Source organism: Chryseobacterium sp. IHB B 17019 (assembly GCF_001456155.1).
Taxonomy (GTDB): Bacteria; Bacteroidota; Bacteroidia; order Flavobacteriales; family Weeksellaceae; genus Chryseobacterium.
The window spans coordinates 2,301,550-2,532,235 of record NZ_CP013293.1 but is presented as its reverse complement, the minus strand read 5'-3'; the positions used below and the strand labels follow the sequence as shown (position 1 = coordinate 2,532,235).

The window sequence follows — 230,686 nt, the reverse complement described above, 5'->3', positions numbered from 1 at the left end:
GATTAAAAAATACTTTGAAACAGCAAAAAAAGAACCTTGGTTCAATAATACCATTTTTGTATTCACCGGAGATCACACCAATGAAGTGTATTATTCCGAATATGAAAAGATTATGAATCGTTTTGCGGTTCCTTTAATATTATATTCTCCGAATACTGAATATAACTTAAAGGGAATAAATAATGAGTTTGCCCAACAGATTGATATCTACCCAACACTGGCAGATTTAATTGGATATAATAAAAAGATCAGAAGCTGGGGAAGAAGTTTAGTGAGTGAAAAGCAGTATTCACCGATTATCGCTAATTCTGACGGTACAGTTGAGCAATTCATCATTGGAAATTATATTTATCGTTTTGACGGAAAAGAAGTAGTAGGAATTTTCGACAAAACGGATCTCGGCCTCGAAAAAAATATTGCAGACCAGTTAAAAAACAATCCCGAAACAGAAAAAGGGAAGCAGATTGCCAAAGCATGGTATCAGGATTATATGAACAGGGTGATCAACAGGAAAATGTATTAGTGTTTAATAAATGTTTAATTCTAAAATTTGGTATATCTATTGTTATATATGCCTAGGATAATAAAAGTTTTTGTTTGTTTGAAATTAATTTCTATTTTTAACAGTAATTAGACAACAAAAATATTTTATCGTAATTAAAAATAAAAGAATATGAAAAAATTATTATTGACATTTATACTTTCACTTTTCAGTGTAATGTCTTTTGCACAAATTGAAGGAAAATGGAAAACAATTGATGATGAAACAAAACAGGCAAAATCTATTGTTGAGATCTATAAAAAGTCAGACGGTAAGTACTACGGAAAAATCTCTCAGTTATTAATAAAACCGGCCAACCCGAACTGTACAGAATGTAAAGACGACAGAAAAAACAAGCCTATTCTTGGGATGGAAATTATCAGAGGTTTAAAAAAAGACGGCAATGAATTTACCGGTGGAACAATTACAGATCCTAAAACAGGAAAAACGTATAAATGTACCATCACAAAAAGCGGAGATAACCTGAATGTAAGAGGATACATCGGTTTATCTTTAATTGGAAGAACGCAGACTTGGCAGAAAGCTAATTAATCGAATTTATTAAAATTAAAATAATACAACGGCATTTCATTTAGAAGTGTCGTTTTTTTATTTAAAAAATTGTAACGAAAAAAAAATCTGCACACTTATAGAATATGAGCACAAACTTGGAAAAAACATTTATAAGTTTTTTAAAGGAAAATCAGCGTACCTCACAAGTGTAGAATTTACTATAATCCGGAAACTAAGATCTTGATATTATTTCAATAAAAATTATACTTATATTTGTTTTCTATAAATAGTGAATTAATAAATATTTAAACGACTTATGAAAAAAATTACGTATCTATTGTTAACTTCAGGACTTTTAATTATGAATTCTTGTGGAAGTGATGACATGAGGACTGACAATAATGTTCAAGATGTTAAAACTTTAAAATCAACATCAGGTCAAGAATTAGCAAAAGTGCCAAACGCTACTTATAATGAAAAAGTAATTGACGATATGATTTCTGCTATGGAAAAAACATTTATTTCATATGGCAACAAAGAAATTGACAATTCTAATATTGATAGCTTCTTTAATCAACAATTGGCAGATTTGGGTTATCCAGGAGGAGGTTCAGCTATGGAAGATTTTACAGTATCAGAAACTTTTGCATCATATAATAATCAAATTATTCAATACCAAAACTTTACTGATGTAAATTCCTACATTCAGTACCTTGATGGGATTAAAAAAAATATTACAATTGATAAAAATTTAGATTCTAACGAACAGGCAATATTATTAAATGGTATTGTTTTTCAAATGAAAGTTGTAGAAATGGGTGATAGAATTGAAAGCATGTATCTCACTAATACTACTGGAAGATTTAAATGGAGATGTATAGCAGCTATGGTTGCGGGGCATACAACAGGTTTAGTAACAGGTTGTGGAGCTGTAGGTGGTGTTGGAGCCGCTATTGGTGGCGCAGCTGGTCCAGTTGGAACTGCTGTTGGTGCAGCTGTTGGATGTTGGGCAGGAGGTTCGTTAGGTTCAGCGGCAGGAATGCTTACTGGTGCTTTAGTAACACCTGGTTGTTAAAAATAAATAATATGTTAAAACGTTTTTTAATATTTAACTCGGTAACATTAGCATCTGCTATTCTAATAGTCACGATTTTAATATTTAATAAGAACCTGATTTATTTGAATACTGATGAAAATTGGAGATTTTACTTTGCATTGGGAGCTCTTATTTTGGCTTCTATAATATTTTTAATCGTTGTGGCTGGTATATTTTTAACATTTATTATTAACAAAAAGTAATCAATAACAATAAAAAGAATAGAATTTACTCTATTCTTTTTTTATTATCTTATGTAATTCATAATTTCAACAATCAACCAAGTTCCGTTACTTTTATCTCTCACTGAATCTGAGTAGCTGAAACAAATTTCTACAAAAAACGTACGGTAAAATACTTTGTAATTTTAAAGAAAACTATAAAGAAATAAATAAAGTAGAAGAAAATTTTAGTTTAAATTAAAATTAATACAAATATCTTGTTCAATGAGATGTCGTTTTTATTATGTAAATAATAAAAAAACACTATTTTTGTAGTCTAAATTTTTCAAAAGAATATGGCAGAATATACTTTTCGTGAGGTAATTGCACAGGCAATGAGCGAGGAAATGCGTAAAGACGAATCCATTTTTTTAATGGGGGAGGAAGTTGCGGAATACAACGGTGCATATAAGGCTTCAAAAGGAATGCTGGATGAATTTGGCCCTAAAAGAGTAATCGATACACCCATCGCTGAACTTGGTTTTTCAGGGATTGCTGTAGGTGCAGCGATGAATGGTAACAGGCCTATTGTAGAGTATATGACATTCAATTTCTCATTAGTGGGGATTGATCAGATTATCAACAACGCGGCTAAAATCCGTCAGATGAGTGGTGGTCAGTGGAATTGTCCTATCGTTTTCCGTGGTCCTACCGCTTCGGCAGGTCAATTGGGAGCGACACACTCTCAGGCTTTTGAAAACTGGTTTGCTAATATCCCGGGTCTTAAAGTAGTGGTTCCTTCTAACCCTTACGATGCAAAAGGATTATTAAAAACAGCGATTCAGGATAACGACCCTGTGATTTTCATGGAATCTGAGCAGATGTACGGAGACAAAATGGAAATTCCTGAGGAAGAATATTATATCCCGATCGGAAAAGCAGATATTAAGAAAGAAGGAAAAGATGTTACTTTGGTATCTTTCGGAAAAATCATGAAGCTGGCTATTCAGGCTGCTGAAGATTTGGCTAAAGAAGGTATCTCTGTAGAGGTAATCGATCTTAGAACAGTTCGTCCATTGGATTATGATACGATTTTAGCTTCAGTTAAGAAAACAAACAGATTGGTTGTTTTGGAAGAAGCTTGGCCGTTCAATTCTGTGGCGTCTGAAATTACTTATATGGTTCAGCAGAAAGCATTTGATTATTTGGATGCTCCTATCAAGAGAATTACTACTCCTGATGCTCCTGCACCTTACTCTGCTGCATTATTCGCAGAATGGTTCCCTAAGCTTGAAAAAGTGAAAGAAGAAATCAAAAAAGCAATGTACGTAAAGTAATGATTATAGACTAAAACTTCCGAAAGGAAGTTTTTTCATTTATTCTATTCATGGATAATTGTTCACTAGGTTATAAATTTGATTTAAATTTGCGCTTTTAAAATAAATTAGCTGATATGGCAGAAGTTACAGAAGGTGGTCATCATTTTGATATTAAAAAGCTTTCTTTTATTGGAGTTTTAGTTTCTCTGGGAATTGTTTTTGGAGATATTGGTACTTCACCGCTTTACGTAATGAAAGCAATTGTGAACGCCAGAGGAGAAGAGGGTACAATGCCTTTCAACGAGTATATCGAAGGAGCTCTGTCCTGTATTATCTGGACGCTTACCCTTCAGACAACTCTTAAATATGTTATTATTGCTCTTAGGGCAGATAACAAAGGAGAGGGTGGTATTTTAGCCTTATTTTCTTTAGTTAAAAATTTAAAAAAAGGCTGGCTGTATCTTATTGCTATAGTAGGAGCAGCCGCACTTGTCGCAGATGGAGTAATTACACCTTCACTTACGGTAATGTCGGCGATTGAAGGTCTTGAAATTTATAATCCTCATACGCCGGTGGTGCCTATTACTATTGGAATTTTAATAGTAATCTTCGTGGTTCAGCAGTTCGGGACCAGCTTTATTGGTAAGTTTTTCGGGCCGGTGATGGTAATATGGTTCTTGGTTCTGGGTGGATTGGGAGTTTCTCATTTAAGCGAAAATCTGGAGATTTTAAGATCATTCAATCCTTATTATGCTTATAAGCTGATTGTAGATTCTCCAAGTGCAATCATTATCTTAGGAGCAGTTTTCCTTTGTACAACAGGGGCGGAAGCACTTTATTCAGATCTTGGTCACTGTGGTGCAAAAAATATCAGAGTAAGCTGGGGATTTGTAAAAATAATGTTGATTTTAAACTATCTCGGACAGGGAGCATGGCTTTTAACCAACCATGGAACACCGGGCTTTTCAGTAGTCAACCCTTTCTTCGGAATTATGGAAGAATGGATGATTGTTCCAGGAGTAATTTTAGCTACGGCAGCAGCAATCATTGCCAGTCAGGCCTTGATTACAGGATCATTCACGATCTTCTCCGAAGCAATGTCTCTTAATTTATGGCCAAACCAGAAAATTGATTATCCTTCAGGGGTAAAAGGGCAGATGTACATTCCGAGAATCAACTGGGGACTGCTTATTTTATGTATTATTGTGGTGCTTCACTTTAGAGAATCGGGTAAAATGGAAGCTGCTTATGGGCTTTCAATTACGGTTACGATGCTCATGACAACAATGCTATTATTGTTCTGGCTACTGAAGCATAGAGTGAATAAAGTATTTATTCTTGTTTTTGCTTTGGTTTATCTATCCATAGAATTAGGGTTCTTCAGTGCAAATATTATCAAATTCTTTGAAGGAGGTTGGATTACGGTAATTTTAGGAGGATTCATTGGAATCTGTATGTACGCTTGGTACAACGGTAGGTCAATCAAAACAAAATTCATCAAGTTTATTAAATTGGATAAATATATTCCGATTATAAAAGACATGAAGCTGGATGAGACCATTCCTAAATATGCAACCAATTTAGCTTACCTGAGCAGGGCAAAAAGAAATGATGAGATAGAATCAAAAATCATCTATTCAATCATTAAAAAACAACCGAAAAGAGCAGATCATTATTTTATCCTAAGTATTACCAATCAGGAAGATCCGTATACTTTCAAATATGCGGTGGATGAAGTTCTTCCGGGAACTATCTATAAAATTAATTTCATGTTAGGATTTAAGATTGACAGAAGAATTAATGATTATTTCGATATGGTTTTAAGGGACTTAATGGCAGACGGAACAATTCCTTCAAGAAGCAGTCATCCTTCGCTGAGAGCTCACAATATACCGCCGGATCTTAAGTATGTTATTATAGATAATACCTATATCAACGATATTCTTTTGACGGTAAAAGAGAAAATTATCTTAAATCTCTACAATTTTGTTAAATATATTGGTAGTGATGACTTCAAAGCCTGGGGAATTACTTCGCACAATGTAGTAGTGGAATCCGCGCCTATGACGGAAGATTGTGTAGGTAAATCAAAAATTGAGCAGTGCGAATTTATTCGTCATAATAGTTAAATTCTTTAACACGGCCATCCAGTATATATTAAATAAAAAATCAATAAATTTGTAGATAATTTTTTTGATGGATACTGTACAAAAAGAAAAAAATATTGCGTTAATAAAAGATGTTCTAAGAAACTATTTACTAGAAAAAGGTTTCAGGAACACTCCAGAACGATATACGATATTAGAAGAGATTTATAATATGGATCATCACTTCAATGTTGATGATCTATATCTGCTGATGATGCAGAAAAAATATCACGTTTCCAAAGCTACTATTTACAATACTATTGAGATTTTCCTTGATGCGGGGCTTATCCGTAAGCATCAGTTCGGGGAAAAAACTCTGACGTCTTCCTCTTACGAAAAATCTTATTTTGATAAGCAGCATGACCATTTGGTGATTTACAAAAAAGATTCAGACAAGGAGATACAAGAGATTATTGAGTTTTGCGATCCAAGAATTCAAGGTATCAAAGAAGCAATTGAAGAAGCATTTGGCGTAAAAATTGATTCTCATTCGCTGTATTTTTATGGCACTAAGAATGATTAATCAATGAGGCTAATTTTTGTTCTATTAATTTTTATTTCCACGTTTACATTTGCTCAGGACAAGCCAAAACCTTTGCAGAAGGATCCGTATTTTACACCCACAGCCACTCCCAAAACCAATGCTCCGCCTGCGGATAAGGTAAAGCATGTTCATTCCGATGAGCTAAGAAAGGATGATAAGTATGATGGGAACAATTATTTTGTGGGAAATGTTCAGTTTGAACACCAGGGTTCGATTTTGAATGCCGATTTGGTCATATTTTATCAGGATCAAAATTTTGTAAAAGCAATAGGTAATGTAAAGCTTCAAAACCCTGACGGCTCCGTAATCACGGCAGAGGAAATGGAATACGACGGAAATACCCAAAAAGGAATCGCCAGGAAAAATGTAGTTCTTACCGACCCAAAACAGACGATCAGAACGGACATAATGTATTATGACAGGCTTTCAAACCAGGCATATTTTAATACAGGAGGAACCATTACCGACGGACAGAGTACCATGTACACAAAATCTGCAACGTATTTTCTTGACACAAAATTAATTGACTTTGTAGGAAATGTAAAAATTGATAATCCTGACTATATTGTGGAAGGGGTTAATATTAAGCAAAATCAGAATACAAAAGTTGCCGAGTTTTTCGGTCCTACAACAATTACACGTCGTGATAATCCCAAAAACCGGGTATATACGGAAAGAGGAACTTACAATATGAATTCCAAAGAGGCTTATCTGAAGAAAAATTCCAAGATTTTTTATAATGATAAAATTCTTACCGGCGATGATATGTACTATAATCAGCTTACCGGTTTTGGGAAGGCTACAGGAAATGTAACCCTGGATGATCCTAATGAAAGAAGGTGGATAAAAGGCGGATACGGAGAGATTTTTGAAAAGAAAGATTCTGCGATGATGACCAAAAATCCGTACGCGGTGAAAGCTTTGGAGAAGGATTCCATGTATTTTGCGGCAGAAAAAATTATTTCTTTCCAGAAGCCGGATTCAGCAAATATTAGAAAAAAGAAAAGCTTCCTCAGGGCTTTTAGAAAAGCAAGAATGTATAAATCAAATGCGCAGGGCAGGGCAGATTCTATTGCTTTTAATGAAACAGACGGAGTAATGCACATGTACCGAGAACCAATTCTCTGGAGTGACGGAAAACAAGTGACTGGAGATAAGGTCGAGGCCTACTTTGACACCCAAAAAGAAAGTATTGATTCTTTGAAGGTGATAGGAAATGCTTTTGCCATCAGCAAAGTGGATTCCCTAAGTATGAAGGATGAATTCAACCAAGTGAAAGGCAGATTGATGACGGTATATTATGGGGAAGATAACAATATAAAAGAAGCTAAAGTCATCGGAAATGCACAGGCCATTACTTATTCTGATGATGTAAATGCAGAAACGAAAGAAAAAGAAAGAATTGGGATCTCATTGACTTCCTGCGGGATTATTGATGCGCTTTTTGAAGAAAAAGCTTTATATGTTGTTGAATGTAATATTGGCGCAACTTCAGATACTTATCCGATGAGTAAAATTGAACCGGCAAGAAGAAAGTTTCCTGATTTTAATTGGAATACAAAAGACCGGATTATGAAATGGCAGGATATCCTTGTCGATACACCGAATTATCCGGAAATAAAATATGAATCCGACGATACACTATATAACCAGGCTCAGGAAGTTATTGAAAAGGAAAAGGCTAAAGAAGAAGCTAAAAAACCAAAACGGGTACGAAGATAATTCACCTTTTTGCTCTGTTTTTTAAACCGAAATATAATAATTCACCATTTTTTAATTAAGAATGGTGAATTATTTTTTATAAACTCCCTTGAAATCAGGTCTTGTAATTGCTGTTTATCTGTTAATGTTGAAAACTTTTTCATTGGGTTTATTCAAAGGGTAGTGAAAGTTCAATCCTTATCTGAATGGTGTTTTCATTGATGAATGTTCATATCACGGGTGATTGATTTAATATTTTTATATAAAATTCAAATATTTTTTGATAAATCAATACTTTGAATTAATTTTTTATATATATTTAAAACATCAATAAGTGATAAAAAACTATATTAATATTTTGTGATTTGGTGGTTCGCTCTCGGTTCTAAATTGGGAGCGATTTTTTTATTCTATCGAGAATATTTCGATGTCTCGTTAATGTTTTTTAGTTTTACTAAAATTTTCACGAAAATGGAATTGCAAAAGGACTTTTATATATATCAGGCTCAGACCACAAAGTTTGCGGCCGGTTTTGAAGTTGAAAAAGCTGAAGGAAGTTATATCTACGGAAAAGACGGAAAAAAATACCTGGATTTTGTAGCCGGAGTTTCTGCTAATACATTAGGGCATTCTCATCCAAAGATTGTAAATGCGATAAAAGAGCAGGCGGAAAAATATCTCCATGTAATGGTTTACGGAGAATATGCACAGGAAAAACCGGTAGCTTTATGTAAATTATTAGCCGAAGTTACACCAGATCCTTTAGAAATTACGTATTTGGTGAATAGTGGTGCCGAAGCCATCGACGGAAGCTTAAAATTAGCAAAAAGATACACAGGAAGAGAGGAGATTATTTCTTTCAAAGATTCCTATCACGGAAATACACACGGTGCTCTGAGTGTTTCGGGAAATGAGGCTCATAAAAGAGAATTCCGCCCGTTGTTGCCTATGGTGAGCTTCATAGAATTCAATAATAAAAATGATCTGTCTAAAATCACGGAAAAAACAGCCTGTGTAATTTTGGAAACTATTCAGGGGGCGGCCGGTTTTCTTGTTCCTGATGATGATTATTTGATCGCACTTAAAAAAAGATGTGAAGAAGTAGGCGCTTTACTGATTCTTGACGAAATTCAACCTGGATTCGGAAGAACCGGAAAATTATTCTCTTTCGAGCATTACGGAATCGTCCCCGATATTTTGGTCATGGGAAAAGGAATGGGAGGCGGAGTTCCTGTAGGAGCGTTCATGAGTTCAAGAGCAATTATGGAATCCCTGGCTCATTCCCCAAAGTTGGGTCATATCACCACTTTTGGCGGAAATCCTTTGATTGCAGCATCAAGTTATGCCACTTTAAAAGAAGTGGTGGAAAGCGGCTTAATGAATGAGGTGGATGAAAAAGAAAAGCTGTACAGAGAACTTTTAGTGCATCCTAAAATTAAAAATATTAACGGGAAAGGATTAATGTTAGCCGTAAACCTCGGCTCACCGGAATATACCTTGCATATTGCAAAAAAATGTATGGACAAGGGCTTGATCGTTTTCTGGCAGCTATACAGAAATGAATACCTGAGAATCTCCCCGCCGCTAACAATTTCTCTAGACGAAATCAGGGAAGGCTGTAAAGTTATTCTTGAAGCTTTAGATGAAAATTAAAATATAATCCTTCAAATGTGAAGGGTTTTTCTTATGCGAAACATTAGATTAACATTAAAAATAAGGTTCAACAAATATTTGAAAACCTGTGATAAATATCATGAAGATTATGTAAAAAAGTAAATACATTTTTGTGTAATAAAAAAATTAATTTATATATTGCGGGACGATAAAAACAAAGATTATATGGCGAAACATAAAGTCCATTACGAATTTCCAATGCATTGTTTATCAGAGATTTTATATGAATATCTGGCGACTGCGGAGGGATTGTCTGAATGGTTTGCGGATGATGTGACAGAGAAAGGTGATGACTTTTTTTTCAGCTGGGGCGGAGGGCCTGCTGAGAAGGCTACTTTAATTAGGTATAAACCGGAAGGTTTCGTTCGTTTCAGATGGGAAGAAGATGAAGGTACCAAACACTTCTTTGAGATGACTATCGTGATTGATGATATTACAGAAGATCTGGCTCTTAATATTACAGATTTCTGCGAAGAAGGTGATGAAGAAGAAAATGCAATGTATTGGGAAAACCTTATCGAAAACCTTAGAATAAAATTGGGTGCAGCGTAACCGTAAGCCCTGTTGAGTGATAAAACTGATGAACGATTTATCGTTCATTATTTTTTTATAAATAAATCAGATTTAAAATTGGAAAATCAATATTTTACATCAGACGAATTAAATGTAAAGAACAGAGCGTTCCTTTTGGGTGACGCAGTGAAGGTTTCTTTTTTTGTAAGAAATGGCCAATTGATCATGGATGAAGAATGTTATTTCTTCCTGATGGCGTCCATGAGAAAAATGAGACTGAATATTCCGCTCACGTATACCCTCGAGTTTTTTCAGGCCCTTTTTCAGAAAGATGTTATTGACGGGAAAGGAGTAAGCAACGGAATTATCAACTTTCAGGTTTTTAGAAATACGGACGGAATTACCTTATCAAAATCATCTGTTTCTTACTTCTATGAAGTTACGGAAATGGGCGATATTCTTACAGTTCATGAAAGACCTTTGGAATTGGACTTAATTAAGGAAATAAACGTTAATAACAACCTTTTAAGCAATATTCGGGTACATAGCCCGGAAAATATTTACGGCGGGATTTATGCACAGGAAAACGATCTTGATGACGTTATTTTGTTAAACCCCAATAAAAGAATTGCCCGTGCCACTTCCGGAAATCTTTTGTTTTTAGAAAACGATATTATTAAGGTTCCAAAACAAACTGAAGGAGCTTACATTTCTCCTTTAATGGAAAATTTTGTCACTTTTTTACATAAAAATAAGCTTGCAGATATCCAGGAACACGAGATTATAGCCTTTGAATCTCAAAAAGCCGAAGAAATTCTATTGATTTCTGATGAGAAAGGCATATTTTCTGTAGGTAAGATAAGAAATAAAACTTTTGGAAATTCCCGCTTCTTAGAATTGATAGCAGGTTGGAAAGGAAGTTTTTAAATTGACAAACCCGGTAAACAACAAAGTTCCAAAAGTCCTTTACCGGGTTTTATTCTGAATAATCAGAAATTGTTTCTTATTTAGTATTCGTTGAAAATCTCAACAAATTTTTGTGCGATTTCTTTTTGACCCTTTTCACTTGTCAGGTATTCTCTCTCTTTTGTATTATTAAGGTAGCCAAGCTCTACAACTACAGTGGGAGCTTTAGATTCTCTTAAAAGATGAAGATTTTTCTGTTCGATTATAGAGCTCGGAGTAAACTTCTGTGAAATTTTTCCGGCTAAGCTTTTCGAACCTTCAGAATTTTGAGTAAAAATTTCCTGCCCCTGTTGGGTAGATTCAGGTTGAGGACTACTGTTAATATGAAGGGAAATAACCATTTCGGGATTTAGCTTATTGATAAGATCCGTTCTGTCAGCCAGTTTTATATAGCTGTCATTATCCCTCGTTAAAATTATTTCGTATTTGTCTTGTGTATGATTGAATTTTTGAATCTCTTTTCCAATATTCAAAACAATATTTTTTTCAGAGATATCATTTCGGACCGCTCCCATATCATTTCCGCCATGACCGGCATCTATAACAATGTATTTCTTGTTGATAGGAGTAAAGGATAAAAATGCTGTAGAAAACAGTGCCAGAGCAAAAAATTTAGTTCCTTTCATTTCCGTGAATTTGGTTAGACAAATAACGTAAATTCTTTGCTTAAAATTGGTTAACGGATTCTTAAAGTTTGTTAAAATTTTTCACCTTGAAATGAATACTTTTTTCTCTTTAATTTAAAGAAATATCTTCAGGCGAATTTGCCCATAACAAATACTCTCCGCCAAGGTTCTGCATGATGGATTTCCACAATGTCTGGTCATTCGGTAATGTATAATCAAGGTTGTATACCTCCACAACAGTCCATACTTTTCGCTGAATTTCCTCATCCAACTGCATGGACGTCCATCCGGAATATCCTGAGAAAATCTTGATATCATCAATACTGATTTCTTTACTAAGCACCGCACTGATAATATTTTCGATGTCTTCCGTTAAATAAAACTCAGAAGTAATTTCCTTATAAGCTTCCGTCACTTTTTTTCCTTTTACGATAAAGAAAACTTTGTCATTTTCCACAGGTCCGCCATCATAGACTTCTATTTTAAAGTCGAAAAAATTTTTGAACTTACTACTCATTTGGCTGTTTTTTTTATTTAATATTAAACCAAATGCCCCGTGTTCGTTATGTTCAATAACCAAGACTACCGATCTGGAAAAAATATCGCCGGAGATGTCAGGTGTGGAAATTAATATTTTACCTTTGTATGAGTAATTCATACTCAAATTTAATAAAAAATATTTATGGAAAACCTGCACGACAAGAGAAAAGTGTACGAGAAATCCCAACTTATTGAAAGTGAGATAAAACAAAACCCCATAGAGCAATTTCGTCATTGGTTTTTAGAAGCCACCGAAAACCCGAACATTTCTGAGGCGAATGCAATGGCGATTTCTACCGTGGAAGATGACGGCTGTCCGCGTACAAGAATGGTTTTGCTTAAAGCTTATACCTATGAAGGCTTTATATTTTATACCAATTATAAAAGTAAAAAAGGACAATCTATAGAAAAAACACATAAGGCTTGTCTCCATTTTTTTTGGCCGAATCTGGAACGTCAAATTATCATTAAAGCTGATTTGGAGCGTATCGCAGAAAATCTCAGTGATGGATATTTTCATTCAAGACCGAAGGGAAGTCAGTTGGGGGCGGCAGTTTCACCACAAAGCGAGGAAATTCCGAACCGGGAATTTTTGGAAAAAAAACTGAAAGATCTGGAAAAAGAATACGAAAACAAGGAAGTTCCAAGACCGGAAAATTGGGGAGGCTACATTGCAAAACCTTACGAAATAGAGTTTTGGCAGGGAAGACCAAACCGTTTGCATGACAGGATTGTTTATGAGCTGATTGATGGATTGGATTGGAAGATCGCCCGATTGGCTCCGTAAAACTTGAGATCCTTTGGCTTCGCTCAGCATGGCATCGCTATAAGAACACTGCAAAAACAGTTAGTATTAGATATGTCATGCTGAGCGAAGCCGAAGCATCTCAAAGTGTGTATAATGCAAGAGGCTGCTTCTATGGAAACAGCCTCTTAATTTTTTTAATCTGAATGATTATTTTTTCTTAACACCGGAAACTGCGTTTGAAAGATCAGCTCCAGCTTTGAATTTAGCAACTTTTTTAGCAGCAATTTTGATTGGTTTTTTAGTTGCAGGGTTGATACCTTGTCTAGCAGCTCTCTCAGCTACTGAGAAAGTCCCGAATCCTACTAAAGAAACTTTTCCGTCTTTTTTCTTTAAAGTAGAAGTTACGTTACCAATGAAAGATTCTAAAGCAGCTTTAGCTGCAACTTTAGTGATACCTGCATCTTTTGCGATTGCGTCGATTAATTCAGACTTGTTCATAATTTTTAATATTAAAGTTAGTTCGTAATTATAGCAAATATAATACTATTTTCTAAATGTGCAATTTTTTTATAAAAATATGTATAATTTTTTTGATTTTGGCTGAAAATGGTTAAAATATGATAATTCCACTTTTTACGAAAAATCTACGTTACCCGTTACTAAAATCATGCCAAATGCTTATGTGTATTGACTTTATGAAAATTGTAAAATTATTTCTTACATTTATTAAATCCTAAATTATATATGAAGTATTAATTGATTTAATGATATGATTGTAAATTTGGTAAGTAAATCCAGTTAAAATTATTTTTAATAAAATTAAATCACTGTGTATCTGTTAGTTTTAAAATCATTTTAAAAGCCGTTTTTATAAATTTTTATTAATAAATTTGCACCATGTTAATAGAAGTTTTTAAGTCTAAGATTCACAGGGTACGAGTTACGGCTTCAGACCTTAATTATATTGGGAGTATTACGATCGACGAAGATCTTATTGAAGCTGCCGGACTGGTTGTCGGTGAAAGAGTTTATATTGTAAATGTAAATAATGGTGAGCGTTTCGACACTTATATCATTAAAGGAAAAAGAAAATCGGGAGAAGTTTGCCTGAACGGCCCTGCAGCAAGAAAAGTGCAGAAAGATGACATCATTATCATCATTGCTTATGCCCAGATGACTCCTGAAGAAGCAAAGAATTTCCAGCCAAAGATCGTTTTCCCGGACGAAAAAACAAATCTTTTGACTTAATTCGATGGAGAAAAAATCAAAGAATCCTTTAAAATCAATACTTACAATAGTAATTTCGCTTGCTTTTGCAGGCTTTTTTTTATGGTTTGCCCTGAAAGGCCTGGATTTTAAAGTCATTCAGAAATCTTTAGCAAAAGCTAACTACTGGTGGGTTTTGTTTGCTGCATGTTTCGGTGTTTCCGCGTACTGGTTCCGGGCTATCCGCTGGAATCTGATGCTGGAACCAATGGGGCACAATATTTCAAATTCCAATTCGCTGTGGTCAATTTCTTTCGGGTATTTAATGAATCTTACGATTCCCAGAAGTGGAGAAGTAGCCAGGGCAACGGCTTTGTACGGTGTTGAAAAGGTTCCCGTGGATCAGTCTTTCGGAACTATTATCTTAGAAAGAGTGGTAGATCTTATTTGTATGATCGCTTTTCTGGGGCTAACTTTAATATTTAAGGGAGATGCAATTTATTCCTTTTATAAAAACTCAGGAATTAATTTTAATCCCAATAAAATTCTTCTCATTGTTTCAATTTTGATTGTGGGAACGGTTTTGTTTTTTGTGTTTAAAAAAAGATTCGCCAATATTCCGTTTTTGAATAAAATTATCAATTTTATCGATGGGATTTTTCAAGGGTTAACGTCCATTTTTAAGCTTAAACAAAAAGGAAAGTTTATTCTTTATACATTAGGAATCTGGATTTCATATTATTTTGCGGCCTATCTGGTTTGTTTTGCCTTGCCGGAAACTTCAAACTTTACCTTTGCAGACGGCTTTTTAATCATTGTTGTCGGTACATTGGGAATGATGGTTCCTGCAAGCGGAGGAATCGGGGCTTTTAATCTTGCGATGAAATACGGCTTTATGGCGCTGTTTATTTCGATGGGGAAAAGTGGTGAACAAGGTGGAGAAATTGGCCTTACGTATTCATTTATTTCCTTACCGATGCAGATTGTGATTATGTTGATTATGGGATTGATTTCTATTCCGATGCTGGCAAAGGCAAGAAATACTGCTGTTGCCGAAAAAGAAATTGCAGAATAATTATTCTTAATATGGTTTAATTTGAATAAATCATCTATATAAATGACAAAAGATTAGCTGACTGCTAATCTTTTTTTATTATGTCTTTCAGAAGAAATATTTTTATTAAATTAATTTCCGCCCCCACCTCCGGCTCTGTTTGACTCTTCAAACTTGACCTGTTTTGTGGCTCCCTGAACATTATTATTCCCGAATTTATACGTCACGGAAAGATAGAGATTTCTCGTGATACCTTTGTGGAAATATTCTACGTCATAAGCAGGATAATATTCAATTCCTTTTGATCTGTTGGTATTGAGAACATCATTCATATAAAGGTTGATCATCAGATTTTTTTGCATCAGATTAAGCTTCATTCCGGTGTAGACAGACCCGTTTCCGTAGAAATAAGTGTTCCCGCTACGGTTCGGGATGTTCCCCCAAAAACCAAGCATGAGTGTCAATGTTTTTTCTTTGTTAAGGAAAAAATTGTTGTCAATATTTAAATTGGCTCCATATCCTGACGGTGCAGCTACGGCGGAAGGATCATAAGATTTTGATTTGGCGTAAAAACCATTCACGAAAACATTGGATTCTAACCATTTCAGCTTATTGTAATTGTAGCTGATATTAACGCCCATTTGATTTTCGTTGTAGAAATTTTTTACGATATTATATTTTAAATTTCCTTCCACAACCTGAATTCTGTCCCAATTGTCCTTATTGTAATTGTAATATAAAGTGACATTAAAATTATTTTTCAGCACATATCCGAATTCAAAGTTATCAGAGAAAGAAGGCAGCAGATACGGATTCCCGGTGCTGTATTCAAGCTCGGAAGTATAAAATTTAAAAGGATTTAAATTTCCGAAATAAGGACGGCTGATCCTTCTTGAATAATTCAGGGAAAAAGTATTGTTTTCATTAGGTTTATAGCTGATATAAGCGGTAGGAAAGAGCTTTCCGTATTTTATTTGTGCGGAATTATCGTCATTCATTGAAATGCCTTCCAGTGTTGTGTATTCATAACGGAGCCCGGCTTTAGCGTCCCATTTCTCATTGATTTTAAAGCTCGTGGAAGCATACGCTGCAAAATTTTCTTCGTTGTAGAAAAAGGTGTTGGTTCGGTCTGTATTTATAATGAACTGATTATTTTCGATATTAAAGAAATTAAATTTAGAATCGTTCTTTATCCTGGTATATTTTACTCCTGATTCTGTTTTTATTTTAGAAAAAGTTTTCTCCAAATCTGCCTGTCCGGAGAAAATTCTATACTTGCTGATGGGGTTGGCAAAAGTGGAAATTGTCTCGTCTGTAATGGTGTTGTAAAAGTTTCTGGCATTAGAATTATTCAGCATCATATTGACAGAAAGACTTAGCTTGCTTCCCAACGTATCCAGTTTTATATCATAAAAAGCGGTTGCGTTGTGAGTATTCCTTTTGTTTCTATTTTCATAATTTGAAGCCACGTTCAACAGGCCTTCATCATTGAAGATTTTCGTAATACTTTCACCTTTTTCAATCGGGTTGCTGTAAGAATAATTGTAGTTGATTCCCACAAGATTTTTATCGTTTATTTTATATTCTGCCTTTACATTTCCTCCTTTGTATCGGTAATTGTTTGTGCTGTTTGTATTTGTGTTCCAGTAGTTTGTATATCCGTTTTTACCGGAAAGATAATTGTAAGACTTGTTTTCCCAAAAATTGTCTCCTGTAGATAAATTGGCAGTCAGAGAAAGCTTATTTCCCTGATAATTAAAGCTCGCGCCACTTCTTGTAGAGACGGTAGGCCTTCCCCAGTAATAGGTTCCTGAAGTCTGTAGAGATCCGTTCCAGCCTTTATTTGTATTTTTTTTAAGGATAATATTGATGAGACCGCTTTTTCCTTCAGCTTCGTATTTTGCAGGTGGAGTGGTGATCACTTCAATTCTTGCAATATCGTCCGAGCGCAAAGTTTTTAAGTAATTAATAAGTTCCTGACCGGACAAATTCAGCAATCTGTCATTCACCATCACTGCTACATTGCTTTTCCCTGCGATAGAAATGGCATCGTCTGTCGCACGCACCATAGGAGTTTTTGCTAGCGCTTCAATCGCATCAATTCCCTGTGAAGCCACCGAATTTTCAACATTAAAAACAAGCCGGTCTACTTTTCTTTCGAATAATTTTTTCTTTGCAGTGACTGTTACGCCTTCAATTTTCTGTTCTGCGACGGGAGTTTCCTTGATCTGGATGTTTTTTTTGAAGTTTCCTTTAATAGATATTTTTTCACTATAAGTTTTTACGCCGTCTTTGATGATTTCAAGTAAATAATTTCCATTTTCTTTTAAAGGGATTTTAAATGTCCCATTTTCGTCTGTAATAGCAGAAAATTTTTCATTCTCTTTTGTGATCAGGATTTCAGTTTCAGGAGATGGCTTATTTTCTTTGTCTGTAATGTTTCCTTCGACACTCTGTGCAAAAGCAAAAGCAGATGCGACAAGACTAAAAAGGAAAATGAGTTTTCGGGTCATATATAATATTTACATTAAGACAATTCAATGCGTGGTGATATTACATACTTTTAAAACTATTTTTAAGATTAATTATTTAATGATAATAATAACATTAATTGTTAAAAGGAAATTCTAAGAATTAGCTTGAAGTTTAATAATAGAATTTTTGTAAAATTTTGTACAATCATACAGATCGGTAAAATGATTATAAATATTTTCTTGAGATAAAAGTTCAGTTTTTTTTGAATTAAATTCCTCTTCAGCATGGGAATACAGATTTTTATAGTCTGATTTCAGGAAATCTGCAAGTATATATTCTTCTCCTTTCTCTTTATTGATAAAACCCGTAAAAAATATTCCGTAAATCAAAAACTGATTAAATTTTTCAGGGTCAAAAATATGGTTTGTAATTCTTTGTGAGTATTTTTCATAATCTGAAAGAATTTGCTGAAAACTCTGAACATTGCCGGGAGATAAGATTTCATAAAAAATATCAATTCCGTGTACAAAGAGTTGCGTTTTCAATTCCTCATGATCACCATTACATTTAGCATTAAACCAATTGAAGAGATTCAGTAATTCTTCTTTCGAAAGATTTTCTACATTCTCCAGTACTTTCTTTTTGATGAGCTCCAGACTTGTTTTTTTGTCATCGTCCAGATAATTGAGAACGTCCTGTTCCTCTTGGCAGAGCTTATTATACAAATTGATTTTTGCGGTAACAGGATTGGTTTTGATGAAATAAAGTTCTTCTGCCATAATGTTATGTAAAGCCTTGTTTTTCTTAGATTTTCTACTCTAAGTTAGGGAAAAATTTAATGATTCTAATAATAAGAATGAAATTGGCAGTTTTTAAGAATTGTATTTTAATAATGTACAGAGAATTTAATGAGATTGCGGATCAAAATAAGCCTTAAAAGTAAGTGGATCTTCAGCCATATTTTCAGCAGTTTCCAGGTATTCATGGTATTCTTCCTGATGCATTTCCATATACACCATGACGATTGCCAGATTGATAAACAGATTTTTGTCATCTGAACCCAGCTTCAATGCGGTTTTCAAATAATCTAATGCTCTTTCATTTTCGCCCATGTCAGAATAGACCGCTCCAATGTTGATTAGAGCGGCGGTATTTTTTGGTTCGATCAATAAAATTTCATCCAGTTCTTTGATTAGAAGATCATTGATTTCATCCCAATGATCTTCATTTTCAAATCTTTTTGCTTGAAGTTTTTTTACGTTTTGTAATCTTTGATTGATATTGTTCATAATTTAATGATTACCCAAAAGCTCTCTTCAACAAACTCTCCACTTTAGGCTCACTTCCTCTAAAACTTTTATACAATTCCATCGGATCTTTCGTGCCGCCGGAAGAAAGGAGAACTTTATATTTTGCAGCAATTTCAGGATTAAAAATTCCGTTTTCCTTAAAATATTGGAAGGCGTCGGCATCCAGAACTTCCGCCCATTTGTAAGAATAATATCCCGCAGAATATCCGCCTTGGAAAATATGTGAAAAGCTCGGGCTCATCGCGGTTTCCGGATTTACAGGATAGAGTTGGGTCGCCTTAGTATAGCCATCCTCAAACTCTTTCACACTCTTACTCTCCAATTCTGCAACCTTAGTATGGTAATTCATATCCAATAATCCAAAACCAATCTGTCGCAACGTCTGATAGCCTTCCATGAAGTTTTTCGACTGTTCGATTTTCTCGATTTTTTCATCGGGAAGAATTTCACCTGTTTTATAATGTTTGGCGAAAGTTTTTAAGAATTCCGGTTCGTAGCAGAAATTTTCTAAAAACTGAGAAGGCAATTCCACAAAATCCCATTTCACGGACGTTCCCGAAAGAGTAGGATATTGAGTATTGGCCAACATTCCGTGAAGCGCATGCCCAAATTCATGGAACAAAGTTGTCACTTCCTGGAAAGTCAGTAAACTCGGTGTGTCTTTTGTTGGTTTGCTGAAATTACAAACGATAGAAATATGCGGACGGGAATTTTCACCGTCTTTTATATATTGATTTTTGTAGCTCGTCATCCAAGCCCCGGCTCTCTTGCCTTTTCTCGGAAAATAATCTACATAAAGTAAGGATTTGAATGTCTTTTCAGGATTGTCACTTCCATCCTCCATCTTCCCGCTTCCCGCCTCAAAAACCTCATACACCTTCACATCTTCATGGTATTTCGGGATGTCGTTTCTTTCTTTAAAAGTCAATCCGAAAAGTTGATTAGCCAATCCAAAAACAGCTTCCTGAACCTGATTCAAAGGAAAGTAGGGTTTTAATTCCTCATCATTCAGATCATATTTTGCTTTACGAAGTTTTTCGGCATAAAAAGCATGGTCGTAAGATTGCATTTCCTCGATTCCATCAGCTTTTGCCAGAGTTTTTAATTCTTCGATTTCTTTGTCTGCGTAAGGTTTTGCCTTTGTTAAAAGCTCATTCAGAAAGTCCAGAACTTTTACCGGAGATTTTGCCATTCTTTCTTCCAGAACGTAATCTGCGTAGTTTTTATAACCTAATAATTCGGATTTCTGTTGTTTTAAATTTAAAAGTTCCTTTATTAAATTCTGATTGTCAAACTCACCGCCATCGAAAGACTTTTTACCGTTTGCCAGCGCCAGTTCTTTTCTCAGTTCGCGGTTTTCAGCATAGGTCATGAACGGAATATAGCTTGGATACTGCAACGTAACAACCCAGCCTTCCAGATTCCTTTCTTTCGCTTCTTCTGCGTATTGATTGATGATGGCTTCCGGAATTCCTGCCAAATCTTCTTTATTGGTGATATGTTTAAAATAATTATTTGTTGAAGCCAATACATTTTGCCCGAATTGTAGCGATTTTAAAGATAAATCCATATTGATTTTCTTTAATTTTTCCTTGTCTTCTTCATTTAATAAAGCACCGCTTCTTACAAAACCTTTGTAGGTTTCATTTAAAAGCATTTGTTGTTCTTCGTTCAGATTGTATTTCTCTTTTTCATCGTAAACTTTTTTAATTTTATTGAAAAGAGCTTCATTTTGAGAAATTTTTGAAGAATATTCCGTTAAAATCGGAGAAACTTCCTGAGCTATTTGTTGTAATTCGTCACTTGTTTCTGCTGAATTTAAGTTGAAAAATATATTGGAAGCCACATCAAGCTGCTCACCGGAATAAGCCAGAGCTTCAATAACGTTCTCGAAAGTCGGTTCTTTGGGATTGTTGACAATGGTATTGATTTCTTCTTCTGATTTTTGAATTAATTCCTTGAAAGCGGGAAGATAATCTTCATTTTTGATGGTATTGAAAGGCGCGGAATGATATGGTGTGTTGAATTTTTCAGTTAAAATATTCATATTCTGATTTTTAATAATGTAAATTTAATAATTCTAATGAATCGACAGCAAAACGCACAAAAATGATGCCTGAATAAGAAGATGTGACAAAATTGTTTATCTTTAATAATCTTGTCATATGCAAAGTTGAAATGTGGCGCAAATGATTAATTTTGACACGAGTTTTGACCGTAATGATGTTAAAAAATTTAACCAAAATATATTTAAACTATGAAAACAATCTTAAAGATTCTTGGTGTAATTATCCTGCTGATCGTAGCATATGTTATTATTGCAATGCTGGCTTTCAACAAAGGTTATCACTTTGAAAAATCAATAGTCATCAATGCTCCGAAAGAAAAAGTATGGCAGCATGTTGGCTCTACAAAGGCTTTCAACGAGTGGAATCCCTTTGCAAAAGCTGATCCGAGTGTTCAGATTACCTATTCCGGAACGCCAGGAACCGTGGGAGATGCTTATCACTGGAAAGGAAACGATCAGGTAGGAGAAGGTGAACAAAAAGTAACTGAAGTAATCCCGAATGAAAAATTGTCGAGTGATCTACACTTTATCAAACCGTGGGAAGGAATGGCAAAAGGAAGCTTTATTTTGACACCGGAAGGAAGCGGAACAAAAGTTACATGGACAATGGATAATGAACTGACAACCCCAATGAAAATAATGAAGCCAATGATGGATATGCAGATGGGAAAAATGTTTGGACAGGGACTGGACGAGCTTAAACAGATATCAGAAAAATAAAATGAAAGCCTTGTAAAATCTACAAGGCTTTTTTAATTTAATTCTTCATAAATTTTATACAATAACAATAAATTATACATTTTTTAAAACTGTTTAATTTTTTAATGACAACGTGAAAAATTATTGAAAAAATATTATCTTTATATAAAGATTCGATTTATGGAGAAGACAGTATTTGAGAAAAACGACATAAGAAATTATGTGAAAAACGTGATTACAGAAAAGATCGAAAAGCTGAAGAACTTTATTGATTTTACTTTAGAAGCTAGTCGCGATATAAAAAAAACACCAAAATATGACAGCATGAGGGAGGAAATGCAGGAAGAGATCTACCAGATGCAAAAACAATTAGCCGCACTGCACGATCTTAAAAGAAATATGGCTAAAGTCCTCAATAATGCCACAGAAAGGGTACAGCTCGGTTCTCTGGTTATTACCAATAAGGCACGTTTTTATATTTCCGTTTCTCTTGGGGAATTCTTTTTTGAAGGCGACCGTTTTTACGCCATTTCCCCCGAAAGCCCGATGGCTAAAAAGATGATGGGCATGAAATCAGGGGATGATTTTACTTTAAATAAGATTCATCAGGAAATTGTTGAGGTTTTATAAGAGTTATAAGTTTTGAGTTATGAGTGTCAATGCTATGATTTAAATAACTAAAAACGATCGACTGGCAACAATCAACCATCAACTTTTTCGTAGTTTTGTCTGCATGAACAAAGCAGAAGTTTTAAAAGAAATCATTGAGCAAAGAAGAAGTATCTTTCCAAAAGATTATACGGACGCAGAAATTTCTCAGGAAATTTTAGATGAAATTCTAAATTCGGCGACATTTGCTCCTAATCACAAACGTACAAAACCCTGGCGTTTTAAAATATTCAAAGGAGAAGAAAAAGCAAAACTAGCCTTCGAAATGCAGGCTATCTACAAAGCTTCTCAACCCGAACAGCTTTTTTTGGAGAAAAAATACAATGACATCGGTTTTAAAATCAATAAAGCGGATGCCGTAGTTTCTATTGTAGTCAGTTTCAGTGGAATGGTTCCGGAATGGGAAGAAATTGCTGCCGTTTCCATGGCAGTTCAAAATATGTATCTAACCTGCTCAGCAAACGGAATCGGCTGCTATTGGAGCTCCCCGAAAATTGTAGATCATTTGAAAGAATCTTTGACTATTGAGGAAAACCAGAAGTGTCTGGGATTATTTTACCTGGGAACACTGGGGTAATAGCCCTGATCGAGCGGCCTGTCTGAGCTCTTTTTCTTTGGGGATTTGCGCGGCGGCGAAGCCGCCGCGCAAATCCCCAAAGAAAAAAGCGAGTAGCGAAAGCAGGTTCCCGGCTCCTGAAAATTATTGCAAAACTTTTAAATTGTATCTTATACTTTAAACTTTTTTATTATCTTTGCACTCTTAAATATTTAACTGGGACGAGCTCCCTTAAAATTTCAAACATTATGTCAGTAAAAATCAGATTACAAAGACACGGTAAAAAAGGTAAGCCTTTCTTCCACATCGTGGTTGCAGATTCTAGAGCTAGAAGAGATGGTAGATTCATCGAGAAACTAGGAACTTACAACCCAATTACTAACCCTGCTACTATCGATTTGAACGTTGATTCTGCTGTAAAGTGGTTAAACAACGGTGCTCAACCGACTGATACTGCAAGAGCTATCCTTTCTTACAAAGGTGCACTTTACAAAAAACACTTACAAGGTGGTGTTGCTAAAGGTGCTTTTGATGAGGCTGAGGCTGAAAAAAGATTCAATGCTTGGTTAGAAGCTAAAGAACAAAAAGTACAAGGTAAAGTTGAAGGTTTAACTAAAGCTCAAGCTGACGCTAAGAAAGCTGCTTTAGATGCTGAGGCTAAAGTAAACGAAGCTAGAATCGCTGCTGCTACACAGGCTGAAGCTGATGCTAAGGCTGCTGAAGAAGCTGCCAATGCACCTGCTGAAGAAGTTGCTGAAGCTACAGAAGAAGCTCCTGCTGCTGAAGAGTCAACAGAAGAAAACACTGAAGCTTAACAAACCTGTATGCGTAAAGAAGATTGCTATTTATTAGGAAAAATCACACGCAGACACGGCCTTGCGGGGAATGTAATCCTTAAACTGGATACAGATCAACCCGAGCTTTACAATAAACTGGAATCAATATTCGTTGAAATCAACGGATTATTGGTTCCATTTTTTATTGAAAAATCATCGTGGAGCAAATCCGATGCTCTGAATATCGCTTTTAAAAATTCTACCGAAGCTCTGGTAGATCAATCATTGGGTAAAGATGTTTATTTGCCCCTCTCCACATTACCAAAACTTTCAGGAAAGCAGTTCTATTACCACGAAATAATAGGATATGATATTCTGGATGAAAATGATAAGGATTGTGGTGTCATAAGATCTGTAAATGATCAGACTGCTCAGACGTATTTTATCACAAATCTGGACGGAAAAGAGGTTGTAATCCCAATGATCAAAGATTGGATTATTGAAGTAAACAGAGAAGATCGTTTTATCAAAATGCAATTACCGGAAGGTCTTATTGATGTTTTTCTAGTTCCTTCGAAGAAAGACGAATAATTTTCTTTTTTGAACAAAGAGATAGATTCACTTTTTGACCATTCACATATTCACAATATTTTATTACTCATTACCAAGTACTCATGAATCGAGGGTAACAGATATTCCTGTACCATTTTTTCAACCTGTGAATGAGCATAAGGCTTGTTATAAGCTTTTGCTGTAATCACCATTACAACTGGGATTTCCGTGAATATAATAATTTTATTTCCGCCGTTTCCGCTCGACTGATAGGCTTCAAAATTTTTGTTTCCGACCTTATAAATTTTTCGCCAGAAAAGATATCCGTAGCCTTCAAAATCTTTCGTGTCAGTGAAATAATTAGTAAAGGATTTTCTTATCCAATTTTTATTTAAAACAGATTTTCCGTTCCAGGTTCCGTTATTTTTATACAGCTGTCCGAATTTTGCGAAATCCAAAGCTCTCATTTTCAGTCCACCCGCTAAAGAAGGCTTTTTCTGAGGAGTAAACTGCCATTTGTAATGGGTAATTCCAAGAGGTTGAAAGAGTTTTTTGTCAGCATAATTTTCCAAACCTTTCGGAACTGATTTATCTAAAATATCTCCTGTCAGAACCACCCCGGCAGTGAAATAATTCCAGGTTTTTCCAATTTTATTTTCTGTCATTGGTAGATCCAGAACGAATTTTATCCAATTGTCCGTGGGATACATATTTTCCTCATTTCCAGGTGATTCATAATCATCATCGTTGCCATTAAAACCCGAACTCATCGTAAGTAAGCTTTTAATTGTAACACTGTCTTTTTTAGATGAATAATTTTTGAATTCTTTTACCTTATAAAATTCTTTCAGAGTTTGATTTTCATTTTTAATGTAGCCATCTTGTATTGCAATTCCCATTAATGCTGAAGAAAACGATTTTCCAACCGAACGGGTGTCATGTAAACTGTCTCTTTCATAACCGTTAAAATATTCTTCCAACAGCAGTTTTCCATTTTTAATAACAACAATTCCCGTAATATCTCTGAATCTTTTTTCTGCAATTTTTTTATTTAAAAACCTTATTTTTTCTTGATTTAATTTATCCTCCGAGATTTCCCAGCCGCTGTTAGGTTTGATTTTTTGAATAGCAATTTGTTGTTCAGAAATATTCTTTTTAGGAATAATTAATTGAATTTCACCTTCTGCAATGACATTTCCTACTTTCACAGCCGGATTTTTCAAATAAGGTTTAATTTCAATTTTTAATGTATGATTTCCTGTTTCCAATGCATCAATTCCGCTATTGGCAAGATAGAAACGCATCCACAAATATCTTCCCCAAGAATCTTCGTTTGTTGTGCTGAGAAAAGGAATTCTAAAGTTTGTTTTAACCTTTTTGCTGTCTGAAGTTCCGGCTCCGGGATGTAAGTTTTCAGTATAAATTAATTTTCCGTCAACAAAGAAATTGAATTGATAATTTCCTTTTTTGAGCAATTCATCAGCCGTTAAAGAAGAATCAAGCTGGTGTAAATAATTAACCAATGAATTATCCATAAAAACACGGATGTCAAAATCTCTGTCTTCCTGAAAAGTCATGGCTTTCAGAAGATCAGTTTCCTTTATATTTTCCAGAGGAATAACATTGCCTAAGAAAACAATTTTGTTTAAATGCTCTTTCTGAATTTGATTCTCAATTTTTTCCGGCTCTGTGATATTTTGGCCAAAAGAAAGTCCGGAAATAAGAATCAGTAAGAATAAAAGAATTGATTTCATAGTAAATTTCATCTAAACAAAAATATTAATTGTTTTATTGGAAAAATAGAATAATATTAACCTTTTGTATTTTGATAGATTACATCGACCTATCTTTGACAAGGATTTTAAAAATATGGCTTTAAAATTACTGACTTACCAGATTCCGTAGGAATCACAAATGAATGATGAAATAATATTAGTTTATTTCAAGAGATTTCTATATTTCAAAGGAGTAATTCCAATATTTTCCTTAAAACAGCGGATAAAATGGCTCTGATCGGCGAACCCGCATTCCAACGCAACTTCGGTTAAAGATTCAGATGTATTCAAAATTTTTAATGATTTTTCAACCTTCAATTTTCTAATATATTCTCCCAAATTACAATTAAAGTACTTTTGGAAATCCCGGCTTAGATGCATTGGATGTATATTCAAAGTTTGCGAAAGTTCTGCAAGGCTCAGCTTTTCAGCGAAATTTTCATGCAGGATTTCATCAATCTGATTCACCCAAAGTGGTTTCTTTTTATTACACTCTTTTTGATTTGATAGCCGACTGAAAAGACTGAGTAATAATTGACTGACAGTCAATTCAAAAGAATCATCATTAATTTTTGTTTCTTTAAGAATCTGGTAAGTCAGTAATTTTAAATCCGGATTTTTAATATTGAAACTTCCTTCGATATTTTCTTTTGATAGTTGAAATTTTTCAAACCATTCTTTTGAAACTTCAATATGAAATCCTCTCGTGAAAATGTCCGGTTTTATATTGTAATGGGCATCTTCCCAATGATGGTAAAGCAGCGTTCCGGCGGAGCAGTCATAGACTTCTTTTTTATTTCCTTCCTTCATATTTCCCTGGAGAAGAAAGGTAAAATAGGGATTTTCATGATAGTGCCAATCTACAAAAGGGTGGGTGTATTCTGTATCTGTAATGGTCAACCCATCAAAGCTGAGGGTTTCGTTGGTTTGTCCGAAAAATTCACCATTACGAAGGTTTTTCATAGTCTGAGTTAAGGGTGTTTAAAATTAATAAAACATTTGATAGAAGAAGAATTATTAACAAAAATGCTTATTACAATTATATAAGTGGTTTTTTTGTAACTTTGCACTCATTAATTTTTATACGAAAATTTATAATCAACAAATGAAAAAGCAGACAATTAAGGAAATCCTACAGGATTACAAAAAGGTATTACATCATGACATTACGGTTTACGGTTGGGTAAGAACTTTCCGTGCAAATCGCTTCATAGCGCTTAATGATGGTTCTACGATTAATAATTTGCAGATTGTTGTTGATTTTGAAAATTTCGACGAAGAAATTATCAATAAAATCAGTACGGCATCTTCTTTAAAAGTTGTTGGTGAAGTGGTGGAGAGCCAGGGAGCCGGACAAGCAGTGGAAATTATTGCTAAGAAAATTATCATTTTAGGAGATAACTTTACGGAAGACAGAGATAAAACTATTCTTCAGCCTAAGAAACACTCTTTGGAGACGTTGAGAGATCAGGCTCATTTAAGATTCAGGACTAATTTATTTGGGGCTGTTTTCAGAGTACGTCATGCGGTGAGTTTTGCGATTCACTCGTTCTTCAACCAAAACCAGTTCTTTTACATCAACACGCCTGTTATTACGGGAGCTGATGCGGAAGGTGCTGGTGAAATGTTTGGGGTAACCAACTTTGATCTGAACAATCTTCCGAAAGGTGAAGACGGTGAAATTGATTTCACACAGGATTTCTTCGGTAAAAAAACAAACTTAACGGTTTCAGGACAGCTGGAAGGTGAAACCGCGGCAATGGGACTGGGAAGAATTTATACTTTCGGGCCGACTTTCCGTGCAGAAAATTCTAATACGACAAGACACCTTGCAGAATTCTGGATGATTGAGCCGGAAGTTGCTTTCAACAACCTTGAAGACAACATCGATTTGGCGGAAGATTTCCTTAAATATGTGATTCAGTATGTTTTAGATAACTGTAAAGATGATCTTGACTTCTTAGACAAACGTTTTGCAGAAGAACAAAAAAGCAAGGCTGAAAAAGACAGGGCAAAAGAAGGCTTAATCGAAAAGCTTGAAAATGTTATTGCTAAACGTTTCAAGAGAGTAAGCTATACAGAAGCGATTGAGATCCTGATGAACTCAAAAGAAAATAAGAAAGGAAAATTCCAGTATCCGGTTGAAAATTGGGGAACTGATCTTCAGTCTGAGCACGAAAGATACCTTGTTGAGAAACATTTTGAAAGCCCGGTAGTTTTGTTTGATTATCCAAAAGAAATCAAAGCATTCTATATGAAGCTTAACGATGATAATAAAACAGTTGCCGCAATGGACGTCCTTTTCCCAGGAATCGGGGAAATTATCGGAGGTTCTGAAAGAGAGGCGAGATTAGATGTTTTAAAGCAGAAAATGACAGAAATGCATGTCGACGAGCACGAGCTTTGGTGGTATCTTGATACAAGAAAGTTCGGTTCTGTGCCGCATGCAGGATTTGGTTTGGGATTAGAAAGATTGGTACTTTTTGTAACGGGAATGACGAATATCAGAGACGTAATCCCTTTCCCAAGAACTCCAAAAAATGCTGAATTTTAATATTTTTTAGTTGATTTAATTATACTTCTTTCTGTTAAAACATGGAAGAGATAAATAATAAATGAAGCTAAAACAATTACAAATTATAAAATACCAGAAATTATTTTTTATATATCTTCCCAGTCTTTGGCTGGGAAATTTTTTATGGTAAACATTGAGAGTAAATATAGTGATCCCAGAATGAAATAAAATAGACAATCAAACTCCTAAATAATTGAACACTTTTTTATACCGCTCGGTAAGATTGTTAAACAAAAATAAGCGGGATGAGGTGCAAAGGAAGAATTAAAATCATGAATATGAAGGTTTGACCAGAAGTAACAATATTTTTATTTATTTACATAAATACTGTTAAAATAGAGAATTAAAACATTAAAATTAAGCATAAAAAAGCCTTAAATATTACATTTAAGGCTTTTATGTTTATTCTTCAATAGCTTATTATGGTATAAAGAAAGCAAAAATCGTGCTAAAAATTATTTTTCTCGAAATATTTTATTAAATTCGTAGAATATGTTATGTTAAAACACAAAGAGTAAATATGCTTAAACAACACTTACAACTCAAACTAGGACAAAAGCTGGCGCCTCAGCAAATCCAGTTGATGAAGCTAATTCAGCTTCACACGTTGGAATTCGAAGAGGAATTGGAGAGGGAGTTAGAAGAAAACCCTGCTTTGGAAATCGTAAAAGAAGAGCCTAAGGAAGATGATTTTTCTTCTTTAGAGGATGCTTATAAAGATGAAGGGACGGAGAGCATTGAAACTGATTTTGATGTTGACCAATATCTTTATGACGACGAGCCTAACTATAAAACCGCTTCCAGCAACTACTCCCCGGACGATGAAGAATTTGATAATGAGAGCCTTCTGACGGAAGGGCAGTCTTTATATGATTATCTGCTGGAGCAGATTCATCTTATAAACATCAATACTGAAGATGTAAAAATTGCAGAATACCTTATCGGAAACCTTGATACGGACGGATATTTAAGAAGGGAAATCAAGTCTATTGTTGATGATCTGGCGTTTTCACAAGGTATTTACACTACGAAAGAAAGAGTTGAGGATATTCTTGAGAATTATGTTCAGAAACTTGACCCACCGGGCGTAGGTGCGAGAGGTCTGCAGGAGTGTTTACTATTACAGATAGAAAAAAAGGTAAGTTCAGATAAAGCCGTTTCGTTGGCTGCAAATATATTGAGATATCAGTTTGATGCTTTAACCAATAAGCATTACAATAAAATCATTCAGAAATACGACATTGAAGAAGATGATTTGAAGGATGCTTTGGATGAGATCTCAAAATTATCTCCAAGAGTTGGCGGAAACTTTGATACTCAGACAATTACTATCAATCAGGAAATTATTCCGGATTTTGTAATTCAAGTAAAAGATGGGTTGGTTATTCCGATGCTGAATAGCAAAAACGCTCCAACCTTAAGAGTTTCTGAGGAATATAAAGATATTTTAACAACATATTCTCACGATAAAAATTCATCCGAACACAAGCAGGCAGCTTTATTTATTAAACAAAAACTGGATGCGGCAAAATGGTATATTGATGCGATCAACCAGCGCCAGAATACTTTACTGCAAACCATTACTGCGATTGTGAAGTTTCAGAAGGATTATTTCATCACTGGTGACGAAAAGTCTTTAAGACCAATGATTTTAAAGGATATTGCAGATATTACAGGCTTTGATATTTCTACGATTTCAAGGGTTGTAAAAAGTAAATACGCAGATACACCAAACGGAATTATTTATTTGAAAGATTTATTTTCTGATAGTTTAACGAACGATGACGGTGAAGAAGTTTCAACAAAAGAAATTAAAACTCATCTTCAGGAAGTCATCAGTAAGGAAAACAAGAGAAAACCACTGACAGACGATGCTTTGGTGGTAATTTTAAAAGAGCAGGGTTATAATATTGCAAGAAGGACGATCGCAAAATATCGTGAACAACTGAATATTCCTGTTGCCAGACTAAGAAAAGAACTTTAAAATACAAAAGCATTTCAAATTGAAATGCTTTTTTTTATGTCGTTGAATTTTATATTAAATTTTCTGGGAATCTATTTCTTTTAATTGCTTTAAATTCCGGTCCAGTTTCCTGATAATGATCCCGTAAACCAATTTGTAATACAGCCATATCAGTAAAATACTCAATACCATACTTACGACAATTCCCACAATAACGATGGTAAGGTCTGCGCTTTTGGGCTCAATATTCTGGCTGTTTAAAGCATAAAATATAAAAGCTGTAAATACAGAGGTGAATGCAACCAGAAGAACAATACTTATTAAAATAAAAGCATTGACGGTTTTCTTAAACTTAATAATTCTTGTTATTAAGCCTTTTAAATTTTCTTCAATTTTTATTTTACGGTAATTCTGATAAAATTTATATACAAAATAAGCAGTTACTAATAAACTTAAAATTTTTATTGCTAAATAAGCATTATCGAAATTATTTTCAACTTCCGGAGTTTTTTGCGCCCCTAATCTTTCTAAAACCTTTATAAAACTGTTAGATTCTTCACCCTGTAAAAAATAAAATACTCCCAAAACGGAAAAAAATACAAATTCTGCCACACTGATCCAGAAAATATATTTCACGTAATTGCGCGATTTTCGGTTCAACATCTGAAGGATTTCGTTGTTGTCGTATTTCTGCTGAACAGGCTGTTCCTGCCATGTTTTCTTAAGGCTGTCTAAATCAAATTCAGGCATATTTTTCCATCTGTTCTTTAAGGGTTTTCTTTAGTCTGTTCATTTTCACACGCGCATTGACTTCGGTAATCCCGAGGTTTTCTGCAATATCCTTGTAAGGCAAATCATCAAGATACATCATTACGATAGCTCTTTCCACATTAGGAAGTGTCTTTATTACAGTGTATAAAAGTGAAATCTGCTGCTGTTTATCATCATCATCTTCAATAAAATCAGCATGATTAATATCCAGCTCGTTCGTAGGCAGGCTTTTACTTTTTTTTCTGAAAAGGGTAATGGCTGTATTTAAGGCAACACGGTACATCCACGTAGAAATCTTAGAATTTCCTTTAAATGAGTCGTAACTTCTCCATAATTGTAACACAATTTCCTGAAAAAGATCCTCTTCATCCTCCAAAGAATTAGTGTAAAGACGCGAAACCTTGATAATCAATCCCTGATTATCTTTAATAAGCTGCGCAAATTCTTTTTCCTTAGAAGCCAATGTATGTGTATAATATTTAGTTGCACGAAGATAGTAAATAATGTGCTAATTGATGAATAGTTACGAGTTATAAATTATGAGTTTTAAAGTTGATTTTTTTAACGTGAAAGACTCCTGGCTCATAACCCATAACTCATAATTTATAACTCATAACTAATTTGTATCTTTGCACCCACGAGAAAGTCGGCTTGTTGATTCTTGCTTCGGCAAGGGTAGGAAAGTCCGGACACCGTAGAGCAGCAAAGCGGATAACATCCGTCACCCGCGAGGGTAGGACAAGTGCAACAGAAAGGATGTACAGTTCGGCTGTAGTGAAATCAGGTAAACTCTTTGTGGTGCAATGATAAGTATATCGGTTCTTTTCAGAAATGAAAATAGGAGTTGCTCGCTCTGAAAGCCGAGGGGTAATCAGCTAAAGTCTTGCAGCAATGTAGGACGCAGATAAATAACAGGCACTTTTTTAAGTACAAAATCCGGCTTATAGATTTTCTCGTGGTTTTTAAAAAAACTTGAAGTTGAAGCTAAAAGAGGGAAGTTTTAATGCAATACTTTTTAACCTCCATCTTCGAGCTCCCATCTTCCATACCAATTTATTCATTTTCCAACTGTTGCTTGGCTTCCTGTAATTCTGATCTTTCTATTTCCGAAAGCTGTGGATATTTCAAATTCATTTTTTCTAAAGTATCAATAATAATCTGAATAGCAGCAACCCTTGCAAACCATTTGTTATCCGCAGGAAGTACATACCAGGGCGCATAATCCTTTGATGTTTCGTTGATTGCCGTTTCATAACACTCCATATATTTGTCAAATAAAGCTCTTTCGGGAAGATCTCCGGTTGAGAATTTCCAGTTTTTTTCCTGTTCGTTGATTCTGTCGAGAAGTCTTTTCTTTTGTTCGTCTTTAGAAACGTTTAAAAATATTTTTACTATGGTTGTTCCGTTTTCGGAAAGATGTTTTTCAAAATTTCGGATGCTATCATAGCGGTTTTTCCAGAATGTATCATCAAAATCTTTTACGGAATTCCATGTTTTTTCACTTAAATTATATTCTGGGTGCACTTTACATACCAAAACACTCTCATAATGCGAACGGTTGAAAATCCCAATCATCCCTTTCTGAGGCAACCCAAGATAATGTCTCCAAAGAAAATCGTGTGAATATTCTTTGGAACTTGGCGTTTTAAAGCTCGTTACACTACATCCTTGCGGATTTACACCTCCAAAAACATGTTCTATTAAGCTGTCTTTTCCCGCTGCATCCATTGCCTGAAGGACAACGAGAAGAGATTGCGTTCCATCGGCATACAGCTTTTCCTGGAGCTCACGAAGTTTTTCTTTCTCTGAAATTAATAATTCTACGCCTTCTTCTTTCGTAAGTTTTCCCTTATATTCTGTAAAAGCCTTTTTTATTGAAAATTTTCCTTTAATTAAAAAGTCATCTGAAAAATTGGTGTCCATATCTTAAATAGTTTATTTAATGATTTAATGATTTAATGATTTAATGATTTAATGATTTAATGATTTAATGATTTAATGATTTAATGATTTAATGTTATTCTAAATCTCAAACATAAAGTTGTAAAACTAACTTCTAATATCTAACATCTAATATCTTATCTTACCTAAATATAATAAAAAAACCGCCTCCATGGAGACGGTTTTTTTATTTTCTGAGTAGAGATTACTTCACTGCAGCTACTTTTTTAGCTTCTTTTGCAGCTTTTTTCTCAGCTTTAGCTTTAGCTTTTAGCTCAGCAGGAGTCAATGGTTTTGGATCCGGAGCGTTTGCATCTACCGTACCTTTGATATAGATTACGCTTCTGCTGTTTGCAGGGTCATTAGAAAATACCTCGATCATTTTGTTGAATCCACCGTTGATAGTAGTGTTGTAGCCAACTTTGATCTGAGCAGATTTTCCAGGCATAATAGGATCTGTCTTGAATTCAGGAGTTGTACATCCACAAGACGCCTTTACATTAGAGATTACAAGAGGCTTATCACCAGTATTTGTTACTGTGAAAAATCTTGTACCGTCAGAACTAGGCTTGATTGTACCGTAATCAAAAGTAGTTTTGTCGAATGTAATAGTTTGTGCAGATGCCAGAGCAAATGTCCCGAATAAAGCAATTCCTGCAATTAATTTTTTCATATTCTTGAATGTTAATATGTTTGTTAGATAAATTTTGAGAAACAAAGTTAAAAATTATTTTAATTCATACTTAAAATTTTTTTTCTTTAGCCTATTTTTGCAAATTGTAAGCTAAAGAATTAGAATTTATGCAGATTTCAGAAAAGTATAATCCACAGGAAACAGAACAAAAATGGTACAGCTATTGGCTGGAAAACAAATACTTCCATTCAGAGCCTAATGACAAGCCGCCTTACACTGTTGTAATTCCTCCGCCAAACGTTACGGGGATCTTACACATGGGGCATATGCTGAACAATACCCTTCAGGATGTTCTGGTCCGCCGTGCAAGAATGCAGGGCTTCAATGCCTGTTGGATTCCGGGAACAGATCACGCTTCTATTGCTACGGAAGCGAAGGTTGTTGCTAAACTGAAATCAGAAGGAATCAATAAATCAGATATTACAAGAGAAGAATTTTTAAAACACGCTTGGGAATGGACCGATAAATACGGAGGAACCATCCTTGAACAGCTGAAAAAGCTTGGATGTTCTTGTGACTGGGACAGAACCCGTTTCACCATGGAAGAGTCACTTTCACAGCAGGTTATCAAGTCTTTTGTTGATCTTTATAATAAAGGCTTAATCTACAGAGGATACAGAATGGTAAACTGGGATCCGGAAGCGAAAACCAATATTTCTGACGAAGAAGTAATTTTTAAAGAACAAAACGGAAAATTATATTTCCTAAAATATAAAATCGAGGGGTCGGAAGAATTCCTTTCGGTGGCTACGACACGTCCCGAAACTATTTTCGGTGACACGGCAGTTTGTATCAATCCTAATGATGAGAGATATGCTCATTTAAAAGGCAAAAAAGTAATCGTACCCATCGTAAACAGAGTAATTCCGATTATCGAAGATGAATATGTTGACATCGAATTCGGAACAGGGGTGTTGAAAATTACGCCTGCTCACGACGTTAATGATTATGAAATCGGACAAAAGCACAATCTTCAAATGATTGATGCTCTTGACGATGACGGAAATTTGAATGAACACGGTTTACATTACGCAGGAAAAAACAGATTTGAAGTAAGAAAACAAATCGCGAAAGAATTGGAAGAAAAAGATCTTTTGTTAAAAGCAGAAGATTATGTAAATAAAGTGGGAACTTCGGAAAGAACCGGCGCGGTTATCGAGCCCAGAGTTTCTGTTCAATGGTTCCTGAAAATGTCTGATATTGCTAAACCAGCTTTGGATGTAGTAATGAATGATGAGGTGAAATTTTACCCTGAAAAGTTTAAAAACACCTACAAACATTGGATGGATAACATCCGCGACTGGAATATTTCCCGCCAACTTTGGTGGGGACAGCAAATTCCTGCTTATTATTATGGAGAAGGAGAAAGCGATTTCGTAGTTGCAGAAAATATCGATGAAGCATTAGAACTGGCGAAGCAAAAGACCAACAACCAACAACTAACAACCAGCAACCTGAAACAAGACGAAGATGCTCTTGATACATGGTTTTCATCATGGTTGTGGCCAATGTCAGTTTTTGATGGTCTGAATGATCCTGAAAATAAAGACATCAATTATTACTATCCGACTTCAGATTTGGTAACAGGCCCGGACATTATCTTCTTCTGGGTTGCCAGAATGATCATGGCCGGATTAGAATACAGAAAGGAAGTTCCGTTCAAAAATGTTTATTTTACAGGGATTGTAAGAGACAAGCAGAGAAGAAAGATGTCAAAATCTTTAGGAAATTCACCTGATCCGCTGGAGTTGATGGATAAATATGGAGCAGACGGCGTTCGTGTTGGTATTTTATTAAGCTCAGCAGCTGGAAATGATCTTCTTTTTGATGAAGATTTAATGTTACAGGGAAGAAACTTCATGACAAAAATCTGGAGTGCGTTCCGTCTGATCAACATGTGGAATCATGAAGATAAACCAGCAAATATAGCAGATAATCAAGCTATTGAATGGTTTGAAAATAAATTAAATAAGACAATTTTGGAAATCGATCAGCAATTCGAGAAGTTCAGAATTTCTGATGCACTGCATTTGATTTATAAATTGATTTGGGACGATTTCTGCGGATGGTATCTGGAAGCGATCAAACCAAATTATGGGGAAGGAATTTCTAAAGAAGTTTATACCAAAACAGTTGAATTCTTTGAAGAATTAATGAAGTTGCTTCATCCGTTCATGCCTTTCTTAACCGAAGAATTATGGCAGACAATTTCGGAAAGAAGCATTGAAGAGGCATTAATTATTTCTCAGCAGAAAAAAGCCGGAAATTTTAATGAAAACATCATTAAAAATTTCGAAATTTCCTCGGAAGTTATTTCAGGAGTTAGAAATTACCGCCAGACAAAAGGTATTTCACCAAAAGAAACGGTAGAAATTTATACCAACGCTTCGGAATTTGCTAACGAATCTGTTATTAAAAAACTCGCCAATGTTTCAGAAGTTCATTTTGGAACAAAAACAGATAAGCCGAGCTTTACTTTCCTGGTTGGATCAACGGAAGTTTCAATTCCTTTGAGTGAAAACCTGGATTTAGGAGAAGAAAAAGCAAAAACTGAAGAAGAATTAAAATATTTGAAAGGATTTTTAGTTTCAGTAGACAAGAAGCTTTCTAACGAAAAGTTTGTTGCCAACGCCAAACCTGAAGTTGTAGAAGTGGAGCGTAAAAAGCAAAAAGATGCTCTTGACAAAATTGCAATTTTGGAAGAGAAACTGAAAAGTTTATAAAATGAGGTCGAGGTTAAGGTTGAGTTTAAACTTAGCCTCAACCTTAATCTTAACCTAAAATAAAAAATGACACACTTAGAAAACATAAAAAAACTATTCTCAAAAAACTTCGTTGAAAGTCCGTTATTAGAGAGCTTCGAAGTTGGGAAAATTCACCTTTCCAGTGGAAAGCTTGTTGCTTGTGATCCCTTGATTACGAATGATATGCAGCCCTTTACTACAAAATTTCCAACAGGGGATTTTTCTGTTTTACTGCACAAAGAAAGAGAAAGTAATTGTGTGGCATATGCAGAAATTATTTTCAGCAATTCTGAAATTACAGACTGGAAACTTGCTACTACAGCCGGACAAAATATCAAAGAACTGACAGAAGAGGAAGTTTTCGGATATCCTGTAGAAAGTGGAATGGGGTGCTTCATGGATGTGGATACGCAAAATAATTTGAATGAACTGGAACAAAGACTGTATCACAGCAAAGGAGCAGACTTCATGGGTATTTACGAAGAATTTTTCCATGACGAGTTTTTTGATGAAAATGGAGCCATTGATCAGTATGCATTTTTAAAGCCTTCAGAAAATCATTCTGGAACTATTTTTGCCTTTGAAACGGGGTATGGAGAAGGTTTTTATGCAAGCTATATTGCTTATGATAAAGATAGTACACCCGTAAAAATTATTACTGAATTTATTGAAATAAGTTAATTAAAGTTAATTATTTTTGTAACACAGCGCTCATAGTATAAATTTGTCCAAATCAACCCAAAATATAAAACTAATATAAAACACAATGAATTTCTCATCAGAACAGCCGAAAATCATCGTTGTAGGAAGCTCTTCCATAGATCTTGTCCTTGAGACCGAAAAAGTTCCGTGTCCTAATGAAACCGTTATCGCCCGTCATTCCGAGAGTTATTTTGGAGGAAAGGGAGCTAATCAGGCAGTGGGGACAGCAAGATTGGGAGCCAGTGTGTATTTCATAGGCTGCGTCGGCATGGATCCTCTTGGCCAACAAATCATGAGAAATATGGTCAACGAAAATATAAATGTTGGCTTTGTTTATGAAACCGACGAAGAAGCGACCGGTACGGCGTATGTAACAACTTCCGACGGGAGTGCCGCAATTGTGGTGGTTCCCGCTGCCAATAATTTTTTAAGCATTGAGCACGTGGAAGTTGCCGACAAATATTTCAATACTGCAGACCTTGTTCTTCTTCAGCTTGAAGTTTCTATGAAAGTCATTGAATATACAATCAGGAAAGCCAAAAAATACGGTAATAAAGTAGGGCTTTATGCTTCGCCTGCACAACGTCTACATGATGAAGTTTTGGATAATGTGGATTTTATTGTAGTGAAAAGCAGTGAGTTGCATATTGTTTTTGGGGAAGATCAGAGAGAAGAAATTCTTAAAAAATATTTCAATAAACTTTTTGTAAGGGATGATATCAATTCAACCGTTTATTTTGACGGTACAGAAATGAAATACTGCCGAAATGATAAGGATAAGACGGTCTACAAAATGGGAATGGGAGACGCTTTTACTTCTGGTTTTGCAATTGCCTTGTGCCACCAGAACTCTATTGAAGAGTGTGTAAAATTCGGGAATGAGGTATCTGCAAGGGTTTCCGGAAAAAAAGGATCTCAAACAGGCTTACCGAGAGTTTCAGATTTTTTCTCATAAATTATTTACTACATATCGAAAGTCTCGACTTACCATATAAATGCAAAGTAAAATTTCCACTTTTATAGTGGATTTTTTCTTTATCATATGAAAGAGCTAAAGCTTATTACCAAAGATTCGGTTTCTATTGCCGTACATCTTTTTTTACCTGAAAAAAGTAATAACAAGCTGTTGCTTATTAATTCTGCGACAGGAGTGAAACAGCAAATTTATTTCTCTTTTGCGCAATATTTTTCCGAACAGGGATTTACAGTGCTTACTTATGATTATCGAGGAATTGGGCTTTCAAAACCGAAAAAAATGAAGGGTTTCCGGGCTTCCATGAGGATTTGGGGATCGGAAGATTATAAAGCTGTCACAGATTATATTAAAATTAATTTTAATGATTATAAAAAATACTGTCTCGGACACTCCGTTGGAGCCCTGATTTTAGGAATGAATGAAGATTCTGCGATGTTTGAGGAACTTATTTTTGTAGGAACTCAAAATGCATTTGTAGGAAATTTAAGGCTTAAAACCAGAATTGAAGCCTATCTCGGTTTTGGAATCGCTCAGCCTCTAATTACCACATTGCTGGGTTATTTCCCGGGAAATTGGTTCGGCCTCGGAGAAAGTCTTCCAAAAAATTGTGCATATGACTGGAGAACCTTAATTTTAAACAGGAAATCAACGAATGGTTTATTAGAAAAAATTGATGATTATTCTAAGAGATTAACTCAAAAAGTATTCGTTATTCGTGCTCAGGATGATGTCTGGCTAACGGAAAAAGGGGTGAGAAGTTTATTAAACAATACCTATCCGAATCTTAAGCCAACATACAGATTAATAAAAACTTCTGAGTCTGAAAAAGGAGAAATCGGGCATGTGAATTTTTTTAGAAGCTATAATAAAAAGCTTTGGAACATTATTTTAAATGAATTGATATAAATGAAGAATCTGATCGAAAACACAGTAGAATTTGTAAAGGAAAAACTAGAAGGTGCAGAAGCGGGACACGACTGGTTTCACATCGAAAGAGTATGGAAACTGTCAAAAAAGATTGCGGAAACGGAAGAATGCAATCGGGAAGTGGTAGAATTGGCGGCCTTGCTTCATGATATTGCGGATCCTAAATTTCATAATGGTGACGAAACCATTGCCCTGAAGGTTTCACGCGAATTTTTAGAAAGCCAGAACGCTTCGGAAGATGTTGTCGAAAAGGTTTTATTTATTATTAAAAATATCTCGTTTAAAAACAGGGGAGAAGTGTCAAAAGATCTCCCGATTGAGCTTAAAATAGTTCAGGATGCAGATAGGATTGATGCGATCGGGGCTATTGGAATCGGGAGAACATTTAATTTCGGTGGTTTTAAAAATAATCTGATGTACGACCCGAATATTGCTCCGAAACTGAATATGTCGAAAGATGAATACAAGAAATCAAACGGTACAACAATCAATCATTTCTATGAGAAGCTTTTACTGCTGAAAGACCTGATGAACACAGAGAAAGGAAAAGAAATAGCCGAGGAAAGGCACGATTTTATGCTGAAATTCCTCGACCAGTTTTATAAAGAATGGAATGTTGATTAGATTCCTTTAAAACTTTTTAAAAACAGTATCTTTGCAACATGGTATTTGTCATTCTGCTTATTTTCTGGGCTTTATTTTTTTCTCTCATTTTGTCTAAAATAAAAAGAGGAAAAGGCGCGGAATGGGCAAAATTATTCAGAATTGTTACCTTGGTTTTTTCGATTTCATTTTTTACGTACTGGTTTATCAAAAAAAGTGCTGTCGGGATTGTAAAGGATTCTGTGGCTTTGCAGGTTATTAATAAGTTGCCACAGCCATTGGATTTTTATGTCGTTACACTAAATGATCCTGATATTCAATCAATTGAAACAAAACATATCGGAAAAATCCGTCCCGAATATTATAGAATCGAATATCTGAAAATGGACAAATCTGATGAGTATTGGATCGTGGGTTATCTTGGCAAAAAAAATCTTGTTTATTTTTCACAGCATTCTGTTCCGAACAAAAATATTGATCAGATCATTGAGGTTCAAAACTATATCAATCAAAGTGTAAGGCTTTCTGACATTGCGAAAAGGCAGGTAGAAGCTTACAATTATGAAAATACTAAGCAAGGAATATGGGTAACACTGGATTTTCTTCTTCTGTTTCTTAATCTGGTTTTACTGTTGAAAAAAAGAAAATAAATCCCAACTTGAATCAAAGTGGGATTTATCGTATAAAAATCTTTCAGTTTTATTTAAATTTTTAAGGATAATCTAAGATCAACATAATTCTTTCCTTGAATTCTTCAGGACAGTTTCTGATGAGCTTATCTTTATTTTGTTTGCTGATTTGGCTGGCTTCCAGCCACTCGGTGACATCAGAACTCAGGCTATTATTATCATAGACCCTTTTTATTTTGTCATTTTCAAAAAAAGTATACTCGTCTCCGAGCCAGTTTGTAGTAATACTGATTGTACAAATTTCTTTTTCCATTCCATTGGTTTTTAGAGCGTTCAACATTGTGTAATGTCTTCTACTCTCTAATATACTATTTTTTCCAATACAAATGGAGCTTTATCAGTAATTTTTTTTACAGGTGAAAAAGTGAATTATTTTTATTAAAACTGGATTTTTTTAGATAGATGATATTCTAATAAATAAAATTGAAGTAAAATTTATCAGCCTTAAAATAATGTCCCAGTGTTCTCTATCGCCATTTTGGGAATTAAGATGTCTGTTTTCCATTCATCATTCATTTTTTTGATAAAATAAGCCGAAAGTAGTGGTGAAGCCTTTTCTATATTTTGATGAACAAAGAAATATACATTTTGTAAACCTTCCTCTTTCCATTGAGTTAAATGTTTTAACCAATCGTCCAATCTTTCATAATCGCTTTCCGCATTTGCCCCTACATAGCGAATAAATGCATTGGGAGTCGTAAGGCGCATGTGCAGCATATCTCTTCGTCCTGCTGTGTCGACGATAATATTGGTAATATTGTTAGCCTCGAAAAGATCGCAGGTTGTATTGAAGACCTCTTCATCCGTAAACCATTCTGTATTTCTCAGCTCTATGGCCAGCGGAACTTCTTTTGGCCAGTCTTTCACGAATTTTTCCAGCCTTTCATAATCTTTTGGTTTAAAATTGTCATGAAGCTGCAGGAAAACCATTCCCAGTTTCTGGTCAAAATTTAAAACAGCAGTTGCAAACTGAGTTACTACATCTTCGATATTCAAAAGCCTTCTGAAATGTGAAACGGTATTGGTTATTTTCGGGAAAAATTTAAAATTTTCGGGTGTTTTTTCTTTCCACGTCTGTACCTGTTCCGGAGTCGGCATTCCGTAGAAAGTAGCGTTTAATTCAATTGAATTGAATTGTGTGGCATAATATGACAACTCGTCCTTTGTTCCCTTCGGATAGAAGCCTTTAAGGTCTGTTTTATTCCATTTTGCACATCCGATAGAAATATTTTCTAAGCCTTTTTTATTTTGGTTTAAAATTTCCTTTGTTTTGGCGTGATCTTTTGGTAATGTAAAATCTATTTTTGAAGGATCTTCTACTTGTCCGAATTTCATATCTGTTTTTTTAGAATTAAACTATAACGACAAATATAAAACAAAAACCATAGAAATTTCTACGGTTTTATGATTTAAAAGAAGGTTGCTAATATGAACCTATTGCTTCATTATTTTTTTTGAAACCTCCGTTTTATCGGTTTTAATTTTCATTATATATGTACCGTTCGGATGAGATGAAAGATTAATTCTCACCATTTCATGATTGAATTCCTGATTATAAATCATTCTTCCTTGTGCATCATATATTTTTACATCTTTAATATTTTCTTCAGATTTTACAAAGACAAAATCTTTTACGGGATTTGGAGCAACTTTAATTTCAATTTTATTATTTTTTGAATCGTTTATTGCTAAAAAGTTTCCACAATTTGTAGTGAATGCAATGTCAGGATACATGGATTGCAGATCGCTTAACTGAGCATCATCAACACACATGTGGAGATTTGTGTTGTAACTGTTAAAATCACTAAATTCTTCTATAGATCCATTTCTTAGACTCACATAGATAAGATTGGGCATATTCCAAAACGAAAGTCCTTCGAAATTTATTGCAGTAGAAAAATTCAATTGGTTTATTTGTGGACAATTAGTAAGATATACAGTTTTTAATTTAATGTTGTTTGAAGTATTTACCTGTGATATTAAAGGTAATGATTTTAAACCAAGAGATTCCAAATTAAGATTATTAGAAACATCAACTGAAGATAGTAAATTATCTCCCTGAAGTTCTAGTGTTTTTAAAGCAGGGCATTGTGAAATATTTAAGGTATTTATTTGTGTATCGTGAATAATAATTTCTTTAATACCAGGACATTGTAATACATTAATTGTATTTAATTCAGGGAAAACACCATCTCTTTCCGGAAGATAATAACCGATTGCTAATCTCTGTATAGCAGGACAATTCTGTATATCTAATTCTTTTAAATGGCCATTGTCATTAAAAACTAAATTCGTTAATGAGGTACAATTTTTAGCCATAATTTTTTGAAGATCATCATTACCTTGTGTATTTAATGTGCTGACTCTGCTTGTTTTTAATGTGTGAAGATTTGAGAGATTACTAACATTTACGGTACTCATATAACCGCAAGATCCTGTAATATCAATATCTTCTAAAGTTGTTGCTATGCTGAAATTGACATTATTGGTAATGGGTTGGTTAAATGCTTTTAAAACTTTAAGTTTAGGCAGACCCGAAAGATTTAATGAAGTAGCACTTCCAAAATAGACTCCTGATGTTGTATTATAAATATATCTGTTATAATAAGCGCAGTCAAGTTCTTCAAGATTGAGCAATCCTGCCGTGGACAAATCAATTATTGATGCATTAAGTCCTTTTATTTTTTTTAATGAAGAACATCCGTTAAGATTTACCGTAGAAAAATAAGCTCCATTTGTATCATAATGGTCTGTATCGGCGGTGATTTCCTGTAAATTGATACAGTTATTAGCAATTAAATTGATATTTTGATTAATTGCTGTTCCTATAGATTGATTTGCTCCTAAAACTGAAATTTTGGTTAAAGTACTTAAATTCGGGACCGAAATTTTCTCTAAATACTTACAGGAATTGAATGTTAAGGTTGTAATAGGAGAATTTTGAATATATAATTCTTTAAGCTCTGTCTGATCAATACTAATATTTCCGTTAATCTGAGGGCAATTTTTTATTGTTAAACTATTTTCAGGTGAAACCCATGGATTTATCGTTGCCTGATAAGCAATAACATCATTGATAGTCTGAATTCCCGGGCAGTTGTCGAACGAAAGATTGATAGGAGAAGCAATCGTAAGGGTAGACGTTTGAGGAAGATCAAAATATATAGGTCTTCCTTGAACTTTTTTAATTTTACTGTTGTCTACAAAACTGATATTAGCGGTTTTAGTTTCCCAAAAATAAAGTTCCTCTAAATTTGTAAATAACAAGGCATCCGAAATCCCTTCCGGTAAATGACTTTCATAATAAGAGGCATTTATATTAGAAAGGTCATAAGTATTCCCGTTTGGGTTAATATATTTTTTAGTAGGATCTTGCTTTATGGTGAGCACCTTCACCTGTTGCGCTTCCGAAACTTGAATTTCCCCATCCCCACTTGCGTCTATTGCGATAGGATTTCCATTAATGTCTTTTGCAATTTCATTAGTTGGGCTAGAACTTAAAATTAATGCCTTGAATCTAGCATCAATAAAATTGAGATTTTGAGAGTAAGCTATAGAAAAACAGCTTACACATAGAGTAAATAAAATTTTTTTCATGTTTGTGTTCTTATTAATCAAATTCTATTAAAAAGGAATTGTAAAAATTTGATGTGCAAAAGTAATGATTTCTATATATTTTTTTTTAAGCTTTAGTTTAAATTAATCTTATTATCAATGATTTATAAGAAAAATAATTTATATGTTTCAATTTGTAACGATGTATTTTTATTTAAAAATGTAATTAATTAAAAATTTATTTTTTTTAAAATATTTAAAATAAAAAACACGCCTTGAAAAAGCGTGCTTTAATGAATATGTTGATGTTTATTATTTGGGAATTCTTAAGCTTCACAAGAAGAGCAGGTAACAAAATTTACCATCATTTCTTTAGAAACAGAAGAACTTCTTTGATAATAAAGGGTTTTTACGCCTTTTTTCCAAGCCTCGATGTAAAGGTAATTTACATCTTTTACCGGCATTGTTGAAGGAATCTGTAGGTTCAACGATTGAGCCTGGTCGATATACTGCTGTCTCTGTGCAGCCTGAGAAATAATCTCCATTGGAGAAATTTCTTTGAATGTTTTGAAGACTGCTTTTTCTTCTTCAGTTAATTCTTTCAGGTGCTGTACAGAGCCGTGGTTTAGCATGATGGTTCTCCAGGTTTCCTCGTTGTCAAGACCTTTTTCTTCCAATAATTTTGCTAAATATTTGTTCTTACGCATAAAGTTTCCTTTTGCAAGACCTGCTTTATAATAATTAGAAGCAAACGGCTCGATTCCCGGAGAAGTCTGTCCCAAAATTGCAGAACTTGAAGTCGTAGGAGCGATCGCCATTGTAGTGGTATTTCTCAATCCGTATCCTTTCAATAATTCAGGCTCACCATAAATGTTTGCCAACTCTCTTGAAGCCTGCTCTGACTGTTCTTTAATATGTCTGAAAGCTCTCGCATTGAATTGAGTAGCTTCAAAACTTTCAAACGGAATCATATTTTTCTGCAAATAAGAGTGGTATCCTAAAACTCCCAATCCAAGCGCTCTGTGACGCATAGCGAAGTTTCTAGCTCCCTGTAAATAATAATTTCCTTCGGTTTTGTCAATGAATTCTGATAGAACGGCATCCAAGAAATAAATGGCTAGTTTTACAGCGCCAGTATCTTTCCACTCATCGTACAATTCTAAGTTCATGGATGATAGACAGCAGATGAAAGATTCTTCCATTGATGAAGGAAGCATGATTTCGGAGCAAAGATTACTTGCGTTAACCGTTAATCCTAAATCTTTGTAAACCTGTGGTTTATTTCTGTTTACGTTATCTGTAAAGAAGATATAAGGAAGACCTTTTTGCTGACGGCTTTCCAATACTCTTGCCCAGATTTTACGCTTATCCATATCACCGTCGATCATATCCTGCATCCAGTAATCAGGAACGCAAATTCCTGTAAACAGGTTCTGGATCGGGCTTCCGATATCTTTAATAGATAAAAATTCTTCAATATCCCCGTGGTCGATATCGAGATAAGCTGCGAAAGCACCTCTTCTTACACCACCTTGAGAAACCACGTCCATTGCCGTGTCAAACAATTTCATGAAAGAAACAGCTCCTGAAGATTTTCCGTTGTCCGTTACCGCAGTTCCTCTGTTACGAAGTTCCCCGAAATATCCCGAAGTTCCCCCTCCGATTTTCGTCTGCATGATCACTTCACCCATTTTGTGAGTAATTCCCTCGATGCTATCCGGAATATGAACGTTGAAACAAGAAATAGGAAGACCTCTCTGGGTTCCCATATTGGCCCAAACCGGTGATGAGAAACTGATCCATCCTTTCGTGATCATTTCCTTGAAAGCGGGTTGAAGCTCGGGTTTGTATAATCTTTTTGCGGCAGCTGTTGTGATCCTGTCGATTGCCCCTTCCACAGTTTCACCTTTTAGCAAATAGCCTCTGTTTAGCATTTGCTCAGACTCTTCATTGAGCCACCATATATTTGCGCTTTGTTCTTCCATAGTTGTTTATATTTTCGAATTCCATAGCATTTTTAGTACTTTGGAATTTTGTTGCTATATTGATTGTAAAATTTCTACTTTGTGCGAATTGTTTAATCCGCTTTCGTCTCTCAATCTTTGAAATTCTTTAAAAGACGGAACATTCAAAACCTCATGCTGTACCTCTTCATTTATATAATTTGAATAATGTAAAAATGTAACGCCATCTTCTTTTACATAGACTTTATATTCAAATGTTTTTTGATCTAAATTTTTAAAATCATTTAAAAACTTTTGAATATTCGCTTTGTTTTGGGCAACGAATTCCGGTTTTACGGTGTAAGATACGATTACATTGATCATTATTTTTGTTTTGATATTTAATCTCACTTGTCATTGCGAGGAACGAAGCAATCTTTTGATTCTAATTATTTAAATTTAACCATTAAGATTAATTTAAGTTGTAAGAATATTAAGATTGAGATTCTTCATTACGCGTTGTTTCATTCAGAATGACAAAAACGCTAATACTAACTTTTTTGACGCTCGCTTCGCTCGCGCTTAATCCAAAATTTAGAATTTAAAATCTAAAATTAGAAAAGATCGTTCGCCGTAATACTCTTATCGTGTTTGGTATAATCCACTGGTCTTTTTGCAAAGAAATCATCCATAGAATTTGCGAAAACCTCCTCCTCGAACCATACCATTGGTCTGTATTGTTCAGGGGTTACGTTATATCTTGTATTCATGTTGATTTTCTTTAAACTGTCATCAACACGGTATTTCATGAAGTTTAATAAATCTTCTTTTGAGAAAACGCTTAATTCACCCAACTCAAAGATCCAGTCAAGGATTTCACCTTCCAGCTCTACAGATTGGTCCACTAAAGTGTAAATATCTTCAATATCAGAATCAGTTAAAAGATCAGGTTGTTCTTCACGGATTTTGTTGATTAAATAAATTCCGGCGTTGGCGTGAATTTGTTCATCAACTGAAGTCCAAGCGATAATATTTGAAACATTTTTCATGAATCCTTTAAACCTTGTGAAAGAAAGGATAATCGCAAACTGAGAGAAAAGTGAAACATTTTCAATCAGAATACTGAATAACAAAAGAGATGAAACATATTCTTTCGGCGTAGCAGAATTGGCATGTTTAAGGACATTTGTCAGGAAATCTATTCTCTTTTTTACGGCAGGAATTTCGATGACATGAGCAAATTCTTCATTATAACCCAAAACCTCCAATAGACGGGAATAAGCTTCAGAATGACGGAATTCGCATTCTGCAAAAGTGGCTCCCAAACCATTCAGTTCCGGCTTCGGCATGTGATTATATAGGTTTCCCCAGAATGTCTTTACAGACACCTCGATCTGTGCAATTGCTAAAAGTGCATTTTTTACAGCATGTTTTTCGTGCGGTTCCAACTGCGAATGAAAATCCTGAACATCTGCAGTAAAGTCCACTTCCGAATGCACCCAAAACGATTTGTTGATCGCTTCTACAAATTGAAGAACCTCAGGGTATTCAAATGGCTTGTAACTTACTCTTTTATCAAAAATTCCCATATTAAAATGTCTTTAAAGTTAAATAAATTGATCACTGTGGATAAAGTTCAAAAAATATCCAACAACTTGATTTGTTGCAACTTACATTTAGAAGTTTTTCACAGAAAAAGTGTTTTATTTTTTGTTATGTGCAAGCACAAAGTTCGAAAAAAAGAACTGTATTTGAAAGGGTGAAAGACTAAATGATTGAGTTTTAACCCTAAAAGTTTTCCACATTTACATGAAAACCGCTTAGATATTGACTTACAAACTATTATCATAATAAAATGGATGCTATCAGTTACTTACAATTAAACACTTTTCTGTAAGTTGCTGTAATTTAGATAATAATAAGTTAAACAATAAATAAATTAAAGAAATTTTTATTCTTGTAACAAATCGAAAATATCTTCTACTTATTAGTCATAAAACATATATCACTTAATGTTAGTAATTCAGGATTTACATAAATCGTACGATACCGGGAAAAGTAAGCTTCACGTTCTCAAGGGTATTAACCTTAATATCGCTGAAGGTGAATTTGTTTCTATCATGGGAAGTTCCGGTTCCGGGAAGTCTACGCTTCTTAATATTATCGGGATTCTTGATGAGAAAGATTCAGGGACTTATGAATTGGATGGTGTTCCGATCGAGCATTTGTCTGAAGTAAAAGCAGCAGAATACAGGAGTAAGTTTTTAGGGTTTATTTTTCAGTCATTCAACTTGATTGGATATAAAACGGCTCTGGATAATGTTGCCCTGCCTTTATATTATCAAAATGTTCCAAGAAAAGAGCGTAATCAGAGAGCTATGGAATATCTGGAGAAAGTAGGACTGGTTCAATGGGCAAACCATTTACCAAACGAGCTTTCCGGAGGTCAGAAACAGAGAGTTGCCATTGCAAGAGCTTTAATTACGAATCCAAAAGTTGTTTTAGCGGATGAACCTACGGGAGCGCTGGATTCAAAAACGACTCACGATATTATGAAACTTCTTCAGGATATTAATAATGAAGGAAAAACAATCATCGTTGTAACCCACGAACCTGATGTAGCCGCACAAACAAAACGAAATGTCATCCTGAAAGACGGAATCATTGAAAGTGATGAGTTTATTAAGCAGCTGGTGTTGTAAAGGCTGGAAGAAGGAGGAAAGGAAGTTATTAATAATAAAATAATTCAGCGGAAAGATTGGAGACTTCCATCATCAAGCTTCCCGCTTCAAATCTAAACATATGTTCGACCTAGATCGTTGGCAGGAAATATTCAGCTCTATCCGCAGTAATGTATTGCGGACGGTACTTTCCGGATTTACTGTGGCTTTGGGATTATTTATTTTCATTGTGCTTTTCGGGATCGGAACGGGGCTTCAAAATGCCTTTACGGAAGGGTTTGCAAGAGATGCCCAGAATTTGATTTCGATTATGACCGGGAAAACAACCATTGCTTATAACGGACTTCAATCTGATCGGCAGATTACTATGAATAATTCCGACTATGATTTCTTGGTTAATATCGATAAAGAAAATGTTGGAAGTTCCACACCGAGATATACCGCTAATTTATTGGTGAAATATGGTAAGGAGAGCGGAAATTATCAGATCAACGGAGCTCAGCCGCAAGAGCAGGTCATCGAAAACCGGAAAATGCTGGAAGGCCGTTATCTGACACCAACGGATTTGGACAGGAAACAAAATGTTGCCGTGATCGGAAGAATGGTTCAAAGGGATTTAATTAAAAACGGAAGCCCTGTCGGGAAAGAATTAAACATCAACGGAACAATGTTCAAGGTTGTCGGAGTGTTCTCTGACGACGGTGGAGACTGGGACGAAAGGCATATTACCGTTCCCATCTCAACATTACAACAAATGAAAAAAGGCTCCGATACGGTAAGTATAAATTATATCGCCTATAACGACAAGCTTACTCCACAGGAAGCCATAAAATATGGTGACGAATTAAAAGACAGATTAAAAGCCAGAAAAAATGTAGCTCCCGACGACGAAAACGGAATCAGAGTCTGGAACAATGCCCAAAATATGAATGATACATTCACTTTTATGGCAGTTCTTACGGCAATTGTAGGATTTATCGGAATGGGAACCTTATTGGCAGGGATCATCGGGATCAGTAACATTATGGTGTATATCGTAAAAGAAAGAACCAAGGAAATCGGGGTACGAAAAGCAATCGGTGCAAAACCGGGAAGTATCGTCGCTCTGATTGTTCAGGAAAGTGTGGTAATTACGGTAGTTTCAGGATTGATAGGAGTAGGATTGGGTGTTTTGGCTTTGTATTTAATAGGAGATAACCTTGAAGAATACTTCATCAAAAATCCAAGCGTAGGATGGGGGCAGATAATTGCAGCCTTTATTGCATTGGTTTTTTCAGGATTAATTGCAGGATTTGTACCGGCTTACAGAGCATCAAGAATTAAACCGATTGAAGCCCTGAGAACAGAATAATTTGATGAGGCGAAAATAGCTTATAAGCAAATAAGCAGTTTACGGTTAGAAACTCATAACTCATAATTTTAAACTTATAACTCAAAAAAGTGAACATAATATTTAAAAAAGATACTTGGCAGGAAATTTATTATTCTTTGAGGAATAATAAGCTTCGGACCTTCCTTACCATGATTGGTGTGGGTTGGGGTATGTTTTTGTATGTAAGTTTGCTGGGAGCTGCAAAAGGGATGGAAAACGGTTTTGATAAATTATTTTCAGGATTCGCTACCAATTCTATCTTCCTTTGGGCTCAGAAAACATCAATTCCTTACGAAGGTTTTCCAAAAGGGAGAGACGTGCATCTTCGTCTTACGGACATGGATATGCTGAAAAGAAAAATTCCTGATATCGATTATATTTCCCCTCAAAATGCCCGTGGAAGCTTCACAGGAACTCCCGGTGAATCAATGTCCAGAAACGGTAAAAACGGAACGTATTCTTTAACCGGAGATTTCCCTGTAGGAAATAAAATTTCAGAGAAAAAATTAATTTTCGGGCGTTATATCAATGATGCCGATGTTTCAGGAAATAAAAATGTAGCTGTAATTGGTGAAGAAATTTATAAAAACTTTTTTGAAGCTAAAAAGAATGAAAACCCACTCGGAAAATCAATCAATATCAAAGGGATTTTCTTCAATGTAGTCGGAGTTTTCAGGGTAAAAAAAGGCGGAGGTTTTGAAAATGACCAAACGGTTTTTATCCCGCTTTCAACCTATACGAAAATGTATAATGCAGCAGATCAGATTGATATGTTTGCTATTGTAAGCAAGCCGAATGCAAATGTAAATTCGGTAGAAGAAACCGTAAAATTAGAATTAAAATCAAAAAATAAAGTTTCACCCGAAGATACCAACGCTTTTGGAAGCTTCAATCTCGGAAAAGAATTTAAAAAACTGACAGGATTTTTAACTGGAATGCAGCTTTTAACCATCATCGTAGGAACATTAACGATTCTTGCCGGAGTAATTGCCATTTCGAATATCCTTTTAATTACCGTAAAAGAAAGAACCAAGGAAATCGGGATCAGGCGAGCTTTGGGAGCGAAACCTTCGGAAGTAAGAAACCAGATTTTGCTGGAAAGTGTGGTGATTACACTCTCGTCCGGACTTCTCGGGTTTATGTTCGGGATCTTTGTCTTAATGATTTTAAATATGGTAACGGAAGGTCAGGATGCATTTCCATTCTACAACCCAACGGTGGATTACGGAAACGTTTTCAGTGCAATGGCAGTCATGGTGGTGTTAGGATTAATTATCGGGATGATTCCGGCGCAAAGAGCTGTAAAAATAAGGCCGATCGAAGCGTTGAGATCGGAATAAGTTATGAGTTATCAATTACAAATTACGAATTACGAATTTTTTGTAATGCATAATTTTTAAATAATTAAAATTTTTAAATCACTTAAATAAAAAATAAACTATACATATGAAAAAGAAATTCACTTGGAAAAAAGCCATTTATATTGTCTTGGGGCTTTTATTTGCAGTGGCGTTGTTCTCGGGGATCGGGTATCTTGTAAAATCCAATTCTAAAGAGAGTGAGGCTTTCCTTACCCGTAAACCTACCGTTCAGAATATGGAGGATAAGGTGATGGCAACAGGAAAAATTATTCCGAAAGAAGAAATTGAAATCAAACCAAATATCGCAGGAATTATTGACAAGATTTTAGTGGATGAAGGTGATAAAGTGACGGCAGGGCAATTGATCGCCACCGTAAGAATTGTCCCCAATCTTGCTGAAGTAAACAATGCACAGCAAAACGTTCAGAATTCCCAGCTTCAGATCAGCAACGCGAAAATGAATGTTGAAAACGTGCGTAAACAATACGAAATGCAGGAAAGACTGTACAAGCAAGGGGTAATTTCTAAGCAGGAATATTTAAACGCTCAGCAACAGTTATTTACGCAGCAGCAGGCTCTTAAAAATGCAAACCAGCAATTGGCTACAGCACAAAAAACATTACAGATTGCAAAAACGGGAGCAATTCCTGAGCTTCAGGGATTGGCAACAACCCAGATCCGTTCAAAAGCTTCCGGAACCGTTTTGGAAGTACCCGTAAAAGTAGGAAGCCAGGTAATTGAGGCCAACTCTTTCAACGCCGGAACAACAATCTGTTCAATTGCAGACCTTAATTCTTTGATTTTCCAGGGAGAAATTGACGAAGCTCAAGCCGGAAAACTAACTCAGGGAATGAGCATGAATATCGTAATCGGTGCTTTACAGAATAAAACGTTCCCAGGAAAGTTGACGATGATCGCTCCAAAAGGAAAAGACAACAACGGAACCATCAAATTCCCTGTGGAAGGTGATGTTTACAATCCAAACAACGAATATATCAGAGCCGGATTCTCTGCCAACGGTGAAATTGTTTTAAAATCAGAGAAAAACGCTTTGCTATTGGATGAATCTCTTATTCAATATGAAAAAAAGAACGGAAAAGATGTTCCTTTTGTTGAGGTAAAACAAAAAGATGGCAAATTCAAAAAAGTATATGTGAAACTGGGTGCAAGCGATGGAATCAACGTTCAGATACTGTCCGGAATCGATAAAAATGCTGATGTGAAAGTTTGGAATCCATCCGACAAAGACAAAGAAGAATTAAAAGAAAAAGCAAAAAAATAGTAAACTAACACTATAAATTTTAAACTGTGAATCCTGGGATATTTTCCCGGGATTTTTTATTTTGAAAACCTTAATAGATATAACACTTCGTCATTGCGAGCGAAGCGAAGCAATCTATATTTATTTCTAAACTTTATACTGGCAAATGAATATTTATAATAAATAGAAGATGGTCTAAAAAACTTCCAGCCTTTGCTGTGTCAAACGCCTTTGCGAACAAAAAATATTCTCAATCATTTAAGTTTTCCTTGCGACCTTTTGCGTTAAAAAGAATTAGCACTTAATGAAGAACAATTAGAACAATACCCCGAAATAAACCCATTAAAAGTAACAGATTGATACCCTGCCGGCAATTTCACATCAACCTCATTCGGTAAACATTCAATTTTTCCGCACGTCAGGCATTTGAAATGAAAATGATTATGCTTATGCTGTTTTTCCGAGCAATTCATACAAATCGCAAAATAAAACTTTCCATCATCACCCAAAATTTTATGGACAATTCCGTCCTCACAAAAACTGTTCAGAACCCTGTAAATCGTTGCCCGATCCACAGATTCTCCCAATTCTTTCTGTAATATTTCCTGACTCACTGCCGTGTTTGAGCCCTTTAATGAATCCAAAATAAGCTGTTTTGTTATGGTATTTCTTTTTGCCATAATACAAATATAAAAAATATTATTGCGATTTAGTCGCATTAATGGAAATTTTTTCTACATTTGCAATCAGTTAGTTTATAATTGGTATGCTTTTTAAACTAATTTTTAAATTAATCTTTAATAATCGCAGAAATTATGGAAAACAAGTTTGACGTTATTATCATTGGAGGAAGCTATGCCGGATTATCAGCCGGAATGGCTTTGGGAAGGTCTTTAAGAAATGTTTTAATTATAGACAGCGGCAAACCCTGCAACAGGCAAACTCCTCATTCACATAATTTTATTACCCATGACGGGAAAACTCCAAAGGAAATTTCTGATCTGGCAAAAGAGCAGGTTTTGAAGTATGAGACTGTAAAATTCCATGAAGGAAAAGTAAGGAAAACGGCGAAAAACACCGCAGGTTTTGAAGTTGAAACCGAAAATGGCAAAAAATTTTACGCTAAAAAACTGATTCTTGCTTCAGGAGTTAAAGATATGATGCCTGATATTTCCGGGTTTGCAGAATGTTGGGGAATTTCCGTTATTCACTGTCCGTATTGCCACGGTTTTGAGGTGAAAGGTGAAGCTACAGGAATTCTTTCAAACGGTGATATAATTTTTGAATTTTCAAAGCTGGTTTTTAACTTAACCAAAGATTTAACGTTATTCACCAATGGAAAAGCAGATTTAAATGATGAACAGCTTGAAAAATTAAACGAAAATAAGATCAGATTAATTGAAGACGAAATAAAAAAAATTGACCATGAAAACGGGCAGATTCAAAAAGTAATCCTTAAAAACGGAAAAGAAATTCCACTGAAAGCTTTATACGCAAAAATCCCTTTTGAACAGAATATCAACGTAGAAGATTTGAATTTGGAATTAACGGAACACGGATTTATTAAGATTGATCATTTCCACAAAACAAATATGGATGGTGTTTTCGCCTGTGGTGACAATGTTACCATGATGCGATCGGTCCCAAATGCAGTTGCCCAGGGGAATTTCACTGGTGCAATCGTTAATAAAGAACTTTCAGAAGAAGATTTTTAAACATAATCATAAATTACTTTTCCTTACAAATTTGTAAGGATTTTTTTATTTAATGAAAATTTTCTTGGTTGTAAAACTTTATTATCGTAATATTGCGATATAATTAAAAATCATGGGAGCAACCAAAACGGATTTTTTTACGGATGAGCAAAATAAGCTGGCAACAATAGCAAAAGCTCTTGGGCATCCCGCAAGAATTGCGATTATTGAGTTTTTGTTGAAAGTCAATGATTGTATCTGTGGTGATATCGTGAATGAATTGCCATTGGCTCAGCCTACCGTTTCGCAACATTTGAAAGAATTAAAAAATGCCGGCCTTATCAAAGGAAATATTGAAGGAAATTCCATTTGCTATTGTATTGATGAACAGGCTTTTGAAATTTTAAATACCTATTTTTCAAATATAATCTCAACGGTGAAAAAGCAGAAATGCTGCTAAAATTTTTTTCAAAAGTATATCGTAATATTGCATTATAACAATTTAAAAAAACAAAAATATGACACTTGGACAAATCAAAAATCTTCTTCCAACATTGGAGAATGTAGAATTTGCATTGGAAAACGGAACTTTTGTTCCCGAGCATTTTCATGTAACAGAAATAGGAATTGTAACAAAGAAGTTTATCGATTGTGGAGGAACCATGAGGGAAGAAGAAAAAGTAAACTTCCAGCTTTGGGACGCCAATGATTTTGAACACCGCTTAAAGCCCGGAAAATTATTAAATATCATTAAACTTTCTGAAGAGAAATTAGGAATTAAAGATTTGGAGATTGAAGTTGAATATCAGTCTGATACTATTGGGAAATACGATCTTGATTTTAATGGTAAATATTTTGTGCTTAAGAATAAAATGACGGCATGCCTTGCCAATGATGCCTGCGGAATACCGGCAGAGAAACAGAAGGTTAATCTAAGCGAATTAAAAGCTGTTCAACAAGGTGGATGTGCGCCAAACTCAGGATGCTGCTAATGAAAAAGAAACTATTACAATATAAAAAGCCGATCATCATTACAACTTCAGTAATTATTTTACAGCTTATTTTCGGATTCGATCCTAAATTTTGTATCATTAATATTATTTGGTTATTTGTTTAAAATATGGAAAAGAAAATCTTAGTGCTTTGTACAGGAAACAGCTGTAGAAGCCAAATCGCAGAAGGATATTTAAAATATTTTGCGAAGAATAAAGCTGTAGTATACAGCGCCGGAATCGAAACTCACGGTGTAAACCCAAATGCAGTGGCCACCATGAAAGAAGACGGAATTGATATTTCCGGACAGACTTCAAATAATATTAATGAATATGAAAATATTGATTTCGATTTTGTAATCACAGTTTGTGATAATGCAAAGGAAAATTGTCCCTATTTTCCCAGCAAGGCCAAAAAGTTTCATCATAATTTTCCTGATCCTGCAAAAGCAACAGGTACAAAAGATGAGATTGATCAGCAGTTCAGAGCGGTTCGGGAACAAATTAAAAATTATTGTGAAACTTTTATCAAAGAAAATATATAATTCAACATCTCGGATTATTTTAATTGTAAAATCATTTTACCAATGCTGAAATCTCGGCGGAAATTTCGTACTTTTGAGGTGAAAAATTTCAAAAACTAAAAGTAAAATGGACATTATTTTCGACCTGATTGAAAAAGAAAGACAAAGACAATCACATGGATTAGAGCTTATTGCGTCAGAAAATTTCGTTTCTGAAAACGTAATGAAAGCAATGGGAAGTGTGTTGACCAACAAATATGCTGAAGGGTATCCCGGAAAAAGATATTACGGAGGTTGTGAAGTAGTAGATGAGGTTGAAACGTTAGCAATCAACAGAGCGAAGGAACTTTTCGGGGTTGATTATGTAAATGTTCAGCCACATTCCGGCTCTCAGGCGAATGCAGCTATTTACCTGGCAGTTTTGAAACCGGGAGACAAAATCATGGGAATGGATCTTTCCATGGGAGGTCACCTTACTCACGGTTCTGCCGTGAATTTTTCAGGAATTCAATATGAAGTGGTTTCTTACGGCGTAGAAAAAGAAACAGGACTTATTGATTACAACCAAATGAGAGAAGTGGCTTTAAGAGAAAGACCAAAAATGATGATCGCCGGATTTTCAGCGTATTCAAGAGACCTTGATTATGCAAAATATAGAGAAATTGCTGACGAAATCGGGGCTACTCTTTGGGCAGACATTGCTCACCCTGCCGGTTTGGTGGCAAAAGGTTTATTAAATAATCCATTTGAGCACTGTCATGTTGTAACGACTACAACCCACAAAACGTTGAGAGGTCCGAGAGGAGGAATGATCATGATGGGGAAAGATTTCGAAAATACATATGGCCACAAAACTCCGAAAGGAGAGACTAAAATGATGAGCCAGGTTCTTGACGGAGCTGTTTTCCCGGGAATTCAGGGAGGTCCGCTGGAGCACGTTATCGCCGGTAAAGCGGTAGCTTTTGCAGAGGCTCTGGATACTCAATTTGAAGTGTATGCAAAACAAGTTCGATCTAACGCACAAGCTTTGGCAAAATCAATGACAGACAGAGGTTTTGATATCGTAAGTGGAGGGACAGATAATCATTTAATGCTTGTAGACCTTAGAAATAAAGGTGTAAACGGTAAGGAAACCGAAAAAGCTTTGGTTCTTGCAGATATTACTTGTAACAAAAATATGGTTCCGTTTGATGATAAGTCACCATTTACAACTTCAGGAATCAGATTGGGAACAGCTGCAATCACCACAAGGGGTTTAAAAGAAAATGATATGGATACCATCGCAGGATTAATTTCTGACGTGGTAGACAATATTAAAAATGAAGAAGTGATTACTTCCGTAAGAAAGAAAGTAAATGAATTAATGGAAGGTAAAGCATTATTCAACTATTAGTATTTATCTAAATTGAAAATATAAAGAATGGACGTTTTGTTCATTCTTTTTTTATGATATGGAGAAAAAATCTTTCACTTTTGACGAAATAAAGCTCAAATTGGTCAACTATTGTGTTTACCAGGATCGTTGTCATGCAGAGGTTGAACAGAAAATGAGAGAATTTCTTTTAATTGATGAAGCAAAAGAGGAAATTATGCTGTATCTTTTAAAGGAAAATTATCTGAATGAAGAAAGATTTACACGAAGCTATATTCGGGGGAAATTTTACATAAAACATTGGGGAAGGAATAAAATTAAAATTAATCTAAAGCAAAAGCAGATTACTGAGAAGTTAATTAACAAATGTTTTGATGAAATTGATGAACATGATTACGAAAAAACAATACGAAAAATTTACGAAGATTATTATTCCAGACAAAAAGGATTGAAAGAGTATCAGAGAAAATCAAAAACTATTAAATATTTAATGAGCAGGGGTTTTGAATATGAGAAAATAAATGATATTTTTGGGCAAACATAAATGATTAAAATATACAAGATTGAAACAGCAGAAAATTTGGCTCTCACCTCCGCACATGGGAGGAAATGAGCTTAAATATATACAAGAGGCTTTTGATACCAACTGGATTTCCCAAAGTGGTTTCAATATAGAAGAATTTGAAAGAAGCCTTGAAAATTATTTGGGTGAAAATTCATTTGTGACCGCCTTGTCTTCCGGAACGGCTGCTATCCATCTTGCTTTAAAATTATTAAATGTTGAAGAAGGGGATTTTGTGATTTGTCAGTCTTTTACATTTGTAGCGTCTGCCAATCCCATTTTGTACCTGAAAGCTGTTCCCGTTTTTGTAGACAGCGAAACCTCAACCTGGAATTTGTGCCCGAATGTATTGGAAGATTCTATAAAATTTTGTTTGAAACAGGGTAAAAAACCTAAGGCAATCATCGCAGTTTCATCATACGGAATGCCTTTCATGGTAGATGAAATTCTTGAAATTTCCCGGAAATATGAAATTCCCGTGATTGAAGACAGCGCAGAGGCATTGGGAAGCGAATATAAAGGCCGCCATTGTGGTACTTTTGGAGATTTATCAGTGATAAGTTTCAATGGAAACAAAATTATTACCACTTCCGGAGGAGGAGTTTTAGTTTCCAGAAATCAAAAAGATAAGGACCGGACTTTATTTTTAGCGACACAGGCCAAAGAAGACAAGAATTATTACAGTCATTCGGAAATAGGATACAATTATCGTTTGGGAAATATTTCGGCAGGAATCGGAAGAGGCCAGATGGAAGTATTAGAGGAAAGAATTAAGCAAAGAAGAGAAAATCATGATTTTTATCAAAGGATTATGGCAGATGTAGATGGTATTAGTTTGTTTTCTGCCCCAAATGAAGATTTTTATTCTAATTATTGGCTGAATGCAATCACAATTGATCCGGATAAGCTTTCGAAAGAAAAACTCAGAAAGACTTTTTTGGAGAATAATGTAGAAATCAGATATTTATGGAAACCGATGCATCTACAACCCTTATATAAAAATTGCAGTTTTTTCGGAAGTGGTATTTCTGGTATGCTTTTTGACAATGGTTTGTGCCTGCCGTCAGGAAGTAATATGACTAACGACTGTAAGGATAGAATTACCGAAATTTTGTCTATTTTTAAAAATTAAATTTATTTTAAATTTTAAGTATAGATGAAATTTTATTTTAATTTTGCATGAACGGTATCAAAAGTAATTTAATGAGCATCAGGTGTTATACCTTATTATATATGAACACAAGTAAAGACAATGTACAATTCTCTTAGAAAAAAAATATTTGGGGGGGATAATGTTGTCAATCTCTCAGATGTAAGATATCTTCCCAGATGGATAATTCTAGTAATAGATATTATTATTCTGGTTATATCGCTATTTCTTTCTACGTACATCATAGAAAAGATCAGCCAGAAAGATTTTATTTATCACAAGGACAAAAGTATAGTCTTTGCTTCCATTATTTTCACGAATGTGATTTTCATGTATATTTTCAAAACATATGCAGGAATCATCAGGCATTCTACTTTTATAGATCTTTTCAAATTATTAGTATCCTGCTTCTGTACTATGTTTATGGTAGGGGCAATTAATATTATTTATTTCTGGATTACGGGTGGGAAATTCATTCTTACACCTTATTTGGTGCTTTATTTCATCATTTCTTTCATGGGCTTATTTCTCTTCAGGTTATATGTGAAGGAATTTTTTCATATTGTAAGAGAATACAGAAGAAGTACTTTGAAAAAAAGAATTCTTGTTTTAGGTATTGATGAGCAATCTATTGCAATAGCGAGAGCAATTTTGGACAATCCAAGTTTACCGTACCATGTAGTAGGTTTTCTGACGCAGAGAACGGATTCCAAAAGAGCATCACTATTAGGAAAACCTATTTTTGAAAAAGAAAAAATTGAAAGAAATACAAAGGAAGAACTTTTAATTGACGGGGTAATTATTGTTAAAGAAATGATGTCTAAGGATGAAATGAATTCCTGGGTGAATTTGTTTTTGGAAAAAGACCTCAATATTTTTAAAGCGCCATCTGTTCAAAAACTGAGAGACAGTGACCTTGGAGGATCTATCAGGAATCTTCAGATCGAGGATCTTTTGAATAGAAAACCGATTAAAATTCTTAATGAAGACATCAAAAGCAGACACTTCAATAAAAATATTCTCGTAACAGGAGGTGCGGGATCAATCGGAAGCGAAATTGTACATCAGGTAGCACAATTCAATCCTTCTCTGATTGTTGTACTGGACCAAGCCGAGACTCCTCTGTATGACATCGAGCTTGAAATGAAGGAAAAATTCCCGCATATAAGATTCAAGTTTGTGTTGGCGGATGTTTCAAACAGGCATAGAATAGAACCGTTGTTTCAGATGTATAATTTCTCAATGGTCTATCATGCAGCAGCTTACAAGCACGTTCCTTTGGTTGAAGAAAACCCGCATGAAGGAATTTTAGTAAATGTTTTAGGATCTAAAAATATTGCCACACTTTCAAGTAAATACCATGTAAACAGGTTTGTAATGGTTTCCACAGATAAAGCTGTAAACCCTACCAATGTAATGGGTGCTTCGAAACGAGCGGCGGAATTATTCGTTCAATCATTGCAAAATGTAGAAGGAAATACTACTAAATTTATCACCACAAGATTCGGGAATGTTTTAGGATCAAATGGTTCCGTAATACCATATTTCAAAAAACAAATTGAAGCAGGAGGACCGGTCACCATTACTCATCCCGATATCGTAAGATATTTTATGACCATTCCTGAAGCCTGTGAATTGGTATTGCAAGCCGGAACAATGGGACATGGAGGGGAAATTTTCGTATTTGATATGGGAGAACCCGTGAAAATCCTTGATCTGGCAATAAGAATGATAAAACTTTCAGGTTTTGAACCTAATATTGATATTAAGATAATTTATACAGGTTTAAGACCTGGCGAAAAATTATATGAGGAGCTATTGAGTGACGATGCAAAAACACTTCCTACTCACAACGAAAAAATTATGATATCAAAAGATCCTACTATGGAGTTTTCAGAAATAGATGCCCTGGTCAATTCTATTACCAAAGCTTCTTTAAAGCATGACAAAGTAGAAGTAGTACGGATTCTGAAAGTAATAGTACCCGAATTCAGGAGTAATAATTCCGTCTATGAGGTACTGGATAAATAGAAAAATATAAATGTATATTTGCACAATTTTAAAATATGATGAAAGGTAAAGCACTGGTAATAATATCAGCTTTTTTATTAGTTTCCTGTAAAACTAATCCCAACGCGCAGAATAATGACCTCAACTATATGCAAAATATAGAGAAGGTTGCTATTGATGCCTCTACTAAAAACTCGAATAATACAATCCAAACCGGCGATCAATTGATCATTTTGATCACAGCAAAAGATATGGATGTGGTAAAACCATTCAACCAAAATTATTCTTCATCTGAAGCTGTTCAGACCAACTCTAGTGCAGGAGGAAATACCCCCAATCAAGGGGTGGTAACGGTGACCGGACCTACTTATATTGTAGATTCTAATGGCAATATTGATTTTCCGGTTTTAGGAAAATTAAGCACTTCTAATAAAACATTAGTTGAATTCAAGGATGAACTGAGAGATAGAATGACAAAGTATATCATGAATCCGACTGTTAATGTAAGGCTTGTTAATTTTAAAGTAACGGTCCTAGGAGAAGTAAACAGGCAGGGCGATTATACAATTGCTAACGGACAAGGTACTATTCTCAATGCTTTAGGTCTGGCAGGAGACCTCACTATGTATGGAAAAAGAGATGATATTTTAATCATAAGAACAGAAGACGGACAAGTTACTCATGGTAAGATAAATCTACATGATGCTAATCTAATCAACTCTCCATACTATAATCTAAAGCAAGGTGATGCTATTATTGTAGCTTCTAATAAGTCTAAAGACTTAACATCAAAACAAAATCCTAATACCGGACTTTATTTAACAGCAATATCAATAGGTGTAACGGCTATTGCCGTAGTCGTAAGTTTATTCAAGAAATAAAAAAAATTAATGGACAACCAACAATCTTCAAGTTCTGAAATAAATAATAATTCAAATACTATTGATCTTAATGAAATTATGAGGCCATATTTAAGAAATTGGACATGGTTTGTCATGAGTTCAATTGTAGCTTTAGCAATAGGCTATTTTTTGCTAAAGTTTATGGTCTCAATATATAGCATAAATGCTACTGTACTTATTAAAGATGCTAAGGGTAGTACCTCTTCACCAATAGCTAATGAATTAGGTGTTCTTCCTGATTTATCCGGGTTTGGTGGATTAAAAACGAATAGTATAGCCAATGAAATAGAAATTCTGAAATCTAAAAAGTTAATGCGGGAAGTAGTTTTACAAAGAAACCTGCAAACAAGTATTTTTGCGAAAAACAAATTTATAAATGTTGAACTTTATAAAGAATCTTCACCAATAGAAATCAACGTAATTAACGAAAAGCCAGACGCCGGAATTGATATGTTGAATTTGAAAATTAATGGAAATAACTTAATAATAAATTCGGAAAAACTAAAAAAGGAAATCAATACTTCATTTGGAAGAACAATAGCACTTCCTTTTGCTAATATAATTATAACCAAAAACAAAAAATTCAATCCATTACTTTACAAAAACTTAGATTTTAATACTTTAGAATTGCATTTTTCATCAATGAATTCAAAAGTTAATGAGCTCCAATCATTGTTAGATGTAAGTTTAATTAATAAAGAATCAACTGTTCTTAGCTTATCAATGCAATATCCACAGACTGCAAAAGCAGAGGATATTATTAATAATTTAGTTATTGCTTATAATAATGATGCTATTATAGATAAAAATTTAGAATCCAGAAAAACCTTGGATTTTATTGAAGATAGGGTCAAAAAACTCTCAGTTGAGCTTGGGGAAGTAGAAAATCAAAAAGAAAGTTTTAAATCAAAAAACAATCTTACTGACATAGAAACAGAAGCAAAAATAAATCTTGAGAGCTCAGCTGCTGCAAGAGTAAAACAATTGGATATAGATGCTCAGTTGGAGCTTACAAACTCTCTGATAAATTTTGTATCCAATCAGGGACAGTATCAGGTATTACCTGCAAATGTAGGCTTAAATAACCCTGAAGCAACGGCTGGAATTTCAACATACAATCAACTGATATTACAAAGAAACAGATTTCTGGAAACTGCAACTCCCGAGAATCCTGCTGTTGTAGATTTGTCAAAACAGATCAATTCTATGCGTACTTCTGTAATGCAAAGCCTTCAAAGAAACAGAACGGGACTTGAACTGGCGAAAAATGAATATGTAGGAGAACAAAATAAGGTCTCAGGAAAAATTTCTAAGCTTCCCTCCATCGAAAAGATGTTTAGAAGTATTGAAAGACAACAGCAGATAAAAGAAAATTTATATTTACTACTTCTTCAAAAAAGAGAGGAAACAGCAATAGCACAATCTATCACGGCTCCTAAAGCAAGAATAATTGATAAAGCATTTGCATCCGAATTTCCTGTAGCACCGAAGAAAAGTAGAATTTTGCTAATAGCATTAGTTATAGGATTGTTGATACCATTTATAATTATTTATTTAAAAGAATTATTAAATAATAAGGTTAAAACTAAGCATGATCTAGAAAAGTTAATCCACGCACCTGTTATTGCTGAATTGCCAAGTCTTGAGAAGGGTGATTCTGAAATCGTGAAGGTAAATGATGTTACGCCAATGGCAGAAGCATTCAGAATTCTTATTACCAATATGAATTTTATGCTTTCAAAGGATAAAAAAGGAAAAGTGGTGTTTGTAACTTCTACAGTGAAAGGAGAAGGAAAAACGTTTACCTCTGTGAATTTAGCTTTAACATTGGCTAATCCTAAGAAAAAAGTCATTATTATCGGTTCAGATATTAGAAACCCGCAATTACAAAGATATAATCCTGCAAGGAAAGGGCTTGCCGGCCTTACGGAATATCTGTATTCTGACCAGACAAAATTAGAGAGTGTAATTCATGTTTCTTCATTCAACCCAAACTTGGATGTAATTTATTCAGGTATGATTCCGCCTAATCCTACGGAATTACTTTCCAACGGGCGCTATGAAGCACTTTTAGAAGAATTAAAGACAAGATACGACTACATCATCTTAGATACTGCACCATTACTTCTGGTAACGGATACATTCTTAATTGCAGAATTGGCAGATATTACAATCTATGTTGCAAGGTCTAAATACACAGAGAAATCATTGTTACAATTTGCAAATACAAATATTGATCAAAAGAAAATAACCAACGTTGGCTTCGTTCTGAATGATGTAAACAGAGAAAATTTAGGATACAGCAACAAATATGGTTATGGATACAATAGCCACCACGAACAAACATGGCTCCAAAAAATTAAAAATAAACTTAGTTAATGATGAAAACTTATAAAATAGCTGTTATTGGACAAGGCTATGTAGGTCTGCCTTTGTCTTTGGAATTTGCTGGCCATTACCCTGTTTTGGGATTTGATATTAATGCTCAAAGGGTTGATCAGCTTAATCAGGGACATGACATTACTCTTGAAGCGGATATAGAAAAACTAAATAACGGCTTAAAAAAATACAATGAAAGTAATGGAGCGATAGGATACAGAGCATCCAGCGAGTTGACTGATATCGCAGAATCCAATATTTACATTGTAACAGTTCCCACTCCTATTGATAAATACAATGCTCCGGATCTTAATCCCTTGATTTCTGCTTCAAAAATGTTAGGCGAAATTATTAAAAAAGGAGATATTGTTATTTATGAATCTACGGTTTTCCCTGGCTGTACGGAAGAAGAGTGTGTACCTGTCCTTGAAAAACATTCCGGGCTAAAGTATAACGAAGATTTCTTTGTAGGATATTCGCCGGAAAGAATCAATCCGGGAGATAAAGTAAATACTCTTACAAGCGTAAAAAAAGTAACATCTGGTTCTACTGAAGCAATTGCAGAGGAAGTGGATAATCTTTATAAAAAAATAATTACCGCAGGGACTCACAAAGCCCCAAGCCTAAAAGTAGCCGAAGCATCGAAGGCGATTGAAAATGCACAACGTGATGTTAACATTTCTTTCGTTAATGAATTAGCCTTGATTTTCGACAGAATCGGGATTGATACGAACGATGTTTTAGAAGCAGCAGGAACAAAATATAACTTCCTAAAATACAAACCGGGTCTGGTTGGAGGTCACTGTATCTCTGTAGATCCATATTATTTGGCTCATAAAGCAGAACAACTGGGCTATCATCCTGATGTGATTTTATCCGGACGACGTGTTAATGATTCGATTGCAAAGTTTGTTGCGTCTAAAGTAGTAAAGCTTCTTATTGCAAAAGGTGGAATAATTAAAGATTCCGAAGCTTTGATTTTAGGGGTTACTTTCAAAGAAAATTGCCCCGATGTAAGAAATACCAAAGTTATAGATATTTATAAAGAGCTTAAAGATTATGGAGTAAATGTAGATATTTATGATCCTTGGGCGAGTAAAGAAGAGGTAAAGCACGAATACGGAGTAGATATTCTTGATACCTTAATTGAAGGGAAAAAATATGATTCGATAATTATTGCTGTTTCCCACAACGAATTCCTTCAGATGAATCTTAATCACCTGAAGAATGATAACGCCGTAGTTTTTGATACTAAGGCTTGTCTGGACAGAGATTTGGTAGACGCAAGATTATAGAATTGATTATGGACTATGACATCATAATTGTTGGGGCTGGTTTGGTTGGATTAGCTACAGCTTATCAGACAAAGCTTAAAAATCCTGATTCTAAGATCTTAGTTTTAGAAAAAGAAAATGATGTGTCATTACATCAGTCAGGACACAACAGTGGGGTGATTCATAGTGGAATTTATTATAAACCAGGTAGTTTAAAAGCAAAAAACTGTATAGAAGGATACAATTCCGTTATTAATTTTGCCAAAGAATATGGAATCCGATACGATCTTTGCGGAAAAATAATTGTAGCAACCTCGCAGGAAGAGCTGCCACTTTTAGATAATATTTATAAAAGAGGCGTTGAAAATGGACTTCAGAATCTGAAGTATCTTTCGAGAGAGGAGTTTCGTGAAATCGAACCGCACTGTGAAGGGGTAAGAGCCATAAAAGTTCCTCAGACAGGGATTATAGATTATCAGGGAATTGCCAAAAAAATTAAAGAGCTTTTTGAAGAATTAGGTGGAGAGGTTAAATTTAATAATGAAGTAAAAAATATTATTAATAATCAGTCTGAAATTATTGTTACAACTGATTCTGCCGAATTTAAGACAAAGAAATTAATTTCCTGTGCAGGATTATATTCTGATAAGATTACAAAAATGACCAATGATAAGAATGATGTCATTATCATTCCCTTCAGAGGTGAATATTATAAAATTAAGGATGAAAGAAAACATTTGGTGAAGCATCTTATTTACCCTGTTCCAGACCCTAATTTTCCATTTTTGGGAGTACACTTTACAAGAATGATAGACGGGAATATTGAAGCAGGACCTAATGCTGTTCTGGCCTTCAAGAAAGAAGGGTATAAGTTTTTTGACTTTGATTTTAATGAAACAATGCAAACTTTGACATGGCCGGGTTTCAGAAAAATTGTTGCAAAATATGGTAAGACAGGATTGGGGGAAGTTCATCGTTCACTTTCAAAAGCGGCATTTACAAAAGCATTGCAAAAACTTTTACCGGAAATCCAGGAAGATGATCTTGTGACTGGCGGTTCAGGGGTAAGAGCTCAAGCCTGTGATAGAAACGGTATCTTGATTGATGATTTTGATATTGTAAAAAATGGAAATATTATTCATGTAAGAAATGCACCTTCACCTGCTGCTACATCTTGTCTGTCTATAGGAAATAAAATAAGTGAATTGATAGAAAATTAATAAAAAACACTAGGATAAAAAAAAACATATTTGTATGAAAGTTCAAATGGTTGACTTACAAAGTCAGTACCAAAAAATAAAAAAAGAAATTGATGCCGGAATTCAGGAATGTATTGATAATACTGCCTTTATAAACGGTCCTGCAGTAAAGGAATTTCAACAAAATTTCGAAAAATATTTAGATGTAAAGCATGTCATTCCTTGTGCAAACGGAACTGATGCGTTGCAAATTGCAATGATGGCTCTTGATTTAAAGCCCGGAGATGAGGTTATTTGTCCGGCTTTCACTTATGTTGCTACGGCTGAAGTGATTGGGCTTTTAGGGCTAAAGCCAATCATGGTGGATGTAGACGAAAACACTTTCGATATTGAGCTTAAAGATTTAGAAAAATACATTACCTCAAATACAAAAGCAATAGTCCCGGTACATCTGTACGGACAAAGTGCAGACATGGAAAAAATTCTTGAGTTTGCAAAAAAGCATAATTTGTTCGTCATTGAGGATAACGCTCAGGCAATTGGTTCGGATTATACATTTTCAGACGGAAGTGTAAAGAAAACAGGAACAATCGGGCATATCGGATGTACTTCATTTTTCCCATCAAAAAATCTAGGATGTTATGGTGATGGAGGCGCTTTGATGACCAATGATGATGACTTGGCATTTAAGATTAGAATGATTGCTAATCATGGTCAGGAAAAAAAATATTATCATAAAGTATTGGGATGCAATTCCAGATTAGATACCATTCAGGCTGCGGTTTTGAAAGTTAAATTAAAAAATCTTGACAATTATTCGGCAGCAAGGAACAGGATGGCTTCCTATTATGATGAAAACCTTAATGATATAGCTGAAATTCAGATCCCGGAAAGGGCAAAAAATTCAACTCATGTTTTTCATCAATATACCTTAAAAGTAAAAAACGGGAAAAGAGATCAATTACAAAAATATCTAGCAGAAAAGAATATTCCAAGTATGGTTTATTATCCGCTTCCGTTGTATAAACAGGAAGCTTTTGAGCAATATGTAGAAAAAGATTTTGCATTGCCAATTACTGAAAAACTTTGTTCGGAAGTAATTTCTCTTCCTATCCATACAGAATTCAATCAGGAAGTTTCAGATTATGTTATCTCTGAAATTAAAAACTTTTTTAACTAAACATCAACAATAAACGAAAAAAATATGTCGGATTTCTTTGCACACGAAACAGCAGTGATTGATCCAGGCTGTGAAATAGGAGCCGGAACTAAAATTTGGCACTTTTCACACATTATGCCGGATTGCATTTTAGGAGAAAAATGTAACATCGGACAAAATGTTGTCATCTCACCTAAAGTTGTTTTAGGAAAAAATGTAAAAGTCCAGAATAATGTTTCGATATATGAAGGGGTAACTTGTGATGATGATGTCTTTCTTGGTCCTTCAATGGTTTTTACCAATGTAATAAACCCAAGAAGTGCTGTTAACAGAAAAAATGAATACCTTACAACTCATGTAGGTCAAGGAGCCTCTATCGGTGCTAATGCTACCATTGTTTGTGGTCATAATATTGGTAAATATGCCTTTATTGGAGCCGGTGCTGTTGTTACGAAAGAAGTACCGGATTATGCATTAGTTGTTGGAAATCCAGCCAGACAAATGGGGTGGATGAGTGAGTTTGGACATCGTCTTAATTTTGATGGAGAAGGTATTGCTGTTTGTGAAGAAAGCGGTGAAAAATATAAATTGGAAAATAATAAAGTTTCAAAAATTTAAAATACAAATGTCTGAAAAAATAAAATTTGCGGTTGTCGGGTGTGGCCATATTGGTAAAAGGCATGCTGAAATGATAACCAGAAATGAAGAGTGTGAATTGGTAGCTTTGATTGATGTTGCGGAAAAATCCTCTTTGAATATTGACAATTATAATGTTCCTTTTTTTAAATCATTAGATGATTTTTTAAATTCAGGACTGGAGGTTGATGTTATTAATATAGCATCACCAAACGGTTTTCATTTCGAACAAGCCTATAAAGCGATTGATGCAGGAAAGCACGTAGTTGTTGAAAAACCTATGGCTCTCAATAAGCAGCATGCTGAAAAACTTATTTTTCAGGCACTGCACAAGCATAAACAAGTTTTTGCAGTGATGCAAAATAGATATTCTCCACCTTCTGTTTGGATAAAAGAAATGATTGAGAGTGGAAAACTGGGAAAAATCTATATGGTTCAACTCAATTGTTATTGGAATAGAGATAACAGGTACTATAAGCCAGAATCATGGCACGGGAAAAAAGAACTTGATGGAGGTACGCTTTTTACTCAGTTTTCTCATTTTATTGATATTATGTACTGGCTTTTTGGAGATATTACTAATATTCAGGCAAAATTTGAAGATTTCAATCATAAAGATCTTACAGATTTTGAAGATTCTGGTTTTGTGAATTTTGATTTTGTAAATGGTGGAATGGGTTCTTTAAACTATTCAACATCGGTTTGGAATCAAAATCTTGAAAGTTCTATGACTATCATTGCAGAGAACGGAGCTGTGAAAATTGGTGGTCAGTATATGGATAAAGTGGAAGCTTGCAATGTAAAAGATTATGTAATGCCTGAATTAGCTCCTACAAACCCAGGTAATGATTATGGGGCATATAAAGGATCTGCAGCCAACCATCACTATATTATAGAAAATGTAGTGGATGTATTGAAGGGTAGAAATTCTATTACTACCAATGCTTTGGAGGGACTGAAGGTGGTGGATATAATCGAGAGGATTTATGCTAAAAAAAATAATTGATTCATTAGCCTCAAAAGACGAAAACAATAGTTTTTTTAAAAATATCCTTGTTCTTTTACTAGGAACGGGAATGGCACAGGCATTACCCATTCTTTTTAGTCCGGTTTTATCAAGACTATATGGGCCTGATGCTTTTGGACAGTTAAGTTTATTAACATCTTTAGTTACATTACTTTCTGTATTTTCAACCGGAAGATATGATTTATCTATTGTTCAGGCAAAAAGTAATTACAAGGCAAAATCATTGTTAAGAATTTCGAATTATCTTAATATAGCTTTCTTTTTTTTATTAAGCATAGTTGCTATTTTATACAGTCTGCAAAACTTTTTTAAACTACAGATACTGGAAAGCTTAGGTAAAGCAATTTTTGTTATTCCAGTCATGGTATTTGGTTATTCTATGATCAGCATTTTTAATAACTGGTATAACAGAAGCAGCAGTTATAAAAAAATGAGTAGTCTGAAAATAATAGTTAGTATCACTACATTAGGAGCTTCACTGTTACTCGGCTTTTTTTGGAAAGATATTAATGGATTAATGTATGGCTATTTCTTTAGCCTACTTATTGTAGGGATATTATTAACACAGAAACATTATACCTTCTTATTTGGAAAAAGGCATAAAAACAGAATGAAGAGGATTTCCAAAGAATATATAGGCTATCCAAAATTTTTACTGTTTGCCACTTTATTGTCTGAATTATCATTATCGTTGCCTATTTTTCTTCTTGCTAATTATTTTGGAGATCATATAACCGGTTATTTTGCTTTTGCATATAGAGTTACTACTTTGCCTATTATGATGTTAGGGAATGCAATTGGTGATGTATACAGGCAAAAAGCAGCCGAATATTATAGGGAACACGGTGAATGTAAAGCACTTTTTATCAGTAGTGTAAAGAGATTAGCTTTAGTTGGTGTTTTACCTTTATTAATTTTAATTTTATTTTCGAAATTACTTTTTACATTTTTCTTTGGTGCACAATGGGAAGTTTCAGGGACAATATCTAAATATTTTGCGGTTATGATTTTTTTTCAGGTAATTTCTACTCCTTTGGCATATACCATCACATTTAATGGAAGCCAAAACTTAGATATGTTTTTACAGATATTTAGATTTGTTTTTTCTTTTGTTTCTATTTATATCGGGGCTATGCAAAAAGATTATATGTTAGCAATAAAGCTATATGTGATAGGTTTTTCGTTATTTTATATTCTACATTCAGTAGTTCAGTATAGAGCAGCAGCAGGCAAAATTAAATTAAGAAGATGATATCAAAAGAAACTATAATAAAAGATTTAAAAGATTTAGGCCTTCAGGAAGGAGACTGTGTTTTTCTTAATTCAGATTTACTTAGAGTAGGATATCTAAATAAAACCAAGAAAAAAACTCTGGAAGATTGGATTGATATTTTCAAAGAAGTGTTGGGAGATAAAGGAACTCTAGTACTTCCTTCTTATACCGCAACTTTTTTTATTTGGAAGAAAAATAGAAATGTAATATTCGATAGGAATTTTCCAACTTATGCAGGTGCTTTTCCCAACTTTTTGATTGGGAAAGAAGAGGCTTATAGGAGTACACATCCTACACATTCATGTATTGCTATAGGGTTTGAAGCTAAAGATATAACAAGTAAGCATACCGAAGAAAATCTATCATATTCAATTTTAGGTGAAATAGTGAAAAGAAATGGCAAATTTTTATTATTAGGAACAATAGATAAAAACAATGCTCCACAAGGTATGCACTATGCACAAGAACTTTTAGGATACACTAAAAAGTCACCTTATAAGTATCTCTTACAAACTTTTTACAGAAAAAAAAATAAAGTATCTTTGTTTACAAAAAAAGATATTGGAGGTTGTTCTCGTGGAGGTTACAATTTATATGGTGAGTTGGTAGTGAATAATAAAATAAATTTTGGTAAGGTAGGGAATGCTGAATCAGCATTAATGAAAGCAAAAGAATCAACCGAATTAATTAAGAAGAAATTACAGGATAAACCAACTATTACGCAATGTGATCATAAAGACTGTATAGATTGTTATGGAAGTTTCTATATGAATGGTTTAAAAATATTTCCTTTTTATATAAAATTAATTTTCTCAAAAATAATGACAAATGGGAAGTGAAATTCTTGGTATTGAATATGTTTTTCCTGACAAGAAGGTAACCAATGAAGATCTTTCTTCTCAGTTTCCGGATTATGACTTTAGTAAATTTCAAAAGAAAGTTGGAATTTCAGAAAGATATGTAGTAGAAGAAGAAACAGCGTTAGATTTAGCAATAAAAGCTTGTGAGAAGTTATTTCAAAGATTTGATAAAAACAAGATAGATTTTATCCTTTATTGCAGCCAAAGCCCTGAGTATTTTTTACCATCTACTGCTTGTATCTTACAAGATAGAATTGGTCTGAGCAAAAATACAGGTGCCTTTGACTTTAATTTGGGATGTTCAGGATATACTTATGGTATTAGTATTGCAAAATCTTTAATAGAATCCAGGCAATGTAAAAATGTATTGCTGGTTACATCTGAAACGTATAGCAGATATATCAATGAAAAGGATATGTCAAACAAAGCTATTTTCGGGGATGCCGCATCGGCTACTCTAATTGGAGATAGTTCCGAAAGTAAAATATTTGATTTTTTATTTGGTACAGATGGGTCAGGTTATAAAAAATTAATAGTCAGAAACGGTGCATCCAAAAATAATTATGATGCTAATGCCGAAGAGAAAATATATGGTTCGGGAAACAGCTACACTGATAATAATTTATTTATGGACGGTCCTGAAATTTTTAACTTTACTTTAGAATCTATTCCCGGCTTCGTAGAAGAGGTTTTAGAAAAGAATAAATTAGAGAAACAAGATATAGATCAGTTTATATATCACCAGGCTAACGCCTTTTTATTAGATACATTAAGGAAAAGAAGTAAAATAGAAAAGGATAATTTTTTTATTAATATGCATGGAGGAAATACCGTTTCCAGTACTATTCCGATTGCATTAAAAGAATATTCTCAAACAATTAAAAATAAACAAAAGATTGCTTTGATCGGCTTTGGGGTAGGTTTATCATGGAGTGGTGGCATCGTAGAAATTAATAAGAAACTATAAATACAAAATAATGACAAAACAAGAATTTTTAGCTGAATTAAAGGAAAATTTAGAAATCGAGTCTGAATTCAATTTCGATACAAAACTACAAGAGCTCGAGGAGTGGGATTCTATGACTGCAATGGTTTTGATAGGTTATGTTTCTGAAAATTTCGATACTGTGCTAACATCTGATGATATAGAATCTTTTAATACTGTAAATGATATCATTGAAAAAATAGGATTGGCCAAATTCTCTTAGATCATGCATCAACATTTTGAAAATATTCAACTCGAAGCAATTGGTTCTGTAGTTCCAAATAATGCTGTCTCCAATGATTTTTTTAGCGAACTTTTGTCAGCTAAAGAGCTAAGTTTTTTTGAAAAAACAGTTGGTATTAAAAATAGATATTGGGCAGATAAAAATGTTACTGCAAGTGATTTGGGAGTAGAGGCGTTTAAAGTTTTGGAAGATAATCTTATAGGTTTTGATAAAAATTGCGTAGATGTCATTATATTTTTGAGCCAAACACCTGATTATTTAATTCCATTTACTTCTAATATTTTACAAAATAAATTGGGATTAAGAAAAGATATCTTATGCATTGACATCAACGCGGGATGTGCAGGCTTCATACAAGGGTTAAGTACTGCATATTCACTGGCATCTACTTTAAAAGAAGGTAAAAAAGTACTTCTAATCATTGCTGAAACTTTGTCAAAAATAATCTCCATAAAGGATAGAACTACCTCTATGCTTTTTGGTGATGGTGCATCTGCAATGCTAATTTCCAAAACAGAAATCTCTAACCCTACAGATTTTAACTTTTTTAGTGATGGTGAAAATTTTGATTCCATTATAATTCCTGACGGGGGATACAGAAACATGACATGTCATAAGAGCTTAGAAGAGTATACAACATCAGAAGGGGCCATAAAAACTAGGATGAACTTAGAAATGAATGGGAAAAAAGTATTTGATTTTACACTTAGAGAAGTTGCTCCTAGTATAAATCAATTAATAGACTCTTCCTCCATTGAAAGAGAATCAATAGACAATTATCTGTTTCACCAGTCAAACCTTTTTATTATTAAGCAGATCACTAATCTTTTAGAAATAGATAAACTAAAAGTATTAACCAATATTGAAGAATTTGGTAATACCAGTGGTGTTTCAATACCACTACTTATTACAGGGAATAGTGAAAAACTCTCACTAAACGGAAAGAGTTTAATGGCCGGATACGGTTCGGGTTTAAATTGGGGGAATTGCTATATAGATTTGTCTTTAACAAAGATTTTCAAAACAAAATATGTATAATATATGGACGCTATTGTAATACCGGAACATTATTGTTCGCGTGAAATATTAGACAAAGAAATAAAAAATGTTTTTCGTAAAGTTTGGAGTTTTGTTTGTCTGAAAAATGAGCTTAGCAATGATAATGACTTTGTAACTAAGAATATTGGAAATATATCAATAGTTGTTCAAAATATAAGGGGAGAAATAAAGGCTTTCCTTAATGTCTGCTCTCACCGACATTCAAGAATACAGTGTGAGCAAAAAGGGAATAGACCATTAATTTGTCCATACCATGGTTGGAGCTATAATAAAGAGGGAATTCCTACAGGGATTCCTAAAAAACCTTATTTTGATTTTCAAAAAGATGATCTGGAAAAACTTAAGCTGAAAGAAATTAAAATAGAATTTTGTGGCCAATTTGTTTTCATAAATTCTAATGATGATTCTGAAGATTTGAAAGAGTATTTGGGTGACTTTTATGAAGAACTTGAAAAAATGTCAAATAACATGGGTCAGGAAGTTGATGTTAATGAAATGAAAATTAACGCAAATTGGAAAATTTTGGTTGAGAATACTCTTGAAAGCTACCACGTTGCACTTATTCATACCGATACTTTTCTAAGACTGGGTACACAAGGAATAGATTTTTCTTTTTCAGGAAGTAATTCAGTATGGACAACACCATTAGCAAAATCAGAGGACGAAGGAAAAAATAGCATTATTCATAAACCCTTTCAAGATAGAGAATACAAAATAGACGGCTATAAACACTATATTATTTTCCCTAATCTATTAGTATCAACAACTTACGGAATAAGTTTTAATATATCTCTGATAGATCCTATTGATGAAAATTCTTCTCTGTTTATAAGTAGAGTTTTTATCACAAAAACGAATACAAATGTTGAGAATACCCCTTTAGTAGAGGCTTATAATAAAAGCCTTGTTCAGTTCAACCGTGATGTATTTTCGGAGGATAAGGAAATTTGTGAAGCTGTTCAGCTTGGTGTTCAGAGCTCTCCATATTCAGGACAGCTAAGTAAAGAAGAAAAGAGGGTTTGGCACTTCCAGAACTCGGTAATGAGTCTTCTTAATGATAAAAATTAATACAATGAAAAACATTATAATATCGGGTGCGACTTCAGGTATAGGCTTAGGGCTCTGTATAGACTTATTGCATAAAGGAGATTATAAAATAATTGCGATAGGAAGAGATTTTACAAATCTGAAAGACGCAATTAGTAAAGAACAATTGGAAGACGGAAATCTAGAGTTGTTAGCTTTAGACCTTGCAGATCCTAAGGCAATTGAAGAACATCTGCAGAACGCAATTCATAAAATAGGTAAAATAGACTATTTTGTGAATTGTGCTGGGATAGAAGATACGAACGCTATGATTTCTTATAGCTATGAGAAGTTGAGAAATTTCTTTGATGTTAATTTCTTTGCTGCTTTTGAAATTATGAGAATTTTCTCGAAGAAAAAAAATAGTAACGATGGAGGATCTATTGTTTTATTATCTTCTGTTATGGGACAATTGGGACAATATGGAAAGACAGCTTATTGTTCTTCAAAATCAGCGATCTTGGGGTTAGTGAGAGCGGGTGCATTAGATTTGTCTAAAAGAAAGATAAGGGTAAATGCGGTTTCACCAGGAGTGGTAGAGACACCAATGACACAAAAACTTTTTCAATCACTTTCTGTTGAAAATATTGCATCTATAGAAAAAATGCATCCTTTGGGACTTGGAAGAGTAGAGGATATTGTAAGAACAATAAATTTTTTATTATCGGAAGATTCCCGATGGATAACAGGTCAAAATATTGTTATTGATGGAGGATACAGTATTCAATAAACCTATAAGTACAGAGGTAATTCAATATGTCTTTGATTTTATTTTTTCATTTACTGTTTTTAAAGGGAAAGAGTATGAAATAAAAATTATGGAAGATCAAAAATTATTGCAATTTACCTTAAACAAAAGGAATATTTACTTTGCACTTCCTGGTTGGAATACAGTCGAGGAAATTTTAAAAGGGAATTTTCTTTTAAAACATGTGAAATCAAAGGAGTTTAATTATGATTTTCCTATTTTCTTTGAAAAAGAAATCGAAAACTTTTTTGAAGTCCGCGATGAAGAGAAAAATATATATATAAACTTCGATTTCTTGTCGGTGCTCATTATTATGCTCACTCGTTATGAGGAAGTATATTATAAAGATCAGCTCGACTCTCATGATCGCTTTGATGTTCAACATAGTCTATCGAGTAAATATAATTTTGTACAAATTCCTATATGTGACGAATACGTTTACTATTTATACAATATACTTTTTGATACAAAAATAATTGATCAGGATTGGAATGAAAAACAAAATTATAATTTTATTCCTTCGCATGATATTGACTACTCATTTGTAAAAGACGATTTTAAATATTTCCTCAAAAATACAGTTCGTAAATTTATAGATGATAAAAAGATATTTAATTTTATAAGATTATGCTACAAAATAATACTTTCTTTATTCTATTCTAAAAAAGATGTATGTTTAGAAAGTGTCAGACAACTGGTGGAGCAAGGACATAAATATAAGCTCTCTTCTGAGTTCTATTTCATGTCTGCAAAAAAATCTGTACTCGATGCCGGATATGATCCAAAAGAAGAGGATCTAAAACGGATTTATGCTGAAATATATGATACCCCTATGATCATTGGATTGCATTCAGGTTATAGTACATATAATAATCTGCAGCTACAGCGTGAAGAAAAGTATAAACTTGAAGGTGCTGTACAAGATAAAATAAGATACAACAGACAGCATTTTCTAAGGCTTAATATTCCTAAAACTCTGCAACAGCTAGTATCATTAGATTTTTTTGTAGATTCTTCATTGGGATATGCTGAAGTAGAGGGATTTAGATGTGGTACTTCTAAAGATTTTTATTATTTTGATTTAGAAAATAATATCAAAACTTCTCTGATCTTAAGACCTTTGGTTGTTATGGATATTACATTAATTGATTATAGGAAATATTCTATGGAGGAGAGTTACAACCTAATAAAAGAACTCAATCAGAAATGTAAATTTTTTGGAGGTAATTTTACTTTTTTATGGCACAATACAACTTCCATTTTCCATAAAGATTGGTTTCATAATGTATATATTAAATTTTTAAATGAAAATGAGCATGTTTTATCCACTTAAAATAATTTCCGTTACAACAGAGAGTATAGATTCAAAGGTATTCGAATGTGATATTCGCAAAGTGGAAAGCTCTGTTTTTAAAATTATTCCGGGTCAATATATTAATATAAGAGTTATAATAAACAATGAAGAATATATTAGAAGTTATTCCATATGCTCCCTACCAGATAGAATATCTATAAAATTTGGTATCAAACGACAAGAGGAAGGGAAAGTATCTAATTTTTTATTAGACAATCTAGTGAAAGATTCTATTATTGAGGTTAGCAGACCATATGGTCATTTTTGGCTGCAAGACGAAATTTACAAAGCTAAAGATATCGTTGCATTGGTTACAGGCAGTGGAATCACTCCTGTTTTTTCAATGTTGAAATATTTTCTGAAAAATTCTTCGAAAAAGAATACTTTTTCTTTAATATACGGAAATAAAACGAAAGCTCAGACTATGTTTTTACACCAATTAAAAGATATTGAAGAGAAATATACAAATGTTAGACTATATTTTAATTACACTCAGGAAAAAGATGAATCTCCTGAACGTATAGGAAAGGATTTAATTAATTCTATTCTATTACAGAATAATATTAACATACAGGATACCTATTTTTTGTTATGTGGAAAAGAGGAATTTATTACGAGTTCTAAAAATATACTACAAGGATTGGATGTTCCGAAAGAAAGGCTTAAATTCGAGATTTTTGAGACAAGTTCTTTGGTTAATGATGGTAATGAAGAAGTAGAAAGGTCAAAGGGGATTTTGGAGATAGACGTTGAAGATAAATTGTATTCTTTTGAATACGATGAAACAGAGAAAAGTATTTTAGAAATTGCAGCAGAAAATGGATTAGAATTGCCCTATTCCTGTAAAAAGGGCATATGTTCTACATGTGTTGGACAGTTGGTAGAAGGAGAGATAAGAATGAAAAAAAATCTGGCTCTTACAGAAGAAGAAGTGGGGGAAGGATATATCTTATGCTGCCAGTCTGTATTGATGGGTAATTATATAAAAGTCAGACTAGATTATTTATGATATATGTATAAATTCCAAAATAATTAGACAATCATAGACCTAAAAAGATTTAGATAAAATATTTTCCTCATTTATGAATATAAATCATATGTTACCAATAAAGCAACAGTCACAATGCAAAGAGCATGGTTTAAACAAGATGTCACCAATATTTAGTGATTATGACTACAAACTTATAAATACTTAATCAGATCATGCACAGCAAACTTGTGACATTTTTTTTTAATTTAATTTTTTTTGTTTATACTCCAATTACTGTTTTAGTATCTATGGAGGTGATAGGAGAATTGCCGTTTGGATGGATATTCTTGTCCTGTAGTTTGTCTCTCCCGTTTTTGATTTTCATAAATAATGATGTAAAAGGAATTGCCTTAGGTAAGCCTATCCTTTTTTTTTACCTTTTTTTGTTTTTGTTCAGTGTTACCTTAGTAAATAATTATACATCTTCAAATAGCGAACTAGTAAAAGGACATGTATCAAATATTATTGTTTTATTGACTTTATATATCTTGGCTCTGAAGATTGACTTTTCCAATACACTGTTTAAGAAAGTTGGAGTGGCTGCGTTTCTGGTTTCTACCTTATTTATTCTTTACAACAGAAATTTCATAATGAATTTTTGGGATTTTCTTTTGGTAAGTTTGAATTATCAAGGTATAGGCATGTGTTATTTTATACTCTCACTGCCCATATTTATGCTGGAAAACCGGATTTTAAAAAATATTTGTTTTGTGTTAAGTATGGTGTGCCTGAATATAATTGGCGCCAGGACCGAAATGATTTCACTTTTATTTATCATTGTAATTTTTGAAATCTTTTCTCGTCCAAGACAAATAAGAGTAATCTTATTAATTGTATTGACTCTATTGTTCTTAATTTTTTTACTGATCGGAAAAGATATTTTGAATTTTATAGGTTTAGAAAAAGTAACTGTACTATTTAATTTGGAAAAAGATGAATCATGGATTGAAAGAAAGGAATTTCTTAATGAAGGTTTAAATACCATTAAAAATAATATTATTTTTGGTAAATATGGTAATTATGAGGAAGGAAAATATATACATAATATCCTATCGGCTTGGGTTGATCTGGGACTTTTTGGCTTCTTAGTTCTCTTTTTATCTTTAACTTTTATTCTTTTTGAGGCATTAAAAATTATTTATGTAGAACATGCTCAAAAAAAAGATGTTCTTTTTCTGGGATTTGCACTAACTATATTTATTGTAGCCGTATTTTCAAAACAATATACATACCCCTTAATAGGATTTTGTGTGGGAATGTATAATCACTTTTCTAATAAAAGATATAATATACTGTTAAACAAAAATTGATGAAAAAAGGATTGTTCTTATTTGCTGATTATTTTGACTCAACTACGACTAATATAAGAGTTTTGAAGGCTTCGAAAGATATATTTGAAGAAATCAAATTTCTTTATTGGGCTCGCTTGGGACAGGAAAGAAATCCTCCAAAAGAAGACATGTATAAAGATCTGAAATTTGATGCTTTTAAAGAAACAGCAAGTCCCAGAAGCTTATCGACACTTTTATTGTTTGTGAAATTTCAATGGTGGTTATTTAGAAAATTGTTGGAAAATAAATCCAATTTTTTAGTTGCATTTACATTTTACACAATATTTCCCGCACTTATCTATAAATATTGTGCTAATTGGAAATGTAAAGTTATATATGATCCAAGAGATTATGCTGCAGATAGTTATAGAGTAAATAAAATTATTAATTTTATTATTCGGTTTATAGATAATTTGTTTATAAAATTTTCTGATTTTGTAATTTTTCCGGATAGGCAGTATTTTATATATTATGGGCTATTTAAATTAAAAAATGACAAGTTTTTAGTCCTTCCAAACTCAACTGAAGATAGTTTTAAAACACTTGTACAAAATGATATTTATTTGAAATATAATCTACCCAAAGATAAATTTATAATTCCTGTAATCGGTTATTTTTCTGAAACTCGAGGAGAGAAAATACTTTTTGATCTTATAAGGCAGAATGATCCCAGACTATTGTTTGTTTTTGCAGGAGATATAAGAGATGAAAATCATTTGAATTTTTTTAAAAAGCACAATAACGTCATGTATTTAAAAAAGATTCCTTATCTTGATGCTTTAACAATAATGAAAGAAGCATTGCTTGTACCCCAATTATATGATCCGAAACTTAAGAATAATGTATATGCATTACCTACAAAATATTATGATTGTCTCATGGTGGGCACACCGGTAGTAGTAAGTTTGGGGCAAAAGGATGTAGCACAGGAAATAGTTTCCAATAATTTTGGATGGGCCATAGATTATTATGATGTACCAGCATTAATGGAAATTATAAATAAATGTATAGATAATATAGAAACAATAGATAAGCAAAAATTAAGAACGTTTTTCTTAGAGAATTATGATTATAATATTCACAAATCTAAATTAAGAGAGGCTTATTTAAAATTATTATAAGATGCGTTTTAACATAATTTTATTATTAGGGTTTTTTTTGTCCATATGCCATAAAGGGAAAACCTTTCATGAAGTTAACGGTTTTAATCAAGTCACAAGATCATCACAATGGAAGAATGTAGATGAAATGTTTTTATATTGTAATGCAAACAATATAGATTTAATAATTGATAAAGATATTTATATTAATAAAAGAATTAAATGCAAAGTTAATGTTTTAGGAGAAGCAAGAATTATTATAGATACTAAATTCAAAGATGCCGGTATTGATTTTGTCAGAGATGATGAAGGCAGAAAAATTAATTACAACAAAAAAATTGAGAAGTTTCAAAAATTATCATTTGTTAAAGACAAGCATGTTTATTTTATTAATTCTTCACAAATTCTGACCAATAGAAAAGACAATGCACCTTATCTTAAGAATGAATTTCTTTTACAAAGTCAAGATGTTTCAAATCTTACCAGCTATGCCTATGAGGGAAACATAAATATAATTGAATTCAAATTAAGTGATGAAAGAATTGCTAAAAATCTAAATGTTGTTATTGTTGGAGATGAAATGAGTAATGATGATGGACTCGCATTTATAAGGAATTATAGAGACAATATGAAATTTCTTTTTCTTCAGATTAGAAATCAAACAAAATTCAAGCTATCTGTGGGATTTGAAAATGCCACAAACTATAATACTGTTATGGAAAATCCTGTTATAAATGGCTTTTACAAAGCAGGAAGTGGATATGGAATTGCCAATTATTCATCGCGTGAATTTAGAATCACAGGAGGAAGAATCACAAATTGCCGTCACGCATACACAGGAAGAAATACATTTAATGTAACAATTAAGAATGGGTATTTTTCTGATGGAATAGATGATCATTGGACTGATAATTTTGTAGCAGATGCTGTCACTATATCTGCTGCCGAAGGAGGGGCTGCATTTCAATTTGCAGGAAATAACATTACAATTAACAAACCTATTGTCGTAGGAACAGCTAGAATTTTATTGGGGATTAGAGAGGATACACCTTTTTTAGGAGGTAAGGTAAAAATAATAGAACCCTCCTTTACGAGTGAATTATCATCAGATATCTATATTTTTGCAGGTACTACTCCAAATGCGAATTTTGAAAATTCTCCCGAACAGGAAATTAAGATGCCCGATATTTTGGAGATATCTTCTCCCAAAATAAAATCTAATGCATCAAAAATTTTTATAATCTATCAACCAGAAATAAGAAAGAAATTTATATCTTATCCTGAAATCAGGCTTACAGGTACGATAATTATTGATACAAATAAGAATCCTGATGTTTTTGGTGTGCTAACGATTAAGAATTCTATCTTTCAGTTAAATAAAATGAACATTAATGTAGATTCATTCAACTTAAAAAAAGTCGGTGCTATGAATGCTACATTAATCTATTGTGTAGAAAGTGATGGAAATAATAAGTTAGCATCAAATGTTTTGATTAATAATACAAGAGGTTGGGATAACATTAAAATCGTAGGGAAAAGCGTGGAAAATTTGAAAATAACAAACTCTTTTTTCCCAAAATTATTATTAGAAAAAAACTCTTTGAATGATATGAAGTCTTCATTTGACAAAACAGCATTTGGGAATTATGATGAAATTAGCAAAAAATAAATTATAAAACATAAATGAATAATAGAGCCTATCAAATCTGTACAAAAACCATTATGGACACTACAGATCCGAATATCATCTTTAATGATAAAGGTGAAAGTGATTATTATACAAATTTTAAAGAAAATATAGAACCCAATTGGCACACGGATGAGCGAGGATATGAAGAATTAATGAAGATCGCTGATAAAATAAAAAAAACTTCAAAAAATAAAGATTTTGATTGTATTATTGGTTTAAGTGGAGGGTTAGACAGTTCTTATGCTGCCTATGTAGCTAAAGAAATTATGGGAATTCGTCCTCTTATTTTCCACGTAGATGCAGGATGGAATACAGATAAAGCAGTTGGAAATATTGAAAAGTTAATCAATGGGCTTAATTTAGATTTATTTACAGAAGTAATCAACTGGGAAGAAATGAAAGACCTTCAGGTTGCATTTCTCAAATCTCAGATTGCCGATCAGGATCTACCACAGGATTATGCTTTTTTCTCAGGACTTTATAAATTTGCTAAGAAGCATAAGATAAATTACGTTCTTACGGGCGGAAATTTCTCCACAGAATGCTGTAGAGAGCCGGAAGAATGGGGTGGCTTTCCAGGAATTGATACCACTTTAGTAAAAGATATACACTCCAAATTTGGGAAAAAGCCTCTTAAAACTTTTCCTTTGGTGGATATTCTTTCCTATAAAATATATTACAAATATGTCTATGGAATGGAAGTATTTAAGCCATTAAATCTAGTTCCATATAATAAAAAAGAAGCGGAAGATCTTTTGACAGAAAAATTTGGATGGGAGCCCTTTCAGCACAAACATCATGAATCCAGATTTACAAGATTCTATGAAGATTACTGGCTGCCGAGAAAATTTGGATATCAGAAAAGAAAAGCACACTTTTCGTCATTAATCCTTACCGGGCAGATGACCAGAGAAGAGGCTTTAGACAGAGTTTCAAGACCAGAGCTGTCAGAAGAATTTTTACAGAAAGAGTTTGAATATGTAGCTAATAAACTAGATCTTACAAAAGAAGAACTACAACATATTTTTGAGGGTGAAAACAAAACCTATAAAGATTATAAAAACAAAATGGGAATTATAAAGCTTGGCGCACAGGCTATGCAGAAGCTAGGTTTAGAAAAAAGATTATTCAGATGATAACAATTATTGATTATGGTGTTGGAAATATAAATGCTTTTGTTAATGTTTACAAAAGAGTTGATGTTCCCGTAAAAATTGCAAAAACAAAAGAAGATTTACAGGATGCACAAAAATTAATTCTTCCGGGAGTTGGTCATTTCGACCATGCCATGACCCAACTGAATAACTCAGGAATGAGAGATAAACTCGATGAATTGGTATTAAATCAAAAAATTCCTGTTATAGGAATTTGTGTAGGCATGCAAATGATGGCCAATAATAGTGATGAAGGTAAATTGGAAGGACTAAAATGGATAGATGCCACTGTAAAAAAATTTGATGAAACGAAAATCAATCAGGTAACCAGACTTCCACACATGGGATGGAACGACGTGAAACCTATAAAAGATATGGAGCTGTTTACAGGTTTGGAAAATGATTCTATATTCTACTTCCTACACACTTATTATTTTCAATGCAATAATCAGGAAGATATCATGGCTGTTACAGATTATGGAGGAGAATTTGCCTCAGCAGCTCATCATGAAAATAAATACGGAATACAATTCCATCCTGAAAAAAGTCATCATTATGGCGAAATATTGTTACATAATTTTGCTAAACTTTAATACGCTTAAACACAAATGCTAAGACCTAGAATTATACCTAGCCTTCTGATACAAGACAACGGACTCGTAAAAACTGTCAATTTTAAAAATCCCAAATACGTGGGAGATCCAATTAATGCAGTAAGAATCTTCAACGAAAAAGAAGTGGATGAGCTGGCGATCTTCGACATAGATGCAACCGCTAGAAATCTGGAGCCGAATTATAGTCTTATTGAAAGAATTGCTAACCAGTCAAGAATGCCGCTTTGCTACGGAGGAGGAGTAAAAACGGTAGAGCAGGCACAAAAAATTTTCGGACTGGGTATCGAAAAAATAGCACTCTCTTCTGCTGTACTGCAAAACCCGCAATTGATCACACAGATTGCAGATAGAGTAGGGTCACAAAGTGTAATAGTTGTATTAGATGTCAAAAAGAAACTTTTTGGAGGTTATGAGGTCTTTACACATAATGGGAAAAAATCTACTGGGATCAATCCGTTCAAATTTGCAGAAGAAGCCCAAAAGCTAGGTGCCGGGGAAATTATTGTCAATTCTATTGACCAGGATGGAGTAATGAAAGGCTATGACATGGGGTTAATTGATAATGTAAGAGAAAAAATCTCTCTGCCGCTCACTGTTTTAGGTGGGGCAGGATCATTAAACGATATAAAAAAAGTAATAGACAAGCACGGAATTATTGGAGTTGCAGCAGGTAGTTTGTTTGTATTTAAAGGTGTATACAAAGCTGTTTTAATAAACTACCCCTCTTTTGAAGAAAAAGAAGGCTTAAGGCAAAAATAATATGTGTGGTATTTCAGGGATAATTTATAAAAAAGGAACTATTGTATCCCAAGAGTTTCTAAAAAAAATGACAGATAAAATGTCGCACAGAGGGCCGGATGCAGAGGGTTTTTATATAAATAATAATTTGGGATTGGGTCACAGGCGACTCTCTATCATTGATATCAGTGAATCTGCAAACCAACCCTTTTTTTTAGAAGACAAGCAGGTTTTAGTATTTAATGGTGCTATTTATAATTATATTGAATTAAAAGAAGAGCTTGAAAAAAACGGGTATTCCTTTAAAACCGCTTCGGATACAGAAGTTTTACTCGCCTCTTATGACTATTGGGGAGAAGACTGCGTTAAGAAATTCAATGGTATGTGGGCCTTTGCCATCTTCGATATTAAAAATAATAAATTATTCTGTTCCAGGGATAGGTTTGGTATCAAACCCTTTTACTACTATACAGATGAGACTAAATTTGTATTTGCATCAGAAATAAAACCTATTTTAGAAATAGAAAAGATTGAAGAAGTAAATATTCAAGTATTATTACAGTATTTGACGGTAAATAAATCTGAGCAGTGTGATGAAACCTTTTTCACAGGAATAATAAAGCTCCCGGGTGCACACAATCTTGTGTATTGCCTCACAAGCAATAAATTTAAGATATATAGATATTATAATGTTGAATTCAAAAAAGAAATTAATAATTTGACTCTCAATGAATCAATAAATATTTTTGAGAAAGAATTTGAAAAATCTATAAAACTAAGACTCAGATCGGATGTTAAAATGGGAACAGCACTGAGCGGAGGCTTGGATAGTGCATATGTTGCTTCTATTATAAACAAGGCTATGAATGCATCGCAGAAAAAACTAGATCTTGTGGCAATTACAGTCGGAGCTATAGATAAGGAAATTGATGAGAGCGAGCTTTCAGATATTACGACTCATTCTTTAGGTATAAAACACGATATTGTTGTTCCGGAAACTGATGAATTTAAAGATACTTTCGAAGAAGTAATCTTAAAACATGAGGAGCCTTTTGGAGGAATCTCAATCTATATGCAGAAATTCTTAATGAAAGAAGCCAATAAATTAGGTGTTAAAGTACTTTTGGACGGTCAAGGTGCAGATGAAATTTTATTAGGATACAATAAATATGTTATAGCTTATCTGAAAAACCAAAATATATTCAGAAAATTACGACTTCTATCCAAAATAAAAAATCACTACAGCATTTCAGTACTAAAGTTTTTTCAATTGTATCTATTTTTTTCTTCTTTTTATGTAAGAAAAATTTGGATGAGAAAGAATGGCTCTTTTTTAAAAACAAAATATGCTAAAGATTTTGAGTTTAACATAGCTTTTAAAAAATCTTATGGAGATATATTTAGTCTTCAAAAAGATGAAATTTTAAGAGATCAATTACCGGAACTTTTAAAGTGGGAAGATAAAAACTCCATGAGTTATTCAATAGAATCCCGATTGCCTTTTCTAGATTATAATTTGGTTGAAGTATGTTTATCTATAAATAATGAATATAAGATAAAAAATGGATGGTCAAAATATATACTAAGGAAAAATTTAGAAAAATATTTACCAAATAAAATTACTTACAATAAAAAAAAGATAGGCTTTGATGCACCAGTAGACCATTGGTGGCCGAGATCTGAAAAAATTCTAGAAACCATCAATAATTCAAAAATCATACAGGAAATCTCAAAAAAGAAATTTACCTTTATAGCAGATCGTGAACTGGAATGGCGTCTCTACAACATTGCAGTCTGGGAAAAGCTTTATAACATGAAATTAAGAAATTAAAAAACACATATGCAGATAAAAGATAAAATACTTCTCATTACCGGCGGAACGGGCTCTTTTGGGACTGCCGTTCTCAGAAAGTTTATCAATACAGATCATTTCAAAGAAATACGTATTTTTTCTCGTGATGAGAAAAAACAGGATGATATGAGAAATCAGTTTAAAAACGATAAACTGAAATTTTATATCGGTGATGTAAGAGATTATAAAAGTTTCGAGCCCGCAATGCGAGGTGTAGACTTTGTCTTTCACGCTGCGGCTTTGAAACAAGTTCCCTCTTGTGAATTTTTCCCGATGCAGGCAGTGAAAACTAATGTTGAAGGTACACAAAATGTAATTGATGCTGCTGCTGCAAACCATGTTAAAAAAGTCATTTGCTTAAGCACAGATAAAGCAGCATATCCAATCAATGCGATGGGTATTTCCAAAGCGATGATGGAAAAAGTAGCCGTAGCTGCTTCCCGAAATCTCAATGAAACAGTAGTTTGCCTTACAAGATATGGAAATGTAATGGCTTCAAGAGGTTCTGTGATTCCATTATTTGTAAAGCAGATTAAAAATGGTGATCCAATCACGATTACAGATCCGGGTATGACGAGGTTTTTAATGTCTTTGGAAGAGGCAGTTGACTTGGTTTTATTTGCTTTCGAACACGGAAATCCTGGAGATTTATTTGTCAATAAGGCTCCTGCAGGAACGATCGGAGATTTGGCTCAAGCTTTAAAAGAAATGTTTAAAGCTGATAATCCTATAAAAATTATCGGAACAAGACACGGTGAAAAACTGTACGAAACTTTGTGCACCCGTGAAGAAATGATCAAAGCAGAAGATATGGGCGATTTCTACAGGATTCCTGCCGATAACAGAGACTTGAATTATGCCCAATATTTTTCCGAAGGAATGAAAGATATATCCAAAATAGAAGATTATCATTCTCACAATACCGAACAACAGGATGTAGAGGGAATGAAGAAGCTTTTAATGAACCTTCCTTTAATAAGAAAAGAAGTTTTTGGAGAAGATTTAATGCAATATCCTGATTAATTTTTATTGTATGGAAAAGCCCGGAATTATCACAGGAGGAAAATATTCCGATGACAGAGGGAATCTTTTTTTTAATAATGATTTTAATGCCTCGGAGGTCAAAAGAATATATTATATAGAAAATACAGACACGGAATTCGTAAGAGGATGGACCGGTCATAAAATCGAGCAGCGGTGGTTTTCCGCTTTGCAAGGAAGTTTTACCATAAGATTTGTAAAAATTGATAATTGGGAAACGCCGTCCAAAGATCTGGAGGTCTTAAAATTTCAGTTGAATTCAGATAATTTTAATATTCTTCACATGCCGAGTGGATATGCTAGCGCCATTCAGGCCAATGAAAAAAATTCAAGGTTACTTGTAATGGCAGATTATTTTTTAGGTGAAATTGCTGATGATTATCGCTTTTCTATAGATTATTTTAAAATTTAAATAATGAAAAAAGTAGGAATTACCGGGCAAAATGGTTTTGTCGGATCACATTTATATAATACTTTAGGCTTATATCCTGAAAAATTTGAAAGAATTCATTTTGAAAGAAACTTTTTTGATGATCAGGAAAAGTTGGACAAATTTGTTGAGCAATGTGATGTAATAGTGCATCTTGCAGCGATGAATCGGCATCCCGACCCGGAAGTTATTTACAATAATAACATTGATTTGGTTAAAAAATTAACGGAATCTCTTGAAAGAACAGGATCAAAAGCTCACGTACTATTTTCATCATCTTCTCAGGAAGAAAAAGATAATTTGTACGGAAGGTCAAAAAAAGAAGGGCGGGAGCTTTTAGCAGATTGGGCAGAAAAAGCAGGTGGGAAGTTTACCGGAATGGTGATTCCTAATGTTTTTGGGCCATTCGGAAAGCCAAATTACAACTCTTTTATTGCTACTTTTTGTTATAAACTTACGCATGGAGAAACTCCGGTGATTGACAATGATGGTGAAGTGAAACTGATCTATGTGGGAGAGCTCGTCCAGGAAATCATTAACCAAATTGAAGGCGAAGAGACAAAAAAGCTGCACGAAGTTCCTCATACTTCTGTAAATAAAGTTTCGGAAGTTCTTAAGAAACTGGAAAATTATAAACAATTATATTTCGATAATGGCGAAATTCCCGTTTTGGAAAGCAAATTTGATTTAAATCTTTTCAATACTTTCCGTTGTTATTTTGATATTAAAAACCATTATCCTGTTAAATTTACACAGCACACTGATACAAGAGGTGCATTTGTTGAGGTGGTAAGACTGGGAATTGGTGGACAATGCTCATTTTCAACCACAGTGCCCGGAATTACGAGAGGAAACCATTTTCATACAAGAAAAATTGAACGTTTTGCCGTAATTAAAGGTAAAGCATTAATACAGTTAAGAAAGATTGACACGGACGAAACACTTGATTTTTATCTTGACGGAACCGAGCCTGCTTATGTAGATATGCCGATTTGGTATACCCACAATATAAAAAATATAGGCGAGGAAGAATTGTACACGATTTTTTGGATCAATGAACCTTTTAATCCGGAAGATGCAGATACTTATTTTTTAGAAGTGTAGCTAGTTGATGGAAAGAATTAATCATTTAAAGTCTTTAATTATCAAAGATCAGGAAGTTTATTTTCTGGTCATCGCTTTATTTGGTTATATTTTAGCTTATATAGATCCTTTTTCATCTAAAGGTTTTCCTCAATATATCAACTTTTTTATCAGAGGTGTTTTATTTATTTTTTCCATCCATTTTATCATAAAAAATTTTACTATAATAAAGAAAAGGAAATTTGTAATTGGCTCATTTCTAATATTTTTTTTCTTTTACTTATTAAAACTTTATCAGACTATTCCAAGTATTAATTTACCGGCAGATACTTTTCTTACTCTTAAAAATTCTATTTATTATTTTGGTTTTGTTATAATACCATTACCCGTGGTAGTGCTTTTAAGCTTAGATTATCAAAAAGTAGATTTTAAGAAGTTTCTTAAAATTATATTTTGGCCAATGCTTATCATTTTTGGTATTAATTTTCTTTACACAAACTTTATTTTTGAATCTTATACAAGTAATGGCAGAAGTGGAATATTTAGATCATATTATATTTTAGTAGGTCATTACGGACTTAGCTTAGTAATTATATCATTATATAATTATTTATTTTTAAAAAATAAAGGATATGTATATGTACTGGGAATTTTACTAGGACTTTTCCCTATTTATGTTTCTGCTGCAAGAAGCCCTGTTTTAGCACTTTTAGTAATCCTTTTTATTTTTTTGATTTTAATTAATAAAAGAAAATACTGGATCTATTTTTTCATCACCATTTCTATATTTTTTATTTTGCTTTTCATTGCTTATCGAAGTGGTTTCGGTGAAAATAGTATGTTTCTGAAAAGAATAAATGCTGCTGTTTTTGAAAGAAATGCCTCAGGAAGATCTTATTATCTGAATAAAGGTATTGATACATTTCTCTCGAATCCGGTGTCTGGTGGAAATGCTTTGTTTCCGGACGGTATGTACTCGCACAATCTCTTTGTGGATATATTAATGTCGACCGGATTATTGGGTATGGTTCTGTTTATAATTTATTTTAAATTTGTAGCACAGAGCTTTTTTAAAATTTTAAAACATATTAATCAGTATAAAGAAAGTGGAATTATAGCTTTTTTCTTTCTGCAATATTTTATTTTGGCTCAGACTTCCGGAAATCTCTATTCATCATTCGAATGTTGGTATTTTGGAGCTGTAGTCATTGGTTTAGGATATATAAATTTTACAAATGAAGAAATTAAAAGTAATGACAGTCGTGGGAACACGGCCGGAAATCATTAGATTATCAAGAGTACTATCAGCTTTGGATGCTTCTGAAGCGGTTGAACATATTATCGTCCATACCGGACAAAACTATGATTATGAACTTAATCAGATTTTCTTTGAAGATCTAGGCCTTCGCAAACCAGACCATTTTCTCGAAGCCGCAGGAAAAACGGCAACTGAAACGGTAGGGAATATCTTAATAAAAATAGATCCTCTTTTGGAAGAATTAAAGCCTGATGCTTTCCTTGTTTTAGGTGATACCAATTCTTGTCTTTGTGCAATTCCTGCCAAAAAAAGACAAATTCCTATTTTCCACATGGAAGCTGGGAACAGGTGTTTCGACCAGAGAGTACCGGAAGAAACCAACAGGAAAATTGTAGATCATACATCGGATGTTAACCTAACTTATTCTGATATTGCAAGGGAATATTTGTTAAAAGAAGGGCTTCCTGCAGATAGAATCATCAAAACAGGTTCTCCCATGTTTGAGGTTCTAACTCATTATTTGCCTCAGATTGAAAGTTCTGATGTATTAACAAGATTGAATCTTGAAGAAGGAAAATATTTCGTGGTATCATCTCATAGAGAAGAAAATATTAATTCTGAGAAAAATTTTAACGGATTAATTGAAAGCTTAAACTTAATTGCTGAAAAATTCAACTTTCCAATTATTGTTTCCACGCATCCAAGAACAAGAAACATGATTGACAAGATGAAAGTAAATGTAAGGCCTGAGATCCAGTTTCTAAAACCTCTTGGTTTTCACGATTATAATGCTCTACAGATGAGAAGCTATGCTGTTTTATCAGATTCTGGAACAATTTCTGAGGAGTCTTCTATCCTTAATTTCAGAGCATTAAATATTAGAGACGCTCATGAAAGGCCGGAAGCAATGGAAGAGGCATCCGTAATGATGGTGGGTTTATCTCCAGAAAGAATTTTGCAGGGATTAGTTCAGCTTCAGCAGCAAAAAACAGGAAAAGAAAGAAACTACAGACCGGTTTCAGATTATTCAATGCCGAATGTTTCTGAAAAAATGGTAAGAATTATTTTGAGTTATACAGATTATATTAACAGGGTAGTTTGGAGCAAAAGATAATGAAAGTCCTTATTGTAACTCAATATTTTTATCCTGAAAACTTTAAAAGTAATGACATGGCTTTTGAACTTAAAAAAAGAGGTCACGAAGTTACTGTACTTACAGGAATTCCCAATTATCCCGAAGGTAAAATATATGACGGATACGGCTTTTTTAAAACAAGGAAGCAAATAATAGATGGTGTTGAAATAATCAGGGCCCTTCTAATGCCAAGAGGAAAAGGCGGCGGAATCAGATTATTTATCAATTATTTTAGTTGGGCATTTTTCGCCTCTCTAAAAGCAAGAAAAATATCATCTTCAAAAAAGTTCGATGCTATCATTGTCCATGAGCCATCGCCAATTACTCAGTTTTATCCTGCTTTGGTTGTAAAAAAACGTCAAAAAACGCCTATCTATTTTTGGGTGATGGATTTATGGCCTGAAAGTTTAGAGATAGCAGGAGGAATTAAAAATAAATTTATATTGAATTTTTTCACTAAAATGGTGCAAAAATTCTATAAAGAATCTGAAAAAATACTTATTACATCAAAAGGGTTTAAAAAATCTATACTAGAGAAAGGTGATTTTGAAGATAAAATTCATTATTTTCCTAATTGGGCCGAGGATACCATTTCATTCGGTAATAAAGAATTTCCTATTCCTACACTTCCCGAAGGATTCAAAGTAATGTTTGCGGGAAATATTGGAGAAGCTCAGGATATGGACAGCATAATGATGGCTGCTTTACGTCTTAAACAAAATAAGAATATCAAATTTATTTTAGTTGGAGATGGTAGAAAAATGCCATTTGTACAGGATTTTATTAAAAATAACAATCTCGAAGAAACAGTTTATACTGTAGGGCGCTATCCGGTTGAAGCAATGGCATCTTTTTTCGATGCGGCGGATGTATTATTGGTAAGCCTTAAGGATGATCCGATATTTAATCTTACAGTTCCTGCAAAAGTTCAGGCGTATATGAGTTCTGGAAAGCCTATTATAGCCATGTTGAACGGAGAAGGTGCAGAAACGATAATTGAAGCAAACTGTGGATTTGCTGTACCTGCTGGAAATAGTGATAAATTAGCTGAAATAATTAATCAGGCATCACAAATGACTAAAGAACATTTGTTAAGTTTAGGAGAAAATGGGAAAAAATTTTATGAAACTCATTATAAAATGGAAGAATGCATTTCAAATCTTGAAAAAATAATTTCTCAAAAATGAAAATTATTATTACAGGAGCCTCCGGTTTTGTAGGACTAAATCTTTCAAAATATTTAGAGAGTCAGAATTGTGATGTAAAACCTTTATCATTGCGGTCAAACTGGGCTCTGGATAAAGATTCAAATGTACTTATTCACCTTGCGGGCAAGGCTCATGATACTGCAAATACTTCTGATGAGAATGAATATTTTAAAATTAATACGGATCTCACAAAAAAGGTTTTTGATGAATTTCTAGATTCTGGAATTACGGATTTTATATATTTCAGCAGTGTAAAAGCTACAGCAGATACTATTGATTATATTTTAGATGAAGATCATTTTTCAAATCCTAAAACCCCTTATGGAAAATCTAAACTTTCAGCAGAAGAATACCTTCTTTCCAAGGTATTACCTGAAAATAAAAGATTATTTATTATTCGACCTTGCATGATCCACGGTCCTGGAAATAAAGGAAATTTAAATCTTTTATATAAAATCGTTGATAAAGGCCTTCCATGGCCATTGGCAGCATTTGAAAATAAAAGATCTTTTTTAAGTATTGACAATCTTAATTTTTTAATATTACAAATCCTTAAAAACAAACAAATTCAGTCAGGAATTTATAATTTTGCGGATGATGATTTTATTTCTACCAATAAATTGATTAAAATAATCGGAGAAACTACGGGTCGAAAAGCTAGGTTGTGGAATATTTCTTCAGGAATTATTTCTTTTTCAGCGAAGATTGGAGATAAAATCAGTTTGCCTTTAAATTCAGAACGCCTGAAAAAGCTTACTGAAAGTTATAGGGTTTCCAATAGAAAAATAAAAATTGCATTAGGAATATCAAGACTTCCGGTTTCAGCTGAAGAAGGTTTAATAAAAACGATAAAAAGCTTTCAACACAAATGATAGAACATATTTTTGTATTCGTATTTTTATTTATTTCGATTCTGATATATTTCAAGATAGCAGATAAGTACAATATTATCGACAAACCCAATCACCGAAGTGCCCACTCACAAATAACTTTGAGGGGTGGAGGGATTATTTTTCCCATAGCGTTTATTATTTTTAGTTTATTTAATTTTAATGAATCCGTACATGAATATTGGTCTTTTGGGTTGGGATTATTAGCAATATGTTTTATCAGTTTTCTTGATGATATTAGGACTTTATCTAATAGAATAAGGCTTTCTATTCATTTTATTTCTGTAGTTCTTTTATTATATTTTACGGATACATTTAGTTTAATGCCATTTTGGGCGTGGCCTATTTTCTTCATTATGATTATAGGAACACTTAATGCCTATAATTTTATGGATGGTATCAACGGAATGACCGGCATTTATAGTCTGGTAACTTTAGTGTCACTTCTTTATATTAATAAAGAAATAGTATCTTTCGCAGAGGATGATTTTATAATTTATCCTATTTTAGCGTCATTAGTTTTTCTGTTTTTCAATTTTAGGAAAAAGGCAAAATGTTTTGCCGGGGATGTAGGAAGCATGGGAATTGGTTTTTGGGTAATAGGTCTTATCACTTTATTAATTATGAAAACCCAGGATTATAAGTACATCCTGCTTTTATCAATTTATGGAATGGAAGTGGTACTAACTATTATTGAAAGAATATTATTGAAAGAAAATATTTTTGAAGCACACAGAAGACATTTATACCAGCTTTTTGCAAACGAGAAAAAAGTATCTCATTTGTTAATCAGTACTACCTATGCTGTTGTGCAATTAATTGTGAATGTGTTTTTAATATATTCAAAATTACCGGTTGCTGCTGTTGTTTTAATTATATTTATTCCCATCGGAGGAATTTATTTAGCTTTAAAATATAGCCTTAAGAAAAAATATAGTTTATAAAAATTTAGATCAAATATGAAAATTAAGTCTACACCTTTAAAAGACTGTTATATAATAGAACCTACTATCTTCGAAGATGAAAGAGGGTATTTTTTTGAAAAATTTAACGAACAAAAATTTGAAGAACTGACAGGAATGAATGGTCATTTCGTTCAGGATAATGTTTCAAAATCTTCTTATGGAGTATTGAGAGGCCTTCATTTGCAAAAAGGAGAACATTCACAAGCCAAATTGGTTTCCTGTCTTGACGGGAAGGTTTGGGATGTTGCGGTAGACTTGAGAGAAGATTCACCAACATTCGGGCAATGGTTCGGAATTGAACTTACGGACGAAAATAAATTGCAATTATATATTCCCAGAGGTTTTGGGCATGGTTTTTCAGTTTTAAGTGATACGGCAGTTTTTGCTTATAAATGTGATAATTTTTACAATAAAGAATCAGAAGGCAGTGTAAAATACAACGATCCGGATCTTAATATAGATTGGAAAATTAAAAAAGAAGATATAGTACTCTCTGAAAAAGATCAGAATGCTCCGGGTTTTAAGGAAAAGAATTTTTAATGATATTGAAAGCCACTTAATTAAAGTGGTTTTTATTTTTTAATACGGACTCTTCAATATTTCGTATCTTTGCAAACTCAAAATCAAAAAGATGCGCACAAAATCTGTAGGTAAGAAGAAAATTAATGTAGTAACGCTTGGATGTTCCAAGAACGTTTATGATTCCGAAGTCTTGATGAGCCAGCTTAAAGCCAATGGTAAAGAAGTTGTTCATGAAGACAAGGGAGATATTGTTGTAATCAATACCTGCGGATTTATTGATAATGCAAAAGAAGAATCCATCAATACAATTCTGGATTATGTAGAAGCTAAAAATAGAGGAGAGGTAGAAAAAGTTTTCGTTACAGGCTGTCTTTCTGAAAGATACAAGCCGGATTTGATAAGAGAAATTCCGGATGTAGATCAATATTTCGGAACAAGAGACCTTCCGATTTTATTAAAACATTTGGGAGCAGATTATAAGCACGAATTGGTTGGAGAAAGATTAACAACTACTCCAAAACACTATGCTTACCTAAAAATATCTGAAGGTTGCGACAGACCGTGCTCTTTTTGTGCAATCCCGTTAATGCGTGGAGGCCATATGTCCACACCAATTGAGAAATTGGTTACCGAAGCCCAAAAATTAGCCAAAAAAGGAACAAAAGAATTGATTTTGATTGCTCAGGACCTTACCTATTACGGATTAGACCTTTATAAAAAAAGAGCGTTGGGTGATTTATTAAAAGAATTGGTGAAAGTTGATGGTATCGAATGGATTCGCCTTCATTATGCTTTCCCAAGCGGGTTTCCGGAGGACGTTCTGGATATTATCCGTGAGGAGCCTAAGGTTTGCAATTATATAGATATTCCACTTCAGCATATCAATTCGGATTTATTAAAATCAATGAAGAGGGGAACAACTCATGAAAAAACTGATGCTCTTTTGGCCAAATTCAGAGAAAAAGTTCCGGATATGGCTATCAGAACAACCCTTATTGTTGGTTATCCCGGAGAAACAGAGGAGAGATTCCAGGAATTAAAAGACTGGGTGAGAGAGCAAAAATTTGACAGATTAGGGTGTTTCACTTACTCTCATGAAGAGAATACTTCCGCTTATGTTTTGCAGGATGATATTCCACAGGAAGTTAAAGAAGCCAGAGTAGAAGAGATTATGGAGCTTCAGTCTCAAATTTCATGGGAGAAAAACCAGGAGAAAATTGGTAAAATATATAAATGTATTTTTGACAGAAAAGAAGGGAACTATTTTGTTGGAAGAACGGAATATGATTCACCTGATGTTGATAATACAGTTTTAGTATCGGCAGAAAATACCTACATTTCTATTGGTGATTTTGCAGAGGTAAAAATAACATCGGCAGAGGAATTTGACCTGTATGGTGAATTGATTTAAATTATTCCCATTTATTTGACTTTTATTTAAATAATTTAAAGGAAATACTGACTTTAAATGGTTTTTTTTAAGAGTTAATAAAATTTAACATAAATTAATTAACTTTAGTATTTGTTACAAGTTATTGGTTTGTAATAATTTACAGTTTATGTATTTTAGAATGTTAAAACTTTTTTATCTAATATTATGGAAATTAATAATAAAGTATTAACTTTGCCTCATGAATAGATTTTATGAGTTCTATTCATTTTAATATTAGATATTTAAGAGAAATAAAAGCTTAAATATTTTTTGGGTTTAAATAATCTCGAAAATTTTGAGTTTTAATTTTAGAAAGCACAAGTTGGGATGAATTCCCTGTTTGGATAAATATCATTGATGAAAAATGTAATTTAAAATCTTTAAAAACTTATGAAAAAAATTTTATTAACAGCGACTATGTTAGTCGGCTTTACGGCGCTTTCTCAGGCACAACAAGGACGTGTAGGGGTTAACACAACGACACCTGCCGCTACGTTAGACGTTGTAGCAAACACTACTGATGCTACTAAACCTGATGCGTTATTGGTCCCTCGTATGACAAGAGCTCAATTAGCGGCTAAAGATGCTGCTTATGTTGATGCTCAAAACGGTGCTCTTGCATTTATCACTACTTTAGATGGTACTGCAGCGGGTAAAACTGTAAACGTTACAGCTACCGGATTCTACTACTATGATGCTCCAAACTCTGTTTGGGTGCGCGTAGGTGGTGGTGGTGCTTCTACTCCTCAAAGATATGAAAATACAAGAGGAAGTGTTACAATTTTAACAACAACTACTCCTTATACGGCAACAGCTAATGATTTCTTTATCATTACTAAAGCTGCCGGAGCTGTTACTGTAAATTTGCCAGATCCAGCTGCGAATGTTGGAAGACTAATTTATGTTGCTAATAATAACACAGGTACTGGATTTGATGTAGTTCAATCAGATGGTGGGCCTACACTTTTAGTAGGTACATTGGCTCAAAATAGAGCTAAAGCATTTGTTAGTGATGGTACAGCGTGGGTAGCAATTTCGTTTAATTAATAAAACATAAATAAAATGAAAAAATTTAGTCTTTATATAGTACTTTTTGTTTCTATTTCTTTAGCAAAAGTATCAGCTCAGGTTAACACTAATCAGTTAGTGGCAAATAATGTTGCAGATTCAAATGCTTTTTTTGATGCAAGTACAAATTTTAATACTAGTGCCTCTTCTTCAAATAGCATTGGGAAAGGTTTAGTTTTTCCTGATACAAATTTAACTTTGTTTGAATTTGATTCTGCCTTAGCAGATGGTATTACATTTCCGTCTTATTTTGATGGAATGCTAGTATTCAATACTGGTACTGGTTCTACAGCTGACCCTTCATTAACAACTCAAACTACGGGTTTAGTTCCTGGATGGTATTATTTTTCGAATCCGAATGGAGCAGCTAATGGAAGTGTTGCAGCTGGTAGATGGTTGCCTGTAGGTGGTAATCCTAGGTTTGATGTAACAAATACAGAAACTATTACTAATACTTTAGTAAATGGTAACCAAGTATATGCTAAAAAAGGAACATTTACAGTAAGTGGATCTTCTACAGCTCCTACTTCTTATGCTCCAGCGCCTATTACAGTGCCTGCAAGTGCTACTGCCGGAATTTACAGAGTAACAATTTACAGAGCTGGTACAGGTAGTGTATTTGCTAACGGGGTTTATTCTTATGATATTACAAACGGTAACCTAATTACAGGTTCTCCAAGTATGTCAGTAGTTTATCCAGCTGGTACTTACGATTATATCGTAGAATATACAAAATAAGAAATTACTTCTTTATATAACATAAACCGATGATTATTTCATCGGTTTTTTTATTGATTGATGATCTTCTATCCATGAAAGGTATTTATATTTATTAAAATTATCTAAACCATAACTTTCTGATTATCAGTTGTTTTTAATAGGTGATTAATAGTCATTATCATCATTTAGTTAAAACTCTTAACTTTTTATGTTTTTTTTTAACGTTTTTTAACAGTGTGCTTTAAAATGCCTGATAATAGGGAGTTACAACAGATATTAAGATAAAGTTTGGTTTTTATTAACGGTTGTTAACAATTCGACTAGGCTCTTTAAAAGATTCCTAATACATTTGCCCTGTCAAACCAATTAAAGTTCAAAGTGATGAAAAGATTTATTCTCGTAATCATAATGATGATTTCAGCGCTTGGTGTTTATTCTTTCAAGAATAATGCCATGGATGCGAAAAAAACAAGTTATGCATCGTACTACCACGATAAGTTTAACGGTAGAAAAACTGCCAGCGGAGAGATCTTTGATAACGCAAAGTTTACCGCAGCAAACAGAACGCTTCCTTTTGGTACAAATATTAAGGTTACCAATCTGAACAATGGGAAAGAGGTGATAGTGAAGATTAATGATAGAGGTCCTTTCCATGCATCAAGAGCTTTAGATATGTCTAAAGCAGCGTTCGACGAAATCGGAGATATCAGTCATGGTACAATTCCGGTGGAATATGAAATTGTCGATTAAATTTATGATTTAAATTAAAAGCCAACTGTTACAGTTGGCTTTTTTGTTTGTATTAAATATTGAATTCCAATAAGGCAGGGCAATGATCCGAATGTACCGCTTCTTTCAAAATAACAGCTCTTGTAAGCTTTTCTTTTAAAGTATAGGAAGCAAAGTTATAATCTAATCTCCAACCCTTATTTTTAGCCCGCGAATTTTGTCTGTAGCTCCACCATGTGTAATTATCAGGCTGATCATTAAAAAACCTGAAACTGTCGATCAATTCGCATTCATTAATAAAATTGGTCATCCATTCTCTTTCCATCGGTAAGAATCCTGAAACATTTTTTAAACGCACCGGGTCATGGATATCAATAGCTTCATGACAAATATTAAAATCTCCTGAAATGGTAAGGTTAGGAATTTCTTTTTTCAAATTTTTAATGTATTCTAAAAAGTCATGACAGAACTGCATTTTAAAGTCCAGTCTTTCAATATTGGATGCAGAAGGAACATATACTGAAATGGCTGAAAATCCGTCAAAGTCCGCACGAATAATTCTTCCTTCATTGTCATAGCTTTCAATACCGCAACCATATTCAACATGATTGGGCTTTATTTTTGAGGCAATTCCCACGCCGCTATAGCCTTTTCTTACCGCAGAGTGCCAATAACTGTGATAGCCTAGTTTTTCGAGGCTTTCGATGTCTATTTGATCATTTCCTGCTTTACTTTCCTGGATGCAGATGATATCCGGATCAGCAATTTTGAGCCAGCCTAAGAAATCTTTAGTGAAAGCAGCTCTTATTCCGTTTACGTTGTATGTGATTAATTTCATTTTAATAACGATAATTTTCACAAACATAAAAAAACAGCCTTGAAAACACAAAGCTGAATATCGTAAATGTAAGATTTAACTGAATTTAGTTTTTAAAAATCGTTTTGCCTTCTTTTGTTAATTCCACCTGTTCACCTTTGCCTGACAATTCATACTGATCATTTTTGTACAGCATTCCGGAACCTACTTCCTGGCCTTCAAGAGTTACGGTATTACCTTCGAATACTACAGTTACAGTGTTTTTAGCATTGTCAAAGGTCATTTCTAGAGTTTTCCCATCCTTGTCTTTGGCTGTACTTTTTATAAAATTGTCTTTCACTTCTGGTGAAGCTGTTGAAATACTATCTGTAACAGGAGTTTTTTCCGGTTCTGTCGATGCTTTGGTTTTATCTTTTGTACATGAAACCAAAAATAATGTAGTGCAAATAATTGCAAAAAAAGATTTTTTCATATTTGTTATTTTTAAGTTTTATTACATTATCAAACAATGTGCCGTAAAAAAGAAGCGGAAAAAATCTATAGATTTTTTCCGCCACCCTTAACCCAAAGTTAAACTATGAAAAAAACTATTTGGGCTCTAAAATACTTATAGGAATTATACATTCTTCCAATGAAATTCCTCCGTGTTGGTATGTTTCTTTATAATAATTCACAAAGTGATTGTAATTTTTCGGGTAAGCTAAAAAGATATTATTTTTCGCAAAAATATATTTTGAACTTAAATTTCCCTTTGGTAAAAATAGCTTTTCTGGATTTGTGATTGCCCAGACATCACTGTCATCGTAAGTTAAACTTTTACCTGTTTTATAGCGGATATTCGTGGACGTTTCCCTGTCACCAACGACCTTACTTGGTCTTTTAACATAAACGGTTCCGTGATCTGTTGTGATAACCAGCTTGAAGCCATTTTCAGCAGCAACTTTAATAATTTTCAGTAATGATGAATTTTCAAACCAGTTCAAAGTTAATGATCTGAAAGTTTTATCATCACGAATTAGCTGATCAACAATATGATTATCCGTTTTAGCATGAGAAAGAATATCGATAAAGTTGTAAACAATCACCAGAAGATCATTGTTTTTGTGCTGATTGAAATCATCATAGATTTTTCTTTCAAAATCCGCATTCAAAACTTTCAAATATTTCATTGATTTAGAGCCTAAACCAATACGTTTCATCTGATCTTCAAGGAAATCACGTTCAAATTCATTTTTGTTACCGTCTTCATTATCATTAAACCATTTTTCAGGGAAACGCTTTTCAATCTCAGATGGCATTAAACCTGCAAAGAACGAGTTTCTCGCATACTGCGTGGCAGTAGGTAAAATACTGTAATAATAATCTTCTGAAACTTTATTGTAATATTTAGTGAATAATGGCTCGATTACTTTCCATTGGTCATACCGAAGGTTATCAACCATTAATAAAAGAACTTTGTCTTTTTCTACCTCAGGCTTTACTTTTTCTTTAAAAAGTGTGTGGCTCATGATGGGCTTTTCTGTATCATGCAACCAGTCTTCATAATTGTTTTCAATAAACTTGGCAAATTGAATATTAGCTTCTTCCTTCTGTGATTGTAAAAGGTCTGCAAATTCATTATCCGCTACTTTATCAAACTTAATTTCCCAATTAAGGATTTTCTTATAATATTCCGCCCAATCCTGATATGTTCTTAAATAAGACAATTCCATAGAAAGATTTCTGAATTCCTGTTGGTATTGCAGAATTGTTTTCTGTTCTACCAGATTATCCTCCTGAAGATTTTTCTTTAATGATAAAAGAATCTGATTGGGGTTTACAGGTTTCAAAATATAATCAGCAATCTGAGATCCTATTGCTTCTTCCATAATGTGTTCTTCCTCACTTTTCGTTACCATTACTATTTTTAAAGAGTTGTCTTTATCTTTAATCATAGGAATAGCTTCAAGCCCAGAGATTCCGGGCATATTTTCATCAATGAGTGTTAGTGCGAATTTTTCTGAGTCCATTAGTTCCAATGCCTCATTCACGTTGTTGACAGGGGTTACCTGGTAACCTTTTTTTTCTAAGAAAACGATGTGAGGTTTAAGTAAATCTATTTCATCATCTATCCATAATATCTTTTCCGACATAATTTATTTTTTACATGGTTATAGTATCAAATTGTTGACCAATTCATTTTAAAATCAACAAATTTGGAGATATAAAAGGTTAAATATTAGTTAAAAGTAATATTTAAAAAGTAATAATTAATCTGACAATGAATTTACTGCTTTTACCCGAGTAAAGAAAGAGTTTTAAGAAAAATAAAGCAGATAAAAAATAAAACCAACTACAAGAATGTAATTGGTTTAAATTATATATTGATTTACAGTGTTTCAAGGATTTCTTCTACGATATCGTATCCGTTATTATTTTCATAATATTCATGTAAATCTTTCATAAATATTTCTTTCGGGTAACTTTCAGGATCATCCCTGAATTTTGACAATAGTTCCAGTCCATGCTTTGTACGCGGTCCCCAATGAGTCAGTACATTACAGCTCGCGTCGAGAAAAATCACGATAGGAACAGCTTCATTGCCGTTGGTAAGGAACAATTGCATAAGATCCGGGTTTTCGTCACGATAAAGTATTTTTATAGGATTTTTGTTCCCGAAAAACTGTTTTATTACCGGAACAGACTGGCTGCAATCACCACACCATCCTTCAGCTATGATCAAAATATTTCCGTTAAAATCTTTTCGAATAAATTTTTCTTCTTGCTGAGGATCCGGAGTATAATTGCTTATAATCCGTTCTGCTCTTTCGATGGAAAGCAAATATTCTGATATAAGACCTTCGTTTTCAACCTGTATTTGTGCGGTATCCTGAATTCTGTTGATATAAGATTCAAAAGAAATTCCTTTTTTCCAATATGCCTGTAACATGATTTGTGTTTTTTAAGATTAATTTGTTTTCCGTTTGTAATAGACGATTCCGAAAGGATTTGTACCGGCATTGAACGATCCGGAATTGGATAACACTCCTGCCGGATTTACATTATAAACTGAAACCTTATTTTCCAAGCTGGAATGTGTTACAAATATTTTATCGCCATTACCATTGGCGGTAATATTGTGAGGGATAATGGATGTTGCTGACATAGAAATTTGATCTCCAGAAGTAGAATTAATCGAGAATAATTGATTTCCGGTGATATTGCTTATAAAAATCTTACTTTGATCCGGCGATGCAAAAATTCCGTGAGCACCTGCATAATCTTTTTCTGTGGTAATGCTCATCGTATCAGGGTTTACAATATAAAGTTTGCCGGACTGACACGGAATATACAACGTATTAGTGTTGGGAAGGTGAAACAAATGCGGTTCTTTTCCTACACTTACTTCCCCGGTTTTTGTATGGCTGGATAGTGAATATTTATAGACTTTGTCAACAGTTGAACTTGCTGTAAAAACAGAAACAAAGGCAGTAGTTCCGTCTTTAGTCAGGAAAACATCGTGAGGTTTCAGGTCTACATTGATAGTATTCGTGATGGTATTTGTTGCGAGATTGATGACCGAGATCGTATTATCGATATCGTTGGTGACCCACAATTCCTTGCCCTGTCCGTCTGCCCACATGTGAAAAACTCCGTTCCCAGCGTTGATAGAATTTTCAACCTGTTGATTTTTAGGATTTACAACATGAATTTTTTTTCCGGCCCTGTCACCTACATACAGCTTATCATTTTGTGGAACGTACACCACATACATCGGCTCGGAATTAGGAATTGAAAGTGTTTTTGACTCATTGGTATTTCCCGCATTCACAAAACTTATACTTCCCGAACCACGATTGGCCACCACTATTTTTTCTTCATAGGTTTCGGGTAAATTTGGGGTATCGCTATCACTACACGAGGCCAGAGCAAGTAAAGACACGGCACACAACTTAAGCTTTAAAGGCTTAACAAAATAATTTTTCATAAACATTTGTTTTAATTCGACTTAATTTATCATACGCCTGATTATCAGATGTATATTCTGGATAAAAGTCATCCCTTATAACTAAAGTCGTGTGTATAGGAGAATCCTGACAATAAATATATGAAAAATAATTAATATTTTATTAAGTATTTGATATACAGTGTATTAAATTTATTTTAATATAAATTGCTGTTAGTCATAAAAGCAAAAGCCACAAAAATTATCAATTTCTGTGACTTATGTTTCATTATGTATTAATTTTAATTATTTATTTAAAAGAATCGCCGCTTCTTTAGCAAAATAGGTGAAAATCATATCTGCTCCGGCTCTTTTGAAACAAGTAAGGCTTTCGATGATTGTTTTGTCGTTATCCAGCCAGCCGTTTTGAGCAGCCGCTTTTACCATCGCATATTCCCCGCTCACATTGTACACTGCAATAGGAAGATCGATGGCTTCACGCACTTTCGAAACAATATCCAAATAGGGAAGTCCCGGTTTGATCATGATAATATCTGCGCCTTCATCAATATCTTTAAAAACTTCATTTAATGCTTCCCTCGAATTATGAAAATCCATCTGATATGTTTTTTTATCCTTAGGAATTTCCATATTATCTTTCGGGGCACTGTCCAAAGCACTTCTGAAAGGGCCATAGAAAGAGCTGGCATATTTTGCAGCATAGCTTAAAATCCCTACATCTGTAAATCCGCTTCCTTCCAAAGCTTCACGAATTACCTGAACCCTGCCATCCATCATATCACTCGGTGCTACAATATCAGCTCCGGCTTCCGCGTGAGAAACTGACATTCTGGCCAATGCGTCATTGGTTGCATCATTGATGATTTTTCCGTTTTCTATAATCCCGTCGTGGCCATAGATGGAATAAGGATCCAGCGCCACATCAGGCATGACAACCATTTCCGGAACAGCATCTTTGATCGCTCTGATTGTATTCTGCATTAATCCGTTTTTGTTCCAGGATTCCTTTCCGGTATTATCTTTAAGGTCTTCGGAAACTTTCATGTACAGGTTGACAGCTTTTACTCCCAAAGAAAATAATTCCTTACATTCCTTCACCGTCAGATCTATGCTCCTCCTGAAAATCCCGGGCATCGACGGAATTGCTTCCTGCTTGTTTTCACCCTCCATGACGAAGATCGGCATTACAAAATCATTAGTTGTAAGGGTGCATTCTCTTACCATACTTCTTAGAGAGTCGTTTACTCTCAACCTTCTATTTCTTGAATGTATCATTTTTTGGAATACTTTTTGAATGAAATTTAATACAAATTTACTACAAGTTCTACAAAAAACTATTGCGTGGAATAGTAGAATTGTTTATTTTTGTTTTAATATACTTGAGAAATTATAATATTGATGAAAAAACTTTTACTTTTATTTATCTTTTTAGGCGCTTTTGTTGGGTTTTCCCACAATATGAAAGCACAGATTAAAGAGCCAAGTTCCTTCTCTCAGAAATCTGACGATGGAGTGCTTGTTGCCTATCCGAATCCTGCGAAGGACTTTCTGATCATAAAGGCAAAAGATTCTAATTTAAGAATCAAAAGTGTGATCTTTTATTCAATTTTGGGTACTCAGGTTGCCACATATTCGGTGAATATGAATTCCGGTGAGATTAATATAGAAAAACTAAAACCGGGAAAATATTTGATCCGTTACATATTAAGTGACAATACGATGAAGGTTACCCAAATCGTAAAACAATAAATTAAATCCTGATAATCATCAGGATTTTTTCTTTTGGCTTAATTCTGTTTTAATAATTCCGTAACTTTCGGAACTTTATTATACTAACTGATAGTAAAAACAAATTAATGCTAAAAGCTGAACATATTAGAAAGACCTACAATGCCGGTAAAAAGGTAGCTTTGGATGATTTCAGCATCCATGTTCCGAAAGGAAGTATTTATGGTCTTTTAGGCCCGAACGGAGCCGGAAAAACTTCTTTTATCCGTATCATCAATCAAATTACCCAGGCTGATTCCGGAGAGGTATTTATCAATGGAGAAAAGCTTAATCCCAACCATATCAAAGACATTGGATACATGCCAGAAGAGCGTGGACTGTATAAAAATATGACGGTTGGCGATCAGCTTCTTTATTTTGGAGAGCTGAAGGGGATGAGCAAAAACGATGCTCTGAATGAAGCCAAAAAATGGTTTGATAAACTTCATATTGACCAGTGGTGGAAGAAAAAGCTGTCTGAGCTTTCCAAAGGGATGGCCCAGAAAATCCAGTTTGTGGTAACTGTGCTTCACAGGCCGCATTTGTTGATTCTTGACGAGCCGTTTTCAGGTTTTGATCCCGTAAATGCCAATTTGATTAAAGATCAGATTATCGAACTTAAAAATAACGGTACAACCATCATCCTGTCTACGCACAGAATGGAAAGTGTGGAAGAGATGTGTGATTATGTAGCTTTAATTAATAATTCTAAAAAGATTATCGACGGAAGGGTTTTCGATGTAAGGGAAAAATTCAAGAAAAATATCTTTGGAATTACGCTTTCTGAAGTCAATGATTCTCAACTTCAAAGCTTCGAAAATAAATATAAAATTTTCAACATAATTAATGAAAATAACCTGGTTTCTTTTGATTTAAAAAATGAAAGCGATCAGAACCAAATTCTTCTGGATCTAGTCAATGTAGGAAAAGTAAGATCATTCGACGAAAGAATCCCGAGTATGAATGAAGTGTTTATTAATGCCGTAAGTAATCATTAATCATGAATAATATTTTTTTAATTACAAAAAGAGAATTTCTTACACAGGTAAAGAAAAAATCCTTTATCATATTAACTCTTTTAGCGCCGATCTTATTGATTGCTTTTGGGGCAGTGATCGGACTGATGTTTAAGGCCAATGAATCGCACAGTATCATCGAAGTGGTGGACAAGAGCGGTCTGTTTAAAAATCAGTTGAAATCTAATGATCAGTTAAATTATGTTTTTGTTTCTACAGCTGATGAAAAGTCGAAAATCAATAATTTAAAAGGAAACGAATCATTGGACGGAATTTTAATTTTACCTGAATTAAAAAGCCAGAATTTTGATGAATTACAACAAAATACGAGACTAATTATCAACAGCAAAATCGGATTCGATACGAAGCAGAAAATTGTTGCTGATATTACCGATGTTATTAAAAAGGAAAAGATAAAACAGCTTGGTATCGCGGAAACCCAGCTTATTAACCTGGATAAAAGTTTCCCGCTAAAAACCATCAACGTTTCTGAAAACAATAAAGAAGATTCTGACCTTGCTTTTGGAGTGAAAAGTGGGTTGAGCATTCTTTTGATGTATGTTACTTTCATGTTTATCATTATTTATGGAGTACGTGTCATGCGAAGCGTTTTAGAAGAGAAAAACAACCGTGTTGTGGAAATTATCATTTCTTCGGTAAAACCTTTTGAATTGATGATGGGAAAAATTTTAGGGGTAACTTTGGTAGCTTTAACGCAATTCGCTGTTTGGATCAGTATGTCTGTGATCGGGGCTTTGGTCCTGAATACAGGCTTTTCTTCAATTCAGAAAAATATTCCGGGCGGAAATGAGGAACTGGCGAGCAAACTTGATGTGGCGCAAATTGCAACTCAGGTTTCCCATAGCTTATTAGAACTAAACTTTCCATTGATTATTTTCGTATTCATCGTATTTTTCCTTTTAGGGTATATCTTTTACAGCTCGATTTATGCAGCAATTGGTTCTGCCGTAGATAATGAAACGGAAACGCAGCAATTCACGCTGTTTGCTATTTTGCCACTGATGTTGGGAATGTACGGAAGTTTTTCGTTAATGAACAATCCGGACGGACCGCTGGGCTTCTGGCTGTCTATCATTCCTTTTACCTCTCCTGTTGCAATGATTGCAAGAATTCCGTTTGGAGTTCCGGCATGGCAGATTGCCCTGTCGATTGCGCTGCTGCTGGGAACAACGGTCTTTATGATTTTTGTTGCCGGTAAAATATATAGAGTAGGGATCTTGATGTATGGAAATAAGGCTACTTTGAAGGAACTTTGGAAGTGGATTAGAGGATAAAATAAATAAAGAACCCCCCGAAACTGAGTTTCGGGGGGGGTATGTTTAAAAATATTTTTAAAATATTCTTATTTAAAAATATAGCTAAGCGTTAGGCTAATAACCTGCTCAGATTTACTTTTTGACGTTCCTTTTGGTTCGTGATTAAGACCCGGATACGTATTGGACAAACCGAAATCGTATTTTGCAGCGATTTCCAATTGTCTTTTGTAGCTGTATCCTGCCCCAATTCCTACTCCAAAGTTGAAGCTGCTTGCTTTCCCTGTAAGTTCAGGATTATCAGCAACTACATAGTCCGGATTGTAATAAGGTCTTGACAGAGGAGCATTTTTAACTTTTTGACTTAACAAGAAATTAAATCTAGGCCCTATCAAACCAAAGAACTCTGATTCTGCTTCGGAAAAATAAGCCTTAAAGTTAATCGGCACACTCAGATAATTATTGGCATAAACAGCGTCATAGCCGTCTGTACCTTTAGAATCCTTGTTCTTTCCGGTTTCTCCCGCTCCGAAATATACTACTTCGGGTTGAAGGAAAAACTGGTTTTCACTTCCGATAGGAATTAAAGCTAAAACCCCGGCCTGCATTGTCAGCCTTTTTCCTGAGGGATTGTGGGCATTTTTCACCCCTGAATAGTTACCTCCTGCAATGATACCAAATCTCGTGTTACTAAAATCTATTTGTGCGAAAGACATAGTAGAAATTGTCAAAGCGGAGGCTAATAAAAATTTTTTCATATTGTTTTATGTTTTGTATTATTTTAAGCTAAAATTTTTGCTACTGTAGCACCGATGTCAGCCGGAGAGTCTACAACATTGATGCCGTTTTCTCTCATGATTTCCATCTTAGCCTGAGCCGTATCTTCAGCACCACCTACGATAGCACCTGCGTGACCCATTGTTCTACCTTTAGGAGCAGTTTGACCTGCGATGAAACCTACAACCGGCTTCGTAGAACCACTTGCTTTGTACCATCTTGCAGCTTCAGCCTCAAGGCCACCGCCGATTTCTCCGATCATTACAACGGCATCAGTTTCAGGGTCATTGATGAATAATTCCAAAGCTTCTCTTGTAGTAGTCCCGATGATTGGGTCTCCACCGATACCGATCGCCGTAGAAACACCGAAACCAGCTTTTACAACCTGATCTGCAGCTTCATAAGTAAGAGTACCTGATTTTGAAACGATACCTACTTTACCTTTTTTGAAAACGAAACCTGGCATAATACCAATTTTAGCTTCTTCAGAAGTAATGATTCCAGGGCAGTTCGGACCGATCAATCTGCAGTCTCTGTCAGCGATGTAAGATTTTACTTTCACCATATCCGCTACAGGAATACCTTCAGTAATACATACAATAACTTTGATACCTGCTTCAGCAGCTTCCATAATAGCATCTGCAGCAAATGCAGGCGGTACGAAAATGATACTTACATTAGCCCCAGCTTTTTCTACAGCATCCGCTACAGTATTGAATACAGGCTTTCCTAAGTGCTCGCTACCTCCTTTTCCGGGAGTAACACCTCCTACAACGTTTGTTCCGTATTCAATCATCTGGCCTGCGTGGAAAGTACCTTCGTTCCCTGTAAATCCTTGTACAATTACTTTAGAATCTTTGTTTACTAAAATTGACATTTTATTATTTATTTAATTTATTTATAATTTTTTAATGCACACAAATTTAATTAAATTTCTTTGATTAAAGATAAATCTAACCAATTTGTTTATTTGAGATTTCTCAGCTTCACTTCTTTTTTAAGATAGGTTTTAAAATCTTCTGCAAACATCCCGATATAAGTACCTTTTTCAAGATCCCTGTTGACACCGGTTTTGCCTAAGATAATTGATCCGCTATCGATTTTATTACCGGAAGCCATCCCGACTTGTCCCCAAATAGTTACTTCATCACCAATCACACAGCATCCTGCAATTCCCACCTGAGAAGCGATAAGGCATTTTTTCCCGATTACGGTATCATGGCCCACCTGAATTTGGTTATCTAAAACAGAACCTTCACCGATTATGGTAGAATCCGTCACACCACGGTCAATCGTACAGCTGTTTCCGATTTCTACGTTGTTTTCGATTACAACATTTCCCACTGAGATCAAACGGTCGAAATTTCCATTTAATTTTCTGTAATAAAAAGCATCGCCTCCCAAAACTGTGTTGGATTGGATAACTACATTGTCACCGATGATCGTTCTGTCTCCAATGACAACATTTGGGAAGATCAGTGTGTTTTTCCCGATTTTCACATTGTTTCCGATTACCGCAGAGTGGTGGATTTTTGTTCCTTCACCAATTTCAGCATCATGAAGCTCCTCCGTGAAATTGTATATTCTCGTAAAATGGGTATTAATTTTATTAAAATCCCTGAAAGGATCATCTGAAACCAACAAGGCTTTTCCTTCCGGGCAGTCCACTTCCTTATCAATTAGGATAATCGTTGCGGCAGAGTTTAAAGCTTTATCGTAATATTTCGGATGGTTGACAAAAACTATTTCTCCTGGTTTTACCATGTGGATCTCGTTGGTTCCCAGTACTTCAAAGTCTTCAGGGCCAACATGTTTAGCACCGATAAGATCGGCAATAGTTTTCAGTTTTTGTGGAGAATGAAACGTCATATTTTTAAATGATGTTTAAATTTTATCAACCTTGTCAAGGTTCAAAACCCTGACAAGGTTTTTTTCAACTTTAGATCGCAGCCCGGCCTGAATGGAGCTCTTTTTGTTTCGTCTGAAAAGACGAGATAAAAAAGCGGGAATGGAGGACGGAAATAGCTGCCATAAAAAATGAAAGCTGAAAGTTGTTATACTTCCAGCTCCCCATTATTTTGAATAATTATTCTTTTACTCTTTCAAGGTAAGAACCGTCTTCCGTACTTACTTTGATTCTGTCTCCCGGCTCGATGAATAAAGGAACCATTACTCTTGCTCCTGTTTCAACGATAGCGTTTTTAAGAGCATTGGTGGCAGTGTTTCCTTTTACACCAGGATCAGCTTCGGTTACATCAAGATAAACCGACTGAGGAAGTTCTGCAGAAAGCGGAGTTTCATCAGCTTCTTTCAAAATAATTGTCACTTCTTCACCGGCTTTCATGAACTGGGAATTCTCAATCATTTCTTTGTTAAGATAAAGCTGGGAAAAATCGTCATTATTCATGAAGTGGAAGCCATTCTCATCATCATAAAGATACTGATATTTTCTTGTGATAACTTTTACTTCGTCGATTTTGTGACCGGCTGAGAAAGTATTGTCGATTACTTTTCCGTTTGTCACAGATTTTAATTTTGTTCTAACGAAAGCAGGACCTTTTCCCGGTTTTACGTGAAGGAATTCGATTACTTTATAAATATCGTTACTGTACTCAATGCAAAGTCCTTTTTTGATATCGTTACTTGTTGCCATTAATTTTGTATATGTTTATTTTCTTTTATTAAACTGTATTCCCTGCCCCTGAGGCATCATCCTGTTGAATGTATTATTGTTGAATGTATTCACATTATTATTTAATTTGTTTACATTCATCTGAACTTCAGAATTATACTGATTCGTAGTGCCTAAAATTGAGCTGCCCGTGTTTTTTTGTTTTAGAATATCATTTAGATTATTCTTAGCAATACTATCGTTAGACTTTTCAGGAAGTTTTCTTTCCATGATGGAAGCCTTGGTTGTTTTCTCTGTTTTTAATCCTTCCGTTTGCTGTCCAAACAAAAAAGATGTGGCAGAAAGCATTATTAGCAAGATTAAACTTTTCACTGTGATGTATTGATTATTGGGTTATTCTCTGTCTTTTCCCGTTCCGTATCCTTTTACGATACCTCTTGGTGAGTTTTGAATAAACTGAAGGATCTCATCTCTTTCTGCAGTAGGAAGCATTTCCTTTTCAATATGGGTAATTGCCTGGGAAACATTCATTTTCATTTGGAAGATCGCTCTGTAAATTTTCTGAATTTCAAAGATTTTCTCATTGGTAAATCCTCTTCTTCTTAAACCCACAGAATTGATTCCTGCATAAGACATCGGTTCTCTCGCAACTTTTACATAGGGCGGAATATCTTTTCTTACCAAAGTTCCCCCGGAAATCATTACATGTTTCCCGATTTTACCAAACTGATGAACAGCTGATAAACCTCCCATTACGGTATAATCACCAATTTCTACGTGTCCCGCAATACCGCAACCGTTTACGATGATAACGTGGTCCCCGATAATACAGTCATGTGCAATGTGGGAAGTTGCCATGATGAGGCAGTTTTTCCCGATTTTTGTAAATCCGAGGGCTTTTGTACCTCTGTTTACCGTTACACATTCTCTGATTGTAGTATCATCACCAATAATTACCTGAGTATCTTCACCATCAAATTTTAAATCCTGAGGAATCGCTGAAATAACGGTACCCGGAAAAATTCTACAATTTTTACCAATTCTTGCTCCATCCATGATGGTTACATTGGGGCCTATCCATGTTCCTTCTCCTATTTCCACATCCCCTGCAATTGTAGTAAAGGGTTCTACGATTACATTTTTGCTGATTTTCGCACGTTTATCTACGGCTGCTAATTGATGAATCATTTATTCAACTTTATTTTTTGCAACTTGAGCCATTAATTCTGCTTCTACCGCCACGCTATCTCCTACATATCCATAGCCCTGCATGTGAACGATACCTCTTCTGATAGGCTCTATCAATTCAATTTTGAAAATAATAGTATCCCCGGGAACTACTTTTCTCTTGAATTTTACTTTGTCAATTTTAATAAAATAAGTAGAGTAATTTTCAGGATCCGGAACACTTGCCAATACAAGAATTCCTCCTGTCTGTGCTAAAGCCTCAACCTGTAAAACGCCTGGCATTACGGGTTCTTTAGGGAAATGTCCAACGAAGAAAGGCTCGTTCATTGTTACATTTTTAAGGCCTACAACGTGAGAATCTGAAAGTTCAAGAATCTTATCAATTAATAAAAACGGTGGTCTGTGCGGCATTAGGCGCATGATCCCGTTGATATCGAAAACAGGTTCTTTTGTTAAGTCAAAATCAGGAACATTTTTCTTTTTCTGCAATTTCCACTGACGGTTCAGTCTTTTTGCAAATTGAGTGTTTACGTAATGTCCCGGCTTATTAGCAATTACTTTACCTTTTATTTTCACTCCTGCTAAAGCCAGGTCACCGATTACATCAAGTAATTTGTGTCTTGCGGCTTCATTAGGATAGTTTAAGTTCAAATTATCAAGAATTCCGTTTGGTCTGATAGAAACGTTGTCTTTACCAAAGGCTTTTTTTAGTTTTTCTGTAGTTTCCGGGGTAAGATCTTTATCTACATAAACGATCGCGTTAGAAATATCTCCGCCTTTGATCAAGCCATGATCCAAAAGCATTTCCAATTCATGTAAAAAGCTGAATGTTCTTGCAGATGAGATTTCTTCTTTAAACTCAGAAATATTTTTCATCGTAGCATTTTGAGTACCTAAAACTTTAGTCCCAAAATCTACCATTGTAGTAATTTCGTAGGTATCCGACGGGATGATTGTGATCTCGGATCCTGTGGCAGGATCGCTGTAGGTAAGAACTTCTTTTATCACAAGATATTCCCTTGCGATACTTTGTTCCACAACTCCCACACTTTCGATAGCTTCAACAAAGTATTTTGAAGAACCGTCCAGGATAGGAGGTTCGGAAGCATCCATTTCTAAAATTGCATTGTCAATATCGCAACCTACCAGAGCTGCTAAAAGATGCTCGCAGGTAGTAATTTTTACTCCTAATTTTTCTAATGTCGTTCCTCTTTCTGTAGCTACAACATAGTTCACATCAGCTTCGACCTGAGGGTGGCCCTCCAAATCTGTCCTTACGAATATAAAACCTGTATTTTCTTTTGCAGGCTTAATGGTAAGTTTTACTTCTTTACCAGTGTGAAGTCCGATTCCGGAAAGTGTCACTTCTTCCTGAAGCGTTTTTTGCATATCACTCATTAGTTTTATCTTTTGAGGTATTCTCAAGATTATTTATTCTGTTTACAATTTCAGTAAAATTCCTGAAATGAACATAGTTTCTCAGATAGTCATTGTAGCTGATTGCCGGTGAGCCGTACAATGTTTCTTTATCACTAACGCTCGAATTCACACCACTCTGAGCCTGAATTCTCACCTGATTCCCAATTTTAATATGACCAACAATTCCCACCTGTCCGCCGATCTGGTTCCAGTCACCAATAGTTGTAGATCCCGCAATTCCGGCCTGTGCTGCAATTACGTTGTTCTGTCCGATTTTTACATTATGTGCAATCTGGATCAGATTATCTATTTTGGTCCCTTTCCCGATAATGGTAGAACCGATTGTAGCTCTGTCAATACTACAGTTCGAGCCAATTTCCACATCATTTTCAATGATAACATTTCCCAGCTGAGGAATTTTTTTGAATCCGTCTGCTGTAGGCTGGAAACCAAATCCGTCGCCGCCAACTACTGTATTGGAATGGATCACACAATTATCACCAATAATGCAATAATCATAAATCCTTGCTCCGCTGTCAATCTTACAGTTTTTCCCAATTTTTACGCCTTTCCCGATGTAAACCTGAGGATATATTTGAGATCCTTCCCCGATTTTCGCCTTTTCGGAAACATAAGTAAAAGCACCGATATAAACTCCATCACCGATGACAGCCGTATCATGGATCGAAGAACCGTCCTCAACTCCCTGTTTTCTGCCCTGCATCTCCTGGTACAGGTTCATCAAGACCTGGAACGAAAGATAAGCATCTTTTACTGCAATAATAGTAGGATTATAGGTATCTTTTGTTAAAAGATTTTCAGAAACGATGATAACGGAACATTTTGAAGTGTCCAAATAATGAGAAAATCTGTCTTGTGCTATAAAAGAAAGATGCCCTGATTCCCCCTGCTCAATTGGTGAAACTCCTGTAATAAGCGTGCTCTCGTCGCCTATTATTTTACCGTCAATAAAACTTGCAATTTGCGAAGCTGTAAATTCCATATTCTGCAAAGATAAGAAATTCTCTAATTCGCAAACATTTTTTGGATTTCGGATAGTGAATTTTAATATACTTTAAGAAATTATGTTTAGATATCCCTTGGAAAAGTCAGGATATACCGTGTCGTCTTGTTGACCATCAATCCTGATAAAAGCTGGTCTTGGGAATCTTCAAGCCTTATTTTTTCTCCGCTTTTCTGTAAGAGGTAAATTGGCTGTTTTTCAGCATTATATGGCAAGAGTTTTCGTTTGATTTCATGGACAAGTTCATGGCCATTATCAATTCCGAAAAGCTCATTGGTTTTTTTGATTTTTTCTTCAATAAATCTTTGATCGAATGAATGAGAAGAGATAATTGTCTTTGGAAGATTTCTCTGAATCACTGCCTTACACCAATAAGATAAAACAAAATCATCGGAATTCTGCCAGCTTTTCATAGCCTGAATGATATCATTATCATCCAATTGTGTAAATCTTTCCACATCTTCATCCGTTGCGCAGCTTTTTCCACGATATAAAAAATAGGTGAGATTTTCAGTGGCAGGAAGATCAACACCTTGTGAAACCAGATATTTTGCCCTTTCTAAAATTTTAACCAATAAAAACTCCGCCAATGCCGATGTTTTATGATAATATACCTGCCAATACATAAACATTCTGGCCGTTAAGAAGTTTTCGATAGAATAAATTCCTTTTGCATCAACCACTAATTCGCCTTCGTCACAAACATTCATCATGGAAATAATCCTCTGAGTATTGATATTCCCTTCAGAAACTCCTGTGAAAAAACTGTCACGCTTTAAATAATCAAGCCTGTCAACATCCAGTTGGGAAGAAATTAATTGATTGAAAAATTTTCTATGATATTTTCCCTGAAACATCTCAATGGCACATGATAATTCACCATTAAATTCATCATTTAATCGATTCATCAATAACAGCGAAAGTTTTTCATGATGCCAGTCGTCCATCAACATACTTTCCAGCGCGTGAGAAAACGGTCCGTGGCCAATATCATGCATTAAAATCGCCAGCATAGCTCCTTTTTCCTCTGTTTCAGAGATTTTTACACCTTTTTGCTTCAACGTTTCCAAAGCTGTAAACATTAGGTGCATCGCTCCCAATGCATGGTGAAATCTGGTGTGCGTGGCTCCCGGAAAAATAAGGTTCAAAAGTCCTGTCTGTCCTATTCTACGCAATCTTTGGAAGTAAGGGTGTTCGACAATATCGAATAAAATTTCGTGTGGAATTCTGATAAAACCGTGAACGGGATCATTGATGATCTTTAGCTTATTCTGCATTGAAAAGTCAGTATTAGTAAACAAAGTTAGGGATTTTTTTATGAGTTATAAGTTAAGAGTTATGAATTATGAGTTGTATAATTGCGTAAAAAATATTCGCCAACAAGAAACTCATAATTCATAACTCTTAACTTATAACTCTTTTAATTTTTTAAAAAATATCAAATTCCTTTCCTTTCGTAAATTTTGCAGCAAAAGGTGCCTGATTTCCGGTGTATTTTAAAATGAAATTTTTCTTTGTATCAGTATCCACTTTGGCTTCGACTTCCACATTTTGAGTCTGGAAGCTTACATCCAAACCTACTCCTGATTCTTTTTCAAGGTAAATTTCAACGCTTTCCGCAAAGAAAAGGGAAGTGCTTAAATAGTTAAACTTAATATTTTTCCTGTACGTTTTGGATTTACTTTGAGTGAATTCTGAATAGCTCCTCAGAATTTCAATTCCGGGTGAGTCTATATTGGTAATTCTTGATTTTGTAACACCATTTACCCTTACCGAAAAATTTTTGGCAGCTTTGATATTTCCATTCAATCCAATGTTGAAAAGAGAAGGAAGTGACAATCCGTATTCGATCATGCTGTCTTTCGTAAATTCAAAATCAGGGATTAGGGCCGGTTGTTTCGGGACATTGTTTAATTGATTTTTAATCGTATTCAGTTGATCCCCCGAAAATAAATATCCGATGAGGTTATTATTGGTTGTTCTCCAGTTTCTTCCGTTCCATTCATAGATTTCGCAAAGCATGGTATCGGTCGAAGAATGGGGAAGAAGGTCCATATCCTGCCATTTGAAAACCTCTTTTGCATAAGGCCTTCTGTTGTTGATAGTAATACCCAGATCCAGAGCCAGAAGCTCGGTCAGCCGTTGATTATTTTCCATATTATTTTATGTGTTGGTTGGTGTTATAAAATTATGGAAATAAAATAAAATTCTTTACAATTTATGTTAAATCTTATAGCCAGCCTTTTTTGCCATAAACATAGGTGTCATCAAATTGCTTGTCGCTCATAAATAAATATAAAATACCTTCAATAAAAGGAATAATAGAAGCTGCACCAAGAGTAACAACATTTAAAACAAGCTGTATGATCCCTTCTTTTGTGTAGCCGAGATAGAATTTATTTAAAGCCAGCCATCCTACTAAAATACCTAACAAAGCTGCCGGAATTTTCTTTTCTGAACGGTAAGGTGCATTATTCTGCTGATTCTGATCTTCTGTTTTTGTGTAACCGTAGTTTTCCATTTTTAATGTTTTGAGATTAAGTGAATTGTTTTTAATAAGTAGTCTGAAAAAGTAAGTTGTTACAAAACGATAAATTAAATCAGAGATATTAAAATTTCATAAAACTTTTACGCACAATCTTTAATCTAAAATTTCAATTCAAAAAAACTTTATCTTTGCCGTTATGATTTTACGAGGAGAAAACTTAATCAAGGAATACGGTCCTAAAAAAGTTGTAAAAGGCGTTTCTGTACAGGTTCAGCAGGGAGAAATTGTTGGTTTGCTTGGTCCGAACGGGGCAGGAAAAACCACTTCGTTTTATATGATTGTAGGTTTGGTTAAGCCCACTTCAGGAAAAATTTTCCTTGATAAGCAGGAAATCACCACTGATGCGATGTATCGCCGAGCCCAAAAGGGAATCGGTTATCTTGCTCAGGAAGCCTCTGTTTTCCGTAAGCTTTCTGTGGAAGAGAATATTATGGGAGTTTTACAGCTGACAAAGCTTTCTAAACGTGAACAGCAGATCAAATGTGATGAGCTGATTGAAGAATTCTCATTGCAGCACGTCCGTAAAAACCGTGGAGACCTTTTGTCCGGAGGAGAAAGACGAAGAACGGAAATTGCCCGCTGCCTTGCTACAAGCCCGAATTTTATCCTTTTAGATGAGCCTTTTGCCGGAGTAGACCCTATTGCCGTTGAAGATATTCAGAAAATCGTGAGAAGTTTGGTTGATAAAAACATCGGGATTTTGATTACCGACCATAATGTTCAGCAGACTTTAGCGATTACCAATAAAACATACATCATGTTTGAAGGAAGGATTTTGAAAGAAGGACTTCCGGAAGATCTGGCGAACGATCCGCAGGTAAGGGAAGCTTATTTGGGTGAAAACTTCGTTTATCAGAGTATTTTAGACAAACCAAAAAAGAAAACATACGCTTATAATATATGGGCCGGAAACTTTGATTCAAAAAATCAGTTTCAGGGTTTTGTAGATGAAAATTTTGATCAGTTTGATGATTTAAGGTTGATGCACGGTTTTGAGGATATTAGTTTTGCATCACTGGCAAACTCTGAAATCGAGCATATTTTCAATGATGTTGTTGATAAAAACGCCAATAATTCTTTTGTATTCCAAAGAAAAGAAATCAATTCCCAGTATTCATTGGAGCAGGCTGAAGCGGAATCTAAAGCAGTAAGTAAACCTGAACTGCATTATCTGACGACTTATCATTACGAAGGATAAACATAAATTAAAGCAAATATTTGCTGAAAAATAGAATAAAACGTACCTTTTCTCTTGCAAAACGGTGCGTTTTTTAGTTAAAATAATTCCTATGGCAAAACCTTTCAACAGAACAGTCACATTATTTGGAATTTATAAACAACTGGTCCCATTTATCAGGCCTTACCGCTTGATGATTTATGGAACTCTATTTCTTACATTTTTAGGAGCTCTTGCAGCACAGGTCAACCCGCTGGTCTTGAAATACACGGTAGATGAGGTTACAAGCCTGACCCGTCTTCCGCACCCAATGTCTGAGGGAATTCATATTCTGGTGGTCATTACAATTATTTTATTGGGAAAAGAATTACTGAATATTTTCATCAATTTCGGGCAGAAATTTTATGGAGAAAAAATCAGGATTAATGTAAGCTCCGTTCTGGCACAATCGGCAATTGACAAGATTCTGACGTATAGAGTTGCTTATTTTAATGATGAAAACCATGAATCCGGAAAATTACAGATCAGAATCGATCGAGGGATTGAAAGCTTAACGAGACTCGTTCAGAATTTCTTTATTGATATGTTACCATTGTTCTCAAATGCATTTATTGCATTGATTATCATGTATATGCAGAACGTTTATGTGGGAATTGTTTCCACGGTTATTGTTCCTATTTACTTTTATATCAGTTCTTTACAGGCGAAAAAGCTGGGCGGAGTAAGAAGAACTCTGAGGAATCAGCGTGAGCAGAAAACTTCCGGACTTTTAAACTTAATTAATTCCATTATGGTGATTAAAAGTTTTATCCGTGAAAAATTTGAAGGAAAAAAACAATCCGATTTGCAGATGCAGTTGATGGAAAGCCAGATGTTCACCCGGAAAACGAATTTTATTTATGATGGATTAAAGACTTTTATCGAACAGTTTGGGGTTGTTTTAATTATACTTTTAACGGTTTATCTGGTGCTGGACCAGCAAATGACAATCGGTGCGATCATGCTTCATATCATGCTTTTCAACAATGTTTCGGCCCCTATTCGTCAATTACACAGGATTTATGACGATATGAATGATGCAATGATTTATGCAGAAGGATATTTTGATATTTTAAATGCCGACAACGAAATGGAACCGAACGGAACTTTCGTGGAGAAAAACATCAAAGGAAATTTTGAACTAAAAAATGTAAACTTCACCTATCCCAACGGAACTCAGGCACTACACGATGTTTCCATGAAAATTGAGAACGGAAAAACTACTGCTTTGGTTGGTTTGAGTGGTGCCGGAAAATCCACGGTGATCAATCTTCTATGTAAATTTTATCTTCCAGATTCTGGGGAAATTTTACTGGATCATGTGAGTTTAAATGAATTTGATAATAACTCTTTGAGGGGAGACCTTGGTTTAGTTCTCCAAAAAAACCACATTTTTCAGGGGAGTATTGAAGATAATATCCGCTACGGAAATATGAATGCGACTTTTGAGGAAATTGAAGAAGCCGCGAAAAAAGCGTATTTGCACGAACAGATTTTGGACTTACCGGATGGATATAGACATGATGCCACCCAACTTTCCGGAGGTCAACAGCAAAGAATCGCCATTGCCAGATTATTCTTAAAAAATCCACCGATTATTTTCCTTGACGAACCTACAGCAAGCCTGGATGCTATTGCTACTGAACAGATTAAGAACTCTTTGGATGCCATAAAAGAGGGTAGAACCGTGATTATTATTTCCCATTCTTTGTCGCAGATTTTGGATTCGGATAAAATTTATGTGATGAAAAAAGGGCGCGTCGTGGAAAGCGGAACTCATGGCGAATTGGTACAACTCAACGGAACCTACCGGGAAATTTTTGATGCCTCGGCAAGAAGCTTAAATCTTGATAAACTGATGAATACTTTTAAAGATAATTGATTAAAATTAGAAAATAGAAAATAGAAAATAGAAAATAGAAAATATTTTGCTAAAACTCTAAAACTCTAAAACTCTCAAACCCTCAAACCCAAAAAATGAACGACCACTACCTCAAAAAACTCGACCGCGTAACCGCTATTCTCACCCAATTGCAATCCAAACCGATTGTAAGAGCACAGGATTTAGCTGAAAAATTTGAGGTGAGTATCAGGACGATCTACCGGGATGTAAAAACACTGGAAAATGCCGGAATTCCTATCATCGGTGAAGCAGGAAGTGGATATTCGTTAATGGACGGCTACAAACTTCCGCCGGTAATGTTCACGAAGGAAGAAGTGTTGAGTTTTATTACGGCTGAAAAATTAATGCAGAAATTTTTACATCAAAGTTTGGGAAATCACTATCAAACTGCCATGGAAAAGGTTCGTTCCGTATTAAAATATTCAGACAGAAATTTAATTGAAAATATCGAAAAACAGATTGATGTCTTTAATTATCATCCTAAAACCGAAGACGATATAAAAAATGTCATCCCAATTATTCTGGAAAGCATTGCGGAAAAAAAGCAGCTGACAATAGAATATAAAACCATGGATTCTAAAATTTCAACAAGAACCATTGAAGCTGTAGGTGTTTTCTTTGAGTTTAATTACTGGTATATCATGGCTTTCTGCACGTTGAGGAATGATTTCAGGCAGTTTCGGGTCGACAGGATTTTGCAGATTACAAAAACCCAGAACCTATTTTTGCAGGAATACGGGCAAATCAATGATTACAGAAAAAACGGTAATGGAAATAAAATAAAGGTTCGCCTTTTAGTGGAGAAAAAAATTATGAATCATCTCGTAAATTCAAAAAAATATTACGGATTAATTGATGAAATAGAAACAGATGAAGGAATGGAGCTAACCTTTGAAACCGAGTGGATCAACGATGGTTTTCCACGTTGGCTGATCACTTTTGCAGATTATGCCAAAATATTGGAGCCGGAAAGTCTTACCGAAAAATTAAATGATTTGCTGGAAAAAATTTCAAATAAACATATAAAAACCCCAACAAACTGATTGTTGAGGTTAAGCAATATTAATTTAATTTGAAGATGGTTTATTAGAAAAATATAATTATTTGGCCTTTAATTATGATTGATTTCTCATATTAGATCTGATTAAAGATTTTAGTCTCCATAAAGGCATTAATGCTCCTAAAATCTCTCCCAAAAAAAAGGCGGTTCAATTCCCAAAGCTCTCAGGTAAACATATCCTTGTCCACGGTGATGGATCTCATTATCAATGAAATATAAAATATTCTGATATACCGGAAACTCATACTGACCGAATAAATTGAAAGTCTCCTGGAAACGTTCTTCAGAAATCTGAGCATAATAATCGTTAATTACTTCCGTTTCCTCGTCCCATTTTTTTAGTAAATCTTCTTTCGTTTTTGGGTTAAAACCCTCTTCATTGTAGCCTTCCATATTTTTGTCCACGATTCCTTTCAAAGCAGGTCCTCCGATGCTGATTAGCTCAACGGCCAATTTCGCAAAAGGTCTCATTCCGCCTACAGAAAACTCAAATAACTCCTTTTCCGGAAACATTTCGATTACTCTTCTTGTCAGGTTTCTGTGCCCTTGCCAGTGCTCTAATAACTGTTCAGATGTCATGAATTTTTTTGTGATTGTTGCTGTAGTTGTCATAATTTTAATATTGTTTGTTATTGTTGATACAAAGATAAAACAGGACTATGACAACAGTTTGTCAGTAGGATTTTGATTCTGGAAAAATATTTTTTATTTTTTAAAATATCATGTAAACTTTTCCGTTAAGACTGTATACTTACGACATTGTTAGGTAAAAATAAATAATTTGAAGTGGCCGGTCTTTTTAGATCGGTCGCTTTTGCTTTCATGATAAAAAGGCAGAACAATTAAATATGTCATTCTGACGAAGGAAAAATCTGTTTTCAATCATCAGACCTCTATCCTCAAACCTCTCGCATCCTTTTTTAGAAGCTATTTCCAGCTTTTCGCTATATCTTTTTTGTTACGGCCTCCGCTTCGCTCCGGCCGCAACAAAAAAGGATGCCGCTGCAATCTGGGCTAGGTGGCGGTTGGAATTAGAAATAGTGGTGACTTCGAGAGCCACAGCCACCAGTTTACGAATTTTATCAATCTCCAAAATATAGATACCAAACAAACTTTATGGATAGCTTTAGATATTCAAAAAATAAAATATTGAAATTCCAAAACTTGTCAACCTTCAAAGAAAAAACTAATTTAGTACTATGAAAATTTATACCAAAACAGGCGATAAAGGTCAGACAGCACTGTACGGAGGAACCAGGGTTTCAAAAGCCAGTGCAAGAGTCGACAGCTACGGAAATATAGACGAACTGAATTCATTCATCGGGATTGCAAAAAGCCATATCGAGGATGCGGAAGTTTTACAGCAATTAAAAAAAATCCAATTTGATCTATTTACAGTGGGCTCGGAGGCCGCGACACCAGTTGATAAATTAATGCTGGCCAACGGAAAATCCCGACTTACATTAATGATTTCCGACACAGAGATCGAAGAACTGGAAAACTGGATGGATACTTTTGAGGAAAAGTTGGAACCGCTTCAATATTTTATCCTTCCCGGAGGTGGAAAATCAGCAACTTTTTTGCATGCAGCACGAACCATTTGCCGAAGAGCAGAACGATCTTTGGTTTTCTTAAACGAATCTGAAGAAGTTCGTCCGGAACTGATTAAATACTTAAACAGGCTTTCAGATTATCTTTTTGTTTTGGCGAGATACGTTTCAAAACTCAACAACGAACCGGAAGAATACTGGAACCCGAATGAAAGATAAAGCACTACTTTTCATCAATGGAGACGCTCCGAAATCTTTTCCCAATCCGGAAAATTATGGCTTGATTGCCTGTACGGACGGAGCTTTTCATTATCTGAAAACACTCAATTTCCCATTAAATAAATTAGATTTTATTTCAGGTGATTTTGATTCGCATTCAGGTAAAGACGAAGATATTTACGATGAAAAATTTATCTACACACCGGATCAGGAAAAAACGGATTTTCATAAAGCTTTAGAAATTATCCTTGAAAAAGATTTTACAAATGTTGATGTTTTTGGGGGAAGTGGAGGAGAACAGGATCATTTTTTAGGAAATCTTACCGTAGCTTTCGGATTTAAGGATAAATTAAACATAAAATTTTATGATGAATTTTCCGAATATTACTTTATTCCGAAAAGTTTTACTACAAAAGGAGTTAAAAATAAAATGATTTCACTATATCCCTTTCCGTCAGTTGAAAATATTACTACAAAAGGCTTGAACTGGCTGCTGAAAAACGGAAGTTTAAGCATCACATCAAAACTAGGAACGAGAAATTTTGCCGTTGAAGATGAAATCGCGGTTGAGTATGAGAAAGGGGATTTACTGATTTTTGTTGGAAGAAATTATCTGTAATATAACACGAATATTTTTTACAAATAAACACAAAGTTTAAAAATAATTTCCATCAATTGGCTTTAGCTAAAACTTAATAAATTTATACATAAACATCTCTGCAAATCAGTGTAATCTGTGGGAAATAAAAAATGAAAGACCTTATCAAAATCTCATTTCTAATAATCTCAATATTCTGTGTTTTCTCCTGTAAAACACAAAATTTTCCTACACCTGAATACGGACAATATGAAACAGAACCGCATATCGCAATTAAAAAAATCAACAATTTCAGAACTGTCGGAGATATTAAAAATATCGATGGAAGAATATTAAAAGAAGGAAAATTATACAGAAGCGGACACCTTCATAAACTAAAGAAGAAATCTTTCAGAGAAATTCAACAATTAGGCATTAAAGAAATTATTGATCTCAGAAATTCAAAAGAAATTGCAGAAAAACCGGATCATCTTCCGGACAATGTTGTCTACAAAAATTATTCTGCCTTCGAAGATAAAGGAGATCAATTGGATCAAGCCAGAAAACTAGTATTAAAAGGGAAAGTTAATGGTTCGGATGCTCATAAAAGAATGATTGACTTTTACAAAGATTATGTCACGGAAAATCCGGAAGTTATAAAGAAAATTATTACTGAAGTTTTAGAATCAGATCAACCTGTTTTGTATCACTGCACCGCCGGAAAAGACCGAACAGGAATTACAACAGCTTTAATTTTAACAATTTTAAAATTTGATAAAAAAACCATCTACAATGAATATCTTTTATCAAACAATTACAGAAAAAAATTAGTTGAAAAAAGGCTTAACCTTGCAAATAATTTACACTTTCTCTACCCTACAATGGATATTCATGTTTTGGAGAAACTAAGTTGGGTGGAAACTGGTTATCTTGATAGTGCTTTTAACGAAATCGATAAAAAGTACGGTTCCATTGATGTTTACATTCATCAGGTTTTGGGAATTTCTGAGAATAAAAGGCAGGAATATATTCAGAAGTTTACGTATTGATAATCAAAGTAAAATTTCCACGGAAAAACACCTTGAAAATTATACAATTTTAACGCTAGAAAACCAAACTTTTTTAGCAATTTTGCATTCTTAATTCACTTGTTTAGAAATGAAAATAAAATACTCGGAACTTATTGATCAGACATTGTATTTTCCAACAGAAGAATTCAATGTTTCTGAGAACAATTTGTTGTTTCACGATATTCCCTTGATGGAAGTTGTTGAAAAGTTTGGAACTCCTTTAAAGGTAAGTTACCTCCCGAAGATTTCTCAAAATATTCAGAAAGCAAAAAGCTGGTTTAAAGAAGCCTTTGAGAAAACCGAATATAAGAAAAACTATAGATATTGTTACTGTACAAAATCCAGCCATTTTAAGTTTGTAATTGAAGAAGCACTAAGAAATGATATTTCCATAGAAACGTCTTCTGCGTACGACATGGATATCGTAAAATCTCTTTATAAGGAAGGGAAGGTGACAAAAGATATCGAAGTGATCTGTAATGGTTTTAAAACTGATGATTATCTGGCGAAAATTTCAGATATGATCAACAGCGGTTTTGAAAACATTACGCCGATTCTGGATAATTACCGTGAATTGGATAAGCTTACAGAAAGTATTGATACAACGTTCGATATCGGAATCAGAATCGCTTCTGAGGAAGAACCGAAGTTCGAATTTTATACCTCAAGATTAGGAATCGGGTATAAAGATATTATCCCGTATTACAGCCAGAAAATTGCTGAACACCCGAACGCAAGATTGAAAATGCTTCACTTCTTCATTAATACAGGGATCAAAGACACAGCATATTACTGGAACGAATTATATAAATGTCTTCGTGTATATGCTCGTTTGAAGAAAATCGCACCGGAGGTAAATTCATTGAATATCGGTGGTGGTTTTCCTATCAAAACGTCTTTACAGTTTGATTACGATTATCAATATATGGTAGAGGAAATTGTTTCCCAAATCAAGAAATTCTGTGAAGAGGAAGGAGTTGAAGAGCCAAATATTTATACTGAATTTGGAAGTTTTACGGTTGGTGAAAGTGGTGCAAATATTTATAAGATTATTTCACAAAAACGTCAGAACGACAGGGAAAAGTGGAACATGATCGATTCTTCTTTCATGACGACACTTCCTGATACCTGGGCGATTTCAAGACACTTTATCATGCTTCCGCTGAACCGTTGGGATGATACTTACGAAAGAGTTTTCCTTGGTGGATTAACTTGTGATTCAGATGATTACTATAACTCTGAGCAACATACGAACGCAATTTATTTACCTGTTTTCAGTGATACGAAGCCTTTGTACATTGGTTTTTTCCATACGGGAGCTTACCAGGAAACGATTGGTGGTTATGGTGGTGTTCATCACTGTTTGATGCCGCAGCCGAGACATATTTTGATTCAAAAAGATGAAAATGGAGATTTCCAATACGAAATTTTCCGTGAAAAACAGGAACCGGAAGATATATTGAAGTTATTAGGATATACGAATCCGTAATGTTATTCCCATCAATAGGAACGGGCTTTAGCCCGGTTTTCGAAAAAAACTCAAATTGGCTTTAGCCAAAACCTATAAAAAATAAAAGCTCTCAAATCTGAGAGCTTTTTTATTTAAAAATATTTTGAAATTTTATCCAGTTCAAGATCAACATAATCTGAAATCACCGTATCTGCCAACGTATAATCTTGATTTTTAGAATGTGGACTTCTGTACGCCGCACAAAAAATATTCGCCCGGTGGGCCGCCAGAATTCCGTTCGTAGAATCTTCAATCACCATGCAGTTTTCTACAGGTTCACCCGCCATTTCCGATGCTAACAGAAATACTTCCGGATGAGGTTTTGATTCTTTTAAATCTGCACCGCTGATCTTTCCTTTGAAATATTTTTCCAGCTCAAACTTCTCAAAAACCATATTGATTGTTGTCATTGTCGCGGAAGAAGCTAAAATTAATTTTATCTCATTTTCATGATAATGTTGAATTAATTCTCTCACTCCCGGAATTAAATCAAATTCATCATCATTATAAAAATAATCTTTAAAATGAGTTCTTTTGATAAGAGCAATATCTTCGTGAGTTTGATTTAAATTAAATTCATTAATCAAAGTTTCACAAACTCTTTTTGTTGAGGCTCCTGTAAAAGAAGTATATAAGTCTTCGGAAACTGCAATTTCCAACTCGTCAAATGTTTTAAAATAGGCTTTTCTGTGCAATGGTTCTGTATCTACAATTACGCCATCCATATCGAATAACACAGCTTTTAACGACATATTTTGAATTTTTTACAAAGGTAATGATTTTGGCTGGAAGCATGAAGATGAAAGCTGGAAGTTTAAAATTGTGACGCTTATTTTAGAGCCAACCTGTGGTCTATGTTGAATAATGATTGAGGGTTCTAAATTTCATGCAGAATTTTCTTCTTTTTGTAAACTTCCAACACCCATCTTCCAGCTTCTTCAACTTTCTCCCAACTTCTTTGTATCTTTGTCGCAATCATTAAATTTTTAAATAAAAGCATGAAAACATACGCGGGAATTCCTGAAGAAAATGCATCATTAGAAAATTCAAAAGTAATGTTGGTAACAGTTCCTTACGACGGAACTTCAACTTGGGGGAAAGGTGCTGATAAAGGTCCGGAACTCTTTTTAGACGCTTCTGAAAACATGGAGCTTTATGATATTGAAACTCAAACTGAGCCTTATTTGGAAGGTGTTTATTTGGCTGGAGAAATTTCTGAAAAATCATCACCGGAAGCCATGACAGAAGCGGTTTATCAAAAAACAAAAGAACTTTTGAATAACGACGGGAAATTATTCACCCTTTTCGGAGGAGAGCATTCTGTTTCAATTGGCTCGATTCGTGCGGTTGGTGAAAAATTCGAGAATCTGACTGTTCTTCAATTGGATGCGCATACAGATCTTCGTCCGGAATTCCACGGTTCGACTTCTAATCATGCCTGTGCGGTTTTTGAAGCAAATCAGAAACACAATTTAGTGCAAGTGGGAATCCGTTCTATGGATATCGAAGAAGCTGAATATTTGCCTGAAGGAAGAGTATTTTTCGCTCACGAAATCGCCAATAACGAAAATTGGGTGAATGATGTTCTAGAAAAAGTTTCAGGAAACGTATATATTACAATTGACCTTGATGCTTTCGACCCATCAATTGCTCCGTCCACAGGAACTCCTGAACCAGGTGGATTACAATGGTATCCAACGCTGGAATTATTAAGAAGAGTATTTGAAAAATGTAACGTTGTAGCCTTTGATATTGTAGAATTAATGGATTCTCCGATGGCAAAGCCAAGTGCTTTCCTGTCAGCAAAGTTATATTACAAAATGCTTGCTTATTATCATCTTTATAACAACAACTAAAATTCCGCAAGAATCGGATTTTTTCTGCCGCATATTCTTTGGAACTTTGTGAGGTAAAACAAAATGATATGTCCACACAAAATCAGATAGATTATAACAGAATTGCCAAAGCGATAGAATATATCAGGAGCAATTTCAGGCTTCAGCCAAGTTTGGAGGAAGTGGCAGAGAAGATTAACGTAAGTCCGACTCATTTTCAGAAGATGTTTTCTGATTGGGCGGGAACGAGCCCGAAAAAGTTTTTGCAGTTCATCAGTCTTGAGCATGCTAAAAGCTTATTAAAGCAAGAAAAAGCAAGTTTATTTGATACTGCTTATGAGACAGGACTTTCAAGCACAAGCAGATTACACGATCTGTTTGTGAAAATTGAAGGAATGTCTCCGGCAGAATATAAAAACGGAGGAAAAAGCCTCAATATTAATTACAGTTTTTCCGAAACTCCTTTTGGAAAAGTAATCACAGCTTCCACAGAAAAAGGAATCTGCTATATGGCTTTTGAAAACGATAAAGAAACAGCATTGGGAGATTTGAAAAGCAAATTTCCTAATGCTTCTTTTTTAGAAAAACAAAACGAAATCCAGAAAAATGCCCTTTCAATTTTCAATAAAGACTGGACGAAATTGAATACTATCAAACTACATTTAAAGGGAACCGATTTTCAATTAAAAGTCTGGGAAAGCCTTCTTACAATTCCAATGGGAAAATTGTCTACTTATGGAAATTTGGCTGATAAAATTGGTCATTCCAAAGCTTCACGGGCCGTAGGAACAGCAATTGGAAGCAATCCTGTAGCATTTTTGATTCCCTGTCATCGCGTGATTCAGTCTTCAGGAAATATTGGTGGTTACCGATGGGGAAGTGAGAGGAAGCAATTGATTGTTGGATGGGAAAGTTCGAGAGTTTACACCGAAAATTCTATTTTACTTTAATTTATTTTCTCGCGAAGATTTCACAGATTTACTTAGATAATTGTGTTGAATTTTTAGATTTTGGCTAAAGCCAATTGAAATGAATTATTCTATAAAGATTAAAATTCGTTCCTATTGATAGCCATATTTGTACTTATTTGTGAAAAACATTTGTGTAATTTGTGTTTTTATAATTAAAATTATTTAAAAAATGTTGAACCTATTCGAAGATATATCAGATAATCCTTTAAACTTACTTCCTAATGACGGAACCGTTCACTATTACGGAAAAGTTTTCTCCCAAGAAAAATCGGATTTTTATTATGATTATTTATTCAATCAGATTCCGTGGGAAAATGATGAAGCGGTAATTTTTGGAAAATTGATTTTAACCAAAAGAAAAGTGGCATGGTTCGGAGAAAAACCTTTTGAATATACCTATTCCAAACGGACAAAGTATGCAAAATTCTGGACTCCAGAATTATTGGAATTAAAACAAAAATGCGAAGAAGTTACCGGTGAAACATATAATTCCTGCCTTCTCAATCTATACCATGATGGAAGCGAAGGAATGGCCTATCACAGTGACGGAGAAAAGGATTTAAAAAAACATGGAGCCATCGCATCTCTGACTTTCGGGGCGGAAAGAAAATTCTTGTTTAAACATAAGACAACAAAAGAAAAAGTAGAGATATTTTTGGAAAACGGAAGTTTACTGGTGATGAAAGGAAAAACGCAAGACCATTGGCTACACCGGCTTCCACCAACGACAAAAGTGAAAACACCAAGGGTAAATCTGACTTTTAGAACGATTGAGGAATAATTTTTAAAGAGACAAACTGGATGGTCAAAGTTGTAAAAAAGCTGCTCAAAATCTGAACAGCTTTTTTAATTTATTTCAAAACTTCAACTTCAATTGCACTGTCATCAAAAACCTTGATAAAAGCCTTTGTATAATCTTCCTTTGTAGCAAAATTCGGATTATCTAAGAATTTCTGTGGATTGATCGCGAAAAGAGGAAACCATGTTGAGGAAATCTGTATCTGGATTTTATGTCCTTTCTTAAAAGTATGAACAACATCCTGTAGTCTGAAATTTACCGCTGTTTTTTGATTCGGAACCAAAGCTTCAGATTTTTCTCTCGAATTTCTGAACCTCGCAGGCATAATTTCACTTCTTACCATCTGATGATAATTTCCGTAAATAATACCGTCTTTTTTCTCAACAGGTTTAAAATCTTCAGGGTAAATATCAATTAATTTCACGGCGAAGTCGGCATCTGTGGAAGTGGAAGCAATATTTAATTTAGCCATAATTTCTCCTGCGAAAGTCATATCTTCTGTCAGAACATCCGTTGTGAATGTTAAAACATCAGGTCTTCCGACTGCAAATCTCTGGTCTTCCGACATATAATTTTTTGGAGTAAAACCATTAAAATCTTTTAAATTATCAGAACTTAAAACCGGGTTATTCGGATCACTGTAATATTCAGAAGAACCTTGACCTGCTGAGTTTTTCAATGTTCCATTTGATAAATAGAAATTTACTTTTTTTGCTTCTTTCGGAGGGTAAATCGCAAATTCTCGCCATTGTTTTGCCCCAGTGTCATACATCAAAGCTTCCGGAAGCCCGGCGTCCTGTTTTGTATTTCCTTTTAAATAATGGTTAAAAAATTTCGTTTCAATATTTTTCTGATAATAGGTTGCGATGCTGTCTCCAAAATAAATCTGATTGTGAAAATGTTTTCCTTCCTCACGTCCCCAACCTCCATGAGAAAAAGGCCCCATTACGATCGTGTTTTTCGCTTTTGGGCTTGTCTTTTCGATGGTTTTATAAATATTTAAAGGTCCTGATAAATCTTCTGCATCAAACCAGCCACCGACAGTCATTACCGCATGATTTACATTTTTAAGATGAGGTAAAAGGTTTCTTTTTTGCCAGAATTCATCATAATTGGAATGGTTCATAATTTCCGTCATAAAGAAGTTATCCTTATAATATTTTTCATAACCGTCTTTCAAAGTTCCCATATCTCTGTAAAATTTCAATCCATCATCTGAAGTCGTTTTGATCATAGAATCTGTGTACCACGCCTTGTTTTCAGGCTTCGTTTTCTGTATTCCGAAAACAGGGAAAGTCCTGAAATAGCCCAACATAAATCTTCCGTTATGAAGAAAATCATCGTTCCAGAAATCTGAAATCGGGGCTTGTGGAGATGAGGCCACCAAAGCCGGATGCTGAGCCAAAATCCCTGCAGCAGTATAAAATCCTGGATAAGAAGTTCCGTATTGACCTACTTTTCCGTTGTTATCTTTAATATTTTTCAAAAGCCATTCAATTGTATCGTAAGTATCGGTGCTTTCGTCAACATCTTTTTTGGTTTTGCGGTCAACCTGCGGCGTCATATTGGTGAAAGTTCCCTCACTCATGTATCTTCCACGAACGTCCTGAAACACAAAAATATATTTGTCTTTCATCAGATATTGATTCGGGCCAAGCTTGGTTTTGTATTCATTTTCCCCGTAAGGAGCGATACTGTAGCAGGTTCGCTGCATCAGAAACGGATATTTGTTTTTATTGGAAATATCTTTCGGGATGTATGCAATGGTGAAAAGTTTTACGCCATCACGCATGGTAATGTAAAATTCTTTCTTTGTGAAATTATCTTTTACAAAAGTGTCCTGCTGTTGTGCGGTCTGCGAATTTCCAAAAATGAATAATAAAATCAATAAGATTGAAAAATGAGCCTTCATTTATATAAAATTTGCAGCTAATTTAACATAAAATGTTCTTAAGCGAAAATCTGTTTAAGTTTATTTAGTCATAAAGTGGCATTTCGTAGAAGTGTTGGGCAGAGTTTATAAAATTCGTGGAATTTGTTTAAAATCACAATTTCTTACCCGCAAATTTATTCAGTTTCATCGTTAAGGTGAACATCACATAACGCTTTAAAATCAAATCTTCCCGGTCTTCCACGTAAGAAGCTGCAATGGTTCTTTTTACACTTTGGTTTTGATTTAAAACATCATAAATTTTTACTTTTGCCGTAAACATTTTGTTGTAAAAGGAATATCCTATGCTTGTATTCCAGAAATAAAAATCTTTTTTGAAGCCCGGTGCAATATTTGAACTTGTGTTGTATTCAAAGTCGTTTTCAAAGATCAGATTGGTTTTAAGAAAATAATTTGTTAGCTCAAGCCTGAAAGTCTGATACGTATTTTTTATGCTTTCAACACTGTAATTTTTATAATTTGAAAAAGAATGATTTACGTTGTAAGAGGGTTTTATGTTGATTTTATCCTTTTTATCATACAGGAAGCTGATTCCGGGAGTAAAGGTGTAAGAATTCCCCACGAATTGCTGTCCATTGACAAATCCCCGATTATAGTTGTAATTTAAGCTCACCTTTGGGTTTATCATCAACTTGTTGTCTCCCCATTTGAAGGTTTTGCTGAAGCCTCCTCCAACATTTGCACTTTTGTTTCCGCTGATGTTAGTATACGTCACAAACTGTTTTCCGGATTCGTCATAGTAAGAAAAATTGGTCGTGTCATTGTGGTGATAGGTAAAACCGATATTGATATGATAATTGATATTTTTCGGGATATTAAAATTGTTAAAATACAAATTCGTTCTATTGCTCCAGGCATTTTTAAGATCGGGATTTCCCTGATAAGTCACCAACGGATTGGATTCATCTACATAAGGAATTAGCCTGTCAGAAGCAGGAATTGTAAAGCTGGCCGAGTTGTAAACGCTTAATCTGGAATTCTCGGAAACATGATATTGAAAGCCTGCATTATAATCTGGGAGTGTAAAATTTCTGTCCAGTTCATATTGCTGTCCGTTAAAAAGTGAGTGATATTTCACATCTGTAAGGTCAATGTTCGCGGAAGCCCAAAGATTGAGTTTCTTTTTATTGATTTCAAAAGTTATTGCCGGAGAAAGCTGGTTGGTTTTCTCTTCTGAGCTGTTGGAAAGGGCTATGTTATAATCAGAATATTGTCCGCTGTTTGCATCAAAATCATTAACAATTCTTGCATTTGTTTCGGTTTTTGAGTTATAATTTAAACCAAAGCTCACACTTGTGGAATCAGATATAGGCTCGGAAAATTTAGTGGTGAAGGAATAGCTGTTACTTTGTCTCTGGGTTTTTGTCAGCTGATCCCGAATGTCTTTTTTGTTTTCATCTTCAATTCCGTTTTCAAAAAATAAGGTTTGGGATTTTATGAGATTATTGTTTTTATTTTCTGTTATGGATGTATTTACACTGGCATACAATATTCTCCCTATCTTCTTGAATTTTCTTGAATAATGAAGGTTTGGAGTGAAGGAATTATTTTCAGATTGGGAGTTGTTGGCAGATTCACTTTTATTCAAAAGTTCGTTATCCCTGAAAGTGTTCGATTTTGAAGTTCTGGAATTTATGGTTTTTGAATAGGAAAATGAAGGTGAAAAATAGATTGTACTTAAAGTATCAGGTTTTATTTTCAAAGATGAATTAAAATTATACTGTTCAGTTTCATTTTCTGTCTGATTTTCTGAGTCGGTTCTTAGTGCATAGTCAGGTAAAAAAGTGGTCCTCGAAACTTTAGATGCCATTTCCAGATTGGTATTGACACGGTTGACACCTAATGCATCAAGATCTATTTCTTTGCTTAATTTATCACTGTAATTCACGCCAATCGTTGTGGACTTTTGAATTCCTTTCATATTGTTTCCGGCTGAACCGCGGGAACCTCTGCCACTTCCCATGTCGGAAGCCTCATCATTAGAAAACCCCTGCGAATTGATATTGTTTGAAGAAGCCAGCAGACTTATTTTAGCTTTATCCTTAAAATAACTGAGGAATCCGCTGTCTTCGTAACGCTTATCAGAACCATAACCTGCTGTAATCCTTGAAATAAGTCCCTTATTTTTCTTTTCGTCAATTGTAAAATTAATCGTGGTATTTTCTGATTTCGGAGTTTTTCCGCTCAGTTCTTCTTCTTTGGTTTTTGTGGTGGTAAACTGGATGTTTTTAATGATGTCGGCCGGAATATTTTTCAGGGCGATTTTTCCGTCTTTGTCGAAGAAAGGTTTTCCGTTAATCATAATTTGATCAACATCTTTTCCATTCATGGTTATTTTTCCGTCGTTGTCGATCTCCACACCGCCGATATTTTTCAGTAATTCTTCAATATTGCTGTCGGGACGAACTTTAATCGCATTGGCGTTAAATTCGATGGTATCTTTTTTAATTTTAACAGGAGAAACGGTAAGTTGTACTTCTTCAATATTCGTGACCTGGTTTTTGTCGAGCTCAATTTGATTCAAATTTACGGATCCGTCTATCTTATTAAAATTTTTAGAATAGGAAATTAATTTATCAGCATCGACTTTTAAAATTGATGGTTCGCTTAATTCATTCGTTTTTAATGAAAATTTTCCTTCCTTATTGGTGGAAGTATAATTAATTACAGTTGAATCTTTTTGTTTTAATAAATAAACGGTTGCATTTTCTACGGGTTTTTTTTCAAAGTTGGAAACTGTACCTTCGATACTGAATTTTTGTCCATTCAGAATTAAAAAGTTAAATGAAAATATCAGAAACCATAAGATTTTCTTCATTAAATGTTTTTTAGGGCGCTAAAATATAAAAAACATCCCTGATTTAGGGATGCCTGTATTTTAAATAAAGTTAAAATCTTGTTAAGCTTTCAAATATCTTGAATAAGCATAACCTTCCTGTCCGTCAGCGGTTTTTACTTTCCACCAGTCATCGGAAGTCTGCTCGATCAATGTTACGGAATCTCCTTTTGCAGCTTTACCTACAACAGCAGCTTCGGTAGAAGGCTCCTGTCTGATGTTCAGATTAGATTCATCAGTTGCAACCGTAAGAGCAGCACCCGTAGAAAGACCTGCAACTTGTACGTCGATATTGATATCTGAAGCGGAATATGTAGAGTCAATAGCTCCTAAAGCATTCCATACAGCGTCTTTGGCAGCCGTGTTTGAAGCGTTTCCTGTAACATACAGGATTCCGTCCTGCTCCTGAACTTGTAAGTTTGAAATTCCTGCAGTCTGCGCAGCAGAAACCACGCTTGAATATTTATCTTGTAATGTGCTCATTTTGAATTATTTTACAGTGTAGTTATAATTTACTTTTCCAACCTTCAAAGCATCTACAGATTGTTTGATTTTTCTGGCATCCGCAGAAGATACTGTTCCTGTAAGCGTAAGCTCTCCGTTTACAACTTCTACTTTTACAGAAGGGAAATCTTTCACTGCATCCTGTACTTTTTGCTGAACGGCAGGATCTACGGCAGATTGTGTTTCAACCGGCGCAGCAGCTGGTGTAGCCGGAGCAACCGTAGCCATATCCATAACGTCTTTTACCCCGTTGATAGCTTTTAATTGTTTGATCATTGCATCTTTAGACTCCTGACTTTCGAAAGTTCCGCTAAGGTGGGCAACTCCTTCTTTTACTTCCACGGAAGCATTCGGGTTAGACACCACTACAGTTGTAGCCTGAGTTTGCAGGTCCGCATCAGAAACTTTCTTTTTACAAGAAATCGACCCGAAAGATACAGCTACAGCCAATGCAGCCATTGCGATAGTTTTTTTCATAGTTGTATATTTTATAATGTTGTTAATACAATCAAATGTAATAATAAAATTTATATCAAAAGGATAAAAATTAAATAAATGTTGATAAAATTGACTGCAATATTTTATGGATCAGCTTGTTAATCTTAATATATTTTTAATTTAACATAAAATTAATCCTCTTAAAAAATGAAATCTTGCACCAATTGTAAAAATATTATATTTGCGAAACTTGAATTAACAATATGAAAGGACAAAATAAACTATTTATAGCAATTATTGTTGCGCTTATCTTGGGAGTAGGAATTGGTGGATTCGTACATGTAAAGTATCCTGAAAGTGCTGAACCTTTTTCTAAAAACATAAAGCTTTTGGGAACGGTCTTCATCCGTCTGGTACAGATGATTATTGCTCCGTTGGTTTTCACGACGTTGGTTGTGGGTATTGCAAAAATGAGTGATATTAAAATGATAGGAAGAGTAGGAACAAAAGCTATGTTGTGGTTTATTTCAGCTTCCTTGATTTCGCTTTTTATTGGTTTAGTATTGGTCAACTGGCTTGAGCCGGGACACGTAACGAAACTGCCTATTCAGGACGCAGCTTCTGCAGAGGAACTCTTAAAAAGCAGCAAAGGTTTCTCTATGGAAGATTTTGTAAAACATGTAATTCCTAAAAGTATTTTTGAAGCTTTTGCAACGAATGAAGTGCTGCAGATTGTAGTTTTTTCTATTATGTTCGGGGTTGCTTTGGCAAATATGGGGGAAGAGTATGCTCAGCCTGTCATCAAATTATTCGATATTGTAGCTCATGCCATCCTGAAAATGGTAGGTTATATCATGTGGTTTGCGCCGTTTGGAGTATTGGGAGCAATTGCTGCCGTAGTTGCTACGAATGGTTTTGAAATTTTTAAAGTATATGCTATTTATTTAAGAGATTTCTTCTTTGCATTGGCAATTTTATGGTTGGTTTTACTGTTGGTAGGTTATCTTATTCTTGGAAACCGTCTTTTCGAGTTATTAAGACGAATCAAAGAACCACTATTAATCGCCTTTTCTACAACAAGTTCTGAAGCCGTTTTCCCGAAATTAGTGGAGGAATTGGAAAGATTCGGATGTAATAACAGGGTAGTGTCGTTCATTTTACCGCTGGGATATTCCTTCAATCTGGATGGAAGTATGATGTACATGACGTTTGCATCAATTTTTATCGCCCAAATCTACGGAATTGAAATGTCAGTGGGGCAGCAGGTTACCATGCTTTTGGTTTTGATGTTAACTTCAAAAGGGATTGCCGGCGTTCCGAGAGCTTCTTTGGTCATTATTGTGGCCACCTGCTCCATGTTTGGGATTCCACCGGAAGGAATTGCATTAATTCTGCCGATCGACCATTTCTGTGATATGGGAAGAAGTATGACGAATGTTTTAGGAAATGCACTGGCAACTTCAGCGGTTTCCAAATGGGAAGGACAGCTGGAAAATCATGGAGGAGACCTTTAAATTAATTTTGAATTATAGATTTTAAATTTTAAATTAAAATAAAGCAATTCAATTCATTATGAATTTAGAAAAGCATAAAAATAATATCCTTGAAAACGGCTTTACGATTTTCAGGGATATTTTTTCTGAAGAAGATATTGATAAAATAAGTGATCACATTCAAAATATAGATACTTCAAAAGAAACTTTCAGAAAGTCGGAAGATCTGTTTGCGATAAGACAGTTTTTGAAGGAAATTCCGGGAATTAATGAGTTGATTTTTAATGATAAAATTAAAGCAATTATCAAAGAAATTTTTGGCGGAAAATATTTCGTGGTCAAAAGTATTTATTTTGATAAACCGGAAAAATCAAACTGGTATGTTGCTTATCATCAGGATTTAACGATTTCTGTTGATAAAAAATTACAATTAGAAAATTTCGGACCCTGGACCACAAAACAGAATCAGTTTGCCGTTCAACCGCCATTAAATATTCTTGAAAATATCTTCACTATAAGAATTCATCTCGATGATACGGATGAACATAACGGAGCATTAAAAGTTGTTCCAAAATCTCACGCAAAAGGAATTTACAGACCCGAAACCATAGACTGGAATATGGAGACCAAAGAAATCTGTAATGTAGAAAAAGGAGGAATAATGATCATGAAACCTTTACTTCTGCATGGCTCCAACAGGACAACGAACGGAAAGAAAAGAAGAGTGATTCATATCGAATTTTCTGATAGGGAATTGCCGGAAGGATTGAATTGGGCGGAGAGAATGAATTAATTTCATGATAACATTAAAGATGCTTCGACTTCGCTCAGCATGACATCGCTACAAATGAGCTGTTAAAACATAAGATTAGTATTAGAGCTGTCATGCTAAGCGAAGTCGAAGCATCTCAAACACCCAATTTTTAGAACAAAATAAAACCTCCTTCAATTGAAAGAGGTTTTGCTTTATTTAAGTTAAAAATTACTTCAAAGAAATCTCATCTACAAAAATGTACGCTTCACCGCCGGCTCCCATATGCCATTCCGGAAGTTTCCCAAAATAATAAGCTTTTACTTTGATATAGCGGGCTTCGGTAGGTAAAATCTCTGTTCCGAAATCTTTCACCTGAATGGTTTCATCCTTTGGATCTACCGTATTATCTACCGTTTTCAGAAGAATATAATCTTTTCCATTGTTGGAAGCATAATATTCCACTTTTTTAGGCATTAAAATCCATGCTTTACTGTCCTGAAGGTAAGTTGAAGACAATTTTGTAAGCTGCTGAGGAGATTTCATATCGATAATCGCTTCAAAAGCCTGTCCCTGATAGCCCAGCCATTCGCCTTTTCTCCAGTTGACATCACCGTTGATTCCGTCAATTAAAGCTAATTTTCCGCTTGCCATATATTGAGGATTCACCACTGAATTCACCGTAATATCCCAATTATTTGGCCTTCTGTTAAAATTCGAAGTTACAATCGAGCTTTTCTCGCCGTTTCTCTCCGAATACGCAGCAACCTGAGTTGTTTTTATAATCGTGAACGGACCTTTATAAGGCATGAAAGTCTTTCTTACATTCGCGTCACCTTCATCCAAAGTCATGTAATAAATTTTATCATTTGGATGCAATGGAGTGATGGTAACTTTCGTATTTAAATCAAAAATTCTATCCGCTGCAATGACTGGCGTTGCTGTTAATTCATCATATTTATAATCTTTAAAAGATTTTGCGTTTTCAAAACCTAATTTTTTAAGTTCTTCTTTGCTCGTATTTTTTGTAATCGTTCTTGTTGTCCCGTCTTCCAGGTGAAGCTTTACTTCATCAAAATAAGGTGTCGTAGTCTGCCATTCCGGTAAACCTGGAGTAACGGAATAAATTCCCATGGTACTCAGAATATACCACGCACTCATTTGTCCGCAGTCTTCATTCCCGATCAGTCCGTCCGGAGCATTTTTATAATAATTATCTAGAATATATTTGATTTTTGCGTCCGTTTTTTCAGGTTTTCCGACATAATTATAAAGATAAGCGATGTGGTGGCTCGGCTCATTTCCCTGAGCATATTGCCCCATCAAACCTGTGATATCCACCTGCTCTCTACCTGTAGTTTTGTCCGGTGCAGCGAAAATAGCATCAATAAACTGCTCAAATTTTTCCTTTCCTCCATGAGCTGCAATTAATCCCGGAATATCCTGCTGAACAGAGTAGGAGTAATGCCACGAGTTTCCTTCCGTATAATTGTTGTTAACTTCCCTTGGCTCAAATGGTTCATACCAGTTTCCGTTCTTTCTAGGCTGCATAAAACCGTTTTTCGGATTATACAAATTTTTCCAGTTTTGAGAACGTTTCATGAAATATTGGTAATCTTCTTTTTTGCCTAAAATTTTAGCCATTTGAGCGATACACCAGTCGTCGTAAGCGTATTCTACTGTTTTTGAAACACTTTCATGTTCATCATCAATGCTGATATAATTATTGTGTTTATAAGCATTTAACCCAAAAATATCCAGCATTGCAGAATTTTTAGAAGCCTGGAATGCTTTTTCATAATCAAAACCTGTAATTCCTTTTGCCATCGCATCTGCAATCACAGAAACCGAGTGGTAACCGATCATACATTCCGTTTCGTTGGAAGCCAGTTCCCAAACCGGAAGTTTTCCACCCTGTTCATATTGTTTAATGAAGGTATTAATGAAATCTGCCGTTCTTTTTCTGTCGATCAAAGTCATCAAAGGATGCGCTCCCCTGAAAGTATCCCAAAGCGAAAAAACGGAGTAATAACCGAAGTCCTTTGCCATGTAAAACTTGTTGTCGCGGCCTCTGTATTTTCCGTCAACATCCATATTGATGTTCGGTTGTGTGAAAACATGATACATTGCCGTGTAGAAAACTGTCAGCTTATCTTTATCGGAAGATTTAACTTCAATTTTTGATAATTCTTTATCCCAATCTGCAACAGCTTGTTTTTGAATAGCATTAAAATCATTAGACTTTCCTTCAGCTAACATATTTTTTGCCGCCCCTTCATAACCTGTCGGCGAAATGGCCACTTTTATACTGATCTTTTCTCCTTTTTTGACATTCGTTGAAAATGCCAACGCCAATTTTGTTCCTGTGAAAAGATTTTTTTCATCTTTTCCGTTAACCAGTTTTTTTGAAATTTTTAATGGTTTTGAAAACTCAATTCTGGCATAAATGTATTGATTGGTTGCCCAAGCCTCGCTTCTTCTGAAAACTTCGATCGTTTTATCATCAATTATTCTAACTTCACCTTCCAACAACTTATCTCTGTGATTTAAATCTAAAATAATATTTGCGTCTCCTGCCTTGTTGAAAGTATATTCGTGGTAACCAACTCTTTTTGTTGTTGTTAAACGAACATCAATGTTGTTTTTATCTAGTTTAACAGAATAAAACCCAGCCGAAGCTTTTTCGTTTTTATGCGAAAATTTTGAAGAATAGTCTTTGTTATCCAGGGTCGGATTCCCCATTGTTGGCATCAGCATAATATCCCCGTAATCCGAAACGCCGGTTCCGTTGAGGTGTGTGTGTGAAAATCCGTAGATCACAGAATCCGAGTAATGATACCCGCTGCAACCATCCCAGCTTCCGTCTACTCTTGTATCAGGTGAAAGCTGTACCATCCCAAAAGGAACAATAGCACCCGGAAATGTATGCCCGTGCCCACCGGTTCCAATAAAAGGATTTACATATTGCGAATAATTTTGAGAAAACAAATTATGAGCAACAATTCCTAAAAGAACGACTAATATTTTTTTCATCATCTAAAAAATTAAAATTCCCCTAAAGTACTACAAATTTTGTTTTCACAAAAGAAAATATCTATCATTGAGTTTACTTATTCTAAATAGGTAAAAATTGCGTAAATTTGTAAACAATTTATTTAGTTTATGTTGACGAAAGAAAAGGTACAGGATTTCCTTAAAGAGATAGAAGTTGATGATTTGGTAAATAACCTTCAGATCATGGGCAATGACGTATATATTGATATGACTGCCCATTCTCCGGCAATGCACGAAAAGAAGAAACTGGAGGCTGCCATGAAGCAGGCTTTTGCAAGTGAGTTCGGAGAGGAAGTTCATTTAAAATTAAAGATCGTTTCTCCGGAACCGACTGAAATTCAGCAGAGTCAGATCAAAGGAAAACAAATTCCCGGAATTCAAAATATTATTGCCATCGCTTCCGGAAAAGGAGGTGTTGGGAAGTCTACCGTTGCTGCAAATATGGCGGTTACTTTAGCGAAAATGGGTTTTAAAGTTGGTTTATTAGATGCCGATATTTATGGTCCGTCCGTTCCTACCATGTTCGATACGGAAGGTCAAAAACCTATTTCTGTAGAAGTTGGTGGGAAAAACTTAATGAAACCCATTGAGAATTATGGTGTTAAAATGCTTTCAATTGGTTATTTTTCAGGTTCTAATCAGGCAGTTGTCTGGAGAGGCCCGATGGCTTCAAAGGCATTAAACCAAATGATCAGAGATGCAGCATGGGGAGAATTGGACTTTTTATTGATAGACCTTCCTCCGGGAACCGGTGATATCCATTTGTCTATCATTCAGGAAGTTCCTGTAACAGGTGCAGTAATCGTAAGTACCCCTCAACACGTAGCTTTGGCAGACGTAAGAAAGGGTATCGCGATGTTCCAGATGGAAAGTATTAACATTCCTGTTCTTGGATTAATCGAAAATATGGCGTATTTTTCACCGGAAGAATTGCCTGACAATAAATATTATATCTTTGGAAAACAGGGAGCACAATATTTGGCGGAAGATCTTGGAATTCCTGTTTTAGGAGAAATTCCGTTGATCCAAAGTATCAGGGAAGCTGGAGATGTCGGTAGGCCGGCTGCTTTGCAGGAAGGTTCCAAAATTGCAGAAATTTATACAGAAACTGCCCGTAATATGGTAGAAAGCCTGGTGGAAAGGAACAAAAACCTTCCTCCGACTGAAGCTGTAAAGATCACCACAATGGCGGGATGCTCTCCGAAAGCAAAATAATGATTTTTCAACATGTGAAAAACCGAATTGAACGAAAAAAATATGGAAACAAATATAAAACACGAAGAAACAGTAACGAAGGTAATGGAAGCTCTGGAAAGTATCAGGCCTTTTTTGAACAAGGACGGTGGTGATATTGAGCTTATCGATGTGAAGGACAACTTGGTTTATGTAAAACTTTTAGGAAACTGTTCCGGATGTTCATTGAATTTTTCAACCCTAAAGCTTGGCGTTGAAAATACCATTAAGCAACACGCCCCGGAAATCGAAAAAGTAATAAGCGTAGAGTAAAAAAAATTAAAATATATATTTTTGAGACAGGTCTTTTGATCTGTCTTTTTTTGTTTTTTAAGAAATCTTTAAAAAATTGTGAATTTTTTTATAGTAATAATTCTACATCTATGTGAATATTATATGTATTATTTTTGTAACAATTATTTACAATGCGATATAGGGATGTGTGCTTGTAATATAATTTATTCTAACACTTAAGGACTAAATATTTTTTAAGGCAGTTTGCGTGAAAAATTCAAGATTCCAGATTCTGAAAATTCAGAGTTAGAAAAATTGTATAGCTGAATCCTTAAAGAAAAATCTATTTTACAAAATATGGTCTATTACTTGTATTGCAAAGTGTAAATAAGACGGTTGTTTCTATAATATTATGGAAAACTATTATCAAACTAACTCTATGAAAAATATACTCATTGCTGACGGGCATTATGTCGTGAGAACAGGTACAGCTTTGCTACTGGAATCAAAACTTCAATATCACTGCAATATAGATTTTGCCGAAACTTATTTTGAAACGAAAGAAAAGGTTTCCAAAAAGCTTTATGATCTGCTTATCATTGATATCGATATCCCGGAAAGTATTTTCAAAGCAATGGTAAAAGAACTTAAAAGGAAGCAAAAACTTCTTAAGATTCTCATCTTTTCCACATACGATGAAAATGTGGGAATTCAATATATCGAGGAGGGAGCCGCAGGATACCTCAACAAAGGTGCTTCGGAATTTGAGATTCTGGCAAGCGTATCGGCCATATTGGAAGAAGGGTATTTTTACACTGTGAATATGATGAAAAAGCTGGTAACACATTCCACTGGATCTCATTCTGTAGAAAGGCTTTCCAAAAGGGAATTTCAGATTTTTAAGCTTTTGGCCGAAGGCAACGGAAACATAGAAATATCCAATATTTTAAACCTAAAAATGTCTACCATAAGCACTTACAAAAAAAAGATCTTCGAAAAACTGCAGGTGAAAAATGTAGTGGATCTTGTGAGGATTTATGATGATATGCATTGATATATGAAACCCGGTGAATTTTTCGCCGGGTTTGTTTTTATTTTAGGATGACACTTACTTTATGTTCTTTAAAAATTTCAATAATTCTGTCAAAATTTTTCTTTAAGAGTTTTTTGCTTCTTTGATGATTATACCATCTAATTTCTGATATTGATTTTACTCCAAAATCCCCACGTAAACAGTCGTGCAAGGCATATATTTGTCTCCCAAAATATCCTCCAGGGCCATGAATTTCTTCACCGATTGAACAATAAAATTCATCTAAATTATGAAAGTCATCCCCATCAATTTGAATTATGATATTCTCTTTATCAAAAGCTGTTTTTGAAAAATTTAAAGCAGCAACAAGCCATCCTTGTAATTCGTCTTTTCTGAAATACTTCCAAATGTTTTTTTCTGAAATTTCATTATTAAACATCATTTTACAAGCTTTCTGAAAACCCTTGGGTTTATGCCATACATATCCACTTAGCGTAACATTATTATTTTTTGACTTAATGATCCTGACTTCATTTATAAAAGTTTTAGTGATAGTTGATCTATTTTCATCAAGGAAGTGAATGAAACCGTTTTGATTATAGGTTTTAGTGGCTTTCTCAATTTCGGATATAAGTTTTTGAACCTCATGTACATTAATTAAACGTAATTCCCGATATCCAATATTTGATCTATTACTTTCAAGGTTTTTTACATCATCAATATGAGTGATGATTTGAGTTTCTTCTTCTGTGTCAAATGAAAATGCAAACATTGGTTATTTATTAATATTTAAAACTAATAAAATTTCCGCCAACAAAAAAGCCCCGAAAATCCGGAGCTTTTTGCAATCAACTAAATAAATTTTACTTCACAATAACCCTTTTCACAAGTCCTTCCGAAGTTTTCATAAAATAAACTCCTGTAGAAAGTCTTGAAGTATCTATTGTTAAAGCATTTTTCTCTTTTTCGATCAACTTTCCGGACATATCGTACAATTCATAACCCTGCGCTCTGTTGAAATACAGTGTATTTCCTTTGTTCACCGGATTCGGGAATATGTTGAAGGTAGCTTTTTCGGGTTTTACTTCGCCGGTTGCTAATGTTGTATTGGCAATTTCGTACATGGATAACGTTCCGCTGATTTCGTTGGCAATTACTACATATCCTTTTCCTGTTGTTGTATTTTCAGGAGCGATATAGATGATTCCTTCCGGGCCGTTATCACCACCGAAAGCCGAAGTCATACGGGAATGTTTGTAATCCGCGAAAGTAGGATTGTTAGGGTCTGTTATGTTGTATGCCATTACACCTCCCGTTCTTTCTAATGTAATGAAAGCATAGGTTTGTCCGCCGATATTTCCTAAAGCTACACCTTCCGGTTCCGGGCCTTTGGCGCGGCTTCTGCTTTTGGCTCCGTTTGCTTCATTATCAGCATTGAAAATTAATGGATGGGAAGCTGCAATATATCTTTCAAACCTGTCACCGCTGTCATAGACGATCTGTTTTGTATCAGCATTAAAGATCGAGAACGAACGCGCTCCCAATGCTGCAATTTCTTCAAATTCAGCATCACCGTCCGTATTTCCTGTTGCATTCGAAATCCTAAACCTTCCTAAGTTGTAAGAAGCTTTTAAAATGGATGACTGCGGGAAAAGTGTAGCATCTAAAGCATACGTATTTGCTCCAACCGTTGTTCTTTCACTGAAGCCTGAAAGGTCTTTTTCATCCCCTTCATTGGCTGTTACGATATAATTGGTACCGCCAATTTTGAAGTTTTGAATTCCGTCCGGCATGTAATACGCTTTTACCGGCCAGTTGGCGATTAAAACTTCTCCATTGTTATCGGAAGCATCGAAACCGTTTCCGGGAAGACTCATATCTTTTTTGCCTAATCCCCAAATTTCAGTAATGGTTTTTGTATTTAAATCAATTTCTGCAATGGCATTATTTTCCTGAAGCGTAACCCATGCTTTTTGGCTGTCTGAGCTTATCGTCACATATTCAGGCTCCAAATCCTGGGAAAGCGTATTGTTGGTTCTTATTTTTCTTAAACCTGTCGCTGCTAAAGCTGCAACCTGAGAATCAAAAGCGTTGAAATTAAGCGTTGTAACGTTACTTTGAGTAAGATTATTCACCCCTCCTGAAATATCGATGATACTTACCGTACCTTCCGGATCTACCGTGAAAGCATCGTTGGATTCACCTTCGTTGGCTGTCATTACTTTTGTTCCGTCCGGAGAGAAAGTGATCATATCCGGCAAAGCGCCCACTGTAACTTGCTTTAAAAAGGTTCCGTTAATATCAAAGAAAACCACAGAACCATTTAATTGAGGATTTGTATTTGGAGAAGCTGCTGCGATGATTCCGTTTTTTACAGCGATACTTGTGATTCCGCCGTATGGAGCCATGTTGATGGTGCTCACAACAGTCGGAGCGTTTGGATTACTAAAATTAATAATATCAAAAACATCCGTAATAGAACTGATCGTAAATAATCTTTGCGAGGCAGCATCATGAACTACAATTTCCGTAGAACTGTTATTGGTCCCGGAAGGATCAAAGCTTCCAATATAGTTTAATTGAATCTGGTTGGAAGGAACCGGAGCCGGCTTATCATTATCAACAATATAAACTGTTGCATTATTATCGCCTGAAATGGTGGCACCTGTAGGGTTTTCAAGGCTTACTACAAAATATTCCGCTTGCTGTTCCTGAGTAGTATCATCAATAATCGGAAAATTTATCGTATAGTCCGTCATTGATGGAGTAAGATTAATAGTTTGATTGCTTAAAGTAAAATCATTACTGTCCGCTGTGCTGAACGGCGCAGCCTTTACAACCAGATTCACGGATGAAGCGGAAGGATTATTAACATTAATTTTAAATGCTAAAGTTCCTGCATTTTCATTTACTTTAATGAAAGTTTTATCTAAAGAAATTGAAGTTCCGGCTGTTGTAAATGTTGTTGAAGTTGTTGCTGTTACGGCATTATCACTTGCATCTTCCACCATATTCGGTTGTAAAGCCAGATAATAGGTGTGGTTCGGAACTAAACCGGAAGTAGGGATGACGGTGATTTTATTATTAGCGAAAGTTGTTGTGAAGGGAACTTGTGTACCTGAAGCATTTCCAAGACGGAAATCTACAAGATTTTGTGCATTAGAATCGTTGATCGTTGAATTGTCTGTTAATCTTACATTTTCGTTGAATGAGATGGTAGGATTTACAGTTGTTGAAGCATTATTTGTGTTGTTGGGAAGATAAGTTACAGTGGGTGGAGTAGTGTCAGCTCCGCCCGCTGGTGTTGCATCTACTGTAAAATTATCAAAACGGTTGTTGCCCACAGTTCCTCCTGAGCCTGCCGAAAACTCAACTTTTAATTTAAAATTCGGGTTGTTGGCAACGCCTGAAATTGCCGAAAAATCGAAAGTAATCAATTGTGGATTGCCATCCTGTGGAGAAACCGTCTGATACGGCTGGAAGGTAGTTCCGTCCGTAGAATAAGACCAGCTCTGCGTTCCTGCTCCGGAGCCTGATCTTCTTGTCGTAAATTTTACAACAACATTATTGTAGCCGGTTGTTGGTAAATTGAACTCCAAATTACCATTAATAGGGAAATTATATCTAAGATGTGTTCCGGAAGCGTCTCCGTTTCTTGCATTTAAATTTTCAATGTTGAAATTTTGTCCTGTTCCGCCCGCGAAATCCACCACGGTCGTTCCGTTTGTGGCTGCAACCATTGAGCCGCCCATCAAAGTTGAGGTTGGAGCCGTGATCGCTGCTGCAGAAGCATTGTTATTAAAATTCCAGTAGTGGATAAGGGATGTCTGCCCGAAAACCGTTCCCTGAAGGAAAAACGCGGCAATTATCGACCCTTTTAACAAGTAGTTATTAGTCATTTTTACTATAATTATATTTATGCAAAAATGAAGCTTCTACTTTGTAAACATTTTAAGGTAATTTTAATTAATGTTTAACAAATAGGTAATGCTGGGCAAATTGATTAACGGTAAAACCGCAAAGATGTGAAAAGGCTTGTAAATTAAGCCAATTTAAATAAAAGCAATTTTGTAAATCTGCCTTTTGTGGTTAAAATTATTTTGACACCTGTCCTGACAAATTCAAACTCTTGCCTGTCGCTTTTTTTCCTTCCATCGGATGTTTCTGCATGTAGAAAAATCCTGAAATAGCAACTAAAACAAGGAATATAAAAGCAACCAGAAAAATTCTTTTTAACATTTCTTTCATATCGCTAGATTTTTAATGTCCTTAATTTCTAAAACAGAGGTGGGATACCCTTTTTGCACAGCATGGATCATCGCTCTTCCCACGTCGTGCAAAGATAATGATTTTGATGGTAAAAATATAGGAAAAAACCAAATTAGAGGTTTAAAAAACCATTTTATATTCTCCTGACCTTCAACAGGTTTCATAAATCCTGGACGAAAATTATATTCTCCCCTGAAACCCAATTTTTTTAGTGCATTTTCGGTTCTTCCTTTTACTCTTGCCCACATGATTTTCCCGCTTTCTGTTTTGTCGGTATAAACACCGGATACATAGTTGAAAACCATATTAGGATTTTGATTCAGAGCTGCTTTTGCAAAATGTAATGTGGTGTCGTAAGTGATTTTAGTATAGTCTTCTTCATTCATTCCTACACTGCTGATTCCGGCGCAGAAGAAAATAGCGTCGTACCCTTTAAAATTTTCATCATTAAGATCTATTTGGAGAAAATCAGAAACAATGTATTCTTTTAATTTAGCATGCTTTTTTCCGGAAGGCTTTCGGCTTACGCTTAAAATTTCGGAAACATTCGGGTTCTCAAGGCATTCCATTAAAACGCCTTCACCTACCATACCTGTTGCTCCGGTGAGAATTATTTTGATTGGGCTCATTCTTTTAATGTTATTATTATGATGACGTTTAAGAATTTAATTTTACTTTAATATTTTGTGAAAATTTTTCTTTTTTTTGTCGTTGAGTGGAAAGTATGACTGGAGAAATCTTTTTGTTTATTTAAACCACCCCGTCAAAAATTCTTACGAATTTTCGCCACCCCTCCAGGGGAGGGGAATTCTTTGCGCTATCAAGGATGTATACAAAAACAAATGGGCTTGAATAAAAAAAGACTGCCTTTCCATGGTGGCTGAGGATCCCGAAGCCACCAATCCTGAAATCCTAGCCCCGATAGAAACGAAAATCCTTTTTTGAAAAAAAAGATTGCAGTGGATAGCGGGAAATTGCTTCAAAAATAAAACCAGCCAAAAATGACCGGTTTTTAAATTTATTTTTTATCGTGCAACTGACTGTAAATGTTATGAATAAGCCCGTCTGCAACAGAGATTTTCGGAACAAAAATCCTGTTGATATCAGACCACGTCATGATATTGTTGAAGATTTTTAAGGCATGAACCAAAACATCAGCCCTGTCTTCGCGCATATTGTATTTTGTCATTCTTTCTTCCACGGTCATATCATCAAATTCTTTGTAGACTTTTTTGAGGTGTGCCAGAGACATCGGTTTGCCGTCTTTGGTCTTGCTCATCGAGAAAACTTTGTTGATATTTCCTCCCGAACCGATAGCTACGATTGGCTTTTTACTGACGATATTTTTCTTGATTTCATCCCTCATTTCCTGCCAGTTATTAGGCATTACCAGATTGTTCAGCAAACGGATGGTTCCGATATTGAAAGACTTTTCGTACACCATTTTACCGTTTTCATAAAATGTAAGCTCGGTAGAACCACCGCCAACATCGATATATAAATAGGCAAATTCTTTGTCGAGCCCTTCTGCAATGTGGTTTTCAAAAACTAAAGAGGCTTCTTCGTCACCGGAAATGATTTCTATATCAATTCCTGAAGTTTTTTTTACTTCCTGGATAATATTCTGTCCGTTTGCAGCATCACGCATGGCACTTGTGGCACAGGCTCTGTAATGTTCGACGTTATAGATTTTCATCAGGTCGCTGAAAATTTTCATGGAGTCGATCACCATTTTTTCTCTTTCTTCTCCTATTTTTCCTGATGTGAAAACATCCATTCCTAATCGTAGAGGTATTCTCAACAGATTCAGCTTTATGAATTCCGGCTGTCTGTTATTGATTTTCACCTCATTTATTAAGAGTCTGGCTGCATTACTTCCTATATCTATGGCTGCAATCTTCATTTTTTGTTGGTTTTAGCTTTTAAATATCTATATGTTTCAATCTGAGAACGAATTTCATCTTTGCCGTTACTGATGTATTCATTGCTCAATTTTTTGTCTAAAATACGAGCTTTTACATTATCCCTCAACTGTATATCCAAAATATCTTTCAATTCTTTCTTCAAATTTTTATCCACGATTTTTACAGCGGCTTCAATCCTGTAATCCAGGTTTCGCGTCATCCAGTCCGCGGAAGAAATATAGAGGTCTTCTGCGCCTTTGTTGTAGAAATACATCACTCTGGCGTGCTCCAGGTATTCATCAACAATGCTTATCGCCTTTATTTTTTCTTTAAAATCTTTCTGATTGATGGCACAATAGATCCCTCTTACAATCATTTTGATAATAACTCCGGCTTTTGCGGCTTCATATAATTTTTCAATTAAAGCCTTGTCGCTTACAGAGTTAGCTTTAATAATCATTTCTGCCCTTCTTCCTGCCTTTGCCTCTTCAATTTCTTTATCAATATGATGAACGATTTTTTCACGCATAAACTGGGGACAGACCAACAGATTCTTGCATGTTTTCAGGACCGGTAAGAAATCTTCTTTCGGTTTTTTAAGAACATTAAATACCTTGTTAATATCTGCCATTATGCCACGATCTGCGGTCATTAATAAGTGATCACCGTAAATCCTTGCTGTTTTTTCGTTGAAGTTGCCTGTGCTTATAAAACCGTATTGAACTGTTTTATTATGCACTCTTTTTTTAATAATACAAAGCTTGGCATGAACTTTCTTATTCGGAATCCCTACTAATACGATAATTCCCTCGGGCTCCAGCATTTCCTTCCACTTAAGGTTGGATTCTTCATCGAATCTCGCCTGAAGCTCCAGCATTACCGTTACCTCTTTACCGTTTCTTGCCGCATAAATCAATGCATTGATAATTTTCGAGCTGCTCGCCAATCGATACGCCGTGATCTGAATTGATTTCACATCAGGATCCATCGCGGCCTCGCGGAGAAGGTCGATCACGGGATTATATTTATGATATGGAAAACTTAAAAGCACATCCTGATGTAAAATAACATCTGTCACCCTTTCGCCATGCTCAAATGCGGGATGCGTAAAAGATGTTCTCTCGACAGGTCTTTCATAGGTCTGGAAAACGTCAGGAAAATCCATAAAATGCTTGAAATTATGAATCTTTCCCCCCGGAATAATGCTGTCTTTTTTGGTTAAATTTAATTTTCGGATAAGCATTTCAAGGAGAGCCTTGTCCATATCCTTATCAAAAACAAAACGTGTTGGTTTTCCTTTCCTTCTGTTTTTTAAGCCTTTTTCAATTTTCTCGGCGAAGTTTGTTCTGATGTCGTTATCAAGATCCAATTCGGCATCTTTTGTTAATTTAAAGGCATTTGCCGCAAAATCATCATACCCGAAATAGGAAAAAATATGAGGTAAATTAAAGGTGATCACATCTTCCAACAGCATCACATTTTTTTCCTCCGGATCTTCGGTAGGAAGCAAAACAAATCTTCCCACAAAACGTGACGGAATCTCAATAATGGCATAATTACTGGAATATTGCCAGTCTTTTTTTCTCATCGCCACACCCAGATAAAGACTTTTGTCTCTCATGTAAGGCATGGGTGTGTTTTCGTGAAGCAAAATAGGAATAACATTGGATTCCACGACTTCATCAAAATAATTTCTGACAAATTCTTTCTGTTTTGCCGTTAAGTTTTTTGATGTTTTAATATAAACTTTATGCTCAGCCATTTCGCTCTGAATTTTTTTCCAGGTTTTGTCGAAATTCAGCTGATGCCTCATCACAATCTCATTGATTTTCTGAAGAATCTTAGAAGGCGGCTGGTAAAAGGATTCCGCGATTACTTTTTCCTTAAAATCCATGGCACGTTTCAATCCGGCAACCCGTACCCTGAAAAACTCATCTAAATTGTTAGAAAAAATCCCTAAAAAGCGGATTCTCAGGTGTAAAGGTACTTTTTCGTCCATTGCTTCCTGTAAAACCCTTTCGTTGAAGGCAAGCCATGTGATATCTCTCGGATTGAAGTGTAGTGACATTCTCTAGTTTAAATAATTATCAAAAATAATCATTAATAGTTTTTTTATCTACTTTTTTAGGTTAAACTTTGATTAATTTTTGCGCCTTATTGATGTTAAAACTGGCTTGGATTGTACAATTTAGCATAATGACTAAGCCGTAAAATACAATAAAATCTACGTATTCTGTCATTTTGTCATAAATTTTTGAATGGTACAAATATTGAGAAATTGAGAGTGTAAATGAAAATTAAAAAATTAGAAAAAATATAATATTATGAGTAAAATAATTGGAATTGACTTAGGAACAACCAACTCTTGTGTTGCTGTAATGGAGGGTAAAGACCCTGTTGTTATTCCTAATGCAGAAGGAAAAAGAACAACTCCGTCTATTGTAGCATTCACGGAAGATGGTGAGAGGAAAGTGGGGGATCCTGCAAAAAGACAGGCTGTAACGAATCCAAAGAAAACAGTATATTCTATAAAAAGATTTATTGGAACTCATTTTAAAGATGACGGAAGTGAAATCGCAAGAGTTCCTTATGAAGTGGTAAAAGGACCAAACGATACGGTAAAAGTAAAAATCGACGATAGAGAATATACTCCACAGGAGATTTCAGCAATGACGCTTCAGAAAATGAAGAAAACTGCTGAGGATTATCTTGGTCAGGAAGTAACAAGAGCGGTAATCACTGTTCCTGCATACTTCAATGATGCACAAAGACAGGCTACTAAAGAAGCTGGTGAAATCGCTGGTCTTAAAGTAGAAAGAATTATCAACGAACCTACTGCTGCAGCGTTAGCTTACGGTTTGGATAAGAGCCATAAAGATCAGAAAATTGCTGTGTATGACCTTGGTGGTGGTACTTTCGATATCTCAATCCTTGATTTGGGTGATGGTGTATTCGAAGTATTGTCTACAAACGGTGACACGCACTTAGGAGGTGATGACTTTGATGATGTGATCATCAACTGGATGGCTGATGAATTCAAAGCTGAAGAAGGTGTAGATCTTAAATCTGATGCAATTGCATTACAAAGATTGAAAGAAGCTGCTGAAAAAGCAAAAATCGAATTGTCTTCTTCTACACAAACGGAAATCAACCTTCCATATATCACAGCTACGGCTACAGGACCTAAACACTTGGTGAAGTCCTTAACAAAGGCTAAATTCGAGCAATTATCTGCTGACCTTGTAAGAAGATCAATGGAGCCGGTTGCCAAAGCATTGAAAGATGCAGGGTTGTCAACTTCAGATATCGATGAGGTAATCTTGGTAGGTGGTTCTACAAGAATCCCGATTATCCAGGAAGAAGTAGAAAAATTCTTCGGTAAGAAGCCTTCAAAAGGAGTAAATCCGGATGAGGTTGTAGCCATCGGTGCAGCTATTCAGGGAGGTGTATTGACAGGTGATGTGAAAGACGTTCTTTTATTAGACGTTACGCCACTTTCTTTAGGTATCGAAACAATGGGTTCTGTTTTCACTAAATTAATTGAAGCAAACACTACAATCCCAACTAAAAAATCTGAAGTATTCTCTACAGCATCTGACAACCAGCCAGCTGTAAGCATCAGAGTAGGACAGGGAGAAAGACCAATGTTCAACGATAACAAAGAAATCGGTAGATTCGACCTTACAGATATTCCACCGGCACCAAGAGGTGTTCCTCAGATCGAAGTGACTTTCGATATCGATGCCAACGGTATTCTAAGTGTTTCTGCTAAAGATAAAGGAACAGGTAAAGAACAGACAATCAAAATCCAGGCGTCTTCAGGTCTTTCTGACGAAGAAATCGAAAGAATGAAAAAAGAAGCTCAGGAAAATGCTTCAGCCGATGCTAAGAAAAAAGAAGAGGTTGAAATTTTCAACAAAGCTGACGGATTGATCTTCCAGACTGAAAAACAATTGAAAGAGTTCGGTGATAAATTATCTGCAGACAAAAAAGCAGCAATCGAAACCGCTCACGCAGAATTGAAAACAGCCTTCGAAGCTAAAAACGGAGATGATGTAAAAGCTAAAACAGAAGCTTTGGATGCAGCATGGATGGCAGCTTCAGAAGAATTGTATGCAGCAGGACAAGGTGCTCAAGGTGCAGATGCAGGAGCTCAAAACCCTGGCGGAAACAATGCAGGAGGTGAAGATGTTCAGGATGCAGATTTTGAAGAAGTAAAATAATTATTGATTACCAATAATAACAAATAATTAAAAGCCGCTTTAAACGAATGTTTAAAGCGGCTTTTTTATGTTTACACTTTCCAGTTCAAACTTTTTATTGCTATTTTTTAACCAATATATTTGTGCTGCGTCTTATAAATATTCTTTAGGAATAGTAATACCATTTTTTTTCATATGCTCCAAAAGCCCATGATACTTATCCTCAAAACCATCGGCACATTTATGGGAAATACTGCAGATTTCGGAAGGTTTAATTTCAAGAATATCCGAGATCTTCGTAAGAATTTCCAGATTGATCTTTACTTTAGCGTTTTCGATATCAGAATAAGCTTTTTGCGAAATTCCCATTTCGAAAGCCATATATTCCTGGGTAAGATCCCTGCTCCTTCTTATTTTCCTGATGTTTTGACTGCAAATTTTCATTGTATTGCTTTTAGTAGTTTTCGGTATACTTTAGAAGCATATCTATTAGACTTACACAAAGTTAGTGAATACCTTTGTCAAAACATTATTACGCTACATGATATTTATTTTATTTAAGATTTGAGTTAAAAATTTATTACAAAGTCTTTTTTATTAAATAAAATATTACTTCAGAACAATACTATCGGAATTATGGAAACGCAGAAATTTAAGTATGACAATACTATTGTCAGGGCATTCCTGTATGCTACGATTGCATTCGGATTGGTAGGATTTTTATTAGGTCTTACGGCTGCACTGATGCTTTTTTACCCTGAACTGCCGGAATTCTTATTCGGAACGGATGATATAACGATTAAAAGTTTAGCTTCGGGAAATATTCAGGGATTGATTAATACACAAGGAGCATTGGGATTCGGAAGAATAAGAATGCTGCACACAAGCGCCGTAATTTTTGCTTTTGTCTGTAATTCCTTTTTCTGTGGTGCTTATTACAGCATGCAGAGATTGTTAAAAACAAGAATGTATAGTGATACATTGTCATGGATCCACTTCTGGACATGGCAAATCATGATTGTGAGCGTTGTAATTACCTTCCTGATGGGAATCAACACCTCAAAAGAATATGCTGAACACGAGTGGCCGCTTGATATTCTGATTACCATTTCATGGGTTGTTTTCGGGATTAATATGTTTGGGACGATTGCAAAAAGAAGGGTTCGGCATTTATATGTAGCCATTTGGTTTTACGTAGGAACCTGGATTGCCGTAGCCATGCTCCATATCTTCAATAATCTCGAAATTCCGCTATCTTTTACAAGCTGGAAATCATATTCGATTTATTCAGGAGCAAAAGATGCCTTGGTCCAGTGGTGGTATGGTCATAATGCAGTGGCATTTGTATTGACGACCCCTGTTTTAGGTTTGATGTATTATTTCTTACCAAAAGCTGCAGACAGACCGGTTTTCTCTTATAAATTATCAATTATCCACTTCTGGTCTCTGATCTTCGTATACCTTTGGGCGGGCCCGCATCACTTGCAGTATACCGCACTTCCGGCCTGGGCTCAGGCGGTGGGAACAGGTTTTTCCATCATGCTGATCGCTCCGTCCTGGGGAGGAATGCTGAATGGGCTTCTTACGCTGAGAGGAGCTTGGGATAAGGTAAGGGATAATCCTATTTTGAAGTTTTTTGTTGTAGCGGTTACCTGCTACGGAATGGCAACTTTTGAGGGCCCTTTATTAGCAACAAAATCTTTAAATAAAATAGGACATTACACAGACTGGGTCATCGGTCACGTACATATCGGAGCTCTTGGCTGGAATGGCTTCATGGCTTTTGGTATTGTGTATTACCTTATTCCGGTGATGTGGAAAACTCAGCTTTGGTCTAAAAAAATAGCCAACTGGCATTTTTGGCTGGGAACTTTAGGAATTATTTTCTACGCTGTTCCGATGTATATTTCAGGATTCACTCAAGGGCTAATGTGGAAGCAGTTTAATCCCGACGGAACTTTAGTCTGGAAAAACTGGCTGGATACCGTTACTGCAATTATTCCTTATTATAAAATGAGATTTTTAGGTGGGGTGTTTTATCTGTCAGGAGCAATTTTAATGGTCGTGAATGTGGTTAAAACCATTAAACAAGGTTCATTCCAGAAAAATGTTCCTGCAGAAGCACCTGCATTAGCCAATATCGGATCTGCAAGAAAAGAAGGTGAAGGAATACACTTATGGCTGGAAAGAACTCCGAAATTACTTTCAGTTCTGGCTTTCATTGCTATTGCAATTGGAGGTTTGGTAGAAATTATTCCGACATTAACTTTAAAACAAAGTGTACCGACCATAACTTCCGTAAAGCCATATTCTCCGTTAGAACTGGAAGGAAGAGATCTCTACATCCGTGAAGGCTGTAATTCATGTCATTCCCAGATGATCAGGCCATTCCGGGATGAAATTGTAAGATTTGAAGGAAAGAACGGACAGTATTCTAAAGCAGGAGAATTTGTTTATGACAGGCCATTCCTTTGGGGTTCAAAAAGAACCGGGCCGGATCTTCACAGAGAGGGCGGAAGAAATCCGGATTCATGGCACTTTAAACATATGTATAACCCAAGAATTACTTCTGCAGGTTCCATTATGCCACGTTTTCCATGGTTGATTACAAACAAACTGGACAGGACACAAATGGTCGATAAAATGAAATTAATGAAAAACTATTTTGATGTTCCGTATACAAAAGCAGAAATAGATTCTGCAAACCAGTGGGCAGATAATCAAGCAAAAGGCATTGTGACAAGAATTTATGCTGAAGCTACCGATGTGAAAGAACAGGTGGATAAAGATAAGACTACGAAAGGAGCATCGTTTGTTCCGCTTGAACAAAGGGAAATTATAGCCATGATTGCTTATCTGCAACGGCTGGGAACAGATATTAAAACGACTCAGATTCAAACTGCAAGCGTCAATTAATTTAAAACTGAATTAAAATGAAAACCAGAACCCCAATCTCCATATACATCCTTGTAACAGTAGGTTTAACGATCATGGCGTTCGAAATGTTCGCACACGATTCGGGATATTTTTCTTCAGCTTTTTTCTGGGGACTGATGTTGATTGTCATTATTTTGCTTTTAATTATGAATTCGATTGGAGATTTAATTGAAAACCAGAATTTCAGCAAATTATCCGACGAAGAAAAAGTGCAATATTTAAAGGAAAAAAATACACCCTATTTTCAAAAGCTTTGGAATTCTGCTTTCAAAAAGCAATCTGTCACAGAAGAAAAAGACATCCTGATTGATCATGGTTTCGACGGAATTACGGAACTCGACAATTCACTTCCAAAATGGTGGCTCGGTTTATTTTATTTCGGATTTATTTTTTGTGCTGTATATATGGTCGCTTTTGCCTTCACAGACTACGCCCATCCGGAAGCAGAATTAACAGCGGAAACAAAAACAATGCTTGCGTCCATTGCCGAATTTGAAAAAAATGCACCTCAGATCAATTTAGAAACTGCAAAATACAGTGCAGACAACATCGCAGAGGGTCAGGAATTATTCAAAACAAATTGCGTAACCTGCCATGGAGACGGCGGAAAAGGAGGCATCGGCCCAAATTTAACAGACAGACATTGGATTAATCACAAAGAAAAAAGTTTATTCAAAAATGTTTTCTGGATGTTGGAAAATGGTTCTCCAAACAACCCCACGATGCGCCCTTTCATAAAAGAAGGAACAATTACAGGAAAAGATGCTGAGAAAATTGCAGCGTATGTTTACCACATCAATCAGGAAACGGCTCCCATCACGCAGGCCAAAGGAGGCGCTGCACCACAAGGACAGGAAGTGGAGTGGGAAAACGGAAACAACTAAACTAATAACTCATATAATATACCATACCCCCTTTGAATAATTAAACTAACATTTGAATTTCATTTTTCTAAACCTTTTCAACATTAAAAAAATGATAAAAGGGGGTTTTAAAATAATCCATGCTTTGGCTGTCATCATCAACTATTCACTTGACAACTAGATAAACTAAATTCCATATATCGGCAGTCAAGGCAGGGTTTTTATTCTAATATTTTATTGACTTTTAAAATGATCCTTCAATTCCTGAGGGGTTTTCGTTCTTAAAGTATGGAATATGAGCCTTTTAAATGCAAAAGAATTGTAGTGCATTTTGCAATCATATCTCAGTATAATTGCGGGCTAATCATTTGCCAAAGGAACTGTAACGGGCTGCCATCCTTTACAGTCTTTTTTTGAACGGGATTTCAGTGGGCGATCTTTATTTCAATCAGTTTTTCAATATCTTTCAAATGTGATCTATCTCTGACCTCAATTCTTATTCCGCGTCCTTCTGCATGTATTTTTGCATTTATAAGTTCAGTTTTTATACTTTCTGAAATGTTACTTTCAAGTATTTTTTCAATCGCTTTTTGCCCAAAAACAAACGCTGCTTTAAAGAATTTTTCTCTTGGTAAAAGATATATTATAACCCGTTTTTTGTCTTTAACTCGGAGACTCCATCCAAATTTTTGCCCGGAAAAATGCCATTCTGACTTCGAATTGTGGTCATGTTCATGAGTGAATTTCTCAAGGCATTGCCATAGGTCATAGGTTTCACCTAAGGCTTCTTTCAGCTGATCTAATGTCGGAATTTCATCCTTAATGTTAAATATACTTTTCATTACATTCACAAAGTTAAAGGAGCTTTTAATAAAATCAAATAGATTTTTATTTCAACGATTCAGTTTGCTCAGTATAAATCTAAAAACATTCCAAAATATTCTATGATCAGTATCACGATGAAACTTGATTCTGGTCAGATATGGAAATTCAGTTTGTATAGAGATAATTGCTTATTTTTAGATAACCTATTTATTTGATATGTCTTATAACTTACCAGATGGTCTCGCAGGTCTTACAATAGATGAAGTGGAAGCCTCCAGACAACGATATGGATATAATCGGTTGGAGGGTATTCGTAAGAACACATGGTTTGATTTGCTGGTTGATATTTTAAAAGAACCAATGCTGATCTTGCTTATCATTATTTCACTTATATATGTGATTGTAGGAGATTATGGCGAGGCTGCTTTTATGTTTGTTGCAATTGTGGCGGTAGCCGCTATATCCTTTATCAGGATAACCGCAGCAAAAAAGCTTTAGAAGAACTTGAAAAACTCAACGAACCTTTAAGTACGGTTATCAGAAACTCAGAGGTAGTAGAAATTCCGACACATGAGATTGTGGTAGGTGATTTATGCATTACCGAGGAGGGTAGAATTATAAATGCTGATGGAAAGATTTTGCATAGTAATGATTTTTCCGTTAATGAATCCTCACTTACAGGAGAAAGCTTTTCGGTTTTCAAGGACAGCAACTCGGAGGATAATCTTGTATACAGCGGAACAGTTACGGTTTCAGGATTGGCCGTTTTTAAAGTAGAAAAAATAGGCTCAGAAACCCGTGTCGGAAAAATTGGACAATCAATACTGAATATAACAGAAGAAATTTCTCCATTGCAGATCCAGATCCGGAAGTTTGTAAAATGGATGGCAGTTGTCGGTATTGTTATTTTTTTGATGGTCTGCATATTCAGTTATATCAAAACAGGAGATCTTGTAACGAGCCTTCTTAGCGGATTAACATTGGCAATGTCTGTACTTCCCGAAGAAATTCCTGTGGCATTTACAACTTTTATGGCTTTAGGAGCCTGGAAACTGATGCGTCAGGGAATTATTATTAAGCGGAGCAGTATTGTAGAAACTCTGGGAAGCACCACGGTCATCTGTACCGATAAAACCGGCACTATTACTGAGAACTCAATGAAGCTTCAACATTTATACAATTACCTTTCCGATAAGATTTATGAAGAAAAGGAATTTAAAAATGATGATTTAAGTGAACTGATTAATTATGCAATGTGGGGCAGTGAGCCCGTCCCTTTTGACCCTATGGAAATTACCCTGCATAAAACATATCAGCAGACTCAAAAAAATGATGTAAGGAAAGAATATAAAATGTTCCATGAATATCCGCTTGAAGGCAAGCCTCCCATGATGACTCATCTTTTTGAAAACACAAGTAAAGACAGAATCATAGCCGCAAAAGGAGCTCCAGAAGCTATTTTAAGTGTTTCCCGGCTGTCAGAGACTGAAAAAGAAAAGATAAGAGCCATTATAAAATCATTTGGGCAGCAAGGCTACCGCGTTTTGGGAGTTGCGAAGTCTCATTTTGAAGGAAACAACTTTCCCAAAAGACAGCAGGATTTTATATTTGAATTTTTAGGGCTGACTGTATTTTTTGATCCTCCCAAAAAAGGAATTCAGAAAGTCTTTCAAAGTATTTATGATGCAGGGATTAAGGTAAAAGTCATTACAGGAGATAATGCAGATACAACGAATGCGATTGCGCTTCAGGCGGGAATTATTAATACTATTCCTGCAATTAATGGTAGTGATATTATAAAGTATTCTGAAGAAGAGCTGATGAAGATTTCAGAGCGTACCGTTCTGTTCACCAGAATGTTTCCCGATGCAAAACTTGCGGTAATAAATGCCTTGAAAAAGAAGGGCGAAGTGGTAGCGATGCTTGGTGATGGAGTAAATGACGGTCCTGCGTTAAAAGCTGCCCACATTGGCGTAGCAATGGGAAATAAAGGAACCGAAATTGCCAAATCAGCTGCTGCGCTGGTGATTACTAATGATGATTTAGAAAAATTGATTGTTGGAATCACTGCAGGAAGAAGAATTTATGCCAATATCAAAAAGGCAGTTCAATATATTATTTCCATTCATATTCCTATTATTCTGACGGTCTCTTTGCCATTGTTTTTGGGGTGGGCATTTCCGCAAATATTTACTCCGGTACACGTTATTTTTCTGGAGTTGGTGATGGGGCCGACCTGCTCTATAGTTTATGAAAATGAACCCATGGAAAGGAATACAATGAAACAGCCTCCAAGAGCTCTGGGAGATACTTTTTTAAGTTTAAATGAGCTGGGAATCAGTATTGTTCAAGGGTTGGTGATCACCTTGGGGATTCTATTTGTGTATCAATTTATAATACAGCACGATGGGAGTGAAGAAAAGACAAGGGCGATGGTTTTCAGTACTCTGATCTTTGCCAATATATTACTGAGTTTTGTCAATCGATCATTCTTTTATAGTGTGTTGGAAAGTTTCAGAAACCGTAATCCTTTACTCATCGGCATTTCTGCTTTAGTTCTAATGATGCTTTTAGTTATATTATACGTAAAGCCAATTTCTCTATTCTTTAAGGTGACATCACTCAATATAAGTGAACTAGGGATGACTATTTTCATCGCAGCTGTTTCTATTTTATGGTTTGAGGTCTATAAATATGTAAAAAGAAAGAAAAGATGAAACTATGATAAGCAAGTGTGGTAATAATTACCTTTAAAAAAGGATTGGCTTTAAACCGGTGTCTTCATCTAGCAATATCATTTTTTTTAGTGACTGATATCATTTCTTAGGGTGAATAATTTCATGAATTTTACACAAACAAATTAATAACCATGAAGATTATTGCTGCATGCAGTTTGTCTGACAAAATCTCAGAGGAAGAAGGGCACCCATTCAAGAGTGCTCTTCTTTTAGCTAAAAAATTAATACCTTAAGATAATGATAGGAAACCAACACCCATGGCATGACGTTTCACCAGGAGAGAATCTGCCACAAATAGTTACCGCTGTTATTGAAATACCCAGTGGCAGCCATACAAAATACGAAATTGACAAACAATCAGGACTGATAAGACTGGATAGGATTCTTTTATCCTCTATGTATTATCCTGCCAATTATGGAATCATACCACAGACTTATTACAGTGACGGAGATCCGTTAGATATTTTGGTTTTATGCTGGGAAAGCCTCGTTCCGCTAACCTTGGTTGAGGCAAGAGTGGTAGGAATACTGGAAATGACAGATGAGGATAAAAAAGACCATAAAATAATAGCTGTAGTCGAAAATGATTCCTCCCTGGCGCATGTTCATGATATTGAAGATCTGCCGGTTTACACGATTAATGGAATTCAGAATTTTTTTGAAGAATATAAAAAATTAGAAGGAAAAACTGTCGAGGTATTTGGTTTTAAAAATAAAGAAGAAGCTTTCGCTTGTATTGAAGAAAGTCTGATGATGTATGTCAAAGAAATCAAGCCTAAAATAAAAGAGGATTAATATAATATGATCCTTTGGTTTTATAATTTCATACCCGGCATCATGGGGATAAAAAACCAGCATACCAACGAAATGATGATTATACAAATGATATTAAGTACAAATCCTGTTTTCATCATCGTCTGAATTTGTATGTTGCCTCTTGCAAAGATTATTGCATTTGGAGGAGTTCCCATAGGAAGCATAGATGAGCAGCTTGCACTTAATGTCATTGGAATTCCAAGTAGAAGGGGATCAATGTGCAAAGACAAGGCTAGGGTAGTCACTACCGGCGAAAGGATCATCACTAAAGCCAGATTACTGATCACTTCGCTTAAAAAAATGGAAATGGCAGATATTGTCAGTATAATTAAAAGAAGATTATCTGCAGTAATGTAGGCCAGTCCGCTGGCCAACTCAGTGGCTAACTGTGATGCCTCAAGAGCATTGGCCAATGCAATCCCTCCTCCAAATAACAGCAGTATGTCCCACGCCATCTTTTGAGTATCGCGCCAAACAAGTAATCTTTCAGGTCTTCTGTTTTTTTTATTACCGGATGGAATTAAGAATAACAGAACAGCACTCAATAGGGCAATAACCGTGTCATCCAGTTCTAAAAAAGTTTGCCATTTGTTCAGCAGATCTTTTGAAATCCATAATAAAACGGTAAAAATGAAGATCAGCAGGACTCGTACTTCGGGTCTGCTTATTGCTCCCAACTGAAGTTGGGATTTTTTTATTGTGTCTGAGGCCTCATCATTGTGTTGGATATTATTAGGATACATGATTTTTACAAGTACTCCGTAAAGCATTAATAATAAAACTAAAGTCAGCGGTAAAAACAGCATCATCCAGTCAGAGAAGCCGATGGTGTAATTGAACCTGTCTTTAATATATCCCACATAAGCAACATTTGGAGGGGTTGCAATGACAGTACCCAGAGCAAAGTTGGAGGCATAAGCTATAGAAAGAAGAAGTGCCAAAGAAAAGTTTTGTGTATTTTTTTCATTTTTATTGTGATTCTTAACGACGTGGATGACTGATACGGCCAAAGGATACATCATCATGGTCGTCGCGGTATTACTAAGCCATAAACTGAGGAAACCCGTGGCCATAATAAACCCGAGGATAATGCGGTTTCCATTAGTTCCTGTAATTCTTATAATGCCAAGGGCTATTCTTTTGTGAAGGCTCCATTTTTCAATGGCTATTGCAATGAAAAAACCTCCCATAAATAAAAAAACGATTGGATCTGCATAGCTTTGAGCGACTTCTTTTATGGAAGAAATACCAAAAGCAGGAAATAAAATAAGAGGTATTAAAGCGGTAACAGGCATAGGCACCGCTTCAAATATCCACCAGATAATCATAAGAACAGCAACAGAAAGTACCTGGCTGGCGTGATGAGATAATGTAAAAGGATTAGTTATAAAACTCAATACACTTAGTAAAAGACCAATGATCAGGCCGATTTCTTTTCTGTGAATTTTGTAGTAGCTTGGCATGGCGGTAAGAATAAATGAATCATACTTTTGAATGGATTAACAATAATCATCTTTTTTGTCTTTCAGCTTCTTTTTTCTTTTTATTAAAATAGCCCCTTAACAAAAAGTTATTCTTCGCGGCGGCTTCTATTTCCCTGAGTTCATCGACACCTTTCCCAATATTGATAATCGTGGAATCTACGGAGCTGCCAAGTTTGGGATTATTAGTAAGCTTGGATAGCACATTCTCATCATTATTGATTTTTGAAGTAAACTGTATGAGATCATCCGAGCTTTTTTCAAGATTACGGACTGTTTTTTCTATTGAAATAGCCAAAGTATCGTTGGAAGACAGCTGAGAAAGCACATTATTTTTATCATTAAGTTTTGTAGTGAAAATACTGATTTCATGAGAGCTGTTCTGCAAGTTGGTAATGCTGCTTTCAATATTATTCGACCATTTCTTATCGGTAAATATTTTTGCAACCGTTCCGTTTTTATTATTCAGGATGGGAGTGAATTTTGCCAGTTCCTGAGCGCTTATCTGTAGATTTTCTATGGTTCTGTCAATTCTCGAAGCAAAATCTTTATCAGTCATTATTTTTGTTAATAAACTATTCTTGTTATTCATTTTAGCACTGAACTTGACAAGTTCATCAGTAATTGCTTTGGCGTTGTCGGCGCTTTGTTTTACACTTGAGAATAGATCATCTATTTCAATGGTTTTATAAGAAACAATCATATCATTATCTTTCACGATGGTAGTAGAGGTGGTACCGGGCGAAATAATAAGAATTTTATCACCCATTAATCCGTCTGATGCTATACTGGCAACCGCATCTGTTTTAATATATTTTTGTACATCCTTTCGGATTAATAACTTGACCACAACCAATGAATCTGAAACAAAATCTATTGTATTAACCGTTCCTATATTAATACCGGAAAGACGCACATTGCTGCCCTGCTTTAGCCCGCTCACATTCTTGAATTCCGAGCGCAAAACGAAATTAGAGCCAAACAGATTTCTGTTGACACCAATAAAGTAGATGGCTGTTATGAAAAGAAGGATACCTGCTGTAACAAATATTCCCAATTTCCAGTTGTTTGATGATTCATTGCTCATGGCTTTATTTATTTTTCAAAAAAAGATTTTACCCAATCATCGGCGTTGTTTTCTATGTCTTTATAGCTGCCTTCGGCTTTAATTAGACCGTCTTTCAGGACGATGATTCTGTCACCGGTATATTTTGCACAGGTTAAATCGTGTGTTATAATAATGGATGAGGTATGGTATTTTAGTTTGATATTTCGGATGAGCTCAATAATTTCACGGGCTGTGATCGTATCTAAACCTCCTGTTGGTTCATCATAAATTATTATTTCAGGATTAATGATTAATGCTCTTGCCAGTCCTATTCTCTTTCTCATTCCTCCGGATAGTTCTGCCGGTAACTGATCAATGGCTTCTTCCAGTCCTACGTTTTGTAATGCTTCTTTAACAGCAGACTCCATTTCCTGTTGAGTAAGATTCTTATGATTGTGCTGTAGTGTAAATATCAAATTCTCCTTAACGGTCATGGAATCGTATAAGGCACCGTTTTGAAACAAAAAACCGATTTTCATCCGGATCCGGTTAAGTTCTTCTTCATTGAGTTTTGTTATATCTTCTCCCAATATTAGTATTTCTCCTTTATCCACTTTGGTAAGGCCGACCAGGCATTTAACCGCAACTGATTTACCCGAGCCGGATCTCCCCAATATGACCAGATTTTCTCCTCTGTTAACGGTAAAGCTGATGCCGTTCAATACCTTATTACTGCCATATGATTTGTAAACATTTTTAAATTCTATCAATGGTTCACAGCTTGGCAATTCCTGATATTCAGTGGTAGATTTCTTGTTTTCCATTACAATTCAAATAATAAATCGGTTACCTGTACGGCTATCAGATCAATAATAAAAATCATCAAAGAGGCGGTGACTACTCCTGAATTGGCTGCTTTTCCCACGCCTTTTGTTCCGCCCGAAGCATTAAACCCTTCATAGCAGCCAATAATCCCAATAAAAAAACCAAAGAAAAAGGTTTTGATGATAGCCGGTACAATATCAGCATATTCCAAGGATTCAAAAACATGGGCAAAATAATGCTGGATATTGCTTTCTCCGTGCATATTGATGCCGATGAAACCACCCATAATCCCGATCAGATCAGCATAAATTACTAAAACAGGGATCATTAATGTTGTAGCCAGGGTTCTGGTCACCACCAGATACCGATACGGATTGATTGCTGACACTTCCATAGCATCAATTTGTTCTGTTACTTTCATGGATCCTAATTCTGCACCAATGCCTGATGATACTCTTCCGGCGCAAATTAATGCCGTAATAACCGGAGCAATCTCTCTTATTAACGAAAGTGAAACCATTCCGGGTATCAGGGACTCTGCACCAAACCTTGCCATAGCCGGACGCGACTGTATGGTGAGTACCAATCCCATAATAAAGGCTGTTATCGTTACTAATGGTAACGACTGGTAGCCCACAACAAAACACTGTTTGATAAACTCTTTCCACTCAAATCCCGGCTTAAGAATTTCTTTAAAAAACCGGCTGGAGAACTAAACTATATTGCCTACAAGACTAAGGTTTCTTTTAAAATAGGTTTCCATGATGTTATGTTGATAAATATTTATATGCATTTTACAATGCCTAAGAGATAGGATACTTATGAATTAAAGATCATACTCATAATCCACTGTTAGCTCATTTTTTACATCTTGTATACCGGGAGCTTTCCAGACAATGCGGCCGGCCTCTTCCTTTTGATGCCAGGTGTGTACTGTCCCTGACAATGTAACTGTTTTGCCAGATACTGATACGTTGATCTCACTGCTGTCAATGGAGCTTCTCTCAAGGGCCTTTTCAATGTCTTGTTTATCAATATGATCCTTAATTTCGGGATTGATAGTGATGTTATTATAAATACCCTTTACCCCGGGAAGATATCTTACGGCATTTTCTGTAATGTCACGTAGATAATCCCAGGACACCTCACCATCTAAATCTACCCATCCATTTTCAACTTTTACCGTTATTTTTTCTTCGGGAATAAATGTATTCGATTCAAATGCAGCGACAATTTCACTGGCAATTTCTGCATCAGTTTTTGACCGAGGATCGGGTAATCTGACTTCGATATTTTCCACTAAAACCTTTACTCCCGAAACATTTTTTGCGGCATGTTCTGCCTGTAGTTTTTTCGCATAGCTGTCCACAGGTCCTGTAAGGGTTACAATTCCGTTTTTTACAATAACTCCTATTTCTGCTGAATGAAGGAGAGGCTCCCATTTCATGGCATCCTGAACATCTTTTTGTAATTCTGCATCTGTTTTCATGTTGGTATAAATTTTATATTTCAAAGGTCAGGAAACCTTATTGAAAATAGGATGATAGAGGTCACGAGGAAATGTGATGTTGATCAAATTAAATATTTGGCAGTATGTCTTTTATTGTTGAAATTTGAATAATAGAAGCAATATTTTTTGACTGTCTGTTACTTGTATTTGTCCAACGGATTTGTTGGTATTATATGCCTTAGAATTCTATAATATTAAAAAAATAAGAAATGAAAAAATCTGTTTTAACAATCACATTAAACCCGTCGGTAGACAAGAGCAGCAGTGTTCAAAACATCGTTCCGGAAAAGAAATTACGCTGTAATTCTCCTAAGTATGAGGCTGGAGGAGGTGGAGTTAATGTATCCAGGGGCCTAAAAAGATTGGGAATAGTATCAGATGTCTTTTTTACTTCGGGTGGCAGAACCGGTAGATTGCTTGAAGATTTGCTTCAAGCCGAGCAGTTGAATATATCACCATTCCATATTGGTGAAGAGACCAGGGAAAATTTTATGGTTCTGGATACGGCCAGTAACAAACAGTATAGATTTGGATTCCCTGGAGAAAGGCTAACGCAGGCAGAACAGAAGAAAATTTTAACCAGAATAATGGTAATGAACCCGTTTCCGGACTTTGTGGTTATCAGCGGCAGTTTGCCGGCGGAAACCGATCAGGATTTTATAAGACAGCTTGTGGGTACATGTAAGTCAAAGGGAAGTAAGGTAATTATTGATACATCAGGGGAAGCTCTGAAAACAGCAGTGGAAGAAGGTGTTTTTTTAATAAAACCCAATATAGGAGAACTGGCTGCTTTGGTAGGAAAGGAAAAGCTGGAAGAGACGGATGTAGACGAAGCAGCCCAATTTATAATTTCACAGGGAAAAGCTGAAATAGTGGTAGTATCATTAGGATCTCGGGGAGCTGTTCTATTTTCTGCTAATGAAAAAATTCAAATTGCAGCACCAGATGTAGAAGTAAAAAGTACGGTTGGTGCCGGGGACAGCATGGTTGCCGGAATGCTTTCTGTTTTAATACAAGACGGCAATTATAAAGAAATCCTGTCTATGGGAATCGCGTGTGGATCTGCCACTACAATGGCCGAAGGAACAGGACTTTTTAAAAAAGAAAATGTAGAGCGATTATATAAAGAAATTCAAAAACAATAAATACAGTTTTATTTAAAAAAAAAATATAAACCTGCATACATACATTTGCTATTCTCAATGAGTTAAGATTTTCTTTGGTAATTTTGATTTTTTATACCCTCTAGTATTTTTAAAACTAAAACAACTATAAGATCATTTTTTTACGTGACAGGAATCATTATTTAGGAAGGACATAATTTGGAAATTTGCTACAAATATTCAGATTATGAAAGCTTTATTAACCTTCACAACGAGTCTTTTCTGCGCAGTGATGCTACTGGCTCAGGATTTGAAAACGAGTAACCCGATTACTTCCTTACTTGCAGAAAATACTAACCTCACAAAACTGCATTATCCTCAATCGGTGATCCGCTTTTATGCAAAAAATAATACTGAATATGCATGGTTCGATGCCGGAGAAAAGTCGGGTCAGTCTGAACTGGCGATGCTATTGCTGGAGTATTCCTATCGTTTTGGATTGTCACTATCTGACTATCATCTGGATGTTATTTCTCTGGAAAAATTAAGAAAGCTGAGAGATAAACCCACAGAAACGACTCAAAAAGAAAAAGCAATGTTTGATATTCTCATGACAGATGCTCTTATTACTTTCATTAATAACCTTCATTTTGGAAAATATAATCCTTCCTACAGTTCATCCTATATTGATACAAATGATATTAAAGAATTTCGCGCAGAGAATGTACTGCAGTATGCCAGACAGCATGTAGATTTTCTTAAGGTGATCGTTGATGTTCAGCCTACAATCAAAGCGTATACAGACTTTCAGGATTATTTGAATGCACTTTATGCAGAAAATGATTGTATAACGCCCCAATCGGAAACACAAAAAATCATCATTAATATGGAGCGTCTCAGATGGATTAATAACCAAAATATCCCGTATATTTTAGTAAATATTCCTTCTTATACGTTAGAATTTCACCAAAAAGACAGTGTATCTGATTTTAAAGTTATTATAGGAAAACCGTCAACCAAAACTCCGGTTTTGGAAAGCAATATTAATTATTTTACAACAGCCCCCGACTGGAAGGTTCCTCAAGGCATATTCGTGAAAGAAATGCTGCCGAAAATCCTGAAAAACAGCAGTTATCTGGCAGATCACCACTATTCAGTTTATGATAAACATGGTAATGAGGTGGAAATAACTTCATCTAAATTAAAAGAAATCCGTCAAAATCCCTACAAATATAGCATAAGACAATCTTCGGGATGTGATAATGCATTAGGAGCGGTGGTTTTTAGATTTGAGAACTCTTATGGAGTATATCTTCATGATACTTCTCAGAAACAATTGTTTAATAAAAGCGAGAGGGCTTTGAGCCACGGTTGCATTCGTGTTGAAAATGCAAAAGAACTCGCATCTCTGATCTTGAAAAATGATGGATCTAAAAATCTGATCCCCAATTTAGAAAATGCAATGGCTGAGTACAAAAGAAAAGATTTTGTTTTGAAACAGCCGGTTCCTATCATCATTACTTATCTGACCCGCCTAATAAAAGACGGAAAACCGATATTCTATAAAGATATTTACCATTTTGATGATTCGCTCGAAAATAAATTTAACCAAAATAAATATTAAAATTATGAGAACTATTGTAGTACCTACAGACTATTCAAAACCAGCGAGAAATGCTGCATTTTATGCACTTTATCTGGCTAATGCTCTAAAGTGTAATATTGATTTGTGCCATGCCTTTGCACTGCCGGTTGATAGTCCTATGCTTGGACAGACTGCGTGGGCCTTATATGAATATCCTGCGTTGCAGGACGAAAATAGCAAAGAGCTGAAAAAGCTGGCAAAAAGCCTGGAAAATAAAGCAAAAACCTTATGGGGAGATGAGGCTTTCCCTTTTCATCCTACCATCCAGCAGATCTGTGAAGGGAGTGATGTTGTCCAGCTGGTCAATAGTACAGCCGCTGATAATAAAACCTTATTAATTGTAATGGGAATGCAGGGAGCCGGAATGCTTACCCGTTTTATTTTTGGAAGCAACAGCATTAAGATGATTAAAAATACACAGCATCCGCTTCTGTTAATTCCTCAAAATCATCAATATAAAGGATTAAAAAAGATCGCTTTTGCAACAGATCTTAATAAGAAGGATATAAAGACCGCCCAATCTTTAATAAAGTTTGCAGATTACTTTGACGCTGAACTTCTGATTACCCATATCATTCAGAGTAATAATGATGTGATAGAAGACACAGCGTATGAGCACAAAAAAGAATTGTTTTTAAAAAATCTTGATGGCAAAATTTGCTATAACTGTATTTACAGCGAAAATATAGATTATGGTTTAGAAATACTAAAAAATAAAGATATTGACATGCTGATCATGGGACATCATTACAGAGGTTTTTTTGATGGGTTTATCCAGGGCAGCCATGCCGTAAGACAGGCAAATGAATTGGAAATTCCATTATTAATCATTCCTGAAGGTGGGCATATTTATTTTTAATTATTTAAAATTTAACACCCAAAATGTATTAATTCATATTAAAGTTACTATTATTTAAATATAACATTTTTCATATCAGATGTGATGGTTGTCCTAAAATTCATACCTTTATGGTAACACATACGCTATGGAAAGTGCCAAACTATTGCAGGCCATTATTGAAACGGCTATTGACGGTATTATAACTATTGATAACAGGGGGAGAATAGAAAGTCTGAATCCCTCTGCATTAAAAATTTTCGGATATGAAGAAGAAGAAGAATTAATAGGGAAAAATATTTCAATATTAATGCCTGAGCCGGATAAAAGCCGACACGATGGTTATCTGCATCATTATCAAAGTACGGGTGAAAAAAAGATCATCGGAAAGGGCAGGGAAGTTAAAGGATTAAGAAAAGACGGGTCACAATTTCCTTTCAGGCTTGCCGTAAGCGAAGTGCAATATCAGGACAGAATAATTTATACAGGCTTTATCCATGATCTTTCCAAAGAAAAAGAGGCGGAAGAATCTCTTAAAAGGTATGCCGGTGAACTTGAAGAATTAGTAGAAAACAGGACCAAATCCCTGAAGAAGATGCTTCATGAACTGGAACTGGCAAAGGAAGAGGCCAACATATCACTGGAAAAAGAAAAATATCTTAACAAAATGAAAAGTCGTTTTGTGTCCATGGCATCACACGAATTCCGAACTCCTTTAAGTTCTATGCAGCTTTCTGCCGTACTTATTGAAAAATATCTTCAAACTTCAGACAATATCCAAATATTAAAACATCTTCATAAGATAAAAAATGCAATTGCCAGTCTGAATTCCATTCTCAATGATTTTCTTTCCTTAGAAAAATTGGATACTGGGATTGTAAAACCTCATTTTGACTCATTTGATATTGTTAAGTTTTCAGAAGAACTTACTGATGAAATGCAGCTTATAACCAAAGAAGATCAAATTATTATCTATCAGCACACAGGATCAGAAAGTGAAATAAATCTCGATCAAAACTTATTAAGAAATTGTTTAATGAACTTAATGAGCAATGCCATAAAATATTCGGGAGAACATACGTTGATTGAATTCTCTACAGAAATAAATGAAGACAGGTATGTATTTTCCGTAAAAGATAATGGAATAGGAATACCTGAGGAAGATCAATCCGGCCTTTTTCAGGCTTTTTTCAGAGCCCATAATACAGGAAATATTCCCGGAACAGGATTAGGTCTTAATATTGTGCAGCGGTATGTAAATCTTATGAATGGCAGGATCCATTTTGAAAGTAAATCAGGCGAAAGAACCGAGTTTACCTTAGCATTCCAGAAAAATTCAGATAATAGTACTCCAATTTAGTTCCAATGGAAAAAACACGCATATTGATAATCGAAGATAATGACGATATCCGCGAAAGCACTTCGGAAATCCTTCAGCTTGCCAGTTATGAAGTATTTCAGGCTTCTAATGGTAAACAGGGAGTAGAGCTGGCTATTAAACATATCCCGGATGTGATATTATGCGATATTATGATGCCGGAACTTGACGGATATGGGGTTTTGCATCTTTTAGGCAAAAGAGAAGATACTGCGCTCATACCTTTTATTTTTATAACCGCAAAAACAGACCGTGTAGAAATCCGAAAAGGAATAGAAATGGGTGCGGATGACTATCTTACTAAACCTTTTGATGATATAGAACTTCTCAGTGCTATTGAAAGCCGATTAAAAAAGAAAGAACGTCAGAAAAGCCTTTACAGCAATATTCTTACTCAAATGACCAATTTATTTCATGGTTCACACGGACTTGATGAATTAAAGAAATCTTTTGATGAACGAAAAGTGAAATCCTTTAAAAAGAAGCAAATTATATATTACGAGGGAGATACTGCAAATGCTGTCTACTTAATTATATCCGGTTCAGTAAAAACAACAAAAATGACCGAAGACGGGAAAGAGCTTATGACAGCAGTCTACGGCCCGGAAGAATATTTTGGAATCACTTCCTTATTTGCCGGAAAAGAATATAAAGAGACGGCTGAAGTATTGGAAGATGCCACCTTATGCTCAGTTCCCAGAGAAGTTATTGATCAATTACTGTATAAATATCCTGATGTGGCAGAAAAATTCATCAAAATTCTTGCACAAAATGTTATTACCCACGAAGAACAGTTATTGCAGCTTGCTTATTTTTCTGTAAGAAAAAGAATGGCAGAAGTACTGCTTAAACTTCATGCAAAGCATCCTCACGCCGAAAATTTTGAAGTTTCAAGAGAAAACCTTGCTTCTATGGCCGGAATGGCTATTGAAACGGTAAGCAGAATTCTCAGTGATTTTAAAGAAGAAAATTTAATAGACAGGAGTGCCGGGAAGATTACCATACTTGATGCTTTAAGACTTCAAAAGCTTAAAAACTAATCTCTATCACTTTTTATAATGATTTCATGCATTTATCAGTTCTATGCAGTTCAATACATTTGAAGATAGAACAGATGATATGAAAGTCGTAGTTTATAATATCAGCCAGGAAGATAAAAAGCTTCTTGCTTTGGCTAATCGTAAAAAACATAAAATTACGATTATAGTAGATCCTTTAAGTGAAGCCACAGTCCATTTTGCAGAAGCGAAAAATGCTGTCATAATCATTGACCAGGAAAACCCGGTTTCAAATAGTCTTATTTTGAAACTTATATCCTTTGGGATTAAATATTTTATATTCAGATTCCAGGAACAAGTTCCCGTGGGTTTATCAATAATTCAGGATTCCGGATTGAAATACATTACCGTTCCAGACTCAAAATTAGCCGTTTCCTCAATAATTGAAATTCTCGATGCCTGGGAAAAAAGTGATTAACATCATTTCAAAACGTCACGATAATCATGATTTAAAAATTATTTCAATTATACCTTTGGAGTATAAACCTTAAAATAATTTCATTATGAAAGCTCTAGAAAAAAACAATCCATCAAATGAATCTTACTCATTAGAATCTCTTCTGGAGGATTTTTGGAAGAATGATGATCCGGCTAATCAGCCGATGAAAACTGAGCCAACAGTTAACATTATTGATAAAAATGGTGTCTATAAGATAAAAGTTTCAGCTCCGGGATTTAAGAAAAAAGATTTCAAAGTATCCGTTGAAGACGGATCACTGATCATCAGTGCCGAAACCGGTGCCGAGAAAAAAGAAGAAAAAGAAAATTATGTAAGAAAAGAATTTTCAGCTTCCTCATTTACCCGCAGCTTCCGTTTACCTGCTAGTATTAGTTTAGGCCATATAAAAGCCAATTATAAAGGTGGATTATTAAATATTACTATTAGTAAAACTAATCTGGATAAAAAAGAAGTAAAAGAGATCAAAATACGCTAAAATTTTTAGTTTTAATTCATAAAACCCTGTTGTGCATTTAGGATTATTCAAGTGTCAGAGCCGAAATAGGCCAATGCGAAACAGGGTTTAAAAAATAAAAAAAATGGATACTATCATTCTAAAATCTCTTGGAGGAGCCGAAACAGTTACGGGATCCAAACATTTATTAAAGACCTCAGAACTTAATATATTAGTTGATTGCGGGTTGTTTCAGGGAATTAAATCTTTGCGTGAACAAAACTGGGAACCGTTACATGTCGATGTAGCAGAAATAGATATTGTAATCCTTACCCATGCCCATCTTGATCATTGCGGTTATATTCCTCTTCTTGTAAAAAACGGGTTTAAAGGTAAAATTTATATGACTGAACCTACCAAAGAATTGGCAAAATTGATCTTACTTGATAGTGCAAAACTGCAGGAAGAGGATGCGGAGAAAGCAAATTATCACCATTATACCAAACACAATCCCGCAAAACCACTGTACACGATACATGATGCTGAAAAGTCTTTTAAACAATTTTTTACAGTTAGTGAAAACTCCTTTATTAAACTTAGTGATCATATCCAATGCAGGTTCAAACCCTGCGGGCATATCATTGGAGCCTGTTCTGTAGAAATAGTATGTTTTGAGAAAACGATCATTTTTTCAGGAGATATCGGGCGGACTCACAGTGCGATTTTGCCTCCCCCTGATTTTTTTACCAAAGCAAATTTTATAGTGATGGAATCTACTTACGGAGACAGACTTCATGACAATACCAATTTGTATGATAAGTTGGAACACTGGATCAATCTCACTGTTAAAAACCACGGTAATATAATTATTCCCAGTTTTGCGGTGGGCAGAGCACAGGAGCTGATTTATATTCTTTATCAACTCAAGGAACAGAATAGGATACCTTACAATCTTCCTGTAATTATGGATAGTCCAATGGCTGCTTCTGCAACAGATATTTTGGTTGAATATGCTGAATACACGACTGTTAATAAAGAAAAATGGCTGGAGATTATCGAACAGATGAATATCAATAGAGAATATGCGGATACTGCAGAAATCATTCATGACAAACAAAGTAAAATAATAATTGCCGGCAGTGGTATGATGACAGGAGGTCGTGTTCTTGAATATTTAAAGCATGATGTCGGAAACAGCCGGAATACAGTATTAATTGTAGGATTTCAGGCAGAAGGTACTCGTGGAAGAGCATTGCTTAACGAATCTCATGAGTTGAAAATTCACGGAAAATACTATCCCGTAAAAGCAAATATTGTTGAATTGACGGGATTATCGGCGCATGCAGACCAATCTGAACTTATTGAATGGATCAAGAATTTTGAACAGCCGCTTCAACAAATAATGCTTGTTCACGGTGAACCCTCCGCGCAAGAAGCATTACGTGTGAAAATTCAAACGGAGCTGCAGATACCAGTAAAAATTCTAATAAAAGATAAGGAATTCGTTTTATGACCGAATATAATTAATTATTGCAGTAAAATTATCCTCTCTGTAATAATAATTAATAGTCTCTAAAGGTTTTGCTAATTCTTTACTTTATTGGAAATCTGAGCGATAAAAAAACTGATTGAAACAGCAGCAGTGTAATAATTCTTATTTTCATTTTTACAAATATAAAAAAATTCCCCAGACAAAATCCGGGGAGCTAATTTTAAATTCAAATCTTACTTACCAAAGAAAATTTTATCCTGCTTTCTCTGATCATTATAAATGACCTGGAAGCTTACAGGCATGTATTGGTAAAGCAATTTCCAATCTCCAATTTTTGCATGTTTTTTAAAGCTCTCGAAAGACCTTACAAAAAGATTTTCAATGATATCTCTTACATAGGAATTCCCGTTTCTGTAGATCCAGTCCATCAGTTTGATGTGATGGGCAATGATATTGATCTTGGATTCCAGCAAAAGATCTTTCAGATAATTGATGGTCGCCTGGATTGCTCCTGCGAAATTGTCCTGTACAGACAATTGTGTAATTTCGTTTCTAAGTGGTGGATAGAAAAATTTTAAATACTCAATGGCTATTTTTTGATTAATAGTTTGCATTTGTACATTCATCATAATTAATATTTTTCGGACAGTTGATAGAGCGGCTAAAATTATACCAAACTTACAAACTGACATTAAAAATAAATATATTTTAATCACTTTAACGTGAGTTGTATTCGTTGTGTGGTACCCCTGTTGATCGGCGTTTCAAAGCTTTTCAAGAAAGGTGTTGTAAGATTTAAATTTACAAAATGTTGATTTTTAAAGGATTGTCTTTTCCTTGACTTTAACGTTTTTTTGTAATAAAAGTGCTGAAATTTGTAACAAATAGAGGTTTAATTACAGTCAACGTGGCACATTATTCAATTTCCAGTTTAAATGTCAGTCTAATCTGTTAATATTTTAAAGATGTAAGCGTTGCCTTTCCTTTATTGATCTTTACATGAAATATATTGGAATAATCATCCTCGGCAATTTCAAAAGGTGCTTTTACGCCAAAAGCTTCCAATATTCCGGGAATAGTGTTGGAATGTCCGGCAATAATAATATTTTTCCCGGAATACTTCTTGAGAACTTCATCTGCTAATGCTTTATTGTCCTTAGGATCATAGTTGGTGACTTCAATTGAATTATTATCAGCAATAGGCTTCAATGTTTTTTGTGTTCTGTTGAAAGGTGTAGAATATGCAGCCGAAAATTTCACTTTTTTAAGTTCCGAAACAAGTTTCTGTGCTCTCTTTTTCCCTGCCTCGCTCAGATCCGGATTGGTATTTGTCTTATCAGAAAGATCTTTTTCTGCATGGCGTATAATATAAATGTTGGTCTGCTGTGACTTCAGGGAAAGGCACGCAAAAAGTAAAATAAATGTAAAGAAAAACTTTTTAATCATATTAATAGGTTAAGTTCGGCCTAAAGTACTAATTATATTCTTACCACCAAATACATGCAATCGTCTCTTGCCGACTTTGAAGTTTACCGCTATATTTGTCTCTTCAAAAAAATCAAGGAATGTTTTCAAAAATTATAGTACACAGAGTAGGAAATAAAATCAACGGAGAATCTTTAATTCTTTCTCAGGAAGAATTACAATTGGATGAAGGAACGGCGGAATTGCTTGAAAATTATTTTTTAGGTTCATTCAAATCTGAGGAAACGTTCCATTTTTACAGTGATTCTTATTTGGTGAATAACCCGATTTACAGCTCTGTGTCTGAAATTTTTGATGATAAGGCAAAATTCCTTTGGGAATCCGAAAATATTGCAAAACATATGTATGAAGCTGCCGAAAACCCAAGAGTAATGGGCGGAGAAGTGTTCATTGTATATTTTGAAGAAGAAAGAGAAAACGGCGAAAAGGTTGATAAAATCGGGATTTTTAAAACAGAAAAAAGAGATTCATTCTTAAAGATATTTCCTAAAAATGAAACTTTCGATATCGAAAAAGATCAGGGAATCAGTTTGTCGAAAATTGATAAAGCCGCTTTGATCTACAATCAGGATAAAGAAACCGGATATGTGCTTTCTGTAGTTGACAACAACAAAAACGGAGATATGTATTATTGGTTTGAGGATTTTTTGAAGGTAAAACAACGTGACGACGAATATTTTCATACACAGGAAGCCTTAATGGTGTACAAAGATTATATCACGAAACAATTGCCACAGGAATTTGAAGTTTCAAGGGCAGATCAGGCTGATTTTTTAAATAAATCCATTAATTTCTTTAAAGAAAAAGAAGAGTTCAACCTTGATGAATTCAATAAGGAAGTTTTGCAGGACGAGCATGTGATCGAGAGTTTTGTCAATTTCAAAACGGATTACGAACAAGACATGCAGATCAATATTGCAGAAGAATTCCCGATCAACGAAACAGCTGTAAAGAAAACCCAAAGGCATTTTAAAAGTATTATTAAATTAGATAAAAACTTCCACATCTATATCCACGGGGACCGACAAATGCTGGCTCAGGGACAGGATGAAAAAGGTAAATACTATATGCTGTATTTCGATAAGGAAGGTTAAATTTCATTAAATCTAATATTTTACGGGATTTCCTTCATATTTCGCATATAGAAATTATTCTGTTGTTGAGATAAAAATGACGGCTATTTTGTTGTTATTTACGCTTTTGTGGTATGTATTTCTATCGTAAAAGTAATATACCTTTAAAATATTCGTTATATTTGATAGATCAAAATATTATATGAATTTCGTAGAGTGTCATGAAGAGTCCATCCATATTCCGGGCTACATACAAAGTTTTGGTTATCTGATTGGCATTGACGCAGAGACACATTCCATAACTTTTTTTAGCAAGAATATTGAGGAGATTTTTAATATCGAAAACCAGGAACAGCTTTTCGGTAAAAAGCTTACGGACTTTTCCGAAAGTTTTAAAAGTATCATCGAATCCGAAATTTATGGCTCACTAAATCGCTTTACAAAAAGAGAAAACGAAACCTATTTCGACAAAATTTTTATTAAAGATAAAGAATACCATTTTTCCATTTTCAGAAGTAAAAACAATATTTTTCTTGAATTCGAGGCAGTAATCCCGAATCCCAATAAAAGAATTTCCAATAAATATGACAGTTTTTATATTGTAGACGATGCACATGAAATTTGGGAACAGCTTCTGAATACACTTTCAAAAATCGTGAATTATGATCGGATGATGATCTATAAATTCATGATGGACGGCTCTGGAAAGGTAATTGCAGAAAGAAGAGAAGGCAATATAGAAAGCTACCTCGGGTTACATTATCCGGAAACCGATATTCCGAGACAGGCCAGAGAACTTTATCTGAAAAAAAGAAAAAGAATCTTCAGTGATGTATATTCAGAAACGGTTCCTCTTTTAAGTAAAACCGAAGAAAATATTGATCTTACCTATGCTGCTTCACGCGGAATGTCACCTATTCATGCGCAATACATCAAAAATTCCGGTGCAGCTTCCAGTTTTAGTATTTCTATCATTATTGATGACCATCTTTGGGGACTGGTAACTTGTCAGAATACCGAAGCCAAACATATTGATCTTGAAGACAGGGTTCAGGCAGGAATTTTTACTGCTTTAGCATCCAATGCTTATTCTTCATTCAAGTCTAAAAATGAATTGAATTACAGATTAAAACTGAATGAAAAATCTTCACAATTAAAAACAGAATTCTTAAAATACAACAGCTTATTCGATTCTTTGATTGAAAATAAAGCTGAAATAAGGAGCCTTCCGGAAGCTGACGGCCTTGCCATCGTTTCGGATGAAAGAATTGTGACGGATGGAGTGACCCCAAAGCGGAACGTTCTTGAAAAAATTATCCAGTGGGCACATGAAAATACTGAAGACAACATTTACCTGAGCAGAAGTTTTCTTAAGGAGCATGGTGGAGAACTGGAATTAGATGAAGTGTCGGCAGGAATTGTCATTTATTTTATCGAAAGAAGCAAAAATGAAATGCTGATCTGGTTCCGGAAAGAGTTTGATGAGCATATCAACTGGGCGGGAAACCCTCAGAAACAAATAGAAGTATTCAGCTATAACGGGGAGGAAAAACAAATTATTTCTCCAAGAACTTCTTTCCAGATTTTTACGGAAAATATTAAAGGAAATTCAAAAAGGTGGAATTCCAGAAACATTGCTGCCGTTCAGGCTATACGTGATCTCATCCTGGAAACTTCACACAAGAATTATATCACCATAAAAAAGCTTAATGATGAGCTTAAAAAGGTAAACGAAGAACTCGACAGTTTTTCTTATACAATTTCTCATGATCTGGGAACGCCGCTGACGGTGATGAAACTGAATGCACAAATGCTTTTAAACAGCCTGAATGACGGTTCTGAAAAAAGCAAAAATAAAATCAATTCCATTATTGAAGAAATTGACAATATGGCGGAAATGATGCGTGATGTTTTGCAGTTAAGCCGCGCGAAGCACAGCGAAATTCAGCTTGAAAGACTGGCTACTGGAAATACAATCGCCAAAATCTCGGAAAATGCCAAGATTACATTCGACAGCCCGAAAACTGAGATCATTATTAAGGAATGTCCCGATGTTTTGGGTGATAAAACCATGCTTCACCAGGTATTTTTGAATATCATCAACAATGCTGTAAAATATTCATCCCAACAGGAACAGCCACAAGTAGAAATTAGCGGAAGAGAAGAAGGCGATATGGTGATTTACAGGATTTCAGATAACGGAATCGGGATTCCGGAAGAGGAAAAACATAAGATGTTTAAAATTTTCAATAGAATGGATAATGCGAAAAAATTTAAAGGAAATGGGGTAGGATTGTCCATTGTCTTTCGCATTATGAAACGAATTGGTGGAAATGTTGATTATGAAAGCAATAAAGAGGGAACTTCCTTTATTTTAACATTTAAAAAACCTTAAATTTGAGGAACTTTTTAAATCTTAAATATGGTATCAGAATATCTTAAACAAAATACGGCAGAATATCACGATGCTGCCGAAAAGCTATTTAATTCTGAAAAAATTTTCAATAAAACTTTCACACTCGAAGATTATAAAAAAATCATCAGTACAAATTATCTGATGCTTCTTCATTCTGAAAATAAGATATTCAACAGCCTTTCTGATAAATATGCTGAAAAACTTCAGTTGGACAACAGGAAAAAGCTTCCTTTAATTGAAAAAGACCTTGCAAGCCTTGCTTTAGAAAACAAAACTCCTTTTCATGAGCTTGAATTTGTTAATGAAAACGAAGCCTTAGGAGCAATGTACGTGATCGAAGGTTCTACATTGGGAGGAAATGTTATCGCAAAACAGCTTTCCAAAACAGAGGGTTTTGATAATGTAACATTCAATTTCTTTGGATGCTATCAGGAGAATACAGGCCCGATGTGGAAGAATTTCAAAGAAGTTCTGGACACTGAGGTCACTGAAGAAAGCTATGATGAGGTTTTATCGGGTGCAAAAAAGCTGTATACATTTTTATTAAATGTCAATTAATTTAATAAAATCTAAATAGTTAATAATTAAATTCTTGAAAGATTGCTCAATTTTTCAGGAATTGTTAAATTTGGGAGTCAAAAATTTAAGACAATTTTAAAAATAAATTTTAAAAAGTATACATTATGAAAGTAACTGTAGTAGGTGCAGGCGCTGTAGGAGCAAGCTGTGCAGAATACATCGCTATGAAAAACTTCTGTTCAGAAGTAGTTTTAGTAGACATTAAAGAAGGATTTGCTGAAGGTAAAGCAATGGATTTGATGCAGACAGCATCTCTTAACGGATTCGATACAAAAATTACCGGAACAACAGGAGATTACAGCAAAACTGCAGGTTCTCAAGTAGCCGTGATCACTTCAGGGATTCCAAGAAAACCAGGAATGACGAGAGAAGAATTGATCGGGATCAATGCCGGTATCGTAAAAGAAGTTACTGAAAACTTAGTAAAGCACTCTCCTGAAGTAATCATCATCGTAGTTTCTAACCCAATGGATACAATGGCTTACCTTGTACACAAAACTTCCGGTCTTCCAAAACATAAGATCATCGGAATGGGTGGGGCATTGGATTCTGCGAGATTCAAATACAGATTGGCTGAAGCATTAGAAGCTCCAATTTCTGACGTAGACGGAATGGTAATCGCAGCTCACAGCGACACAGGTATGCTTCCTCTATTAAGCAAAGCAACAAGAAACGGTGTTCCTGTAACTGAATTCTTAAACGACGAAAAACAAAAATACGTAATCGAAGAAACGAAAGTAGGAGGGGCAACTCTTACAAAATTATTGGGAACTTCCGCTTGGTACGCGCCAGGTGCAGCGGTTTCTGTAATGGTTCAGGCAATTGCATGCGATCAAAAGAAAATGATCCCTTGTTCATTAATGCTTGAAGGTGAATACGGACAAAACGATATCTGCCTTGGTGTTCCTGCGATCATCGGGAAAAACGGAGTGGAAAGCATCGTAAATGTTACCCTTACAGCTGACGAGCAATTGAAGTTCGCTGAAGCTGCAAATGCAGTGAGAGAAGTGAATGGGGATTTGAAGTTTTAATTATTGAACTTATCATAAAGAAAAGCCTGAAATTTTTTCAGGCTTTTTTAGTTTCCTGTTTTGGTTTTTTGGCGCGGCCGAAGGCCGCGCCAAAAAACCAAAACAGGAAATCCCACATTATTTCAATTAATTGTATCCACAAAATCAAAAACAGCACCTACAAATTCTCTATTCTTCTCATAATACAAAAGATGCCCGCCATCAATAGAAACTACTTTCCGATTTGGGAACTGAAACGTTTTATAATGCCGAGTTCCAACAGCTTTATCATGTTTTCCGGTGATAATAAGTACAGGAGTTTTAATAATCTTTGTCTGCGGAGCATAATCCGTGTAATATTCAGGGAAATCCTTTGGTTTTGAGATAACTGCCATTCCAAAATCTATGATTCTCGGATGAAGTGAATCAATTTTATCCATTTGTTTGATGGTTTCAATATCTTCGGTGAGGAATTTATAACCTATTCTTTTCTTTCGTAAAGATTTACTGATCTTCGAAAGCTCTGTAGAAAGGCTGTCTTTAGGAATAATTCTGTTTTTCTGTTGAAGAAGTTCGTTTCCGTACTCAATTTGTTCTTTGATGGAATCATCATTTAAGAAATGGAGTGTGACATTGGCCAGAACCAGTCCTTTTGTATGTTGAGGATATTTTTTAGCGTAATTAACAGCAATAATTCCCCCAAAAGAATGAGCAAGCAGAAAGACTTTATCAAGCTTTAAATGTTGCCTTAATTCTTCAATATCCTGAACCATTTTATCCAGATGATAATTATCGGAAGTCCCGGATTCACCTGATCCGCGCTGATCCATATAGATCATTTTGAGATTCTTTTCGAGACTGTTTCCACCTAATAATTCGAACGAAGAATAACCTTGTCCGGGCCCGCCGGGAACATAAATGCAGGCTTCACCCTCCCCGGAAACTTTAAATTTAATTTTCACATGATCAGAGGTTTCAAAAAAACTTTCTTTTGTAGAAATATTTTGAGCCGAAATAGTATTAAAAGTGATAAAAAATACAATGAATATCCAGATTGTCTTCATATTATTATAACATCTGAACTGTTGAATTTATTACTTAATTATTAGAAACTGGTTAAAAATTTTAATTCCTCCAAAAGTTGTTATGACACATTATTTTGACAGGTATTCATTTTTAACTTTGAAATATTTCAAAATTATAAAAACTGAATACAATAAAACAAAAATTGAAAATGGAATGATAAATCCAAGATAATTAAATTTATAAATTGGAATTTGTAATAATCTGCTTATTATTGGAGAAAGCATTAATGCAAAACTTATTATTGATATTAAAATATCATTTTTCCATTTAATAAAGCTCAAAATAATCCCAATAATTCCTAGTATAGCAAAAATCTGATCAATATTTCCGAAAGAAAAGACTGTATAAGCAAGCCAGAAAATGAAAGGAATAGGTATTATTGTACCCATAAGAAGGATGAATGAATAAAAAAGTATGGAAATAATTTTCAGTGTTTTCAACTTAATAGCAATCGATAATTATTTTATTTGATCTGATATAAATACATTTCTAGTGTCAATCTTAAGACCATTTTCTTTAGTTGTATACCAATCTACAAATTTATCATACTCAGCTTGATTATTAATTTGCCATGTTTTAAAAGCCTGTTCGTCACCTATCTGAAAAATATAATGATTGTAAGCATTGAGAACTTTACTGTCTTCCATTTTCTTGAAATAACTGAACAGTACATTAGGATATTCTTTATAGTCTTTTTTAAAATATTCTTTCACAAACTGATTACGCATCGTGACTAAACTTTCGAGATTAAATTCTTTATGGTTTAAAGTGGAAAGAATGAAGTTTTTCCCAAAAATCATACATAAAGGAAACTTTTTATCATTCTCAAAATTTTGTGCATCAATTACGACTTCACAGAAATCCACTCTTTTTATCTCTTTGGATTCAATTGTGATAGATTTTTTGTAGCCTTCATAAAGTAGTTCACTGATTTCTTGTGAACGGGATGTCGTTCGCTCTAGGTTGAGGAAAATTTCACCATAAATCAAACCGGAAAATTTATCATTCGATTTTAAGTATAATTTTGAAACTCTGTAATAGTTTGAAGGATATGCAGGATCCACAGCTATTCCTTTTTCATATATTTTTATGGCTTCCAAAGGTTTATCAAGTTCGTACATAATTCCTTTTTCTAAATACAGCCTACCTGCATTCGGGAATTTTTTTAATCCTTCATCGTAAGTTTTTATTGCTTTATCTGGGTTACCATCGTAGTCATAGGTGTTTCCAAGCAACTGAAAATAATCTGCCGCTATATTTTCATATTTTTTTATTTTTTCCAGTTGTGAAATTGCTTCTTTGTAGTTCTTTTTTTTTATCAAGGCATAAGCAATTTCGTATGGATAAGTATAATCTGCAGGATCTACTTTCTCACATTCTTTTAATATAGTAATCCCTTCATCATACTTTTTTTCATCTATAAGTTTTACGGCGTCATATACTTTTTCACATTTAAAATTTCTTTTCTGAGCATTTATATATTGAAAGGAGAATATCGTTAAAAGTAAATAAGAAAAGTATTTCATGACGAGTAATATTAGTTTTTGTTTCTTCAAAGATGCATATTTTCCTTTTAACTTTAATAAAAAAATAATAGGAACTCTAAGCTACAATCTAAATTCATTCTTAATATAAAAAATCCCCCACAGAAAAACCCGTGAGAGATAAAATATATGGAATCAACCTTCTCAGGAATGACGAAAATTTTAATTATTAAAAGTCGCGAAAGCCCCTTCCGTAGTTGCAAAGAAATTGTCGTACAGCAAACCTGTATTTCCAACGCGAATTTCATAAATATCTTCCTGAAGTGCTTTTACAAGGTCTTCGGCAACATCCGAAGCGGGAATTCCGTTTTCTCTGCCTCCGATTTCTACGGAAAAATCTGTGTCTACCAATGGTGGCATCAATTCGAAAACTTTTACGTTGGTATCTTTTGCCAGTTCGTATCTCAACAACCTGGTATGGGAGTGAAGCGCAGCTTTTGAGTCTGAATAAGTCGGAACATGAGAGCCCGGAACCAATCCAACGATAGACGAAACATTCACGATGGCTGCTTCGTTTTGTTGTTTTAATAAGGGAAGGAATTTGTCTGTCAATCTGATCGGCGCAAAATAATTGGTAGTAAATTCTGCCAATGCTTTGCTGTAAATGTCTCCGTCGTTCGCAAGATTGTGAACATAAGCATTTCCTGCATTATTAATCAAAATATTGATGCTTCCGAAAGTCGTTTTTACTTCTTCATACAATCTGTCAATATCAGCTTCATTCGTGATATCAGCCTGAATGGTGAAAACATTTTCTAAATCTTTAGCGGCTGCTTCTAATTTTTCTTTAGTTCTTCCAACGATGATGATTTTATTCGCAGGGCTTAATGCTTTTGCAATTTCTAAACCGATTCCTGAACCTCCGCCAGTAATTAAGATGGTGTTGTTTGTTGTGTTCATAATAATTTGTTTGTTTAATTTTTATTAAATTTTAAATATTGTACTATTTAGTACAAAATATGTGAAAAAAATTTATTCTAATAATTTTAAATTCATTTTAATCATACAACGAAGGATCTCCGGAGAATTTTCCATTCGTCTTGTTACATGAATTCCGTTCCAAAGATTAGTCAAATGCCATGCTAAAATTTCCGGATCTTCCTGACTTTTCAACTGTCCGCTTTCCTGAGCTTTTTTAATTGTTGCGGCAAAAATATTCTGCAAGCCTTTCAGTAATTCAGCGGTAATTTTTTTGATACTTTCATCTTTTTCAGAAAGCTGAACAAGAGCATTTCCGAGGTAACAGCCTCTATCAACATCACAATCTTTTGCATCGGCAAGACTTAAGAAAAATTGTTTTATAAACTCAATCTGATTATCCGAATTTTCAATAGCCTGAGCTATTTTTTGGTTAAAATATTCAGCAAATTGTTTAATTGAGCGAACATACAATTCTTGTTTTCCACCTTTAAAAGCCAGATAAAAACTTCCTTTTCCAATTCCCATAGCTTCCAGCAATTCCTCTGCAGAAGCGGTATCATAGCCCTTATTTCTAAAAACTTCAGTTGCTTTTGCTATAGCTTCTTCTTCATTGAAAATTTTTGGTCTGCCTGCCATTTTTTCATTTTGATAGGACAAAGGTATATAATTGTACCAATTAGTACAAAATAAAATTTCAAATACCTTTTATAGTTTTTGTCGATGAAGTTTCGTTCGTTTATTTAATGAGATTCAAAACCCTCTCAAATTCAAGGTCGCGGTTTTCCAGGATATCCTGATCTTTATATTTAATTAATTCATTAATTCTGATCCCTGTTTGTTGGGTTTGGGAATTATCGGGATAAAAGATTCCGTTTCCGGTAAATTCTAAAAGATAACCACCCGGTAGATTAACTTTAACCAAATCTCCGTCTGCGCCGGCAGTTTGTTGCCCGATTGTTAAAGATTGCGGAAAAATTTTCTGAAGAGCCATGCTGTACCATTCGCTTGCGCTTTGAGATTCAGGATTGACGAGAATGAAGACTTTTCCTTTGTATTGATGGGTTGTTTTGCCAGGAATTGACGGGAAATAATCGTAATCCTTGTATACGTAGGTTCCGATATTTTTTAAATTAGGCTTATAATATTTTCCAAAATAATTTTCAGCGGGAGAGAAATATTTGTAAATGTAATGATAGACAAAACCTCCCCAGTCCGGATAAGCTCTCATATCAAAAACAATGGCTTTTTTCTGTGAAGCATCGTTCAAAATACTGTCCATCACAGCATCTATTTTGTCATCAGCAATATTGTCGATAAACTGTAAAGTCTGATTGATTTTAAAATAAGCTATATCATGATGAATAAGTTTGCGATTTTCTTTCTTTTGGATCTTTTCCTTTAAATAATCCATTATAACAGCATATTTTGCCTGATCACGTATATCAACCATATCAATTTTCACAGAATGATTTTTGTCTTTTGTAGACTGGAATTTCAGTGATTTTTGAGGCAGATTATCTGTCCAGATCAGATTATTCTCATATTTTGAAAGTACATATAAAAGCTTTTCCGTGTTGGAAACTGAGAGCAATTCTCTTTTTTCTTTAATAACATCAGAAATATTTTTGCCGTTAATCACCGTTATTCTGTCACCCACTTTGATTTGAGCTTTTGAACAAATTTCCGGAAAAATAAGATGGGTAACCAAAATATAATCATCAACAATCTGAAAATCAAATGGTGCAAAATAAGAACCATTAAAAATTTCACTTTTATAATTCAACTGGCGGTAAAAACTTAATGCATGACTGTCTTCAAATTTTGAAACTGCCTTGGCAAGTATAATTTCAAAATCCTTTCTGGACGGGGATTTTACTGCTTCTTCCAATAAATTTGTGTAAAAAGAATCAAAATTCTTATCCATCAGATATTTATGAGGAAAGAGATAATCTACAATGCCCTGAATTTTTGCTAAAGCTAATAATCTGTAGCCCGGAGGAAGATTCTCTTCTTTCGGAAACGGATATTTTTTTTCATCACTCACTGATTTACCATTTTCTAAAAGCCCGTAATCAAATCTGTTTTTGTAAATAATATTAAGCAGAATCTTATTTTCAGCGTCAATTTTTTTATTTTTCTGAAACCAGTCGAAATTTTGGTTTTCAGAAAGTATATCTTTTTGAGTATCAATAATCGGAGAGCCTGAAAACTTTGTATTTAGATTGCCGGTTAATTGCCGGATAATTTCGTTAATGTTTTGCCCGGAATTTATTTTTTCAACATTTGCTAAAAACAAACTGTCTGCATTAATTCTACCGCTTGCAAGATCAGGATGATAGTATTTTACGAAGTTCCAGGTTTTTATAAAATGATAATATTGATCCTTTTGTGCAAACACCAATTGCTGGAATAGAAAAAAGAATAAAATAAATGTAATTTTCCTCATAATAAGTAAATTTTAAAGATAATACTTCTATATCAATAAAAATTATTTATTAAAAAGAGTTTATAGCATGACATCAAAGCTCATGAATAAAGCTGTTTCCGAAGAGTCATTATATAATTTTGTATTAATTCCAGTGAATAGAAAGCCTGCTTTTTGATAAAATTTTATAGCGGGAAAATTGGTGTTCTGAGTTTCCAGCTCTACAATTCTGCACTGCAGTTCTCTTGCTTTTCGGTTAACATTTTTAATCAATAATCTTCCGATGTTCTGTCCTCTGAACTGCTCACTGATCAGCAGGTTTTCAATAAAAAGACTGTTATTCCATTCTCTGTAATCGCAGATAATCCAACCAACCAGCTGATCTTCATGAAAGGCTCCAAAAGAATGTCCCTGTTCAATAACCTGATTCAGTTCAGCAATATCTTCTTCATTTGTTTCCCATATTTTCTTATAATGTTGTTTTTTCTCCCTTAAATTAAATTCAAAAGAATCGGACATTTCAATAGATGAAACAACAAAGATTGTGTCGGTCTCATAGCCATTGAGTCCCCAGTTTAATGTCGGATTTCCGGTTAGTTTTTCTAGTTTTCTGATTTCCATTCTGATTAAAAATCTAATGATTTCGGTTGTAAAAAATTTCCTTTTGTGAAATAAAGTATAATTTGTAAAAGGATCAGAATTGATATGACAGCCAGTCTTATCACAGCGTTTTCTGAAAATCGTTTTCTGATTATTTCCAGGTAATTGATCTTTTCAATTGTGAATTCTTTAAGCTGATTAATGTCGGTAAAACTGTTCACCTTTGCAGTTTCTGAGCTTATTTCTGCTTCATTAAGTGTCGCTGCAACATTAATGAGATTGATATTACTCATAAAAAGCCAGCCAAACAAAAGAATTGAAATAAATAAAAGAAAAGGTCTGATAATTTTCATTAATTAAAAAGTATTTAGTGAAAAAAGTAAATGACGTTTGGGTTTTTTCAAAATTAATCAAAATTTCATATACCCAAAATTCAAAACTCGTACCTTTGTTTTTAATAAAATTTTTACTTAATGCTTAGGAAAATTTCGATTGCAGCGGTTACTTTTTTATCCGTTTTCACAATCAATGCGCAGAAGAACAGAAATTCTCAGTTAGAAAGGCCAAAATTGGTGGTAGGATTGGTAGTAGACCAGATGAGATGGGATTATTTGTACCGTTTTTACGGCAAATATGGAAATGATGGCTTTAAAAGGCTTTTAAATACAGGATATTCTTTAAATAATGTTAATATTCCCTATGTTCCTACAGTTACGGCTTTGGGACATGCTTGCATCTATACGGGATCAGTTCCGGCGATTCATGGGATTGCAGGCAACGACTGGACAGACAAGGAAACAGGGCAAAATGTATATTGTACAACAGACGAAAATGTAAAACCGGTGGGGACTACCAATGTAAAAGTAGGAAGCCATTCCCCGAAAAATCTTTGGTCTACAACAATTTCGGATGAATTAAGACTGGCAACCAATTTTCAGGGAAAAGTAATTGGTGTCTCTTTGAAAGACCGTGCCTCAATTCTTCCGGCCGGCCACACTCCGAACGGAGCGTACTGGTTTGATGATTCTTCGGGAGATTTTATCACGAGCACCTGGTATATGAATGATCTGCCACAATGGTTGAAGGCTTTCAATTCTCAGAATTTGGCGGATAAATTAGTAGCAAACGGATGGAATACCTTACTTCCGATCAATCAATATACGGAAAGTTCACCGGATAATTCTTCATGGGAAGGCTTGTTGGGAAGTGCAAAAACGCCCACTTTTCCTTACAGTAATTTAGCAGCTGATTATCAGGCCAGAAAAGACAATATTCGCTATACACCTTTCGGAAATACGCTGACTTTGAAGCTGGCAGAAGCTTCTGTGGAAGGAGAAAAGCTAGGAAGTGATGATATTACGGATATGTTGGCAGTTAATTTAGCATCAACAGATTATGCAGGTCACAAATTCGGTCCGAATTCTATTGAAGTTGAAGATGTTTATTTAAGATTAGACCAGGATTTAGCACAGTTTTTTAGTTATTTAGATTCAAAAGTAGGAAAAGGGCAGTACACGGTTTTCCTTTCTGCAGACCACGGTGGGGCGCATTCTGTAGGATTTTTGCAGGAGCATAAAATTGCAACAGGTTTCTTCGGCGATGGAATGGAGAAAAGCGTTAACCAAAAATTAAAAGATAAATTCGGGGTTGATAAATTAATCAATGCCGTGGATAATTATCAGGTTTATTTTGATAGAAAGCTGTTGAAAGAAAATAAGATCGAGCTGGAAGATGTAAAAGATTTTACCATTAAAGAATTGGAAAAAGATCCTACGGTTTTATATGCAGTTTCTGTGACGGAAGTTCAGGAGGCTACCATTCCCGAGCCTATTAAACAAAGAATTATTAATGGGATCAATCGCGAGAGAAGTGGTGATATCCAGTTGATTTCACATGATTCCATGCTTCCTACTTATGCAAAAACAGGAACCACACATAGTGTTTGGAATTCCTATGATTCCCATATTCCGTTGATTTTTATGGGCTGGGGAATTCAGCGCGGTGAAAGCAATAAACCCTATAATATGACGGATATTGCGCCTACGCTTTCTGCATTATTAAAAATCCAGTTCCCAAGCGGAAATGTCGGAAACCCGATCACGGAAGCTATTGGAAAATAACATAAAGTTTATATAAAAATGAAAATCCTTAACTGTTTTCGGTTAAGGATTTTTTAGTTTAAATTTTAATTAAAATAGCTGTTTAAATGTAAATTTTACTGTTGGCAATTTTCACAATATTTTGCTGTTCCATTTTTTTAATGGCTCGTATTACAGTTTCTATGCGCATTCCGGTGAGCGAAGCCAACTGCTGCCTTGTATACGGGATGGCAAATGAAAATTTTTCTATGAATCCAAAATTGTTTTTAATATGATTCATGATAAGGTTCAGTTTAGTTAAAGGATCCTGAAAAGAAAACGGAGCGGAAACCACATATCTGTAATGCATACGATCTGCGGTATACGAATACATATTGAGAATAAGCTCAGGATTTTTTATTAAAAGCTGGGAAATACGTTTTTTTTCCAGTCTTATAATTTCGCAATTTGTAATGGCTATTGCATTTACAGCATACTTTTTATTATGAAAAATGTAGGTTTCGGCAAAGCAGTGACCATCAAAGGGAATCCCGTGTATAAACTCTTTGCCGTCTTCGATAAAGCTGCTCAGCTTCACTGTTCCGGTTTTTATCTGTAAGTAATATTTTGGCGTGCTTCCTTCTTCAAAGATAAATTCACCGGAGTTAAAATTTTGCAGCTCAGCTCCATACGAAAACAACAGGTTTTCACTGATGATCATATTTTGTTATTATTAATTTGAGATAAAATTAACAAATAAACATATTGTTTAAAAATTAATAAGTACCACATAGATGCCCTATAATTGCTTATTTATGGGGTTTTAGGAATAATATTCCGAAATCAGGACCGGATGAGCTGTTGGATTTCTTTATGGTATTTTTTATTCTGTTTCCTTATTTTGATGACCAGTATAAGCAATATCGCAATGATAAGTATTCCTAATCCGACTGCCGAAGCCATTAAAAGCTGATGTCTGTTTTTTAGATTTTTGCTTTTCAGTAAAGTTTCTTTATTGTGATTGTCGATGACCTGATTGATGGAATTAAGCTCATTTTGCTGCTTCCTGAACTGCATTTCAAAATATTTCCTGTTATAATTCTGATAAAGGTCCTGGTTTCTCATTGCCAGATAATTGTCTGCCATCTCCTTGTAAATTCCGGCGTTCAGAACGAGATCACCTGTATTTTTACAAAGATTTTCAGCTTTAATCAGAAGGTTCAGGGCAGTTTGGTTTTCACGCTTTTGCTTATAAAGCTCTGCCATTCCTTTTAATGCGAAGGCTTCAAGGCTTTTTGCTTTATTTTTTTGCGCATAGCTGATGGATTGTAAAAAAGCCCGCTCAGCCTTATCATTTTGATTCAGATTAAGATAGCAGTATCCGATATTGTAATAGACAACACTTTTATTGGCATTGATAGTTTCTCCAGATTTTATTTTTTCAAAGCTTTCAATAGATTTTAAAAATTTTTCAAGGGCAATTTCAGAATTCGACTGGCTCTTGTAGATCATTCCCCGAATGGCATAGATTCTTGCAGTTTCAAGGTTTTTTTCCGGGATATTATCGGGAATCTGGGATAGGTATTGCTCGGCTTCATCAAGCGTTTCCAGGCTTTTACTGAACAATTCCATCTGCTGATACTGTATGGCAACAGAAACCAGAACTCTGGTCCGGGTTTTCAGGTCACTTGTTTTTTGCGCCAGTTCTTTCGCTTTTAAAATATATTTCAAAGATTCATCAAAGTTTCTCTGCGCAATATTTGCTGTTGAAAGCAGCATATAAAGTGTGACCGATTTATTTATATCCTTCTCTTTTTTGAGCAGGCTTTTTACGATGTTGATGGATTTTTCAGGGTTATCATAAATTTCCAGATTGGCTATTGTGAGCAAGGAATCATCCTGGGTTTTCTGTCCAAAAACTGAAATTTGGAAAACTACAAGCAGAATTAAAATACTTTTTATAATAAATTTCATGATGTTCTGCTTTTACTGATTTCCTGAATATACGCGTTCGGAGACATTCCCGTCACGGATTTAAAAATGGTTGTAAACGCGCTGTGGGACGAGAATCCGGAATACTCTGCAAGATAGCTTACTTTATAGTTGAGATATGTAGAATCGGTTTTCAACAGATGTGCAATATGGTTGATTCTTAATTCATTAATATATCCGTTGAAATTTTTGCCTTTGTTATTATTAATAACCTCAGAAAGATATTTTGTATTGACTCCCATTTGTGCAGAAAGCATGGAAAGTGACATACTTTTGCTGAGATATTGATCAGATTGTTCCCATTCTTCCAGTTTTTGGAGAATTTCGCATTCTTTTTCTTTGGAAATTTTATTAGAATCTTTTTCTATATTTTTATTAATACAAAGATCATTTTTCTCTTTTGAAACCTGAATGTTGTCCGGAATTATTTTCTCCCTTTTTTTCTGTTTTTCAAAGAATTCAAATTGTTTTTTTAATTCTTTGTTCTTGTTTTTTAAGATTAAAAAATAAATAATTAAACCTATGATAGCCAATAAGATAATTAAAGTTAAAATCCAGAAACGCTTAAACTGATTTTGTTTTTGAAATTCAATACTTTTATTCTGAGAGTTTTCCGCTAATTTTACAATATACCGGATTCCTTCCTTTGTGCTGGCGTCAATTTTTGTTTTAAGATCTATATAAAGCTTATTATAGTCATGGTATTTTTCATCATTATGAAGGGCAAGATAATTTTTAGACAAAGATTCGTAGATTCTGGCTTTCAGGGGATTAAAAGAAAGTTTTTCAACTTTTGAAAGTGCTTTTTCTAATTGGTAATTCGCTGCAGTATAATCGCCTTTCTGAAAATAATACCGCGAATAATTTTCATAAGCCAAAGCTGACAAATAAGGCTGATTTTCCTCTTTTTCAAGACTCAAGATTACATTTTCAATTGTTTGTCTGGCTTCTGGAAGATGATTTTGCCTTAATAAATAAGCAGACCGGAAAATTTTGTTTTCAAAACCGATGATTTTATTCTCTTCATTGTGGTTATCAATATATTGATCACTTTTATCAAGATTTTCTAAAGCGGTAGTAAGATTCCGGTTGATTCCAAGATTAAGAGCCTGAAGCTGATACAATTTAGCAACAGTTATCCGTATTTTCTGATCTTCATTTTTTAATAATTTACTATCAGACAATAGGTTGCTGATTATTTTTTGTGATTGGTTGTACAAATCCAGATTTTGATACTGATCTGCAAGATTGTAGTCAATGAAAGTCTGTACGAAATAGGACAGCGTTTCATTTTCACCGGCATCTTCCTTATGGCTGGCTGTACTGGCAGATTGCACATAATCGCCTTTCATTGCATAGGCCTGAGAAATGATATTTCGTAAAACAATTTTATGCTCAATATTCTTATCACTGTTCAAAATGCTTAAAGAGTAATTGATACAGTCATCCGGATTTTGATATAATTTTTGAAAAGCTTTATCCGACAGAATGTAGAAATCCGGACTTGACTGAGCTGTTATAAATCCGAAAAACTGCAAAATAAGCACTGTCACGAATTTTTTTAGCCACATTCTTTTTCGTGAAAAAGTGGTTTTTGGTATTTTTTTTTCAATCTTCTTAAAATCTGTCTTCAAAGTAGAGTTTTTGTATAATATTGATTTTTAATTGTTTAAATTTTTAATTCTTTTAAATTTCATGAATTATGTAAGTCAAAAGCTTTTGAATGGGTAAATATAATATTAATATTGTTTCCACCAATTCAAAATAATAAAGCTGGAAAATTTGAATTGCTTGCGTATAATTTCCTGCTTAATTGTTTATGATAATGAACAGTTAATGGTAATAGCAGCAGGAAATTATACATAAGACGGTCTTTTAAATAATACATAGCACATCCAATTCCTCTGCCTTCTTCAGAGGTGCGTTGCGACGGGAGTTTCTGCAGATTGTGGAAGGGTACAACGGCTTTTTTTAGACCTTTCCCGGAGCTTCCAATGGCTGGAGGAGGCTTTATAAAAAACAGTAGGAGTGGTTGTGTTAATTAAAATAATCTCAGTTAGTTAGGAATTGCTATAAACGGAGTGACTATGTCTTCCGTTTGCAATTTCTCAAGTTGGGAAAAATTGTGGAATAGAAATCAATTCCACGGATAAAAATAAGAAAGTAGAATTTTTATAATGGTCGGTCAGGGTAAAGACGTTCTCATCTGTTGAGAGTCAGATGATGTTTCGTTTTTATCTGAAGAGAATTATGTGTTAGAATTATTTTTCGTGAAAGGGGAAGTTTCATTGAATTTAGGTTTATCAAACATTAAATAAATTAGGCAATACACACTTAACTAGACCAAAAAAACCCGCAGAATTTCTGCGGGTTTTGCAATTTAAAATATTAATAATGATGAAAAAAAATTATTTTACAGCTGTTGCCATTATCTGGACATGTCTGAACTTCCATTCCCAAATGTAATTTATACCGGGTATCACTTGTTCCATCGCCTTTAAGGCTATGGTAGAACTTCCGGCAAGCACATTCAGAATACTGTGTAAGTAATGGCTGACTATAGTGTTATTAGTGTTCCTGCATAGCATTTTATTAGATATTGCTGTTCCTATTCCTATCTGATCATTTAAAAATAATGAACTATACAAATACTAAAAAAATAAATTATTTTTCCTTATAACATTTAGTCTTTATGTTGTGATAAATATATAAAATATTTCTCTATTTATTGAATACTATTGTAATTTATTTATAGATTTTATGTATTAATATTATTTATCGTTGCTTTTTATTGTTAATTTAATAAAAGTAGAGGTGTATTTATTTCATTTAATTATGAAGATTGAAAAAAAATATTTTAAAAAAATAAAAATTCTCCGTTTTACTGATATTAATATTTAAAATCTATTGTAAATTTTTTATAAGATGTATTTGCATAAAAAAACTGCCACTAAGGACAGTTTTATTATTTAGGAAATAATGTTCTTACTCTTCAGTATCTTCTCCGTCTTCATATTGTTCAAGAAAATAAGTGAAAGTAAAATCTTCCAATTCTTCCTCAGCATCCTCCAGAGTGGTTAAAAGATCTTCAAAAAGTTCCAGTTGATCCACTGTCATATTGACAAATTCGATGTGTAGCGGCATTTCAAGCCCGCCTGTAACAACATCAAAAAGTGCATCCAGATTATCCCCAAAATGTTCAGGAAGCGGAAGTTTTTCTTTTAATTGAACATAAAAATCTTCGTAATCTCCTATATCCGTAAAATCTATATATATTGTTTTCATAACTTTTTCTTAGGTTATTGCTTCTCAAAGCTTTTATAATGATTTTTAGTAAGATAAACATCACCGTTTTTTGTAAAAACAATGCGATCTGAATTTCTGTTTCCGCAATTGTAATTAACGTCTGCTTCAAAATATTTTTCACTTTGCGGCAGATTTCCTTCCCGGTTACTGAACTTATCTCCGCCAATCGCTTTTCCCGGTAAAACATCGCAAAGATTTCCCTTTGAAGGATTCCATCCCTGTTTTCTGGCTTCATTTTTTGTGATATAATAATCAGGCAGCCTGTGGTTTTGTTTTACATAGTTGATCACCGTTTTTTCTTCTGTTAACTGATCAATGCTTTGTTGGGAAGTATTTCCCGGCTTTTCATTTACTTTTCCGTATTCAACAGCTGTATTCGCTGAAGCTGGATTTTTATCAGCAATAAAATTATTGTAAATATACATCATAGACATCCCGAAAAGAAGTCCTAAACAGATGAAAAAAAGCGATCTCGTTTTACCGTTCATAATATTAAATGTCAATTGTGAATTGTCAATTTCGTCACCACAGGTCAAATGAAGACATGCAATAACTCAAGACTCATAATTTATAACTCATAACTCAAAATTAATTCCTCCATTCTTCCGGAATATCACAGATCGGAATGGGAACCATTTTATGTTTTGCAGCTTTGTGCATCCTGTCAAAGATCATGAAAACCTCCTTATCGCGGCCTTCGTAGTCTTCGGCGGTTTTTATGCCGTATTCTTTTTGAATTTTTTCCAGCTCAGGATAAGTGGCCCCGATTTGATCTTCATCAGTTCTTTCCGCATCCCAAAGTCCGTCCGTAGGAATGGCATTTTGAATGCTTTCAATTAAGTTTAATGCTTTTGCAAGCTCATAAATTTCTGTTTTATAAAGATCCGCAACTGGCGAAACATCAACACCACCATCACCATATTTTGTATAAAAACCAATCCCGAAATCTTCCACTTTATTTCCTGTTCCACAAACCAGAAGGCCGTGAAGCTGGCCAAAATAATATAAATTCAACATTCTGAAACGGGATCTTGTATTGGCCAAAGCCAGATTATTGCTCCATCTTCCTTCTACATGATCATGAACAACATTTTCAAAACTTTCGAAAACAGGAGTCAGGTTGATGGTTTTTCCCTGCACATTTGGGAACCTTTTTTTCAGATCTTCCATGTGATCCTGAGCTCGGTTTACCTGATCTTCTTTCTGGCGGATCGGCATTTCCAAAAGCAAAACCTCAAGCCCCGTCATTGCGCAAAGCGTAGAAACCACCCCGGAATCCACTCCCCCCGAAACTCCGATTACATACCCTTTTACATTCGCTTTTACAGCATAATCTCTCAGCCAGTTTACAATATGGTCTATTACTTTTTGTGTCTGCATTGTTTATATTTTTGTCAATTAAATGAATATCAAAATTAAAAGTTTGGAAAGTATTTTTAAAGGAATTTGTTGCGTTTTAGCTCATACCAGAAGCAGATCCCGTCCGGTTCTGTGAATTCGCCTGTTTTTTCAAAGCCTAATTTTCTTAAAATATAATTAGAACCTTCATTTTCAGAATGAGCGTGAGCATAAATTGTGTCTGTTTTTAAATCATTAAATCCAAATTCCAGCGAAGCTTTTGCAGATTCAAAAGCATAGCCTTTTCCCCAATATTCAGGTAAAAAGCGATAGCCGAGATCATAAACATTATTGTAGCCGTTAATCTCCTGGGTTAATAATTTTAATCCGCTCCAGCCTATAAGAAGTCCGCTTTCCTTTTCAATTACGGCAAGCCTTCCGACTCCATTGTCGGTGTATTGCTGAAGGATCATTTTAATAATATTTTTTGATTCACTGATGTCCGAAACAAGTGGAATACCAATGTATTTCATCACCTCAGGGTTAGAATCCAGAAGAAACATACGTTCGGCATCCGATTCTTCAAATTTTCTCAGGATCAGTCGTTCACTTTTTATTTCCATTGGCTTTTTTTTGTGGAGCAGAAGTGGGATTTGTCTGAACTGATGAAGGATTTGCGGGGATAGACGAACCAACAGGATTGCTGGGTTTTGCCGCCACTTTTCCTCTTTTAATATCCGCTTCTGTTAAAGGATTATTGTTGATATTTAAACTTTCTAAATTCGGGTTTTGCGAAACATCCAGGTTTTTAATTTGGTTATTCTCCAGATTCAAAGTAATTAACTTGCTGAGCGGGCTTACATCAATACTTTGCAGTACGTTGGATGATATTATTAATTCATTAATTTCCGGAGTATTTTTAAGTGAAATCTGGTTAAGCTTATTATTGTTAAGATAAAGTGACTTTAAATTTTTAAGATTTTCACCTTTAAATGTTAATAAATTACATGCTTCACAGGAAAATAATGTCAGATTATTGAGATTCTTCAGGTCCATGGCTATCATAATTGAACCATCCAGAACAATGGTCTGGACATTTTTAAAAAGGTTGACGTCTTCTGCTGATCTTACCTGTATTTTGTTGGATACAAATAAGTTAGTAACCTTATCAGCTTCGGATTGGTCAATTGCTCCATCTTTATTCAGATCAAAATTTGCCACAACGGCTTTTTCAAAATTTTTATCGGTAAAAGTGAGCTTTTGCGCGCCGATATAGGAAAAAGCGAGCAAAAAAGTAAGGATTGTAATTATTTTCTTTTTCATCATTAAATTATCTTTAATTCATTATTTTTGTAAACATTAATTTCATGTAAAAATATGAAGATTTTCAGAACTATTGCACTTTCTTTATTGTTAGTTTTGAGTTTGGCTTCTTGTAAAAAAGAATCTCAAAATCAATGGAACGTTGAAGTCAAAAATCCTGCCGAAAAGGTGGAAATTACAGATATTTCTAAAGAGTTTTATGATCAGAATATTCCTTTGGATCAGTTTAAGGCTGAATTTCCATGGTTTCAAGGGACGGTAAGTGATGCAGATTTCGGTAAGCGGAGAACAGATCAAAAAGAAATAAAAATCTATAATGAAGCGGTTGCAAAAATTGATCAGAAAAAGCTTCAAGCAGATCTTCAGGATTTATTTTCCCATATAAAATATTATTTTCCGAAATTTAAAAGCCCCAAAGTTTTTCTGTTTTCATCGGCCTTACAGATGATTCAGGATCCTATTTTTTATGATGTAAAAGGAAATCTCCTGTTTATAGATATTACAGGCTTTATGGGTGACGGAAACCCGAATTATAAAGGATTGGAACTGTATTTCCAGAAAACCATGAACCCCAATAATATCGTCCCAAAAGTTGCACAAATTTTTGCCGAAGGTTTTGTAAAAGAGTCTCCTGATCATCAGAAATTTATTGATATGATGATTCTTAATGGAAAGATCATGATTCTTAAAGATGCTTTTTTACCGACTTATCCCGGGTATTTAAAAATGAATTATACTCAAAAACAATACGAATGGGCAGTCGCAAATGAAGCCAACATCTGGAATTATTTTGTGGAAAACAACCTGATTTTTGGTGACGATCACAGACTGGAAGACCGTTTTATCGCTCCGGGGCCGTTTTCAAAGTTTTATACGGAAATTGATAATGAATCTTCTCCACAGATCGGAATTTTCACCGGATGGCAGATTTGTAAGGCTTATTTTAAGCAAAAACCAGATACAAAGTTGCAGGAATTCCTGAATATGGATGCTACAATGATTTTTAATCAGGCGGGGTATAAGCCGAAATTGGAGTAAGATTTAGAGATTAGAAGTTAGAAATTAGAGATTAGAAAAAGTTTAAAATTATTAGAAATAAATAGAACGTTATGAGAAAAACTCAGATTACGATAGATGTAGAGCTGGACGAGAATCATATTCCGGAAAACATCACATGGAACGCCCAAGATGGCGGGATCGAGAAGGAGGAAACAAAAGCGACAATGATCTCTGTTTGGGATGAGAAGACGATGGAAGCATTGAGAATTGACCTTTGGACAAAAGAAATGCCCGTTGATCAGATGAAAATGTTTATCCATCAGATTCTAGTGTCTCTTGGAAATACTTACCAGAGAGCAACAGGCGAAGAAGATGTAGCACAATGGATAGAAGAGATGGCTGAGGAGTTCGCAGTGAAATCTGCAATAAAAATGTAAAAAAGCAATAGGCTTTAAGCAGTAAGCGGTAAGCTTTTTGCATGCAGCCTAGCCAAAATATTTATTAATAGTAGTAAGTTTAGCAGTAAGGAAAGCTTATTGCCTAAAGCTTAAAGCCTAAAGCAAAAAAGTATGAATTTTAATACAAAAGTTATCCACGGAGGACAGCACCACGAATCTGCAACAGGTTCCGTAAATGTTCCTGTATTTTTAACATCTACATTCGCACAAAAAAGCCCGGGAGTACATTCCGGTTATGAATATTCACGAGCAGCAAACCCTACAAGGCAGGCTTTGGAAGACTCTTTGGCAAGCATTGAAAATGGAGCGAGAGGTTTGGCGTTCGGGTCCGGATTGGCAGCAATCGACTGTGTTTTAAAATTATTAAATCCTGGAGATGAGGTAATTGCAGTGGATGATTTGTATGGCGGAACCTACAGAATGTTCACTAGGCTTTTCGAAAAATATCAATTGAAATTTACTTTCGTTAATTTTGATGATGCTTCTAAAATTGCCGATGTAATTACAGATAAAACTAAATTAATCTGGATTGAAACTCCAACCAATCCGTTGATGAAGTTAGTTGATATCAAGGCTGTTGTAGAAATTGCAAAAGGAAAAAATATTCTTGTTGCAGTTGACAACACTTTCGCAACCCCTTACCTTCAGAGACCAATTGATCTGGGAGCTGATATTGTAATGCACTCTGCGACAAAGTATTTGGGTGGTCATTCCGATGTTATCGCCGGAGCTTTGATTGCTAAAGATGTTGAGTTGGGAGAAAAACTACATTTTATTCAGTTTGCAAGCGGAGGAATTTTAGGTCCTCATGATTCTTATCTGGTTTTAAGAGGGATTAAAACTCTTGCGTTAAGAGTTCAGAGACACTCGGAAAACGGAATGGCAGTAGCGAAATATCTTGAAAATCATCCTGCAGTTGCTCAGGTAGTTTACCCGGGATTAGAATCTCATCCACAATATGAACTTGCAAAATCTCAAATGAAAGATTTTGGAGGAATGGTTTCTTTCACCTTCAAATCAGGAAAAAAAGAAGATGCTATTAAATTCTTAGAAAAACTAAAAGTTTTCACGTTAGCAGAATCTTTGGGTGGAGTAGAATCTCTGGCCAATCACCCTGCTTTGATGACTCACGCATCCATTCCTGCTGAAAAGCGTGCTGAACTTGGGATTACTGATGATTTGGTTCGTTTGAGCGTTGGAATCGAAGATGCGGAAGACCTGATCGCAGATCTGGAAAGAGCATTTTCTTAATTATAAAAAGTTGCTTTTGTCATTCTGAATGCAGCGAAGCGTAATGAAGAATCTATTTTAATGAATAAAGATTTTTCCTTCGTCAGAATGACAGATTGTTATAATTTAAAACAAAACATAATGAGAAAGATCCAAATTCTATTATTGCTAATTGTAAGTCAAATTGCATATTCTCAGGTAAAAAATACCGATGAATTATATAAAACAGCAAAAAAGCTGGACAGTTTGATTTTCGATATAGGCTTTAATAAATGTGATCTTTCTCATTATAAATCCATAGTCAGCAAAGATTTGGAATTTTATCATGACAAGGGCGGAATTACCTCTGGAGAAGAGGCTTTCACAGCTTCCATTAAAAATAATATCTGCAGCAGTCCAAACAAAATAAAACGTGAGCTCGTTCCAAATACTATGAAGGTCTATCCGCTGTACAATAAGAACGCTTTATATGCTTTCGTACAGGAAGGCGAGCACGAATTCTTTGAGCTGTCCAATGGAAAATGGAACAAAGGTAGTCGCGCAAAATTTACCATTCTCTGGGTTTTAGAAGGCAAAGACTGGAAAATGAAACGTGTTCTAAGCTACGACCATCACTTATAATGTATTTTGTCAAAGTTTAAAATCTTTGACAAAGTTTTAATTTCAATAAAATGATCAGAAAAGTCATCTTACAGGATTTACATCAACTAGCGGAGTTATTCGATCAATACAGGATTTTTTACCATAAAGATTCTGATGTTCCTGCAGCAGAAAAATTTTTAAAAGAAAGAATTGAAAAACAAGATTCAGAAATTTTTGTAGCTGAAAATGATGGTAAGTTAATTGGTTTCGTTCAGCTATATCCAATCTTTCTTCAACAAGAATGAAGCGTTACTGGCTGTTGAATGATTTGTATGTCAACGAAAATTACCGCGGAAAAGGCTTTTCAAAAGAGTTAATTGAAATATCCAAAGAACTGGCAAAATCAACCGACGCCAGTGGAATTTTACTTGAAACCGGAAAAAGCAATGACATCGGAAACCGTTTATATCCAAGCTGCGGCTTCGAAATATATGATTCCGTAAACTTCTATGAATGGACGAACGGATAATTGTCAATTGTGAATTTTCACAACTCATAACTCATAATTAATAACTTATAACTAAAAAAATGTCAGATTTTCAAAAATACGTTCAGAGATATTTAGATAATATTCCATCCGAAAACTGGTTGGAGGAATTAAAAAAATCAGGAGAAAAAACCACTGAAATATATTCAAAACTTACAGAAGAGCAATCCAACTTTGCTTATGCCGAAGGAAAATGGACATTGAAGGAGTTACTTCTGCATTTATCAGACACAGAAAGGGTTTTTCAGTACCGTATTCTGGCTTTTGCAAGAGGTGATCAAAATGAGCTACCTGGTTTTGACGAAGAACTGTACGCTAATCAGTCTTTTGCCAATGAAAGAAGCTTAGAATCTTTACTGGAAGAATACAAATTGGTTAGAAAATCTTCCCAAGTCTTGCTGGAAACAATGAATCCATCTGCCTTAAAGAACATCGGAACAGCCAACGGAAACCAAATTTCTGTAGAAACTATCGGGAAATTGATCGTTGGGCATAATTACCATCATTTGAATATTATTGAGGAAAGGTATTTGCCGAAATTGTGATGATAAAAACTGATTTATGGAGAATATGATTAATTTAGAAAGGGTTAAGTATAGTTGTTTATGAATAACAATCTTAAAATATTAACACTATATTTCCTGTTTTCAATTCTATTTTTAGGGATTTCATTCTTCATAGCATATATTTCGTGGTGGCGGATAGATCAAGGAACTTCAGAATTTTTTATTATCGTATTTTCTGTGATGCTCTGCTGGATAGGAGTAGGTTATTTAAGTACGCTTATAAGTAGTAAAATTATTTTTAATAATCTTAAAGAGATCGGTTTTATTTCTCCATTCACATTGGTATTTAATAATTTTTTTTATGAGAAAAAAGGATTGTTAATATCCAAAAGAATTAAGAAACTATTTTCATCATTTGCTTTCCCTCTACTTTTCTTTTTCATTTTTTTGTTTTATAAAATCGTAAATTTTGTAGAAAGAACAGATTTAACTTATTATAGAATTGAGAGAATAGTAAGAATTGATAATATTTCATATTATAAAGGTTCTAAAAGAGCGCATGTAAACCTTGAATATGATAAAAATAAAATTAGCAAAGTGATTTATTTGAAAGATACCCTTAAAAATGTAGGAGATTATGAAACAATAGTTTTTTCTTCAAGAAACCCTTACATTATGAAAAGTAAAATCGAATATGAAGAAAATATAAAATAATTATGGAAAACATTATCAACATACTAAAATCCGGCGGAACAATCCTCTATCCAACAGACACTATCTGGGGAATCGGCTGTGACGCTACAAATATAGAAGCGATCAACAAAATTTTCGAAATTAAAAAACGTGAAAAAAACAAATCCATGATCATTTTGGTGGAAACAGAAAAGAGACTTCAGGATTTGGTTGATGTTCCGGAAATGGCTTGGGAAATTATTGATCTTAGTGAAAAACCAGTAACAATCGTTTACGAAAATCCAAGAGGTTTACCGAAAGAATTATTAGCAGAAGACGGAAGTATAGGAATCCGTTTGGTGAAAAATGATTTTTGTAAAAAATTAATCACAAAATTAAATAAACCTCTGGTTTCAACTTCTGCCAATTTCAGTGGAGATAAAAGTCCGTTGAAATTTTCTGATATTTCGCCCGAAATTATTGATCTCGTAGATTACGCAGTGGAAGAAGACCGTGAAAAAGTCTCCAAATATTCGGGTTCATCGGTGATAAAAATCTGGAGTGATAACAGAATAAAAGTCCTTCGCGAGTAAAAGAAGAATTTAATTATCTTTGCAAAATCGTGTAACCATTAAGGCATTAAGAATATTCGTCAAGGCTGTACTCTTAATTTCTTAGTGGTTTTACATTAGATATTGTTGACAATTTTAATTAATTGTAAGTCTAATATCTAACATTTAATATCTAACATCAATAAAAATGTTCATCAATCTTAATCAAAATAAAAATCTAAAGCTTTTCAAAATAATTTCTGAAGTCGCGGCTGGAAATAATCAGTCGGTGTATGTTGTTGGCGGTTATGTCCGGGATTTGTTGATGAAGAGAAAAGCTTCTACGGATATTGATTTTGTAACTGAACAAAGCGGAATTGAACTTGCCCAAAACGTAGCCAAAGAAATCGATCCGAAAATGAAAGTTTCCGTTTTTAAAACCTATGGAACGGCGATGATTAAATACAAAGATCTGGAACTGGAATTTGTAGGTGCCAGAAAGGAGAGCTACAACGAAAACAGCAGAAAACCGGATGTAGAAGGCGGAACGATTGAAGACGATCAGAAAAGAAGGGATTTTACCATTAATGCAATGGCAATTTCTTTAAATAAAGATAATTTTGGTGAATTAATAGACCCTTTCAACGGAATTGATGACCTTGAAAAAGGGATTTTAAGAACGCCTTTGGAACCGGCTCAAACGTATTCTGATGATCCGTTGAGAATGATGAGAGCGATTCGTTTTGCATCGACTTTACAGTTTCAGATTGAAGAAAATTCTTTGGAAGCGATTCGTAAGGAAGCTGAAAGAATTAAGATTGTTTCAATGGAAAGAATTATGGTTGAGTTTAATAAAATCATGCTTTCCCAAAAACCTTCAATTGGATTAAAATTAATGGAACAAACAGGTTTAATGAAATTAATTATTCCTGAATTAATCGATCTTAAAGGAGTAGAAGAGGTGGAAGGACAAACCCATAAAGACAACTTTTATCATACTTTGGAAGTGGTAGACAATATCTCCGAAAACACGGATAACCTATGGCTTCGTTGGTCCGCACTCCTTCACGACATCGGAAAAGCTCCGACAAAAAAGTTTGTTGAAGGTACAGGCTGGACTTTTCACGGACACGAGTTTTTAGGCTCAAAAATGACAAAAAACCTTTTTCAGAGACTGAAATTACCGTTGGGTCCGGACATGAAGTACGTTCAGAAAATGGTAAAGCTTTCATCGCGTCCAATCGCTTTGATTACAGACGATGCCTCAGATTCTGCTTTGAGAAGATTGCTGTTTGATGCCGGAGAAAATCTTGAGGATTTATTTACTCTTTGCAAAGCTGATATCACGACAAAAAACTCCAAAAAACAGGAAAAATTCAAGAAAAACTTTGAATATGTTGCGGTAAAAATCAAGGAGGTTGAAGAAAAAGATCAGGTAAGGAATTTCCAACCGCCTATTTCCGGTGAAGAAATTATGGAGATGTTTAATCTTAAGCCTGGAAGGGAAATCGGTATTTTAAAGGAAAAAGTAAAAGAAGCTATTCTGGAAGGAGAGATTGGAAATGATAAGGAAGAAGCAAGAAAATTTGTGATTGTAGAAGCGGAAAAGCTTGGACTGACTTTAGCATAAAAATTTTATTTTAAATATTTATAAGGCAATGGATTCTATCTTTTGCCTTTTTTTAACCGCAAATGTCACAAAGATTTCATCAACTTTATATTTTAAGTTTAATAAAGAAACGTTGAAAGGCCGTTTAAGTTTTGAAATCTAAGATTTTCATCTTTTGTATGCTTGATTATAATTTAATGTTTAAACTTTTTTTAAAATAAAAATTAATCTTTTGTGACTTTTGCGGTTAAAAAAACAGAATAATTAAAAAAATCCGGGCGGTTTCGAAGAAACCGCCCGGAAAAAAAACACAAATGATGAAAAAAAATATATTGAATACCGAAGTATCAATTTTTAGTTCCAGAATACACCGTTTGAAGCTTTACCCGCTGTAAAAGTTTTAAGTAAAGATCCTGATGTAGAATATACGCTGATTTTGCTGTCTTCCGTAAATCCGTTCGCATCTGATGTGAAAATTTTGTCATTCACAACACTGAATCCATAAAGATTAGAATAAGGATCAATACTGTTTGCTACCGTGAATAATGGTGTGGTAGGGGCAGTAGTAGCGGTTAGATCCATTGCAAAAACATTAAGTCCTGATGAAAAATAGAATTTACCTTTTTCTATCTCAAGGTTGGTAGCGTTGGCAATTCCTGTTAAAGTGTACGTTTTCGTAATGCTTCCCGTATTGGAAATCTGATAAATGTAGGAATCTGAAGTTCCTGCTGCAATAGCGTAAACTACGCCGTTGCTCGCAATCATTTTGTTGATATTTCCGTTTGGAAGTGTGATTGTAGATTGAACTTCGTTGTTTGAAGTGGTGATATAAGTGATTTTATTTCCGAAACCGTATGATGCATTTTGCACAAAAATATTATTTCCGGCCTCTACAATTCTCTCAGCATTATCTGTAAAATTGATTTTTTTAACGAAAGATAAATCAGATGCTTTGTAAACGCTTACAAATTTGTCACCTCCGTATTTATCGTTGGTTACATAGATGTTGTTATTGGCAAAAGCCATGTAGCGGGGAGAATTCAGCTGGGCTGTAATTTCGCCTGTTGTTTTAAAATTATAACGGTTTACAATCTGGATTTTATTCGAGTTGTTTAATAAAAGATAGGCATTATCACCACTAAAAGTGATCGTCTGCAAAACATCTCCCAAGTTTGAGTTTCCATTATTTGCTGAGAAAATATTATCCTGTTTGATGCTTAGATCCGAACTTACAAAAGTTACATCAGCATTCGGTTTTCCAAAATTCCCTTCATTGGCGATTAGAAAGCCGTTTCCGTAATACATTTCCTGATTTACCTGGTCATCATCGCTACAAGACGTAGTGAAAAGCAAGGCAGAAGCAAAAGCAATTGTTAAAAGTTTAGTTATTTTCATATATTTTAATTTTAAAAATTCAGGGTTGCAAAAATACTGTAGTTTCTTTTCGGCATTGGGTAATAAGAAACCGTTTGATAGACAGTATTGGTAATGTTATTTACTTTAAATCCTAAAGTATATTTTTTCAAAAGCGTTGCAGAAACTCCCGTATTCATCACAAAATACGGATCTATGGCATCCGCTCGTTTTTCATCCGTTGTTGTATACGTAAGGCCGTTGAAAAGCCCCTGAACATATACTTTCAGGAAACTGTACTGATAATCGATGTTTCCGTATGCTTTATGAATCGGAACGTAAACCATTTGGTTTCCCGTTTCCTTATTGGTAGATTTTGAATAAGTATATCCTGCGTTAAGCTTTATATCGTGTTTTCCAAAGGTTTTATTAAAGAGAATCTGGGATTCAAGACCATAAATTTCTACTTTAAAAGTATTAAAGGCGGCCCAATATCCGGAAGAGGTAGGAAGCCAGTTGATGTAATTTTTCACATCCATATAATATGGACTCAATGTAATTTTAAAATCACCAAAGCTGAATTCATGATCCATGTCCACATTAATTGAGGTTTCGGGGATCAAATCAGGATTTCCACCTTTTTCCCAATACAGATCATTAAAAGAGGGGATTTTAAAGTTTTTTGAAACATTAACTCCTGCATTATACCATTTCAAAGGATGCCATTTTCCGGAAAAAGAATATAAAACGGGTGAACTGATATCTTCTACAAAATCCTTTTTTACTCCGGCTTCAAAACGAAGGTTTTCCGTCACAAAATATTTAATCAACCCTGCTGCAGATCCCATATCTCTGCTGATATTTCCGATTCCGGATTGATAGCCTTTCCCCTTGTTTACTTGAAATTCACCAATGACATTAAAGTTGATTTTCGGTGTGATGAAGTAATTAAAATCGTTTTTAAAAATATAATTCTTTCCTTCTGCGCCGCTTTCCTTAGGTTTGAGAATATCTCCGAAATATTGGAAATTATCCTCTGTATAAGCTGCTTTCAGGCTATTGGCAAATTTATTTTTATTGATATCCCACGAAATTAAGCTTCTTAAAGTCTGGGCATTATATTTTGTTTTATTTCCATTTTCTGCAAAAATCGGGTAGTGCTGTGATCCGTCAAAGACCTGGTTTTGCCATGAAATTGTCTGTTGCGGGGCAATCTTGTAAGAAATCCCCACATTCATCGATGTATTATAATATCTTCCGTTCCTGTTGATATAGCCTTCATTACCGGTTTTGAACTCAGGAACTTCATAATCATTCTGACTGATAAAATAATTTCCGGAAACCTTAAAGCTGAATTTTTCATTACTGAATGAAGCTTTCGCAAAATTATTATAAGTATCAAAAGAAGATATTTCGGAGTATAGGGAAGCTTTAAAACCTCTGTTAAAATCAAGATTATTATTCAGGTGAATACTTCCTCCGATTGCAGAACTGCCATATTGTACACTTCCACCACCGGCTTTTATCTCCAGCTCATCATACCCGAAAAGCGGAATATTATTCACATCGCCTTGTCCCAGGAAATTAGAGTTAATGTTAATCCCATTCCAGACAAAAGCGGTGTGTCCCGCACTTGTTCCGCGGAAAGATGGCGAAGAAACTGCACCACGGCCGTTTTCCTTAATGTAAATAGATGTTTGAAAGCGTAAGGCATCAGATAGATTGGTAGAATTTTTCTCCAGATCTTCTGGATTGAGGGTATTAACTTTATGAAAAAGTTTTACCTTATTCATTTGATTGTCAAAGATGTATACGGTGTCAATGGTTTTCTCCTGTCCGAAAAGAAAACAACCGTAAGACGAAAAAAGCAGTACTAAAGATCTCTTTATATCCATTCTATTTTACTTTTCCTCCGAAAGCAATGTATTTAGTTATAATTCTGGCAGGTCTCCTGACTTTCGCTTTTCTACACCTTCCCGTTTTCACAGTGGTTTCTCGTAGAAATTTTGATTGCGATTTACAGTTGCGGGGACAGTTTGGGATTTCCACCCAATTCCCTATTAATTCCAAATAATTGGAAACCAAAATTTTTGCAAATATAAGCTTATTCGCTAAAAGTGCAAATTATAAGAAATTATTAAATAAATTATGGCTTAATTACCATAATCATCTTCCAGTATCCATCCTCCAACTTCCCTTCCTTGTAAGAAGCTATTTCCGGCTTTCCACTATATCTTTTTGGTTACGGCCTCCGCTTCGCTGCGGCCGCAACCAAAAAGGATGCCGCTGCAATCCGGGCTAGGATAGTAGGAACGGTGGCTTCGAGAACCTCAGCCACCAGGGAATTTCAGTCACTTTCATGCCAAGAAAATACGCGGTAAGAATTCCCCTCCTCTGGAGGGGTGGCAAAATTCAAAGAATTTTTGACGGGGTGGTTAAATAAATAGGCACAAAAATTAATTTCCTATTAAAGCAAAACCTACAAAAACGTCGCATCAAAATAAAACGGCAACAAGTCCTTAATCGAATGTACTTTTACAACTTCATCATTCATACTTGAAAAATAAAGATCAATATTTTCGTTCTGCTTTGTTTCATATTCGATTAAGCTTTGTCGACACGCTCCACAAGGTGGAATTGGTGGATTTTTTTCATGAAATTCTTTCGGTCCTCCGACTACAAAAATCTTTTTGATTTTCACATCAGGAAAATTTGCAGCAACCCAAAATAAAGTCGTTCTTTCGGCACAAAGTCCTGACGGAAAAGCGGCGTTTTCCTGGTTGTTTCCGGAATAGATTTCTCCGTTTTCGAGTAAGACCGCACAACCCACTAAAAAGTTGGAATAGGGTGCGTATGCCTTTTCACGAGCTTGTTTTGCTCTTTCGAATAATCTTTTTTCTATATCGTTCAGTTCACTGCTATTCTTAAAATATTCGTAACTGATTTGAGTTTCTTTTTTCATATATTGTGGCTTCAAAAAAGGGGGATAAATTTACTTCTTTTTAATCAGGCAGACAATTTTATTTTATTCTTAAAAATTTTAATTTAAAATATTCAAATCAAAAATGTTATACACTCCAATCAAATTCAGAAATGTAGAATTGAAAAACCGTTGGGTAATGTCCCCGATGTGTATGTATTCCTGTGAAAACGGCCTTGCGAATGACTTTCACTTTGTGCATTACGGAAGCAGGTCTCAGGGCGGAGCGGGATTGATCATGGTGGAAGCAACAGGTGTGGAACCTCGCGGGAGAATCACCAATCACTGCATGGGAATCTGGAATGATGAACAGGCAAAAGAGCTTCAGAAAATTGTAGAATTTGTACATAAAAACTCCGAAAGCAAAATCGGAATCCAGCTTGCCCACGCCGGAAGAAAAGGTTCAACATGGAATAACATTCAGATTCCCGTTGAAGAAGGCTGGGAAACAGTTGCGCCGAGCGGGATTCCTTATCATCCGACGGAAAGAATTCCTCACGCTTTAACAATTAATGAAATTAAAGAGCAGGTTCAAAATTTTAAAAAAGCGGCAAGAAGAGCCGTAAAAGCAGGCTTTGATGTTATCGAAATTCACGGTGCGCACGGTTATTTAGTTCATCAGTTTTTATCACCGCTTTCCAATATCAGAACGGATGAATATGGCGGAAGCTTTGAAAACAGGATCAGATTTTTATTGGAAATTGTAGATGAAGTCAATGAAGAATTAAATGAAAATGTAGCTCTTTTTGTAAGAATTTCCGGAACGGAATACGTTGAAAATGGCTGGGATATTAATGACAGTGTAGAATTAGCAAAAATTTTAAAAAATCACTCCGTCGATCTGGTAGATGTTTCAAGCGGAGGAAATATTCATGGAGCAAAAATCCCTGTTTATGACGGTTATCAGGTTCCTTTTTCTTCAAAAGTAAGAAATGAAGCAGGCGTGAAGACAGGAGCGGTAGGTTTAATCACAAAAATAAGTCAGGCAGAAGAAATTTTACAAAAAGCTGATGCGGATTTAATTTTTGTAGCAAGGGAAATTTTGAGAAACCCCTATATTGCCGTTCAGGGATCGTTTGAAATGAAGGAGGAATGTTTTTTTCCACATCAGTATTTAAGAGCAAAAATTTCTACATAATTTTTATATATTTGATAGCCAAACAGTAGAAATGAAAATAGAAGACTTTATGTTATCGTGCCCTAGTAAGAAATTCTTAGGAATTGAATGTTTTGGCTGCGGAACCCAGAGAGCTATTGTCATGGTTTTTGAGGGAAGGTTTGGGGAAGCCTTTCATATGTTTCCCGCTGTTTATACGTTGCTGCTTTTTTTTGCAACGGTTTTCCTCAGTTTTGTAGATAAGAAAAGAAATTACGGAAGTTTATTGGTTGTTTTAGCAGCTGTTAACGCTGTGATTATGGTCGTTTCTTATTTTTACAAACATTTTTATATAAATACACATTAATAAATATTAAAATTATAACTATGAACCAACAAAAATTACCAAACGCAACTGCCGTTTTAGTTTTAGGAATTGTATCTATTGTAGGATGTTGCTGTTATGGGCTTCCTGGATTAATTGCCGGAATCATCGCTCTTGTTTTATACAGCAAAGATGCCAAATTGTATAAGGCAAACCCTACGGAATATTCTAATTACAGTAACCTGAATACAGGTAGAATTTTAGCAATTATCGGGATTATATTAAGTGCGTTATATGCTGTTTACGTAATAGTATTAATCTCAACAGTTGGATGGGAAGCAATGAAAGATCCTCAATTAATGCAGGAGAGAATAAGAGATTTAATGGGACAATAATTAAAAAAAAAGACTGCTTAATTGCGGTCTTTTTGAGTTCATTAATAAAAACAAAAGCCTTCTTTCATTCGAGAGAAGGCTTTTTAATATAATTAATCTGGGTTAAGGATTTTAATTAGGTTTGGAAACTGGAAGAGGGAAGTTATGAAGATTGTAAAGAACAACTTCCTTACCTTTTCATCTTAGTTTAAATTGTTATTTCATTAATTTATAGCATACCTCCAAAAAATTAGAAGACTACCAGTAACCTCCAGCTCCCTTCTTCATCTTCCAGCCATTTGAATCAACTTAAGTTAATTTAAATTACTTCACAATAAACTTCAAAGTAGAATTATCTAATTTCAAAAGATAAACTCCCTGCTCGAGGTTTTTAATTTTAATTGAATTTCTACTATTTTTAAAAGGTTGATCAAATGTCTGAACCATCTTCCCCTGAAGATTATAAATCTCAGCTTTTTTGATATTTTGAGTTTCGCCCTTTACAAAAATTTCATTATTTGAAATTGGATTTGGAGAAATTTGTAAATCTTTTTGATCTGAATTTAATGCAGAAGGAATGCTTTGCCCCGATCTGGAGGTTCCTGAATAACACGTCCAGCTCAGGTTGTCGATGGCCACTCGGTTACTTGTAGAATTATTTTCAAGGATCACCACCGCATTTCCAGAGATGTTAATGTTACTGATTGTTGTGGTTGTAGAATTTGTACTGTATGGTACTGTTCCCACGGTTGTACCGTTCACTTTTACGGTAAATGTTCCGCTTGTTCCTGTGAACTTCAATTGAGTAGTCACTGTCAATGACCCGATTCCATTGGCTGAACTGCTTGACGTTAAGGCTCCGTCTCTGATCGTAATTGCTTTGCTGGAAATGGTTTGGTCGGTTCTTGAGTCAGTTGCCGTCCATGTAATTCCACCATTTGACCATGTTCTTGTTAAATAAGAAGATGAACTTGTTGTTGGAATTGTTTCAAAAGTTTCGTTGACGCAATTCGTTCCTGTCGGAGGATTTGTTGTTCCGCCGCCTGAACCGGATCCCCAAATTAAATTAACATAATTCGGATTATCGATGAAAGGATTTCTGTTTCCCTGATAAGTATATGAAGCATTATTTCTGTTGATTTCCGCCTGAGAAACTGGATCCTGATTATGCCAGGTTAATAAAACATTCAGTTCCCAGGTCTGTAATCCCGGAAAAACAGAGCCACCCAACATATTTCCAGAAGTAAAAGTGGAAAGCTTGCTTTGATAGCGCGTTACAAAATAAAAAATCATCCTTGCAACATCACCTTTAAATTCATCAATCGGTTCAAAAACCGTTCCCGCATATCCCGAAGAAACAGAATTTCCGAGTTTCGAACCATTGTTAGAAGTGAAAGTTGCGGTCCCCACCTTTCCGAAAGGATAATTTGACCTCATTCCGTTTACTTTTCCATCTGTTGCCCTGATAAAGTGGATATCTGAAACCATTGGAGAAGATTGATTGAAGAAGCTTTGAGGGACGATATGTTCTCTGTTATAGCAATTTCCTTCTACTGAATATGTCCCGCATTGGTTGGTTCCGGGAGTATATTTGTAAGGATCAACAGTTGTTGGTTTTTCAGAGTAAATGTCAAGAATCGAACCGTCGTTTTCGTAATTTTTATCAATATCGGTGGTCTTGTAGGCGGTCCAAAGCCCACTGTAGCCCTTATCCTGGTGACCGTTTGTAATAATCGTGCTCAGGGCAGTTTTCAAGGAGGCTCCTGACAATCCGTTTGCAGAATTGTAATATCCGGATGGAGCTTGAGCATTAGCCAGAATGCCGGCAAATGCAAAAAGGAGTAATGACTTTTTCATGTTAATATTTAAATTTTGGTAAGATTACTACAATTTAATAAATAAAAAATTACGAGATTGTTAATTTTCATGATGTATTGAATTATTAACTATGCAGTGCTTATAATCTTTTAAATAGAGATGCTTCAACTCCGCTCAGCATGACATCGCTATAAATTTGCTGTAAAATAACAGTTAGTATTAGCAATGTCATGCTGAGCGGAGTCGGAGCATCTCAAAACTGCAGAATTTTATTTGTGTCATTTGCGAAAAATATTTGTGAAATTCGTGTTTAAATTAATATTAAGTTTTCTTTAATTGATAAATATCATAAAATATTTAATCAAACTTAATGAAGAAAAGAATTAATTTCGTGATTATTATTTTTATTTAGAATGATTAAAAATTTATCTTTTAAAAATTGTCTTCCTTTATTAGGAATATTGGGTGGAATGTTTACTGCAAATGCTCAATGCAATGCAGTCAGTAGTTTTTCTGAGAATTTTGATGCGTATTCCTGTTGTAATATGGGAGTGGTACCTACTTGTTGGGAAAGTGTCATGTTAAATGGAGCAAGCCAGATTATTTCCAGTAGTCAGCCTGCCTCCGGGACGAGCCAGATTTATCAAAATGGTTACGGATCGGGAAAAATATCAATCGTGGTGATGCCTCCGATTTCTAATATCAGTGCGGGAACACACCGCTTGAGGGTTAAAATGAAGGCTAATGGCGCGGGTTATCTCGAGTTTGGATACATTAAAGATGCCTTGCCGGATACTTTTGTAATGCTACAGCCGATTACGATCACCAATACTTCTTATGACGCCACTTCCGAAAGGACTTTCACGGTTCCGACTACCGTTCCGGACGGAATGAGGCTGGCAATCCGTAATCCGGGAACTTCTTTTGCCGGGCATTATTGGGATGATGCAGTTTGGGAACCGATCCCGAATCTTGGAACTCATGAAACTGATATTTCTTCAGGAATAAAAGTATATCCGAATCCTTTCAATGATATTCTGAATATTTCTGATATTGAAAATGTAAAAACTATTACAATCACAGATGCAGTGGGAAGACTTCTAAAAACAGTTGATAAACCTTCAACAGTTTTGTCATTAAATGATCTTGAAAAAGGTGTTTATTTTGTGAATTTACATTTCAAGGACGGAACAGTTAAATCCTTCAAAGAAATCAAAAACTAATTTTTTTAATTTTAAACGGAAAGGCTGTTGATTTTTTATTGACAGTCTTTTTTTATTATTAAGATTAATTTGGCAGATATTTTGTCTTATTCAATGAAAATCACCATTATGAATAACAAAATAAAAATAGCTTTAGGGCTGATTGCTGGAGGAGCATTGATCTATTTGGGCCGTAAAATAAAGAACAGGGAAAGTAAATCCGAAACTTTTACAGGAGAAGACGGAAATACATACAAAAAAGACGAAATGTATTTCACTTCCGACGGAAAAGTCTACAAAAACGGAAAATTATTACATTTTAAAACCCCTGAAAATAATGAGGATGTAGTTCCGAAAACAAATGTTACTTCCGAAACATTACCAAAAAATTATGATGCGAAGCCTAAAAATGTTGAATATCACCATAAAGGAGTCAGACATCATTAATGTGATACCTAAAAAAAGTCAATGCAGTTTTTTTGCATTGACTTTTATATATTTGATTGATTTAAATCTTAATTATTTTCTCTGTGGAGGATAATTTTTCATGATTTCCGCCATGATTTCAGGAATTTGTCTTTGTTTTGCTCTCGGAGAATCTACGGAAATTCCGCTTCCGATTCCCTGCCAAACCAGTTTATTTGATTTTGCATCTACAAGATCCACAATGATGGCTCCTTCGTTATAATTGCTCGTCCATGTTCTGCTCATCCCGATTCCCCAACCGAAAGGGCCACCCCAACCATACATTCCGTAAGGAGAATTATTGGTAATATCGGTTACTTTTTTATGATTGGCTTTTACATTCACGATAAGATCCGGATTTTCTCCCGACTGAAGCCCTTTGCTTTGAAGCTGTCTGGACAATTCATTCAAAACCCTGTCTTTATCAATATCATTAAGCTTCAAATCATCAATCCTGATTTTGTAAGTTTTATAAGTATTGAAATTTGCTGTTTCAGCATAATCAGAACGTACCTGGAAAGGGCTACATGACGTTAATCCCAAAGTAGCCGAGGCCAACAAAATAAAAATATATTTTTTCATTTTATTATTTTTTTTTATCGTTTTTAATGAATGTATCGGTCTTTTTATCATATCCATAAGGACAATGTCTACAGCCACTTTTACAGCAATATCCTCTTTTTAGATGAAATTTTTCCGTAAATACCTTGTACCCCTGCTCGTTGTAGTAAAAGTCTTCATTTTCTTTGATGTCAAAAAGTGCCATAGGTTAAATCTCTAAGTCAAAAAAACTTTATATTTGTTATCATGATAATTGTATGCCAAAAGCCTTTAAAAAGATTAAAAATTAGCGGCATCGCTCTTTTCCCTTTTATCTTCATTAGGAACTCCGAAGATAAGAAAAATAAAATATTGATCAATCACGAAAAAATCCATCTGCGACAACAGTTGGAGCTGCTGGTTATTTTCTTTTATATCTTCTATGTAATCGAGTATTATTATTGGATTTTTAAACTGAAAAACAGTTATCAGGCATACAAGAGAATTTCTTTCGAAAGGGAAGCTTACGCCAATGAACATGATCTTAATTATCTCAAAAAAAGAAAATTCTGGAACTTCAGGAAATACCTTTGAGAGTTATGAATTTTGAATTAGGCTGTTGATAAGGCGTCCAAAATTCCCTTCCTTTGGAGGGATGGCGAAAATTCAAAAAATTTTTGACGGGGTGGTTTAATTTTAAAAACAAAAAACACAAATATTTTTACAAACCACAATCATCAATTCATCCGTAGAATCCGTGGGAAAAAAACGTTTAGTTTGTCATTCTGACGAAAGAAAATCGCCACTTATAATAATAGATTCTTCAATCCATTCTTCTACTTTAGAAGCACAGACATCAAACGGATAAAATATTATTCAAACATAAAAATTATTAATTTTGTAAATATGATTTAAGCTAAAATGCTACTAGAACCCCCAACACAAAAAATCCCAATCCAGGAAATTCCCATTAGTAAAAACATAAAACTCTTCATTAAAAGAGAAGACTTAATTCATCCTCAGATTTCAGGAAATAAATACTGGAAGCTGTTTTTTAATGTTAATAATTATTTAAGTGAAAATCCAAAAAATCCTTATATTATTACTTTTGGTGGTGCTTTTTCAAATCATGTCTCGGCAGTTTCGGCCGTGGGAAATCTTGCGGGAATTCCAACATTGGGAATCATAAGAGGTGAGGAACTGCGGGAAAAATGGCGCGACAATCCGACTTTAGTTTTTGCAAAAAGAAACGGAATGAATTTGAAATTCGTTAGCCGGGAAGAATACCGCCACAAAGAAAAATTAACCAAATTTTTACAGAAAGAATTTCCCGAAGCTTTAATAGTACCGGAAGGCGGAACGAATGAAGATGCCGTAGCAGGCATAAAAATGATGCTGAATGACGATACAAAAGATTTTGATTATCTTTGCACCGCCGTTGGAACCGGAGGGACAATTGCCGGAATCTCAAAATTTTGTGAAGAAAACCAGAAAGTTATAGGTTTTAAGGTGGTTGATGATGATTCATTGGAGAATAAAATAGGGGAATTAACCTTAAAGCAAAACTTTCATCTAATAGATTCATGCTTTGGAGGCTATGGCAAAATAAAAGATGAGAATATCCGTTTTATCAATGATTTTAAAGATAAATATGGAATTCCATTAGAACCGATTTATACAGGAAAAATGATGCAGAAGGTTTTTGAACTGATTGATGAAGGTTTTTTTCCTGAAGACAGCAGGATATTGTGCTTTCATACCGGCGGATTGCAGGGGATTGAAGGAGCAAATCTGCTTTTACAAAAACAAAATAGAAATTTAATCATATAAAGTAAAATTGAAAAACATGAAAAGACTTTTCTTACTCGTAAGCCTTTTAGTTTTATCAAAATTCTCAGCTCAATCTTGGGCAACTGATGACCAATACATTCAAAAGTTTGCAAAATACGCAGTAGAAGAAATGGAAAAATACAAAATTCCGGCTTCTATCACCCTTGCACAGGGACTTCTGGAAACGGGAGGCGGGCAAAGCAGATTGGCTCAGGAAGGCAAAAATCATTTCGGAATAAAGTGTAAAGAAGACTGGACGGGGAAAACTATGAAGCATACCGACGACGCTCCCAACGAGTGTTTCAGGGTGTATGACGATCCCAGACAGTCTTACGAAGACCACTCCATATTTTTATCAACCCGGAAATATTATCAGAATCTTTTTAATCTGGACATGAAAGATTACAGAGCTTGGGCTCATGGTCTTAAAAAAGCCGGCTACGCAACGAATCCCCGCTATGCTTCAATTTTGATTGGTAAAATTGAAAAGTATAAATTATACGAATACGACAATACAAATTCTCGGGAAGTTCTTTATGCTGTTTTGAAAATGTATCCTGATCTGAAAGGCGACAGAACTTTCATGGCTCAGCTGGAACCTGAAAAATATACCAAAAAAGCAAAAGAACCTGTTACCGTTGAAGTTCCTTATAAACAAACTTCTTACGCTCAACAACAAAAAAGAGTGGAAAGAATTAAGACAAAAGCGGAAATTCTTAATTCAATTTTAATTAAAAGCCATCCGAATGAAGGTTTAAAATATATCGTAATTCCGGAAGATACTAATGTAACATTCATCGCCAATAAATTCAAAATCAGTGAAAGCAAACTGATGAAATGGAACGAGCTGGAAAGTGATGTTTTAAGAAAAAATGATATTATTTTCCTTGAGTCAAAAAAATCAGATGGAAATACGCCTACTTACAAAGCGGAATCAGGTGAAGATATGCACGATATCGCTCAAAAATTCGGAATTAAATTACATAAATTGTACGCAAAAAACAGAATGGATGAAGGCCAGAAACCTTCTGCCGGACAGTTGATTTATTTAATTGACAAAAAGCCTAGAAACTAATTTTTTGTTGATAGTTTTATAGTTACTAGTTGTTTGTTAAACTAGCAACTTACGACTGCCAACCAACGACTATATATGAAATACCAAAGAAGTTCAGCTTTATTTGATGAAGCTTACAAATACATTCCGGGAGGGGTAAATTCTCCAGTTCGAGCATTCAAATCAGTGGGAGGAGTTCCTGTTTTTATGAAATCTGCAAAGGGTGCCTACCTTACGGATGCCGATGACAACAAGTATATTGACTATATTAATTCTTGGGGTCCTGCAATTTTGGGGCACACTCATCCTGAAGTTTTAGAAGAACTGAAAATTCAGGCTGAGAAAGGTTTTTCTTTTGGTGCACCAACAGAACTGGAAACAGAAATCGCAAAATTTATCACAGAAAATGTCCCGAATATCGACCAGATTAGAATGGTTTCTTCAGGAACGGAAGCTTGTATGAGCGCGATCAGATTGGCGAGAGGCTTCACGGGAAGAGATAAATTTATAAAATTTGAAGGTTGTTATCACGGTCACTCAGATTCGTTTTTAATTAAAGCAGGAAGTGGTGCTGCAACTTTTGGAAATCCAAATTCTCCTGGTGTTACACAAGGAACAGCAAAAGATACTTTATTGGCGAGATATAATGATTTTGAGCAGGTTGAAGATTTGTTCAGACATAATCAAGGTGAAATTGCTGCGGTTATTATCGAACCTGTAGCCGGAAATATGGGATGCGTGCTTCCTGAAAATGATTTCCTTCAAAAATTAAGGAAAATATGCGACGAAAACGGTGCTTTACTGATTTTTGATGAGGTGATGACAGGTTTCAGACTTGCTTTTGGTGGAGCTCAAGAACTTTATAATGTGAAGGCAGATTTAGTTACTTACGGAAAAGTGATTGGAGGTGGGCTTCCAGTAGGTGCTTTTGCGGGCAGAAACGAAATCATGGATCATCTGGCTCCAAAAGGCGGAGTTTACCAGGCCGGAACATTGAGTGGAAATCCTTTGGCGATGAGAGCTGGCTTAAAAACGCTTCAATTGATTAAAAATGATGAAAATTTCTTCAATAATCTTAATAAAACAACAGAAACCTTAGATTTTGAAATCGGAAAAATTTTAAATGAAAAAGGAATTGCTCATAAAATCAACAGAAAAGGTTCTATGATGTCGGTTTTCTTCCATATTAACAGGGTTTCCAATTTTGATGAAGCTCAGGAAGCGAACCATTCGTTATTCAATAATTTCTTTCATCAGATGTTGCAAAATGGAGTTTATCTTCCGCCAAGTGGTTATGAAACCTATTTCATCAGTGATGCAATAAAAGATAAGGAAATTGATATGACACTGGAGGCTGTTAGAAAATTTGAATATTCTTAATTTAATTTAAACACTAATTTGCACTAATATTTTTCACAAATTTCACAATTAAAAAGGCTTTAAAATTATACTTCTTTTGTCATTCCGCAGGAATCAAAATAAGGAAATGTAAGCGATTTAACCTTTAAAAATAATTATTAGTGGAAGTTGTGAAAAATATTAGTGCAAATTAATATTTAACAATATATTACTGCAAGCCAGACCATCCAGTCGCCCAAGTGGGAGCTAAAACCCCGTTTCCGGCTCCTACAGCATCTGGTTTTTCGGTGAAAGTGGTGTCTATAATGGCAACATCTGTACCTGCCGTTGATTTTAAAGCTACTTTAGTTGTAGTGGTGTCAAATAAGGCATCAGTGATTTTTTTATGACCGTTAAAATTGCTCACAGACTGATCACTTTCGATACTAATACCTGTTGTCCAGTTGGAGGTAACTATATTGTCGATCGTCGCATAAGATCCTGAATATAATTTTAATGCCTTAGAATCTCCGGTAGTTCCACCGATCAAAGTAACGTTTTTGATGGAAGGATTTGATCTTGGAGACGCATCAAAACTGTTTATATTATTGATTCCTTTTATACCTGTATTTCCCGTTCCGTCGGCTTTTCTTTTAGTAAAAATATTAGTTGCGGTTCCTACCCATCCGTCTGTCCAGCTGAAAGCGTCATCAGCATTGGCAAGGGAAACAATATTGGATACTGCCACTGTACCTCCATAAAGCTCGATACCGTCATCTAAACCGTTTAATACAGCTATATTCTCTACTTTTGTACCGTTGCCGACACCAAACAGAGACAGCCCGTTGAATTTTTGGGAATTATAGTCTGCACCTGCATATTCAATTCTTACATAAGTCAAAGATCCAGAATTATCTGTATCCGTGGTTCCTCCATACGCAGCATTTCCCAATTCTGAGGAGTTGGAATTTCCGGTATTAACGGGTGCTTTTCCGCAAAGAACCAGCCCGCCCCAACTTCCGGGAGTAGCTGCAGAAGATGTGAATAGGACAGGGGAAGCATTGGTTCCGTTGGCAAAGATCTGTCCGCCCTGCTCAACCAAAATGTAAGAAGAAGCTCCTGCTGTTGCTACAATTCTTGTTCCTGCAGGAATGACCAGTTTTCCGCCGTCTTTTATTTTAATAGTTCCTGTGAGTACATAAACTGTTGTTGGGCTGAGTGTTACAACCTGTCCTGCTGGGATATCACCTTTAAAATTATTAGGATCCTGAGCTATTCCTACAGGAACTATCGTAGGAATGACATCATCATCTTTATCGCATGAATACAAAGCGAATGAAGAACAACCAATGATGAATGCTGCAATTATTAATTTTAAGTGATTTCTTTTCATAATTTTAAATTTCTTGATAAACCTTTTAGGATTTATATTTGAGAATACCAAATTAATACTTTCTTTTTACATTTAATAATTTATAAAACTATAAATATAAAACGGCATCGGAAAATTACTTCCGATGCCGTTGTTTAATTTGATATAAAGAAAACTAATTACTAATTCTTATAAGCTAGACCATCCTGAAGCCCAAGTAGGAGTTGCAGTTCCGTTTCCAGCACCTGCTGCGTTGGTATTTTCTGTATACGTATTAGCTAAAACTGTTACAGAAGCACCTGCATTAGATTTAGCAGAAGCTTTATTGGTGATGTTGTCAAACTTTACGTTTGTAATTTTTCCACCTCCGTTGAAGTAGCTTACTGTAGCATCATTTTCCATGTTGATTCCTGTAGTCCAACCTGAAAGTACGATGTTGTCAATTGTAGCATAAGTTCCAACTCTTAGTTTGATACCATCTGCTTCACCTGAAGTAGCTCCGATGAAAGTAGCATTTTTGATCGTTGGGTTTGATCTTGGAGATGCATCGTGGTTGTTTGAGTTGTTATCAGCCTCGATACCTCTGTTTCCTGTTCCGTTTGCTCTTCTTTTTGTGTAAACGTTAGTTGCTGTTCCGTTCCATCCTTCTGTCCAGTCGAAACCATCATCTTCATTGCTGATAGAAACGATGTTTGAAACATTTACTGTTCCACCGAAGAACTCGATACCGTCATCAGATCCGTTTACTAAAGCTACATTTTCTACTTTAGTTGCGTTTCCAACTCCGAAAAGAGAAAGTCCGTTGAATTCTTTGTCTGCAGTATAGATTGCTCCGGCATATTCAACTCTTACATAGGTTAAAGATCCTGAGTTATCAGCAGCGTTTGTACCTCCATACGTTGCATTTCCTACTTCCGCAGTAGCAGAAGTTCCTTTGTTGATAGGAGCTCTACCACAAAGTACTAATCCTCCCCAGCTTCCCGGTGTACTGGCAGGAGAAGTGAATACTACAGGCGCAGAAGCTGTACCGTTAGCAAAAATCTGACCTCCCTGTTCAATTGTAATAAAAGAAGAAGTACCACCAGTAGCTTCAATTCTTGTACCTGCAGGGATAACTAGTTTACCACCGTCTTTTACCATTACAGCACCTGTAAGCTTGTATACTTTAGAAGGATCTAATGTTACAACCTGTCCGTTAGGAACATCACCTTTGAAGTTATTTGGATCTTGAGCGATTCCTACAGGAGATACTGTTGGGATTGAATCATCATCACTGTCGCTGCATGATTGGATTGCGAATGAAGTACCAATAAATAAAGCCGCAGCTATTAATTTTAAGTGATTCTTTTTCATAATACTTTTAGATTTTTATTCTGTTATTTATATTTTTTAAAATTCGTAAGAAACACCTAGTCCTAAACCAATACCTCTTTTGTATTCTTTAGAAACAAGCTCTGTTCCTTCGTTATCCTGAATTCTTTTAATAGTAGGATTGATTAAGTTTTTACCCTGAAGAGAGATCCCCAATCCATTGTTGAATTTGAATCTTGCTGTAGCATCAAGTGTATTGATCGCCTTGTCTACCATATTTCCTCTTTTCTCGAATCCTAGAGAGTAAATATTGTCTCCGATGTAAGAGTAAGCCACTACAAGGTCAAGATTTCCGTTTTTCCATTTGCTTTCCCAACCTAGGTTTACGTTGGCTAAGAAATCTGAAGCTCCCTGCATTTTTTCTTTATCTTTAAGGAAGTTTCCTGAAACATAAGTGTTTTCTTCCGTTAGTTTTTTAGAATCAAGATCCTGCTCAGTATTCAAATAGGTTGCATTAAGGAAAGTGTAGAATCTTGAGTTTCCTTTTGAATAAAGGTCTTTTCTGAATTCAACTTCAGCTCCGAATACTCTTGCGCTTTCTCCAACGTTTGCAAAAGAAACTACGTTTGATGAAGAAGCGATTGTAATTCTGGAAATCGGGTTTTTGATATATTTTCCGAAAGCTGTAATGGAAATTACTTCATTCTTTTTCGGGAACCATTCCCATTTTAAGTCCAAATTATAGTTGTCAGACGGATAAACGTCCTTGTTTCCTAAGCTTGATTCATCAATATCTTCATATTCGAACGGAGCCATTTCCAATAAAAGTGGAGTAGTATAAGTTTTGGATGCCGACAATCTGAAGTTGTTGAAATCGTTTAAAGCATACTTAACGTTTAATGTTGGTAAAATTTTATTATAATTTTTATCTAAAGTACCACCGTTTGAAAGTAATGCCGTGTTGTACGTCATTTTTTGACTTAAATTGTCATAACGAACACCGATCTGAGCAGTTAATTTTTCATTAAACTTATAATCAAAGTTTACATATCCTGCATTGTTGAAGATTTCAGAAGTAAAGAACTGAGGAATTAAAGCGGTAGCAGGATCAAATTTCACATCTCCTCTGAAAGTTACGATATCAAAAGCACCGATCTGGTAATTCAACGGGTTGAAGAAGGTATCGTAGTTATTAGGATCTACAAAGTAACTTCCCTGGTTTAGCTTAATTCTGAAGTTGTACTGAGTCGCTCTGAAATCGCTGTCTTTGTATCTTCCGCTGTACCCTAAAGTCAGTTTTGCTTTATCAGAAAATTTATAATCTGCATGAATATCTCCTACATAATCATTCTCTATAAGGTTATCGAAATATCTGTTGTTGGCTCCCGGGTTACTGCTTGCAAAGAAGCTTGTGTTCATCTGCTTGTCGAAGATCGTTACGTTTTGCTGACGATCCGGTCTTTTACTTTCCAGTCTGTTGAAACCTAGATTCCATGAAATTTTAAATGGTTCAGATAAAGTATGCTCACCTCTTAATTGATTTACAAATAAATCGTTTACTTTATAAGTAGCTCTTCTTAAATTGGTTACATATCTTTCCTGTAATGGATCATTATCATAATAATCTCTGTTATATCCTTTATAATTACCTAATTTCTGATCTGTTGTGTGGATATAATTTGTAGTGAAATTAATGTTATGATTATTGTTGATCTTATAGTTTAAGTTTAATAAACCTGTACTGTTTGTAAGGTATCTGTATTCTTCCGCGTCGTTATAGATTTTTAGCGGAGTATTTTGTCCGTCATAAGAACCACCTGCGGTTCCTTTTATATATCCATAATCGTTATCAAATGCGGCATATCCGAAGATGCTCAATCTCCCTGTAGAACCTACTTTGAAGTTTGTTCCGAAATCAATTCCTAAAGATGATGCGAAAGGATTATTCTGTTCCTTATTCTGCCAAGAAGTTTTGAAAACGTATCCTGCACTTGCAACAGATGCGTTGGATGGTTTTTTGATGATATCGGTTCCGAAGAAATTCGGTCCGTCCTGAAGATAGAAGTTATTTTTCTGAATAGCATTAAAGTTTACTGAAGACCCTAAGTTTACTTTAAAATAAGGCTTTCCCGTGTATACTTTTGAAACGATATCTACGTTTGCACCAGCCATATCACCCCAGATTCTCGGAGTATATACTTTTTCTAAGCTTAGATAATCGATCATATCAGTTTTCACGATACCTAAGTCAATGTTTTTATAAAGAGGATCATTAGATGGGATAGGAAGGCCATTCATTGTTGTAGAATTATACCTGTCTCCTAAACCTCTTACGAAAATCTGCCCGCTGCTTTCCTGCTTCTGAGTTCCGGTAGCTTTCGTTACCGCTGTTGCTGCATCACTTACCCCTTGTTTGGCAAGCTGTACAGAACCTACTCGTTCAATTACTTCTACGGATTTTTTCTGTAAGCTGATAATATTAGATTCCGCGCCTTTTCTGGTTGACCCTTTAATTACGACACCTTCGATTTTCTTTTCAGATTTTGCAGTGTCTTTTTTTGTTTCTTGAGCGTAAAGTACAGTTCCCGATGTTGTTAAAAACAAAACTGCAATACTCAGTTTTCTAAAGTTCATTTCTTTTTTACTATATTCTTTCGGTGCAAAGGAAGGAAAGAATAGTGTTGCAAATGGTTTAGCGAAATTTAAATTTTTCTTAACTAAATATTAAGAAAAGGATATTATTGTTAACTTTATGTGAACGATATCCCTTTTATTAAACTGTGATTAAAATATTATTAACTTTGACACGTAAAACTTGAAAATGAACCAAAAGAAAATCCTCTTAATAGACGACGAACTGGATATTTTAGAGATTCTGTCTTATAACCTGGAAAAGGAAGGTTACGACATCTTCACTGCTACAAACGGTAACGAAGGTATCAGCAAAGCTAAAGAAATCATCCCTGATCTTATCTTATTAGATGTAATGATGCCCGAAAAAGACGGTATCGAAACTTGTCAGGAACTTCGCAAAATTAAAGAACTTCAGAAAACATTAATCGTTTTCCTTTCCGCAAGAAGTGAAGAGTTCTCCCAATTAGCTGGTTTCCAGGCAGGCGCAAACGATTACATTGTGAAGCTGATCAAACCGAAGATTCTTATTTCTAAAGTGAACGCTTTATTACAATTAACCTCTCAGGTTTCTGATAATGCTAAATTAATAGAAATTGGTGATCTTGTCATTGATAAAGACAACTTCAGAGTTTCCAAAAGCGGACAGCAATTCTTACTTCCGAAAAAGGAATTCGATCTTCTTTATTTATTAGCTTCAAACACCGAAAAAGTATTCAAAAGAGAAGAAATTCTGGAAAAAGTTTGGGGGAATGATGTAATTGTGGGAGAAAGAACCATCGATGTGCACATCAGAAGATTAAGAGAAAAACTGGGTATTAATACAATCCAGACATTAAAAGGAATTGGGTATAAACTTATTGTTTAATACTCAATTTCATTTTATACCTTTACATTAACCAATAAAATTTTGTAAAATTGAAATTTTACAGACTTACACTCGTCGCCTCCTGTCTTCTGACGTTGGTGATGTTTCTTTTAGTAATCATCTTTGATTCACTAAAGGATATCTATTACAAAACTCCGTTTTTCAAGCTTGGGCTTTTTATTTGCCTCATTCTTATTTTTGTAATTAATTATATCGTACTGGAATTACTGTTTAATTATTATGGTAAAAAACAGGTTCGAGGTCTTTCACAGCTTTTGCCTCAGGAGATTGTTCATAATGATCATGAAAATATCACCATTAAAGAATTGGGAGAAAGATTTTCCGACCTTAATCAGCAGAAAGTTACAGAACTCGATATGATGAAGGAAATGGAAAGCTACCGTAAAGAATACATCGGAAACGTTTCCCATGAGCTTAAAACTCCATTATTCTCCATTCAGGGTTATGTAGAAACTTTACGGGACGGTGGAGTGGATAACCTTACCATCCGCGACAAATATTTAGAAAGAATCGACAAATCTGTTGAAAGATTGATTGCCATTGTCACAGACCTTGACATGATCAACAGGCTCGAGGCGGGCGAAATTAATCTTACCGTTTCAAGATTTGATGTTAATTTATTAGTCAAAGAAATTTTCGACCTTCTTGATCTTGAAGCCGAAAAACACAACGCTACATTGCAGATCCAGACCCTGTACCCGCAGATTTTCGTTGAAGCCGACAAGCAGAAGATTTCACAGGTCTTTATTAATCTGATTTCTAATGCAATTCATTATGCCAACAGGCAGGAAGCTAAAGTAGTGGTAAAAACAAGTGTTCTTAAAAACAAAGTTTTAATAGAAGTTATAGACAACGGGATGGGGATCAAATCCGAAAGTCTTCCGAGGATTTTCGAGAGATTCTACCGTGTAGAGACCAGTAGAAGCAGACGTGAAGGCGGTTCCGGGCTGGGATTGGCGATCGTAAAACACATTCTCGAAGCGCACAATGAAAACATTACTGTAGAGAGTGTATATCTCGAAGGAACTAAGTTCAGTTTTATGCTTGAAAAAAGTAAATAATTTTTGCAAAATGTAAGAAAAAAAAATATTTTAAAAAATCCTGAAATATTTTTTTGTCACATCTCATTTATTTTATATTTGCAACAGAGATTTATCATAATAAAAAAGGCAAAAAAAGTAATTTAAAACTGATGGTTTACAAAATCCGCGTAATATTAGATGCGAAAGAAGATATTTTCCGAGATATCGAAGTTAAGGGAAAACAGACGCTATGGAACTTACATTTAGGAATTAAAAGTGCATTCAGCTTGCAGGGAGACGAGCTTTCCACTTTTAATTTGCTGGAAGAAGACGGAACGATCGTAAAAAGTGTTCCGTTGGAAGATATGAGTGACGATGGCGATGGCGAAATTATGTCGGATGTGTACATTGATGAAGCCTTCGAAAATGTAAGTGATAAAGCTCAGTTCCAGTACGGACTTCTCGATCTTTGGGAATTTTTCTGTGAGCTTGTTGAGATTATTGACGAAACAAAAGGCGTGAATTATCCCATCACGGTTTACAGATTTGGAAACGTTCCTTTGAAAGCACCAACTAAAAACGGTGGAGGATCCAAGAAAAAATCAGCGATGCCTTTATTGGACGATGATTTCAACTTTGTGGATGATTTTGCAGGAGGTACCGGCTTTGTAGATGAAGACGAAGATTTTGATGATGAAGAGGAAGAAGACTACAACGATGATGTTTTCGATGATGAGGATGACAACGATGACGAAAGATAATCGATAAACATAAAATATACTGCCCCGAATGAAAATTCGGGGCTTTTTGTTGAATAAATTTGATTTCCGTCGCAGGCAGAATCTCTATTCCCAATTATTGTAAACTCCCAACATTCATCTTCAAACTTCCATCTTTTCAGGAGCTATTTCCCGCTTTCCGCACTCGCTATTTTTTGGGTTTGGGCGGCGGCAAAGCCGCCGCCCAAACCCAAAAAATGAGCTCAAACAAATGCTGCAATCGGGGCTAGGAAATACATGCTGTTGAAAACCACCCCGTCAAAAATTCTAAAGAATTTTCGCCACCCCTCCAGAGGAGGGGAATCTTACCGCAAAAACCATAATTAGATTAAAAATCCACCAAAAATATATTCATTCTTAGTTAAAAAATTCACCATTCACCGTTCACATTTAAAAAACCTTTCCCTATTTTTGTTAAAACTGAATTAATGAAAAAATTAATTTTATTAGCTGTAATTGGTCTGGGAATTGTTTCCTGTACTACTCAAAATACAAAGAAAAGCATGACGGATTTACCTAAAAACTGGAAACAAACTACAAATATTTACGAAGTCAATCTTAGACAATATACTCAGGAAGGAACTTTCAAAGCATTTGAAAAAGAGATGCCCCGACTGAAATCCATGGGTGTAAAAACACTTTGGTTTATGCCGATCACTCCGATTGCCCAGGAAAATAAAAAAGGAAGTTTGGGAAGTCAATATGCAGCGGCAGATTATACTTCCATCAACCCTGAATTCGGAACGTTGGACGATTTCAAGCATATGGTAAATGAAGCCCACAGATTAGGGTTCAAAGTATTGATCGACTGGGTTGCGAATCACACTGGCTGGGATCACGTTTGGACAAAAACGCATCCCGAATTTTATTTAAAAGACCCCGACGGAAGCTTTCACCGCGCCTCTGGGATGGACGATATCATCGAGCTTGATTACAAAAATCAGGAAATGCGCCTTGCTATGATCGAGGCTATGAAATATTGGGTAAAAGAAACCAATATCGACGGTTTCAGATGCGACCTTGCTTCATGGGTGGAAGTTGATTTCTGGGAACAGGCCCGTCCCGAAGTTGAAAAAATAAAGCCGCTTTTCTGGATTGGAGAATATGATGAACTGGAAAATCCAGGTTACGGAAAAGTTTTCGATGCAAGCTATTCATGGAAATGGATGCACAAATCCGAAGATTATTACAAGAAAAACGAACCGCTTCAAGAGCTTAAAGATTTACTTATAAAATATTCAGCAATCGGTGATCATTCGATGAGGGCCTGGTTTACAACGAATCACGACGAAAATTCTTGGAACGGAACAGAATACGAAAAATATGGTGTTATTGCTAAGCCAATGGCCGTATTTTCAACAACATGGAATGGTATTCCGTTATTATATTCCGGACAAGAGCTTCCTAATATGAAAAGACTGGAATTCTTTGAAAAAGATGTCATCAAATGGACAAATACTTATCAAATGGCAGACTTTTACAAAACATTGTTAAATTTAAAATCATCGAATCCTGCATTAAGAGGCGGTGACCAAAATGTGACAACCTATTTTCTGAATACAACAGCCAACGATAAAATTTTAGCTTACGTCAGAAAAAATGGGAATGATGAGGTTTTGGTAGTCTTAAATATGTCGAAAGAGCCGGTAAATTTTAGTATTGAAGATGAACATGTATCGGGATCTTTCAAAGATGTATTTGAGAAAACAAAAAGGGATTTTAATGAAAGAAAAGATTTTGATTTCAAACCCGGAGATTTTGCAGTTTTCGAAAAATGAAATACCAGGCCGTTACTATTCTGGCTGAAATTATAAATTAAGGCGGGCTTATCAGTCCGCTTTTTATTTAAAATTTGATATTACAGTGTAAATTATCCTGTTATTGTATTGAAGGGGATTAAAAATATTTAATACATTTGAATTTTATGTTAAATGAAAGCTGTTGTCTATGGATAAATCAAGAATACTAGAAATCATTAAAAATAAAATCACCGAGAAAATACAAAGTTTTGAAAATCTCATTGCGGAAACCAGGGCTTCGA

General features: G+C 34.9%; 214 protein-coding genes, 1 other RNA gene, 3 pseudogenes and 1 riboswitch (2 of these 219 running past the window's edge). Of the genes and pseudogenes, 135 read left to right on the top strand and 83 right to left on the bottom strand.

Going from position 1 to position 230,686, the window contains the following annotated elements; genetic code table 11:
- The 10 genes from ATE47_RS11695 to ATE47_RS11645 form a co-directional block, all read left to right on the top strand.
- On the top strand, positions 1 to 523 hold the 3' end of the coding sequence (locus tag ATE47_RS11695) for an LTA synthase family protein (protein WP_062162140.1). 1,409 nt of this gene lie to the left of the window's left edge; the window shows 523 of its 1,932 coding nt (coding positions 1,410-1,932); the start codon falls outside the window, past its left edge; the stop codon is at positions 521 to 523.
- A 150-nt stretch (positions 524 to 673) separates the two neighbouring features.
- The gene (locus tag ATE47_RS11690; protein ID WP_062162139.1) at positions 674 to 1,093 is read left to right on the top strand and encodes a DUF2147 domain-containing protein; all 420 of its coding nucleotides are present in this window, start codon (positions 674 to 676) and stop codon (positions 1,091 to 1,093) included.
- A 277-nt stretch (positions 1,094 to 1,370) separates the two neighbouring features.
- Positions 1,371 to 2,129, top strand: a complete 759-nt coding sequence (locus ATE47_RS11685; protein ID WP_062162138.1) for a hypothetical protein — start codon at positions 1,371 to 1,373, stop codon at positions 2,127 to 2,129.
- A 538-nt stretch (positions 2,130 to 2,667) separates the two neighbouring features.
- Positions 2,668 to 3,648: a pyruvate dehydrogenase complex E1 component subunit beta gene (locus ATE47_RS11675; RefSeq protein ID WP_062162136.1), complete on the top strand. Its 981-nt coding sequence runs from the start codon at positions 2,668 to 2,670 to the stop codon at positions 3,646 to 3,648.
- A gap of 116 nt (positions 3,649 to 3,764) precedes the next feature.
- Positions 3,765 to 5,759 carry a KUP/HAK/KT family potassium transporter gene (locus tag ATE47_RS11670; RefSeq protein ID WP_062162135.1) on the top strand — a complete coding sequence of 665 codons (1,995 nt, stop codon included), beginning with the start codon at positions 3,765 to 3,767 and terminating at the stop codon, positions 5,757 to 5,759.
- Between the two features lie 67 nt (positions 5,760 to 5,826).
- Complete coding sequence (locus ATE47_RS11665; RefSeq protein WP_062162134.1) at positions 5,827 to 6,300, top strand: Fur family transcriptional regulator; 474 nt, start codon at positions 5,827 to 5,829, stop codon at positions 6,298 to 6,300.
- Positions 6,301 to 6,303: 3 nt separating this feature from the next.
- Positions 6,304 to 8,043, top strand: a complete 1,740-nt coding sequence (locus ATE47_RS11660; protein WP_062162133.1) for an OstA-like protein — start codon at positions 6,304 to 6,306, stop codon at positions 8,041 to 8,043.
- Between the two features lie 450 nt (positions 8,044 to 8,493).
- A complete protein-coding gene (locus ATE47_RS11655; protein ID WP_442857066.1) occupies positions 8,494 to 9,675 on the top strand; it encodes an aspartate aminotransferase family protein in 1,182 nt (393 codons plus the stop codon).
- A 186-nt stretch (positions 9,676 to 9,861) separates the two neighbouring features.
- Entirely contained in the window at positions 9,862 to 10,248 is a 387-nt protein-coding gene (locus tag ATE47_RS11650) for an START-like domain-containing protein (RefSeq protein WP_062163534.1), read from the top strand.
- A gap of 78 nt (positions 10,249 to 10,326) precedes the next feature.
- Positions 10,327 to 11,136, top strand: coding sequence for an aminotransferase class IV (locus ATE47_RS11645; RefSeq protein WP_062163533.1), 810 nt, complete (start codon positions 10,327 to 10,329; stop codon positions 11,134 to 11,136).
- Between the two features lie 80 nt (positions 11,137 to 11,216).
- On the opposite strand, the gene ATE47_RS11640 is transcribed toward ATE47_RS11645, so the two are convergent.
- Entirely contained in the window at positions 11,217 to 11,801 is a 585-nt protein-coding gene (locus tag ATE47_RS11640) for an N-acetylmuramoyl-L-alanine amidase family protein (protein ID WP_062162132.1), read from the bottom strand.
- A 109-nt stretch (positions 11,802 to 11,910) separates the two neighbouring features.
- Positions 11,911 to 12,459 carry a YqgE/AlgH family protein gene (locus tag ATE47_RS11635; RefSeq protein WP_062162131.1) on the bottom strand — a complete coding sequence of 183 codons (549 nt, stop codon included), beginning with the start codon at positions 12,457 to 12,459 and terminating at the stop codon, positions 11,911 to 11,913.
- A 24-nt stretch (positions 12,460 to 12,483) separates the two neighbouring features.
- On the opposite strand from ATE47_RS11635, the gene pdxH reads away from it, so the two are divergent.
- Positions 12,484 to 13,128, top strand: a complete 645-nt coding sequence (gene pdxH, locus ATE47_RS11630; RefSeq protein WP_062162130.1) for a pyridoxamine 5'-phosphate oxidase — start codon at positions 12,484 to 12,486, stop codon at positions 13,126 to 13,128.
- A gap of 168 nt (positions 13,129 to 13,296) precedes the next feature.
- Here pdxH and ATE47_RS11625 read toward each other — a convergent pair whose 3' ends face one another.
- The gene (locus ATE47_RS11625; RefSeq protein WP_062162129.1) at positions 13,297 to 13,587 is read right to left on the bottom strand and encodes an HU family DNA-binding protein; all 291 of its coding nucleotides are present in this window, start codon (positions 13,585 to 13,587) and stop codon (positions 13,297 to 13,299) included.
- A gap of 399 nt (positions 13,588 to 13,986) precedes the next feature.
- On the opposite strand from ATE47_RS11625, the gene panD reads away from it, so the two are divergent.
- The gene (gene panD, locus ATE47_RS11620) at positions 13,987 to 14,337 is read left to right on the top strand and encodes an aspartate 1-decarboxylase (protein ID WP_062162128.1); all 351 of its coding nucleotides are present in this window, start codon (positions 13,987 to 13,989) and stop codon (positions 14,335 to 14,337) included.
- 4 nt (positions 14,338 to 14,341) lie between these two features.
- Positions 14,342 to 15,370 (top strand): lysylphosphatidylglycerol synthase transmembrane domain-containing protein, encoded by a 1,029-nt coding sequence (locus tag ATE47_RS11615; protein ID WP_062162127.1) that lies wholly within the window; start codon positions 14,342 to 14,344, stop codon positions 15,368 to 15,370.
- Positions 15,371 to 15,480: 110 nt separating this feature from the next.
- Here ATE47_RS11615 and ATE47_RS11610 read toward each other — a convergent pair whose 3' ends face one another.
- The 4 genes from ATE47_RS11610 to ATE47_RS11595 form a co-directional block, all read right to left on the bottom strand.
- The gene (locus tag ATE47_RS11610) at positions 15,481 to 17,862 is read right to left on the bottom strand and encodes an outer membrane beta-barrel family protein (protein WP_062162126.1); all 2,382 of its coding nucleotides are present in this window, start codon (positions 17,860 to 17,862) and stop codon (positions 15,481 to 15,483) included.
- 114 nt (positions 17,863 to 17,976) lie between these two features.
- Entirely contained in the window at positions 17,977 to 18,603 is a 627-nt protein-coding gene (locus tag ATE47_RS11605) for a hypothetical protein (protein ID WP_062162125.1), read from the bottom strand.
- 126 nt (positions 18,604 to 18,729) lie between these two features.
- Entirely contained in the window at positions 18,730 to 19,113 is a 384-nt protein-coding gene (locus tag ATE47_RS11600) for a tetratricopeptide repeat protein (protein ID WP_062162124.1), read from the bottom strand.
- A gap of 10 nt (positions 19,114 to 19,123) precedes the next feature.
- Complete coding sequence (locus ATE47_RS11595; protein WP_062162123.1) at positions 19,124 to 21,181, bottom strand: M3 family metallopeptidase; 2,058 nt, start codon at positions 21,179 to 21,181, stop codon at positions 19,124 to 19,126.
- 210 nt (positions 21,182 to 21,391) lie between these two features.
- Between ATE47_RS11595 and ATE47_RS11590 the strand changes: the two genes are divergently transcribed.
- The 5 genes from ATE47_RS11590 (at position 21,392) to rimM (ending at position 24,493) form a co-directional block, all read left to right on the top strand.
- Complete coding sequence (locus ATE47_RS11590; protein ID WP_062162122.1) at positions 21,392 to 21,922, top strand: SRPBCC family protein; 531 nt, start codon at positions 21,392 to 21,394, stop codon at positions 21,920 to 21,922.
- A 159-nt stretch (positions 21,923 to 22,081) separates the two neighbouring features.
- A complete protein-coding gene (locus ATE47_RS11585) occupies positions 22,082 to 22,531 on the top strand; it encodes a hypothetical protein (protein WP_062162121.1) in 450 nt (149 codons plus the stop codon).
- A gap of 103 nt (positions 22,532 to 22,634) precedes the next feature.
- Positions 22,635 to 23,147: a nitroreductase family protein gene (locus ATE47_RS11580; protein WP_062162120.1), complete on the top strand. Its 513-nt coding sequence runs from the start codon at positions 22,635 to 22,637 to the stop codon at positions 23,145 to 23,147.
- Between the two features lie 227 nt (positions 23,148 to 23,374).
- A complete protein-coding gene (locus tag ATE47_RS11575) occupies positions 23,375 to 23,941 on the top strand; it encodes a 30S ribosomal protein S16 (RefSeq protein WP_062162119.1) in 567 nt (188 codons plus the stop codon).
- 9 nt (positions 23,942 to 23,950) lie between these two features.
- Positions 23,951 to 24,493: a ribosome maturation factor RimM gene (gene rimM, locus ATE47_RS11570; protein WP_062162118.1), complete on the top strand. Its 543-nt coding sequence runs from the start codon at positions 23,951 to 23,953 to the stop codon at positions 24,491 to 24,493.
- Positions 24,494 to 24,543: 50 nt separating this feature from the next.
- On the opposite strand, the gene ATE47_RS11565 is transcribed toward rimM, so the two are convergent.
- The gene (locus tag ATE47_RS11565; RefSeq protein WP_062163532.1) at positions 24,544 to 26,208 is read right to left on the bottom strand and encodes a serine hydrolase domain-containing protein; all 1,665 of its coding nucleotides are present in this window, start codon (positions 26,206 to 26,208) and stop codon (positions 24,544 to 24,546) included.
- A 183-nt stretch (positions 26,209 to 26,391) separates the two neighbouring features.
- Entirely contained in the window at positions 26,392 to 27,192 is an 801-nt protein-coding gene (locus tag ATE47_RS11560; RefSeq protein ID WP_062162117.1) for a helix-turn-helix domain-containing protein, read from the bottom strand.
- 142 nt (positions 27,193 to 27,334) lie between these two features.
- Here ATE47_RS11560 and asnS point away from each other — a divergent pair, with 142 nt between their 5' ends.
- On the top strand, positions 27,335 to 28,783 hold the full coding sequence (gene asnS / locus ATE47_RS11555; RefSeq protein WP_062162116.1) for an asparagine--tRNA ligase: 1,449 nt from the start codon (positions 27,335 to 27,337) through the stop codon (positions 28,781 to 28,783).
- A gap of 541 nt (positions 28,784 to 29,324) precedes the next feature.
- Positions 29,325 to 30,788, top strand: coding sequence for an RNA polymerase factor sigma-54 (rpoN, locus tag ATE47_RS11550; RefSeq protein ID WP_062162115.1), 1,464 nt, complete (start codon positions 29,325 to 29,327; stop codon positions 30,786 to 30,788).
- A gap of 54 nt (positions 30,789 to 30,842) precedes the next feature.
- On the opposite strand, the gene ATE47_RS11545 is transcribed toward rpoN, so the two are convergent.
- Together ATE47_RS11545 and ATE47_RS11540 are read right to left on the bottom strand one after the other, a co-directional pair.
- Entirely contained in the window at positions 30,843 to 31,517 is a 675-nt protein-coding gene (locus tag ATE47_RS11545; protein ID WP_062162114.1) for a hypothetical protein, read from the bottom strand.
- Complete coding sequence (locus ATE47_RS11540; RefSeq protein ID WP_062162113.1) at positions 31,510 to 32,001, bottom strand: RNA polymerase sigma factor; 492 nt, start codon at positions 31,999 to 32,001, stop codon at positions 31,510 to 31,512. The genes ATE47_RS11545 and ATE47_RS11540 overlap by 8 nt, the downstream gene beginning before the upstream one ends.
- Positions 32,002 to 32,176: 175 nt before the next feature.
- Between ATE47_RS11540 and rnpB the strand changes: the two genes are divergently transcribed.
- Positions 32,177 to 32,498: RNase P RNA component class A (rnpB, locus tag ATE47_RS11535), an RNA gene on the top strand.
- A 93-nt stretch (positions 32,499 to 32,591) separates the two neighbouring features.
- On the opposite strand, the gene ATE47_RS11530 is transcribed toward rnpB, so the two are convergent.
- Positions 32,592 to 33,461, bottom strand: a complete 870-nt coding sequence (locus ATE47_RS11530; protein WP_062162112.1) for a polyphosphate kinase 2 family protein — start codon at positions 33,459 to 33,461, stop codon at positions 32,592 to 32,594.
- Between the two features lie 223 nt (positions 33,462 to 33,684).
- Complete coding sequence (locus ATE47_RS11525) at positions 33,685 to 34,152, bottom strand: DUF1573 domain-containing protein (RefSeq protein WP_062162111.1); 468 nt, start codon at positions 34,150 to 34,152, stop codon at positions 33,685 to 33,687.
- Positions 34,153 to 34,280: 128 nt separating this feature from the next.
- On the opposite strand from ATE47_RS11525, the gene ATE47_RS11520 reads away from it, so the two are divergent.
- The 6 genes from ATE47_RS11520 (at position 34,281) to ATE47_RS11495 (ending at position 40,775) form a co-directional block, all read left to right on the top strand.
- Entirely contained in the window at positions 34,281 to 36,896 is a 2,616-nt protein-coding gene (locus ATE47_RS11520; protein ID WP_062162110.1) for a valine--tRNA ligase, read from the top strand.
- A 66-nt stretch (positions 36,897 to 36,962) separates the two neighbouring features.
- The gene (locus ATE47_RS11515) at positions 36,963 to 37,598 is read left to right on the top strand and encodes a DUF4241 domain-containing protein (RefSeq protein WP_062162109.1); all 636 of its coding nucleotides are present in this window, start codon (positions 36,963 to 36,965) and stop codon (positions 37,596 to 37,598) included.
- Between the two features lie 85 nt (positions 37,599 to 37,683).
- Positions 37,684 to 38,574 carry a ribokinase gene (locus ATE47_RS11510; protein WP_062162108.1) on the top strand — a complete coding sequence of 297 codons (891 nt, stop codon included), beginning with the start codon at positions 37,684 to 37,686 and terminating at the stop codon, positions 38,572 to 38,574.
- Positions 38,575 to 38,661: 87 nt separating this feature from the next.
- Entirely contained in the window at positions 38,662 to 39,501 is an 840-nt protein-coding gene (locus tag ATE47_RS11505) for an alpha/beta hydrolase family protein (protein ID WP_062162107.1), read from the top strand.
- Complete coding sequence (locus ATE47_RS11500; protein WP_062162106.1) at positions 39,502 to 40,146, top strand: HD domain-containing protein; 645 nt, start codon at positions 39,502 to 39,504, stop codon at positions 40,144 to 40,146. It abuts the gene before it with no gap.
- Positions 40,147 to 40,235: 89 nt separating this feature from the next.
- The gene (locus tag ATE47_RS11495) at positions 40,236 to 40,775 is read left to right on the top strand and encodes a hypothetical protein (RefSeq protein WP_309804224.1); all 540 of its coding nucleotides are present in this window, start codon (positions 40,236 to 40,238) and stop codon (positions 40,773 to 40,775) included.
- 61 nt (positions 40,776 to 40,836) lie between these two features.
- Here ATE47_RS11495 and ATE47_RS11490 read toward each other — a convergent pair whose 3' ends face one another.
- The 6 genes from ATE47_RS11490 to ATE47_RS11465 form a co-directional block, all read right to left on the bottom strand.
- The gene (locus ATE47_RS11490) at positions 40,837 to 41,067 is read right to left on the bottom strand and encodes a hypothetical protein (RefSeq protein ID WP_062163530.1); all 231 of its coding nucleotides are present in this window, start codon (positions 41,065 to 41,067) and stop codon (positions 40,837 to 40,839) included.
- A gap of 191 nt (positions 41,068 to 41,258) precedes the next feature.
- Positions 41,259 to 42,149, bottom strand: coding sequence for a DUF72 domain-containing protein (locus ATE47_RS11485; RefSeq protein WP_062162105.1), 891 nt, complete (start codon positions 42,147 to 42,149; stop codon positions 41,259 to 41,261).
- Positions 42,150 to 42,248: 99 nt separating this feature from the next.
- Positions 42,249 to 44,411, bottom strand: coding sequence for a T9SS type A sorting domain-containing protein (locus ATE47_RS11480; protein WP_062162104.1), 2,163 nt, complete (start codon positions 44,409 to 44,411; stop codon positions 42,249 to 42,251).
- Positions 44,412 to 44,695: 284 nt separating this feature from the next.
- The gene (locus ATE47_RS11475) at positions 44,696 to 46,354 is read right to left on the bottom strand and encodes a ribonucleoside-diphosphate reductase subunit alpha (protein ID WP_062162103.1); all 1,659 of its coding nucleotides are present in this window, start codon (positions 46,352 to 46,354) and stop codon (positions 44,696 to 44,698) included.
- 54 nt (positions 46,355 to 46,408) lie between these two features.
- Positions 46,409 to 46,696, bottom strand: coding sequence for a hypothetical protein (locus ATE47_RS11470; protein ID WP_062163529.1), 288 nt, complete (start codon positions 46,694 to 46,696; stop codon positions 46,409 to 46,411).
- Positions 46,697 to 46,926: 230 nt separating this feature from the next.
- Positions 46,927 to 47,901, bottom strand: coding sequence for a ribonucleotide-diphosphate reductase subunit beta (locus ATE47_RS11465; protein WP_062162102.1), 975 nt, complete (start codon positions 47,899 to 47,901; stop codon positions 46,927 to 46,929).
- Positions 47,902 to 48,324: 423 nt separating this feature from the next.
- Between ATE47_RS11465 and ATE47_RS11460 the strand changes: the two genes are divergently transcribed.
- The 4 genes from ATE47_RS11460 to ATE47_RS11445 all read left to right on the top strand — a co-directional run bounded on the left by ATE47_RS11460 (position 48,325) and on the right by ATE47_RS11445 (position 53,008).
- Positions 48,325 to 49,014, top strand: a complete 690-nt coding sequence (locus ATE47_RS11460; RefSeq protein WP_062162101.1) for an ABC transporter ATP-binding protein — start codon at positions 48,325 to 48,327, stop codon at positions 49,012 to 49,014.
- A 100-nt stretch (positions 49,015 to 49,114) separates the two neighbouring features.
- A complete protein-coding gene (locus ATE47_RS11455) occupies positions 49,115 to 50,344 on the top strand; it encodes an ABC transporter permease (RefSeq protein ID WP_062162100.1) in 1,230 nt (409 codons plus the stop codon).
- Between the two features lie 89 nt (positions 50,345 to 50,433).
- The gene (locus tag ATE47_RS11450; protein WP_062162099.1) at positions 50,434 to 51,705 is read left to right on the top strand and encodes an ABC transporter permease; all 1,272 of its coding nucleotides are present in this window, start codon (positions 50,434 to 50,436) and stop codon (positions 51,703 to 51,705) included.
- A gap of 106 nt (positions 51,706 to 51,811) precedes the next feature.
- Positions 51,812 to 53,008 (top strand): efflux RND transporter periplasmic adaptor subunit, encoded by a 1,197-nt coding sequence (locus tag ATE47_RS11445; RefSeq protein ID WP_062162098.1) that lies wholly within the window; start codon positions 51,812 to 51,814, stop codon positions 53,006 to 53,008.
- A gap of 263 nt (positions 53,009 to 53,271) precedes the next feature.
- On the opposite strand, the gene ATE47_RS11440 is transcribed toward ATE47_RS11445, so the two are convergent.
- Positions 53,272 to 53,667, bottom strand: a complete 396-nt coding sequence (locus ATE47_RS11440) for a Fur family transcriptional regulator (protein WP_062162097.1) — start codon at positions 53,665 to 53,667, stop codon at positions 53,272 to 53,274.
- A 135-nt stretch (positions 53,668 to 53,802) separates the two neighbouring features.
- On the opposite strand from ATE47_RS11440, the gene ATE47_RS11435 reads away from it, so the two are divergent.
- The 44 genes from ATE47_RS11435 to ATE47_RS11220 all read left to right on the top strand — a co-directional run bounded on the left by ATE47_RS11435 (position 53,803) and on the right by ATE47_RS11220 (position 99,487).
- Entirely contained in the window at positions 53,803 to 54,702 is a 900-nt protein-coding gene (locus ATE47_RS11435) for an NAD(P)/FAD-dependent oxidoreductase (RefSeq protein WP_062162096.1), read from the top strand.
- Between the two features lie 112 nt (positions 54,703 to 54,814).
- Positions 54,815 to 55,141, top strand: a complete 327-nt coding sequence (locus ATE47_RS11430) for an ArsR/SmtB family transcription factor (RefSeq protein ID WP_062162095.1) — start codon at positions 54,815 to 54,817, stop codon at positions 55,139 to 55,141.
- A 58-nt stretch (positions 55,142 to 55,199) separates the two neighbouring features.
- Positions 55,200 to 55,673: a DUF6428 family protein gene (locus tag ATE47_RS11425; RefSeq protein ID WP_062162094.1), complete on the top strand. Its 474-nt coding sequence runs from the start codon at positions 55,200 to 55,202 to the stop codon at positions 55,671 to 55,673.
- 128 nt (positions 55,674 to 55,801) lie between these two features.
- On the top strand, positions 55,802 to 56,218 hold the full coding sequence (locus ATE47_RS11420; RefSeq protein WP_062162093.1) for an arsenate reductase ArsC: 417 nt from the start codon (positions 55,802 to 55,804) through the stop codon (positions 56,216 to 56,218).
- 106 nt (positions 56,219 to 56,324) lie between these two features.
- A complete protein-coding gene (gene glyA / locus ATE47_RS11415) occupies positions 56,325 to 57,590 on the top strand; it encodes a serine hydroxymethyltransferase (RefSeq protein ID WP_062162092.1) in 1,266 nt (421 codons plus the stop codon).
- Positions 57,591 to 57,648: 58 nt separating this feature from the next.
- Positions 57,649 to 58,113: a regulatory protein RecX gene (locus ATE47_RS11410; protein ID WP_062162091.1), complete on the top strand. Its 465-nt coding sequence runs from the start codon at positions 57,649 to 57,651 to the stop codon at positions 58,111 to 58,113.
- 19 nt (positions 58,114 to 58,132) lie between these two features.
- On the top strand, positions 58,133 to 59,263 hold the full coding sequence (locus tag ATE47_RS11405) for a DegT/DnrJ/EryC1/StrS family aminotransferase (protein WP_228376270.1): 1,131 nt from the start codon (positions 58,133 to 58,135) through the stop codon (positions 59,261 to 59,263).
- Between the two features lie 120 nt (positions 59,264 to 59,383).
- Entirely contained in the window at positions 59,384 to 61,312 is a 1,929-nt protein-coding gene (locus tag ATE47_RS11400) for a polysaccharide biosynthesis protein (RefSeq protein WP_062162089.1), read from the top strand.
- A gap of 35 nt (positions 61,313 to 61,347) precedes the next feature.
- The gene (locus tag ATE47_RS11395) at positions 61,348 to 62,172 is read left to right on the top strand and encodes a polysaccharide biosynthesis/export family protein (RefSeq protein WP_228376269.1); all 825 of its coding nucleotides are present in this window, start codon (positions 61,348 to 61,350) and stop codon (positions 62,170 to 62,172) included.
- Positions 62,173 to 62,181: 9 nt separating this feature from the next.
- Positions 62,182 to 64,572 carry a GumC family protein gene (locus ATE47_RS11390; RefSeq protein ID WP_062162087.1) on the top strand — a complete coding sequence of 797 codons (2,391 nt, stop codon included), beginning with the start codon at positions 62,182 to 62,184 and terminating at the stop codon, positions 64,570 to 64,572.
- Positions 64,572 to 65,867 (top strand): nucleotide sugar dehydrogenase, encoded by a 1,296-nt coding sequence (locus ATE47_RS11385; RefSeq protein ID WP_062162086.1) that lies wholly within the window; start codon positions 64,572 to 64,574, stop codon positions 65,865 to 65,867. The genes ATE47_RS11390 and ATE47_RS11385 overlap by 1 nt, the downstream gene beginning before the upstream one ends.
- A gap of 8 nt (positions 65,868 to 65,875) precedes the next feature.
- Positions 65,876 to 67,066, top strand: a complete 1,191-nt coding sequence (gene lhgO, locus ATE47_RS11380) for an L-2-hydroxyglutarate oxidase (RefSeq protein ID WP_062162085.1) — start codon at positions 65,876 to 65,878, stop codon at positions 67,064 to 67,066.
- Between the two features lie 34 nt (positions 67,067 to 67,100).
- On the top strand, positions 67,101 to 68,225 hold the full coding sequence (locus tag ATE47_RS11375) for a DegT/DnrJ/EryC1/StrS family aminotransferase (protein ID WP_062162084.1): 1,125 nt from the start codon (positions 67,101 to 67,103) through the stop codon (positions 68,223 to 68,225).
- A 24-nt stretch (positions 68,226 to 68,249) separates the two neighbouring features.
- Positions 68,250 to 68,822: an acyltransferase gene (locus tag ATE47_RS11370; protein ID WP_062162083.1), complete on the top strand. Its 573-nt coding sequence runs from the start codon at positions 68,250 to 68,252 to the stop codon at positions 68,820 to 68,822.
- A gap of 7 nt (positions 68,823 to 68,829) precedes the next feature.
- Complete coding sequence (locus ATE47_RS11365) at positions 68,830 to 69,846, top strand: Gfo/Idh/MocA family protein (protein ID WP_062163528.1); 1,017 nt, start codon at positions 68,830 to 68,832, stop codon at positions 69,844 to 69,846.
- Positions 69,827 to 71,119 carry a lipopolysaccharide biosynthesis protein gene (locus tag ATE47_RS11360; protein ID WP_062162082.1) on the top strand — a complete coding sequence of 431 codons (1,293 nt, stop codon included), beginning with the start codon at positions 69,827 to 69,829 and terminating at the stop codon, positions 71,117 to 71,119. The genes ATE47_RS11365 and ATE47_RS11360 overlap by 20 nt, the downstream gene beginning before the upstream one ends.
- Positions 71,116 to 71,979 carry an AAC(3) family N-acetyltransferase gene (locus ATE47_RS11355; protein ID WP_062162081.1) on the top strand — a complete coding sequence of 288 codons (864 nt, stop codon included), beginning with the start codon at positions 71,116 to 71,118 and terminating at the stop codon, positions 71,977 to 71,979. The genes ATE47_RS11360 and ATE47_RS11355 overlap by 4 nt, the downstream gene beginning before the upstream one ends.
- Positions 71,969 to 72,967, top strand: coding sequence for a 3-oxoacyl-ACP synthase III family protein (locus ATE47_RS11350; RefSeq protein WP_062162080.1), 999 nt, complete (start codon positions 71,969 to 71,971; stop codon positions 72,965 to 72,967). Before ATE47_RS11355 ends, ATE47_RS11350 begins: the two co-directional genes overlap by 11 nt.
- Positions 72,968 to 72,977: 10 nt before the next feature.
- Positions 72,978 to 73,208, top strand: coding sequence for an acyl carrier protein (locus ATE47_RS11345; protein ID WP_062162079.1), 231 nt, complete (start codon positions 72,978 to 72,980; stop codon positions 73,206 to 73,208).
- 3 nt (positions 73,209 to 73,211) lie between these two features.
- Complete coding sequence (locus ATE47_RS11340) at positions 73,212 to 74,267, top strand: 3-oxoacyl-ACP synthase III family protein (RefSeq protein ID WP_062162078.1); 1,056 nt, start codon at positions 73,212 to 73,214, stop codon at positions 74,265 to 74,267.
- A gap of 3 nt (positions 74,268 to 74,270) precedes the next feature.
- The gene (locus tag ATE47_RS11335) at positions 74,271 to 75,356 is read left to right on the top strand and encodes an aromatic ring-hydroxylating oxygenase subunit alpha (RefSeq protein WP_062162077.1); all 1,086 of its coding nucleotides are present in this window, start codon (positions 74,271 to 74,273) and stop codon (positions 75,354 to 75,356) included.
- A gap of 4 nt (positions 75,357 to 75,360) precedes the next feature.
- Positions 75,361 to 76,104: an SDR family NAD(P)-dependent oxidoreductase gene (locus ATE47_RS11330; protein WP_185097088.1), complete on the top strand. Its 744-nt coding sequence runs from the start codon at positions 75,361 to 75,363 to the stop codon at positions 76,102 to 76,104.
- Positions 76,082 to 77,455: a DUF7033 domain-containing protein gene (locus ATE47_RS11325; protein WP_062162075.1), complete on the top strand. Its 1,374-nt coding sequence runs from the start codon at positions 76,082 to 76,084 to the stop codon at positions 77,453 to 77,455. Before ATE47_RS11330 ends, ATE47_RS11325 begins: the two co-directional genes overlap by 23 nt.
- Entirely contained in the window at positions 77,439 to 78,485 is a 1,047-nt protein-coding gene (locus tag ATE47_RS11320; RefSeq protein WP_185097087.1) for a flavin reductase family protein, read from the top strand. The genes ATE47_RS11325 and ATE47_RS11320 overlap by 17 nt, the downstream gene beginning before the upstream one ends.
- 194 nt (positions 78,486 to 78,679) lie before the next feature.
- A complete protein-coding gene (locus ATE47_RS11315; RefSeq protein WP_082632573.1) occupies positions 78,680 to 79,816 on the top strand; it encodes an O-antigen ligase family protein in 1,137 nt (378 codons plus the stop codon).
- Complete coding sequence (locus ATE47_RS11310; protein ID WP_062162072.1) at positions 79,816 to 80,958, top strand: hypothetical protein; 1,143 nt, start codon at positions 79,816 to 79,818, stop codon at positions 80,956 to 80,958. Before ATE47_RS11315 ends, ATE47_RS11310 begins: the two co-directional genes overlap by 1 nt.
- A gap of 1 nt (position 80,959) precedes the next feature.
- On the top strand, positions 80,960 to 82,606 hold the full coding sequence (locus tag ATE47_RS11305) for a hypothetical protein (RefSeq protein WP_062162071.1): 1,647 nt from the start codon (positions 80,960 to 80,962) through the stop codon (positions 82,604 to 82,606).
- A 14-nt stretch (positions 82,607 to 82,620) separates the two neighbouring features.
- Positions 82,621 to 83,763 carry an N-acetyl sugar amidotransferase gene (locus ATE47_RS11300; protein WP_062162070.1) on the top strand — a complete coding sequence of 381 codons (1,143 nt, stop codon included), beginning with the start codon at positions 82,621 to 82,623 and terminating at the stop codon, positions 83,761 to 83,763.
- Entirely contained in the window at positions 83,760 to 84,374 is a 615-nt protein-coding gene (gene hisH, locus ATE47_RS11295) for an imidazole glycerol phosphate synthase subunit HisH (RefSeq protein ID WP_062162069.1), read from the top strand. The genes ATE47_RS11300 and hisH overlap by 4 nt, the downstream gene beginning before the upstream one ends.
- A 15-nt stretch (positions 84,375 to 84,389) precedes the next feature.
- A complete protein-coding gene (locus ATE47_RS11290) occupies positions 84,390 to 85,154 on the top strand; it encodes an AglZ/HisF2 family acetamidino modification protein (RefSeq protein ID WP_062162068.1) in 765 nt (254 codons plus the stop codon).
- A 1-nt stretch (position 85,155) separates the two neighbouring features.
- A complete protein-coding gene (gene asnB, locus ATE47_RS11285) occupies positions 85,156 to 86,964 on the top strand; it encodes an asparagine synthase (glutamine-hydrolyzing) (RefSeq protein ID WP_062162067.1) in 1,809 nt (602 codons plus the stop codon).
- A gap of 9 nt (positions 86,965 to 86,973) precedes the next feature.
- A complete protein-coding gene (locus ATE47_RS11280) occupies positions 86,974 to 88,008 on the top strand; it encodes a polysaccharide biosynthesis protein (RefSeq protein WP_062162066.1) in 1,035 nt (344 codons plus the stop codon).
- Between the two features lie 10 nt (positions 88,009 to 88,018).
- Complete coding sequence (locus ATE47_RS11275) at positions 88,019 to 88,438, top strand: WxcM-like domain-containing protein (protein WP_062162065.1); 420 nt, start codon at positions 88,019 to 88,021, stop codon at positions 88,436 to 88,438.
- A 3-nt stretch (positions 88,439 to 88,441) separates the two neighbouring features.
- Positions 88,442 to 89,560, top strand: a complete 1,119-nt coding sequence (locus tag ATE47_RS11270; RefSeq protein WP_062162064.1) for a polysaccharide biosynthesis C-terminal domain-containing protein — start codon at positions 88,442 to 88,444, stop codon at positions 89,558 to 89,560.
- Positions 89,561 to 89,999: 439 nt separating this feature from the next.
- Positions 90,000 to 90,827, top strand: a complete 828-nt coding sequence (locus tag ATE47_RS11265; protein ID WP_185097086.1) for an O-antigen ligase family protein — start codon at positions 90,000 to 90,002, stop codon at positions 90,825 to 90,827.
- Positions 90,775 to 91,911, top strand: a complete 1,137-nt coding sequence (gene wecB, locus ATE47_RS11260; RefSeq protein ID WP_062162062.1) for a non-hydrolyzing UDP-N-acetylglucosamine 2-epimerase — start codon at positions 90,775 to 90,777, stop codon at positions 91,909 to 91,911. Before ATE47_RS11265 ends, wecB begins: the two co-directional genes overlap by 53 nt.
- Positions 91,911 to 93,119, top strand: coding sequence for a glycosyltransferase family 4 protein (locus ATE47_RS11255; protein ID WP_062162061.1), 1,209 nt, complete (start codon positions 91,911 to 91,913; stop codon positions 93,117 to 93,119). The genes wecB and ATE47_RS11255 overlap by 1 nt, the downstream gene beginning before the upstream one ends.
- Positions 93,116 to 94,012, top strand: a complete 897-nt coding sequence (locus tag ATE47_RS11250; protein WP_062162060.1) for an NAD-dependent epimerase/dehydratase family protein — start codon at positions 93,116 to 93,118, stop codon at positions 94,010 to 94,012. The genes ATE47_RS11255 and ATE47_RS11250 overlap by 4 nt, the downstream gene beginning before the upstream one ends.
- Complete coding sequence (locus ATE47_RS11245; RefSeq protein ID WP_062162059.1) at positions 94,009 to 94,974, top strand: MraY family glycosyltransferase; 966 nt, start codon at positions 94,009 to 94,011, stop codon at positions 94,972 to 94,974. The genes ATE47_RS11250 and ATE47_RS11245 overlap by 4 nt, the downstream gene beginning before the upstream one ends.
- Positions 94,975 to 94,989: 15 nt before the next feature.
- The gene (gene rfbC, locus ATE47_RS11240) at positions 94,990 to 95,535 is read left to right on the top strand and encodes a dTDP-4-dehydrorhamnose 3,5-epimerase (protein ID WP_062162058.1); all 546 of its coding nucleotides are present in this window, start codon (positions 94,990 to 94,992) and stop codon (positions 95,533 to 95,535) included.
- Between the two features lie 91 nt (positions 95,536 to 95,626).
- Complete coding sequence (gene rimO, locus ATE47_RS11235) at positions 95,627 to 96,928, top strand: 30S ribosomal protein S12 methylthiotransferase RimO (protein WP_062162057.1); 1,302 nt, start codon at positions 95,627 to 95,629, stop codon at positions 96,926 to 96,928.
- 438 nt (positions 96,929 to 97,366) lie between these two features.
- Positions 97,367 to 97,996 carry a hypothetical protein gene (locus tag ATE47_RS11230; protein ID WP_150114824.1) on the top strand — a complete coding sequence of 210 codons (630 nt, stop codon included), beginning with the start codon at positions 97,367 to 97,369 and terminating at the stop codon, positions 97,994 to 97,996.
- Between the two features lie 15 nt (positions 97,997 to 98,011).
- Positions 98,012 to 98,755 (top strand): hypothetical protein, encoded by a 744-nt coding sequence (locus ATE47_RS11225; protein WP_062162055.1) that lies wholly within the window; start codon positions 98,012 to 98,014, stop codon positions 98,753 to 98,755.
- Positions 98,756 to 99,115: 360 nt separating this feature from the next.
- Positions 99,116 to 99,487, top strand: coding sequence for a septal ring lytic transglycosylase RlpA family protein (locus tag ATE47_RS11220; RefSeq protein WP_062162054.1), 372 nt, complete (start codon positions 99,116 to 99,118; stop codon positions 99,485 to 99,487).
- A 52-nt stretch (positions 99,488 to 99,539) separates the two neighbouring features.
- Here ATE47_RS11220 and ATE47_RS11215 read toward each other — a convergent pair whose 3' ends face one another.
- From ATE47_RS11215 to hemB, 6 genes are all read right to left on the bottom strand, one after another.
- Complete coding sequence (locus tag ATE47_RS11215) at positions 99,540 to 100,304, bottom strand: exodeoxyribonuclease III (protein ID WP_062163527.1); 765 nt, start codon at positions 100,302 to 100,304, stop codon at positions 99,540 to 99,542.
- 85 nt (positions 100,305 to 100,389) lie between these two features.
- The gene (locus tag ATE47_RS11210; protein ID WP_062162053.1) at positions 100,390 to 100,755 is read right to left on the bottom strand and encodes an MliC family protein; all 366 of its coding nucleotides are present in this window, start codon (positions 100,753 to 100,755) and stop codon (positions 100,390 to 100,392) included.
- 115 nt (positions 100,756 to 100,870) lie between these two features.
- On the bottom strand, positions 100,871 to 102,415 hold the full coding sequence (locus ATE47_RS11205; protein ID WP_062162052.1) for a T9SS response regulator signal transducer PorX: 1,545 nt from the start codon (positions 102,413 to 102,415) through the stop codon (positions 100,871 to 100,873).
- 236 nt (positions 102,416 to 102,651) lie between these two features.
- The gene (locus ATE47_RS11200; RefSeq protein WP_062162051.1) at positions 102,652 to 103,212 is read right to left on the bottom strand and encodes a thioredoxin family protein; all 561 of its coding nucleotides are present in this window, start codon (positions 103,210 to 103,212) and stop codon (positions 102,652 to 102,654) included.
- Positions 103,213 to 103,230: 18 nt separating this feature from the next.
- Positions 103,231 to 104,250 (bottom strand): YncE family protein, encoded by a 1,020-nt coding sequence (locus tag ATE47_RS11195; RefSeq protein WP_062163526.1) that lies wholly within the window; start codon positions 104,248 to 104,250, stop codon positions 103,231 to 103,233.
- Positions 104,251 to 104,514: 264 nt separating this feature from the next.
- Positions 104,515 to 105,504: a porphobilinogen synthase gene (hemB, locus tag ATE47_RS11190; protein WP_062162050.1), complete on the bottom strand. Its 990-nt coding sequence runs from the start codon at positions 105,502 to 105,504 to the stop codon at positions 104,515 to 104,517.
- Between the two features lie 123 nt (positions 105,505 to 105,627).
- On the opposite strand from hemB, the gene ATE47_RS11185 reads away from it, so the two are divergent.
- From ATE47_RS11185 to ATE47_RS11175, 3 genes are all read left to right on the top strand, one after another.
- A complete protein-coding gene (locus tag ATE47_RS11185; RefSeq protein ID WP_062162049.1) occupies positions 105,628 to 105,978 on the top strand; it encodes a T9SS type A sorting domain-containing protein in 351 nt (116 codons plus the stop codon).
- A gap of 107 nt (positions 105,979 to 106,085) precedes the next feature.
- Positions 106,086 to 106,994: an ABC transporter ATP-binding protein gene (locus tag ATE47_RS11180; protein ID WP_062162048.1), complete on the top strand. Its 909-nt coding sequence runs from the start codon at positions 106,086 to 106,088 to the stop codon at positions 106,992 to 106,994.
- Between the two features lie 2 nt (positions 106,995 to 106,996).
- Positions 106,997 to 108,307, top strand: coding sequence for an ABC transporter permease (locus ATE47_RS11175; protein WP_062162047.1), 1,311 nt, complete (start codon positions 106,997 to 106,999; stop codon positions 108,305 to 108,307).
- Positions 108,308 to 108,375: 68 nt separating this feature from the next.
- On the opposite strand, the gene ATE47_RS11170 is transcribed toward ATE47_RS11175, so the two are convergent.
- From ATE47_RS11170 to ATE47_RS11120, 11 genes are all read right to left on the bottom strand, one after another.
- A complete protein-coding gene (locus tag ATE47_RS11170; protein WP_062162046.1) occupies positions 108,376 to 109,044 on the bottom strand; it encodes a porin family protein in 669 nt (222 codons plus the stop codon).
- Between the two features lie 23 nt (positions 109,045 to 109,067).
- Complete coding sequence (gene sucD / locus ATE47_RS11165; RefSeq protein ID WP_062162045.1) at positions 109,068 to 109,940, bottom strand: succinate--CoA ligase subunit alpha; 873 nt, start codon at positions 109,938 to 109,940, stop codon at positions 109,068 to 109,070.
- Positions 109,941 to 110,029: 89 nt separating this feature from the next.
- Entirely contained in the window at positions 110,030 to 110,932 is a 903-nt protein-coding gene (locus tag ATE47_RS11160) for a UDP-3-O-(3-hydroxymyristoyl)glucosamine N-acyltransferase (RefSeq protein WP_062162044.1), read from the bottom strand.
- 217 nt (positions 110,933 to 111,149) lie between these two features.
- Positions 111,150 to 111,716 carry an elongation factor P gene (efp, locus tag ATE47_RS11155; RefSeq protein WP_062162043.1) on the bottom strand — a complete coding sequence of 189 codons (567 nt, stop codon included), beginning with the start codon at positions 111,714 to 111,716 and terminating at the stop codon, positions 111,150 to 111,152.
- 15 nt (positions 111,717 to 111,731) lie between these two features.
- On the bottom strand, positions 111,732 to 112,067 hold the full coding sequence (locus tag ATE47_RS11150; RefSeq protein ID WP_228376268.1) for a hypothetical protein: 336 nt from the start codon (positions 112,065 to 112,067) through the stop codon (positions 111,732 to 111,734).
- Positions 112,068 to 112,088: 21 nt separating this feature from the next.
- Positions 112,089 to 112,883 carry an acyl-ACP--UDP-N-acetylglucosamine O-acyltransferase gene (gene lpxA, locus ATE47_RS11145; RefSeq protein ID WP_062162041.1) on the bottom strand — a complete coding sequence of 265 codons (795 nt, stop codon included), beginning with the start codon at positions 112,881 to 112,883 and terminating at the stop codon, positions 112,089 to 112,091.
- The gene (locus tag ATE47_RS11140) at positions 112,884 to 114,281 is read right to left on the bottom strand and encodes a bifunctional UDP-3-O-[3-hydroxymyristoyl] N-acetylglucosamine deacetylase/3-hydroxyacyl-ACP dehydratase (protein WP_062162040.1); all 1,398 of its coding nucleotides are present in this window, start codon (positions 114,279 to 114,281) and stop codon (positions 112,884 to 112,886) included.
- Positions 114,274 to 115,305, bottom strand: a complete 1,032-nt coding sequence (lpxD, locus tag ATE47_RS11135; protein WP_062162039.1) for a UDP-3-O-(3-hydroxymyristoyl)glucosamine N-acyltransferase — start codon at positions 115,303 to 115,305, stop codon at positions 114,274 to 114,276. Before lpxD ends, ATE47_RS11140 begins: the two co-directional genes overlap by 8 nt.
- Positions 115,306 to 115,391: 86 nt before the next feature.
- The gene (locus ATE47_RS11130; RefSeq protein ID WP_062162038.1) at positions 115,392 to 116,603 is read right to left on the bottom strand and encodes an HD domain-containing protein; all 1,212 of its coding nucleotides are present in this window, start codon (positions 116,601 to 116,603) and stop codon (positions 115,392 to 115,394) included.
- 151 nt (positions 116,604 to 116,754) lie between these two features.
- Complete coding sequence (locus ATE47_RS11125; protein ID WP_062162037.1) at positions 116,755 to 117,483, bottom strand: hypothetical protein; 729 nt, start codon at positions 117,481 to 117,483, stop codon at positions 116,755 to 116,757.
- Between the two features lie 73 nt (positions 117,484 to 117,556).
- Positions 117,557 to 117,847, bottom strand: coding sequence for a TM2 domain-containing protein (locus ATE47_RS11120; protein WP_062162036.1), 291 nt, complete (start codon positions 117,845 to 117,847; stop codon positions 117,557 to 117,559).
- Between the two features lie 163 nt (positions 117,848 to 118,010).
- On the opposite strand from ATE47_RS11120, the pseudogene lptB reads away from it, so the two are divergent.
- From lptB to ATE47_RS11105, 3 genes and pseudogenes are all read left to right on the top strand, one after another.
- Positions 118,011 to 118,736, top strand: a pseudogene (gene lptB, locus ATE47_RS11115) (LPS export ABC transporter ATP-binding protein); the annotation flags it as partial.
- 508 nt (positions 118,737 to 119,244) lie between these two features.
- Entirely contained in the window at positions 119,245 to 120,972 is a 1,728-nt protein-coding gene (locus ATE47_RS11110; RefSeq protein WP_062163525.1) for an ABC transporter ATP-binding protein, read from the top strand.
- A gap of 95 nt (positions 120,973 to 121,067) precedes the next feature.
- A complete protein-coding gene (locus tag ATE47_RS11105) occupies positions 121,068 to 122,036 on the top strand; it encodes a helix-turn-helix transcriptional regulator (RefSeq protein WP_062162035.1) in 969 nt (322 codons plus the stop codon).
- 137 nt (positions 122,037 to 122,173) lie between these two features.
- Here the strand turns inward: ATE47_RS11105 and ATE47_RS11100 are convergent, their stop codons facing one another.
- On the bottom strand, positions 122,174 to 122,665 hold the full coding sequence (locus tag ATE47_RS11100; RefSeq protein ID WP_062162034.1) for a DinB family protein: 492 nt from the start codon (positions 122,663 to 122,665) through the stop codon (positions 122,174 to 122,176).
- Between the two features lie 587 nt (positions 122,666 to 123,252).
- Between ATE47_RS11100 and ATE47_RS11095 the strand changes: the two genes are divergently transcribed.
- The 4 genes from ATE47_RS11095 to ATE47_RS11080 all read left to right on the top strand — a co-directional run bounded on the left by ATE47_RS11095 (position 123,253) and on the right by ATE47_RS11080 (position 126,958).
- Entirely contained in the window at positions 123,253 to 123,822 is a 570-nt protein-coding gene (locus ATE47_RS11095) for a cob(I)yrinic acid a,c-diamide adenosyltransferase (protein ID WP_062162033.1), read from the top strand.
- Positions 123,812 to 124,441, top strand: a complete 630-nt coding sequence (locus ATE47_RS11090) for a thiamine diphosphokinase (RefSeq protein WP_062162032.1) — start codon at positions 123,812 to 123,814, stop codon at positions 124,439 to 124,441. The genes ATE47_RS11095 and ATE47_RS11090 overlap by 11 nt, the downstream gene beginning before the upstream one ends.
- Before the next feature lie 131 nt (positions 124,442 to 124,572).
- A complete protein-coding gene (locus ATE47_RS11085) occupies positions 124,573 to 125,448 on the top strand; it encodes a tyrosine-protein phosphatase (protein WP_062162031.1) in 876 nt (291 codons plus the stop codon).
- A 109-nt stretch (positions 125,449 to 125,557) separates the two neighbouring features.
- Positions 125,558 to 126,958 carry an arginine decarboxylase gene (locus ATE47_RS11080; protein ID WP_062162030.1) on the top strand — a complete coding sequence of 467 codons (1,401 nt, stop codon included), beginning with the start codon at positions 125,558 to 125,560 and terminating at the stop codon, positions 126,956 to 126,958.
- A gap of 113 nt (positions 126,959 to 127,071) precedes the next feature.
- Here the strand turns inward: ATE47_RS11080 and ATE47_RS11075 are convergent, their stop codons facing one another.
- Positions 127,072 to 127,731 (bottom strand): HAD family hydrolase, encoded by a 660-nt coding sequence (locus ATE47_RS11075; RefSeq protein WP_062162029.1) that lies wholly within the window; start codon positions 127,729 to 127,731, stop codon positions 127,072 to 127,074.
- Positions 127,732 to 127,977: 246 nt separating this feature from the next.
- On the opposite strand from ATE47_RS11075, the gene speB reads away from it, so the two are divergent.
- From speB to ATE47_RS11060, 3 genes are all read left to right on the top strand, one after another.
- Positions 127,978 to 128,835 carry an agmatinase gene (speB, locus tag ATE47_RS11070; RefSeq protein WP_062162028.1) on the top strand — a complete coding sequence of 286 codons (858 nt, stop codon included), beginning with the start codon at positions 127,978 to 127,980 and terminating at the stop codon, positions 128,833 to 128,835.
- 68 nt (positions 128,836 to 128,903) lie between these two features.
- Positions 128,904 to 129,764: a bifunctional helix-turn-helix domain-containing protein/methylated-DNA--[protein]-cysteine S-methyltransferase gene (locus ATE47_RS11065; protein ID WP_062162027.1), complete on the top strand. Its 861-nt coding sequence runs from the start codon at positions 128,904 to 128,906 to the stop codon at positions 129,762 to 129,764.
- Between the two features lie 190 nt (positions 129,765 to 129,954).
- A complete protein-coding gene (locus tag ATE47_RS11060) occupies positions 129,955 to 130,566 on the top strand; it encodes an alpha-ketoglutarate-dependent dioxygenase AlkB (protein WP_150114822.1) in 612 nt (203 codons plus the stop codon).
- A 70-nt stretch (positions 130,567 to 130,636) separates the two neighbouring features.
- Here ATE47_RS11060 and ATE47_RS11055 read toward each other — a convergent pair whose 3' ends face one another.
- From ATE47_RS11055 to ATE47_RS11040, 4 genes are all read right to left on the bottom strand, one after another.
- Positions 130,637 to 132,496: a CocE/NonD family hydrolase gene (locus ATE47_RS11055; RefSeq protein WP_062162026.1), complete on the bottom strand. Its 1,860-nt coding sequence runs from the start codon at positions 132,494 to 132,496 to the stop codon at positions 130,637 to 130,639.
- A 133-nt stretch (positions 132,497 to 132,629) separates the two neighbouring features.
- Complete coding sequence (locus tag ATE47_RS11050) at positions 132,630 to 135,353, bottom strand: TonB-dependent receptor (protein WP_062162025.1); 2,724 nt, start codon at positions 135,351 to 135,353, stop codon at positions 132,630 to 132,632.
- An 81-nt stretch (positions 135,354 to 135,434) separates the two neighbouring features.
- Entirely contained in the window at positions 135,435 to 135,854 is a 420-nt protein-coding gene (locus ATE47_RS11045; protein ID WP_062162024.1) for an SH3 domain-containing protein, read from the bottom strand.
- A 6-nt stretch (positions 135,855 to 135,860) separates the two neighbouring features.
- Complete coding sequence (locus tag ATE47_RS11040; RefSeq protein ID WP_062162023.1) at positions 135,861 to 136,352, bottom strand: BON domain-containing protein; 492 nt, start codon at positions 136,350 to 136,352, stop codon at positions 135,861 to 135,863.
- Positions 136,353 to 136,576: 224 nt separating this feature from the next.
- On the opposite strand from ATE47_RS11040, the gene ATE47_RS11035 reads away from it, so the two are divergent.
- Both ATE47_RS11035 and ATE47_RS11030 read left to right on the top strand, forming a co-directional pair.
- A complete protein-coding gene (locus ATE47_RS11035) occupies positions 136,577 to 137,827 on the top strand; it encodes a dicarboxylate/amino acid:cation symporter (RefSeq protein WP_062162022.1) in 1,251 nt (416 codons plus the stop codon).
- Positions 137,828 to 137,885: 58 nt separating this feature from the next.
- The gene (locus ATE47_RS11030) at positions 137,886 to 138,599 is read left to right on the top strand and encodes a phytanoyl-CoA dioxygenase family protein (RefSeq protein ID WP_062162021.1); all 714 of its coding nucleotides are present in this window, start codon (positions 137,886 to 137,888) and stop codon (positions 138,597 to 138,599) included.
- 189 nt (positions 138,600 to 138,788) lie between these two features.
- Here the strand turns inward: ATE47_RS11030 and ATE47_RS11025 are convergent, their stop codons facing one another.
- On the bottom strand, positions 138,789 to 141,593 hold the full coding sequence (locus ATE47_RS11025; RefSeq protein ID WP_228376267.1) for a GH92 family glycosyl hydrolase: 2,805 nt from the start codon (positions 141,591 to 141,593) through the stop codon (positions 138,789 to 138,791).
- Between the two features lie 126 nt (positions 141,594 to 141,719).
- On the opposite strand from ATE47_RS11025, the gene ATE47_RS11020 reads away from it, so the two are divergent.
- The 3 genes from ATE47_RS11020 to ATE47_RS11010 all read left to right on the top strand — a co-directional run bounded on the left by ATE47_RS11020 (position 141,720) and on the right by ATE47_RS11010 (position 144,132).
- On the top strand, positions 141,720 to 142,826 hold the full coding sequence (locus ATE47_RS11020; RefSeq protein WP_062162020.1) for an Mrp/NBP35 family ATP-binding protein: 1,107 nt from the start codon (positions 141,720 to 141,722) through the stop codon (positions 142,824 to 142,826).
- 42 nt (positions 142,827 to 142,868) lie between these two features.
- Positions 142,869 to 143,117, top strand: a complete 249-nt coding sequence (locus ATE47_RS11015; RefSeq protein ID WP_062163522.1) for a NifU family protein — start codon at positions 142,869 to 142,871, stop codon at positions 143,115 to 143,117.
- 400 nt (positions 143,118 to 143,517) lie between these two features.
- A complete protein-coding gene (locus ATE47_RS11010; protein WP_062163521.1) occupies positions 143,518 to 144,132 on the top strand; it encodes a response regulator transcription factor in 615 nt (204 codons plus the stop codon).
- Positions 144,133 to 144,169: 37 nt separating this feature from the next.
- Here ATE47_RS11010 and ATE47_RS11005 read toward each other — a convergent pair whose 3' ends face one another.
- From ATE47_RS11005 to ppk1, 6 genes are all read right to left on the bottom strand, one after another.
- Positions 144,170 to 144,883, bottom strand: a complete 714-nt coding sequence (locus tag ATE47_RS11005; RefSeq protein ID WP_062162019.1) for a barstar family protein — start codon at positions 144,881 to 144,883, stop codon at positions 144,170 to 144,172.
- A gap of 91 nt (positions 144,884 to 144,974) precedes the next feature.
- Entirely contained in the window at positions 144,975 to 148,010 is a 3,036-nt protein-coding gene (locus tag ATE47_RS11000; RefSeq protein ID WP_062162018.1) for a choice-of-anchor I family protein, read from the bottom strand.
- A gap of 196 nt (positions 148,011 to 148,206) precedes the next feature.
- Complete coding sequence (locus ATE47_RS19250) at positions 148,207 to 148,359, bottom strand: hypothetical protein (RefSeq protein WP_181897997.1); 153 nt, start codon at positions 148,357 to 148,359, stop codon at positions 148,207 to 148,209.
- Positions 148,356 to 149,009, bottom strand: a complete 654-nt coding sequence (locus tag ATE47_RS10995) for an NAD-dependent epimerase/dehydratase family protein (protein ID WP_062162017.1) — start codon at positions 149,007 to 149,009, stop codon at positions 148,356 to 148,358. Before ATE47_RS10995 ends, ATE47_RS19250 begins: the two co-directional genes overlap by 4 nt.
- A 389-nt stretch (positions 149,010 to 149,398) precedes the next feature.
- Positions 149,399 to 150,283, bottom strand: coding sequence for a Ppx/GppA phosphatase family protein (locus ATE47_RS10990; RefSeq protein WP_062162016.1), 885 nt, complete (start codon positions 150,281 to 150,283; stop codon positions 149,399 to 149,401).
- On the bottom strand, positions 150,280 to 152,352 hold the full coding sequence (ppk1, locus tag ATE47_RS10985; protein ID WP_062162015.1) for a polyphosphate kinase 1: 2,073 nt from the start codon (positions 152,350 to 152,352) through the stop codon (positions 150,280 to 150,282). Before ppk1 ends, ATE47_RS10990 begins: the two co-directional genes overlap by 4 nt.
- Positions 152,353 to 152,608: 256 nt before the next feature.
- Between ppk1 and dnaK the strand changes: the two genes are divergently transcribed.
- On the top strand, positions 152,609 to 154,507 hold the full coding sequence (dnaK, locus tag ATE47_RS10980; RefSeq protein WP_062162014.1) for a molecular chaperone DnaK: 1,899 nt from the start codon (positions 152,609 to 152,611) through the stop codon (positions 154,505 to 154,507).
- Between the two features lie 132 nt (positions 154,508 to 154,639).
- Here the strand turns inward: dnaK and ATE47_RS10975 are convergent, their stop codons facing one another.
- Positions 154,640 to 154,930: a helix-turn-helix domain-containing protein gene (locus ATE47_RS10975; protein ID WP_062162013.1), complete on the bottom strand. Its 291-nt coding sequence runs from the start codon at positions 154,928 to 154,930 to the stop codon at positions 154,640 to 154,642.
- A gap of 192 nt (positions 154,931 to 155,122) precedes the next feature.
- Here ATE47_RS10975 and ccoN point away from each other — a divergent pair, with 192 nt between their 5' ends.
- Positions 155,123 to 157,402, top strand: a complete 2,280-nt coding sequence (gene ccoN / locus ATE47_RS10970; RefSeq protein ID WP_062162012.1) for a cytochrome-c oxidase, cbb3-type subunit I — start codon at positions 155,123 to 155,125, stop codon at positions 157,400 to 157,402.
- Positions 157,403 to 157,419: 17 nt separating this feature from the next.
- A complete protein-coding gene (locus ATE47_RS10965) occupies positions 157,420 to 158,307 on the top strand; it encodes a cbb3-type cytochrome c oxidase N-terminal domain-containing protein (protein WP_062162011.1) in 888 nt (295 codons plus the stop codon).
- Positions 158,308 to 158,711: 404 nt separating this feature from the next.
- Here ATE47_RS10965 and ATE47_RS10960 read toward each other — a convergent pair whose 3' ends face one another.
- A complete protein-coding gene (locus ATE47_RS10960; RefSeq protein ID WP_062162010.1) occupies positions 158,712 to 159,128 on the bottom strand; it encodes a DUF3788 domain-containing protein in 417 nt (138 codons plus the stop codon).
- 199 nt (positions 159,129 to 159,327) lie between these two features.
- On the opposite strand from ATE47_RS10960, the pseudogene ATE47_RS10955 reads away from it, so the two are divergent.
- Both ATE47_RS10955 and ATE47_RS10950 read left to right on the top strand, forming a co-directional pair.
- Positions 159,328 to 161,828: pseudogene (locus ATE47_RS10955) on the top strand (cation-translocating P-type ATPase).
- 258 nt (positions 161,829 to 162,086) lie between these two features.
- Positions 162,087 to 162,644: an inorganic diphosphatase gene (locus tag ATE47_RS10950; RefSeq protein WP_062162009.1), complete on the top strand. Its 558-nt coding sequence runs from the start codon at positions 162,087 to 162,089 to the stop codon at positions 162,642 to 162,644.
- 20 nt (positions 162,645 to 162,664) lie between these two features.
- Here the strand turns inward: ATE47_RS10950 and ATE47_RS10945 are convergent, their stop codons facing one another.
- From ATE47_RS10945 to ATE47_RS10925, 5 genes and pseudogenes are all read right to left on the bottom strand, one after another.
- Positions 162,665 to 164,128, bottom strand: coding sequence for an SLC13 family permease (locus ATE47_RS10945; RefSeq protein ID WP_062162008.1), 1,464 nt, complete (start codon positions 164,126 to 164,128; stop codon positions 162,665 to 162,667).
- Positions 164,129 to 164,174: 46 nt separating this feature from the next.
- Positions 164,175 to 165,233 carry an MlaD family protein gene (locus tag ATE47_RS10940; RefSeq protein ID WP_062162007.1) on the bottom strand — a complete coding sequence of 353 codons (1,059 nt, stop codon included), beginning with the start codon at positions 165,231 to 165,233 and terminating at the stop codon, positions 164,175 to 164,177.
- An 8-nt stretch (positions 165,234 to 165,241) separates the two neighbouring features.
- Positions 165,242 to 166,018 (bottom strand): ABC transporter ATP-binding protein, encoded by a 777-nt coding sequence (locus ATE47_RS10935; protein ID WP_062162006.1) that lies wholly within the window; start codon positions 166,016 to 166,018, stop codon positions 165,242 to 165,244.
- Positions 166,018 to 166,782: pseudogene (locus ATE47_RS10930) on the bottom strand (MlaE family ABC transporter permease). Before ATE47_RS10930 ends, ATE47_RS10935 begins: the two are co-directional and overlap by 1 nt.
- A gap of 63 nt (positions 166,783 to 166,845) precedes the next feature.
- Complete coding sequence (locus tag ATE47_RS10925) at positions 166,846 to 167,508, bottom strand: BON domain-containing protein (RefSeq protein ID WP_062162005.1); 663 nt, start codon at positions 167,506 to 167,508, stop codon at positions 166,846 to 166,848.
- A gap of 230 nt (positions 167,509 to 167,738) precedes the next feature.
- Here ATE47_RS10925 and ATE47_RS10920 point away from each other — a divergent pair, with 230 nt between their 5' ends.
- The 8 genes from ATE47_RS10920 (at position 167,739) to ATE47_RS10885 (ending at position 175,957) form a co-directional block, all read left to right on the top strand.
- Positions 167,739 to 168,674, top strand: coding sequence for a 1-phosphofructokinase family hexose kinase (locus tag ATE47_RS10920; RefSeq protein ID WP_062162004.1), 936 nt, complete (start codon positions 167,739 to 167,741; stop codon positions 168,672 to 168,674).
- Positions 168,675 to 168,879: 205 nt separating this feature from the next.
- Entirely contained in the window at positions 168,880 to 170,256 is a 1,377-nt protein-coding gene (locus ATE47_RS10915; protein WP_062162003.1) for a L,D-transpeptidase family protein, read from the top strand.
- 4 nt (positions 170,257 to 170,260) lie between these two features.
- A complete protein-coding gene (locus ATE47_RS10910; RefSeq protein ID WP_062163520.1) occupies positions 170,261 to 171,136 on the top strand; it encodes a universal stress protein in 876 nt (291 codons plus the stop codon).
- A gap of 127 nt (positions 171,137 to 171,263) precedes the next feature.
- Positions 171,264 to 172,475 (top strand): PAS domain-containing sensor histidine kinase, encoded by a 1,212-nt coding sequence (locus tag ATE47_RS10905; RefSeq protein WP_062162002.1) that lies wholly within the window; start codon positions 171,264 to 171,266, stop codon positions 172,473 to 172,475.
- A 5-nt stretch (positions 172,476 to 172,480) separates the two neighbouring features.
- The gene (locus tag ATE47_RS10900; RefSeq protein ID WP_062162001.1) at positions 172,481 to 173,533 is read left to right on the top strand and encodes a response regulator; all 1,053 of its coding nucleotides are present in this window, start codon (positions 172,481 to 172,483) and stop codon (positions 173,531 to 173,533) included.
- Between the two features lie 43 nt (positions 173,534 to 173,576).
- Positions 173,577 to 173,969, top strand: coding sequence for a hypothetical protein (locus ATE47_RS10895; RefSeq protein ID WP_062162000.1), 393 nt, complete (start codon positions 173,577 to 173,579; stop codon positions 173,967 to 173,969).
- 85 nt (positions 173,970 to 174,054) lie between these two features.
- A complete protein-coding gene (locus tag ATE47_RS10890; protein WP_062161999.1) occupies positions 174,055 to 174,486 on the top strand; it encodes an Hsp20/alpha crystallin family protein in 432 nt (143 codons plus the stop codon).
- Positions 174,487 to 174,589: 103 nt separating this feature from the next.
- Positions 174,590 to 175,957 carry an MBL fold metallo-hydrolase RNA specificity domain-containing protein gene (locus ATE47_RS10885; protein ID WP_062161998.1) on the top strand — a complete coding sequence of 456 codons (1,368 nt, stop codon included), beginning with the start codon at positions 174,590 to 174,592 and terminating at the stop codon, positions 175,955 to 175,957.
- Positions 175,958 to 176,169: 212 nt separating this feature from the next.
- Here ATE47_RS10885 and ATE47_RS10880 read toward each other — a convergent pair whose 3' ends face one another.
- Positions 176,170 to 176,565 carry a DUF7674 family protein gene (locus tag ATE47_RS10880; protein ID WP_062161997.1) on the bottom strand — a complete coding sequence of 132 codons (396 nt, stop codon included), beginning with the start codon at positions 176,563 to 176,565 and terminating at the stop codon, positions 176,170 to 176,172.
- Between the two features lie 322 nt (positions 176,566 to 176,887).
- Positions 176,888 to 177,382, bottom strand: a complete 495-nt coding sequence (locus ATE47_RS10875) for a phosphoglycerate mutase family protein (protein WP_062161996.1) — start codon at positions 177,380 to 177,382, stop codon at positions 176,888 to 176,890.
- A gap of 119 nt (positions 177,383 to 177,501) precedes the next feature.
- Between ATE47_RS10875 and ATE47_RS10870 the strand changes: the two genes are divergently transcribed.
- From ATE47_RS10870 to ATE47_RS10855, 4 genes are all read left to right on the top strand, one after another.
- Positions 177,502 to 178,515, top strand: coding sequence for a nucleoid-associated protein (locus ATE47_RS10870; protein ID WP_062163519.1), 1,014 nt, complete (start codon positions 177,502 to 177,504; stop codon positions 178,513 to 178,515).
- Positions 178,516 to 178,696: 181 nt separating this feature from the next.
- The gene (locus ATE47_RS10865; protein WP_062161995.1) at positions 178,697 to 180,889 is read left to right on the top strand and encodes an ATP-binding protein; all 2,193 of its coding nucleotides are present in this window, start codon (positions 178,697 to 178,699) and stop codon (positions 180,887 to 180,889) included.
- Between the two features lie 27 nt (positions 180,890 to 180,916).
- Positions 180,917 to 181,468, top strand: a complete 552-nt coding sequence (locus ATE47_RS10860; protein WP_062161994.1) for a biliverdin-producing heme oxygenase — start codon at positions 180,917 to 180,919, stop codon at positions 181,466 to 181,468.
- A gap of 125 nt (positions 181,469 to 181,593) precedes the next feature.
- Positions 181,594 to 182,520 carry a malate dehydrogenase gene (locus ATE47_RS10855; RefSeq protein WP_062161993.1) on the top strand — a complete coding sequence of 309 codons (927 nt, stop codon included), beginning with the start codon at positions 181,594 to 181,596 and terminating at the stop codon, positions 182,518 to 182,520.
- 122 nt (positions 182,521 to 182,642) lie between these two features.
- Here the strand turns inward: ATE47_RS10855 and ATE47_RS10850 are convergent, their stop codons facing one another.
- From ATE47_RS10850 to ATE47_RS10815, 7 genes are all read right to left on the bottom strand, one after another.
- Positions 182,643 to 183,563 (bottom strand): alpha/beta fold hydrolase, encoded by a 921-nt coding sequence (locus ATE47_RS10850; protein WP_062161992.1) that lies wholly within the window; start codon positions 183,561 to 183,563, stop codon positions 182,643 to 182,645.
- A 480-nt stretch (positions 183,564 to 184,043) separates the two neighbouring features.
- Positions 184,044 to 185,111 carry a tetratricopeptide repeat protein gene (locus tag ATE47_RS10840; RefSeq protein WP_062161990.1) on the bottom strand — a complete coding sequence of 356 codons (1,068 nt, stop codon included), beginning with the start codon at positions 185,109 to 185,111 and terminating at the stop codon, positions 184,044 to 184,046.
- Between the two features lie 180 nt (positions 185,112 to 185,291).
- Positions 185,292 to 186,029 carry an SDR family oxidoreductase gene (locus ATE47_RS10835; RefSeq protein ID WP_062161989.1) on the bottom strand — a complete coding sequence of 246 codons (738 nt, stop codon included), beginning with the start codon at positions 186,027 to 186,029 and terminating at the stop codon, positions 185,292 to 185,294.
- Between the two features lie 72 nt (positions 186,030 to 186,101).
- Entirely contained in the window at positions 186,102 to 186,686 is a 585-nt protein-coding gene (locus tag ATE47_RS10830) for a TetR/AcrR family transcriptional regulator (protein WP_062161988.1), read from the bottom strand.
- 100 nt (positions 186,687 to 186,786) lie between these two features.
- A complete protein-coding gene (locus ATE47_RS10825; protein ID WP_062161987.1) occupies positions 186,787 to 188,496 on the bottom strand; it encodes a S41 family peptidase in 1,710 nt (569 codons plus the stop codon).
- Between the two features lie 60 nt (positions 188,497 to 188,556).
- The gene (locus ATE47_RS10820; protein ID WP_062161986.1) at positions 188,557 to 189,096 is read right to left on the bottom strand and encodes a GNAT family N-acetyltransferase; all 540 of its coding nucleotides are present in this window, start codon (positions 189,094 to 189,096) and stop codon (positions 188,557 to 188,559) included.
- A gap of 5 nt (positions 189,097 to 189,101) precedes the next feature.
- Positions 189,102 to 189,428: a hypothetical protein gene (locus ATE47_RS10815; protein WP_062161985.1), complete on the bottom strand. Its 327-nt coding sequence runs from the start codon at positions 189,426 to 189,428 to the stop codon at positions 189,102 to 189,104.
- Between the two features lie 120 nt (positions 189,429 to 189,548).
- Here ATE47_RS10815 and pafA point away from each other — a divergent pair, with 120 nt between their 5' ends.
- The gene (pafA, locus tag ATE47_RS10810) at positions 189,549 to 191,195 is read left to right on the top strand and encodes an alkaline phosphatase PafA (RefSeq protein WP_062161984.1); all 1,647 of its coding nucleotides are present in this window, start codon (positions 189,549 to 189,551) and stop codon (positions 191,193 to 191,195) included.
- Positions 191,196 to 191,277: 82 nt separating this feature from the next.
- On the opposite strand, the gene ATE47_RS10805 is transcribed toward pafA, so the two are convergent.
- From ATE47_RS10805 to ATE47_RS10770, 8 genes are all read right to left on the bottom strand, one after another.
- Positions 191,278 to 191,874 (bottom strand): Crp/Fnr family transcriptional regulator, encoded by a 597-nt coding sequence (locus tag ATE47_RS10805; protein ID WP_062161983.1) that lies wholly within the window; start codon positions 191,872 to 191,874, stop codon positions 191,278 to 191,280.
- A gap of 122 nt (positions 191,875 to 191,996) precedes the next feature.
- Positions 191,997 to 193,127, bottom strand: coding sequence for a tetratricopeptide repeat protein (locus ATE47_RS10800; protein ID WP_062161982.1), 1,131 nt, complete (start codon positions 193,125 to 193,127; stop codon positions 191,997 to 191,999).
- The gene (locus ATE47_RS10795; RefSeq protein ID WP_150114820.1) at positions 193,124 to 194,716 is read right to left on the bottom strand and encodes a helix-turn-helix domain-containing protein; all 1,593 of its coding nucleotides are present in this window, start codon (positions 194,714 to 194,716) and stop codon (positions 193,124 to 193,126) included. The genes ATE47_RS10800 and ATE47_RS10795 overlap by 4 nt, the downstream gene beginning before the upstream one ends.
- A gap of 1,414 nt (positions 194,717 to 196,130) precedes the next feature.
- Positions 196,131 to 196,430, bottom strand: a complete 300-nt coding sequence (locus ATE47_RS10790; RefSeq protein ID WP_062161980.1) for a barstar family protein — start codon at positions 196,428 to 196,430, stop codon at positions 196,131 to 196,133.
- A 14-nt stretch (positions 196,431 to 196,444) separates the two neighbouring features.
- Positions 196,445 to 196,939 carry a ribonuclease domain-containing protein gene (locus tag ATE47_RS10785; protein WP_062161979.1) on the bottom strand — a complete coding sequence of 165 codons (495 nt, stop codon included), beginning with the start codon at positions 196,937 to 196,939 and terminating at the stop codon, positions 196,445 to 196,447.
- A gap of 100 nt (positions 196,940 to 197,039) precedes the next feature.
- Entirely contained in the window at positions 197,040 to 197,831 is a 792-nt protein-coding gene (nadE, locus tag ATE47_RS10780) for an NAD(+) synthase (protein ID WP_062161978.1), read from the bottom strand.
- 56 nt (positions 197,832 to 197,887) lie between these two features.
- Positions 197,888 to 198,412 carry a GNAT family N-acetyltransferase gene (locus ATE47_RS10775; protein ID WP_185097085.1) on the bottom strand — a complete coding sequence of 175 codons (525 nt, stop codon included), beginning with the start codon at positions 198,410 to 198,412 and terminating at the stop codon, positions 197,888 to 197,890.
- The gene (locus ATE47_RS10770) at positions 198,396 to 199,115 is read right to left on the bottom strand and encodes a leucine-rich repeat domain-containing protein (RefSeq protein ID WP_062161977.1); all 720 of its coding nucleotides are present in this window, start codon (positions 199,113 to 199,115) and stop codon (positions 198,396 to 198,398) included. The genes ATE47_RS10775 and ATE47_RS10770 overlap by 17 nt, the downstream gene beginning before the upstream one ends.
- A gap of 51 nt (positions 199,116 to 199,166) precedes the next feature.
- On the opposite strand from ATE47_RS10770, the gene gldB reads away from it, so the two are divergent.
- The 10 genes from gldB (at position 199,167) to ATE47_RS10725 (ending at position 206,287) form a co-directional block, all read left to right on the top strand.
- Positions 199,167 to 200,150 (top strand): gliding motility lipoprotein GldB, encoded by a 984-nt coding sequence (gene gldB / locus ATE47_RS10765; RefSeq protein WP_082632569.1) that lies wholly within the window; start codon positions 199,167 to 199,169, stop codon positions 200,148 to 200,150.
- A gap of 71 nt (positions 200,151 to 200,221) precedes the next feature.
- Entirely contained in the window at positions 200,222 to 200,548 is a 327-nt protein-coding gene (gene gldC / locus ATE47_RS10760) for a gliding motility protein GldC (RefSeq protein WP_062161976.1), read from the top strand.
- Positions 200,549 to 200,680: 132 nt separating this feature from the next.
- A complete protein-coding gene (locus ATE47_RS10755) occupies positions 200,681 to 201,820 on the top strand; it encodes a cystathionine gamma-synthase (RefSeq protein WP_062161975.1) in 1,140 nt (379 codons plus the stop codon).
- A 120-nt stretch (positions 201,821 to 201,940) separates the two neighbouring features.
- Positions 201,941 to 202,420 carry a DUF4440 domain-containing protein gene (locus ATE47_RS10750; protein ID WP_062163516.1) on the top strand — a complete coding sequence of 160 codons (480 nt, stop codon included), beginning with the start codon at positions 201,941 to 201,943 and terminating at the stop codon, positions 202,418 to 202,420.
- A 50-nt stretch (positions 202,421 to 202,470) separates the two neighbouring features.
- Positions 202,471 to 202,686: a GNAT family N-acetyltransferase gene (locus tag ATE47_RS19480; protein WP_335338418.1), complete on the top strand. Its 216-nt coding sequence runs from the start codon at positions 202,471 to 202,473 to the stop codon at positions 202,684 to 202,686.
- On the top strand, positions 202,683 to 202,910 hold the full coding sequence (locus tag ATE47_RS19475) for a GNAT family N-acetyltransferase (protein WP_335338417.1): 228 nt from the start codon (positions 202,683 to 202,685) through the stop codon (positions 202,908 to 202,910). Before ATE47_RS19480 ends, ATE47_RS19475 begins: the two co-directional genes overlap by 4 nt.
- A gap of 59 nt (positions 202,911 to 202,969) precedes the next feature.
- Positions 202,970 to 203,473 (top strand): DinB family protein, encoded by a 504-nt coding sequence (locus tag ATE47_RS10740; protein ID WP_062161974.1) that lies wholly within the window; start codon positions 202,970 to 202,972, stop codon positions 203,471 to 203,473.
- Positions 203,474 to 203,533: 60 nt separating this feature from the next.
- On the top strand, positions 203,534 to 204,148 hold the full coding sequence (locus ATE47_RS10735; RefSeq protein WP_150114819.1) for a hypothetical protein: 615 nt from the start codon (positions 203,534 to 203,536) through the stop codon (positions 204,146 to 204,148).
- 2 nt (positions 204,149 to 204,150) lie between these two features.
- Positions 204,151 to 204,699: an L-threonylcarbamoyladenylate synthase gene (locus ATE47_RS10730; RefSeq protein WP_062161972.1), complete on the top strand. Its 549-nt coding sequence runs from the start codon at positions 204,151 to 204,153 to the stop codon at positions 204,697 to 204,699.
- A gap of 166 nt (positions 204,700 to 204,865) precedes the next feature.
- A complete protein-coding gene (locus tag ATE47_RS10725) occupies positions 204,866 to 206,287 on the top strand; it encodes a CCA tRNA nucleotidyltransferase (protein WP_062161971.1) in 1,422 nt (473 codons plus the stop codon).
- A 333-nt stretch (positions 206,288 to 206,620) separates the two neighbouring features.
- Here ATE47_RS10725 and ATE47_RS10720 read toward each other — a convergent pair whose 3' ends face one another.
- The 3 genes from ATE47_RS10720 to ATE47_RS10710 all read right to left on the bottom strand — a co-directional run bounded on the left by ATE47_RS10720 (position 206,621) and on the right by ATE47_RS10710 (position 210,581).
- Positions 206,621 to 207,661, bottom strand: a complete 1,041-nt coding sequence (locus ATE47_RS10720) for a hypothetical protein (RefSeq protein ID WP_062161970.1) — start codon at positions 207,659 to 207,661, stop codon at positions 206,621 to 206,623.
- An 11-nt stretch (positions 207,662 to 207,672) separates the two neighbouring features.
- Positions 207,673 to 209,514: a TonB-dependent receptor plug domain-containing protein gene (locus ATE47_RS10715; RefSeq protein WP_062161969.1), complete on the bottom strand. Its 1,842-nt coding sequence runs from the start codon at positions 209,512 to 209,514 to the stop codon at positions 207,673 to 207,675.
- Between the two features lie 29 nt (positions 209,515 to 209,543).
- A riboswitch (cobalamin riboswitch) is annotated at positions 209,544 to 209,720 on the bottom strand.
- A gap of 378 nt (positions 209,721 to 210,098) precedes the next feature.
- A complete protein-coding gene (locus ATE47_RS10710; protein ID WP_062161968.1) occupies positions 210,099 to 210,581 on the bottom strand; it encodes a cytidine deaminase in 483 nt (160 codons plus the stop codon).
- 103 nt (positions 210,582 to 210,684) lie between these two features.
- Here ATE47_RS10710 and namA point away from each other — a divergent pair, with 103 nt between their 5' ends.
- Genes namA through ATE47_RS10695 form a run of 3 tightly spaced genes read left to right on the top strand, consistent with a single transcriptional unit; the run spans position 210,685 to position 212,415 of the window.
- Positions 210,685 to 211,737, top strand: coding sequence for an NADPH dehydrogenase NamA (gene namA, locus ATE47_RS10705; protein WP_062161967.1), 1,053 nt, complete (start codon positions 210,685 to 210,687; stop codon positions 211,735 to 211,737).
- Positions 211,738 to 211,768: 31 nt separating this feature from the next.
- Positions 211,769 to 212,062, top strand: a complete 294-nt coding sequence (locus ATE47_RS10700) for a DUF2752 domain-containing protein (protein WP_062161966.1) — start codon at positions 211,769 to 211,771, stop codon at positions 212,060 to 212,062.
- Between the two features lie 20 nt (positions 212,063 to 212,082).
- Complete coding sequence (locus ATE47_RS10695; protein WP_062161965.1) at positions 212,083 to 212,415, top strand: CCC motif membrane protein; 333 nt, start codon at positions 212,083 to 212,085, stop codon at positions 212,413 to 212,415.
- Positions 212,416 to 212,718: 303 nt separating this feature from the next.
- On the opposite strand, the gene ATE47_RS10690 is transcribed toward ATE47_RS10695, so the two are convergent.
- On the bottom strand, positions 212,719 to 214,251 hold the full coding sequence (locus ATE47_RS10690; protein ID WP_062161964.1) for an endonuclease: 1,533 nt from the start codon (positions 214,249 to 214,251) through the stop codon (positions 212,719 to 212,721).
- A 374-nt stretch (positions 214,252 to 214,625) separates the two neighbouring features.
- Here ATE47_RS10690 and ATE47_RS10685 point away from each other — a divergent pair, with 374 nt between their 5' ends.
- Together ATE47_RS10685 and ATE47_RS10680 are read left to right on the top strand one after the other, a co-directional pair.
- Positions 214,626 to 215,435 (top strand): T9SS type A sorting domain-containing protein, encoded by an 810-nt coding sequence (locus ATE47_RS10685; RefSeq protein WP_062161963.1) that lies wholly within the window; start codon positions 214,626 to 214,628, stop codon positions 215,433 to 215,435.
- 108 nt (positions 215,436 to 215,543) lie between these two features.
- Positions 215,544 to 215,861, top strand: coding sequence for a hypothetical protein (locus tag ATE47_RS10680; protein WP_150114818.1), 318 nt, complete (start codon positions 215,544 to 215,546; stop codon positions 215,859 to 215,861).
- Positions 215,862 to 215,933: 72 nt separating this feature from the next.
- Here ATE47_RS10680 and ATE47_RS10675 read toward each other — a convergent pair whose 3' ends face one another.
- The gene (locus ATE47_RS10675) at positions 215,934 to 216,461 is read right to left on the bottom strand and encodes a DUF4136 domain-containing protein (RefSeq protein ID WP_062161961.1); all 528 of its coding nucleotides are present in this window, start codon (positions 216,459 to 216,461) and stop codon (positions 215,934 to 215,936) included.
- Positions 216,462 to 216,465: 4 nt separating this feature from the next.
- Entirely contained in the window at positions 216,466 to 216,645 is a 180-nt protein-coding gene (locus ATE47_RS10670; RefSeq protein ID WP_062161960.1) for a DUF5522 domain-containing protein, read from the bottom strand.
- Between the two features lie 41 nt (positions 216,646 to 216,686).
- Here ATE47_RS10670 and ATE47_RS10665 point away from each other — a divergent pair, with 41 nt between their 5' ends.
- From ATE47_RS10665 to hemL, 4 genes are all read left to right on the top strand, one after another.
- Positions 216,687 to 217,013, top strand: a complete 327-nt coding sequence (locus ATE47_RS10665) for a hypothetical protein (protein ID WP_062161959.1) — start codon at positions 216,687 to 216,689, stop codon at positions 217,011 to 217,013.
- A gap of 327 nt (positions 217,014 to 217,340) precedes the next feature.
- Positions 217,341 to 218,249 carry a 1-aminocyclopropane-1-carboxylate deaminase/D-cysteine desulfhydrase gene (locus ATE47_RS10660; protein WP_062161958.1) on the top strand — a complete coding sequence of 303 codons (909 nt, stop codon included), beginning with the start codon at positions 217,341 to 217,343 and terminating at the stop codon, positions 218,247 to 218,249.
- Between the two features lie 16 nt (positions 218,250 to 218,265).
- Positions 218,266 to 219,324 (top strand): glucosaminidase domain-containing protein, encoded by a 1,059-nt coding sequence (locus ATE47_RS10655; protein ID WP_062161957.1) that lies wholly within the window; start codon positions 218,266 to 218,268, stop codon positions 219,322 to 219,324.
- Between the two features lie 75 nt (positions 219,325 to 219,399).
- Entirely contained in the window at positions 219,400 to 220,683 is a 1,284-nt protein-coding gene (hemL, locus tag ATE47_RS10650) for a glutamate-1-semialdehyde 2,1-aminomutase (protein ID WP_062161956.1), read from the top strand.
- A 187-nt stretch (positions 220,684 to 220,870) separates the two neighbouring features.
- On the opposite strand, the gene ATE47_RS10645 is transcribed toward hemL, so the two are convergent.
- The 3 genes from ATE47_RS10645 to ATE47_RS10635 all read right to left on the bottom strand — a co-directional run bounded on the left by ATE47_RS10645 (position 220,871) and on the right by ATE47_RS10635 (position 225,958).
- Positions 220,871 to 222,034 (bottom strand): hypothetical protein, encoded by a 1,164-nt coding sequence (locus ATE47_RS10645; RefSeq protein WP_062161955.1) that lies wholly within the window; start codon positions 222,032 to 222,034, stop codon positions 220,871 to 220,873.
- Between the two features lie 168 nt (positions 222,035 to 222,202).
- On the bottom strand, positions 222,203 to 223,366 hold the full coding sequence (locus tag ATE47_RS10640) for a hypothetical protein (RefSeq protein WP_062161954.1): 1,164 nt from the start codon (positions 223,364 to 223,366) through the stop codon (positions 222,203 to 222,205).
- A 36-nt stretch (positions 223,367 to 223,402) separates the two neighbouring features.
- Positions 223,403 to 225,958, bottom strand: coding sequence for a TonB-dependent receptor domain-containing protein (locus ATE47_RS10635; protein ID WP_062161953.1), 2,556 nt, complete (start codon positions 225,956 to 225,958; stop codon positions 223,403 to 223,405).
- A 187-nt stretch (positions 225,959 to 226,145) separates the two neighbouring features.
- Here ATE47_RS10635 and ATE47_RS10630 point away from each other — a divergent pair, with 187 nt between their 5' ends.
- The 5 genes from ATE47_RS10630 to ATE47_RS10610 form a co-directional block, all read left to right on the top strand.
- Positions 226,146 to 226,823, top strand: coding sequence for a response regulator (locus ATE47_RS10630; RefSeq protein WP_062161952.1), 678 nt, complete (start codon positions 226,146 to 226,148; stop codon positions 226,821 to 226,823).
- Between the two features lie 50 nt (positions 226,824 to 226,873).
- Entirely contained in the window at positions 226,874 to 227,905 is a 1,032-nt protein-coding gene (locus ATE47_RS10625; RefSeq protein WP_062161951.1) for a sensor histidine kinase, read from the top strand.
- 131 nt (positions 227,906 to 228,036) lie between these two features.
- The gene (locus ATE47_RS10620; protein ID WP_062163515.1) at positions 228,037 to 228,627 is read left to right on the top strand and encodes an IS1096 element passenger TnpR family protein; all 591 of its coding nucleotides are present in this window, start codon (positions 228,037 to 228,039) and stop codon (positions 228,625 to 228,627) included.
- Between the two features lie 446 nt (positions 228,628 to 229,073).
- Positions 229,074 to 230,423, top strand: coding sequence for an alpha-amylase family glycosyl hydrolase (locus ATE47_RS10615; protein WP_062161950.1), 1,350 nt, complete (start codon positions 229,074 to 229,076; stop codon positions 230,421 to 230,423).
- A 169-nt stretch (positions 230,424 to 230,592) separates the two neighbouring features.
- Positions 230,593 to 230,686: the 5' portion of a hypothetical protein gene (locus tag ATE47_RS10610; RefSeq protein ID WP_062161949.1), read on the top strand. It continues 347 nt past the right edge of the window; the window shows 94 of its 441 coding nt (coding positions 1-94); its start codon is at positions 230,593 to 230,595; the stop codon falls past the right edge of the window.

Bases quoted from the DNA above. Each gene is read 5' to 3' on its own strand.
- ATE47_RS11615 (WP_062162127.1), top strand. From the start codon at position 14,342: ATGGAGAAAAAATCAAAGAATCCTTTAAAATCAATACTTACAATAGTA.
- ATE47_RS10740 (WP_062161974.1), top strand. From the start codon at position 202,970: ATGTCAGATTTTCAAAAATACGTTCAGAGATATTTAGATAATATTCCA.
- ATE47_RS11085 (WP_062162031.1), top strand. From the start codon at position 124,573: ATGAAAGACCTTATCAAAATCTCATTTCTAATAATCTCAATATTCTGT.
- ATE47_RS11185 (WP_062162049.1), top strand. From the start codon at position 105,628: ATGAAAAAACTTTTACTTTTATTTATCTTTTTAGGCGCTTTTGTTGGG.
- ATE47_RS11390 (WP_062162087.1), top strand. From the start codon at position 62,182: ATGGACAACCAACAATCTTCAAGTTCTGAAATAAATAATAATTCAAAT.
- ATE47_RS10670 (WP_062161960.1), bottom strand. From the start codon at position 216,645: ATGGCACTTTTTGACATCAAAGAAAATGAAGACTTTTACTACAACGAG.
- ATE47_RS10690 (WP_062161964.1), bottom strand. From the start codon at position 214,251: ATGAAAAAGTCATTACTCCTTTTTGCATTTGCCGGCATTCTGGCTAAT.
- ATE47_RS11625 (WP_062162129.1), bottom strand. From the start codon at position 13,587: ATGAACAAGTCTGAATTAATCGACGCAATCGCAAAAGATGCAGGTATC.
- ATE47_RS11245 (WP_062162059.1), top strand. From the start codon at position 94,009: ATGATAGAACATATTTTTGTATTCGTATTTTTATTTATTTCGATTCTG.
- ATE47_RS10965 (WP_062162011.1), top strand. From the start codon at position 157,420: ATGAAAACCAGAACCCCAATCTCCATATACATCCTTGTAACAGTAGGT.
- ATE47_RS11400 (WP_062162089.1), top strand. From the start codon at position 59,384: ATGTACAATTCTCTTAGAAAAAAAATATTTGGGGGGGATAATGTTGTC.
- ATE47_RS10685 (WP_062161963.1), top strand. From the start codon at position 214,626: ATGATTAAAAATTTATCTTTTAAAAATTGTCTTCCTTTATTAGGAATA.
- ATE47_RS11305 (WP_062162071.1), top strand. From the start codon at position 80,960: ATGCGTTTTAACATAATTTTATTATTAGGGTTTTTTTTGTCCATATGC.
- ATE47_RS11650 (WP_062163534.1), top strand. From the start codon at position 9,862: ATGGCGAAACATAAAGTCCATTACGAATTTCCAATGCATTGTTTATCA.
- ATE47_RS10990 (WP_062162016.1), bottom strand. From the start codon at position 150,283: ATGAAGATTGCAGCCATAGATATAGGAAGTAATGCAGCCAGACTCTTA.
- ATE47_RS11600 (WP_062162124.1), bottom strand. From the start codon at position 19,113: ATGAACAATATCAATCAAAGATTACAAAACGTAAAAAAACTTCAAGCA.
- ATE47_RS10870 (WP_062163519.1), top strand. From the start codon at position 177,502: ATGTTTTCAAAAATTATAGTACACAGAGTAGGAAATAAAATCAACGGA.
- ATE47_RS10715 (WP_062161969.1), bottom strand. From the start codon at position 209,514: ATGGATATAAAGAGATCTTTAGTACTGCTTTTTTCGTCTTACGGTTGT.
- hemB (WP_062162050.1), bottom strand. From the start codon at position 105,504: ATGATACATTCAAGAAATAGAAGGTTGAGAGTAAACGACTCTCTAAGA.
- ATE47_RS11270 (WP_062162064.1), top strand. From the start codon at position 88,442: ATGAAAAAAGTAGGAATTACCGGGCAAAATGGTTTTGTCGGATCACAT.
- ATE47_RS11090 (WP_062162032.1), top strand. From the start codon at position 123,812: ATGAAAGATAAAGCACTACTTTTCATCAATGGAGACGCTCCGAAATCT.
- ATE47_RS10615 (WP_062161950.1), top strand. From the start codon at position 229,074: ATGAAAAAATTAATTTTATTAGCTGTAATTGGTCTGGGAATTGTTTCC.
- wecB (WP_062162062.1), top strand. From the start codon at position 90,775: ATGAAGAAATTAAAAGTAATGACAGTCGTGGGAACACGGCCGGAAATC.
- ATE47_RS11430 (WP_062162095.1), top strand. From the start codon at position 54,815: ATGGGAGCAACCAAAACGGATTTTTTTACGGATGAGCAAAATAAGCTG.
- ATE47_RS10635 (WP_062161953.1), bottom strand. From the start codon at position 225,958: ATGAACTTTAGAAAACTGAGTATTGCAGTTTTGTTTTTAACAACATCG.
- ATE47_RS11140 (WP_062162040.1), bottom strand. From the start codon at position 114,281: ATGAGTGATATGCAAAAAACGCTTCAGGAAGAAGTGACACTTTCCGGA.
- ATE47_RS11510 (WP_062162108.1), top strand. From the start codon at position 37,684: ATGAATTTCTCATCAGAACAGCCGAAAATCATCGTTGTAGGAAGCTCT.
- ATE47_RS11675 (WP_062162136.1), top strand. From the start codon at position 2,668: ATGGCAGAATATACTTTTCGTGAGGTAATTGCACAGGCAATGAGCGAG.
- ATE47_RS10645 (WP_062161955.1), bottom strand. From the start codon at position 222,034: ATGAAAAGAAATCACTTAAAATTAATAATTGCAGCATTCATCATTGGT.
- lpxA (WP_062162041.1), bottom strand. From the start codon at position 112,883: ATGATTCATCAATTAGCAGCCGTAGATAAACGTGCGAAAATCAGCAAA.
- ATE47_RS10680 (WP_150114818.1), top strand. From the start codon at position 215,544: ATGAATAACAAAATAAAAATAGCTTTAGGGCTGATTGCTGGAGGAGCA.
- ATE47_RS11250 (WP_062162060.1), top strand. From the start codon at position 93,116: ATGAAAATTATTATTACAGGAGCCTCCGGTTTTGTAGGACTAAATCTT.
- ATE47_RS11435 (WP_062162096.1), top strand. From the start codon at position 53,803: ATGGAAAACAAGTTTGACGTTATTATCATTGGAGGAAGCTATGCCGGA.
- ATE47_RS10905 (WP_062162002.1), top strand. From the start codon at position 171,264: ATGGAAAGTGCCAAACTATTGCAGGCCATTATTGAAACGGCTATTGAC.
- ATE47_RS11395 (WP_228376269.1), top strand. From the start codon at position 61,348: ATGATGAAAGGTAAAGCACTGGTAATAATATCAGCTTTTTTATTAGTT.
- nadE (WP_062161978.1), bottom strand. From the start codon at position 197,831: ATGCAGACACAAAAAGTAATAGACCATATTGTAAACTGGCTGAGAGAT.
- ATE47_RS11580 (WP_062162120.1), top strand. From the start codon at position 22,635: ATGAACAAAGCAGAAGTTTTAAAAGAAATCATTGAGCAAAGAAGAAGT.
- ATE47_RS11060 (WP_150114822.1), top strand. From the start codon at position 129,955: ATGTTGAACCTATTCGAAGATATATCAGATAATCCTTTAAACTTACTT.
- ATE47_RS10815 (WP_062161985.1), bottom strand. From the start codon at position 189,428: ATGAAAATTATCAGACCTTTTCTTTTATTTATTTCAATTCTTTTGTTT.
- ATE47_RS10730 (WP_062161972.1), top strand. From the start codon at position 204,151: ATGGAAAACATTATCAACATACTAAAATCCGGCGGAACAATCCTCTAT.
- ATE47_RS11005 (WP_062162019.1), bottom strand. From the start codon at position 144,883: ATGTTTGCATTTTCATTTGACACAGAAGAAGAAACTCAAATCATCACT.
- ATE47_RS11370 (WP_062162083.1), top strand. From the start codon at position 68,250: ATGTCGGATTTCTTTGCACACGAAACAGCAGTGATTGATCCAGGCTGT.
- lpxD (WP_062162039.1), bottom strand. From the start codon at position 115,305: ATGGAATTTACAGCTTCGCAAATTGCAAGTTTTATTGACGGTAAAATA.
- ATE47_RS10755 (WP_062161975.1), top strand. From the start codon at position 200,681: ATGAATTTTAATACAAAAGTTATCCACGGAGGACAGCACCACGAATCT.
- ATE47_RS10735 (WP_150114819.1), top strand. From the start codon at position 203,534: ATGAATAACAATCTTAAAATATTAACACTATATTTCCTGTTTTCAATT.
- ATE47_RS11205 (WP_062162052.1), bottom strand. From the start codon at position 102,415: ATGTCGGAAAAGATATTATGGATAGATGATGAAATAGATTTACTTAAA.
- ATE47_RS11525 (WP_062162111.1), bottom strand. From the start codon at position 34,152: ATGAAAAAATTAATTGCAGGAATTGCTTTATTCGGGACATTTGCTCTG.
- ATE47_RS10855 (WP_062161993.1), top strand. From the start codon at position 181,594: ATGAAAGTAACTGTAGTAGGTGCAGGCGCTGTAGGAGCAAGCTGTGCA.
- ATE47_RS11475 (WP_062162103.1), bottom strand. From the start codon at position 46,354: ATGGAAGAACAAAGCGCAAATATATGGTGGCTCAATGAAGAGTCTGAG.
- ATE47_RS10695 (WP_062161965.1), top strand. From the start codon at position 212,083: ATGAACCAACAAAAATTACCAAACGCAACTGCCGTTTTAGTTTTAGGA.
- ATE47_RS11265 (WP_185097086.1), top strand. From the start codon at position 90,000: ATGCTTATCATTTTTGGTATTAATTTTCTTTACACAAACTTTATTTTT.
- ATE47_RS11130 (WP_062162038.1), bottom strand. From the start codon at position 116,603: ATGCAGAATAAGCTAAAGATCATCAATGATCCCGTTCACGGTTTTATC.
- ATE47_RS11080 (WP_062162030.1), top strand. From the start codon at position 125,558: ATGAAAATAAAATACTCGGAACTTATTGATCAGACATTGTATTTTCCA.
- ATE47_RS10640 (WP_062161954.1), bottom strand. From the start codon at position 223,366: ATGAAAAAGAATCACTTAAAATTAATAGCTGCGGCTTTATTTATTGGT.
- ATE47_RS10865 (WP_062161995.1), top strand. From the start codon at position 178,697: ATGAATTTCGTAGAGTGTCATGAAGAGTCCATCCATATTCCGGGCTAC.
- ATE47_RS11655 (WP_442857066.1), top strand. From the start codon at position 8,494: ATGGAATTGCAAAAGGACTTTTATATATATCAGGCTCAGACCACAAAG.
- efp (WP_062162043.1), bottom strand. From the start codon at position 111,716: ATGGCAACAAGTAACGATATCAAAAAAGGACTTTGCATTGAGTACAGT.
- ATE47_RS10825 (WP_062161987.1), bottom strand. From the start codon at position 188,496: ATGAGGAAAATTACATTTATTTTATTCTTTTTTCTATTCCAGCAATTG.
- ATE47_RS11020 (WP_062162020.1), top strand. From the start codon at position 141,720: ATGTTGACGAAAGAAAAGGTACAGGATTTCCTTAAAGAGATAGAAGTT.
- ATE47_RS11485 (WP_062162105.1), bottom strand. From the start codon at position 42,149: ATGAAATTCGGACAAGTAGAAGATCCTTCAAAAATAGATTTTACATTA.
- ATE47_RS19250 (WP_181897997.1), bottom strand. From the start codon at position 148,359: ATGAAAGAAATGTTAAAAAGAATTTTTCTGGTTGCTTTTATATTCCTT.
- ATE47_RS11350 (WP_062162080.1), top strand. From the start codon at position 71,969: ATGGGAAGTGAAATTCTTGGTATTGAATATGTTTTTCCTGACAAGAAG.
- ATE47_RS10910 (WP_062163520.1), top strand. From the start codon at position 170,261: ATGAGAACTATTGTAGTACCTACAGACTATTCAAAACCAGCGAGAAAT.
- ATE47_RS11075 (WP_062162029.1), bottom strand. From the start codon at position 127,731: ATGTCGTTAAAAGCTGTGTTATTCGATATGGATGGCGTAATTGTAGAT.
- ATE47_RS11225 (WP_062162055.1), top strand. From the start codon at position 98,012: ATGAAAAAATTTAGTCTTTATATAGTACTTTTTGTTTCTATTTCTTTA.
- ATE47_RS11660 (WP_062162133.1), top strand. From the start codon at position 6,304: ATGAGGCTAATTTTTGTTCTATTAATTTTTATTTCCACGTTTACATTT.
- ppk1 (WP_062162015.1), bottom strand. From the start codon at position 152,352: ATGTCACTACACTTCAATCCGAGAGATATCACATGGCTTGCCTTCAAC.
- ATE47_RS10785 (WP_062161979.1), bottom strand. From the start codon at position 196,939: ATGAACGGTAAAACGAGATCGCTTTTTTTCATCTGTTTAGGACTTCTT.
- ATE47_RS10820 (WP_062161986.1), bottom strand. From the start codon at position 189,096: ATGGAAATCAGAAAACTAGAAAAACTAACCGGAAATCCGACATTAAAC.
- gldC (WP_062161976.1), top strand. From the start codon at position 200,222: ATGAGAAAAACTCAGATTACGATAGATGTAGAGCTGGACGAGAATCAT.
- lhgO (WP_062162085.1), top strand. From the start codon at position 65,876: ATGGACTATGACATCATAATTGTTGGGGCTGGTTTGGTTGGATTAGCT.
- ATE47_RS11595 (WP_062162123.1), bottom strand. From the start codon at position 21,181: ATGAATATTTTAACTGAAAAATTCAACACACCATATCATTCCGCGCCT.
- ATE47_RS11465 (WP_062162102.1), bottom strand. From the start codon at position 47,901: ATGGGAATTTTTGATAAAAGAGTAAGTTACAAGCCATTTGAATACCCT.
- ATE47_RS11280 (WP_062162066.1), top strand. From the start codon at position 86,974: ATGCAGATAAAAGATAAAATACTTCTCATTACCGGCGGAACGGGCTCT.
- ATE47_RS10935 (WP_062162006.1), bottom strand. From the start codon at position 166,018: ATGGAAAACAAGAAATCTACCACTGAATATCAGGAATTGCCAAGCTGT.
- ATE47_RS11355 (WP_062162081.1), top strand. From the start codon at position 71,116: ATGATATCAAAAGAAACTATAATAAAAGATTTAAAAGATTTAGGCCTT.
- ATE47_RS11385 (WP_062162086.1), top strand. From the start codon at position 64,572: ATGATGAAAACTTATAAAATAGCTGTTATTGGACAAGGCTATGTAGGT.
- ATE47_RS11325 (WP_062162075.1), top strand. From the start codon at position 76,082: ATGGAGGATACAGTATTCAATAAACCTATAAGTACAGAGGTAATTCAA.
- ATE47_RS11100 (WP_062162034.1), bottom strand. From the start codon at position 122,665: ATGACAACTACAGCAACAATCACAAAAAAATTCATGACATCTGAACAG.
- ATE47_RS11345 (WP_062162079.1), top strand. From the start codon at position 72,978: ATGACAAAACAAGAATTTTTAGCTGAATTAAAGGAAAATTTAGAAATC.
- ATE47_RS11050 (WP_062162025.1), bottom strand. From the start codon at position 135,353: ATGAAGAAAATCTTATGGTTTCTGATATTTTCATTTAACTTTTTAATT.
- ATE47_RS11640 (WP_062162132.1), bottom strand. From the start codon at position 11,801: ATGAAAGGAACTAAATTTTTTGCTCTGGCACTGTTTTCTACAGCATTT.
- ATE47_RS11000 (WP_062162018.1), bottom strand. From the start codon at position 148,010: ATGACTAATAACTACTTGTTAAAAGGGTCGATAATTGCCGCGTTTTTC.
- ATE47_RS11375 (WP_062162084.1), top strand. From the start codon at position 67,101: ATGAAAGTTCAAATGGTTGACTTACAAAGTCAGTACCAAAAAATAAAA.
- rimM (WP_062162118.1), top strand. From the start codon at position 23,951: ATGCGTAAAGAAGATTGCTATTTATTAGGAAAAATCACACGCAGACAC.
- ATE47_RS11360 (WP_062162082.1), top strand. From the start codon at position 69,827: ATGCTAAAAAAAATAATTGATTCATTAGCCTCAAAAGACGAAAACAAT.
- ATE47_RS10950 (WP_062162009.1), top strand. From the start codon at position 162,087: ATGATAGGAAACCAACACCCATGGCATGACGTTTCACCAGGAGAGAAT.
- ATE47_RS11585 (WP_062162121.1), top strand. From the start codon at position 22,082: ATGGAGAAGACAGTATTTGAGAAAAACGACATAAGAAATTATGTGAAA.
- ATE47_RS11530 (WP_062162112.1), bottom strand. From the start codon at position 33,461: ATGGACACCAATTTTTCAGATGACTTTTTAATTAAAGGAAAATTTTCA.
- ATE47_RS11670 (WP_062162135.1), top strand. From the start codon at position 3,765: ATGGCAGAAGTTACAGAAGGTGGTCATCATTTTGATATTAAAAAGCTT.
- ATE47_RS11445 (WP_062162098.1), top strand. From the start codon at position 51,812: ATGAAAAAGAAATTCACTTGGAAAAAAGCCATTTATATTGTCTTGGGG.
- ccoN (WP_062162012.1), top strand. From the start codon at position 155,123: ATGGAAACGCAGAAATTTAAGTATGACAATACTATTGTCAGGGCATTC.
- ATE47_RS11365 (WP_062163528.1), top strand. From the start codon at position 68,830: ATGTCTGAAAAAATAAAATTTGCGGTTGTCGGGTGTGGCCATATTGGT.
- ATE47_RS11015 (WP_062163522.1), top strand. From the start codon at position 142,869: ATGGAAACAAATATAAAACACGAAGAAACAGTAACGAAGGTAATGGAA.
- rimO (WP_062162057.1), top strand. From the start codon at position 95,627: ATGCGCACAAAATCTGTAGGTAAGAAGAAAATTAATGTAGTAACGCTT.
- ATE47_RS11170 (WP_062162046.1), bottom strand. From the start codon at position 109,044: ATGAAAAAATTTTTATTAGCCTCCGCTTTGACAATTTCTACTATGTCT.
- ATE47_RS10750 (WP_062163516.1), top strand. From the start codon at position 201,941: ATGAGAAAGATCCAAATTCTATTATTGCTAATTGTAAGTCAAATTGCA.
- ATE47_RS11340 (WP_062162078.1), top strand. From the start codon at position 73,212: ATGCATCAACATTTTGAAAATATTCAACTCGAAGCAATTGGTTCTGTA.
- ATE47_RS11635 (WP_062162131.1), bottom strand. From the start codon at position 12,459: ATGAATTACTCATACAAAGGTAAAATATTAATTTCCACACCTGACATC.
- ATE47_RS10850 (WP_062161992.1), bottom strand. From the start codon at position 183,563: ATGAAGACAATCTGGATATTCATTGTATTTTTTATCACTTTTAATACT.
- ATE47_RS11175 (WP_062162047.1), top strand. From the start codon at position 106,997: ATGAATAATATTTTTTTAATTACAAAAAGAGAATTTCTTACACAGGTA.
- gldB (WP_082632569.1), top strand. From the start codon at position 199,167: ATGAAGATTTTCAGAACTATTGCACTTTCTTTATTGTTAGTTTTGAGT.
- ATE47_RS11300 (WP_062162070.1), top strand. From the start codon at position 82,621: ATGAATAATAGAGCCTATCAAATCTGTACAAAAACCATTATGGACACT.
- ATE47_RS11565 (WP_062163532.1), bottom strand. From the start codon at position 26,208: ATGAAATCAATTCTTTTATTCTTACTGATTCTTATTTCCGGACTTTCT.
- glyA (WP_062162092.1), top strand. From the start codon at position 56,325: ATGGACATTATTTTCGACCTGATTGAAAAAGAAAGACAAAGACAATCA.
- ATE47_RS10805 (WP_062161983.1), bottom strand. From the start codon at position 191,874: ATGATCATCAGTGAAAACCTGTTGTTTTCGTATGGAGCTGAGCTGCAA.
- ATE47_RS11610 (WP_062162126.1), bottom strand. From the start codon at position 17,862: ATGACCCGAAAACTCATTTTCCTTTTTAGTCTTGTCGCATCTGCTTTT.
- ATE47_RS11330 (WP_185097088.1), top strand. From the start codon at position 75,361: ATGAAAAACATTATAATATCGGGTGCGACTTCAGGTATAGGCTTAGGG.
- ATE47_RS11480 (WP_062162104.1), bottom strand. From the start codon at position 44,411: ATGAAAAAAATTTTATTTACTCTATGTGTAAGCTGTTTTTCTATAGCT.
- ATE47_RS11195 (WP_062163526.1), bottom strand. From the start codon at position 104,250: ATGAAAAATTATTTTGTTAAGCCTTTAAAGCTTAAGTTGTGTGCCGTG.
- ATE47_RS11120 (WP_062162036.1), bottom strand. From the start codon at position 117,847: ATGGAAAACTACGGTTACACAAAAACAGAAGATCAGAATCAGCAGAAT.
- ATE47_RS11125 (WP_062162037.1), bottom strand. From the start codon at position 117,483: ATGGAAAATAATCAACGGCTGACCGAGCTTCTGGCTCTGGATCTGGGT.
- ATE47_RS11095 (WP_062162033.1), top strand. From the start codon at position 123,253: ATGAAAATTTATACCAAAACAGGCGATAAAGGTCAGACAGCACTGTAC.
- sucD (WP_062162045.1), bottom strand. From the start codon at position 109,940: ATGTCAATTTTAGTAAACAAAGATTCTAAAGTAATTGTACAAGGATTT.
- ATE47_RS10835 (WP_062161989.1), bottom strand. From the start codon at position 186,029: ATGAACACAACAAACAACACCATCTTAATTACTGGCGGAGGTTCAGGA.
- panD (WP_062162128.1), top strand. From the start codon at position 13,987: ATGTTAATAGAAGTTTTTAAGTCTAAGATTCACAGGGTACGAGTTACG.
- ATE47_RS10925 (WP_062162005.1), bottom strand. From the start codon at position 167,508: ATGAAAACAGATGCAGAATTACAAAAAGATGTTCAGGATGCCATGAAA.
- ATE47_RS10795 (WP_150114820.1), bottom strand. From the start codon at position 194,716: ATGTGGCTAAAAAAATTCGTGACAGTGCTTATTTTGCAGTTTTTCGGA.
- ATE47_RS11690 (WP_062162139.1), top strand. From the start codon at position 674: ATGAAAAAATTATTATTGACATTTATACTTTCACTTTTCAGTGTAATG.
- ATE47_RS10675 (WP_062161961.1), bottom strand. From the start codon at position 216,461: ATGAAAAAATATATTTTTATTTTGTTGGCCTCGGCTACTTTGGGATTA.
- ATE47_RS10895 (WP_062162000.1), top strand. From the start codon at position 173,577: ATGCAGTTCAATACATTTGAAGATAGAACAGATGATATGAAAGTCGTA.
- ATE47_RS11025 (WP_228376267.1), bottom strand. From the start codon at position 141,593: ATGATGAAAAAAATATTAGTCGTTCTTTTAGGAATTGTTGCTCATAAT.
- dnaK (WP_062162014.1), top strand. From the start codon at position 152,609: ATGAGTAAAATAATTGGAATTGACTTAGGAACAACCAACTCTTGTGTT.
- ATE47_RS11665 (WP_062162134.1), top strand. From the start codon at position 5,827: ATGGATACTGTACAAAAAGAAAAAAATATTGCGTTAATAAAAGATGTT.
- ATE47_RS11110 (WP_062163525.1), top strand. From the start codon at position 119,245: ATGATTTATGGAACTCTATTTCTTACATTTTTAGGAGCTCTTGCAGCA.
- ATE47_RS11490 (WP_062163530.1), bottom strand. From the start codon at position 41,067: ATGGAAAAAGAAATTTGTACAATCAGTATTACTACAAACTGGCTCGGA.
- ATE47_RS11320 (WP_185097087.1), top strand. From the start codon at position 77,439: ATGTTTTATCCACTTAAAATAATTTCCGTTACAACAGAGAGTATAGAT.
- ATE47_RS10830 (WP_062161988.1), bottom strand. From the start codon at position 186,686: ATGGCAGGCAGACCAAAAATTTTCAATGAAGAAGAAGCTATAGCAAAA.
- pdxH (WP_062162130.1), top strand. From the start codon at position 12,484: ATGGAAAACCTGCACGACAAGAGAAAAGTGTACGAGAAATCCCAACTT.
- ATE47_RS10800 (WP_062161982.1), bottom strand. From the start codon at position 193,127: ATGAAATTTATTATAAAAAGTATTTTAATTCTGCTTGTAGTTTTCCAA.
- ATE47_RS11685 (WP_062162138.1), top strand. From the start codon at position 1,371: ATGAAAAAAATTACGTATCTATTGTTAACTTCAGGACTTTTAATTATG.
- ATE47_RS10770 (WP_062161977.1), bottom strand. From the start codon at position 199,115: ATGATGAAAAAGAAAATAATTACAATCCTTACTTTTTTGCTCGCTTTT.
- ATE47_RS10860 (WP_062161994.1), top strand. From the start codon at position 180,917: ATGGTATCAGAATATCTTAAACAAAATACGGCAGAATATCACGATGCT.
- ATE47_RS10995 (WP_062162017.1), bottom strand. From the start codon at position 149,009: ATGAGCCCAATCAAAATAATTCTCACCGGAGCAACAGGTATGGTAGGT.
- ATE47_RS11040 (WP_062162023.1), bottom strand. From the start codon at position 136,352: ATGAAAAAAACTATCGCAATGGCTGCATTGGCTGTAGCTGTATCTTTC.
- ATE47_RS11200 (WP_062162051.1), bottom strand. From the start codon at position 103,212: ATGTTACAGGCATATTGGAAAAAAGGAATTTCTTTTGAATCTTATATC.
- pafA (WP_062161984.1), top strand. From the start codon at position 189,549: ATGCTTAGGAAAATTTCGATTGCAGCGGTTACTTTTTTATCCGTTTTC.
- namA (WP_062161967.1), top strand. From the start codon at position 210,685: ATGTTATACACTCCAATCAAATTCAGAAATGTAGAATTGAAAAACCGT.
- ATE47_RS11210 (WP_062162053.1), bottom strand. From the start codon at position 100,755: ATGAAAAAATCTTTTTTTGCAATTATTTGCACTACATTATTTTTGGTT.
- ATE47_RS11575 (WP_062162119.1), top strand. From the start codon at position 23,375: ATGTCAGTAAAAATCAGATTACAAAGACACGGTAAAAAAGGTAAGCCT.
- ATE47_RS10890 (WP_062161999.1), top strand. From the start codon at position 174,055: ATGAAAGCTCTAGAAAAAAACAATCCATCAAATGAATCTTACTCATTA.
- ATE47_RS10725 (WP_062161971.1), top strand. From the start codon at position 204,866: ATGTTCATCAATCTTAATCAAAATAAAAATCTAAAGCTTTTCAAAATA.
- ATE47_RS11010 (WP_062163521.1), top strand. From the start codon at position 143,518: ATGAAAAATATACTCATTGCTGACGGGCATTATGTCGTGAGAACAGGT.
- ATE47_RS10915 (WP_062162003.1), top strand. From the start codon at position 168,880: ATGAAAGCTTTATTAACCTTCACAACGAGTCTTTTCTGCGCAGTGATG.
- ATE47_RS11460 (WP_062162101.1), top strand. From the start codon at position 48,325: ATGTTAGTAATTCAGGATTTACATAAATCGTACGATACCGGGAAAAGT.
- ATE47_RS11335 (WP_062162077.1), top strand. From the start codon at position 74,271: ATGGACGCTATTGTAATACCGGAACATTATTGTTCGCGTGAAATATTA.
- ATE47_RS11180 (WP_062162048.1), top strand. From the start codon at position 106,086: ATGCTAAAAGCTGAACATATTAGAAAGACCTACAATGCCGGTAAAAAG.
- ATE47_RS10775 (WP_185097085.1), bottom strand. From the start codon at position 198,412: ATGGAAATAAAAAGTGAACGACTGATCCTGAGAAAATTTGAAGAATCG.
- ATE47_RS11520 (WP_062162110.1), top strand. From the start codon at position 34,281: ATGCAGATTTCAGAAAAGTATAATCCACAGGAAACAGAACAAAAATGG.
- ATE47_RS11560 (WP_062162117.1), bottom strand. From the start codon at position 27,192: ATGAAAAACCTTCGTAATGGTGAATTTTTCGGACAAACCAACGAAACC.
- ATE47_RS10880 (WP_062161997.1), bottom strand. From the start codon at position 176,565: ATGATGAATGTACAAATGCAAACTATTAATCAAAAAATAGCCATTGAG.
- ATE47_RS10655 (WP_062161957.1), top strand. From the start codon at position 218,266: ATGAAAAGACTTTTCTTACTCGTAAGCCTTTTAGTTTTATCAAAATTC.
- speB (WP_062162028.1), top strand. From the start codon at position 127,978: ATGAAAACATACGCGGGAATTCCTGAAGAAAATGCATCATTAGAAAAT.
- ATE47_RS10920 (WP_062162004.1), top strand. From the start codon at position 167,739: ATGAAAAAATCTGTTTTAACAATCACATTAAACCCGTCGGTAGACAAG.
- ATE47_RS11030 (WP_062162021.1), top strand. From the start codon at position 137,886: ATGAATTTAGAAAAGCATAAAAATAATATCCTTGAAAACGGCTTTACG.
- ATE47_RS11470 (WP_062163529.1), bottom strand. From the start codon at position 46,696: ATGATCAATGTAATCGTATCTTACACCGTAAAACCGGAATTCGTTGCC.
- ATE47_RS19480 (WP_335338418.1), top strand. From the start codon at position 202,471: ATGATCAGAAAAGTCATCTTACAGGATTTACATCAACTAGCGGAGTTA.
- ATE47_RS11035 (WP_062162022.1), top strand. From the start codon at position 136,577: ATGAAAGGACAAAATAAACTATTTATAGCAATTATTGTTGCGCTTATC.
- ATE47_RS10945 (WP_062162008.1), bottom strand. From the start codon at position 164,128: ATGCCAAGCTACTACAAAATTCACAGAAAAGAAATCGGCCTGATCATT.
- ATE47_RS11215 (WP_062163527.1), bottom strand. From the start codon at position 100,304: ATGAAATTAATCACATACAACGTAAACGGAATAAGAGCTGCTTTCACT.
- ATE47_RS10875 (WP_062161996.1), bottom strand. From the start codon at position 177,382: ATGATTAAAAAGTTTTTCTTTACATTTATTTTACTTTTTGCGTGCCTT.
- hemL (WP_062161956.1), top strand. From the start codon at position 219,400: ATGAAATACCAAAGAAGTTCAGCTTTATTTGATGAAGCTTACAAATAC.
- ATE47_RS11065 (WP_062162027.1), top strand. From the start codon at position 128,904: ATGTCCACACAAAATCAGATAGATTATAACAGAATTGCCAAAGCGATA.
- ATE47_RS11045 (WP_062162024.1), bottom strand. From the start codon at position 135,854: ATGAGCACATTACAAGATAAATATTCAAGCGTGGTTTCTGCTGCGCAG.
- rpoN (WP_062162115.1), top strand. From the start codon at position 29,325: ATGCTTAAACAACACTTACAACTCAAACTAGGACAAAAGCTGGCGCCT.
- ATE47_RS10665 (WP_062161959.1), top strand. From the start codon at position 216,687: ATGATAATTGTATGCCAAAAGCCTTTAAAAAGATTAAAAATTAGCGGC.
- ATE47_RS11515 (WP_062162109.1), top strand. From the start codon at position 36,963: ATGACACACTTAGAAAACATAAAAAAACTATTCTCAAAAAACTTCGTT.
- ATE47_RS11440 (WP_062162097.1), bottom strand. From the start codon at position 53,667: ATGGCAAAAAGAAATACCATAACAAAACAGCTTATTTTGGATTCATTA.
- ATE47_RS10885 (WP_062161998.1), top strand. From the start codon at position 174,590: ATGGATACTATCATTCTAAAATCTCTTGGAGGAGCCGAAACAGTTACG.
- ATE47_RS10960 (WP_062162010.1), bottom strand. From the start codon at position 159,128: ATGAAAAGTATATTTAACATTAAGGATGAAATTCCGACATTAGATCAG.
- hisH (WP_062162069.1), top strand. From the start codon at position 83,760: ATGATAACAATTATTGATTATGGTGTTGGAAATATAAATGCTTTTGTT.
- ATE47_RS11230 (WP_150114824.1), top strand. From the start codon at position 97,367: ATGTTAGTCGGCTTTACGGCGCTTTCTCAGGCACAACAAGGACGTGTA.
- ATE47_RS11255 (WP_062162061.1), top strand. From the start codon at position 91,911: ATGAAAGTCCTTATTGTAACTCAATATTTTTATCCTGAAAACTTTAAA.
- ATE47_RS11420 (WP_062162093.1), top strand. From the start codon at position 55,802: ATGGAAAAGAAAATCTTAGTGCTTTGTACAGGAAACAGCTGTAGAAGC.
- ATE47_RS11410 (WP_062162091.1), top strand. From the start codon at position 57,649: ATGGAGAAAAAATCTTTCACTTTTGACGAAATAAAGCTCAAATTGGTC.
- ATE47_RS10620 (WP_062163515.1), top strand. From the start codon at position 228,037: ATGGTTTACAAAATCCGCGTAATATTAGATGCGAAAGAAGATATTTTC.
- ATE47_RS11315 (WP_082632573.1), top strand. From the start codon at position 78,680: ATGCACAGCAAACTTGTGACATTTTTTTTTAATTTAATTTTTTTTGTT.
- ATE47_RS10940 (WP_062162007.1), bottom strand. From the start codon at position 165,233: ATGAGCAATGAATCATCAAACAACTGGAAATTGGGAATATTTGTTACA.
- ATE47_RS10710 (WP_062161968.1), bottom strand. From the start codon at position 210,581: ATGAAAAAAGAAACTCAAATCAGTTACGAATATTTTAAGAATAGCAGT.
- ATE47_RS11055 (WP_062162026.1), bottom strand. From the start codon at position 132,496: ATGAAGGCTCATTTTTCAATCTTATTGATTTTATTATTCATTTTTGGA.
- ATE47_RS10700 (WP_062161966.1), top strand. From the start codon at position 211,769: ATGAAAATAGAAGACTTTATGTTATCGTGCCCTAGTAAGAAATTCTTA.
- ATE47_RS10790 (WP_062161980.1), bottom strand. From the start codon at position 196,430: ATGAAAACAATATATATAGATTTTACGGATATAGGAGATTACGAAGAT.
- ATE47_RS11290 (WP_062162068.1), top strand. From the start codon at position 84,390: ATGCTAAGACCTAGAATTATACCTAGCCTTCTGATACAAGACAACGGA.
- asnS (WP_062162116.1), top strand. From the start codon at position 27,335: ATGAAAAAGCAGACAATTAAGGAAATCCTACAGGATTACAAAAAGGTA.
- ATE47_RS10975 (WP_062162013.1), bottom strand. From the start codon at position 154,930: ATGAAAATTTGCAGTCAAAACATCAGGAAAATAAGAAGGAGCAGGGAT.
- ATE47_RS11500 (WP_062162106.1), top strand. From the start codon at position 39,502: ATGAAGAATCTGATCGAAAACACAGTAGAATTTGTAAAGGAAAAACTA.
- asnB (WP_062162067.1), top strand. From the start codon at position 85,156: ATGTGTGGTATTTCAGGGATAATTTATAAAAAAGGAACTATTGTATCC.
- ATE47_RS10900 (WP_062162001.1), top strand. From the start codon at position 172,481: ATGGAAAAAACACGCATATTGATAATCGAAGATAATGACGATATCCGC.
- ATE47_RS11105 (WP_062162035.1), top strand. From the start codon at position 121,068: ATGAACGACCACTACCTCAAAAAACTCGACCGCGTAACCGCTATTCTC.
- ATE47_RS10720 (WP_062161970.1), bottom strand. From the start codon at position 207,661: ATGAAAATAACTAAACTTTTAACAATTGCTTTTGCTTCTGCCTTGCTT.
- rfbC (WP_062162058.1), top strand. From the start codon at position 94,990: ATGAAAATTAAGTCTACACCTTTAAAAGACTGTTATATAATAGAACCT.
- ATE47_RS11590 (WP_062162122.1), top strand. From the start codon at position 21,392: ATGAAAACAATCTTAAAGATTCTTGGTGTAATTATCCTGCTGATCGTA.
- ATE47_RS11455 (WP_062162100.1), top strand. From the start codon at position 49,115: ATGTTCGACCTAGATCGTTGGCAGGAAATATTCAGCTCTATCCGCAGT.
- ATE47_RS11275 (WP_062162065.1), top strand. From the start codon at position 88,019: ATGGAAAAGCCCGGAATTATCACAGGAGGAAAATATTCCGATGACAGA.
- ATE47_RS11425 (WP_062162094.1), top strand. From the start codon at position 55,200: ATGACACTTGGACAAATCAAAAATCTTCTTCCAACATTGGAGAATGTA.
- ATE47_RS10630 (WP_062161952.1), top strand. From the start codon at position 226,146: ATGAACCAAAAGAAAATCCTCTTAATAGACGACGAACTGGATATTTTA.
- ATE47_RS11310 (WP_062162072.1), top strand. From the start codon at position 79,816: ATGAAAAAAGGATTGTTCTTATTTGCTGATTATTTTGACTCAACTACG.
- ATE47_RS11505 (WP_062162107.1), top strand. From the start codon at position 38,662: ATGAAAGAGCTAAAGCTTATTACCAAAGATTCGGTTTCTATTGCCGTA.
- ATE47_RS19475 (WP_335338417.1), top strand. From the start codon at position 202,683: ATGAAGCGTTACTGGCTGTTGAATGATTTGTATGTCAACGAAAATTAC.
- ATE47_RS11605 (WP_062162125.1), bottom strand. From the start codon at position 18,603: ATGGCAGAAGAACTTTATTTCATCAAAACCAATCCTGTTACCGCAAAA.
- ATE47_RS11545 (WP_062162114.1), bottom strand. From the start codon at position 31,517: ATGCCTGAATTTGATTTAGACAGCCTTAAGAAAACATGGCAGGAACAG.
- ATE47_RS10840 (WP_062161990.1), bottom strand. From the start codon at position 185,111: ATGAAATACTTTTCTTATTTACTTTTAACGATATTCTCCTTTCAATAT.
- ATE47_RS11160 (WP_062162044.1), bottom strand. From the start codon at position 110,932: ATGACGTTTCATTCTCCACAAAAACTGAAAACTATTGCCGATCTTATC.
- ATE47_RS10660 (WP_062161958.1), top strand. From the start codon at position 217,341: ATGCTACTAGAACCCCCAACACAAAAAATCCCAATCCAGGAAATTCCC.